We start from the raw sequence: 230,686 nt of genomic DNA, 5'->3' as shown, positions 1-230,686 counted from the left end.
TTTGTAAAACTTTCAAATATCTTACATTTTTTCTTGACACTTTCTTTCTTTTTATGTACTATTTTTTATGGGCACCTCAAAATTTTGAGATGCAATTATGTAGATTAATCGCTCCCTATTTCTTTACTGGAATAGGGACTTTTTTATTTTTAGTTAACATATTTTGAGTGTTGTTTCCTGTAAAATAAAGGTGTTCTAAGAAAGGGAGTTATTATTATGACAAAGTATATTTTCGTAACAGGTGGGGTTGTTTCTTCAATCGGTAAAGGGATTGTTGCTGCATCTTTAGGACGTTTATTAAAAAATCGTGGCCTAAATGTTACAATTCAAAAATTCGATCCATACATCAATGTTGACCCTGGGACAATGAGTCCATATCAACATGGTGAAGTATTTGTAACCGACGATGGGGCAGAAACTGATTTAGACTTAGGACATTATGAACGTTTTATCGATATCAACTTAAACAAATATTCAAACGTAACAACAGGAAAAGTTTATTCAGAAGTCATCCGTAAAGAACGTCGTGGTGAATATCTAGGAGCCACTGTACAGGTTGTGCCACATATTACAAACGAAATCAAAAACAAATTAATGAGTGCTGCAAAACATACCGACTCAGACGTGATCATTACCGAGGTTGGAGGAACTGTTGGAGACATCGAATCATTACCATACTTAGAAGCCTTACGTCAAATGAAAGCCGACATGGGAGCAGATAACGTGATGTACATCCATACAACACTTATTCCATACTTGAATGCTAGCGGTGAGATGAAAACAAAACCTACTCAACATAGTGTAAAAGAATTACGTTCACTAGGTATTCAACCTAATTTATTAGTAGTTAGAACAGAACATGAAGTATCTCAAGATATTAAAGATAAATTAGCGCTTTTCTGTGATGTGCCATCTGAAGCAGTTATCGAGTCTCTTGACGTTGAAACATTGTATTCTATTCCGTTAAATCTACAAAAACAAGGAATGGATCAATATGTTTGTGACCATCTAGGATTAGATACACCTCAAGCTGACATGACAGATTGGCACGCCTTAGAGCAACGTGTATTAAACTTACAAAATAAAGTAAGAATTGCTCTAGTCGGTAAATATGTTGAATTACATGATGCCTATTTATCAGTAGCAGAAGCACTTAAACATGCTGGTTTTGCTTACAATACCGATATTGAAATCGATTGGATTCAATCAGAAGACATTACACGTGAAAATGTTGCAGATATTTTAAAAGATGCTCAAGGTATTTTAGTTCCCGGTGGATTTGGTGAACGTGGCATTGAAGGTAAAATTGAAGCGATTCGTTTTGCCCGTGAAAACAATGTGCCTTTCTTAGGTATTTGCTTAGGTATGCAAATGGCTTGTGTCGAGTTCGCACGCAATGTTATTGGTCTTGAAGGTGCAAATTCTGCTGAAATACAACCTGATACCCCACACAATATTATCGACCTAATGAAAGATCAAGAAAGCGTTGAAGACTTAGGTGGTACTTTACGCCTAGGCTTATATCCATGTGTACTTCAAGAAGGAACAAAAACTTTTGAGGCTTATAATAAACAGAAAGAAGTGTCTGAACGTCATCGTCATCGTTATGAATTTAATAATGATTACCGTGAACAATTCGAAGCAAACGGGATGGCCTTCTCAGGATTATCTCCTGATGGACGTTTAGTTGAAATTGTCGAAATTACTGATCATCCATTCTTTGTGGCTAGTCAGTTCCATCCAGAATTAATTTCCCGTCCAAATAGACCTCAATCTCTATTCAAAGCATTCATTAACGCAACAATCAATGAATAATTTAAAACACCTTGCTTTTTATGAGCAAGGTGTTTTTGATTAAACATATTTAACTACTGTATCCGTTGATAATCTCACCGATTCATAGCCTGCTTCATCAGCTTTTCCGATTGAGATAATTAATACTGGTAAATAGCGACTAGCATCTAACTCAAATGCTTCTGCTAATCCTTCTTTTTTATAGCCTCCGATGGCGTTTGTATCATAACCGTGCGATCTTGCAATTAACATTAATTGCATCGCCATTAAACTGGCATCGATATTTACCGTATCTTTCATTTTGCTTGTAGACATACCTTGATACATCGGCACGATAAAAGATAATTGTTTTTCTTTGACTTCTTCTGGCATTTTACCTGAGGCTACTGCTTCATTGTAAATTTCTTCAGCGTATTCATAACACTTCAAATCGCCAAAAATCACTATCATAGCTGATGATGTATCATTTTGTAATACATTCGAACCAACAAATGGACGTAAACGATTTTTTCCTTCTTCAGAAGAAACTACTACCATTCTCCATGGTTGTAAATTTACAGCAGAAGGTGCTTTTGTCGCTTTCGTTAAAATAGTATCCATTTCTTCTTTTGAAATTTTAACTGTTGCATCATATCTTCTAATAGAATTCCTACCTAACACGACATCATTAAAATCATTATTATTCATATTCCCACAACCTTTCCAACATAAATTATAAAGGAAAAACACCAAAATTGTTAGAATAATTTTGGTGTTTTGTATAAAAATAAGTATCAAAAATCTGTTATTATTAACGATTTCTTCTAAAATAAGATACTCCTAAAATTAAGATAATAGCTCCGATAACAGAAGGAATAATTGCCATTCCAGCTAAATGAGGACCTCTTGCTCCTAACAACGACTGACCAATGACCGAACCTAATAATCCAGCAATTGTTTTCGTAATTAAATTCATCGAACCACTTTTTTTAGTAATAGATCCTGCAATAGCTCCAATCAATGCTCCTACAACTAGTGACCATAACATATAAACGCCTCCTAACGATTAAGTATTACATGATAGTGTTATTTTATTATAAAACAGACAAGAATACTAAAGATTCAACTTACTATCTTAAATTTTCTTAGCATCAGAACCGTTGCTGTGTGTAATAAATAAAAAATCCCCTAATCAGATTAGGAGATGTTGTTATTCATTATTAGCATTAGCTATTTCTTCTTTAAAACAGTTGAAACAGTCGCAATTAACTCTAGCAAGTCGTTATTACTTTGTAATTCTCCTGAATCTAGTGCTTTAGCCACGCGCATACCAATCATTCTAGTAATAGTTGCCGCAACTGTCACATTTAAGACACCACCTGCTACAGAGCCTATTCCTGGAATAAACTTAAAAGCATTACCCACTAACATTTTCCCAATTGTCGAAGCAAGAGTTGCTTGTGTTACCCCTTCTTTTATACCATCAGTAAATGTTAAGCCATATGCTTTATAAATACCACTTATCATCGCCATCTGGATAGGCACTAACAAAGCTGCATCAGAAAAAGGAATCGGCACAGCTGCGACGCCTCCTGCACTAATCGTTGCTGTATGTATAGCTTTCAGCGCTTTAGGTTTAATAGTCATTTAATCACCCATTGTATATTATTTATTGAAACATAAGTATAATAACACATATCATGATTACGCGCATTTTTTACAACTATTCTTAATAATTCCTTATAAAAGATAAGTTACGAAATTAAGACACTCTTTTTAAAATTAATTGTTTTTTATACTTCCCTTCTCCATCCAACAACAGCGATTGATTGCTTATTTTCGCTATCCTAAATTTAAGTGGCTGATTATTATATGTAATATCGAAGAAGAGTTGATTAGTATCATTAGATAAATTTAAGTCATCGCATATAAAAAATTGTTCTAAGTCGCTTTTTTTAATGGACATCCCCACCCTATTATTCGTAGTGATTCCTAATGACAATGAAATATCTTCAATCGAACAATGATAATCACCAATAAAGGATTCAAATTTTGAAAAATCAATACCTGAGATTTTCTTTTGGTTAAAATCAAATTTATGTAAGGTTATCATTTTATCAGGATTATCGCCAAACAAAATACCATCATCCGTTTTTTTTATAAATCCTAGTGATTTTTTCTTTGACTTTAGTTCCCATAACTCATTATCTTTCGAGATAAGTTGAGCAACAAATTCTTTCTTTCCGTTATGTATGACTTCATAAACTTCCATACTCTCCATGATTGTTATGTGTTGTTGATTATAAAAGTCTGTATAACTACCCTGTATGCTATTTAATAAAGTTTTATGTTCATTCGTTAAATTCACTTCATTGTTTTCTTTTGTTAGTATGTGATTGGTCTGTAAATCACTTTGGGATAAATCAGCACTCGTACATGCAGTTAACAGTATCGACCACAGAACTATATTCAACCATCTCCATCTCATATAAGTGCTCCTCCCTTTTTATATCATATGATTTGTCAAATTAAGTTAGAATAAAATGCTTCTTGTACATAGCTCAAAAATATTTCGATAGGTGTTTTGTAATTCAATGATTTTCTTGGAATATGGTTGCGTTGATTGCTGATGCTTGAAATAAATATTTGATCGATTTCTCTAAAATCCATTGATTTTGGTAGTCCATTACGGCGTAGAATCCCGTTGGAATTCTCGTTTAATGGGCGTTGAGAAGGCGTTCCAGGGTCTGCAAAATAAATATCAATATCATGTTGATTACTGACAGCTTTCCAGTTAGAAAATTCTTTTCCACAGTCAAACGTAATGGATTTAAAGAAGTTTTTAGGAAAGCGAGAAAACCATTGGTTAAGGGCCGTTTCAATATCTGATGCCTTACGGCCGTTGGGTTTAATCGTGATAATTACTTTAGATAATCTTTCAACTAACGTAATAACGGCACTTTTATGATAAACGCCAACAATCGTATCACCTTCAAGGTGACCAAACTCAGAATTGAAATCAGGATAATTATCAAGTCGAGCATGGATTGAACGCTTGAACTGTTGTTTTCCCCGTTTATCCTGATGGCCATTGGGTTTTCTTTTGCCTTTCATAGGTAAAGCCCCAACATCAAATATTCCTTTAGAAAATAAACGATAAAGTGTTCTCATACTGCATGAAATAGGGCTTTCTTGTCGCCCAATAATGACGTCAGGCGTCCAACCAAGAGCGACTTTCTCTTTAATATCATCTACTTCATGAGTAGGTAATTGAATGACTTTTCTACCACATTTTTTCTTGTTTTCTTTATATTGATGCCAATAATCAAGAACTGTCATGCCTTGCTTTAACTTATTGACCACATTATAAATAGTTTGTACAGCACGTCCCATTCGATTAGCAATTTCAACCGGTTTATTATCTTGAAGATAATAGGATTCTATCATTGTTAGTTCGTCTATGGTAAGATGTTTATAGGTCATTTATGGTTTACTCTCCTTTGTTTTCTTTCGTCGGAAATACAATTTGAGTGTACCATAAATGCCTTTTTATTTTTCTAGCTTAATTTTACAATTCGCGTCATATTAATTCTATCATTAACTGTTCATTTTTTGAATTTTTTTAACTTATTTAGGATAAATAAAAAAGAACCGCACGTGGCGATTCTTTAATGGTTTAATCTAAATCAACATTATGAAACACATTTTGTACATCTTCTAAATCTTCTAATGCATCAATCATTTTTTCAAATTGTACTAAATCATCGCCGTCTAATGTTACATCATTTTGAGCGATCATTTGAATTTCGGCAATAGAAAATTCTTCAATTCCTTTTTCTTTTAAAGCTTCTTGAATACCATGGAAGTCTGTTACTTCACCGTAAACGATAATTTGTCCATCTTCTTCGATAACGTCGCGAACGTCGATATCTTTTTCCATTAAGTATTCTAAGATTTCATCAGCGTCTTCTCCTGCAAAACCAAAAAGTGCTGTATTATCAAACATATAAGCAACTGCTCCAGAAACCCCCATGTTACCACCATTTTTACCAAAGGCAGCACGTACATCTGAGGCTGTACGATTAACATTATTAGTTAACGTGTCTACGATTACCATAGAACCGTTTGGACCGAATCCTTCGTAACGTAACTCTTGATAGTTTTCATCACCTGAGCCTTTTGCTTTATCAATCGCTCGGTCGATAATATGTTTTGGTACATTATAAGTTTTTGCGCGTTCAATAACGAAACGTAGCTTTTGGTTTGAATGCGGGTCTGGATCACCTGATTTTGCTGCTGCATAGATTTCAATTCCGAATTTAGCATAGATACGACTGTTATTAGCGTCTTTAGCCGTTTTCTTAGCGACAATATTTGCCCATTTACGCCCCATAATTTCACTTCGCTTTCCAAATTTTTAGTTGTAACGCAAAAAACGTTCTGTTTAATTATACTTGTGTTTACAGATTCTGTAAAATATTTTTTTGAATTTTCTTAAGCAATTCTTAGAATTATTTTAATATCAGTTTAAGCATTCTTTATTAACATGATATTAAACTTAAATAGTGGGTGAACGAGGTGTTTTACTTATGAGAGTTCTTCCCAGTTCTCTCTAAGGTGTAGGTTCAAATCCTACCATCCACGTTACTAATTTTTAAAGAGTAATGGCAATATTTTGTCATAGCTTTTTTTTAATCTAACTCAATAATATCTTGGGTAGCTAATAATACAAGCTGAACGGCCGTTACAGGTCGTTTTTTTTCTGCCTCTAGCGCTTGTTTGTATAAGTGTAACTGACCTTTGTAGTTCTTCTTTATTTTTTCAATGGCAGCTTGTTTATTTTTGACATCCACATAATCTGTTTTGAAATCAAATAGAATAAGCTCGGTCTCAGTTTCAATATAGCCGTCAATAATCCCATGAATTAACACCCGATCTTCATTATCTAGCGGGAAGCCTTCGTATATTTCTTTAGCAGGCAGTAACATTGAAAATGGTTGTTCTCGGTAAGTTTGTTCTGCATGTTGTCTGATAAATTGGCCAAAGGGTGTTGTAAAGAAAGCTAGTAACTGTTTACGGTTAATTCGTTTAGCCACTTCAGGTTCTATTGCTTGATTGTTAAGTAACGTTTCTATGACATCCTCAATCGACCTTTCGGTTATATCATTTTTTAAGTCAATCGACTGCAAGACCAAATGTGTTGCTGTGCCGATTTGAGCATAGCTGACTTGTTTAGCACTTTGGATGAACGATGGTTTAGCAAACTCACTTTGTACATAGCGATTAGCTCCTGCCGTCATAGTATTAATATAATCAAGCGGCAGTAATTGTTTGTCATCTGGATCAGTAAAGACACGCTTAATTTCAGAAACCGATTGATAGCTAGCTGTTTTGACAGCCGCATCGAAAGTATAACGATAACCTAGACGCTCAATAGCTTGCGTTACTAACGCTGTATCTGTTTTAACTTCTGGAATATCTGTTATTTCCTCAGCCACTACTCTTTCATCGTTAAGTCCAACTAAATCTTTCATCTGATAAAAAGAAAGTGAGAATGTCGTATCGTTCTCTGTAAATAACGTCTGAACGTCATCTACTAACGACGCGACATCTTCTTTCATTGATTCATGTCTAACTAAGCTCATCCCAATCCAATCGAATAACGATTTAGCCTGTAGGCGTAACGTATCGTTAATAGTCTCCTGCGAATTATCAGCAGACATTGTCCACTTCTTCCATGCTTTTTCTTTTGATTCATACGACCCAACTAAGAAAAGCTTTTCTTCTGCCCTCGTTAGCCCAACATATAGTTTACGCATCTCTTCAGCTAATAATTTTTTACGCTTTTCCTGACTAATAACATGATAAGGCAACGTCACACTTTCAAGACGTGTCATATTATCTAAATACTTAACACCAATTCCTAGCTTTTCATCAAAAACATAACGATTTCTTAAATCCATCATATTAAATTGACGATTTAAATCCATAATGAAGACCACTGGAAATTCTAAACCTTTAGAGGCATGAATGGTCATGACTCTTACCGCATCCTCTTCTTCTCCGACGGCATTTGGTTCTGCTAAGTCTTTATCTTTTTGTTGCATTTTTTCAATAAATCGAATGAACTGAAAAAGTCCTTTAAAACTTGAATGTTCATATTTCATGGCACGATCGTATAAAGCATGCAAATTGGCTTGTCGCTGTTTGCCTGATGGTAGTCCTGCAACATAATTTAATAAACCTGTATCTTGATAAACCATCCAAATTAAGTCTACTAATTTCACACGACGCGCCGATTCACGCCACTTAACTAAATATTCTTCAAAGCGAATCAACTGCTCACGTAATGTTTGATCAATACGCAACGTGTCATCTCTAACAATCGTCTGCACCGCATGATAATAATCGCCACTAGGGACTGTGGTTCTAATTAGTGCTAGATCATTTTCCTTCAGTCCTACAACCGGTGAACGTAAAACGGATGCTAACGGAATATCTTGATGTGGATTATCAATAATCGTCAATAAAGCTAACATAATTTTAACTTCAGTTGCTTGGAAGTAATTTTGTGTGTCATTGACATGTAACGGAATCCCTAATTCCTTGAATAAGTCCAATAAGACCAAGTTATTTTTCTTAGTAGGCGTTAAAATGACAATATCACGAAACTCGAGTGGTCGCATTTTTTTCTCTTTTTTGTTATACACTTGAAAGCCATTCGTTTTAAGTTCATGAATTTTTTGACCTATCAGTCTTACTTCACCCTCTGTTTTATCATCAATGGTAAAGTCATCCGCTTCATCTAGTTCTTCTTTTTCGCCTTCTTCAAATGCATTTTCTTCGTCCTTACTCGCACCATTTTCATAAATCAAAATTTCTGTTTGATAATTATCTGCTTCTGGAAATCCTGTAAAGCCATGGATCAGACGAGCTTCTTCGTCGTACGCAAGCTGACCTACTGATTCATTCATTATTTGTCTGAAAATAAAATTCGTAAACGATAAAACATCACCACGTGAACGAAAGTTTTCAGCTAAAATAATACGTCTTCCACCTTTTTCGGTAGCATAGTCTGTATATTTTTTTATAAATAACGTTGGATCCGCTAACCTGAATGAGTAAATGGATTGTTTAACATCACCCACCATAAAGAAATTACCAGCCTCATCATTATCAGATCGTAACCAAAATAAAATAGTTTCTTGTAACTGATTAATGTCTTGATATTCATCTACCAATACCTCTTTAAACTGTTCACGATAATACTGACTCGCCACAGAAGCGGTTGGCTTACTGTCCTCTGATGTGGTCAATATTTGTAACGTCAAATGTTCTAAGTCATTAAAATCTAGGGTGTTCTTTTCTTCTTTTCTTTGTTTATATTTTTTGGCAAATTGTTTCGTAATCTGTGCTAAATGATGAACGTAAAGTTGAGACTTTGCTAATATTTGCAACTGCTCTTTAGGATCGGTTGCAAATAGGCCTTTTGTTAAATTGACTACCCACTCTTTGTTTTGATTACGGTAGGCTTTTGTCCCTTCAAAGGCTTCCTTTATTAATGGATCAACTTCTTTTCCTCTAGGTCCACTATATGTTTTATACTTGATTCCTTGAAGTAAGTGATAAACATCTTCCAATTGATTCGCCAAAAACAATTCATATAACTGTTCAATCCATAGCGTTTCTTCTCGTAATATCGCTAAAGGTTTTTCTAATTGCGGTTCGCCCTCAATACTAGCTACCGCCTCACGTCCACGATTTAGCGCTTCTGTTAGCTCTTTTATGATGACTGGCTTCAAATAAGATTGATAAATAGGTAAATCTCCTAAATTATCGGTTGTTTCATATAAAATTTCTAAATGATCCAACCACTGATCAGGGTTGGGATTAGCTCGTGAGAACTCATACATTGAAAAGATCATACGAGTTAATCCTTCATCGTTACGATCCCCTGAAAAATTTTCGGTTAAAGGATAAAACCATTCTGCTTCTTGTTCGTATAATGTTTCTCTAAGTGTTTCCCAGACCTCTTCTTTAAGTAACATGACTTCTGTTTCATCTGTTAATAGACGAAACACCGGGTCTATTTCTAGCAGATAATAGTATTTGCGAATGACTTTCAGACAAAAGGCATGTAATGTACTTACTGGAGCTGTGGGAATTTTTGATAATTGATTCAATAAATGTTGTTGTAACTCGATACTATTATTTTCGTCATTGATTGCTTTTTGAACCGCTCCTATTAGTCGTTCTTTCATTTCTTTCGCTGCAGCTTCCGTATAAGTCACGATTAATAGTTCATCAATGTTTAAACCTGCTTTGATTTTTTCAATTACTCGTTGTACAAGAACGGTTGTTTTACCTGAACCTGCTGAGGCAGATACTAATAAGTTACTACCACCATCATAGATAGACTGCCACTGGCCTACCGTGAAATGACTTTCCGGTGGTCTTGTCGGTAAATGAGATTGGGTCATTATTCTGCCTCCTCCTGATCAATTTTTAGTCGTTGAATAACTTCATCTTTTTTCATTGTTTCTAAACGACGATAATTATTTTCTTTAAGCATTGGGTCAAATTGACAGACACTTCTAAACGGGCAATGACCACATGCTATTCTTATTTTTTTACGATAGGCAGGATTTAAGTCTACTTTCCCTGCATATATTTTATCGCCAGCCTCTTTGAAAAGTGTCTTATTATGCTTAATTAACGCTTGAAATTCTTCTTGTTCCAATGTTTGTGCTGACGATAATTGACCATTTTTTTTCTGCTTAATATCATAAACAGCCGAACTTGTCATTGGTTCTAAACTCAAATCCAAACCATCGAGTAACGCTTCGTCTTCTAAAATCAAGCCTTTGTATTTGAACTCTGTTAGCATTTTTTCATCCAACTCATCTACTTTTATTGGTGATTTTAGACGTGGGTTTTGGATATGAAGATAAAATGCCCCACCTGGCTTGACTTCTTCTTGACCAACTAGTGAAACAGCATTTTGTAACGCTACATCTAGATACGTAATCATTTGCATCGCTAAGCCCACATACGCATCTTCAAAGTTAAAACGATGTTCACTTGATTTATAATCGACAACACTTAAATAGGTTTGACCTGTTTTATGATCCACAAAACGGTCCAAGCGGTCAATTTTTCCACTAATTTTCATTTGCTTTTGATCATCTAAATCAACTGTTAAACTTTTGTAACCTTTTTCTTTGGCTATTTCACCAAATAATACTTCTGTCTTAAAAATACTCATGCCAGTGCGCATACTTTGACGTTTTAACGCCCAAGTCACTCGTTTAATCGTTTGACTCAACTGATATTTTATATAATGCATACGACTTGAAGCAGACAAAATCATATATTTTCGTTCATCAAACAATTGAGAAAGAACAGACTCAGATATAACAAGTATTTCAGCTTCCGTCAATTCAGAAAGTGTCTTTTTCTGAAGAATTAATGCTTTAAAAATCAGATCTAATGCTTCATGGAATAATTCGCCTGCGGTAGCAGGGGTCAAGTCAAACACTTCTCGCTCTTTCAAGCGCAAGCCGTAAGTCATAAAATATTTATACTCGCATTGATAGAACTTTTCAATTCGTGAGACCGAACCGTACAACGTATCACCGTATAATGCGTCAACTGTAACAGGTTTAAGTTCTTGCGGAATATTACGATGTGTTAGACTTTTCATCACATTACGATAGCGATTAGTTATAGCTGGTGCACCATTTTTTAATAAATGTTCGTGTAGTTGACGCCAACCTGAGGCAAGTGACGTGTTTAAATCCAAGGCCTGCCGGTGCAAACGAACAGACATTTCAATGAAGGTTTCATCAGTCCCAATATAATCCAAGCTAAACAATTCACTCGCCGGCATTAAGCCTTTCTCAATTGGTTCAATATCTAGACCTTGCGATAGGCGAGCGACATAAGGTGATACTTTGCCGACTGTGCCCTTCTCCCCTGACAATGGATAGGTTAGATACAAACGTTCTTCTGTCGATAAGAACGCCAAATAAGCAACAAACGGTTCTTTTGAAATGTTTTGACTATTACTTGGTAATAAAAACTGTTCTTCAGATAATTGTTCCCCAATTAATAAACGTTCATCATCAGATAACATTGTAGTATTTTCTAATTTTGCTGGTAATACTTGGTCGGTTGCACCAATAATAAACGTTACTTTATTCTTTTTAGCATGGACTTTATCTAAAACAGATATTTTGACTTGATCAAGTGTCGTTGGTACCTTACCATATTCAAAATCTTCAAGCCCAAACATTAATAACGAAACAAATTCTTCCTTATCAAATGGTCGGTCACCAAGAATCTCGACATATTCCTCAAGCAAATGAATAAAAGCTTGCCAACTTTGTTCATGAATTTTAGCTTCCTCTAGCTTGCCTTGGGATAAATAATAATCACGCCAAACAAGCATTTGTTGCTCTACGCCAATTGCTACCAAAAATTGATACAAACATACAGCAGCATCTTTACCCAATGACGCTTGATTTAATTCCTCATAAAATGGCACAAGTGTTTCTCGTACGTGGCGTCTGACGTCATTCGACACACGTTCAATTGTTTGATCACGCGTCTCCTCTTGTCCTTCTTCATTGAGATAATTGATATAATGCCAATCTTCTTCTCTTGTCCAATGACTGCCTTCGTAACCGTAAGCCAACATGACGTTTTCTGTCACATCAATCGACTCACGATATGATAAACGTTCTGCTAACCATTTATCCAACGTTTCAAACGAGTTCCCATTTGGCAAAAATAATTCAGTTCTTAAGAAACGCATAATATCTTGATAACGAAAATAACGTTGATCAATGGCAAATAAAGAATCTAACAATTCAACCAACGGATGATGCTTCATGGTTTGTGATTCATCAAAATAAAAAGGAATATCTAATGCATTGAATACTGGAGAAAAACGAGGACTATAATTGGTCTCATCACGATAAAGTATTTCAATATCTTTATAACGAATCCCTTCTTCAGCGACTAGTCGTCTAATCTCTCGACCAATATGTTCTACTTCAGCCTGAGGATTTTCAGCCTTCCAAATATGTAAACTATCAGGCGATGTTAATTGTCTTTTTACGGGTTTACCATATGATTGTTGACTTTGAACCCAAAAATCATCAATTAACGCTAAATCTTGATTGCGTTGATTTGTAATTATTTTATCAAATTCAACAGGAATATTGGCTTGCCTTGCCAAATGATAGAGTTGATGATACAACTTCCCACTATCATAAAAAAGAGAATGAGGTTCTGGCATCTTGTCTACAGCTGCTTGATTAAGCACCAAATCAAACCAAATTTTACCCGCTGACTTCATCAACGTTTGAATCAACTGTTGTTCTTGAGAAGTAAAGCGCGTAAAACCTGATACAATAAACAACGTTTCAGACAAGTCTTTTGTTGTTAAAAATTCTGATAAGTTTGATAATAAAAGATTTTCTTCAATTTTATTTTCTAACAAATACTCTTGATATCTTCGATAAATACGTTGAATATCGTGTAATTTCAATTGTAAGTCTACTTGATTCTTATTCAAACGATCTTTAATGATTGATAAATCATCCGCCTGTAAATTAGCTTGTGTTAACTCATCAATAAAAGCCGATATTTGCTCCACAAAACCTGTCTGATGAACTTCTCCTCGGTATACCGTCAGTTCTTCCATTTCTTCTGTCAAAATGGTCTTTAACACCATATGTTTACCTGTTTTACTTAAACTATTTGACTGATAATACTGAGTATTTTGTAAAAAATACCAGGCTAAACGAGAGAGACTAAAGACTTGGAGCGACATAGTTCCCACGGTCTCTTCATTCGTTTCATGACGCATTTGAGCCAATACATTCACTTCTGTTTCAAACTTAACATGGTTGGGTACTAAATAAAACACACGGTGATGCTTATTTTCTCCTAACCATTTCTTAGCTTCTTCAATTAATACTTCATCATGATGAGCACTCGCCGTACCATAGAAAAATCTTACTGACATTTTCTCACCTTCTCTACTATTATTACTTTCTAGTTTAGCACAAAAAAAGGAGGTTGTGATAAAAGCCTATTTTAGAAAAAATAGGAGCCGTGACAAAAATTGTCACAGCTCCTTGTTGTTTAATTATTTTCAATTAAACCAAAACGATTCAACGGCCAGAAAATAAATTTAACTCGACCTGAAATATCTTTAATATCAATTAAACCAATGTATCGGCTGTCTTTTGAAATAGGACGATTATCCCCTAAAACAAATACTTTTCCTTCAGGAACCACTGTCGTTTCAATCCCAATAATATCTTGTAACGAGAAATCCGTTTCTAATTCATACGTTGTTTCATCAATTGGTTTTTTATATGATGTATAAGGATTAGTGTCATCATATCCTTTTTTAGCTTCCTCAATATATTTCTCATTGACTAATTCACCATTAACATATAATTGGTCCTTTTTGAAGCTTATTTCATCACCAGGTACACCAATAACACGCTTAATATAACTTTTACCAGGTTGATCTGGTGCTGGAAATGTTACAATTTCAAAACGCTTAGGTTCACCAAATTTTAATTGCATGATGCGTTCTTTGTTTTCTAATGTTGGTAACATAGAATCTCCTGATACTTGAATTGGCGATATAACAAAATGTCTAACCGCAAACAAGATGGCTAACATACCGATAAACCAGATGATGTTACCTAAAAGCTCATTTTTCTTCATTTGAAGTTTCCTCCTATACACTAAATAGTCTGTTGATTATCCAATAAACTATCCATTTTAGTTTTCATTATTCATGATTATTTCATTGTAACATAAAAAAAGAGATAGGAAAAATCAACCTATCTCTTTACTATTTTTTTTATAATTCGTTATATGTTTTAACAACGTTATCTACTGTAAAGCCATATTGTTCAATGACAATATTTCCTGGAGCAGAAGCCCCAAACTTGTCGATACCCATTACAGCACCATCAAATCCAACATAACGTTCCCATCCAAATGTTGCTCCCATTTCGATAGCCACACGTTTGGTTAAACGACGAGGTAAGACTGCTTCTTTGTATTCAACTGATTGTTCTTCAAATAAATTCATACTTGGCATTGAAACAACTGAAACATCTTCACCTTGCTCTGCTAACACTTTTTGTGCTTCAATGGCTAACGCCACTTCAGAACCTGTAGCAATCAAGATACCTGTTGCGTCACCTTTGGCTGGTGAAATAACATAAGCACCTTTAGCAACACCTTCATCAGCTAACTCTGCTGAATTTGGTAAAACTGGTAAGTTTTGTCTTGTCAAAGCTAATACTGTTGGGCGTTCTGTTGAACTAATAGCAATTTTCCATGCTGCACGAGTTTCATTCCCATCAGCTGGACGAATTGTATTTAGGTTAGGTAAACCACGTAAGCTTGATAATTGTTCGATTGGTTCATGTGTTGGACCATCTTCTCCAACTGCTACTGAATCATGTGTTAACACATAAGTAACCGGCGCTTTTTGAATAGAAGCTAAACGAATAGCTGGTCTTAAGTAGTCAACGAATACAAAGAACGTTCCGCCATAAACTTTTGTTCCACCATGTAATGCAATACCGTTCATTGCAGCGGCCATAGCAAATTCACGAACACCAAACCAGATATTACGACCTTCATAATGATCAGCATCAAAATCGGTTTCACCAGCAATCATCGTGTTATTTGAGCCAGATAAATCAGCAGAACCACCCCATAATGTAGGGACTGTTTTAGCTAACGCTTGGATCATTTCACTTGATGTTACACGACTTGCTTTAGCTGCATCTGCTTCTTGATAAATAGGCATTTCAGCATCCCAATTTTCTGGTAATTCATTAGCAAAGCCAGCTAATAATTGTGCCGCTAACTCTGGATATTCAGCTTGATAAGAGGCAAACAATTCGTTCCACTGTGCTTCAGCTGCTTCACCGTTAGCATTAATTGTTGCTTCAAAACGTTCTTTTGCTTCAGTAGGGACTTCAAAGGCTTCATATTCCCAGCCATAAGCTGCTTTAGCTGTTGCAATTCCGTCCATACCAAGTGGAGCACCATGAACTTTATTAGTCCCTGCGTTTGGCGCACCAAATCCGATAACTGTTTTTACTTCAATAATAGTTGGTTTGTTAGTTTCAGCTTTCGCTTCATCAATAGCTTTAGAAATAGCTGCTAAATCGTTGCCATCTTTCACTAAAATATGTTGCCAACCTGTTGCTTCAAAACGTCCTTTTACATCTTCACTAAATGATTTGTCTAAATCACCATCTAAAGAGATATCATTTGAGTCATATAAAACAATCAATTTATCTAATTTCAAGTGTCCTGCTAAGCTAATAGCTTCTTGAGAAATACCTTCCATCAAGTCACCATCACCACAAATAGCATAAGTATAATGATCCATCACTTTATAATTAGGACGGTTATACGTTGCTGCTAAATGTGCTTCTGCCATTGCAAAACCGACACTCATTGCAATCCCTTGTCCTAAAGGTCCTGTTGTCGCTTCGATACCATCTGTATGATGAACTTCAGGATGTCCCGGTGTACGACTTTCCCATTGACGGAAATTTTTAATATCTTCAATTGTCACATCATACCCTGCCATATGTAATAAGCTATATTGTAATGCAGAACCATGTCCAGCAGACAAAATAAAACGGTCACGGTCAATCCAGTTTCTTGAAGTCTTTGGGTTCACTTTTAAATGTTTTGTCCATAATGCATAAGCCATTGGTGCAGCTCCCATTGGTAAACCGGGATGCCCAGAATTTGCTTTTTGAATCATATCCATACTTAATGTACGTAATGTGTTAACGCCTAATTCATCAATTTTATCGAACAACATGATCATCTCCTATGTTTTAGGTTTTTTTTACCTTTATTACATTTTACTATTTTTTTACACTATACGCAATGTTTTTTTGTAAACAGTTTCACTAATCTTCTAAATGACGACCATGAATTTGTTTATCTTTTTGAATACGTTTTAACTTATCAGGCGTTACATCTGTTCCTTCTTGGTCCACTACTTTCATGCCTTCGATATGATGACGCATGCCACCTCTAAAAACTGTTAAGTATTCTTCTCTTAATGCCTGTTGTTCTAAAATTTCTTCCTTTGTTAAACCTTCAGCTTTTTTCTTACGTGCTAACTCATTAATTCTAGCCATTTTTTCTTTTGATAACATTTTCATCAGTCCTCCTATACAATTACCTATTTTAATCGATATTGTCATAAAACACAAACCTCCAACTTACGAACGTGTGTTTGATTACTTCTACTTAATGTGTTAGAATTTAACTAATCAAACTAACTACTAGGAGGATTTCCTGTGACGAATAAAAAAGAGAATCGCCAATTAAGCATTTTACATTATATACATGAAACCGTAGAACAACGTGGTTATCCACCTACTGTCAGAGAAATATGTGAAGCAGTCAATTTATCTTCTACTTCTACCGTTCATGGTCACTTAGCGCGACTAGAACAAAAAGGATTATTATTACGCGACCCATCCAAACCACGTGCTATTGAAGTAACTAAGTTGGGATTAGAACTATTAGGTATTCAACCATCTACTATTCCTGTACTTGGAACAGTAACTGCGGGTGAACCTATATTAGCGGTTGAAAATGCCTCTGATTTCTTTCCTGTCCCGCCAGAATTCAAAAATGAAACCAGACCTTTATTTATGCTAACCATACGGGGCACTAGCATGATAAACAAAGGTATTGTTGACGGCGACTTCGTCATTGTACGTAAACAAGAACAAGCTAGCAACGGGGATATCGTCATTGCCATGACAGATGAAGATGAAGCAACGTGCAAAACCTTTTATAAAGAAGACAATCGTATCAGATTACAACCTGAAAACGATGCACTTGATCCCATCTATTTAGAGTCATGTACTATTCTAGGAAAAGTCGTTGGCCTTTATCGTTCTTTTTAATAATAACCCTTTACAACACGAACAAATGTTTGTATAATAAAAACAAGAACAAACGTTCGTATCAAGGAGGAGTTATTTATGACTGGTATTAGACGATTATTTTTTATTTTTTTCACCTTGCTTACAGGTATATTTTTAGGCGCATTTGGCCTTAAATTAGCCCTTATTATTTCAATTCCACTATTTGCCACACTTATTATTTTGTGGGACGAAAAAAAGTATGAAACACGACAACAACACGTTACTTATTATCAACACCACTATTATGAAGACTACTAAAAAGGAACGAGGCTAAGCCTCGTTCCTTTTTCTTATTCCGCTTCTTTTTCTGATACATTTTCTGTCCTACTATTTTTTTTATCTTCTTTAGCTAACTCTTTACCTAGTTCGATAATAAAATCATGTAATTGATCTTTCACTTCAGCGTGTTCTAAACCATACTCGATACTTGATTTTAAGAAACCAAATTTATCTCCTACATCATAACGTTTACCCGTAAATTTATGACCAAATACGCGTTGTGTTTTATTCAATTCATCAATAGCATCTGTTAATTGAATTTCTCCACCTGCTCCTGGGGCTTGTTTTTCTAATAAATCAAAAATTTCTGGTGTAAACAAATAACGGCCGATAATAGCTAGGTTACTTGGTGCATCTTCTGGCTTAGGTTTTTCAACAAAATGATTCACGTTGTACAACCCATCCTTCACTTCGCTTTCTGGTGCTATAATCCCATACTTAGAAGTATCTTCATGCGGCACTTCCATAACAGCAATAGTAGATGCTTTTGTTTCATTGTAATTATCGATTAGTTGTTTTGTTAAAGGAACCTCATCCGTCATAATATCATCACCAAGCATGACCACAAACGGTTCATCTCCCACAAAGGCTTTTCCTAAAGAAACCGCGTGGCCTAGTCCTAGTGCACGAGATTGGCGGATAAAATGTAAATTAATACCAGTTGTTGCTTCCACGGTTTCTAATAATTCCCATTTACCTTTTTCTTTTAAGTTCATTTCTAATTCTAAATTTGAGTCAAAGTGATCTTCTATAGGACGTTTTGCTTTTCCCGTTACAATTAAAATATCTTCTATACCAGAAGCTAACGCTTCTTCAACAATAAATTGAATCGTTGGTTTATCTACAATTGGTAACATCTCTTTAGCCATAGCTTTTGTAGCAGGTAAAAAACGTGTTCCTAATCCCGCTGCTGGTATAATGGCTTTTCTAACTTTTCCTTCTGTCATTCTAAAATTCCCCTTTTTACTATAATTATTTATCAAATTCTTTTTCCGACTTACTATCTCTCAACATCATTTCTTTAATCACATAGTTCACATCTTTATTCTCATATAAAACTTGATAAATTGCTTCTGTAATTGGCATTTCAACTTCTAGTTGTTGTGCAAGTTCATAAGCTGACTTAGTCGTAGAAACACCTTCAACAATCATTCCCATTGAAGATAAAATCTCATCTAAACTCTTGCCTTTACCTAACATATCTCCTGTTCGCCAGTTTCGTGAGTGAATACTGGTACAGGTAACAATTAAGTCTCCAAAGCCACTTAGCCCGATAAACGTTAATGGATCAGCTCCCATTGCCACACCTAATCGTGTAATTTCTGCTAGACCACGTGTCATGATAGCTGCTTTAGCGTTATCCCCTAAGCCTAGTCCGTGAATAGCCCCCGCACCCAGTGCGATGATATTTTTTAATGCTGCTCCGGTTTCTACGCCAATCACATCATCGTTAGTATAAACCCGGAAATATCCATTGCTAAATAATTCTTGAACATATTCAGCATAGTCTTCATTTTTACTAGCAGCAGTTATAGTGGTTAAATCATGTACTGCCACTTCTTCAGCATGACTTGGACCTGATAAAACCACAATATCTTTTCGTTTAGTTTCTGGAATTTCTTCTGCAAGTATCTCAGAAATACGTAAATGTGTTTCTTGTTCAAATCCTTTACTTGCATGAATAATTACCGGTTGTGTATGAACAACTTCTACAAATTGACGGGCTACGTCTCTAATCGCCTTTGTTGGTACAACAAACAATACTGCATCTGCATCTTTTACAGCATCCCCCATACTTGTTGTTGCTTTAAGCGTGTCAGGAAAAACAATTTCTGGCAGATAAGCTTTGTTTGTATGATACTCATTTAGTTCAGTAACCTGAGAAACATCTCGTCCCCATAATATCACTTCATGTCCGTTTTCAACTAAGGTTTGCGCTAATGCAAGCCCCCACGAACCTGTCCCTAGAACTGCAACTTTTTGTTTCATTTGATACCTCCGTTGTTTTCAAAAACAATCAATTCCTCTAATTCTTTCATCGTTGCTACCATTTTATAGGGGTGATATGGTGCAACATCCTTAATTGATTTACATGACCATTCTACAAATATACCTCTAACATTCGCTCTATTGGCTGCTTCAATATCTTGTGGATTATCACCAATCATCAACGTCGTTTCAGGCGTTGCTTCTAATCTTTCTATCGCCAGATTTAGTGATTCTGGATTCGGTTTTACCTTTGTAAAATCACCGTTCCCTAATATTACATCAAAATAATCATAAATATTAAGGAATTTCAGTCCATGTACTAATAATTCTTTTTTCTTCGTTGAAACAACTGCTAATTTAATACCATGTTGTTTCAAATTAGCCAACACTTCTTGCACACCTGGAAATATTTCGATTAACTCATCATGTTTAGCATGATTATATTCACGATATTCTTTTATCATTTGTTCAGCATTATCATTATCTAATGACCCAAATACTTCTTCTAAAGAGGGACCATTGTATTGAACCACTGATTCTTCTGTCAAAAAGCGTCCAGGAAAATACTTTCCTAATACATGTAAATACGATTGAGCAATTAGATGATTCGTATCTGCTAATGTCCCATCAAAGTCAAATAATACAGTTTCTACTTTTTTCAATTATCTTACACCCCTAATATTATATAGTGATGGTTTTACCACTTTTCTACGATAAATCATCATGATAATCGCGCCTACAAATAAAAGCGCAGAAAGAGCTTGAGATACTCTTATATTACCAAATAAGTAGAGACTATCCGTTCTCATACCTTCTACAAAAAATCGTCCAAATGAATACCACATCACATAACTTAACGCCACTTCACCTTGTCTAAACAAGTCTTTCTTTCTTCTCAATACCATTAATAGAATAAAGCCAATAACATTCCAAACACTCTCATATAAAAACGTAGGTTGACGATATATCCCTTCAATCTTCATGTTATCAATAATAACATTAGGCAAATGTAATGACTCTAAAAAACGACGCGTCGTGTCACCACCAAATGCTTCATGATTTGTAAAATTCCCCCATCGTCCGATGGCTTGTGCAATAATTACACCAGGTGTCGCAATATCTAAAAACTTCCACATAGAGTAATAACGACTCCGAGTAAAGAAGTATGTAACTAACGCCCCTGTTATTAATCCACCATAAATTGCTAAGCCACCGTTACGAATGTTCAATATTTCGGAAGGATGTTGTGAATAATACGACCACTCAAACAGTACATAATACAAACGTGCGCCTACAATGGATAACGGCAACGCCCAAAGCATGAAATCAACAATATCATCATCTTTATAACCCATTTTTTTTGATTCTCTTGTTGCTAACCAGCCTGCTATCACAATCCCGCTGACAATAATCAAGGCATACCAACGTATTTCTAATCCAAACAACTTAAAAGCTACAGGATTAATTTGTGCAAACAACATATTCGCTTAACCCACTTTCTATTGTTCTGAATTTGTTTCAATTAATTTTGACAAATTATCTTCAAATTTTTCTGTTGCATTGTAACCCATCGATTTTGCTCTAAAATTCATAGCTGCAACTTCAATGATAATCGCAACATTTCGACCTGTCTTAACAGGAATCGAAATCATTGGAACATCGACATCAGCGATTCTAAACGTTTGTTCAGCACCACCCAAACGATCGAACTGCTTGTCTGGCGTCCAATGTTCTAGTTTAACGACTAATTGGACTGGTACACTCTTTCTTACCGAACTTGCACCAAATAAATTCATCACATCGATAATTCCAATACCACGGATTTCCATCAGGTGTTCTAATATTGGTGCCGGCTCTCCAATGACTGTTCGTTCATCTTGTTGATAAACATCCACACGATCATCCGCTACTAAACGATGTCCTTTTTTTATTAATTCCAAACCTGTCTCGCTCTTACCAATACCGCTATCACCTTGTATTAATACACCTAAGCCATAGATTTCAACTAACACACCATGAATAGATGTTCTCGGTGCTAATTTCGAGTCTATAAAATTAGACATAAGACCTGATATTCTAGAAGTTGAACGTTTGGTTGTTAAAATCGTTACTCCTTTTTCTTTAGCAGCTTCTACCAATTCAGGTGTTGGTGTCAATCCTCTTGAAAATACAAATACTGGCGTATCATCATTACATAACTTCTTCATAACGATTCTTTTTTCATCAGAAGACATACGTTCTAAAAACGTCGTTTCTTTCTTACCGAACAACTGAATTCTATCTGCAGGATAATAATTGAAATAACCAGTTAACTCTAACCCCGGTCTAGAAATATCCGCTGTATAAATTTTTCTGTCTAAATAGTCATTCCCTGAAAAGACTTCTAGTTCTAACTCATTTACTAATTGTTCAACTGTCACAAATTCTGTCATAATAGCCTCCTCATTACACCTATACTATTCATTTATTCTAACATTAATCACTTGAACTGACTAGACAAAAACCACTACACACAAAACATGTACACGTTTCCATCATTATAAAACAAAAAAGCTACTTTCTAAGAAAGTAGCTTTGACTGGGCTAGCTGGATTCGAACCAACGAGTGACGGAGTCAAAGTCCGTTGCCTTACCGCTTGGCTATAGCCCATTATAATGGAGGGGGGCAGATTCGAACTGCCGAACCCGAAGGAGCGGATTTACAGTCCGCCGCGTTTAGCCACTTCGCTACCCCTCCAGTTATCAGGTGTTGCTCACCTGACCACTTCTATATAATACATAATAAAGTTGACTAATGCAAGTACTTTTTTTAAAAAAATTATTTTTTATTGAAATAAATTCCATTGACGGATAATTTCTTCAAAGGCTTCATCAAGCCCTTTTACTGTACTTATTAGTTCATTATCGTAATAAACTTCAAACTTATTAGCTGATAACACTTCAACTGTGCCAATTGTTTTTTTTCCAATTTTCATTTCATGGACAGTAATAGTTTCACCGTTTTTATTCTTGCTTGACTCTTCAATTAATACTTCAATATCTTTATTTTTTTTCATTTTATTAGCTCCTCAACATAAATAGTTACTAATTAAACATACCATATTATCGCTTGAATTCAATTAAAAAATACTGAGCGAGTTATTTCTTTTAAAGTTGTTGGTAATACGAAGCTACTGCACCAATTAAATTAGCATCATTACCAAATTGACACGCACGAATATCTACATGATAATCTTTTATATTTAATCGATCAACTTTTTCCTGTACGCGCTTGGTGACTTCCTCAACTAATCCTTCTTTTGCAGAAACACCCCCGCCAATAACAATACAATCTGGGTCAAAACAAAACATCAAACTAAACAACCCTTGTGCCAAATAATTATAAAAATTATTGACCTCATCTATTGCCACTTCATCGCCCTCTTCTGCTAATGCAAAGACTTTTTTTGCATCTAATTCAGTTGGTTTTTGCTGTGTACGTAAGGCAAAACGTTCAACCATTTTAACAGCGGTTCCTAGTTCGCTAAAGGTATTGTCTGGCGTTAAATACATCAAGCCAAACTCGCCACCGTAACGATGAGCGCCTACGTTTAATTTTCCATCTTGAATAATCGCCCCACCAACGCCTGTACCTAAGACAACAAATAATACATTTCCAAGTCCTTTCGCTACCCCTTGCCATGTCTCAGCAATACCCGCAGCGTTCGCGTCATTTTCTAATTTAACTGGTAGTTGAAATAATTCTGTTAGCTCTTGTCTTATATCAAAATGATGGATATAAGGAATCGCACTTAACCCCTCAATTACACCCGTTTCATAATTAACAGCGCCTGGTGCACTAATAGCGACTCCTTCAAACGTAAAGTCTTTTTCATGCTGCTCTTTAATTTGTAATAATAGTGCTTTCATTTCATCGTAAGTTTTGGGTGTTTTTTCAATCCCTTGATTGATTAACTGTTCATTATGCCACACACCATGTTTTACGTTAGTACCGCCCCAATCCAATGCTAAAATCGCCATGTTTACGCTCCTTTTCTTTTTATTATGTTATTTTCCCGCCACTTCTTTTGCTAATTGTAAACAACCCATAATGCCACTATCGTCTCCTAATTTAGTTGGAACTATGTACAGATCAAGATCAGGATACGCCACATACTCAGCAACTATTTTTTGAAACTCTTGGCGAATTAATGGAAATAGTTGTTTTTGATGCATCACGCCACCACCTAAAATAATGATTTCAGGTGATAAAATTAAGGTATAATTCATTAAAGCTTGCGCGATATAATGTGCTTGTATTTGCCACACTTCATCGTTCGCTTTAACTTCAATTCCTTTTTTACCCGTTCTCTTTTCAAGGGCAGGTCCTGCAACTAATCCTTCAACACAGTCGTTGTGGAACGGACAAACTCCTTCAAAAGCATCATTTTCTAAACGTTTTATATGAATATGTCCCATTTCTGGATGTCCAAACCCTTGTAATAATTGGCCATTTACAACAGCTCCTCCACCGACACCCGTACCAATGGTTAAATAAACACAACTCTGCTTACCTTTAGCCGCACCAAACGTTAATTCACCATACGCTGCGGCGTTTACATCCGTTGTCCAACTAATTGGTATGTCATAATGTTCTTTTAGCATGCCTAATACATTTACATGTTGCCACTTTAATTTAGGTGTTGAAGTGATATAACCATACGTTGCTGATGCTTCATTCACATCAATCGGACCAAATGAACCCACTCCCATACTCACTAATTCATACTGATCAAAAAAATTATAAACCGCTTGCATTGTCACTTCTGGTGTTTCAGTTGGAATACTTACTCTTTCTACTACTTCTAACGCTTCATTGCTTACCGCACAAACAAATTTTGTACCACCCGCTTCAATTGCTCCGTACATAAGACTTTCTCCTTAATTGGCTAGTCATTTATTTAAAATGAAAGCTTTTTTATTTTATTATAAACTAAAATTTACATTAATCATATAAATTTTTAAACAAAATAACGGAGAAATTTGTTAACCGGACTTAATACGGACCTGGATATTCTTCACTTTTGTTCCTTCTTAGTGTGAATTTTTTTGGCACATAATCAATGCCACCTTTAATAAATGGATGACATCTTAATATTCTACCCAGCCCCATGATTGTCCCTTTAAAAGCACCATGATACGTGATTGCATCAATCATATAAGCTGAACATGTTGGATGGTATCTACACGATTTTGGTGTACCTGCCGATATATACTTTTGATACATTCTGACTAATTTGATTAATATTTTTTTCATCTTTTCACCTTCTAGCATACAAAAATAAGGATGATGCCCAACGACACATCCTTATTTCATACTTCTTTAGCAACAAATTACTGCTATTAGTTTCTATTTAATATACTTATTAGGAACTGCCAAACATCTTTGCCAAAAACTTCCGTAGCTTTACCGTCTCCAATTCCACCGTACCCAATCATAAGGCCCACATAAAAAAGAACGATAAATAACACAAGAAATATTAATACTTTTATTAACTGCTTAATAATGTATTTTTTTGTTAAAGACATTTAATCACCCTACTTCACTAAAGTTTTAATTTCTTCGTTTACTGTATCTGACTCATTAATACGTTCAATATTAGCACCTAAAGCAGCTAATTTCCCATGAAAATTATAGTAGCCACGATCTAGATATTCTAAATGTGTTACTTTTGTTGTTCCTTTAGCCACTAATCCAGCTAATATTAACGCTGCTGCTGCACGCAAATCTGTGGCAGATACTTCTGCCCCTAATAATTTGGCACTACCATAAATATGCGCAACATTTTGATCAATCTTAAAATTTGCACCCATACGATTCATTTCCATTAAATGTTGGAAACGATTTTCAAATACTGTTTCTGATAAGACACTTGTGCCTTCAGCAATAACTTGTAGTGCGCTCATTTGAGCTTGCATATCTGTTGGAAAACCTGGATGTGGTAACGTCATAATATCTGTTGCTTTTATTACTTTTGGCCCTACTACTCTAATGCCATTTTCTTCTTCAGTAATGATAGCTCCAGTTTCTTTTAATTTAGAAATTAGTGGACTATTATGCTCAGCAATAGCTTCTTCAATCAGCACATTGCCTTCTGTCATTGCAGCAGCTACCATAAACGTTCCTGCTTCGATTCTATCTTGAACGATACGATGCTCAACGCCAACTAAACGATCAACGCCTTCAATTCTAATCGTTTCAGTTCCAGCACCAACAATATTAGCACCCATTTTATTCAGGACGTTAGCTAAATCAACGATTTCAGGTTCACGTGCAACATTCTCAATAGTTGTCGTTCCCTTAGCTTTAACAGCAGCCATCATAATATTTTGAGTTGCCCCAACACTTGGGAAATCTAAATAAATGGATGCGCCTTTTAAGCCGTCTTGAGCTACTGCTTCAATGTAACCATCTGTTTGGTTAATAGTTGCCCCTAGTGCTTGAAAACCTTTTAAATGTAAATCAATAGGTCGTTTACCAATTGCACATCCCCCTGGCATAGCCACTCGAGCATGCCCGTTTCTAGCTAATAATGGCCCCATCACAACAATTGAAGCTCTCATTTTACTAACATACTCATAAGGCGCTTCAATGGCCAAAGCAGTCGATGCATCAACGACTACTTCATTATTTTCTTGATTAAAAGTTATTTCAGGATTTAATTTATCAATTAATTCATTCATCATAAAAACGTCCGATAAAATCGGAACATTTGTTAATTTAGTTTTACCTTCTTCTGCTAACAATGTAGCTGCTAAAATAGGTAATACAGCATTTTTAGCACCTTCAATTTTGACTGTGCCTTCCAAACGGTTCCCACCTTGGACAATAATATATTCCATTATTTTCCCTCCAAATAAATTCATAAGCCTAAACAGTATACCATAAATCAGTTTTAAAGGGAAAAAATATGTAAGTTTTCATCTATCCATTCTTCATGCTGAAAACAAAGTTTGAAAAAAGAGAAAATATATCCCACATAGCATAACTTACGGTATAACCTAGAACTATCGATAAAATTAACAAAAACGCTCTAATTTGACCAATAGGAGCTTTTTTAAACCACTTTTCATAATTTAGAGATTGAATGCTCCAAAAAGTTAAATTTATAAATACAAAGTGACTAATTACTCTTATTATAGCCTCTACTCCATATATTTGCATGATATTGCCTCCAATAATTAGTATTTGTATTAGTATATAACAAAAGGGCGTGATTTTGAATCACACCCTTTTACTATATACTATTTTTTTGAAATGTGAATACGATTAATTGCTCTAGCTAGTGCAACTTCTGCTCGTTTCATCTTATCTGATTCTTGGTGTTCTTTAGCATATTGAATATCTTGTTCTGCACGATCTTTTGCTCGCTCAGCACGTTCAACATCAATATCTTGTGCACGTTCAGCACTATTAGCCAAAATACTTACGATATTATCACGTACTTCCAAGATACCACCATTCACAGCTATTTCTGAAAGGATATCTCCACCTTTAACTTCTTTAATTATTAAAGAAGAAATCTTAACAGGTGCAATAATTGGTTGATGGTTTGCCATAATTCCTAGTTGTCCTTGTGGCGTCGTTGCTAAGACAAAGCCCGCCTCACCATCGTACACTAGGCCATTTGGAGTAACCACTTGTACTTCCATCTTATTCATAAGAACACTCCATTTCTAATAGCCTAAATTCGCAGCTTTTTCAATCACTTCATCGATGCTACCAACACTTCTAAAGGCTTCTTCTGGTAAATCATCATGTTTACCGTCTAAAATTTCTTTAAACCCTCTAACAGTTTCTGAAACTGGAACATACGATCCTGGTTGCCCAGTAAATTGTTCCGCCACGTGGAAGTTTTGAGATAAGAAGAATTGAATACGACGTGCACGTCCTACTAATACTTTTTCATCTTCTGATAATTCATCCATCCCTAAAATTGCGATAATATCTTGTAATTCTCTATATCTTTGTAAAATATGTTGAACTTCAGTCGCAACTTTATAGTGCTCTTCTCCTACAATTTCAGGTGCCAAGGCACTTGAAGTTGAAGCTAAAGGATCTACGGCTGGATAAATACCCATTTCAGTTAATTTACGTTCTAGGTTAGTTGTCGCATCTAAATGGGCGAACGCTGTTGCTGGCGCTGGATCGGTATAGTCATCAGCTGGCACATAGATAGCTTGAATAGATGTGATTGAACCTTTTTTCGTTGATGTAATACGTTCTTGTAGTTGTCCCATTTCAGTTGCTAATGTAGGCTGATAACCAACGGCTGAAGGCATACGACCTAGTAAGGCAGACACTTCAGAACCAGCTTGTGTGAAGCGGAAGATATTATCGATAAATAACAACACATCTTGACCTTCTACATCACGGAAATGTTCTGCAATCGTTAAACCTGTTAAAGCAACACGCATACGTGCGCCTGGTGGTTCATTCATTTGTCCAAAAACCATGGCTGTTTTTTCAATTACGCCTGAATCTCTCATTTCATGGAATAAATCATTACCTTCACGAGTACGTTCACCAACTCCTGTAAATACAGAAATACCACCATGTTCTTGCGCAATATTATTTATTAATTCTTGGATTAATACCGTTTTACCTACCCCGGCACCACCAAATAAACCAACTTTACCACCTTTTAAGTAAGGCGCTAATAAATCAATAACTTTAATACCTGTTTCCAGAATCTCTGTACTTGTAGCTAAACGATCAAAGCTTGGCGCTTTTTTATGAATGCTACTTCTTTCTGCTGTTTCTGGAAATGTTTTTTCTAAATCAATTGTTTCTCCAAGTACATTAAATACTCGTCCTAGTGTTTCTTTCCCGACTGGAACTGAAATTGAAGCGCCAGTGTCTAAAACTTCCATACCACGTTGCAAGCCGTCTGTTGATTCCATAGCGATAGAACGAACAACTCCGTCACCTAATTCTAGGGCAACTTCTAAAACAATTTTCTGTTTTGTGTCATTTTTGTATACTACTAAGGCATTGTTTATATCAGGTAAGGCTTGATCTAATGGAAATTCCACATCCACAACGGGACCGATAACTTGCACAATTTTACCAGAATTCATTACGCTTTCCTCCCGTTATTACTCTAATGCTGCAGTACCACCAACAATTTCCGTAATTTCTTGCGTAATTGCTGCTTGACGTGCATGATTATATTTTAATGATAACTCATCGATAATATTTGAAGCATTATCGGTAGCACTTTTCATTGCTGTCATACGTGCGGCGTGCTCAGCCGTTTTAGCATCTAGAACCGCTCCAAAAATTAAACTTGCAGCATATTGCGGAAGCAATTGATCCAAAATTTCATCTTCAGATGGTTCTAATATATATTCTTGTTTATACGTTTTAGCTTCTTCTACTTCTAAGTCTGTTACAGGTAACATTTTCTCAGCTCTATATTGAGAAGACAGTGAATTAATATGATGGTTATAACAAACATATAATTCATCATAAATGCCATCAGAGTACATCTGAATAGCCATATCAACTAATGTACTAACTTCTTTATAACTTGGTTGATCAGAAATACCTGTTAACTCATAGGCAATATTAGCCCCACGTTTTTTAAAGAAATCTGTTGCTTTTCTTCCAACAGTCATCAAGACATATTCGCTATCATCCTCATGATCGCCAAGTAAAATAGATAATGTTTGTTTAATAACTGAACTATTATAGCCGCCTGCTAAACCTTTATCAGCTGTAATGACTATATAGCCAGTTTTTTTAACTTCTCTACTTTTTAATAGATCATGAGCATCAATACCGTCATTATCCATCCATGAATTAGCATTTGCAATATCCAGTAATTGACTTGCAGCTAAGTGCGTGACAACCTCTCTGATTTTACTGGCATACAGTTGATAGCCTCTAGCGGCTGCTTCAGAGCGATTTAATTTAGCACCTGATACCATTTGCATGGCACTTGTAATATGACTTGTTTTTTTTGTTGAGGCTATTTTTCGCTTGATTTCAATTAATGACTCTGCCAAAATGCTTCACCATCCTTCTGTGATCTAATTAGTGTCCTTTACGATCAATTGTTGGGATGAAGATAGATTTAAATTCATTAATTGTATCATTCAGTAACTCTTCATCAGGTAAATCTTTTGTACGTTGTAAACTCAAGAAGATATCTGGATGTGCATTATGAATGTATTCAATTAGTTCTTTTTCAAATCTTAAAATATCACCAACTGGTACATCGTCTAAAAAGCCATGTGTTAAGGCATACAAGCTAACCACTTGTTCACCCATCGACAACGGATTATGCAAATCTTGTTTTAAGATTTCAACAGTTCTTCGTCCACGATTTAATTTTGCTTGTGTCGCTGCATCTAAATCTGAACCAAACTGGGTGAAAGCTTCTAATTCACGATAACTTGCTAAGTCTAAACGAAGTGTTCCAGCAACTTTTTTCATTGCTTTTGTTTGAGCTGAACCACCTACACGCGATACTGATAAACCAGCATCAATCGCTGGACGAACACCAGAATAGAACAAATCGTTTTGCAAGAAAATTTGTCCATCAGTAATCGAGATAACATTTGTTGGAATATAAGCTGAAATATCTCCAGCTTGTGTTTCAACAAATGGTAACGCAGTCATTGAACCGCCGCCTAAGTTGTCATTTAATTTAGCCGCTCTTTCTAATAGACGTGAATGTAAGTAGAACACATCACCTGGGTACGCTTCACGACCTGGAGGACGACGTAATAATAATGAAATTTCACGATAAGCTGCCGCTTGTTTTGACAAATCATCATAAACGATTAATACGTGTTTTCCGTTATACATAAATTCTTCACCCATTGCTGCTCCAGCATACGGTGCGATGTATAAAAATGGTGCAGGTTGCGATGCACTTGCAGTTATAACAATTGTATAATCCATTGCGCCATGTTTTCTAAGTGTTTCAACATATGTACGGACAGTTGATTCTTTTTGACCAATCGCAACGTAAATACAAATCATGTCTTCATCTTTTTGATTTAAAATTGTATCAATCGCAATACTTGTTTTACCTGTTTTACGGTCTCCAATAATTAACTCACGTTGACCACGTCCAATAGGTACCAATGCATCGATCGCTTTTAAGCCTGTTTGTAATGGTTCTGAAACAGATTGACGCGCCATTACGCCTGGTGCTGCTGCTTCGATTGGACGAGTACGTGTAGTATGAATTTCACCAAGACCATCCACTGGTTGACCTAATGGATTAACTACACGACCGATTAATTCTTCTCCTACTGGCACTTCCATAATCTTACCAGTTCGTTTTACTTTATCCCCTTCACGGATGGTTTCAAATTCACCTAAAACGATGATACCGACGTCTTTTTCTTCAAGGTTTTGCGCCATACCAAATGAACCATTTTCAAATTCTAACAATTCTCCAGACATGGCATTATCTAAACCAAAAGCACGAGCAATACCGTCTCCTACATAGGTGACTACGCCGACTTCATCCACTTGTAAAGCGTCTGAATAATTGGCAATTTGTTGTTTAATGAGTGCGCTGATTTCTTTTGCTTTACTACTCATTTACCTCACCTCTTTTTTTTGATAACGCTACGATAATAGCTCTTTATGCATCTCTTTTAACCTAGATGTGACGCTATTGTCAATCAAACGATGGTTAGCATTAACAATCATACCGCCTAAAATACTAGGATCAATTTTTTTTCTTAAAATAACTTTTTCTGATTCAGTCATAACACGAATTTTTTCAGCCAAAGCGGTTTCTTGTTCAGGTGTGATATCAATTGCAGTTGTCACATCTGCGATCAAGATTCCTTTGTCCTTGTAGTAAAAATATTCATATTCATTGATAATTTCTACTAACTCATTCATTCGCCCATATTCATAAATCACTCGTAAAAATTTTGAGACTGTATCGCTAAAATCTTTTTCTAATTCATGTAGAATGTCTACTTTTTCAAAAGGTTCTAAGCGGTCATCACTCAAGATATTGCCTAATTCGGGCACATCTTCAAATATTTCTCTTAAAGTATTCAATTCATCATGAATCTCTTCAATTTTATTCTCATCTTTAGCAGTTTCATATAAAACACGACCGTAACGGCGGTCTGCAACTAAATTTTCAGCTTTCATCTTGACTTCCCAACCCTTCAATATAAGAATTGATTAGTTCTTGATGTGTTTCGGCATTTAATTCTTTTCTAATAATTTTTTCAGCAATTTGAATTGATAAGTCAGCAACTTCATTCTTAGCTGCTTCAATCATTACTTCACGTTCACGCTCAATTTCACGTTTGGCTTGTTCAAGATAACGTCGGCCTTCTTCGTGAGCATTTGATACGATGTCGTGTGCTTCTCTTTCTGCTGTTTCTTTAGCTTTACGTACAATCGTTGTTGCTTCATTACGAGAGTTTGCTAATAAGTCTTCTTTTTCTTTTACAAGTCTATTTGCTTCATTACGGTCTGCTTCAGCACTGTCTAAATCTCCTGCAATTTTGTTTGCACGTTCATCTAACATTTTCGAAACTGGACCCCAAGCAAATTTTTTAATTAGCAACATCAGTAACAGAAACGAAAGTAATACAACACTTAAGCTCGTTAAAAATGTATTAGGAACACTGCCAATCAAGAAGTTTGTGGCAATCATTATTCAACCTTCCCTTCTTTCAATATTTACTTTGTCCATTTATCGGCGAATTTTTTTAAGTGATTACATGAAAATTAATAATAGGGCAATAACTACACCTAAGATAGGAATCGCTTCAATGATACCTACCCCGATAAACATTGTACTTTTCAATTCACTTGATAATTCTGGTTGACGAGTAATTGATTCAATTGTTTTTGAAATAACTTTCCCGTTACCGTAAGCAGCTCCTAATGCAGCTCCAAATACAGCAATTGCTGCGGCGATATAGTTTAAACCTTCCATGAATAGTTCCTCCTAAATATTTACTAAAAATTTATCATTAATGCTCTGTTTCAACTTTGTGAGACAGATACACAGAAGATAACGTGACAAAAATATAAGCTTGCATTGCACCAATAAACAGTGAAAAACCTTGCCAAATCATCTCTAGCGGAATTGCAGGGATGTATGATATCAACCCTTTAGCGTGTGCCATTTTGGCAATTAAAGTTAATAGTACTTCACCCGCAAAAATATTACCGTAAAGACGTAAGCCCAATGTTAAAATATTGGTTAAATCTTCCATTAGCTTGATTGGTAATAAGAATGACACAGGTTGCATATAACCATTATTGAAAAACTTTTTAAATCCGAATTTCTTTATCCCTACATAATTAGTAAGTAAAATAGTTAAAGCACCCAATGTTAATGTTACTATTGGGTCAGCAGTTGGACTTTTCCAAAATGAAACAGCCTCACCATTTTGGTGGATTTCAATTTTTAATATCAATCCAATAATGTTTGAAAATAAAATAAATAGGAACATTGTAAAAGAAAAAAGATGGAAATTGCCCACTTCTTTTTTTGATAGGTTATCACTAAGGATATTCTTCACAAATTCAATTATCCATTCCAAAACATTTTGTTTTCCTTTTGGTTTCATTTGTAAATTTCTTGAACAAATGAACACAAATAAGAAAACTAATAAACAAGTCAGTAACACCATTCCAATTAATGTCAAATCAAAATAGAGCGGCCCGACCTTAACTATTTTTGATACTTCATCCACAAAACTTCACCTCACTTCTTAACATGCTAAATTTTTTTACATTTGTAGCACAAGCTAGAGTTATTGCCCTCTAACAAGTCATATCATAGCACCATTGAACCAAAAATACAAAGATATTTTTTACATAAAACGCTTACTTTGAACAAATGTATAAAAGATTCACAATTCAAAGAATCCCTTAATCAAAATAATAAAGAAGGTTAACTTGATATTAATCATTCTAACAAATCAACCTTCTTCACAAACATTTATTAACGATTTTTTAATGCACGTTCTACTTCACGATTAATATCTTTTCGTTTTAAGTCTTCACGCTTATCATATTGCTTTTTACCTTTGGCAACACCAATTAATACTTTGGCAAAGCCATTTTTAATGTAGATTTTCAATGGAACCAGTGTAATACCAGCGTTTTTGGTTTCGCCTACCAATGAATGAATTTGTTTTTTCTTCATTAAAAGTTTTCTTGCTCGTAACGGATCATGATTAAAAATATTTCCTTGATCATATGGACTAATATGCACATTATGTAAATATGCCTCTCCGTTCCTAATAGTAGCAAAACCATCTTTCAAATTTATTCGACCGTTACGAATTGATTTGATTTCGGTTCCCTGTAGAACCATCCCCGCCTCAACTGTTTCTAAGATCGTATAATCATGCATGGCTTTTCTATTTTGAGCAATTGTATTACTGTCCTTTTTCTTCATCACTCCACCTACTTCTTATGACTATTTTTTCTTCTTTTTCCCTTTGGCTACTTTATTATAAAAAGGCGCTGTTTTTTTCTTTCCTTTATTCGTTGAAGAAGACATAGCGTCTTTCTTTTCAGGATATTTTCCTGATTTAGTTACGCGATCATTACGACGTTCTTTTCGTTGACGATTTGATTGTTTAAGCGTAATTGACTCATCACTAATGACTTCTGATGATAAAATTTCAAAATCAATTTCACGATTATCAACATCTACCTTAACCACTTTAACGACTACTCGCTGCCCAATTTTATATATTTTTCTTGTGCGTTCTCCAACTAATGCTAAATGACTTTCAATATATTGATAATAGTCATCTTTTAGTTGATTAATATGTATCAAACCTTCTACCGTATTTGGCAACTCCACAAACACGCCAAATTTTGTCACAGAACTAATAACTCCTTCAAAGGTTTCTCCCACAAATTGTTCCATGTATTGTGCTTTTTTCATTGCGTCTGTTTCTCGTTCTGCTTCAACAGCTCGTCGTTCCATTTGAGAAGAATGTAGGGCAATATCAGGTATTTTCGCTTGCCATTTAGCTTGAAGTTTTTCTGACACTGGGTTTTCTTTTGCATATTCTTTAATTAAGCGATGAACCAGTAGATCAGGATAACGTCTAATTGGCGACGTAAAGTGGGTATAATACGTAGCTGCTAAACCGTAATGTCCCAGTGATTCTTCACTGTATTTTGCTTGTTGCATACTTCTTAATAACATCATGCTAATAATTGGCTTTTCAGGTAAATCAGCTGCTTGTTCCAAGACTTTTTGTAGCTCTCTTGGTTCAATATCATCTTTTACTCCTTTAACTGATACGCCAAAATTACTAATAAATTCAAAGAACGTTTGAATTTTTGATTCTTTTGGATGTTCATGAATTCGGTAGATAAATGGTAACATTCTTTCATGAAAATGACGTGCAACCGTTTCATTGGCGGCTAACATAAATGATTCAATCATACGTTCTGCGATACCACGTTCTCTTAAGACAATCTCAATAGGATTTCCTTCATTATCTAAATAAATTTTAGATTCCTTGTCTTCAAAAGAAATAGCGCCACGTTCTTTACGCATTGCTTCTAAAATACCATGTAACTCTGTCATATCATCAATCATTGGGTATAGATGTTGATATTTAGTAGTTAAGACATCATCATCTTTAGCAATTAACTGATTGACATCTGAATAGGTCATACGTTCAGTCGATTTAATCACACTCTCAAAAATTTCGTAATCCACGACGTGTCCTTGTTGATCAATCTCCATACGACAACTCATCGTCAGACGATTAACTTGTGGATTTAATGAGCAAATACCATTTGATAAACGTGTTGGTAACATTGGAATTACACGGTCTGTTAAATAAACACTTGTCCCACGTTCTTGCGCTTCTATATCTAAAGGTGACCCTTCCGTTACATAGTGAGAAACATCCGCAATATAAACGCCTAATTGATAATTTCCATTACTTAGTTTTTTCACTTGTACAGCATCATCTAAATCTTTAGCATCCGCTCCGTCAATAGTGATGATTAATTCATCTCGTAAATCTAATCGATCTTTCATATCTTCTTCTGGTACTTCTTCTGGCACTTTTTCAGCATGAGCTAATGTATCTGCTGAAAACTCTGTTAAAATACCATGTTGCATTGCAATAGTTAAGATATCCATGCCTGGCTCATTTTTATGACCAATCGTTTGTTTGACAATACCTTCTATTTGATCCTCATAGCCCTTTTCTGGATAATGAGTGATTTCAACCACACATATTTCACCATCTTCTGGGTGAATGCCTTCTGCGGCAATGTAGACTTTATAATGACTCATCAATTTACTTTTAGGTGAAATGTACCCATACAGCCCAGTTTCATTGATTAGGTCTTCATCATATGCAACAAACTCTCCTACTAGCTGTGTCATTGCACGAGCGATAACTTCAACAATGCGTCCTTCTGCTGCTTGATTATCAATTGGATTACCTGGCTTGATAATATCAAGTTTAACGGTATCCCCGTTTAACGCGAAATTAGTCATCTCCTTAGCAATATACACATCTGGCTCTTCTGGTGAGATAGTGACAAAACCAAAGCCTCGGTCATTAGCTCTAAAAGTTCCTTCTATTGTTAGCTCCATAGGTAATTTGATTTTACCTTTACTTGTAAATTCTACTTCTTTGTCTCGCTCCATACTGGCAATTGTTTGAACTAATAACTTAAAATTTTGGCTTTGTTCTAATTCTAAACCAGCCGCTATTTCTTGAATAGAAAAACTCGCTTTATCCGATGTTTCCATAAAAGAAATAATACTTTCTCTAATTGTTTTTTTCATTTATTCACTCCTAGTCCAATCTAACGAATTAACAAACGTTAGGACATCCTCTTGAAATTGATTTTTTTCAGGACCGACTGTCACTACATGACCACTCTTTGGATAATAGTGCAATTCTATTGTGGTTGATGTAAATAGTTGCATCGTTTCTTTTATTGCATTAGGGTCTACTAGTTGGTCTAATTCCCCTTGCGCAAAAAAATACGGTGCTTGAATTTCACTAATACATCCCTCGACATGCTTTTGTAATTCGTTGATATCTTTTAATTGTTTGGTTAATTGATAGTTAACGTTTTCCATTCTTCTTCTAACTTCTAGCTCTGTTTGACTATGTTTCTTAATTAACGTTTCAGCGTAGTTTAAAAATACTGGAAAAATATTGTTTTTGGTTGTAGGTGTTAATGGCGAGCAAAAGGCACCACCACCTATAAAAACATCTGAATAGTTAGCTAAACTTTTGGTTGCATAAACGCCACCCAGCGATAAGCCAAAAATAGCTAGTTGTTGAATTCCTTTTGCTTGCATAAATGCTATGCTGTCACTCACGTCTTGTTGCCAATCGATTGTACCCTTCGCAAGTATATTTTCAGGTTGTTCCGTTGCATGACCTGCAAAAGTAGGTAAACAAACTGAATATCCTTTGCTATTCAAATATCTCCCTAATGAACGCACATCATTAGGACTACCCGTGTAGGCATGTAATAAGATAACGCCTCTATGACCACCCTCAAAAAATAATGGTTCATTATTTTCATTATAACTCATTTTCCCACCTCAATTAACTGATATGTTTAACATCTGATTCTCTAAAAAAAAGCCTCCTAAAGAAGGAGACTTTATCATTGGGTTATTATGCTATGAATGCTAATGCAACCGCAACAACCATCCATAAAACGGCTAATACTGCTGTGAATTTTTGCATAACTGCTTCAAAACCACGAGCTTTTTGCTTCCCAAATAATTGATCTGCTCCACCTGTAAAGGCACTAGCTGCACTATTTTGTTTACTTGGTTGCATCATTACCGCGATGATAATTAAGATTGATACTATAATCATAACACCTACTAAAAAATTATACATGTAATGAACCTCCTATACTCCCAGAATAACTCTTTATAATCATAGCATAATATCCTATGATTGGCTATTGATTTCTTCATTTACAACATGAGAGCACCAGTGATAAATATTAAATGGAGCAGTATGATCTGATAGTTGAATATTGTCTCTTCTTGCAACAAATTCAAAGCCCACTCTTTCATATAAGTCCATTAATATGTTTTTTTCAGCCATACAGTCTAAACGAATAGTGCTACCTTCTGGGTACTTCTGTTTCATGTGTTTTTGGAGGGATAGAAGAAAGGTATCTGCTTTGCCTTTACCTTGATAACCATCTGCTAAAGCTAACTTGTGCAAATAATAGGTTGGGAAATCATGAGGCGTTGAACGATTGCCCCAAAGATTACAATCCCAATCGGACATTCTTTTCGTCAAATAACACACACTGATTATTTCATTATCCATAATACCTACCATTACTTCTTGGTTTAATAAATGTGTTAATAACTGCTGATCTTCTTTTCCTTCTAAAACATGTGCCCATTGTGTAGAACCTGTATTTTTTATCCTTGTTGCAGCTTGCTTTAACAATTGTAAAATATGATTAAATTCTCCATGATTTGCTTGTCTTATTTCCATATGCTACTCCTAAAAAAATGAGAGGCATGATGATAAACATCACACCTCTTCACGACGTTATTTAGCTTCGTTTATTAATGAAACAAACGCTTCTTGCGTAATTTTTTGATCGAATACGTTATCTCCAATAATCATTGTTGGAATAAAGCGAATACCCGCTTGAGTTGTTTCATCTAATATAGCTTCTTGCATTTGTGTATCTGCATCTTTCACAAGACCTAATGTCCCTTCAGCATAAGCACATACATCTCCTAAACTATTTTCACGGTCCATTGGTCCCCACTCTGTTTGAGAATCATAAATAGCTTCTAAAACAGCGACTGTTTCCTCATAGGTACCATTTTTAGGAACATAGTCATGCATTGCATTAGCGTAATGTAAACCAAACTTTTCTTTGTTAAATAATTTAATGACACGTCGTACGGTTCCATCGGCAATTAATTGTGCGTAAGTTTCTTTTGAATCATGAAACCATTGACGACAATACGGACAACGTAAATTAACATATTCTTTAACTACAACTGGTGCATCAGCATCACCTAATTGAATACCTACTTCGTTTGTCACTGCTGGTTGAATATTTTCCATTTCACTCACATCCTACGCTTTTAGATTTTTACTACTTTCCATAATTTCATCAACTAAACCATATGCTTTTGCTTCTTCAGCTGACATAAAGTTGTCACGGTCCGTATCTTTTTCAATCACTTCAATCGGTTGACCAGTACGTTCTGATAAGATTTTATTTAAACGTTCGCGAGTATTTAAAATATGACGAGCGGCAATCTCGATTTCTGTTGCTTGACCTTGCGCGCCTCCTAGTGGTTGGTGAATCATAATCTCTGCATTTGGCAAAGCGTAACGTTTACCTTTTGCCCCAGCAGCTAGTAAGAAGCTACCCATTGAAGCAGCCATACCTAAAACGATTGTCTGAACATCTGCTTTCACGAAATTCATAGTATCAAAAATAGCTAACCCAGCAGAAACACTACCACCTGGTGAATTAATATATAAATAGATATCCTTTTCAGAATCTTGCGCATCTAAAAATAATAGTTGAGCAATCACTGCATTAGAGACATTATCATCGATTGGGCCACTTAACATGATAATTCTATCTTTTAGCAAACGTGAATAAATATCGTAGGCTCTTTCACCTCTTGAAGATTGTTCAATGACTGTTGGTATTAAATTCATAATAGTTCCTCCTAAATTCATCTGTTGTTACTTATTGTAACATAAGAAAACCTTTATATAAATAAAGTTTACTCTAAAGGTCAATTTTGGTCAATCTTTAGGTTTGTCTTTTCGTTTCGCGGTTAATTTGATATATTTAATATAGAATTATTGGGAGGTTTTTTTATGACAGAGTTGTTAGGTGTTTTGATTGGAGCTTTTATCGCTATTATTGCTGTAAAAATTAGTATTCGACAATTTTTATCTGAAATTGATCGACGAGAAGAAATAAAAAATAAAATGAAAGAAATTGATATTTTAGTTTTATTAAATAAAAAAATAAACGAAGTACTTCAAAAAAGAGATATAGAAATCAAAGAAAGCGCCTTGTTAAGTGATTACGAACGAGCGGTTAAATTTGATGATGTCAAAATATCAATTGATGACTTTATCTATATTCAAAGTTTTTGTGCTCAAAACCATTATTATTTGCCTACTTTTTTAGTAGAAGAATTTTTCAAAAATATTGCGCAACGTAAAGTTGTTTTGGACCCTAAAGTAATTCGTTCAGAAGGCGCCTATGTCTACCAAAGCGGACGAGAAATTTTCGAGAAATTCTCAGATCAATTAAATGAAATGATTGAAGATCGCAAAATTGAATTAAAACAAATTACTAATAAATATCGCAGATAAAAAAGAGAGTTAGCCAAAATGGTTAACTCTCTTTTCATTATTATCCTTGTTCTCTTAGCTTATCGGCAAACTCGATAATTTTTCTAATACGGTGATTCACGCCTGACTTAGAAATGGGGCCTGAAGGAGCAATCTCTCCAAGCTCTTTTAAACTAATTTCTGGATGCATCAAGCGTAGTTCTGCCACTTCTCTTAATTTATGATTCAATGATTCTAAACCAACGCGTGACTCTATGTATTGAATACTTTCAATTTGCTTAGTTGCTGCATCAATTGTCTTAGACATATTGGCCGTTTCACAGTTAACTAAACGATTCACAGAATTACGCATATCACGGACGATACGTACATCTTCAAACTTCAACATGCTTGTTGTTGCCCCTATCAAGGTCAAAAAATCAGAAATATCTTCTGCTCCTTTTAGATAAGTAATGTAACCATTACGGCGACTTAATGTTTTGGCATTTAAATCAAAATATCCCATAATTTCTTGTAATTCTCGGCTATGATTTTCATACAAAGAATAAATCTCTAGGTGATAACGACTGGTTTCTGGATTATTAACTGAGCCACCCGCCAAAAATCCACCACGTAAATAAGCTTTCATACGCTCATTGTTACCAATAATCATATCTGAAATTTGATCAGATAAACCGTAATCATCAAAAATATCTAAATCCGTTAAGATAGATTGGGTATCTTGTTTTAAGCGAACAATATAAATATTATTTTTCTTTAATTTCATTTTTCTTCTAACGATAAATTCTGCTTGGACGTCATAATGATCTCGTAATAACGTATAAATGCGTCTAGAGATAGCTGCATTTTCCGTTTGTACATTCAGAACAAAGTGGCGGTTTGCCAAAGACAAGGCACCATTCATTCTAATCAGAGCTGCTAGTTCTGCTTTAGCAGATTCGCGGTGAACATCCAAGGTCGTTAGTTCTTTTTTAACATCTGATGCAAAAGACATTCACTAACACTCCTTATTTTTTCTTACGGTCATATAATAATGTGAACAATTCAGACACTACCTTATCAGAGTCATGAAACACACTTGCTTTTTCTAATTTCAATAAATCAGCTGAGATAACACGACACTCTTCTGCTCGCAATGCATTAAAATCATGTGTTACTTGCACAAGATACTCATCATACTTCTCATTATCAATGTAATTTTCTGGCACTTTTTGAATATTGACAATCACCGTATCAATAAATTTATTTCCTAAATGCTTGTGTAACACTTGTACATGATTCGCATCTGAAAAATGTTCGGTTTCGCCTTTTTGCGTCATGATATTACAAATATATACAATTTCTGCTTTAGTGTTATTTAATGCTTCTCCGACTTCTTTAACCATTAAGTTTGGTAAAATACTTGTGAATAAACTACCCGGCCCTAAGACAATCATATCAGCATCTAGAATCGCTTGAACTACTTTTCTAGCTGCATTTGGTTGTTCATCATCATACGCATTTGAAACATAAACTTTTTCGATACTGCCACGATGTTTGGCTATTTTTGATTCACCAGAGATAACCGTGCCATCATCAAATTCTGCATGTAACGTTAATGACTTTTCAGAAACCGGGTATATATTACCGTCTACTTGCATGATTTTTCCTAATAATTGAACGGCTTCATACATACTGCCACGCATCTCGGTTAAAGCGGCAATAATTAAATTACCTACTGAATGATTAGCTAAAAAATCGTCTTCTTTTTTGAAACGATACTGAAACAAATCTTCATAAAGTTTAGGCATTTCAGATAGAGAAACGAGTACATTTCTTAAATCCCCTGGTGGTGCTATTTTAATCGTTTCTCGTAACGAGCCACTGCTTCCACCATCATCGGCTACGGTAACGATTGCGGTAATATCCGCCCCTTGATTTTTTAATCCTCTTAAAATGACCGGCAAACCCGTTCCCCCACCTATCACAACTATTTTAGGCTTGTTAATACGATAAGTTCTCATGAACGATTCACCGATTCTTTACGTTTGCCTTTATCTCGGTGGGTGATGTTTACTGGATAAATCTCTGTTTCTTTGATTTCTTTTGCTAAGCGTTCCGTTAACGCTACTGAGCGGTGTTGACCTCCCGTACAGCCAATAGCAATCGTCAAGCTTGTTTTTCCTTCTTTTTTATAGCCGGGTAAAATTGAAAGAATTAAGTCTTTAAATTGTTGATAAAATTTTTCCGTCTCTTCAAAACTCATCACATAATCATAAACTGGTTGATCCATTCCTGTCATAGGGCGTAGTTCTTCAATATAATGAGGGTTTGGTAAAAAACGGACATCCATCGCAATATCAGCATCTATTGGTAAGCCATATTTAAAACCAAACGAGACCATTTCAACACGGAATGTGTGTGTATTATCCCCTTTGAATTCCAACATGATGCGATCACGCAGCTGACGAGGGCTCAAATTTGTTGTATCAATAACCATTGCTTCGGCTTTAATTTCTTCTAATAACGCGCGTTCCTTACGAATACCTTCAGTTACTAAGCCATCCATGGCTAACGGATGTGTTCGTCTTGTTTCTTTGTAACGAGAAACAAGCTCTTCATCCGAAGCATCTAAAAAGACAATACTTGTTTCAATCATTTGTGTATCTTCCATTTGAACCAGTACTTGCTGTAATTCTTCAAAGAAATTACGTGAGCGTAAATCAATAACTAAAGCTAATTTTGTCACTTTACCATTTTCTTTTATTAATTCCCAAAACTTGGGTAATAAGCCTGGTGGTAAATTATCAATACAGAAATAATCCATGTCTTCAAAACTTTGCATTGCTACTGTTTTTCCTGCACCACTCATCCCTGTGATGACTACTAATTTTAAACTATCAACCATATTCTCTTTCCCCCTTATTAATCATTCATATCATTATAACACATTCCGGGCGTGTCTCAATCATTAAAAAAGAAAAGACCGAAAATTCAGTCTTTTCTGCTTGTTAGAAGCTTACTTCAATACTTTTTTTAAATAATACCCTGTAAAACTTTCTTTCACTTGCATAATTTCTTCAGGGGTGCCTTCAGCGATTACCATGCCACCACCAGCGCCACCTTCTGGACCTAAATCAATTACATGATCGGCTGTCTTTATAACATCCAAGTTATGTTCTATAACTAATACGGTATTACCGGCGTCAACTAAACGTTGTAGCACTTCTAATAATCGACGAATATCTTCAGAATGAAGACCTGTTGTTGGCTCATCTAAAATATAAAAGCTCGAACCTGTTTGACGTTTATGTAGTTCACTAGCGAGTTTCATACGTTGTGCTTCTCCACCGGAAAGAGTTGTAGCAGGTTGTCCTAGTGTTACATATCCTAAGCCCACATCTACAATTGTTTGTAGCTTACGCTTTATTTTAGGAATAGTTTGGAAAAACTCTACTGCTTCTTCTACTCGCATTTCCAAAACATCCGCAATATTTTTACCTTTATAACGAACTTCTAATGTTTCAGAGTTATAACGATGTCCATGACAAACTTCACAAGGAACATAAACATCTGGTAAAAAGTGCATTTCAATTTTAATAATCCCATCGCCTTTACAAGCTTCACAGCGTCCACCTTTCACATTAAAACTAAAGCGACCTTTCTTATAGCCACGAATTTTAGCTTCGTTCGTTTTAGTGAACAAATCACGAATATCATCAAACACACTCGTATAAGTTGCCGGGTTACTTCTTGGCGTACGTCCGATTGGGCTTTGGTCGATATCGACTAAACGTTCAATCCCCTCATACCCGGTTATCTTCTTATGTTTACCCGGTTTATGCGTATTTCGGTTTATTTTTTGTGCGAGACTTTTCTTCAGAATACCATTAACAAGCGTACTCTTACCTGAACCAGATACTCCTGTTACAGCCACGAATTTCCCCATTGGAAAATCAACCGTAATATTTTTCAAATTATTTTCTGTTGCTCCGTGTACGGTAACCACTTGACCATTACCTTTGCGACGCTCTTCAGGCACCTTGATTTCTCGTTTACCTGCCAAATATTGTCCCGTTAAAGAAGCATCATTATTCATCACTTCTTCAGGTGTTCCAGCTGCTACAATTTGTCCACCGGCATCTCCTGCTCCTGGACCAATATCAATCAAATAGTCCGCGGCCATCATCGTATCCTCATCATGCTCTACAACAATTAACGTATTCCCCAAATCTCGCATTTGTCGTAACGACTCGATTAAGCGATCATTATCACGTTGATGAAGACCTATCGAAGGCTCATCTAGGATATAAAGAACGCCTGATAAATTAGAACCAATTTGGGTTGCTAGACGAATACGTTGTGCTTCTCCACCGGAAAGTGTCCCCGAAGCCCGACTTAAATTCAAATAATCTAGGCCGACATTTATTAAGAACGTCAAGCGATCATTTAATTCCTTAAAAATTGGACGTGCAATCATTTGATTTTTTTCAGATAACTCAATTGAACGAATAAACGCCAGCGAATCATTAATTGCTAATGAACTTAATTCGCCAATATGCTTACCGCCAACTTTAACGGATAAAGCTTGTGGATTTAGTCGGTAGCCATGACAGCTTTGACAAGGTAACTCCGTCATATATAATCGCATTTGTTCGCGTGTGTAATCACTTGAAGATTCTCGGAAACGACGATCAATATTGGTCAAAATCCCTTCAAATGTCATATCGACATCCCGAACCCCACCAAAGTCATTTTGGTAATGGAAATGAAACTGCTTATCCCCTGACCCATAAAATATCAATTGTTTTTGTTCGACACTTAATGTTTCAAAAGGTTGATCCATTGGAATTCCAAACGTCTCACACGCCTGTCTTAATAAAGTCGGATAATAATTAGAACTAATGGGATTCCAAGGTGCAATTGCCCCTTCTTCCAAGGTTTTGCTTGTATCTGGCACAACCAAATCTGGATCGACTTCCATTTTGACGCCTAAACCATCACACTCACTACACGCTCCAAATGGTGCATTAAAAGAAAATAATCTGGGTTCAACTTCTCCAACAGTAAATCCACAATAAGGACATGCGTAGTGTTCACTAAATAATAGCTCTTCAACCCCCATTACATCAGCAATAGCATAACCATCTGCTAATCGCAACGCTGCTTCAAACGAATCAAATAGACGAGAGCGAATACCTTCTTTTACCACAATCCTATCGACAATAATTTCTATGGTATGTTTCTTGTTCTTATCTAACTCAGGAAGTTCACTTATATCATATATTTCGCCGTCAATTCTAACGCGAACATATCCTTCTTTTTTTACTTTTTCAAGAATTTTTTTATGTTGGCCTTTTTTTCCTACAACAATAGGTGCCAATATTTGAACTTTGCTACGTTCTTCAAGAGTTAAGACACGATCCACCATTTGTTCAACGGATTGACTTTCGATCACTGTCCCATCATTAGGACAAACAGGTACACCTACACGGGCATAAAGTAAACGTAAATAATCATTAATTTCTGTCACTGTCCCCACTGTTGAACGTGGGTTTTTACTCGTTGTCTTTTGATCAATCGATATTGCTGGACTCAGACCGTCAATGCTATCTACATCGGGCTTATCCATTTGTCCTAAAAATTGACGTGCATATGAAGAGAGACTTTCAACATAACGTCGTTGTCCTTCGGCATAAATCGTATCAAACGCTAACGAGCTTTTCCCTGAACCAGAAAGACCGGTCACCACCACTAATTTGTCTCTTGGTATGGTGACATCTATATTTTTCAAATTATGGGCACGTGCCCCACGAATTACAAGTTTGTCATTTGCCACTTTTTCACCTTCCTATAAATCACCTTTTAGTTCTAATACTGTGTCACGCAATGTTGCCGCTCGTTCAAAATCAAGCGCTTTGGCAGCATCTCTCATTTCTTGTTCGAGTTTCATGATAATCTCACGTTTTTCTTGTTTACTTAACTCATGATATGAATTAACCGATGCTGCCGTTTCTTCATGATCTGCTTCTTTTGTGATACGTATCAATTCACGAATATCTTTTTTGATGGTGGTTGGCACTATACCATGTTCTTCATTGTATGCTATTTGTATCGTACGACGTCGTGTTGTTTCATCTATTGCTTTTTGCATAGAATCGGTCACTTTATCGGCATACATAATAACACGTCCTTCCGAGTTACGTGCTGCACGCCCAATCGTCTGTATCAATGAACGCTCACTACGTAAGAAACCTTCCTTATCAGCATCTAGAATAGCCACAAGTGATACTTCTGGCACATCTAATCCCTCACGAAGTAAATTGATCCCCACCAAGACATCAAATTCACCTAAACGTAAATCTCGAATGATCTCGGTACGTTCTAATGTTTTAATGTCGCTATGTAGATATTTAACTTTGATACCCAATTCTTTCAAGTAATCGGTCAAGTCCTCTGACATTTTTTTCGTTAACGTTGTGATAAACACGCGTTCATTTTTTTCAATACGTTCATTAATTTCACCAACCAAATCATCAATTTGTCCCATAATTGGACGAACTTCAATCACTGGATCTAAAAGACCTGTCGGACGAATAATTTGTTCGATTACTTGATCGGTTCGTTCCATCTCATATGGACCAGGTGTTGCTGAAACGTAAATAATTTCATTGACACGTTCCTCAAATTCTTCTAAACGTAACGGTCGATTATCTAAAGCACTTGGTAAACGAAAACCATAATCAACTAACATCTGTTTACGGGCACGGTCTCCATTATACATCCCTCTAATTTGAGGCAGTGACACATGTGACTCATCGGCCACAATCAAGAAATCATCTGGGAAAAAGTCAATCAATGTGTACGGTGGCTCACCTTCTTTACGGCCATCCATATGACGTGAATAATTCTCAATACCTGAGCAGTAACCCATTTCACGAACCATTTCAAGATCATAATTAGTCCGCTGTTCTAAACGTTGCGCTTCTAATAACTTATCCTCATCACGAAGTTCACTCAGTCGTTCTTCAAGCTCTGCTTCAATCTTCTTGATAGACTCTTCCATATCATTCTCATCTGTCACAAAGTGAGTGGCCGGAAAAATGGCGACATGTTCACGATCAGCGACAATTTCACCTGTTAACGCATCCACTTCACGAATTCGCTCAATTTCATCGCCAAAAAATTCAATGCGTAATGCCCGTTCATCACGTGAAGCAGGAAAAATCTCAACAACATCTCCGCGCACACGAAAACGACCACGTTGAAAGTCGATATCATTGCGCTCAAATTGAATCGCCACTAAACGACGTAACAACTCACTATGATCCATTTCGGCTCCTACACGTAAAGACAAGACTTTTTTGCGGTATTCGTTAGGATCACCTAATCCGTATATACAAGAAACCGACGCTACGACAATAACATCATTACGTTCTAATAATGAACTAGTGGCTGAATGACGTAACTTATCAATCTCATCATTGACACTTGAATCTTTCTCAATGTAAGTATCACTCGATGGTACATAAGCCTCCGGTTGATAATAATCATAATAGCTTACAAAATATTCAACCGCATTATTAGGAAAAAACTCTTTTAACTCGCTATATAATTGTCCTGCTAACGTCTTATTATGTGCAATGACAAGCGTGGGTTTATTGACTTCTTTAATAACATTTGAAATCGTAAATGTTTTACCCGTTCCAGTTGCACCAAGTAAAATTTGTTCTTTCACATGGTGATTAAGGTTATCAACTAAGCGATGAATCGCAGCAGGTTGATCGCCATTAGGTTGATATTTCGACACTAAATCAAAGGTGATATCGGTCTGTCTTTCTATCATCTTATCATCACTTCCTTCTCATTTGCTTATCCACTTATTTTACCATACCGAACATACTTTCGCTATTATTTGGCTGATTAAAAATACGAAACATGTACAAAAAACGATAAAAAAACCAATCAGATCACGCTGACTGGTTGCATCTTTTAGTAATCGTAAACTTCTGTTTTGCCGCCTCGATGCTCATAAAGTTGGTCTACCATAGATTTAGGTAATTGTAAGTTTGTATAAAGCGGTCCGACTTCTGTTCTAAAACCAATCTCGACCAATTCGAGATTATTCAACGTATAATTAAAGCCTATAAATTGTGGTTTCTCTATGCCCTCAACAAATTCAATAAAATCAGCATTTTTACTCACGTTATAAAGTTTTTTATACACTTTAAAATAATATAAATACTCTGTTTCCCCGATATACGTTAAACCATCCGATTCTTGAATTGCATGACGTGTATAAAGTCCTGTTGCTTCTATTTTAGCTTTATCATAGACTTTAGGTGGGGTAAACCCTTTCAAGTGATAGCCAAATATTTTCTTTTGGCGATCACGAATGGCTGTGGTAACATTTAGACTTTCTTGTCGATACCAACCGTATTTAGTATTGCCAATATTCAAGTACAAGACCATTGCTGCCATTATCGCTAGACTACCTATCACGAATTGCCACTTCCATTTAAAGTCTCTATTCTTTACATACAACAGCAAAAAAACCATCATAAATAATAAAAAAACGCCTATTATAAACAAAATTGGTGTCACATTATACAAATATTGTTCAGCCTTTAGCCATGCTTCTACACTTTTTGCTTTACTCATCAGCTATCCCCCTAACTCACATGAATAAATTATACCGTATTCCCTCATAAAAAACTAATTGATTTCTAATAAAAAAGCATTGAAACCTATTTAGTTTTCAATGCTTTTTGCTTAAAATTTATTCATAATCGCTTCAACATTTTTGATCATCACAGAAATCGTGCCATCTGGATTGTTGATGAACTCAATCACTTCTTTGTCTTGATAAATATCAATTGGAACAGATAGTTCGATACCATTTGCTAATTTCAATTTTTGCTTACTAAATTTTTTCTCTAATTTAGGCACATTAGTCGGAACATCTTCATGAAAATTAGTTTTTGAAAGATATTCTTTGTATTCTTCTTTTGCTTGGTGATTATCTTCAAAAACAGCTTCAGCAATCCGTTCATTACTAATAATTCCTTCTTCTTCAATACTTTCATATATTGCCTGTTGAACGTTTGCTAAACTTTCATAAGCCTCAACATTGTATTTATCTGCTACTGATTTCACCGCTTTTTTTACAAGTTTTATATTATCAATCGCACTAGGTAACGATTGAACTTCAAATAAGCAATCACTTAAATAATTTACTCTGCGACCATCCAGTTTGTATTTTTTCTCAATGGATTGATAGTTTAACGTTTCCAGGGCAATCACAATGCCTTCATCTACTCGTTGACTCATGCTTGGTAAAATTGCTTTGTTCATGATAATATTATTGACCATTTGATCGTCCACATAATCAACAAAATGGGTATAGGCTGGCTTGTAATTAAGTTTAAACATTCCTATAAATGGTTCTTCATCATTACCTAATCCTGCCACAACTAACAAATCACCATTGCTCACTTCTTCAGCAGTTTTTAAGCCATCAAAATAAGCGTTGGCTAACGTTTGGCTCATCTCAATAAATGTTTGCTCAGTATTTCTAACACTTTGAACAATCTCATTGTCCGTTGGCAACTCTCCTGTTTTTAAATCACCTTCTAAAAACTTTGACACTAACTTATCTAAATATTGTTGAATAACAGGTTCTTTAACAGCTAACTCACCTTGAGATAATACGGTTGAACTATTTTCAAAGTCCAACATATGTAAAATAGCATTTTCTATTTTCATGAAATCTTCCTTTCCTACGTGTTTTCGACGTTAATCATCTTACCATATTTCCAAGATAAATCGCTAATAGTTAACGTAAAAAAGCCACCCATCCAAAGATGAGTGACTTCGTATGCTATATTATTCAGAAAAATCATATAAAGCAGTTGATAAGTATCGTTCGCCATTGTCTGGAACAACGACAACAACGTTATGACCTTTACCTAATCGTTTAGCTACTTGAACAGCGGCGTTAATCGCTGCGCCAGCTGAAATCCCCACTAAAATCCCTTCTTTTTGAGCCACTTCACGACCAGTTGCAATCGCGTCATCACTTGGTACAGGAATAATTTCATCATAAGCGTCTTGATCTAACACTTCAGGGATAAAACCTGCGCCAATCCCTTGAATCTTATGTGGTGAGTGAGCCCCTCCACGTAAGACTTCTGATTCTGCTGGTTCTACTGCATAGAATGTTGTTTCAGAATCATGTGCACTTAATACACGTTGAACACCTGTAATGGTACCACCTGTTCCGACCCCTGCCACAAACGCATCAATTTTTTCACCTTCAAAAGCTGCTAAAATTTCTCTACCAGTTGATTCTTCATGCTTAGCAGGATTTGCTGCGTTATTGAATTGTAATGGCATAAAGAAGCCATCTTGCGCTGCTAATTCCGTTGCTTTTGCAATTGAACCTTTCATTCCCTCAGCACCTGGTGTTAAGATTAAGTCCGCACCGTATGCTTTCATTAATTTTTGACGTTCGATACTCATTGTATCAGGCATAATAATCACTGATTTGTACCCTTTTGCTGCAGCAACCATTGCTAAGCCAACACCAGTGTTCCCACTTGTTGGTTCTACAATGGTATCACCTGGTTTAATTAAGCCTTCCTTTTCAGCTTGTTCAATCATTCCAACTGCAATACGATCTTTCACGCTTCCACCAGGATTAAAAAATTCTAATTTCATATAAACGGTTGCATCGTTCTCATCAACTAAATGATTTAATTTCACTAAAGGTGTTTCCCCAACTAATGCTAAAATATTATCTACTTTTCTCATAATAAACCTCCTACAGTTTTGATAGCTCACTGTTCATTTTATAAGAAAGAGTCGTTTCAAGCAATTCATATGTTTTATACGTATTTACGGGGAATTCGTGTACTAATACCGCATAGCACTTCGTAGGAAATAGTCTCTAAATAATGTGCGATATCATTAGCATCAATTACTTGTCCATTGTCTTCACCCATCAGCGTAACTGTAGTGCCCGGCGAATAATATTTAGGTAATCGAATCATACACTGATCCATACAAACTCGCCCAATAATTTCACAGTAATTTCCATCAACTAACACTTTAAACCCTTGTAACTTACGGTTCCATCCATCCGCATAGCCGATTGGAAGTGTTCCTATCCATTCGTCTTCACTTGCCTGATAGGTCGCCCCGTAACTCACTTTATCTCCTACATGTAACTGTTTAACAAAGACTAACTCGGTTGTTAAACTAGCAGCGGGTTTTAATTCATATGGTAAAGATAGCACATCTCCTGATGGATTCAATCCATATAAACCTATCCCTAAACGAACTATATTAGTAGGACAGTCTTCATGCCAAATAGCAGTTGCACTATTAGCGCAATGAATATATTTAGGTTTAACTGGACTTTTTTTGACAAATTCAGTGAATGTTGCTACTTGTTCATCGAAGTAAGTTGTATCTTCTTCGTCTGCTGTTGCAAAATGCGTAAAGATTCCTTCATAAGTCAATAATGGGTGAGATTGGATAAACTGTACACTTTTAACCATGTCGTCTATTTTATTAAATCCTATGCGATGCATGCCTGTATCAATTTTTAGGTGAACCTTTAATGGTGCTTTTTGAGTATCTAAGTCATTGTTAGTTGCGACATATCTTAACCACTCTTCGTTGGCTACCGTTAGTGTCAGATCATATTGTTGGGCAAGTGGCGCCAATGTTGGGGAAACAACTCCCAGGATTAATATAGGTAATAAAATACCTGCTTCACGTAATTCAACCGCTTCATCAATATTAGAGACACAAAAGCCATTAACGCCCTGTAATAAAGCTGTTTTTGCTACTTCAATTGCGCCATGACCATATGCATCAGCTTTTATCACTGCAAAAAGTTCTTGCCCCGATTTTAATCGCTTTTGCTCCTGTGCTATATTGAATTGAATCGCTTTTTTATTTACTATCAATGTGGTCGGTCTGTTCCAACTTGTTACCATCATACAAACACCTTCAATTTCTTATTAATTTAACATTTACAAAAATTTTCCTTTTCATTTTACCATAAATATTTGTGAAACAACATTTGTTAAGACTATTAATCCATGGTAAAATAAATCCACAACATAGTGAGGAGAGAACAATGACTATCATTATTTTACTACTTGCCTATCTCTTAGGTTCGATCCCTTCAGGCGTTTGGATTGGCAAATTATTTTATCAAAAAGATATCCGTGAATACGGAAGTGGTAATACTGGAACAACCAACACATTTAGAGTGTTAGGAAAAAAAGCTGGCGTTGTCGTATTACTTGCGGATGTACTTAAAGGAACATTAGCTACTAGCTTGCCTTTATTATTCCATTCAGATTTGCCTATATTATGGGGAGGCATTGCTGCTATAATCGGGCACACATTCCCTATCTTTGCCAGATTTAAAGGCGGTAAAGCTGTCGCAACTAGTGCGGGGATGTTACTAGCATATTCACCCCTATTCTTTCTTTATGCCGTAGCTATTTTTGTGGTTTGCTTGTTTATCACGAGTATGGTTAGTTTATCTAGTATGATTGCAGCCGTTATCGTCACGCTTTCAACCATTTTATTGCCATTCATTTGGCCAACTATTTTACCCGATTTTAATTGGGTCTTAACAATTGTTGCAGCTGCCGTCAGTGCGTTTATCTTCTATCGTCACAAAGATAATATTTCAAGGATTAAAGATGGTACTGAGAACAAGGTCCCTTTTGGCTTAAACAAGAAAAAATAAACTCAATCATTCACCTCTAGTAAAGAGCGTGAATGATTGAGTTTTTTTATTTAATCACAATTTGGTAACTCGATGTAGACACTTGTGCAGCATCTAACATCTGAATCCCCATTTTTTCTGTTAGTTCACCCGAAGCATCTATTGTATCAGCAATTCCTAACCATGGTTCAATGCAAACAAACGGTGCTTCTTTAGGATAAGGACTCCAAATACCGACAAAAGGTAGTCCTTCATAAGAGACGGTTAATTGATGAGAACTTTGTTCAGAATGCAATGTAAATGTTTGCTGTCCTAAGTCAGTCATATAAACTAACGCATCACCTTTAAATACTTCTCTCAATAAAGGAATAGTAAATGTCGGTTCAACAACTTCCTTCTTGTTCATTGCAATATTTGGCCCTTGCAATGGTAAAAACAAACTTTCAGTTGAAAAATTGACAGTTAAATTATAATCCTCAAACGCCCCATCGCCATTAATCGGCACATTAAACGCTGGGTGCCCTCCAACCGAATAGTACATCTTATCGGAACCTAAATTTTCAACTCTATAAGTCGTTGTTAATTGATTACCCTCTAACCGATAAATAATTTGTAATTCAAAATCAAATGGATAATTGGCTTTTGTTTCTGCCGAACTCTTTAAAGAGAAAGTAATACGCTCCTTACTATGTTCCAACACATTAAATACTTGATCACGTGCAAATCCGTGCTGAGGCAAATGATACGTTTTCCCTTCAAATCTATAAGTATCATCCTTTAAGCGACCCACAAAAGGGAATAAGACTGGCGCTTGTCGACCCCAAAATTCAGGATCTCCTTGCCATAAAAACTCAACATCATTTTCATTCAACTTTAAACTCGTTAATTCAGCCCCTTGTGCTTTAAACGTAGCAGTGACTTGATTGTTTCTCAGAGTATACATTAGGTTGCCCTCTTTCATTTATTTTTTATAAAATAAAGCGTGATAAATCTTGATTTTGAACGATATCTCCAAGTTTTTCATTCACATATTGTTGTGTAATCATGATGTCACCCATTTGCATTTCAGCCGCTTCAAATAATAAATCTTCTAGTAATTTTTCTAAAATAGTATGTAAGCGACGCGCTCCAATATTATCTGTTTCTTCGTTTACTTTGTAGGCAATATCTGCTAGTTCTTCGATGGCTTCTTTTGAGAAAGTAACATTCACATTCTCAGTTTTTAATAAGGCCATATATTGTTTAACTAGAGCATTTTCTGGTTCGGTTAAAATACGGACAAAATCCTCTTTACTCAAGTCATCTAGTTCAACTCGAATCGGGAAACGGCCTTGCAGCTCTGGAATCAAGTCACTTGGCTTACTTAAATGAAAAGCACCTGATGCAATGAATAAGATATGATCCGTATTGATAGGACCATATTTGGTCGTCACTTGAGAACCTTCAACGATTGGTAAAATATCACGTTGAACACCTTCACGAGATACTTGACCATTGGTATCCGACTTAGAGGTAATTTTATCAAACTCATCAATAAAAATAATACCAGTATTTTCAGCAACTTTAATTGCTTCGCTATGAATATCTGCTTTATTCACAAGTTTTTCAGACTCTTCTTGAATTAAAATCTCACGCGCTTCTTTAACAGTTACCGTACGCTTCACTTTTTTCTTCGGTGTTAACGCACTTAAAGTATCCCCTAAATCAAAGCCCATTTGTTCTAAACCTGGATTTCCCATTGGCATTTGAACTTTTGGCTCTTCAATTTCAATGGTAATATCACGATTATCTAGCAAGCCTTTTTGTAACTGATCTTTCACTGTTACACGATTAGCTTTAATACTTTCGGTGACTTCTTCTTTTTCTTCTTCTGCATCATTCATACTTTGCATCGCATTCATCATTTTCATCATCATATCCATCTGGTTACGTGACTCTTTTTGTTCTTTTTTGATACCAGGGACTAATAATTTCACCAAACGGTCTTCCGCAATTTTTTTTGCTTCTGAGTAAACATCACTATATTTTTGTTCTTGAACGATGCGGATGCTTGCTTCAACTAAATCGCGAACCATTGACTCAACGTCACGTCCAACATAACCTACTTCTGTAAATTTAGTCGCCTCAACTTTAACAAACGGTGCATTAACTGTCTTAGCTAATCGTCTAGCAATTTCTGTTTTACCAACACCTGTTGGGCCAATCATTAAAATGTTTTTTGGTGTTACTTCTCTTTGCATTTCTTCATCTAATTGCATACGACGGTATCTATTTCTTAAAGCAATTGCCACTGATTTTTTGGCATTTTGTTGCCCAATAATATATTGATCTAATTCTGATACAATTTGTCTTGGTGTTCTATTCATATTTCCCATTATCATCAGTCCTTTACAGCTCTTCTACAATAATATTGTGGTTGGTATAAACGCAGATATCGCCTGCTACGTTTAGAGCCGCACGGGCTATATCCGCTGCAGTTAAATCCTCTCGACCATCTCGTTTTAAGGCACGGGCAGCAGATAACGCATAATTGCCACCTGAACCAATCGCAATAATTCCATCATCTGGTGTAATAACTTCACCTGTTCCAGAAACCATTAGCATTTCTTTGTCATTCATTACAATTAATAATGCTTCTAACTTCTGCATCATTTTATCACTACGCCATTCCATCGCTAATTCGACGGCTGCTCGGGTTAAATTTCCTTTAAATTCATGTAACTTTGCTTCAAATTTATTTTCTAAGTTAAAGGCATCCGCAACACTACCTGCGAACCCTACAACGACTTGATCGTTATATATTTTACGTACTTTTTTAGCAGTACCCTTCATGACAACTGATTCTCCCATTGTCACTTGGCCATCGCCGGCCATGGCAAATTTTCCATTTTTTTCTACCGCACAAATGGTTGTACTATGAAATGTTGTTAATCCCATTTTTTACTATCTCCTTTGATATTATCGCTCACTCACTAAGCACGTGGGTGAAAATTACGATAACTCTTTTGTAAATTTTCTTTCGTCACATGCGTATAAATTTGTGTAGAAGATAAACTCACGTGACCTAATAATTCTTGAACGGTTCTCATATCCGCTCCATTATTTAAAAGGTGTGTTGCAAATGTATGTCGAAGCATATGTGGATGAATATCCGTTGTTAAAGAACTTTTTTTAATTAGTTGTTTTAAGATATATTCAATACCTTTAGAGGTGATTGGGTCACCGTAATGATTGACAAATAACACGTCATGCGATTTACCATATTTGCTCATCAAGGGATTGCGAGCGTTCTCAATATAATCAGTTAGCGCATCTGAAGCGTATGAACCAAATGGAACATAACGTTCTTTATTACCTTTACCTCTCACTAATATAACACCTAAGTTGAAATCCAAATCGCTCATCAAGGCTCCTGAGCATTCACTCACACGGATACCCGTCCCATACATTAATTCTAAAATAGCAAGATTACGATAATCAAGCGGTGTATCACCTTTAGCCGTTTCGAACAATGCATCCATCTCTTTTTCAAATAAAAACCGTGGCAACCGTAATTGACCTTTTTTCATCTGTACATAGGAAAAAGGATTCTCAGTGAGTTGCTCTTGTTGTAATAAAAAATGATAAAACGAACGCAAACTTGAAATCTTACGACTAATAGACGTTCGACTATAATTCTTATCATAAAGATACGATAAATAGACTCGGACATCTTGTGGGGTTACGCTAAAAAAATCAGCATCTCCAGTTTCTTCCAAAAAATTCATATAGTCAGTAATATCATCATGATAAGCTTTTCTAGTGTGCTCCGAAAAATGTTTTTCTATTACTAAATACGTCAAAAAACTCTCTAACCATGTTTCTTTCATCTACATTACCACCCTTACTTGTTAACCTTATCATAAGAATTTTTACCTGACAATCCGACTTGCGTATTAATTAATAAAATATTAAAAAAAATATTTAGTAATCAATCAGAAAAGACCTACGATTTCTCGTAGGTCTGATTACCGATTATTAAATTTTTTCGATAATTGCTAAAGCCCTTTCTGCAATTGCAGTGTAACGTTCTTTTTTATCACGAATTCGTTCATCTAAAGGCGCAATAATACCAAAGTTAACATTCATTGGTTGGAAATGTTTGCCTTCAGCATGCGTAATATAATATGCCATAGCACCGATAGCTGTTTCACGAGGTAAAATAATAGGAGCTTCTTCTTTGATTAATTTAGCAGCGTTAATTCCTGCTAACAAACCACTGGCCGCACTTTCAACATAGCCTTCAACACCCGTCATTTGACCAGCAAAGAATAAGTTTTCACGTTCACGTGTTTGGTAAGTTGGTTGCATAATCTTTGGTGAGTTCATAAACGTATTACGGTGCATCACACCATAACGAACGATTTCAGCATTTTCTAAACCTGGAATCATTTGGATAATACGCTTTTGTTCGCCCCATTTCAAATGTGTTTGGAAACCAACCATATTAAATAGTGACCCTGCTGCGTTATCTTGACGTAGTTGTACCACCGCATAAGGTCGTTTACCTGTCTTAGGATCTTCTAGACCAACAGGCTTCATTGGTCCAAATAGCATCGTTTTTTCTCCACGTTCAGCCATCACTTCAATTGGCATACAGCCTTCAAAGACTTTCATATCTTCAAAACTATTTAGTGGAGCCGCTTCTGCTGAGACTAAGGCTTCACGAAAAGCATAAAACTCTTCTTTGTTCATTGGACAGTTTAAGTACGCTGCTTCACCTTTATCATAGCGTGATTTCAAGTATACTTTGTCCATATTGATAGATGATTTCTCAATGATAGGTGCCGCCGCATCATAAAAATATAAACCTTCAGATTTAGTAAATGCCGCAATATCTGCTGCTAATGTATCAGAAGTTAGTGGACCTGTTGCTACAATGGTCACACCATCTTCTGGTATGTGTTGTACTTCTTCATCAAATACAGTGATATTCGGATGATTTCTAATTTTATCTGTAATATAGTCAGCGAACAAATGACGATCTACCGCCAAAGCACCACCCGCTGGAACCTCCGTTGCATCAGCTGCTTGCATAATTAATGAATCGAAATGGCGCATCTCTTCTTTTAACAAGCCAACTGCATTGGTAATACTGCGACCACGCAATGAGTTTGAACACACCAATTCTGCAAATTTATCTGTTGATTGCGCAGGTGTTCTTTTTTCTTTTTTCATTTCATATAAATGCACTTTGACACCAGCTTGCGCAACTTGCCAAGCGGCTTCACTACCGGCTAAACCGGCACCAATTATTTTAACAACGGGTTCCATACTTCACCTCTAATTTTATTTTTGAATTTCTTCTTTATAGTCACAATGACTACAGATGACTTGTTTGCCACCTTTTACTTTTTTCTCAACTAAGAAATGATTACATTTTGGACAATCTCTTGGAATTGGTTTATCCCAAGAAGTAAATTCACATTCAGGGTATCGACTACATCCATAAAAAATACGATTTTTCTTCGTCTTACGTTCAATAACTTCGCCTTCATGGCAGGTTGGACACTTCATCCCAATTTCTTTAACAATTGCTAATGTATGACGACACTCAGGAAAATTACTACAAGCATAGAATTTACCAAAACGGCCTAGTTTTATGACCATTGGTGAGCCACATAATTCGCAATCAAAACCAGCTGGTTCATCCTTGATTTGTACCTTCTCCATTCCAACTTCTGCTTTATCCAGTTCTACCTTAAATGGCTTGTAAAATCTATCAATAACATCTACCCATTTTTCTTTTGCTAAGGCAATATTATCTAGCTCTGTTTCCATTTCAGCTGTAAATTTCATATTAACAATTTGGGGGAAGAACTCGACTGTTAACTCATTAACGATTTCGCCTAATTCTGTTGGTTCAAATCTCTTTTGGACCAACTTCACATAATAGCGACGTTGGATGGTTTCTAATGTCGGCGCGTAAGTTGAGGGGCGTCCTACACCGTTTTCTTCTAGCGTTTTAACTAAAGTTGCCTCAGTATATCTTGCAGGTGGTTGAGTAAAATGTTGCTTCGGTTCAATATCAACCGATTTAACCATTTCTCCTACAGACAAATCAGGCAAGATATTTTCTTTTTCTTCTTTGCCATCATCTTTACCTTCAATATAAACTTTCATGAATCCAGGGAATTTCACTTTAGAGCCATTAGCGACAAAAATGACTCCGTTTTGTGTCAAACTAACGCGCATTGTATCTAAAACGGCAGGCGTCATTAAACTAGCCACTGTACGAGACCAAATTAAGCTGTACAACTTCATTTGATCTTTGTCTAAATATTTAGCTAATGATTCAGGTGTTCTAAAAATACTAGATGGTCTAATCGCTTCATGGGCATCTTGAGAACCAGATTTCTTCTTACCATCAGCCTTCATCCCAACAGAGTATTCCTCGCCATAGGTTTCTGTAATATATTTAGCTGCCTCTGTCTTTGCTGTATCAGACAAACGAGTTGAATCCGTACGCATATATGTAATTAACCCGACAGTACCTTCTTTACCTATAGCAATTCCTTCATAAAGCTGTTGCGCGACCATCATCGTCTTACGTGTTCTAAAGTTAATTTTTCTTGCAGCTTCTTGTTGTAAACTACTTGTTGTAAATGGTTTAGCCGGATTACGTTTTCGTTCTTTTTTAATAATATCCGTTACTTCAAATTGATCATTGTCTATCTTTTTAAGAACATCTTGCACTTCATCTGTATTTTTTAATGCCATTTTTTTGTCATCAATCCCATAAAAGGCTGCTTTAAATTTCTTACGTCCTTTTAAGAAATTACCTGTGATAGACCAATATTCTTCTGGAATAAACGCTTTAATTTCATTTTCACGATCAATGATCATTTTAAGTGTAACCGATTGAACACGTCCCGCACTTAGACCTTTTTTTACTTTTTTCCATAATAATGGACTTATAGAATAACCAACAATTCTATCTAAAATACGTCGAGCTTGTTGCGCATCGACTAAATCTAGATTAATTTTTCTTGGTTCTTTAAATGCTGCTTTAACCGCGTCTTTGGTAATTTCATTAAATACTACACGATTATCATCATTTAAATCCAAATCTAACAAATGAGCCAAATGCCACGCAATGGCTTCCCCTTCTCTATCCGGGTCACTTGCGAGATAAACTTTTTGGGCTTTTTTTGCTTGTTTTTTTAATTCTTTAATAATTGGGCCTTTACCTCTAATTGAGATATATTCTGGCTCATAATCATGTTCAAAATCTATGGCCATTCGGCTTTTTGGTAAATCTCTTAAATGACCGACACTTGCGACCACTTTATAATTTTTTCCTAAATACTTTTCTATAGTCTTTGCTTTTGCAGGTGATTCTACAATCACCAAATATTTAAATACCATGCCGACTAACCACCTTTATTTAACGATTCTACTTTTAAATCGTATCATATATTATTATTTCGTCAAACGTTTGTCAACATTATCTAGTCGAAATTGTTTAATTTCTTCTATTATATGGTTGGCAGATGTCACAAGTTTTGCACCATTTTGGATCAATTCATGACAACCTTCCGAATTAGACGCATCAATTGGTCCTGGAACTGCAAATACTTCTCGATTATTGTCTAAAGCTTGTTGTGCTGTAATGAGTGAACCACTTCGTTGCTTGGCTTCTATCACACAAACACCATGTGATAGACCTGCAATGATTCGATTGCGCATAGGGAATTGATGTTTCTTTGGTAAAGTCCCTTCCTTATATTCGGATAAAACTAAGTGACTAGTGGACAACTTCTCAAAGAGTTCTGCATTTTCTTTAGGATAAATTTTATCTAAACCATGTGCAACAACCGCGATAGTTTGACCTTGAGCTGCTATTGCTTCTTGATGTGCAAATGTATCAATACCTTTAGCTAGTCCACTTACGATAGTATACTGTTGCTTAATTAAATCCGCAACTATTTTATTAGTTAGCTTTTTACCATAGGACGTTGCTTCACGTGTACCAACTACTGCTAAAGTGGCATTTCTCAATAGTTTTTTATCCCCTTTATAAAATAAACCAACAGGCGGATTGTATGTTTCTAATAATAACATCGGATAATCTTCATCCATAATAGTTAGAAATTCGGTACGATAAAACGCTTCTAATAATTCATCCTGATGATTCCAAATCATCTTAACACTTTGTTCAAATAGTGGTTGATAACGTGTTGAAACGCCTGCTATCCTCATTAAGTCAGTTGCAGCATAATTTTTAATTGTTTCTCCGTTTAATATAATATGATTGAGCAATTTTAGTAGCCCTTTATTACCAATACCATGTAAATGTTTTAATAAAAATAATTCAAAACGTTGATTAGTCATAAAAAAAGCCTCCCTTTCACTAATTATATTAGTGATTAAGAGTGGCTTTCATTTTTTAAATCATATCTTTAATAGGTGCAAAGGTACGTCTATGGATAGGTGTAATGCCTAATGTATTTAGCCCTTCTAAATGCTTAGCTGTTCCATAGCCTGCATTATCAGCAAATCCATAACCTGGGTATTGTTGATCATATTTGCTCATCAATTGATCCCTTGTTTCTTTTGCCACTATACTTGCTGCAGCAATTGAAATACTTTTAGTATCTCCTTTAATGATAGATTCTTGTGGAAGAGCAATAGTCGGTAGCTTCATCGCATCTAACAATAAATAATCTGGCGTTGGCTTAAGTTGTTGAATCGCTTTAATCATCGCTACTTTTGTTGCTTCATAGATATTAATTCGATCAATTTCTTCTGGTGAAACAATCCCAATCCCAATTGCCAACGCTTGTGCCTTAATCTTATCTAACAAAATTTCACGCTTTGCATGACTTAATTGTTTAGAATCATTAATACCTACTAAATCTACTTCTTCTGGTAAAATAACCGCTGCAGCTACCACGGGACCAGCTAACGGCCCACGGCCCACTTCATCAATTCCCGCAATTAACTGATATTGATGATGCCTAGCCTCACGCTCATATGTCTGCATATATTCAAACAATTCTTGGGCTTTTTTCTCTTTTTCAATACGACGATCATATTGAGCCAATAATGTTTGTACGCCTTTTCTTTCATCTAAACGTAAGTCTGCAATGACTTGGTTTGATGTCTCACGATCAAGCAAAAGCGTTTTTACTTCTTTAATCGTTAGTGTCAAGCTGTTCTTCCTCCCATGTTTCCACACGATCTAAGGTATAGCGTCCCACTTGACCTGTACGAATTTCTTGGATCAACATTTCGCTAGCACGTTCATAATCATCTCTAAAGCCTCGTTTTTTAGCAATCAACATCAATTGATCGACATTATTTAGCGCATAATCATCTTCTGAAAAGGCATAACGCTTACCTAATGATTCACGGTAATAATCATTAAAAAATTGAATAGCATATAATGCAATATCATCTAGATGAAGTAAATTATCTTTAATCGCACCTGTTAAAGCAAGTTTTCTCCCTATTTCTGGATCCTCAAATTTAGGCCATAAAATACCTGGTGTATCTAATAACTCTAGCTCATTACCAACTTTCAACCATTGTTGGCCTTTAGTTACACCCGGCTTATTTCCAGTTTTTGCGATATTTTTCTTAACTAAACGATTCATCAATGTAGATTTTCCAACATTAGGTATACCAATAATCATTGCACGGATGGGTTGTTCTTTAATCCCTTTTGCTTTTTGACGTTCACGTTTTTCTTTTAATGCTTCTTGGGCAGCAGGAACGATTTGTTTAACGCCTCTTCCTTCTTGAGAGTTTAATTTTAATGTTGAATATCCTTGCTTTTCAAAATGTTGTTGCCATTTTTGTGTTTGAATAGGGTCCGCTAAGTCAGCTTTATTTAATAACATTAAGCGCGGTTTATGTTGTACAATTTCATCTAACATAGGATTACGACTTGAAATAGGTAGACGAGCGTCCACTAGTTCAAAGACAATATCGACATATTTCAACTTTTCTGTTACTTCTCTTCTAGCTTTGGCCATATGACCAGGGAACCACTGTATTACTTTCATAAAAAACTTCCTTTTCTACAATAATTTTATATCTTTCAATGGGTAGTATATCATTCGTGCTCGACCAATAATTTGATCAGCTGTTACTTCACCAAATGATCGGCTATCCTTACTCACACGACGATTATCACCAAGGACAAAATATCCATCTTCTGACAAATTGTCTTTTCCTAAAATTTCTTTACTATCAAAATTTGTCGTGTAGTGATTGGCTAAATGGTTTAATTTCACCTCATCTAGATAAGGCTCAGCTACTTTTTTATTATTGATCAATAACTCATCATTATAATAAGCCACATGTTCCCCAGGTAGACCAATAACTCTTTTAACCATTACTGTTCCGTCGCTTGCTCTAAACAAAATAATATCAAAGCGTTCAATATTCGAAAATTTCTCATAAATTATATGATCTTCTTGATGAAGGGTTTTTTCCATCGAATTGCCTTCTATAGTCATCGGAATAAAAATAAAACCTCTTACTATTAGAACAACAAAAGCTGCGAATACGGTAATTTTCAGCCAATAAATCAATCTTTCTAGAAAATCATTATTCATTACGGCCACTCTTTTCTTCTAGGATTTACTTAACTCATTTATCGCTTCAGTTAATTGATTATCATTTTCTTTAATAAAAGCATATAAGACTTCTTCAATTTTAGTAGCTGTCTCTTTATTAACTATACCATTCACTTCAATCTTGTGTTCTTTTTGGAAACTTATTACAGCTTCTGTCGTTTGTTCACTAAATTTATCACTTGTTTTATCCACACTGTAACCTAAAGCATCCAGCATAATATTTAGTGATTTAACGCTTTCTCCAGATGAACCTAATTGCATGGAATTAGTTTTATCCATTACCTTCACTGAATAATAATCAGGTGTTTTTATCTCAATCGTAGGTTTCAATCCTTTTTTATTAATCCAATTTGCATCAGGCGTTAGCCATTTATTAACGGTTAACTTTAATTCAGTATCTTCAGTTAACGGCTGAACCGTTTGCATCGTGCCTTTACCAAATGTCTTAGTTCCCATAATTTCGCCACGTTTATTTTCTTTTATTGCTGCTGCAAATATTTCCGATGCACTCGCACTATTCTCATTGACTAATACGACAATAGGTTCATTAATTTTTTGACCCTTATCTAGTGATTTACCGGCTTTGACTTTTTCTTTGTTACCTTGACTATCTTCTACTTGGAAAATGATTTCACCGTCTTTTAAGAACGCACTAGACATACTAGAAACTTCTTGTAAGCTACCACCTGGGTTATCTCTTAAATCAATGACAAATTGCTTGGCACCTTCTTTTCTCATCTTTTCAATAGATGTAAAGAAATCTTGCGCTGTATTACCATTAAACGTGGTGACTCTAATAACAGCTATATTCTTATTATCTTTCGCAAGTTCTGGATAAACGGATTGAATAGGAATCACATCTCTGGTTAAAGTGACGTCCATTAATTCTCCCTCACGTTCAATTGTCAATGTAACGTTTGTTCCTTTTTTTCCACGAATTTTACTCACAACATCGGTTAACGTTTCGCCTTCAATTTCTTTTCCATCAACTTTTATTATTTTATCATTTACTTTTAATCCTTCTTTTTCGGCAGGCGAACCTGGTATGGGTGGTTCAACAATAAAAGGTAAGTTGTTGGCATAAGACATCGTTGCACCAATACCTTCAAATTCTCCATCAATAGTTTCATCAAGCGAGTCTTTTGACAAACCTGTCAAAAAATTAGAATAAGGATCACCTATTGCATCAGTCATTCCCGTTAATGCGCCATTGATTAATGTTGTATCGTCAATCTCACCTACATAATTTTGTTTAATAAAATCAAAAACATTCTCTACCTGTGAAAATTTCTCGTGTGTTACCGTATTACTAGACGTACTAGTCAATAATTTTTGGCCGTCTAAAATTAAATAACTACCACCAAGGGCTACCCCTGCTGAAAGAAGTGCAGTCATTATTATATGTTTATATGAAAATTTTTTATTAGAATCCATTACTATCACGTTCCTCTACTAAGTTCCTAAGCTTTAGTTTAACACGCATAAGCTTAAAAAAAAAGAATAGAAACTATTCAGTTTCTATTCTTTAATGTCTAACTATTAGAATATATTATCCTAAGAAAACGTCGCCTGCTTTAGGATCAACAGAGATTAATTTTCCTGCTTCGATTGATGAAGTTGCTCCAGCAGCTCCAACAATAACAGGAATACCTTTAGCAATTGCTACTACAGCTGCATGAGATGTTAAGCCGCCTTCTTCTACTACTAAAGCACTAGCTAAATCGATTGCTGGCATGTAATCTTTATCAGTTGTTTTCACAACTAAAATGCTGCCTTCAGTCATTTTTTCTGTTGCTTCTTCAGCAGTTGTTGCTACTACAGCATGAGCAGATACTGGTTTGTCACCAATTCCTTGTCCAGAAACTAATTTAGAACCAATTAAATGAATTTTCATTAAGTTAGTTGTTCCACGTTCACCTACTGGAACACCAGCAGTAATAATAACTAAATCGCCTTCTTTAGCAAAACCTAAGTCTTGAACTAATTCAGCTGAACGAGCAAACATATCATCTGTTGATTCAGGTTTTTCAGCTACTTCTGGGAATACACCCCAAGTTAAAGCTAAACTACGTGCTTTTCTTTCATCGAAAGTCATTGCTACGATATGAGATTTTGGACGATATTTAGAAATCATTTTAGCAGTGTAGCCAGATTCTGTTGCTGCAACAATTGTTTTGATTCCTAAGTTACGTGCTGTATGTCCTACTGATTGACCGATTGCTTCAGTTGTATCAGTTTGGCTAAAACGTTTCAATGCAAATACATCTTGATCAACTAATGCGTCTTCTGTACGTAATGCAATACGCGCCATTGTTGTAACAGCTTCTACTGGATAATCACCGGCAGCTGTTTCACCAGATAACATGATTGCGTCAGTACCATCGTAGATAGCATTGGCAACGTCACTTGCTTCAGCACGTGTTGGACGTGGATTATGTTGCATAGAATCTAACATTTGAGTCGCTGTAATAACTGTTTTACCTACAGCGTTACATTTTTTGATTAATTCTTTTTGTACAACTGGTACTTCTTCTGTTGGGATTTCTACGCCTAAGTCACCACGAGCAACCATTAAACCAGCTGAAACTTGTAAGATGCTGTCGATATTATCAACACCTTCTTGGTTTTCGATTTTAGAAATAATTTGAATATGTGTTGCATCGTTTTCTTCTAAAATTTTAGTAATTTCTAATACATCGCTTGGACGACGAACGAAACTTGCTGCGATAAAATCAACATCTTGTTCGATACCAAAACGGATATCAGATGCATCTTTTTCTGTAATACCAGGTAAATTAATTGAAGCACCTGGCACATTAACACCTTTTTTATTTTTTAATGTACCGTCATTTGAGATGCGCGTAACGATTTCTCCATTAGCATGATCCAATTCCATTACTTCTAGATCAACTAAACCGTCATCTAAAAGAATATGTCCACCAACCTCAACATCGTTGATTAATTCTGGATAAGTAACTGAAAAACGCTCAGCATTTCCTAAAACTTCTTCCATAGAAATACGGATAGTTTCGCCAGTAAGTAATTCTACTGCACCGTTTTCCATGTTATTTGTACGAATTTCAGGTCCTTTTGTATCTAAAAGAATCGCGATGCGTTTTCCTGTAATTTTTGCTGCTTCACGAATGTTTTTAATACGGTTCCCGTGTTCTTCGTAATCACCATGTGAGAAGTTCAAACGACAAACGTCCATCCCAGCGTTAATTAATTCTACAAGTGTTTCAACTGTTTCACTAGCAGGCCCAATCGTACATACAATCTTAGTTTTTTTCATGTTATGCGCTCCTATTTCAATATATTTTAAAACGAAATTTCTTTATTTAATTTGTATAAAGAAAGATCTGGTTGATGCTTACCATTTTCAAGTGTATCAATAATATCAGAAGCAATTACTTCTTCATTTCTCATTCCAACACATAAGCCACCTTTTCCTTCTAAAAGAAGTTCAACAGCTTTGGCACCAAATTTACTTGCTAATACGCGGTCGCGAGCAGATGGAGAACCACCACGAACAACGTGTCCTAAAATAGATACACGTGTATGGAAATCACCATGCTCTGCTAATTCTTCTGCAAATTCATTACCGCCTTTAACACCTTCAGCTAAAATGATTAAGCAATGTTTTTTACCACGATCACGACCATCTTTCACACGTTGTGCTACTTCAGCCATGTCAAAGTCATGCTCTGGGATGATAATATCATCTGCACCACCTGCTACACCCGCCCAAAGCGCGATGTCTCCAGCATTACGTCCCATTACTTCGATAACAAATGTACGTACATGAGAAGTTGCAGTGTCACGAATTCTATCAACTGACTCTAAAACTGTGTTAATAGCTGTATCAAAACCGATTGTATAATCAGTTCCTGGAATATCATTATCAATTGTTCCTGGGATACCAATAGCTGGGAAACCATGACGAGTTAACGCCATTGCTCCATGGTATGAACCATCTCCACCGATAACAACCAATCCTTCAATGCCGAATTTTTTAAGTTGTTCGATTCCTTTTAATTGTCCTTCTTCTGTCGCAAATTCAGGGTAACGTGCTGAATATAAGAATGTTCCACCTCGTTGAATAATATCTCCAACGTCTGCAACATCTAAACGGCGAATGTCACCGGCTACCAAACCAGCAAACCCATAATTAACACCGTAAACTTCTAATCCTTCAAAAATTGCTTTACGCGCAACCGCACGAACTGCAGCGTTCATTCCTGGTGCGTCTCCACCACTAGTTAAAATAGCAATACGCTTCATTTTTTCCACCTCAACATATTTTTTAACATCTAAAAATAAATGTATAAATTACCAAAATTCAATTCCTATAGTATTTTACCATTTTTTGACACAATTGTCTTACTAAATATCAAAAAAACACAGAAATTTTGTCTTTTCTTATTAAACTGACCCTTTATCAAAAACAACATTTTTTTCACCAAGTAGTGCCACTAAGTGTGTCCTTACCTCTTGATTATGTTCTATCCATAACGATTGATTCAACATACTTCGCTGATTTGTTTGTTCATTATATAAAATAACTGGATTATTACCTTTATAATCCTTAATTAATTCTTTTATTTCAGCTAGTACTTTTGGGTGATTGATATCTTTTGAAAGTCTAAGATAACAAACAGATGAACCAATTTGTTGTGACAATGTTTCGATTGGCTCTAATTGTTCAACTAGTAGTTGACGTTCTTGATTGTAACGACTTTCTTCAACTTTACCACTAACTAAATAAACATTGTGTTCTTTTAGTTGACTATAAAACTTACGATAAGCACTTGGGAAAACCGTTAACGATAAATCGCCACTTTCATCAGAAACTTCTAAAAATGCCATTGTCTCACCTTTTTTCGTTCTAATTTCACGAATTTTTTTTAAATAGACTAAAAACGTTTGATGCTTACCAACTAATGATTGAGAAATGTTTATAGCCTGTTTGACTAGTTTGATACTCTTATATTGATTCACCGGATGTCCTGATACGTATGCACCTAGTAATTCTTCTTCAAACGTTAATTTCTCTTCAAGCGAATAATCTGGTAGTTGGCTTTCCTTGAGTTCAAGTGTTGCAAGCATATCAAAGCTTCCTCCACTAATTAATACATTGGCAATATTTCCATCTAGATTCTTCATCAATTCTCGACGATTTTTTTCAATCTCATCAAATGCTCCAATCTGAATAAGAGGCGTTAGCCACTCTTTTTTAAGCCATTTATTGTCATTTCGAATTAAGAAGTTATCAAAACTAGTATAAGGGCCATTTTCTTTTCGCTCGGCAATTAACTCTTTTACAAAATCACGTCGCAGGCCTTTTAAAGAACTAAAACCAAACAATATTTTGTTATTCTTTGTTAAAGAAAAACTATACGATGAACGATTAATCGTTGGCCCTTTAATTACCACGCCGTATTTTCTTGCATCCGCGATGTATTCTTTGATTTTTTCTAAATTATGACGAACCGAGTGTAATAAGGCAGCAAAAAATGCCGCTGGATAATGCACTTTTAAGTAGGCCATTTGATACCCGACAAAAGAATAAGCCATCGCATGCGAACGATTGAAACCATAATTAGCAAATTTTTCAATGTATTGATAAACTTCTTCTGCGACTTCCAGTGTATAACCATTGGAAACGGACCCATCAATAAAATGTTGCTTTTGCTCGTCTAAGACCCGTTTAACTTTTTTACTAACAGCTCTCTGTAAAATATCTGCTTGTCCTAAAGTGAAATTAGCCATTTTAGCAGCTACTTGCATAATTTGTTCTTGATACACAATAATGCCATACGTCACATCTAAAATATCTTTTAAACTCTCATGTGGATATTGAATGTCTTCTTGACCGTGTTTTCTCTTAACAAATGTTTCAATATTTTCCATCGGACCGGGACGATATAAAGCATTAACTGCTGCGATATCTTCAATTGATTCAGGTGATACTTTTCGTAATACATTACGAATACCTGCAGATTCAAATTGAAAAACACCTGATGTTTGCCCTTTTTTAAATAAGGCAAGCGTCTTGGGATCGTTCATAGGAATCATCTTTTGTGTTAATTTAGTACCCGTAGTTCGTCTAATATGACGTAAGGCGTCATCAATAATTGAAAGATTTCTTAAACCTAAGAAGTCCATTTTCAAAAGACCAATTGCTTCAACATTTCCCATTGCAAATTGCGTTAGAGGAATATCTTCTGACCCTTCTTGCAGTGGAACGACATCGGTTAACTCAATATCACTAATAACGACACCTGCCGCATGAGTAGAGACATGTCGAGGCAGTCCTTCTAATTGCCTAGCCACTTTAAAAATCAATTGGTTACGTTCTGAACTCTCTACAAGTTTTTGTAGTTTTTTTGATTGATTAAACGCATCATTAAGCGTAATTTTCAACACATTAGGAACGGCATTTGACCATTCAGAAGCTTCATTCTGAGACAGACCGAATACACGACAGACATCTCGCAAAACCATCTTAGCAGCCATCGTACCAAATGTGGCAATTTGGGCCATGTGCGTATCACCATATTTGTCATGTACATAATGCAAAATTTCATCCCGACGATTATCAGGAATGTCTATATCTATATCAGGCATACTATTTCGCTCTATATTTAAAAAACGTTCAAACAACAAATGATACTTGATAGGATCTACATCTGTAATCGATAAAACGTAAGAAACCAAAGCCCCTGCTGCCGAACCTCTTCCGGCACCTGTTACGACTTCTTGCTCTTCAGCAAAACGCATCACGTCCCAAACAATTAAGAAATAATCGTCAAAGCCCATCTCATGAATCACACCAAGTTCTTTTTCTAAACGTTCAACATAGCGTTCATCATATTCTGGTATCCGTTGTGGTAAAAATTCAAAACATAATTGACGTAAATACTCGCCTGCTGACAAATTGTCAGGTGTATCAAAATGAGGCAATAAACTTTGACTAAAATCCATCTCAAATTGACAAGCTTCGGCAATAGCATGGGCATTTTTATAAGCATCTAAATGTTCACTTGCGTCATAATAATTCCAAACTGATTCTGGACTTTGCAAGTAATACGAACCCGCTTCTTGGTACTCCAAACTTTCTAAACGTGTTCCCAAATCAATGTGATGTAAGATTTCTACAGAAAAATGATCACTGGGTAGTAAATAACGACTATCTTCAAAAGCGACCATTGGAATCTTCAGTAAGCTATATGCTCCCTGTAAACTGTTTAATTGGGTATCATTCAAATAATTAGCTACTCCTCCATAAATAGAAGCATTATCCGCAACCGCTGTTATAGATGAAATGAATGAAGCCATTGCTTGTTGGTTATCTTTTTTTAAGTGATAATTCAGTTGTGATTCTTCTGCTGGAATAACAACTACTAAATCTGAAAAATAAGGGAGTAATTGCTCTAAAAAAACAGCTTGATGTTGATGCATCATTTTCAGTGTTGATAGTTTGATTAAGTGTTGATAACCTTTTTTATTTTTAGCATAAAAAACTAATTTAAATGTTAAATGTTCAAGTGTTTCGACGGTATATTCTATAGTTACACCAATTATCGGATGGATGTTTTCAGACTTGCATGCACGATAAAAATCTGCCACACCTGACATGGTATTAATGTCTGCTATCCCAAGTGCTGAATAACCTAGCTTTTTCGCTTGTTTTACAAAGTCCTGAATACGATTGGTACTTTTCAGTAATGAAAAAGCTGTTTGATTATATAATTGTACGTTTTCCATTGACATCCAACCTCCTTTTACATCTTATAGTATATCATGAAAACTCTTAGCTAATATATTCTCTCTTCTTAATAAATAAAATTAACTATACAAGTCTAGACTTTTAACAACTATGTGATAAAATAAACTTGAGGAAAGAGGTGTCGTTAATGAGATTTATTATCGTATTACTTTCAGGTTTAATTATTGGCCAAATGATTGGTTATTTAGGTGCAGCATTAAGTCATACTGCTTATACACCTATGTCAGCATTAATCGGTTCACTTATTTTAGTCGCAATTGTTTACATTATAGGCGAACTGACTTCATCAAAAAAAGAAGCATAATAATAAAAAACATCAGCTAATAATTACACTTGAGTAATTATCAGCTGATGTTTTTTATTATTTGGCTGACCAAGCAAAGCCTATTGTTTTTTCTCCAACATGCGTGCCCACAACTGGTCCTAAATGGCCAATCTCTATATGAATACCAGGGCATTTTTCTTCCAATTTAATCTTTTCAATTTCAGCGATTTGTAAACTGTTCGCATGAATTAAATAATAAATATGCTCTTGTTTTGCTTTTTTATAATGTTTAACGATTAAATCTTCCGCACGAGCAAATGCTTTTTTCGATGAACGAATTTTTTCAGATAACACAATGGATCCTTGATCAAATTTTAATACGGGCTTAATTTTTAATAAACTACCAATAATTGCTGAACTATTTTTTAAACGACCGCCACGTACTAAATGATTTAAATCATCCACAATTAGATAGGCTTCTGTATGCTCACGAACAAACTCTAAACGTGAAACAATCGTGTCTAACTCTTCCTGATTTTGAGACATTTCTAATGCTACACTGACCATATGTCCCATTGGCATACTTGTAATTTTAGAATCAAAAGGAATAACCTCTATTTCTTCAATACCTGGAGACATTCCAATCAAATTATTAATAAACCCAGAAATTCCTGATGATAAATGAATACTAATCACACGTTCATAACCTTCTTTAGCAAGATGGCTATACAACTCTAAAACTTCTCCAATCGATGGCTGTGACGTGCTAGGTAATTCCTTACTTTCTCTTAACAATTGATAAAACTGACTTTCATCAGCCACATCAACACCTTCATTATAAATTTTTCCATCTATAATAATTGGAATAGGAATCACATATACATCTGGATGATTCTTAACAGTTTCAGGTAAGAACGCCGTGCTATCAGTGACTATAGCTGTTTTCATTGTATTCTCCTTCCTAATTTGCTAATCATCACTATATCATACTTTAATAACCCCTTAAATAAAATTTTAGTTTATTCAAAAAAACTTAATAATTCTGCTTGATGAGATCCTAAAGGCGTGTTAGCCTCAAGATGTTTAAAGCTTACGTTTTTTTGATCTTCAAACGTTAAATTTTTAGTTAGTGATGTTAATTCTTTAATGTTAAAATCATTTTCTGAGTATCCAGATAGTACGCCCAAAGCTTTTGGTAGTTTTAACAAATGAGCCATTGAAAAACCATCTGTTAATACATGTGTCGTTAAGGTTTCTATCGATTTTTGACGCGTGTTTCCTTCCCCTTTTAAGCTCTCTTTGACTAGTCGTTTGGCCTCGTCTTTAGGAAATTCTTTTGAAACAAAATGTTCAACGATCAATTGAGCAGAATATGGCGTGCTAACTACATAATGTTCAAGTTCAATACCCGTACTCTTTTCTAGTTGTTTAATCACCTCAGAAAGGCCTTTTTGAAAATAAACGTCCTCAAAAGATGTGCCATTATTAGTAAATGATATTTCAGATGGCATTGTTAATATGCGTGTTTCATTTTCATGTTTATCGTATTTAAAAATAGAAACAAATGATAATTGTTTTATCTTCTGTTCTTGATTAATCACTAAAGTATATACTTGCTGATCTTTATTATCAGATAACTTAGGCGCAGTCACTTCTGGTCGAACGTAGTCTATATCATATTTTGCATCTTTTAATCCCGTTCTATATTCAAACAGCACAAACCCCATGACTATAACAATCAACATAAACACTAGTTGATTAATAACATAAACAAAGGCTGCAAAAGCAGACATTTTTTTTAGATTTTTTTTTGATTGTCTTTTCATTTTTCCCCTCAATTCATTAGGACATTTCGTAGAGCTATTTACTTTATGGGATTAGTCAATAATATTCCGCTTGATTTGATTAACAATTTGATTAACTGATAACCTATCAACTTCTACAATAAAGGTGGCAACGTCTTCGTATAGTGCCCGTCGATCATTCTCAATTTTTTCTAGCTCTTGTTTTGTCCGTTGAACCACAATAGGTCGAACATTTTTCTTGTCTGCTATTATTCGTTGATACATCGTTTCAAACTCTGCTTTTAGCCAAATGATGTGGCTAGTAGACTTATTTAATAATTGACGATTTTCAGAAGATAATACCACACCTCCTCCTGTTGAAATAATGGAAGATGTTTGTAAACAATCTCTTAAACACGCTGTTTCAATTCTTCTAAATCCGGATTCGCCATAGCGTTCAAATAATTCTGAAATGCTTTGCCCCTGAGAATTTATTATTAATTGATCCATATCTACTAGAGGAAGATTACTTTGTGTTTGAAGCGCTTTTGCTACAGTCGTTTTACCACTTCCCATAAACCCTACTAAGACGATGGAAGTCATTGTTTTTCTCCTATTAAGCTGGCTAAATCTTCAAAGAAACGTGGATAAGAAACAGCGACAGCTTCCGAATTTTTAAGCTCAACTTGCCCGGTTTCAACTAATAAACTGGCAATTGCTAACATCATTCCTATACGATGGTCACCGTGTGAATCAACAACAGCGGCGTGTAGTGGGGTCGGTCCATGAATAATCAGACCATCTGAAGTTGTTTCAATGTTAGCCCCCATTTTATTTAATTCAGAAGCGGTAACATCAATACGATTGGTTTCTTTAACCTTTAACTCTTCCGCATTCCGAATAACTGTGGTCCCGCTAGCTTGTGTGGCCAATAAAGCAATAATCGGTAATTCATCTATTAATCTTGGAATTAACTTGCCCTCAACGGTCGTTGCTTTTAAACTACTATTTGTAACGGTCAAAGTGGCCGACTTGTTTAACTTATCTTCATTAGTAATTGTCAAGTGGCCGTTCATTTGACGAATAACATCTATAATACCTGTTCTTGTAGCAGAGATTCCGACATTCGGTAACACTATCTGACTTTCTTTAGTTATTAATCCAGCCACCATGAAAAATGCTGCTGACGAAATATCCCCCGGCACCACAACAGTTTGGGCAATTAGTCGTTGGGGACCTTTTAAACGAATGACTTTACCAGTTACTTCTAATTTGCCACCAAATTGTTTAATCATATCCTCCGTATGGTCACGAGTCTTTTCCTTTTCAATAACGGTAGTTTCTCCCTTAGCATGAAGGCCGGCTAATAAGAGCGCCGATTTAACCTGTGCACTGGCAACAGGCATCTGATAGCGAATACCTGTTAACGTTTGATTACCTTTAATATGAATTGGTGCATAGTTACCATCCTGTGTTGAAACACTTGCGTTCATCTCTTTTAAGGGAGTCAATACTCGCCCCATTGGACGTTTAGCAATAGAGGCATCACCATATAATGTCACATCAACAGGCCCCCCCGCTAACAGACCTGTTGCTAAACGAATCGTGGTACCCGAATTTCCAATATCAATAGGTACTTTAGGCTGTTTAAAGGATTCAATCCCACAACCATTTACTAAAACATCCGTTCCCTCATGTACTATTTCGACCCCTAGAGAGCGAAACAAATGAAGGGTAGACAAACAATCTTCTGCTTCTAAAAAGCCTTTAACTCTAGTCTGTCCATGTGCTATTGCACCAAACATGATACTTCGATGTGAAATAGATTTATCACCTGGCACATAAACATGACCTTGTAATTTTTTTTGGTTAATCAATAACTTCATGGAAGGAAACTCCTTAATATTTTTTTACCGTCTCACGATAATCAGCTACTTGTATTTTTAAGCGTTCAAAAGAATCAGCTTCAAATTTATTCAGTAACTCTTTTGCCACTTCAGTTGCTACTACATACTCGGCAATCACGCATGCTGCAGGTACCGCACAACTATCAGAACGTTCCACACTTGCTTTGTAGGGTTCTTTCGTATCAATATTGACACTCATTAATGGTTTATATAATGTTGGAATTGGCTTCATCACACCTCGAACGATAATTGGCATACCATTAGTCATACCACCTTCAAAACCACCTAAGTGATTGGTTGTACGTGTGTAACCATCTGTTTCACTCCAGATAATTTCATCCATAACTTGACTACCGTGTAAATTAGCTGCTTCAAATCCTACACCAAATTCTACACCCTTGAAAGCATTAATACTCATCATCGCTTGGGCAATCTTTCCATCAAATTTATTATCCCAATGCGTATAACTTCCTAAACCAACTGGCACACCACCTACAACAACTTCAACTACACCACCAACCGTGTCACCATCTTTTTTAGCTTGATCGATAACGTCTTTCATTTGTTGTTCAACTTGTTGATCTAAACAACGTACTTCAGATGCTTCAGCTAAGCGTTGGATATCATTTACTGTATAATGCGGTAACAAATCAGCATGTACTCCGCCTATCGTTACCACATGGCTAGCCACCTCAATCTCTAATTCCTTTAGCAGTTTTTTGGCAATAGCTCCTACTGCCACGCGCATTGTTGTTTCACGAGCTGATGAGCGTTCTAATACATTTCTTAAATCATCAAAGGCATATTTTTGACCACCGACTAAATCGGCATGTCCAGGACGTGGTTTAGCCACACGACGTTTTAATTTTTCTTTATCTGTTACTGACTCACTAGACATTACTGATTGCCAATTTTTCCAGTCCTTATTTTCAACGACTAGTGTGATTGGAGAGCCCAGTGTTTTACCATGGCGAATGCCTGAGGTAATACGTACGCGATCTTTTTCAATCAACATACGACCACCTCGTCCATAGCCTTTTTGTCGACGAGATAAACCTTCATTTATGTCTTCTTCTATTAATGCTAAACCCGCTGGGACACCTTCAATAATCGTTGTTAATTCTGGTCCATGTGATTCACCTGCTGTTAAAAATCGCATTTTTTCACCTTCTATTTTGTTATTTCTAAAAATTCTTTCATCTCGGTTATCGGCAACTGATGGATAACGGCTTGACCAATTGTTGGCACAAGAATTAATTTCAATTGACTTCCTCGTGTTTTTTTATCATGTGTTAAGGCACCATATAATTGTTCTCTATTTAAATCTGGCCATTCAATGGGTAGATCAAATTTAGTTAACATTTCTCGTAAGGAAGCTGTGACACCTGATGCAATCAAGCCTTTTTTTTCAGCAACTTTTGACAGCTGCACCATACCTATTGAGACAGCTTCTCCATGTGTTATTTCCCCATATCCTGCTTGATTTTCAATGGCGTGACCAATCGTATGTCCAAAATTTAAGATTAAACGATTGCCGTTATCAAATTCATCCTCTTCAACCACTCGTGCTTTAATTTGACAGCAAGCATGAACGATTACTTCGGCTTCTGAGACTAAAGCTTCTTTATTATCGAGTTGTTCTAGTTTAGACCATAGACTCATGTCTGCTATAGCTGCTGATTTTACGATTTCAGCTATTCCTTCACTAATTTGGCGGCTATTTAGCGTTTGCAATGTTTGAGGATCAATTAATACGCCATCTGGTTGAGCAAATGTACCTACCAAATTCTTTGCTACCTCAGTGTTAACGGCTGTTTTCCCCCCAACACTACTATCAACTTGCGCCAATAAAGTGGTAGGTACTTGAACAAACGATAGACCTCTCATGTAGGTAGAAGCAACAAATCCACCTAAGTCTCCTACAACCCCTCCACCCAATATAACCACGCCATCCGAGCGAGTCATACCGAATTCAGCTAATTGCTCATATAAAAGACTTGCGGTTGTAAGAGATTTACTTGCTTCTCCTGGAGTCACACTAAATAGTTCTGTTTCAAAACCCGCCTCAATTAACGAGGTCTTTACGATGGATCCGTATAGAGCATTCACCGTATCATCCGTAATAATCGCTAGTTTTCGTTTATGCCACAGATTAGCCAACCAGTTACCAATCTGGGAAAGGCTATTAGTTTTTATTGATATCTTATAGCTATGATGTTCTAAATTAACTGGAAGTTCCACTCTACTTCACCTCGCGTTTAATATTAAACAAGTTTAATGGCACGAATTTTTTCCATAGCATCATTCATGATATTCACTTGTTCCATCATATTTAAATAATTTTTTTCGTTTAATGATTGTTGCCCATCAGACCATGCTTCTGCTGGGTTAGGATGTATTTCAACGATTAAACCGTCTGCTCCTGCTGCAACTCCTGCAATCGCCATCGACGGTACGTAATCCCAAACACCTACCCCATGACTTGGATCAGCAATAATTGGAAAATGACTTAATTTTTTGATAACCGGAATAGCGCTTAAATCAAACGTGTTTCGCGTAGCTGTTTCATAGGTACGGATACCTCGTTCAACAAAAATAATCTTCATATTCCCTTGATTTGCAATATATTCAGCTGCATTTAACCATTCATCAATTGTCCCTGAAATCCCACGTTTTAACGCAACAGGCATCCCTGTTTTCCCAACTGCTTGTAGTAATTTAAAGTTTTGCATATTTCGGGCACCAATTTGTAGGATATCAGCATATTGACAAACTAATGGCAAGTTAGCTTCATCCATTACTTCTGTAATAACTTTCATATCATAATGATCAGCTGCTTGGCGAATATATTTCAAACCTTCTTCTTCTAGCCCTTGAAATGCGTATGGAGAGGTTCTTGGTTTGAAGGCACCACCTCGTAAAACCGTGGCACCACCTTCTTTAGCAATGCGAGCACACTCCATGATTTGGTCCAAATCTTCTATCGAACAAGGACCTGCCATCATGACGAAGTGACCTTCACCAATCTTCAAATCGCCCACTTCCACAATTGTGTCACTTGGATGGAATTCTCGGCTTGTTAATTTATAACTACTTGAAATTTGAACAGTACGTTCTACACCCTCATAGATATTAAAACCACCTGTACTCAGTTTTTGAATATCTCCTGCTATGCCAATAGTCACTTGATTATCAGCTTGACTCAAATAGGCAGTCATGCCTTCTGATTCAATACGTGCTATCACGGTATCAATTTGTGCTTGTGTTGCTTCTGGTTTCATTATAATAATCATTGGTTATTTTTCTCCTCAATTAAATCCATTAGTTGTTGAAAAATCGGTTCTGGTGTTACTCTTTTTCCCGTCCATAATTCAAACGAAGCTAGCGCTTGGAATAGTAACATGCCAATACCGTTCATGGTTTGGCATCCTTTTTCTTTTGCTTCTATCAACAATTGTGTTTCTAATGGTTGATAAATAATATCTACAACAAGCTGATTGTCAGATAGCCACTCTTTTCTTAGTAAACTCTCTGATTGTATCATTCCGACATTTGTTGTGTTCACAATCATTGTTGCCGTTTCGCAACGACTGATTAACGCTTTTTCATCAAAGGTAACTAATTCGATAGTCATCCCCGTCTTGTGGGATATCTCATGTAATTTATTCTTTACGAACTCAAACGTCTCATTTTGACGCTTAGCAACAGTTAATGTAGCAACTCCTTCTTTAGCCAAGGCATAAATGATTGCCATCGCTGCACCACCTGCTCCTAAAATAAACACACGTTGATTTCTTAGTTTAATTTGTTTGTACTTTAAGCTTTCGATAAAACCTATACCATCTGTATTGTAACCAGTTAATTGGCCATTACGATTTACTATTGTGTTAAGAGCGCCTAAAAATTCAACTTCTTCAGAAAGTTGATCCATATAAGGTAACGCCAACTGTTTGTATGGCATTGATAAATTAGCACCATACATATACCATTGACGAATAGTTTGTAGACTTCCTTCAAAGGACGTTTCATTAATCTCAAATGCTAAATAAACGCCATCCTCACCTGTTTGCTCAAATGCTAAATTATGAATAAAAGGTGACAAACTATGTTTAATAGGATTGGCAATTACCGCAGCGAGCCTTGTTTTTCCAGATATCATTTTCTCACCTCTATAAAAAAAGACGTTAATCCAAAAAATAAATACGGATTAAACGTCTTGTTATAATTCTTACTAAGTATTTGTGATGTTCATCTTTTTTTCGACGCTGATTGTTACATAAATCCATCAATAACTCTCCTGTAAATTATAGGCGTTTCTTGAGGAAAAGTCAATCATGCGAACGGCTGTGTCACAATGACTTACACTTATTTATTTGGTATTTTATTAGGTAATGAAATCACAAAACGACTCCCTTTAGGTTGATTATGTTCTGCATAAATTTTACCCCCATGACTCTCTGTGATCCACTTAGCTATAGATAAGCCTAATCCATGTCCGCCTGTATCACGTTGCCTAGCAGAATCTTCACGATAAAATCGTTCAAAAATTTGCGAGAGATCTTCTTCTTTAATCCCGATACCTGTATCTGCAATCACGATTTCCCAATTTTGAGACGTCTGCCTACTTGTAATAGTAATTTTGTCACCCATCTCGGTATATTTCAACGCGTTATCAATTATAATCACTAATAATTGCTTCATCAAATTATGATCAAACATAAAATCAAACGCTTCGTTCTTATCAATCTCCATTTTTTTGTCATCCAGATCAGCAATTTCAACAAAAGGATTCATGACACTTTCAATAAATGTTTGTGTGTCTTGCAACTCTTTATTTACGACCAATTGATTGCCATCAGAGCGAGCAAGCATTAATAAGCTATTCGTCAATTGACCTAAACGTTTGGCTTCATTTAACGCAATGGCAATCGTTTCTGACTCATCCATTACTGTATGTTCTGGATGAATAAATAGTTTTTCCAATTTCGCCTGAATAATAGTTAAAGGCGTTCTCAATTCATGAGAGGCATTTTCTACAAATTCTTGCTGTTTTTTCCATGATTTAATAATCGGTTGAATATTCAATTTAGCAAGATAATAACTAACCCCTAACGAAATCAACCAGAAGAATAACATACACGCAATTAATATTTTTTGGAATGATCGAAGCGACTCTTCTAATGAATTAGTATTAGATAACAACTGAGCATAAGGAATAATTTGATTACCTGTCTCCACTAATAATGAACGAAAACGTAATCCTTTAAACTGCTCGGTATCTAATGTAATTGTCTCAATTTTACTTGCTTTTGATGGGGTTAATTTTAGATTCGAAAAAATCTCCATACGATTACCTAGTGCAAGACTATTAGCAATTATTTTATCTTTATCCCACAATACAACTTCTGTTTGAAATAAATTAATACTGTTAATCTTTTGACCGGTTTCTAAGTCATAAGACAGACTCTCATCACTTGAATTTAATGACTTCATTAATTCTCTAGCAATTAAGTACTTGTCTTGAGAGGTTCGCACAAGTTCTTCATCAATATTTCGATATAGCGAACTAGTAATTAAACCATTCACAATGAAACCTAAAAACAAGAAAATCAACGCAAACGATAAAGCATTTCTAAAAAAAAGTGATTTTAAATGATGTGTCTCACTAGTCATGATCCTTCACCGCTAAAATATATCCGACGTTTCGAATCGTATTAATTAATAAATTACTATTTGCTTTAGATAGTTTTTTTCGAAGGTGGCTCATATATACTTCAACAACAGAATAAGACGTTTCTGAATCAAAGCCCCATATACGTTGGAAAATCTGTTCTTTAGTTAAAATACGATTTTTTTGTTGCATCAAATAGACCAGCAAATCAAATTCTTTACCATTCAATTCGATTGACTGCCCTTCTACTTCAACTTGATGAGCATTAAGCGCCACCGTGGTATTACCAAGAAGCAATTGATTATCTCCAACCAAATTCAAACTACGTTTAAGCATCGCCATAACACGTAACAATAATTCCTCACGATGGAACGGTTTGGTTAAATAATCATCTGCTCCTTCTTGAAACCCTTTGATTTTATCTTCTAAACTATCCTTTGCTGTCAACATTAGGACAGGCATGGTCTTGCCTTGTTCTCTAATCTTTTCCAAAATTTGATAACCGTTTAGACCAGGTAACATCACATCTAAAATTAATGCATCATAGTCATTTTCCATTACTTCATAGTAACCTTCATCACCATTATAAACAGGCGTGACCTCACCAACTTCTGAAAGAATTTCAGCCACACTATCTGATAGTAATTTATCGTCTTCAATTAACAACAATTTAATCATGCTACCACCTCTTTCTGTACATATTCATTAATAGTCTATCAAATAAAACCTAAAAATACCTTAAAAAATTAACATCGACCATCGCTACATACTATTTTAAATTTTATAACGATAATTATTTCATAATAATTAAAGACAACATGCTATAATAAAAACTATAAAATTTTTTATTGTTAAGGGGGTATTATTGAGTATTATGTCTAGTTATTTATTTTTGAATGTGTTTTTATTAATCATCCCACTATTACTCTTTATGTGGTCAGTGATTAAACGACCAACAAGCTTATTCACAGGTGCTTTATTTTGCTATATTTTAGGTGTATTAGCTTTTGTTGGTATTATCCAATTAGAAAAAATTTCTTCAACACTCGCCTATATCATTGCAGTGCCACTAGCTATTTTATTGGTCTTACTAGCTATTTTTGGCGTCTATGCAATGATTATTGCGTTATTTTGGAACGAGCGTGTCTTGCTCAAATACGAAAAAAAATCATTTGCTAATTATCTGCCATTAATTCTAGCGACAGGATTGTTAATATTATCCATCACTGAAATTATACAAAATTATTATTTCAATGACATCGCATGGATTGCGACACCGTTTTCTTTTGTTTTAACCATTGCGTCTTATTTTATCGCTGTATTTTTCTTTTTTGGTATTACAGCTTTCCTTTATAACATCTTACCCATTAGAGGAAAAGTCGATTATATTATCATTTTAGGTGCAGGACTTAATAAAGATAAAGTGACTCCGCTATTAGCATCACGAATTGATGCTGGTGTGAAGCTTTATTATGCACAATACAAAAAACATCAACACAAACCGACGATTATTCTTTCAGGTGGTCAAGGTCATGACGAAGCAGTATCGGAAGCTTTTGCAATGTCGGAATATATGAAAGAAAAATATCCCGATATTACTAATCTCTTATTAGAAGACCAATCTACCAATACCGAAGAAAATTTACGTTTCTCAGAACAAGTCGCAAAAAAAAATGGAGAAACACGACCATTTAACAAATGTCGCTTAGTTTTAGCAACTAATAATTATCATTTACTACGTGCTGGCAAGCTTGCAAAACTACAAGGGTTAAACGTGCAAGGTGTCGGAGCAAAAACGCGATTATTCTATTTACCTACCGCTTTTATTAGAGAGTATATCGGCTATCTAGTCTTAACTAAGAAGAAACATATTATCATTATCTTACTTATTTTTGTAGCAACTGTCGGAGCAGAACTAGTCGAATGGTTATTAGGCAAAATAGTCTAAATAACAAGAAGAAACTAAAATTTATGTTACACTATAAATAGATTAATCAACTTTTTTATGGAAAGGTAGATGTTTATGGAGCAAATAAAAGATCATCAAAAAATTATTCTTATTGGAAATGGTGCGGTAGGTTCAAGTTACGCCTTCGCCTTAGTTACCCAAAATATCGGACAAGAATTAGGGATCATCGATGTAAATACCGATAAAGCTGAAGGTGATGCGATTGATTTATCACATGCCCTAGCTTTTACTTCTCCGAAAAAGATCTACGCTGCAACATACGATGACTGCCACGATGCTGATATCGTTGTTATCACTGCCGGTGCTGCTCAAAAGCCTGGAGAAACACGTTTAGACCTTGTTCACAAGAACATGAAAATATTCAAAGAAATCGTAACCAATGTGGTCAATTCCGGGTTCGATGGTATTTTCCTAGTCGCAACCAATCCGGTTGATATTCTAACCTATGCGACATGGAAATTTTCTGGTTTTCCAAAACATCGTGTCATTGGTTCAGGAACCTCACTTGATTCCGCACGATTCCGTCAAGCTATTTCAGAATTAGTCGGAGTTGATGCGCGTAATGTTCATGGTTATATTTTAGGTGAACATGGTGACACTGAGTTTCCTGTTTGGTCACATGCTAATATTGCAGGATTACAAATTTATGAATGGGTGAAGTCACATCCGGAAGTTGATGAAGAAGCATTGGTCAATATGTTTTTTGACGTACGCGATGCTGCTTATACTATTATTAATAAAAAAGGCGCAACATACTACGGAATCGCTGTAGCACTAGCACGTATCACTAAAGCCATCTTAAACGATGAAGATTCAATCTTACCATTATCCGTTTATTTAGATGGTGAATATGATCAACAAGACATATATATTGGTGCGCCAGCTGTTATCAATCGTCAAGGAATTAAAGAAGTATTAGAAATTCCTCTAAATCAAGCCGAAAAAGAAAAAATGGTTTATTCAGCCGACACTTTACGAAGTGTACTTAACGAAGCGTTTGATAAGTTTGAATCCGAATAATAAATCGTTAACATAGTAAATCCCCTCGGATTAGAAGCTCACGCTTCTGATCCGAGGGGGTTTCTATATTAACATATTAAATTTTATTAGTTTTTGTATTATTTCAATTATATAAGGAGGCCAATCATAATGAACAAAATAATTATTAGTTCTTTGCTATTACTTATTTCACCTTCATTGGTGAGCGCTTCACTCAATAAAACAACAGAAGAATCCACTAGTCAAACAGTCGTCACATCGGGGAGTAACATTTTTAATGACACCACCACAGAAACCGTCTCAACTAGCACATTAACAACTGAAATTATTAAAGAATATTCTTATGATAGCCAACAAAACGCTGAAACCGATACTTCCAACAGTCAATCATTAATAATGGAAACAACTAATGAAACTATTGAACAACCAATACCACCCACTACTAAACCAGCAATAACTGTTACTAAAAAAGCAAAACACTCCGCAACTATTGTACCTAAACAAGAAACTCAGTCATCCAATAAAACAGGAACAACTAAAACAAACGTAACGACAACCACCATAAAAAAAATGGCTAATTCAACCTCAACAACACCTAATACAAAAAAAGTTGTCAAAAAAACAAACACACCACCACAAGGAAAGTACTATGCATTTAATCGCTACGTCACTGTATTAAAAGGTAAGACCAATACTTGGCAAAATTTTAATTGGGTTAAAAAATATGATAATGCTAAAATCGCCAATAAAACCTACCTCGCAAAAGGCTATTATAAACATCAAAACGGTACTACTTATTATTCTCTTTACAACAATAAAGGAACTTGGATGGGATATATCAGTGCTGGTGCTATTCAACAAGCCAGCGGCGCTCAAGGAAAATATTTTGCTTATAACAAATACGTGACCGTATTAAAAGGAAAAAACAATACTTGGCAAAACTTTAATTGGGTTAAAAAATTTAATAACACTAAAGTCGCTAATAATTCTTACCTGGCTAAAGGTTATTATAATCACGCTAACGGCTCTACTTATTATTCTCTTTACAACAATAAAGGAACCTGGATGGGATATATTAAGGCTTCGGCAACCAAACCTACTCCACCAAAAGCAGCACCTATTAAAGAAACAAATTTTGCGAAATTAAAAGAAAAAACACCTACTTACTCAGCTTCGATGAGCAAAAAATTCGAGCAAGCCGTTAATAACTATCGTCAATCAAAAAAACGTTATGTTTTACCCATCAAAAGTTCTTTACAAACGACTGCAAAAAAAGAAGCTAGCAAAAACACCAACACCAATTACTTAAAATGGACAGCCAATCATGGTCGAGATGGCATTTCAACCACCTTTACCATTATCGGTGCAACTAATGAAAAAAAAGCAGTTGAAAAATGTCTATCTAACTTTAAAAATAGTCCACAACATAATAAAAATTTGCTAGATGCTAACCGTCAATATACAGCGAGCTTTGGTGGTGCTGTCTACGTAATGAAAACAACGATTAACGGCACACCTGTTTATCAATTTGTTTTTAATGGCTATTTTGGCACTAATTATTAAATAAAAAAAGAGTTGGAACAAACGTCCCAACTCTTTTTCTCATGTTATTAGTTGTTGATAATAGTAGTGCGTGGCATTTGTGGCGGTAAGCTATTCGTCATAATAGGTAATTCTGGTAATTCTAACACGACTTGTTCGTCCTCTTTTAGTTGACTCACTTTATCGTTACTGTCAAAAGTAAACACGATTTCATCTTTATAAGCTATTTCGTCGCCACCTTCTATAATTTTCCCTGTAAAACGGCTATCCCCTACACTAATGACCTCAACTAATGCTTGATTTTCTTTTAAAACAACTTCTTTATCTGCTGCTTTTCTCGTCATGATGAATCCTCCTGCAAGAATTAGTAACGCTAATAATAACCACATAATTTTTTTCATCTTGATATCCCCTTACATATCTTATTAAATAACAAAGTTATTCCTATCAAAATTATAGGCCTTTGCTTTGTTATTTGTCAAAATTAAGAGAATATTTTTTGAAGCCAAATAACATCTAACCAACGATCAAACTTAAATCCTATATTTTTTAGATAGGCAGCCTGTTCATAGCCTTTCTTTTGATGGAATAAGACACTTTCCTTATTTTCAGCAGTGACTGATGCAATCATTGTTTTGATCCCTTGAGACTTCAATTGTCGCTCTAAGGCTTCATATAATCTCGTACCAACCCCTTGTTGTTTAGCATTTGGTTTCAAATAAACCGTTACTTCAACTGAATACTGATAGCCAATTGTTTTACCGAATGGCTTGGCATGGCAATAGCCTATAATCTCTTTCTCTGAAGTTTCTGCTACGAAATATGGGTAGCTCTTAGTAATTTCTTCTATACGCTCTTTCATCATATCTACGGTAATACTTTCTGATTCAAAAGAGCTTGTGGTTTCTTTAATATAATAATTATAAATGGTCGTCAATGATTCACTATCTGAAACAGTCACCGGACGAATAATAACATCCATACAAACACTTCTTTCATATTTTTTATCAGTTTATCATGTTTTTGTTTATTCTGACATATCAAACGGCTCAAAAAAACAACATAACACGCTTATTATGTCATAAATAAGACAAACTAATGATAAAATAATAATAGAATAAAACTTAGGGAGTGATCATTCATGAAAAAAATGTTAATTTTTGGTGGGACTCGTTTTTTTGGAAAAAAAACAGCCCAACATTTTGTAAATTTAGGCTATGAAGTAACCATTGCCACAAGAGGTCAAAGTAGCGATGATTTAGGAAATACCGTTAAACGAATAATTGTTGATCGTACAAACGGCAATCACCCAGGTTGGGAACTAGTCTCTAATACACATTGGGATATTGTTTTCGATAATATTGCTTATGATTGGCAGTCACTTGCATTGAGTCTTGATAAAATCAAACATGCTAGTCATTATCTATTTACCTCAAGCATGGCTGTTTATGAAGGAGATAATGGTTTAAAAGGGTTTAAAGAAAGTGATTTTGATCCGACGAACTATACGTACAATTCAGAGGACGTTGATGTTTCTTATGGAGAAGGTAAAAGACAAGGCGAAACTTATTTAACTCACCATGCGACATTTCCTGTCACTTTTTTACGCTTTCCAATTGTCTTAGATACCGATGATTACACGGAACGTTTAAAATTTTATATTGATCATGCGCTAGCTCATGACACTATTATATTCAAACGAGAAGAAGGTTTATACGGTTTTGTTCATGCTAGTGAAATTCCACTTGCAATTGAACATGTAATAACTAAACAATTAACAGGTCCTATTAATATTGCTTCAACAGAACCTTATGACTTCCCACAATTTATTGAGGTTTTATCCAAAGCTACAAAGCAATCCATTGATTACATGATTGATGAACATCAATCTCCTTCACCATTTAGTCATTACGATACCATTTTAAATGTCGACACACTCATTGCATCTGGTTTCACTCCTAGCTCTCAGGATAGTTGGCTTCCTGAAACGATGCGTTATTATGTAGAAAATCTATAGAAATATTGCATATATAAAAAAAACGTGTTATATTATAAGGCTGGTCTCATCCAGTAATAATCTACACGGAGGAACTATGAAAAAAAAATTAAATACGAACATATTAACCACTCTTTCTATTTTTATTACGCTGTTACTTGGGATTTTTTTTACTCTACTATTTCCTGATATCACTCGAATTATAGCATTAGTTACTTTTCTTTCACTTGTTGTTTATCAATGGTTATTACCAAACAAAACAACTAAACGATCAAAAATAGTATGGCATATACCTCTTAAATTATCACTGTTCATTGTCATCATGTCACAAAGTATCATGTTTTATGAACGTGTAGCACCTAGTTTAGCAGCTAAGCTGGCAAGTGATGCCGCACAACAAACTAGTACAAGTGAAACGTTTGTCAAAGAATCATCCGAAGAAATCCACTTATCAGAATCTGAAACAGCATCTTTATCTTCAAGTAGCTACATTGAAGAATTTGACGAATCATCAGATAATGATGAGTTGATGACAAAACAAACTGCAACACTCATTCAAGTCGTAAATGCTAATACGGTCTATCTAATGGTAAACGGACAACAAGCTAAGTATCGCTTGCTCGTCATCGATTCACCTGATACAACTGATCATTATACACTTTCGCAACAAGCCGACCAACGTCTACGAGATATTTTAACTAACGCAACCACTATTGAAGTGTCCTATGACCCATCAACTCATTCTACAGACGACTTTAATCGTGAGTTAGTTTATCTTTGGGCAGATGGTGAGTTAGTTCAAACAACCTTGCTTAAAGAAGGTTTAGCAGAAGTTAGCTATATCGATAGTGACGATTTACTTTATTTAGAAGACATGAAGTCAGCTGAAAACTACGCTATAAATCATGAGATTGGCATTTGGGAAAACGACAATGAACAAAGTTCTCCTTGGTATAATCAAGAAAGTAGAATAGAATCTGAGTCACATGGTAAGAAGCATGAGTCAGATTATCCCACTGATTATGAGTCTGATAACTCTTATACTATGCCACAAGAAGGGGCTCGTTACGAAACGTTTGACAACTGGTTGCAACAAAACAAACAAAAACGGAACACTTATTCAACTAACAGATAAAATGGTATAGCTATTTTTAGCTATACTTTTTTTATTAATGTGGTATATTATAAGAAAGGTGGCGAGACTAATTGAAAAAATATTACCAACTACTCAAAAAAAATTTCAAAGAAAAAGAAAGCGTTTTAACAGAAATTATTAATCTAGAAGCAATTTCAAACCTCCCTAAAGGAACCGAACACTTTGTTAGTGACATCCATGGTGAGTACGGATCATTTGATCATGTAATGCGAACCGGTTCAGGAAGTATCCGAGAGAAGGTAAAAGAAGTTTTTCTCGATCATCCTCTTAACCAAATCGATGAATTGTGTGAATTAATCTACTATCCCGAACGAACAATCGTTAAACAAATAAGTAAGCGTAACACTCAAGAAATAAACAATTGGTATATATCAAATCTATTGACATTATTACCTATCGTCAAAAAAACTGGGCAAAAATATACTCGCTCCAAAGTAAGAAAAGCCTTATCCCCTCAATTTAGTTATATCATTGAAGAGTTATTAAATGAAATTGACAATTTGGAAGCAAAACAAGCTTACTTTGATGCGATTATTATGAAGTTAATCGAGCTAGAACAAATGGATGACTTAATGATTTCACTCTGTTATACCATCCAACGTCTAAGCGTAGATCACCTTCATGTAGTAGGAGATATTTATGATCGAGGTCCCAAACCAGATGATATTATGGACACACTGATGGCTCATCATTCGGTCGATATCCAGTGGGGAAATCATGACATAATTTGGCTTGCAACTCTTGCAGGGTCGCCACAAGCGATGATAAACGTTATTCGTATTTGCGCACGTTACGGTAATCTATCGATTATTGAAGACAGCTATGGTATCAACATTCGACCACTTATTGATTTTGCAACAGCTCATTATCCACCTACACGCAATTTTGCTCCTCACCTAGATGATAAAACATTGCCTGAACTGGCTAAAGAACAAGCCAACTCTGTTCAGCAAGCCTGTGCAATTATCCAGTTTAAGTTAGAAGAACAATTAATCCAGCGCCGACCAGAATTTTTAATGAACGAACGTCAAATGTTATCCAACATTGATTTCACTCAGAAAACTATTCGTATAAATAATCAAACTTATCCGTTAGAACATTTTAATCCGATTACTATCGATAAAAATCTCCCTACACAATTGACTCAGCAAGAAGACCAACTTACTCGGATATTACTAAAAAATTTTCAACATTCTGATAGATTAAGAAAACATATGAATTTTTTAATAGAAAAAGGTTCGATGTATTTATGTTATAACGATAATTTACTTTATCATGGTTGTATTCCACTTCATTCAAACGGAGACTTTAAATCCTTGCATATAGAAGAAAAAAATTATTTTGGGAAAGCGTTATTAGACTACTACGAAAAACATGTGCGTTTTTCTTACCAACATCCCGATTGTTCAGATGACTTGTCAACCGACTTATTATGGTATCTTTGGACAGGCGAATGTTCATCTTTATTTGGAAAAAAAGCTATGACGACTTTCGAACGCTATTATTTGACAGATAAACAAACACATAAAGAAGAAAAAAATCCGTACTATGAGTTAAGAGAACGTGAAGAGATATGCCAACGTATATTGAAAGAATTCAACTTATCTACCGAGGGACATATCATTAATGGGCACACACCGGTTAAAGAAAAAACGGGAGAAAGTCCAATTAAAGCCAATGGCAAAATGTTAGTAATTGATGGCGGTTATGCTAAAGGGTATCAAAAAACAACCGGTGTCGCTGGATATACCCTTCTTTCAAACAGCTACGGCATTCAAATTGCCACACATCATCCTTTTTCAAGTATTGACGATGCGCTGACACATCAAGAATGCTACTTATCTATCAGGCGACTTGTTGAAACCGTTGATCAAAGAAAAACGGTTAAATCAACTACTATAGGAAAAAAAATACAAGAAGAAATCAATGATTTGATGTATATCTTTAACCATTTTGAAGAATTATAAATAAAAAAATCACTTATATAAGAAATGCAATAGGCATAAAACAGAGAATAAGATACAATTAGCTTAACCATATATTTTAGGAGGAACCTACATGACAACGAAAGAACAATCACTTGTAATGATCAAACCCGATGCAGTAAAACGTCTACTTATCGGACAAATCATTCAGCGCTTTGAAAATAAAGGACTAACCATCAGTAACATAAAAATGGCGACATTAACACCTGAATTAGTCGCTGAACATTACCCCCATTTGGTAGAAAAAACTTTTTTCCATGAAATCAGTGATTTCATGACATCTGGCCCTTCAGTTTTTATGATCGTTGAAGGTGATAACGTGGTAGAAATTATCCGTACCATGATTGGCGTTACTAATATTGTCGACGCTGCACCTGGTACCGTACGCGGTGACTTTGGCAATGCTGCTGTTTATCATGAAAATGTTATACATGCCTCTGATTCAGTGACATCGGCACAGGAAGAAATTAAACGGTTTTTTAACTAAAAAGAAAGTGTGACGTTAAATGTCACACTTTCTTTTTTATTAGCTATAGTTTAGTGTCTCAATTAACTTACCACTTCAGGAAAAGTATCTAAAAGCAGTGCACAGTACATCATATTTGCCCATGAGAACCATTCTCTTGTATATTGAGATGGATCATCTACATATACACCTTCATGCATATAATTGGTACCACCATCATTATTAGCCATCATGTCTAATAATCTTATTTTTTCATCATAATTAGTACTTGTTAATCCTTGAATTGACAGTGCAATCGGCCACACATAATTAGGCGGTGTATGGAAACTCCCTACTCCTTCCAAAAACTCACCTTGATAAAAATAAGGGTTATCTGTTGATAAAATTAAATCACGTGTTGCTAAATAACATTCGTCGTCTATGTCACAGTAACCTAAATAAGGTGCCGCTAATAAACTTGGGACATTAGCATCATCCATCAACACATAGTTTCCTAAGCCGTCTACTTCATATGCATACACACGTTTTCCTTCGTGTGTTACAATGCCATATGTTTGAATACCTAAGTCTATTTCATTGGCAAGACATGCCGCTTCTTCTGCTGTGATAGCATCTTGATAAATAGTTAACATTATTTCGTTTAAATATTTCAAAACAACTACAGCAAACATATTAGCAGGTATCAAATAATTATATCGACAACTATCATCACTCGGTCTAAAACCAGACCATGTCATACCTGTGTAACCAACCGGTTCTCCTAGCCCGTTATTAGTCAACGTATCTTCTGGACGCTCACCAAATCTTTCAAAATGATATGGCGAATGTTCATGGTGTTGTTCAACTTTAAATGTTTCTATTATTAATTTTGATGCATTAAAAAAGGCTTGATCAAAATGGGATGTTTGTCCTGTTTCTTTCCATAGCAAGTATGCTAATTCAATGGGGTAGCACAATGAGTCAACTTCATACTTACGTTCCCAAATCCACCCCGTCATTTCCGTTTCATCTTGATGATAGCAATGTCCATTATCTTCTTCATTAAAAGCATTTGCGTAAGGATCAATCAATATACACTTCATTTGACGCTTAATTAGACCTGTTATTATCTGTCTAATTTCTGAACTTTCTTTAGCTAAAAATAAATATGGTTTTAATTGTGCAGAAGAATCTCGTAACCACATAGCTGGAATATCCCCTGTAATAACAAAGGTATCCCCTTCATCTGTAATTTTTACAGTTGTTTCTAATGTATTATCAATACATTGATTAAAGACTTGACTTAGCTTATCATCTTTTACAATAGTTTTAACTTTTTGTTTTAGTTTACCCAGAGTTATCTCTAATTCTTTATTCATAATCTTTCATCCATTTCTCTTCTTTTAATATCTGTTCAGACTTTACCCAAGATTTCAAAATATCTTCATGGTACATCGTTAGTATTTCTGAATATATAGCATCGATGGTTAATAATACAGGAATTTGAGGTGATATTATCCCTGTATCTCGTTTGTCCATGGCACTTGTTACGCAAACTACCGTTGCAAAATCTTTTAACTCTGTTGCGTTATTTGCTGTTATTAACACAACATTGACCTTCTTAGTTTTCAACACATTCACCGCTTCAATCATTGACTGACTATTGCCTGATAGTGTTGAAATAACAACTAAGTCACCACTCTGAACAGAATGTGCCGCCATATTGATGGATTGTTTATCTTTAATAATATTAACAACTTTACCTAATCGTGAAAATTTAAATTTAAAATCTTCTCCAGCAAACGCATTATAACCTAATCCCCAAAAATGAATAATTCTTGACCCTTGAATTAACATGGCAGCTTTTTTTATTTCAGAAATTGATAGTCGTTCACAAGCAGCTTTAATAATTAAACCGTAATTTAAATTAATGTATCCCAAACTTGACTCAACTAATTCTTTATCAACTGAGGAAACAGAATTCTTATATAGATAAACTAGTTCTTTATAATTTGACAGCCCAATTTTTTTACAAAAGCGAGTGATCGATGAATTAGAAACATTTAATTTTTTTGAAAGTTCTTGGATTCCCAAAGCAGGCTTTTGGTCTAAAAAATATTGAGCAATTATTTTTTCTACTTCCGTTAACTTCTCAAAATTAGCCCCAATGATTAAATCAATATAGTCGTTCAAAAGATTTCACTCCTTTTATGAGATTAGAGACTCTTCTTGTGCCTTCATATTCATTCGAACAAACGGCGCATATAATAACGTATCTAAAACTACCAATACAGCGGTTAAAACGACTGGACTAAGTTTAAAGGCACCTAAAATCCATGTACTAATGAATATTGGCTCATTACCTGAGTTAAGAACTACTAGTGGAACTACCCAGCCAATTTTCGTAACAACATAAGCAATCACAGCATTAATAACTGGAACAAAAACAAACGGAATAAACATAATTGGGTTTAGTACGATTGGAAAACCAAAAATAATTGGTTCATTAATTCCGAATAAGCCTGGAATAAATGATAACTTCGCGACTTCCTTACCTGTGTAATGCTTAGGTGTAAATAATAATATCGCTAAAATTAAACCAAATGTTGATCCAGATCCCCCAATCATCGCATAAACATTCGTCATTGTATTAGGGGCAATAGAAATATCTACAAAGCTTTGTGTCTCGGCAAACTTTGCAACATTTTCTAAGAAAATTGGTAACCAAAGGGCAGATACCACACCCCATACAATATTAAATCCATGTAATCCTAAGAACCATAAAACTTGTTGCAACAGAATAACAACAATAATTGCTGGCAAGCCTGTACCAACACTGGTTAATGGTTGAACAAAGAACTGACTAATAAGTGACATTAATGAATTAAAATCAAATGCTTCAATGATTACACGAATAATTGAAAAGACCATTAAAACAATTGATACTGGAATTAATGAGAAAAATGAATCAAAAACATTTGGCGGTACATTACCAGGCAAACGGATAGCAATTTTTTTCTTTGCTAAAATTGAATACAAATAAACTGCAATTAAACCAACAATTAAACCAGTAAACATGCCTTCATATCCAAAGAAATTATTGGCAAAGCCTTGAATAACATCCGCAGAACTATCACTAAAATTCACGTTATTAGGAACCATTACAAAGTACGCGGCAAAAGCTAATAATGTTGCTAACAATGGATTAATATTTGCTTCTGGTTCTTTTTGTTGAATTACTTTAGCGTAATTATATGCTGTAGAATATACAATCAATAACGCTACCATTCCTAATGTCGCTTGATTAATATTACTGAATAATTTAGATACTACTTGGCCCCATCCTGTATCACCAAAAAATGCATCAATCTGCATACGGATTAAATTTGAAAAAGACCCTACTACAGTAAACGGAATACTGCTTACAAAAGCATTTTTAATAGCTTGTAACACATTATTATTATCAACTTTTTGAGCAATTTTTAATAACGGTTCTTGAAATTTTTCGGCATTGATTTTCATCTTACTTGATTCCTCTTTTCTTTCTCTTAATCGCAAAGGTTTTAATTTCTCCTGGTTTCATCTGAACTTCAATAGACTTTATAACACCCAATTGTTTGATAGATTTTCCGTATAAGTTAATCCATTTGACTTCGAATTGATCTGATAATTGAATAGTTTCGATTATTGAATCAGTCAATGATGGATTATTTAAACGAATCTCTAACCATTCACCATCTCTAGATAATTCTAATGAACTAAACACTAAACTTGAAGTTGCAAGATCAAGGTAATTAGTTAAAGCTTCTAGATGATCTACTTTATTTGATTGGAAGTACTTAATCGGATTTGTAAAACGATTGATTTCTTGTAATTGATAATAAGGTGTTTCTACTGAATACATTTGATAGTTTTTTTGAATAGATGCTGGTTGATAATTTTCTTCAATCACTAAAGCTACCTCCATTACTAATTCACCATGTAATTGGCTATCCGGTGTAGGAATGTAGCGGAATTGATTACCCGAAGCATCACCAGGTCTTCTTAATAATTCTGGTCTACCTAAGTATCCAACGCCTCTGAACAATGTCATAAACAATTTATTATCACATACTTGATATTCTTTAATACCTTTACTTAACATTGACACACTAGCCATTTCATCATGAATATTAGCAAAGTGAATCATTGGATAAATTTCAGTTGGTTCTTCCTTCCAACCTAGCTCTTGCCAATCATTAATATGTGGATCAACGTTTAGTCTCTCAATTGTTCCAAATAGTGTATCGGCATAACTAAACTCTGAAGCAATATCTGAAGCAAAAACCAAGCGCATACGATGATCATCTGCTTGATTATTTATCACTAACTTCAATTCGATACGATTAGTTGCTTTTTTTACGCTCACTTCTAGTTTATAATTTATTGATTGGTCTATTAAACCATTTTTTCGAGAGCTTAAACTTTGAGGTACTTGCCAAGTTCCTTCTATCCAAATAGTTGAATGAATAACCCCTTCTTGTACTGTGGCTTTTGCGTCACTAAAACTTAAATTCAAAATCATATCATGATAAGCAGGAGAATAATCATACGTATCTCCCTCATCACCAGATTCTTCTACATACAAACAATTTTTATATACTTTTTGATTATATTTAGAGGTTATATCAAACGCACCCTCTACAAACGAAACTTTGTAATAATCGTTTTCAATCATGATAGACTCATTATTACCGATAACTGACGGTTCCAACACATTTTCTTGTTCATTGACGTGTAAAATTTGATAATTAAATGCTGCCAACGAATAATCAATAGCTACAGTATAAATATAGTAATAAAGATCCTCTTGATAGTCTTTTTCTGAACGTCTAATCTCTCCAGCATAGACTTTTTCAACATTTAATACCTCAAATGGGACAATATTATCCTCATTATCCACCAATGAGATAGCTTTAGATTTGCTACTTATTTTGAAGGTAAATGGTTCAGTTCGCTGATACGGCATAGTATTAAACAGTACAATATCATTTTCTCTAGTACTAGTTAACGATTCAGAAATCTTGCGTACTAAATAATCAACGTTCGAATAAGATAATTGATCTGCTTCTTGATAACGAGCCATTATCATTTGATTTGTCTTATCTGTATTACAACCACCAATACTATCGTGGGCATGATTTTTCAGTAATAACTTCCAAATATAGTCAATCAACTCTGTCTTATATGGTATTCCCATTTCATCAGCCATTGCCGCTAAAGGTTGCAATTCAAAAATTAAACGATTTTCAATCGTATCATTTATCTTTTTCAAATCATAACGTGAAGAGTATATTGAACGATGGATTTTTGAGACACTACCACTTATAAACTCACCTGATACGGTAGGAAGCTTCTCTTTAGATTTTTCCAATAACTTAAAAATATGAGGATAATTACTTTCAACTAGTTCATATTCTTCACCTAATTCTTGATTTGCTTGATGAATGATTTCTTTTAATTGGCGATCAACTGCTCGCTGATCACCGCCAACAGGTAGTGTTACTATTTCAGAAATAGTATCTTCTGAAACTAAATCTAGAGTGCTTTTTTGTAAGAATCGGTCTCCTTCTACTAATGCTACTCCCGCGTAGTAACCATTACGAATATTAATAGTTAATACTTTCGACCCATCCTCTGCTTCCCAGAAAAATTCGCGATTATTAGTAATTTCACTAGGCATTCCTCTCCAAAAAACTGCATGATCAATATCAAATCCTTGATAAATTTTAGGCATATCCTTGCCTTGACCAAACGAATCTGGTAAATAACCTAAAGACGTATAACCACCTAATTCTTCAGATAACAACATTCCAATCTGTAAATTCTTAACTACAGACTCACCCGCAACAACAAATTCATCCATTTGGGTATACCATGGACCGATAAATAATTTTTTTGCTTCAACTAATTCTTTTATTTTTTCTTTTTTATTAGGAAATATTTTCAAATAATCTTCAACAATACTCAATTGACCATCAAGATAATAATAATCTAATTCATTATTATCTAACGCATAAATCACTTCATCCATATGGTACGAAAATTGAACGAACGCTTCATTATCGCTAAAATACCACTCTCTATCCCAGTGGGTATGTGCTACAATATGTATTTTTTTCATCGTTTTTCTCCTTATTCTTAACTAAAAAAACTATACAACACTAACCAAGACAAGTAAACCCTACGACAACAAACATCAAACTTTACCAAAAAACAATCATGTAAATGAAAATATTTTCACCATTTCAACAGAATCTATCATCTATAAAATATATAAAAAAGCATCAATGGTTTAATTTATCATTTAAACCATTGATGCTTTCATAAAACGCTTATTTAATTACACTATCCTATAAAAATTGATGTTTGATGATACCATTCGTAATAACTCCTCATCTAACTAATTTAACAAATGCAATTCATACCAACGTATAAAGGTTAACAACGTCCAAATTTTACGAGAATAGTCGTCTTGTCCTTTACGATGTGCTTCTAACATATTCAAGGTGTAATCTTTATCAATAATATGTGTTGCTTTAGAATCTGAAAAAATTTGGTGTGCCCATTGATACAACTCGTCTTTCAACCAGAATCTAATAGGTACTGGGAAACCTAATTTTTCACGATACAAAACATGTTCAGGTACAAAAGATTCAGCTGCTTTACGCAATAAGTACTTACTTGTACCATTTTTAAATTTTAATTCAGTAGGAATTTGAGCCGCTACTTTAAAGACCTCTTTGTCAACAAATGGTGTACGTAATTCCAAGCTTGAAGCCATTGTTGTACGATCGGCATTGTGTAATAAATCATCGACTAACCAAGTGTGCATATCAATATCTTGCATACGCGTTGTTGCGTCTAAATTAGTTGTTTCTGCATATAACGGACCTGTTAAATCCATATAACTTTGTCCTTCTTTAAATGTTTTCAAAAATTCACGTTTTTCTTCTTCTTTATAAATATTAGCATTACCAACAAAGCGTTCCTCTAACGGTGTAGATCCTCTTAATAAGAAGCCACGTCCCTTCATGTTTTTAGGCATTTTTTTAGCAACTGATCGAATAACTTTTTTCATCCCTGGAGAAAATTTATCAAATCCAGCTAACGAAATTGGCTCATGATAAATTAGATAACCACCAAATAATTCATCAGCTCCTTCTCCTGATAATGATACAGTACAACGTTTTGCAGCTTCTTGGGCTAAGAAGTATTGAGCAACCGCTGCTGGATCAGCCAATGGATCATCCATATACCATACATAATCATCAAATTCATTCATAAAATCTTGTGGTGTAATAATACGACTAAAATTTTTAACACCTAGCTTGTCCGCTGTTTCTTTAGCTACCTCAATTTCACTATAGCCTTCTCGTTCAAATCCTACCGAGAATGTTTCTAAATCATCTGTCATTTGGTTAGCTAACGATACAATAATTGAAGAATCCACACCACCTGAAAGGAATGAACCGACTGTCACATCGGCTCTCATATGACTCTGAACACTCTCATATAATGCATCTGTAATTTGGTTAGCTAAAACTTGTTCCTCGATATTTACAGGTTTAAAGGTTGGATTATAATATCTTTCAAAAACTAAGCCCTTATCAGCTGTAATTGTAAATTGTGTTCCGGGATTAACTGAATGAATCCCTTTAGTTAAACAATTTTCACCTAATACATATTGAAAAGTTAGATAATGCTGTAAACTTTCATGACATAATTCTCGTTTACTCATTACTGCTTCTAACGCTTTATTTTCCGAAGCAAAATAAAATGTTCCTTTAGCTTCACGATAATACATTGGCTTAATCCCAAAGTGATCACGTGCTCCATAAACACTTCCTTCTTCATTGTCCCAAATCATAAAGGCAAACATACCACGCAACTTCTCTGCCGTTTGATATTTATATTTTTTATACAATGCCAAAATTACCTCAGTATCCGTTGTCGTATTAAATAGCACGCCTTCAGCTTCTAGCTGTTCACGATACTTATCTTCATTATATATTTCCCCATTAAAAATAATAGTATATTTTCCATTATCAAAACTCATTGGCTGAGAGCCACCATTTATATCTAAAATACTTAATCGGCGGAAACCAAAGTGAACCGCTTGATTAGAAAAATAACCTTCACTATTCGGTCCACGATGTACAATCGTTTCATTCATTAATTTAATTTCTGTCTCATAATCATGTAATCTTGTCGAATTAAAATGAATAATACTTGTAAAACCACACATAACTTCATTACCCCACTCTTATTTTTTTTTTCTTTCACTTCGTTCTATTAAACTTTGTACCATCATAGCAGATACTGTATTACCAGCTGAATTTAATAAGGTTGCTGGAATATCAATAATAGTACTGATGATCATAATTAAGGGCACTGTCTCCGTTGGAAAGCCAAAAAACACCGCAATCATCGTTTCTGCAATCGCGCCACCACCTGGTATTGACCCCATCACTAAGCCAACAAAGAAACCACCAAAAATAATGGCTATTATATTTTCAATCGTCGTAATATCACGACCAAATAAAACAAATAAAAAGGCTATTTTGAACACCCCACCAATGACTGATCCATCTTTATGTGTGTTTGCACCCAAAGGGATCACCGTCTCCGCAATATCATCTGCAACATTCATTTTTTTAGTAAATTCGATATTAACCGGAATAGATGCCGCGGATGAACACGTAGCAATCGCCGTTAGTGCTGGTGTCGTAATATTAGCCCAAAAATCCTTAATACCTGTTTTACCATTTGCAATAAAAGCATAAAATGTCATCACACCAAAAAAGTAAATAATACTTATTAGACAATAAAGTAACATCGTTCTAGCATAACCGTTAATTAGTTGACTACCTAACTGACCAATACTTGAAGCAAAGTAACACCCTAAACCAATAGGAGCTAAATACATGATATAATCAACTACTTTCATAATCATAGTATTACCTGCATTTAAAAAGTCTTTAAATGTTGTATTATCAACACTTGTGTTTAACGTTGCCAAACCTACTATGATAGAAAATATAATAACAGCTAACATGTTATTCTTAGAAAATAAGCCTTGAAAATCTTCTACTGACAGCATACCGACGATACGATCAGCCATTGAAAGATCCTTTTGTATAGTGACCTCTCCTAACTGCTCAATCACCGATTCAACATTAAAGTGATTACTATCAATTAAAGGATATATTCTAACGCCTAAGTAAGCAATAATTGCTGAAATCATCGCTGTCATAATAAAAACTAGCATAGTATACAGCATGATTTTGCCTAAACGCTTACCACCTTCCATATTAGCAATCGAACTTGATACACTAAAAAACACTAATGGCACAAGAATCATAAATAAAAAGTTCAAAAAGAGTTGGCCAATCGGCTCTACAACCATCATCTTTTCGCCAAAAAAAACACCTAATAGCCCACCGATGATTATGCCAGTTAACAACTTGATTGACGCTAAATTTTCCTTTATATACCTCATAACGACTCCTTATTAACAAACCCTTTAATCATTTCACAGTCATCAAAATAGACTTTTTCTTTACCCATTATTTGATAATTTTCATGTCCTTTACCTGCAACAATAACAAGATCACCGGGCTCTGCTTGAGCTAATGCATATTCAATTGCCTCTTGACGATCAACTAATTGAATAAATTTATCAGACGTTAAATGACCACACATGTCATTCAAAATGTCTATTGGGTCTTCAGTTCTAGGATTGTCAGATGTAAAGATTGACATATCAGCATATTTTAAAGAAATATTAGCCATCAGTGGTCGCTTCACTTTATCCCGATCCCCTCCACAACCTATCACACAATAAATCTTTTTCGTTGCAATTTTTTGGGCAGTCTGTAGAATATTTTCTAATCCATCTGGTGTATGAGCATAATCAACTATCGCAACAGCTTCCTTACAATTATCTACTAATTCAAATCGACCTTTAACTGGTTTAAGAGTTGTAATTGCCATAATAACCTCTTCAAGTGGATACTCTAATCCAATACATGCTCCCACAGCTGCTAAAATATTGTATACATTAAAATCACCAATTAATGACGTTGTTACTGGATAACACGTACCGTTATAAACAAGATCAAAACGTGTCCCTTTAGAAGTGACGGTAATATGTTGTGCTTGTAAATTAGCATTATCGCTACATCCGTATGTCAAAATATTTTGAGCCGTACAAGTCATTAATTCTCTACCATGAGGGCTATCAATATTAATAACTGCTAATTTACGTTTTGCATCATAACCATTACCTAATTGAGAAAACAGTAGAGATTTTGCGTAAAAATACTTTTCCATCGTTTCATGAAAATCTAAATGGTCTTGTGTAAAATTAGTAAATACAGCTATATCAAAATCCACTCCCCAAGTTCGTCCGTGAATTAAACCATGAGAAGACACTTCCATTGCACATACATCTACATTTTCTTCGTTCATTTCATTAAAAAGTTGTTGCAAAGTAATACTATCGGGTGTTGTGTTCGCCGTTGGAATAATTTTATTTACCACTTTATTATACATAGTACCAATAACACCTGTCCTCTTATCGATACTACTTGCCAATTGATCGATAAGATGCGTAATCGTTGTTTTACCATTTGTTCCAGTTACACCTACTACTTTGATAGTCTCACTCGGATTACCATAATATGCATTCGCAAGTTGCGCCATTGCTTTTTTGGTGTCTGCTACTAAAATATACGGTAAATTTACATTCGTAGGAACTTGTTCAACAATAACAGCCTTTGCTCCTTTTTCTACTGCCTGTTCAATCATTGAATGACCATCAAATGTTGCACCTTTAATCGCAATAAATAAAGAATTTTTCAAAACTTTTCTAGTATCTTGTGTGATAAAAGAAATATCTTCTGTCATTTGTTTTTCTGTTAATGATGTTTCGTGAATAACTAAATATTCAATCAATTGTGTTAACTTCATTTTATTCTCCTAAATATTTTTTGATTTATAACGTATCACTTAACTCGGTTTTATATACGTGTTATTTGAACTAACATTTTAAAAAAACTCTTTTCAAAAGAGTTAGTTTTGAAAAGAGTTTTTCAAACAATTAATGATCAAATTCAACATCGTTATTAAATTTCATTGATAACATAATACCAATACCTATCATATTGCCAAGTAGTGATGAACCACCTTGGCTTATAAACGGCAAGGGAATACCTGTTAAAGGTAATAAGCCAATACTTGCGCCAATATTCTCAAATACATGAAACAAAATCATCATAATAATCCCTGTTGAAATATAAGTTGAAAAAACATTGTTAGTATATAAACACACACGAATTAAGCGATAAATTAACAATAAATACATAAAGATCACCAACGCTCCACCAACAAAACCAAAATTCTCCGCAATAACAGTGAAAATCATATCTGATTCGCGTACTGGAACGTCTACTTGAGAAACGTTAAACCCTTTCCCCGTTAACCCTCCTGAACCGATAGCAGTTAGCGACTGAGCTTGTTGATAACTTACACCTGTTGTGTCATGAAATGGATTTAACCAAGAATCAATACGAGATAATTGATATTCTTTTACTCCAAATTTAAACAACAGCTCTCGGCCTACATCAGTTGCAACTAATGATAAAATGCCAGCAATTAAGACGATTGCCGTAATGATACTTGGTAATAGTATTTTCCATGAAATACCAGAAATCAATACGACCCCACAAAATATCGCAATAAACACTAATAATGTCCCAAAGTCATTTTGAAGTTTTAATAAAATAACAACAGGTAATGTTGCAAGCAATAACTTCGCTATTAATAGAAAGTCGCTTTTTATTTCGTGCTTATTTTCTCTATTATGCCTTGTGGTAATATAAGCAAGTAGCAATAGATATGAAATCTTCATTAACTCTGAGGGCTGGAATGATAAGCCTGCGAAATGGACCCAGTTTTTTGCACCTGTTAAAGCCGCAACATTGGGATCATAAAACCTTAGTGGCAGAATCATGAGTACCAGACCTAATGCATACAGAGCTGGGGTGATTTTCCACCAGACTTTAATGTTGAATTGCATTAGTACAATAACGGCAAAAAGTCCAATAGATAGCCATAATGCCTGTTTCAACATTTGGTATAAAATATTTTCTCCATCAACGAGTGACAACGCAACGTATTGCGAAATCAATCCGATAATACATAAGACAAATACGGGTAAAATAATGCCATAATCAATTCGATTATCCAAACTAAATTTATTATCATTCATATTCGACGACTCTCTTCTTCATTTATTTCCTTTTTCTATTATACAAGATGTCTTAAGTTATACCTAGTGTTCTTTACATTTTTTTTTAATCATTAATAATTCATAAAAAAACACGTAATAATCAGACATCATTACGTGTTTTCATCAGTTCTTATTTAGTTCCGAATAAACGGTCACCTGCATCCCCTAAACCTGGGAAAATGTAACCATTCTCGTCTAATTTTTCATCTAATGCTGCTGTAATAATATCAACATCTGGATGAGCTTCTTGTAATGCTTTAACGCCTTCTGGAGCTGCTACTAAACAAACAAATTTAATGTTTGTTCCACCGCGACGTTTCAGTGCATCAACAGCCAAGATAGCTGAACCACCTGTTGCTAACATTGGGTCTACTACTAATAATTGACGTGTATCAATATCAGATGGTAACTTTACAAAATACTCTACTGGTTCCAATGAATCATGATCACGATACATACCGATATGACCAACTTTTGCAGCAGGAATTAATTCTAAAATACCATCCACCATGCCGATACCAGCACGAAGAATCGGAATAATCGCCACTTTTTTACCAGCAATTGTTTGTTGAACCGTCTTACCCATTGGTGTTTCGATTTCAATCGGTTCTAATGGCAAATCGCGTGATACTTCATATGCCATCAGCATTGCGATTTCGTCGACAACCTCACGGAAAACTTTTGTCCCACAGTTTTTATCGCGGATGATTGTTAGTTTGTGTTGAATTAATGGATGATCCATAACTTGAAATTTTCCCATATTCGATTCTCCTCTATAATTTTATTCTTATCTATTGTAAAGCAAATACCATTAAAAAACTAGATTTAATTAGGTCTTTTTTTGATTAAACGTTTTACCTATCAAACATTTCTTGTACATTTCATATACTAATTAAATTTTTTATTGAACAAATTAGCACCCTCTAAAAAAGAAGCCTAATACTTGGTATTACGCTTCTTTAAAAGACACATTATTTATAAAGAGGATATTTAGCTGTTAATTCACTTACTTCTCGTCTAACAGCTTCTTTCATTGATTGATTGGTTGGATTCATCAACATTTCATTGATTAAATCTGCAACTTTTTCTGCATCTTCTTCATTAAATCCTCGTGAGGTAATCGCTGGTGTTCCAATGCGAATACCACTTGTTTGGAAAGGACTTAACGTTTCAAATGGTACCGTATTTTTATTGACGGTAATATTAACTTCATCTAGTAATGCTTCTGCTTCTTTACCTGTTAATTTGTATTTGCTCACATCAATTAATAGTAAATGATTATCTACACCACCACTGATTAAACGTGCATAAATAGATTTATTGAAAACATTCGCCATAGCTTGCGCATTTTTAATGACTTGTGCTTGATACTCTTTAAATTCAGGTTGCAAAGCTTCTTGAAAAGCAACTGCTTTTGCTGCAATCACATGTTCTAGTGGACCTCCCTGAATACCTGGGAAAATGGCACTGTTGATTTTCTTAGCTAATTCTTCATCATTTGTTAAAATCATGCCACCACGTGGACCTCTTAAAGTTTTATGGGTGGTAGTCGTTACAACATCGGCATAGTCCATTGGGTTTTGATGTAGACCTGCAGCAACTAATCCAGCAATATGCGCCATATCCACCATTAATTTTGCACCTACTTCATCGGCAATTTCACGGAATTTTTTAAAATCAATGCTGCGTCCATAAGCACTTGCACCAGCAACAATCAATTTAGGTTTTGTTTGACGTGCTTTAATTAATACCACATCATAATCAATAACTTCAGTAAATGGATCCACGCCATATGCCACAAAATTGTATGTTTTCCCACTAAAATTAACTGGAGAGCCGTGAGTTAAATGCCCACCATGGGTTAAATCCATTCCTAAAATGGTATCTCCTGGTTCCACTAAACTTAAATAAGCCGCAGTATTGGCTTGTGAACCCGAATGTGGTTGTACATTAGCAAATTTAGCATTAAATAATTGCTTAGCGCGTTCAATAGCTAAATTTTCAACCACATCTACGTACTCACACCCACCATAATATCTTCTGTTAGGATAACCTTCTGCATATTTGTTCGTTAACACACTACCTTGTGCAGCCATTACCGCTTCTGACACAAAATTTTCAGATGCAATTAGTTCAATGTTACGCTCTTGTCTTTCTTGTTCATTTGCAATAGCATCCCATAACACCTTATCTTGTTGTTTAAAATCCATAAACTATCCAACTCCCCTGCATGTTTAGTATCTTTATCTTAACACAGATAGCTACTCATCGATAATATCTTTGACTCGCAGATTTTCTCACACGATTCATATAAGCCATTCCAATTCCTTCATCAGCAAATGTTTCAACAAATACAATATCAATCATACCTTCTTTATCATCAAAATAACGTAACCCGTTGAATAATTGATGCATGCTCTCTTTGACGTCACTATTTTGTGATAAATAAAAGATGTGCTCTACTTCTTCCACAAATGGATGCGCTAATTCTTTTGAACACAGTAAACCAATTTTTTTATTGTCTGACTTCGCCCAAGTAATTGCTTCTTGCCAATTTTGTTGCCTATAATCAATCATATACACTGGTACTTCTGGTGCATAATGGCGATATTTCATCCCTGGTGCTTTGGGTTTACTAGTTTCACTTAACAAATGCTGATCCACTGAAACATCATCGATTACTTTCTTCAAGTCATCTGGTGTAATGGCTCCAGGTCGCAAAATCATTGGAGGCGTAACGGTCATATCTAAAACGGTTGATTCTAAACCTACACGCGTTTGACCATCATCAATTACCCCAGCAATGTGCTCTTTTAAATCATGTAAGACATGATCTGCCGTTGTGGGACTTGGTTTACCTGAGGTGTTCGCACTAGGTCCAACTAATACTTTACCACTTTCACGAATTAGCATCAGCGTTGCATCATTAGCAGGCATTCTAAAAGCACACGTTGTTAGCCCCCCTGTTGTTGCCATTGGTAAACTATTTTCCTTAATTTCAAAAATCAACGTTAACGGACCTGGCCAAAATGTCTTCATTAGTTGTTTTGCTTCATTTGAAATTTCTTTTACAAACGGTGTCAAGTCTTGTTGAGTGGCAATGTGAACAATCAAAGGGTTGTCTGAAGGACGACCTTTAGCAGCATAAACTTGTTTAACTGCTGTTTCATTGGTAGCATCAGCGCCTAATCCATAAACTGTTTCTGTTGGAAAGGCCACCAATTCACCTTCTTGAATCGCTTTTGCTGCAAGTGATACATCATCTGCTGTCCATTTATTTCCTTTATCCATTTTATTTCGCCTCTATTTCATTTCTAACATTCTGTCTTGCCCATTTAAATCTTGATAAATCATTACTTTCTTTGTCGTAAATGCTTCTTGATACAATTGTTGAATCGCACGTCCTTGCTTAAAACCAAATTCAAAATAAACACGTCCTTCGATAGCTAGCACGTCTTTAATTTGAGGTATCATTTGCTCGTAACATAATAAGCCATTGTTATCAGCAAAAAGGGCTTGTTTTGGTTCATACTCTCGTACACTTTCATCCATGTCTTCCCATTCATCTTCACTAATATAAGGAGGATTGGAAATAACAATATCAACGGTTTCATCCGCTTCAACAAGCGAACCTAATAGGTCGCCCTGCATGAATTCAATCGATACTTGATGCTTCTGAGCGTTTTGACGAGCTACCTCTAAGGCTTCTTCTGAAATATCAATCGCAATAACACGCCATGTTGGCTTTAATTTCTTTAAAGTAATCGCAATGATGCCCGTTCCGGTCCCAACATCTACAACCGTGATAAACTCTTTCTCCTGGTTGTTTTTTAAACATAACTCAATTAATTCTTCCGTTTCAGGTCTTGGAATAAGTGTAGCAGGTGTGACGTTAAATTCACGGCCATAAAATTCTTCAGAGCCTATAATATATTGAGCAGGATAACCCGCTTCAAAGGCTTTAATATCCTCAATAAATTGAGCTTCTTGCTCCATCGGCATAGGCTTGCGTAGATGCATTAATACTTCTGTCTTATTCCAACCTAATCTTCTTCCCAAAAGATATTCCGCAGCCTCACGTTCTTTCTTCTTTTCATTTAAAAAAGAAGAAGCCCAAAAAAGGACTTCTCCGTATGTTTTAGTGGTCATTCTGCATTTGCTCCAGTTTTTGCGTTTGATCATAAATCATTAACGCATCAATGATATCATCCATATCACCAGATAAAATACGATCCAATTGCTGAATAGTCAAGCCTATACGGTGATCCGTTACGCGATTTTGTGGGAAGTTATATGTACGAATACGTTCAGAACGATCACCCGTTCCGATTGCTGACTTACGTGTTGCATCATATTCGCTTTGTGCTTCTTGTTGCATCTTATCATAAACACGCGCACGTAAAACTTGCATCGCTTTTTCACGGTTTTGTAACTGTGAACGTTGATCTTGCATCGCTACAGCGATTCCTGTAGGTAAATGAGTTAATCGTACTGCTGAAGCCGTTTTATTAACGTGCTGTCCACCTGCTCCAGATGCATGATAGATATCGACACGGATGTCTTTTTCATCCAAGTCTAATTCAACTTCTTCTGCTTCAGGTAATACTACAACTGTAGCAGTTGATGTATGAACACGACCTTGAGATTCTGTTGCCGGAATACGTTGCACACGATGCGCACCGTTTTCATATTTTAATTTAGAATACACATTATTACCAGAAATCATCGCAATAACTTCCTTATAGCCACCAATACCTGTAATGTTAGCTTCCATGACTTCAAAACGCCAACCCTGTTTTTGAGCAAAACTTTGATACATTTCAAATAAGTCACCAGCAAATAGTTGGGCTTCATCTCCACCCGCTGCACCACGAATTTCCATGATAATATTTTTATCATCATTAGGGTCTTTAGGTAATAATAAGATTTTTAAGTTTTCTTCTAAAGCAATTTTTTCATCTTTTAATTCGTATAATTCTTCTTTTGCCATCTCAGCCATTTCAGCATCAAGATTTTCTGATAATAATTCCTCAGCATCCTTAATTCCTTGGATAACTTCTTTGTATCGACGGTAAACATCCACTGTTTCACGCGTATTTGCTTCTTCTTTAGATAACTCCATGAAGCGCTTGTTATCAGAAATAACAGTTGGGTCACTCAATAATTCTCCAAGTTCTTCGTAACGGTCTTCTACCGCTTGTAATTGATCAAACATAGTGATAATCTCCTTACTTAATATCGTTCATTTTACTTTTATAGTTTGGGGTTGTGATAATGTTTGCGACACACAGGATAATACGATTCATTACCACCTATTTGAATTTGTTCACCATCATAGACTGGTTGGCCATCTGAAACACGCAAATTCATAATCGCTTTCTTATGACAAAACCAACAAATGGTTTTTAATTCTTCTAATTTATCAGCATAAATCAATAAATATTTAGAGCCTTCAAATAATTCGTTTCTAAAATCATTTTTTAAGCCAAACGCCATGACTGGGATATCTAATTCATCTACTACACGAGTGAATCCTTCCACATGATGCTTTTCCAAAAATTGTGATTCGTCAATTAAGACACAATAAGGTTTATGAGGTAATTTATTAATTTCTTCAAATACATTTGTCTCTGAAAAAATTGGGATAGCAGGACGTGACAACCCTATTCGACTTGAAACAACTCCCACACCATCGCGCGTGTCAATTCCACTAGTCATCAGTACTACAGGTTTATTCTGTTCCTCATAATTATGCGCTACTTTAAGAATTTCGATTGTTTTACCGCTATTCATTGCGCCATATTTAAAAAATAATTGTGCCATCTTATCATCCTTCACTTTCACATTCTTCCTAAAACAGTATAACGGAAAATCAATGAAAAATCACTAATTACATTCAAAAATAGTCACCTTAAGAGATAAATAGCAAAAAAAGCAAAAACTATGAAGCTAGCAACCTGTAAAAGGTTCGATAACTTCATAGTTTTAGTACGTATTTATGAACGATGCTTATTCTGGTAACGACTCACGAGAAAACCCTTCTCCAATAACATTTTGAACATCATTAATCGTAACGAATGCTAATGGGTCAATCGTTGCAATTAATTTTTGAATAGGAACTAACTGATCACGAGAAATAACCACATAAAGAATTTTTTTAGGCGTTTGTTTATAATAACCTACACCATCCATCATAGTTACGCCTCGATTGATTTCTGTACTAATTGCCTTAGCAATCTCATCATAGTGGTCTGAAATAACCATGACAGTCTTTTTAGCATTGGTTCCTTCTAACATGAAATCTAACACTTTGGTGGAAATATATAGCGACAACAAGGTTAAAATGATTTTTTCTAGACCAATTACTTTATAAGAGGCAAATACAACCACCATATCTAATAGAAGTAAGACATAACTTACTCTCCAACCGGTATACTTATGAATCATTTTAGCTAAGATGACACTTCCTGCTGTTGTTCCTTCACCTTTCATGACAAGTCCAATCCCCACACCCATCAAGATACCTGCTAAAATAGCAGCGGTTGCTCCTTCAGAGGCGTAATACTGAAAGCCTTCTGTTAACTTTAAAAAAACCGACATCAAAAATACAGCATAGATAGTATAATAAATCGTGCTACGGTCTAACAACTTCCATCCTGCAACTAATAAAATAGTATTAAAAAAGATATTGGTAAAAGCCGTTGGAATTTGCTTTAAATAATAAAGAATCAACGTGATTCCCGTCACACCACCTTCACCCAACTCATTCGGGATGGCAACTGAGTTTACAGCTATTGAAAAAATCAACGTTCCTAATGTGATTAACAGCAAATTTTTGACTATTGTTTTAATATTTAACGACATTACTATACATCTCCCATCTTTATCACTAACAGTACCAATTTACTAGAAGATAAGCAGATATGCAATCATTATCTATCACCTTATTCATGCTATACTTACTATAATCACTTATTTTTCAGATAGAAAGGAAGAACGTCATGTTTCCTAAAACACAAAAGAAAATCAACCAAATGATTGAACAACAGATTATTCCTGGTGCGGTGTATAGTTTTAAGTCACTAAATAGTGAAGCAACTTTTACAAAAGGCAATAAGCAAATCCTACCATCCATTGAACCGATGACTGAACAAACACTATTTGACGTTGCATCATTAACTAAAGTTGTTGGGACTAACAGTGTTGTATTAAAACTTTTAGAAGAAAAAAAAATGAAGCTTGATCAGTCGATTAAACATTATTTACCAACTTTTGAAGATGATTCGGTGACGATTTTAGAACTTCTAACGCATACTTCTGCTATAAACGGTTTTATTCCCAATCGTGATCAATTGTCCCAAACTGAATTAATTGAAGCGTTCAACCATTTAAACGTCGATCATGCGTCTAAAGGAAAAAACGTAGTTTACACTGATACTGGCACTATTTTATTAGGCTTTGCAATAGAACAATTACTTCAAGAACCTATTCAAGTAATCATTCAAAAACAAATAATTGAACCTCTAGAACTTTCTCGCAGTACCTTTTTTCCACCAAAAGATGAATGTGCACCTACAAATAATCTTATTCAAAGTGAGCAACCATTGTATGGCATTGTTCATGATACAAAAGCTGCCGTCTTAAAAGAGCATTGTGGAAGTGCAGGGTTATTTAGTGACATTAACGATTTAAATCGTTTTTGCTATATGATGATGAATGATGGTCAAATAGGTGAAACAAAATTTTTAACCAAGGAAACCATCCAATCATTAAATCAAACGTGGTCTCCTAACGCCGATAAACACCGTTCTCTTGGTTGGGATTTAAAGTGGCATCCAAATAAGCAGCATCCTATACTCTTTCATACAGGTTATACAGGAACCTTTATTTTAATTGATTTAAATGAAAAACGTAGCTTTGTGTTTCTATCTAACCGTGTCCATCCACAGGACCATCGTGAAACATATATGACGCATCGTGATGAATTAGTCACAATATATTTAGAAGAAGTTGCTTCGCATTAGTGAAATATATACCAACTACCTATGTGTGGTTGGTTTTTTAATGAAAAAATAATATTTGGCTCCTCCTGATTATCACACGTTTCATTCTTATATTTACATCATTTTCACCACTATTCACGTCATGAAAACAGTTATTAAACTAAGTTTATGGTAAAATCATGACATAGAAAAAAGTAAAGGAGTTTGTTATGGCCTCAACGTTTAAAACCATCATTAAAACAGAAAAAAAATATTGGCTAAGTGCCTTTTTAATCCCCATGATTATTTTAGCTCTTGCCTATTTAACGGTTCCCATTTATCCAGGAAGTAAATTAACCTTATTAGCGAGTGATGCTTTTTCACAGTTTTCAAATTTCCATGCTAATTTCAGAAACATGCTATTAGGCAAGCAAAGCATCTTCTATTCTTGGAATGCGTCACTGGGACTTAATTATTTATCTCTTATCTCTTATTATTTAGGAGGAATTTTCACACCACTTGTATTATTATTTCCACTTAAAATGATTCCTGACGCGATGTATGTGCTGACCTTATTGAAGTTTGGATGTGCTGGTCTGAGTTTTTGGATTTTTGCACGTCAAACGTACCGTATTAAACCACTCTATCATGTCCTGTTAGCTATTAGTTATGCCTTAATGGGCTTTGCTGTTGCACATTCTGAATTAATTATGTGGTTAGATACTTTTGTCTGGATTCCCTTGATTTTATTAGGTATTCATCGCGTCATTGAGCAAAAGAAACCTATTTTATTATTTGTTTCTTATTTACTTTTATTCATGAGTAATTTTTATTTTGGCTTTATGGTCGGTGTTTTTTCATTTTTATACTTTTTTATTCGTGTTTCCATCGATTGGCGTCACAATAAACAAGCCATTCTACCTTATTTCATCACGTCAATTTTAGCTGGACTAAGTTCGATGATCATTATATTGCCAACTATTTTTGATTTAAGAGAAAATGGCGAAGCTTTAACTGAAATCAAACATCTAAAAACGGCAGCTACCTCGTGGCTTGATATTCCAGCAAAGAATATGATTGGTTCATTTGATACAACCAAATATGGCTCTATTCCATTCATTTATATTGGGCTAATTCCACTATTCTTGTGTACCTTTTATTTTGTATCAAAAAAATTCTCAGCTAAACATAAAATACTATTTGCTGGCCTATTCACCGTAATTATTGCAAGTTTTTATATTGAACCGTTAAATTTGTTTTGGCATGGTTTCCATGCACCAAACATGTTTTTATTTAGATACAGTTTCTTATTTTCAGTGTTGGTCATTGTTTTAGCTGGTTATGCCCTTGAAAAACTAACCAAAGATGATTTATTTACTTTACAAATGATCTTAATGGGCTGGTTATTAATCTTTGGCATTACCTATTGTTTACCCGATAAATTTAAATACGACTTTCTAACCAATTGGAATTTCTTGTTAACTTTGATTATGATCAGCGTTTATTTAATATTGTTAATTGTTTATTCAAAAGCCAATTCTTTTAATTGGTTACGTTTCAATTATCAAAAAACATTAACATTATTACTTTGTGCCTTTTTAGCTTTGGAAGTCACTACCAATACGACGTTATTAATTACTAGTATTCGAAATGACTGGAATTACCCTTCAAGAAGTCTGTTAAATAAAACATATGATGAATTCCAAGATGTGGTCGATCAAGCTAAAAAACGTTCTAACGACGAATTTTTCAGAATGGAAGCTATTAGTCCTATCTCTTCAAATGATAGTTTTAAATTCAATTATAATGGCGTTAGCATGTTTAACTCAATTCGTAATCGTCATTCTAGCAGTCTGTTACATAAATTAGGTTTTCGCTCTCGTGGCACAAACTTAAATATTCGTTATGCTAATAATACCTTGATTATGGATAGCCTATTAGGTATTAAATATAACCAAACTGCTAATGAATTAACAAAATTTGGTTTTAATGAAGTTTTCAATAACAAAGAATATCAATTGTACCAAAATGATTACGCAGCTGGATTAGGCATACTAACGAATAAGGCACTCTATGATATTACTATTCCTGAAAATGACAATCTAACTGCACAAACCAACTTATTAAATCAGCTTGCTGGAACAAATGAAAGGTTCTTTACTTCAACCAAACCAGAAATAGTAACAAGCACCAATACGACGATTCATTACAATGAGTCTAATCACATGACACTTACAGAACAACAAGGGAATATTGGTAAAAAAATCACTTGGAAAGTCGCTATTCCTGCAGGCAAACAAGCTTATATGAGTATCTTTCCGACTAACTTTGGCGAGTTAAGCAGTTCCACAGCTGAGTTGACTATTAATGGTAGAAAAACTAAAACACAGCTAAGTGTTAATGGGCAATACTATGACCTTGGTTACTATAATGCAGACACAACCCTTGAATTTAGTGTTGAATTTTACGGAACACGTGAGTTAACGATTATGAATCCACCGGTTATTTTACTTGATATTCCAGCCTATCAACTAGCCATGACGCAAGTAAACGATCAATCAGTCAACATGGATGTCAATGGGCGTCACGTTATAGCTACTGCAAATGTTGTCGATGAAAATAAAAATATTTTATTCACGACAATTCCTTTTGATAAAGGATGGCAAGCTAAAGTAAACGGAAAAACAGTTGAAATAAAAGACTTCGAGGATGGCTTTATTACACTACCACTAGCTATGGGTGAAAATACTATAGAAATGACTTATTTACCACAAGGATTCTTAATAGGCGTTGGCTTATTTATTAGCTGTTCTATTCTCTTTGCGGGCTATGTTTATTATTTAAAGAAAAAGGAGCAGACGTATGAGTAAAATTGGCTTTTTAGGTGCTGGAAATATGAATAGTGGGATTATCAAAGGCTTGTTGTCGAGCGGACTAGCAACAAATGAAGACGTATATGTAACAGCTTCGTCATTTGAACGTTCTAAAATTAAAGCAGACGAACTTGCTGTTCAATACGCTGAATCAAATGAAGACTTAATTAAGCAAACTGATACCATTATATTAGGTGCTAAACCTCAAGTTCTCGCTAGTTTATTACCAGAACTTGATGCCTTCTTATGGACAGATAAATTAATTATCTCTATTGCTGCGGGAATATCCATTAAACAACTACAAGCATATACACAACCACAAGCAAAAATTATCCGAGTAATGCCTAATATGAATATTAGCCTCCAAAAAAGTGTATCAGGCATTGCTTTTTCTGATAACGTAACACATGATGAACGTGAACGCGTAGTGAGATTGTTCAATTCGATTGGGACAACTTATACAATTGAAGAAAAAGACTTCGTTACGTTTACTGCTATTGCTGGTTGCTCACCTGCCTTTACTTCATTGTATGTGGATGGATTGAGTCGTTCTGCTGTGGCACAAGGATTACCTTTACAAATGTCTAGAGAAATTGTCATTGATGCCATGATCGGCACGTTATTAAACTTAAAAGAAAATGAACTCGCTCCTTGGGACTTAATCAACCAAGTCTGTTCCCCAGGAGGCACAACCATTCAGGGGGTTGCTTCATTGGAAAAAGATCAACTAACAACAGCACTCTTCAATGCAGTTAATGCCACTATCAGCCGTGATCATGAATTAAACAACTAATAATAAAAGACGAAATGATCGATCATTTCGTCTTTTATTTATGCATAATTCATATTTTTATGCATGAACAACGTATTTTATTCGCCTTTTAGATAAAAAATATACATAATACTTGCATTTTTATTCTTATCGTACTATACTTAACTTCGTTATTACAAATTAGGAGTGTGACATATGAAATTATTCAAGCGTTTCAACTATTTATTATTTATTTTATTATTCACTTTACCAACAATTGGACTAGCTGATGACGTACAAGACGACGTCTATCAAAAAATCGTTGATAAAGGTGTCCTAAATGTCGGATTATCTGCCGACTACCCACCTTATGAATTCCATGCAACAGTTGATGGCAAAGACAGCGTTGTCGGAATGGATGTCTCTATTGCTGAAAAAATTGCTGAAGATTTAGGCGTAGAATTAAAAATAACGGAAATGGGCTTCGATGGTCTATTGGGGGCTCTTCAAACCAATAAAATTGACTTAATTATTTCAGGAATGACCCCAACACCAGAACGTGAAAAAGAAGTGAATTTCTCAAACGCGTATAATACATCAAAAAATAGAATCATTGTTAGAAAAGCCGACAAAAACAAATTTAAATCATTAGAAGATTTTGATGGCCTTAAAGTTGGGGCTCAAAAACAAAGCGTTCAAGAAGAATTAGTTAACAATGAATTAGTTGGCGCTAAAGGTGTTTCTCTACAAAAATTCACCGATATTGTTTTACAATTACAAAATGACAAAATTGATGCTGCTGTTGTCGATGGACCTGTTGCAGAAGCATACTTAACACAAATCAAAGACTTAGCTTTTTCTCCGGTTGAGTTTGAAGAAGATGAAAAAGAATCTTCTATTGCTTTATCAAAAGATGCTCCTCTTTTATTAGACAAAGTCAATGCTTCTATTGAAGAGATGCATGCGAACAACTTAATTGATGAATATAAAGAAAAAGCGGCGACTTACATGGTAGGAGAAGAATCTTTCTGGAATAAATATGGTAGTTACTATGTCAAAGGGACTCTTTATACCTTACTCTTAGCGTTTGTCGGAGTATTGTGTGGAACTGTCATCGGTGCATTTTTATCACTAATGAAATTATCAAAAAACAAAATTTTAAAAGCACTAGCGTTTGTTTATATTGAATATGTTCGTGGGACACCGCTATTAGTCCAAATTTTCCTTGTATTTTTCGGTTCAAACGTAATTGGTTTAGACTTATCAGCAATTGCTTCAAGTTTAATCGCCTTATCATTAAATAGTGCAGCCTATGTAGCAGAGATATTCCGTGCTGGGATTAAAGCCGTTGATGATGGTCAAACAGAAGCCGCTCGTTCTCTAGGAATGAATAAAGTTCAGTCATTACGACATATTGTTCTACCTCAAGCGATTAAAAACATCTTACCTGCTTTAGGAAATGAGTTTGTAACTGTTATTAAAGAATCTTCAGTAGTATCAGTTATTGGGGTGTCAGAGTTAATGTTCCAATCAGGGGTTGTGCAAGGTGCAAGTTTTAAACCATTCTTACCAATAGTGATTGCCTCGTTAATTTACTTCTTCTTAACATTTACTCTATCTAGATTATTAGGTGTAGCAGAAAGGAAAATGAATAATGCTTAATATTAAAAATTTACATAAATCATTTGGTCAAAACGAAGTCTTAAAAGGCATCGACGCCAACATCAAACAAGGAGAAGTCGTCGTTGTAATTGGTCCTTCTGGGAGTGGTAAAAGTACCTTTCTACGTTGTTTAAATTTACTAGAAACACCTACGCAAGGCACCATAACTTTTGAAGGACAAAATATTACTGATAAAAACGTTGATATTAATAAAATTCGTGAAAAAATGGGAATGGTTTTCCAAAACTTTAATTTATTCCCTCATAAAACAGTGCTAGAAAACATTACGATTAGTCCGATTCAAGTAAAAAAAGAAAAACCTGATGTTGCTAAACAAACGGCTTTGGAATTATTAGAAAAAGTTGGCCTAGCCGATAAAGCTAATGCTTACCCAGCTTCCCTATCAGGCGGTCAAAAGCAACGGGTTGCTATTGCACGTGCATTAGCAATGAAACCTGATGTGATGCTATTTGATGAACCAACTTCAGCACTTGATCCTGAAATGGTTGGCGAGGTATTGGGTGTTATGCAATCATTAGCACAAGATGGGATGACTATGGTGATTGTGACACATGAAATGGGCTTTGCTCGTGAAGTAGCTGACCGTGTAATCTTCATGGCTGATGGCTATATTCAAGAAGAAGGAACACCTGAACAAATTTTTACGGCACCAACCAATGAACGTACGCAAGATTTCTTAGGAAAAGTTTTATAAAAAATTAAAAGGAGCTATGACAAAAGTTTGTCATAGCTCTTAATGCTAAATAAACGCTTTTGTCACAATCTATTATTTATAAAGGAGTGAATCAAGATGAACAGACTTTTATTAAATCATTATTATCAAGAAACACCTGATAATTTATTCATGCAGTTTGCTGACTTAGCAGCTACAACCCCTAATATCATTGATTTATCAATAGGAGATCCAGATATCACCACGCCCTCAGCTATTATTGAACAAGCCTTTCAAGATGCCAAAAATGGACATACACATTATACTGCCGCAAACGGTAGTCCAGAATTAATCACAGCGATTCAAGATTATTACGTTAGAAACTATCACTTATCCTTTGAAGCGAATCAAGTCTTTGCTAGCGTTGGGGCCTTACACGGAATGTACCTGGCTTTACAAGTCCTCATCAATCCTGGTGATGAAGTCATTTTACACGACCCCTACTTCTCTCCTTACAAAGAACAAGTCATTGCCGCAGGTGGTATTCCTATTATCATTCCGACGTTTGAAGAGGATGGCTTTGAACTTAATTTGACGTTATTAGAACAAGCCATTACACCTCAAACCAAAGCGATAATCATTAATACACCGAATAATCCAACAGGGGCTATTTTTAGCAAAGAAACGTTGAAAGGCATTGCAACGTTAGCCCAAAAGCATAACGTTTATATTCTATCTGATGAAGTCTATGAAGCCTTTTGTTATCGGGAGACATTCTATCCTATGGCTCAATTCGCACCTGATCATACACTAACATTTGGAAGCTTCTCAAAATCATTTGCCATGACTGGATGGCGTTTAGGTTACGTCATAGCACCTGAATATATCATTGAAGCGATTGGTTTATTAAACGAAAACGTGGCTTATTCTGCTCCATCTATTTCACAACAAGCAGGTATCTATGCACTTACTCATGCGACTTCCTTAATGGCAGAAACAAAAAAAGTCTTTGAAGAACGCATTCAATTGATTAATCAAGAAGTAAGTCGTATTCCGTTCTTATCCATGATCCCTACTAAAGGAAGTATGTACGCATTTATCAATATTAGTCAAACGGGACTTGATTCCCTAACCTTTGCAAAAAAACTATTAGTCGAACAGCACGTATTAGTCATTCCTGGTATTGCATTTGGATCAGCAGGTGAAAATTATATCAGAATCGCTGCGACCCAACCGGTAAATGTACTTAAAAAAGCTTTCGATAAGATAGCATTAATGAATGATTAGTCAAAAAAAGCCTGCTTCCTTAATTAGGAAACAGGCTTTTTGATTTAGCTATTATTTTTTGCTAGCTAAAACTTTTAATAAAATGTTTAAAATTGCAGGAGCTCCTGCACCACCGATTACTGTTGATAATAAACTCATTACATCAACATTTCCGCTTTGTAATAAACTAGCGATTAAACCACCGATAGCTCCAACTGCTGTATTAGCTGTTCCTGAAGCTGGGATATTTTTAGCAACTTTTTTAGTTCCTCCCCCGATAGCTCCTCCAATAATTGTAGATAAAATATTCCAAATAAGTCCTGACATAATATAACACCCTTTCTAAACTTTATAGAATAATTTTATCACTTCATTTATTAATATAACTAATTAAATGTCTTGAAATATGAAAGTTTACTAGTTAACAAAGGTTATTAGAACAAGGTAATTATCCAATTAGTTGCTCGTTTAATACTATTTGTTGCTAGTAAAGTTGAAATAAATAACGCCGAAAAGGAAAAGATAATAATCGAGGGAATGAAACTTAGCGATTCAAATGGGATGTACTGTCTAAGCAGTTTCACAATAAAGCCATGAAATAAATAGACAATTAACGTGTTTTTTCCGTAATCAGTATACCACTGACGCTTTGTCGGGACTAAACTTAAAAATCCACAAACTCCGATCACACTTAAACAGTAAAAGAGTAGACGAATCAATGCGCCAAATTCTGGTAAATCCATAAAATCATCGTATGCCTTAGAACCAAAAAACCAATATTTATTCGCACCATCAATGGCTACAACATAAAATAACAAGATAATAAGGGCCACTCCTCCAACATATTTCATCTTTTTCGATTGAAAAACTTCAAAAAATTGTTTAGGCAAATGAAACCCTATTAAAAAATACGGAAAAAAAACAAATGCACGCTGTAATGATAATTCTCTTCCTACTTCAGGCAAATAACCTACTAAAATGGCTAATAATAAACTAACAGTTATTGCTAGATACGGTGGTACTTTTTTCAGAACAAATAAACCTATGTACCAAAAACTCATAGACAATAGAAACCATAAACTCCATTCTGGTACTAAAAAGGATAAATGAAAAGAATGATCTATCCCCGTAATAAAATAAAAAATTGTATATAATACTTGAAATAACACATACAACCATAAAAAATGAATACTTTTCTTCAAGCATTTTTTATCCTTGAATATGTTTTTCGAAAAAAAACCTGAAATCAAAATAAATGTGGGCATATGAATGGTAAACAGTAAATAATAGATATCCTCATAGATTCCTCTTTTTTCTGTCATGCCCATAAAAAAATGAGTAAAGACCACCAATATAATCAAAATAAACTTGGCATTGTCAAAATAACTATCTCTTTTTGTTCTCACGTTTAGCACGTCACCCCCGCCCCATTATATTAAATTAATCTAATATATAACAAAATGGGAAGAACAACAGACGTTCTTCCCTCTATAATTTCATAGATTTAAATCATTTCTTCTGGTTTTAACCATTCATCAAATTCTTCTTTCGTTGCAAATCCTAACGTGATAATCGCTGTTTCCAGTGTCGTTTGATTTTCATGTGCATATTTTGCTACTTTTGCTGCTTTCTCATAGCCGATATGTGGATTTAAAGCGGTAACTAGCATTAACGAATTTTTCATTCCTTGCTCCATGGCTGCTTCATTTGCTTCCATACCGTTTAAACAATTTAATCTAAACGAACGCATAGCATCACTTAATAAATTAACCGATTCTAGAAAGTTCGAAATAATAACAGGTTTATAAACATTTAATTCAAAGTTACCTTGACTACTTGCGAATTGAATGGTCGTATCATTTCCCATTACTTGACAGACAACCATCGTTAAGGCTTCTGCTTGTGTCGGATTGACTTTTCCAGGCATAATAGAACTTCCAGGTTCATTAGAGGGAATCGTAATTTCTCCTAAGCCTGAACGAGGACCACTTGCTAACCAACGAATGTCGTTAGCGATTTTCATCAAATCTCCTGATAATGCACGTAGCGCACCGTGAACAAAAGATAATTCACTATGACTCGTTAAGCCATAAAATTTATTTTCTTCTGATGTAAAAGGTAACTCAGTATGTGTACTAATTTCTTCACACATTAATTGATCAAACCCTTTAGGCGCATTCAATCCAGTACCAACGGCTGTACCCCCGATTGTTAGATGACGAATTGCTTCTAATCCTAACATAACAAATTCTTGTGCTTTTTCAATCATTACACGCCAACCACTTATTTCTTGACCAAACGTTAACGGTGTGGCGTCTTGTAAATGAGTTCGACCAATTTTTATCACGTGTTGATTATTTTTCTCTAGAATCGCTAATTCTTCTACCCATTTTGCTAATTCAGGTAATAATTTTGACACAATCGCTTGATAGCCTGCAATATGCATAGCCGTTGGGAACGTATCATTAGAACTTTGCGACATGTTAACATCATCATTGGGATGAATAAGTCCCGGCGTTTGCTCATTACACAAGTGGGCAATCACTTCATTAACATTCATATTTGATTGTGTGCCACTACCCGTTTGAAATATTTTTAAAGGGAATTGATCATCGTAGCGACCATTTAAAATCTCATCACATGCTGTGATAATCGCCTTACTTTTATCATCAGATAATTTACCCAATTTATGATTAACGATTGCTGCTGAGCGTTTAATCTCTACTAGTCCATAAATGACTTCTAATGGGATAATATTATGACCAATCACAAAATTTTCTAAACTTCTTTGTGTTTGAGCGCCCCATTTCTTCTCACTATCAACTTTCACTTCACCAAGTGAATCTTTTTCAATACGATACATTTTTTACGCACCTCGGTCTTTAGTTTATTCTAGCTACACCTGTTTCAATAGCTGTTTTGGCTACTGCATTAGCTACTGCCTCTGCCACTCGTTTATCAAACGGATTTGGTATCACATATTCAGCAGTTAATTCCTCTTCACTAATTAATGACGCAATCGCTTTAGCTGCTGCCATCTTCATTTGTTCATTGATTTGTGTCGCTCTAACCGATAAAGCCCCTTTAAAAATACCTGGGAAAGCTAAAACATTATTGATTTGGTTAGGGAAATCTGAACGGCCTGTTCCCATTACTTTCACTCCATGCTCAATAGCGATATCGTACATAATCTCTGGCACTGGATTAGCTAAAGCAAAAACTATAGGATCTTCTGCCATGGTTTCAACCATCTCTGGTGTTAAAGCACCCGCTACAGAAACACCGACAAATACATCTGCCCCATTAACTGCGACAGCTAAATCTCCCGATAATTTTTCTGGATTGGTTGTATTAGCTAGCTCCTGTTTGTGAGGATTTAAACCTTCTCTACTTGGCTCTAAAATTCCTTGACGATCCACTGCAACAATATTGCGAACCCCAAAATCTTGCAATAACTTGATAATAGCCGTTCCAGCAGCACCTGGACCATTTAACACCACTTTAATATCTTCCATTTTTTTGTTCACTAATTTTAAACTATTGATTAATCCTGAAGCAACAACTATTGCCGTTCCATGTTGATCATCATGAAAAACTGGAATAGACATCACGTCTTTTAACCGACGCTCGATTTCAAAACATCTAGGTGAAGAAATATCTTCTAAATTAATGCCACCAAAACTATATTCTAGTGATTGAATAATTTCAATCAGTTTATCAGTATCTGTTTCATTTACCACTAAAGGAATTGAGTCAATCCCTGCAAATTCTTTAAATAAAATTGATTTACCTTCCATGACAGGCATAGCAGCGGCTGGTCCTATATCGCCTAAACCTAAAACTGCCGTTCCATCAGAAATAACGGCTACAAGGTTACCTCTTGACGTATAACGATAGCTATCATCAGGATTAGCTTCAATCTCTTTACAAGGTTCCGCAACACCTGGTGAGTATGCAAGTGATAATTCTTCATTATTTGTTACTCGTAATTTACTTTCAACACTAATTTTTCCTTTGTGTTCCTCGTGTAATTTCAATGCATCTTCTCTTAATCCCATTTTTTATCAACCTTCCATCTACTTTTTAATGTTGTTTAATGTATTTATTAATAAATCAATTAAGATAAAAAAACCAATTCTTGAATTAGCATCATCTAACTTAGTATCTGATTGATCTGCATGACAGAACAATTCAAGCGTTGCATACTCACTTAATTCGTTTGCTTGGAAAGATGTTAAACTAATAATATTCGCATGCTTTAAATGAACTAATTTTGCTGTTTCTAGTATTTTCTTTGTCGATCCTGACAATGAAAGCAATATCACAACGTCATCTTCATCTACTAAACGAGTAAATGATTCTGAATGATTATAATCATTAATAAAAAAACAATGAATACCAATTGAAAAAAGTAAGTGTTCTAGATAATAGCCACAAGACTTACTCGTCCCCCGTGCCATAATAAAAATATTTTTAGCCTTTAATAGCAACTTGGCACTTGTTAAAATATCTTCTTCATTAACAATTGAAAACGTTTTTTGAATAGTACTTTCTAACTTTTTCTTGGGTGAGGTTGACTCAGTGCGTTTTATCATTCGTTTATTTTTCATTTCTAAACTAATCGCGTATTTCATCTCTTTAAAGCCATCAAGTCCCATCTTCTGTGAAAGATTGATAATGACTGTTTTGGATACAAATGTCTCAGCTGATAGTTCATTAATGGTCATAAACGGAATTTCTTCAAAATGCGCCATAATATATGTTAACACTTTCTTTTCACTGTTAGTTAACTCATCATAAACTTCTAAGTAATTAAACATGCGTTTATTTTCACCTCTCTATGGAAATATTATAACATAACAATATATGTCATAATATTAATAGAGAAATTTTTAATAAAAAACAACTGGCTTTCACCAGTTGTTTCTAGATATCTTTATAGGTAACTAGCTCATATCCATGATTTTCTAAAATCGTTTTCAACAACGGATCACAAAGTAATTCAACCTCACGCATTCTCGCGTGAGTAAAACTTGAACCGAACATAATCGTCTCATCTAAAAATCCTGGATGACAATTGGCTTCTACTACAGAACAGGTCGCATAATGTTTCGCCTCTTCATCAATTATTGATAATAATTCATCTCTAACAACTGAATAAGGTTGCGTCATTTGTTTCATCTTTTCATGAATAAACATTAACCATAGTTCTTCTGCTGGTGCAATCTTGGTATCCGTCAAATGTTCTTTTACATTCAGACAATTTCTAATAGGTAATTGATATTTTTTAGCCAATTGTTCCATCGGTTGCCACAACTCTCCCAATCCGTGAACATAATGATGCGTATCCAAATGGGTTAACCTAATCCCTACTCTTTGTAATTGTTGAATTTGAGCTTCCCATTCTTCATAAACTAGCTCAAGATCTAGACTATCTAACTGTTTATTCAACTGCTTACGTGTGATAAAATCACCATTTGACTGTGTTAAATGGGAATAATTTAACATCGGTTGACCAGAAGTTAAAACTAAATGAGCCCCAATTCCTAAGTTAGGATGTTCTTTTGCCAAAGTAGCTGCATGAGCTAATCCTGGCATATTCGCCATCATTGTAGTAGAGCTTAGCACCCCTTCTTGATGTGTTTCGATAATTCCGTAATTAATCGCTTTAGAATAGCCAAAATCATCTGCATTGATTATTAATTTGGTCATTTCTTCCCTCTTAATAGTGTGACTTAATCGCTTCTGATACTAGTTTAGCACGGACTGCTTCCTTTTGTGCCAATTCAACAGATAACCCGACATAATTTCTAGGGTCAATAAATGAGGCAATCTCTTCTTCGGTAAACGTTGCCGAAATAAGTGGGTCTGCTTTTAAGTTAGTGAAGAAATCTTCTCCGTCAGCAGCTGTTTTGATTGCAATATCATAAAGCAATGAATGGGCATCATCTTTACCTAGTTTTTCTGCCATTTTCATCATGACAAATTCTGTATTATCTAAACCTTTATTGCGCATCACGTTATGCAGCATTCTCTCTTTGTGAGGCGTTAGCGTTCTAGTTAATTCTTCGGTACGTAATAATACTTCTGTAGTTAATTCCAGTGCTTCTTCAACAATCCCATCAAATAACATATATGAGCTGCTATCGCCTTCATACGGACGAACAGCTGAATACATACCAACACCTGGTAATGAGTATAATTTTTGCGAATTGGCAATAATACCTTTTGCGAGTTTAGGATTGATTTTATGAGGCATCGTGCTACTTCCGACCGTTCCTTTTTTAAAACCTTCTGAGACTTCGGCAATTTCTTCTAACGTTGTACTATATACTTCTTCCCCAATTTTGTGACACACATTACATAACAAGGCTAAATTCATCATATATTCTAACTTATGCGTACTAATATTACGTGAAGGAACTTCCATATAATACATTCCTGTTAAATCTGCGACTCGTTTTTGGACATTTAATCCAACTTCTGGCATTGCACTAAACGTCCCTACAGCTCCACCCATCATTAATTTGAATACTCGTTTTTCCGATTCTTTCAAGCGTTCATAACACTCAATAAAATCACTAATCCAAACGGATACTTTATAGCCATAAGTGATAGGTGTCGCGTGACGTCCATGCGTACGACCAGGCATCACATAATCTTTGGTACGCTCGGCTAAATCAGATAAATTATCTAAAATTTCGCCTAATAACTTCATATATTTATCATGAACCAATTTCATCATATACATTTGAGAACTTTGTTGGATATTTTGTGTAGTAATTCCGTAATGTACAAATTTTCCGCTATCATCCGGACAAGCATTCACTAGCACTTTTAGGAATGGTACAAATCCATGCCCTATTTCTCGATAAATACGATCCATTTCTTCAAAATCAATATTTTCAATTTTGGCTGCTTCTTTAATGTCTTTCGCTGCTTGTTCTGGAATAAAGCCTTCTTCTGCTTGAGCTTGAGCTAAAGCTGATTCAAACATCAACCAAGTCTTATATTTCGTTTCATTGGTAAAAATATTTTTTATCCCTCTATCATCAATTGTTTTACTTTTAGAATCGTATAATGCTCTCATTGTTAGTTACTCCCTTTTTTATCGTAAATTATCTATCTAATATCATCTAGTGCATTTCGGACAAATTCTACTTGTGGACCATAAACAATATGAATATGTTTTGCCGATGGGAAGAAAAAGCCTGTACAGCCAGATTTTTCTAAGATGTCTTTATCAATTTTTGATACATCGTTTAAATCAATTCTTAAACGTGTGATACAGTTTTCTACACTTGAAATATTAGCCGTGCCGCCCAATCCTTGTAAGACTAAACCAGCGACTTCATCATAGCGTTTTTCTTTTAATAATGTGCTATCAATATTATTACTTTCTTCTCTACCAGGCGTCTTAATATCAAACTTGTTAATCGCCCAATAGAACACGAAGTAGGTTAGAATCGCCATTACAATTCCGATTAATACAAAATATTGCCAATGGGTTCCTTTATAGAGTAAGCCAAAAATTGCAAAATCAAAAATTGTTCCCCGAATATAACCAATTGCAACACCTGCTAGCGAAAGTAATACGGCGCCTATTCCACATATCACGGCATACACAATAAATAATAATGGTGCAATAAACACAAAGGTAAACTCTAATGGTTCTGTTACATTCCCTAGCATGGCTGTTAGAACTAACGTGATCAACATTGATTTGACTTCAGGTTTATTTTCTACTCTAGCTGAACGATACATAGCAAATGCTATAGCCGGGAATAAGAATAGCGTAATCAACATCTGTTGTTGTGCCATAAACCTGGTTAATTCTGGCATCATAGTCCAATATTCACTGTTTGGTCCTTGATTAAAAAGCACTTCATTTAGAGCAGGCAAGACACCCACATAAGTTTCCCCGTCTATGACGTATGAGCCGCCCGCTTCTGTAAATCGGAACAACGCATTCCATACATGATGTAACCCAAATGGGATAAAGGCACGTTCACCAAATGCCGTAAAAAATGGACCAAATGTACTTAAAATAACTACGGATAATTTCATTAACACGCCTACAAATACTTCCCAAATAAATGGCACTGTTAATCCTAAACCGACCATACAAGCGATGGTAATAATTGGTACTGACTTTTTACCTGAGAAGAACGCTAAAGCCGTTGGTAATTGTAGATTATAAAAACGATCTGTCGCCCATGCAGCGACTAATCCTGTCACGATACCACCTGCTGCACTAATATTCATGGTTTGAATACCTAAGACGCTAATTTGACCTACTTGTGTCATTATCTCTGGATCAGCCATTTTACCAGTTAACGTTAACCAAACATTCATTGTCGCAATAATAGTTAAATAACCCGCCACAGAGGCAAATACTGCAATTCCTTTGTCTTTTTTACTCATACCATAAGCTACACCCATTGCAAAAAGTAACGGAATATTATCAAAAATAACGCTTGCAATACTTCTTATACTAATAAGTGTGGCATTGACCGCTTCATTTCCCAAAAACGGAAACTGTTCAATCATATAAGGTTGAACAAATGCTCCACTAATCCCTAAAATCATGCCAATTGGTGCTAACACTCCAATAGGTAGCAATAACGTTCTACCAAATTGTTGAATTCCTTCACTAAATTTCTTACTCCTACTCATGACGTATCTCCTTTATTTAGTTTATAGTGCGATAATATCATGTAAAAAGGCTTTATCAAAGGTCAAGTAAATTAGTAGCTATCATCTAGGTCACATAAAATGACCTAGGTCATTTCTGTGCACAAAAAAAGAGCCGCAGCAATAACTACGACCCTTTGATAATAATAGAATTAATTTTTTCTCTCTCTTTTAGCAATCGCTGGTAAAATCATTCCTAATGCGACAAATACGATAGGTGTCACGATATTAGAAATCATTTGGAACCACCAACCTTCAGAACCGTATGGAATTTTTGGAATCATTCCTAAAATACATGCAAAAGCTGTAAAAGCAAAACACCATAAACCAATAACATAACCCCACTTAGGATTTTTCATGAATTTATATTCAGCATTTTGATAATTTTTGAACGCTTTATTTAACATCATATAAGCTAAGAATACCCACAAGTAACGTAATGGCATCACAACAGAATTCAAGTTCGTCAACCATTTAACTAACTCGTCCATGTTTTTAATACCAAAGATCGGTAATAAAATGATAATGCTTACTAATATACCTGTTAATAAGTAACCATTTTTTAACGTGCCTTTAGCTGTACGTTGTCGTAACCAAGAAGGAACATATTCCTTGTCAGCATCAGCTAACAACACTTGTAATGGCGCATCAATTGAGAACGCTAAAGCTGATATTTGACCAACGGTATTCGTTAATGCATAAACAATCATTAAGAAATTACCTACGCCATAATATTCTCCTAATTTTTGGAAAGCACTATAGGCACCATTTGTCATTAAGTCAGCTGGAATATTGTCACTTGCAAATAACATCCCCATTGCAATTGAACCTAAAATTGCTGAAACACCAACCATAATGGCTAATAAAATCATCCCTTTAGGAAACTCTTTTGCGGGATTTTTCGTTTGGTTAACGTAAGGTGAAATTTTTTCTGCTCCACCTACCGCAAAAACTAACATCGAAATCGTTGCAAAATAAGATAAATCAAACTTTGGAATGTAGGTTTTGATATTGGTCATATCTTGCGTAGCAATTTCCATTGTATGATCCATAAATGGTGCCCCTACTGCAAGTAAAATAAATAAAATAGACATAACAAACATCGCTGTACCCGCAAGTCCACCAATTACTTTTAAGGTAGATAATCCTTTTGTTGACAAGTATAAGAACAATAAGAAAATAACTAAACTAATAATAGCAACCATTTGAACTGACATACCTGAAACAAAACTACCATCTCCCTTAACTGCCCAACCTAAGGCGATTAAAATCGCTTGTGGTTTTTGTGCTAAATACGGAATATGTACGACCCAATAAGTCCATGCAGCGTAATAAGCTAAGCGTTTGTTCATTGTATTTTCAATCCATGAACTTACCCCACCATTGCTGTCTTTAAATGTTGAACCCAACTGACCCACAATTAAAGCATACGGTATAAAATATAAGGCTAAAATTAAAATCCATGATGTAACGACAGAAATGCCCTGTTGTGAATAATTATTAACAACATTTCCCAGTCCCCACACCATATTAAAAGCAATTAAACCGACCGTAAACCATCTCATTTGCTTTTGATCCATTCGATAGATCACTTCCTTTTCTTTTTATATTTGTTACGACTCTAGTTTAAAAATAAGTTATATATTCCACAATAGTTACCATCAATTACTAACCAAACTTTAATTTTTACATTGATTTATAAGACAGTTTTACGACGGAACGCATTGTTATTTTTTTTAATATCCTTTATAGTAGATATTTGCAAGTAATATAAGAGTTTAAGGAGACTAATTAATGCCTTTTGGAATGAGAACATTTAAGACGGGATTTGCTGTTTTTTTGTGTATTTTATTTAGTATTGTATTTAATAGAGAAACCTATATTGTGTCTGCTTTAACCGCTATTTTTACCATTCGTAAAGACTTCGAAAATAGTGTACGTTTTGGAAAAGATCGTGTTATTGGAAACACGCTAGGTGCACTATCTTCACTGATCGTTATTACTATATTTGACTTTTTTGGCAAAACAACACTCACAGAATTAACCGTTATTCCCTTAATCATCATTAGTATGATCACCGTTCTAACAAAATTAAAAGCAACTGAAGGGACGGTTGGAAGTTGTGCCACTTTATTTACAATTCTCTTTATGATTCCAGAACATCAAACGTATATTTATGCATTCAATAGAATTATTGATAGCTTTATCGGTTTAGCCATTGGCTTAGCTGTTGACTATACTCTCCCCAATCACAAAACAAAAAATAACGTATGATTTATAAAAAAACTGATTGACACTTTCAATCTATGATGTTAAGTTGTAGATGAAAGTAAAATATTTGTTAGGTGAGGCTCCTATACAAACATAGGCTACTGCCCAAAAATGTCGAAAGACGCCAATGGGTAGAACAGGAATTGTCGAAATAAGGCTTTTCATAAGGTAGCTAAAAACGTTAATGTTTTTTACGTTGTATAGTGCTAAAGCTCAACGACTAGATCAATAGCCGTGTTTTTTTGGTGCGCGTATAACTGTTTAAAGTAGTTATATTCAATCAATCATGAAATCTATTGCCCTTCGCTGAGCCTTAGCGAAGGGCTTTTTCTATACAAAAAAAAGGAGGCGACACTAATGGACGATAGTCAATCTGAGCAGGAAATTATGACACTTAAAGAGGAACCACCTAGTTTACGGGCGCACTATTTCATTAGCTGTCGCCTGTTATAACCTTTTCTATTTCATAATTTCCTCATACAACATGCTCTCATTTAAAGAGAACCTATAGAAAAGAGGAAATCATTATGACAAAAAAAAATTATTTAGAATTTGCAACAGAGACAATTACCCAACTATTCAAGCGTTTAAACAGTTCTCCCAAAGGTTTACATACTAAAGATGTTGAACTAAATCGTGAGACATTTGGCGAAAATATTCTATCACATGGTAAAAGAACACCTTTCATTGTAGAAATTGTTAAAGCTTATATTACACCATTTACCCTTGTATTAATTACATTGGCAATTATTTCATTTATTACAGATTTTGTCTTAGCTGCACCTGAAGAACGTGATTTATTTGGGGTATTTATCATCACATTAATGGTATTAGTTAGTGGTACAATGACCTTGATTCAATCAGTTAAATCAGGCAAAGCTGCGGAGAAATTAAAATCGCTTGTAAAAGTCACCACCAATGTTCAAAGAGACGGGACTTATAACGAAATCCCCATTGAAGAAGTTGTTTGCGGTGATGTGATTAGGTTAGCCGCAGGTGATATGATTCCTGCTGATTTACGTCTAATTAATAGTAAAGACTTATTCATTTCACAATCTTCTCTAACAGGTGAAAGCTATCCTGTTGAAAAAAACGCTCATACTATTATTCATGAGCCTCAAAGTGATACTTCTTATGACAATTTAGTTTTCATGGGAAGTGACGTTATCAGTGGTAGCGCTGAAGCAATTGTGATCGCAACTGGTAATAACACAATGTTTGGTTCAATAGCAGATAGCCTAGCTGAAAAACCTGTACAAACAAGCTTTGAAATTGGTATTAACAAGACCTCTATGCTCTTGATTAAATTCATGGCAGTGATGGCACCTCTAGTTGTCATCCTTAACGGGATTACCATTAATAATTGGATGGAAGCATTTTTATTTGGGTTATCTGTAGCGGTCGGATTAACACCTGAAATGTTACCGATGATTGTCACCACCAACTTAGTTAAAGGGTCTAACAAGATGGCCAAAGAAGGAACGATCATCAAAAATCTAAATGCCATTCAAAATTTTGGTGCAATAGATATTCTTTGTACCGATAAAACAGGAACATTAACACAAGATAAAATTATTCTTGAATATCATTTAGACTGTAATGGGCAAGAAGACGATCGTGTCTTACGACATGCCTACTTAAACAGTTACTATCAAACAGGGCTTAAAAATCTGCTTGATGTAGCAATTATTGAAGGCGCTAAGGAGCAATTAGATCTTACTTCATTTAACTATACAAAAGTCGATGAAATTCCTTTTGATTTCGAACGCCGTCGTATGAGTGTCGTCATGGAAGATCAATCAGGCAAACGTCAAATGATTACTAAAGGAGCTATTGAAGAAATGTTAGCCATCTCTTCATATGTTGAATATAACAATAGCATCGTACCGATTACCGAGGAAGAACGTCGTAATATTTTAGAAAAAGTAGAAGATTTAAATCGAGATGGTATGCGCGTATTAGGCGTCTCTCAAAAAACAAATCCAAGTGTTGAAGGAGAATTTTCTATAAAAGACGAATCTGAGATGGTCTTAATCGGTTACTTAGCCTTCTTAGATCCACCAAAAGAAACAACAAAAGCGGCTCTCCAAGCACTAAAAGAACACGGTGTTGGGGTCAAAGTCTTTACCGGAGATAACGAATTAGTAACTAGAACCGTGTGCCAACAAGTCGGATTAGAAATAGATACGATCATTTCAGGTGATGAGCTTTCACGATTATCTCAAACTGAAATGAAAGAAATTATCGAAACACATCATATTTTTGTCAAACTAAATCCTACCCAAAAATCACAGTTAGTCAAACTATTACGTGAGAATGGCCATACAGTTGGCTTCATGGGAGATGGTATTAACGATGCGGCAGCGATGAAAGAAGCTGATGTGGGTATTTCTGTCGATACAGCTGTCGATATCGCTAAAGAGAGTGCCGATGTTATTTTGCTAGAAAAAGATTTAATGGTGTTAGAAAAAGGTATCTTATCTGGTCGAGAAATTTTTGGAAATATTATGAAATACGTTAAGACAACTGCCAGCTCAAATTTTGGAAACATGTTTTCTGTGTTAGCTGCTAGTATAATGTTACCTTTCATTCCTATGCTACCTATTCAAATTTTATTTTTAAATTTAATTTATGATTTATCTTGCATTTCAATTCCTTGGGACAAAATGGATAACGAATATTTAGAAAAACCTAAAAAATGGGACGCATCAAGTATTGGTAAATTTATGTTTTGGTTTGGTCCAACTAGTTCGGTTTTTGATATTACTACCTTTATTCTAATGTTTTACGTCATTTGCCCACAAGTTATGGGTGGGTCATATGCCTCACTTGATCCCGTGCAAAAAGTCGGCTTTATTGCTTTATTCCATGCGGGTTGGTTTGTAGAATCTCTGTGGACACAAACGCTGGTGCTTCACGCATTAAGAACACCAAAAATCCCATTCTTACAAAGTAATGCGTCATTTATTATGACGACAATTACCACACTAGGTATCTTGGTAGGAACTATCTTACCGTTTACTTCTTTTGGCACAAACTTAGACCTAGCACCACTGCCAGGAAACTATTGGACTTGGTTAGTAGTAACCGTTATTGCTTACTTATTATTGGTAACGATTGTTAAACATTTCTATATCAAAAAATACGGTGAACTCTTATAAAAGACAAAAAGGAGCTGTGACAAAATTGTCACAGCTCCTTTTTATAAATAGATTAAAACTAATACTTAAATTTAGGGTTTTTAATACCATATTTTGCCATTAAGGCATATAATGTGTCGAAATTATCTGGAAAAGCATTGCTTCCCGAAATAATTAACGTATCCTCTAGATCTGTCATATCTTCGGTTCGATTCTTTTCATCATCCAAATCATTATAAGACAACGTCATTCCCCACTGCGTGCCATCTAACATCTCATAATTAACATAACGTGTTTCCCAATCTTCAATTAGCATAAATAATTCTGCTAAAAACAAGCGGAAATTCTCTTCTGTTAATTCAGCAATTGGTGCTTCAGATTCAATTTTTTCTACAGAATAGCCATATGCCATACTTACATCTACTTGGCCATCGTCTTCCTTAATTTTCACATTAGGATAACCAATAAACTGACCGCCAATATAAAAATGAAAAAAACGAATACCTTCTAAATTTAATGTATTTTCCATAACACGCCTCCATTTTAAACAGTATCTTTTCAGTTTAAATAACATCAATATGATTTCATCTCTATCATACCATTAGTCAAGGCGTTACCCAAACTATTACGTCCTCACTTGTTGCACAGTTACTTGGATTAAGAAACTAATTTCAACCCAATTGCTGAGCCGATAATTAAGAATAAACAAATAATTCTTCGCCAATCTTTAGCTTCACCATAAAATAACATCCCCATGACAGCACCGCCAGCAGCACCAATACCCGTCCAGATAGCATAAGCAGTCCCCATAGTAATCTCATTCATTGCTAAATTCAAAAAGTAAAAACTTGCACCAAATCCTATCAATAAATACAAGACAGATTGCCATGATTTTTCATTATTAAATTTATTAATTAAAGAAACGCCTACCATTTCAAATAAACCTGCTAAAATCAAATACATCCATGCCATCTTAATGCCCTCCTTCCGAATGATCACTCAATACTTTAAGTCCCATGACCCCTACTAATAACAAGACAATCAATAATACTTTAATCACTGATAAAGAACTACCAAATAATAACGTATCCATTAAGATAGTACCTGTTGTCCCAATCCCTACGAATACTGCATACGCAGTTCCCACAGCCAATTGTTGGCTAGCCTTAATTAGTAAATAAAAACTCATAAAAATAGCGATAATTGTTAATAAATGTTCTAATAAGTTACTAGAATGTTTTAACCCTATCACCCATCCTACTTCGACAATTCCTGCCACTAAAATCATTAACCAATTCTTGTTCACACTCGTTCATCCTCCTTAACAAAATAAAAAATCCTAGGAAAAGACTGCTTACACAATCTTCTCCCAGGATTTTGTCCTTCCGTGTGACGCAAATTATTATTTGCGCGTTTTCACTCGGACCAGTCCATCATCGATGCGGAACCCTAGAAAACTTAATAAATTAATCATACCTTATTTTATTTTTTTGTCAATCAGATTGCATAATAAAAGTTAACTAAGCAGACTATCATTACCCCTAAACTCCACCCTGCAATCACATCACTAATATAATGAATACCTAAATAAACACGACTATAACCTATCATAAAAAAGCATATAACACAGATAATACTCGCCATTAGTGCATGCTTTAATCCATAGTTAATTGATTCAGCTGCAATTGAAAAATAAACCATCGCTGCTCCCAATGCATGGTAACTAGGAAAACTATAATCTTTTTCTTGTACTAATCGATGCTCATCAGGGCGTGTTCTCTTGACCGAAATTTTCACAAAATAAGCAGCGACCATGCCGACTATTACCGTTATTATCAATTGCTTACCAAATATTGTATCTTTTGAAAAATAAAAATAATTAGACAAACAAATAATCGCTATTGGAATTGGTTTACCTAATTCAGTAAATAGTTTCATCATAACCGTCCAAAAAAACGTACGGTGACTCAAAGCAAACGTCATCACTTGTTCATCTAATTGAGTCGTTTGATTATGTTTAACACCTCGTATCATTCCTATAAAAATCACTAAACTTATTAGTAATAACAGAATCATCCATATTCACCTCTTAGTATTCACTCCCTTTATTATACACCTTCCAATCGTATACGTGAACTTATCTCCTCCAAAAGACCAACTAAAAATACGCCAAAAGTCTGATTTATTCCCTTATAGCCTATGGTAAATTATAATTAAGTTATAAATAGAAAAGAGGATATATGTATGAAAAAATTATTTGGATTAATTGTTGTATTATTATTAGCTTTTGGTGGTTATAAAGTTTGGGATTATTACCAATCAACTTATGTTGGACAAGATTATTATGGAGTTATTAGTGATCCACTTCCTGAATTAACCACTATCAAGGACGTTAGCGGAAATCCCCTAGGTGATGGCTATAAATATCAAGTAACTAGCTATGATAAAGACGGAAAAGCTCGTCAATTAGAGTTTGATGTCATCACTACAGGTAAATATAAAGATGGGGCAGCTTATGAAGCCGGTACTATTATAAAATTTAATGCTAGTGAAAAACGTATTATCAAAAAAGCTGTCATTTCAATTGATGATGTCCCTAATAATATAAAAAATAAATTACAATAATAACCTTAAAAAGAGAGGCTCACGAGCCTCTCTTTTTTTATGAATAATAAGAAGGTAATTCAAATAAACACTGACTTTCTAACTCTTTCCCTAACGATAATAATAACTCATCATTTCCTCGAGCAGCCATCAATTGAACGCCTATTGGTAATCCTTGGTGACTAACATGTACAGGTAAACTAATTGCTGGTTGTCCGGTTAAATTGGCCAATTGTGTATAAGGTGTTAATGCCAAGCTTTTTGAAAACATTTCTTCAATTAATTCAGCACAGGTTGTCTCGTTCATTTCCTCACTTCTTCTTAATCTATCCTTTATTTCATTCGATACTAATACTTCATCAATCCTTGGTGCAGTGGTCGCCGTTGTGGGTGATAAAAAGACATCGTACGTTTCAAATAATCTTTCCATTTGAAATGTTGCTACATCCCATGTTTGCAACGCATTAACATAGCTAGCAGCAGGAAGTTTTTTCCCATATTGATAGATTCCCCAAGACATCAGTTCCATATCATCTATGGTGACACTTCGATTAATACTTCTTTCTATATTGTCAAACATGGCCGCTGTTTCTCCACCATTCATTGCATAATAACTACGAATAAGTTGTTGTCCGTCTATAGGATAGTTAATTTCAACGACAGAATGGCCTAGTTGTTCTAGTTGCTTAACTGTTTTATCAAGTGCTTCTTTAGCTTCCATCGACACATGAGTGTTAACTGGCGAAGCATGGCAGTACGCAATTTTAAGATTTTTTTTCGGTACATGAGAGCTAATAACGGGTTGATAAGGGGCAGCTGGATGAACACCTTTTAGGGCGTGAAATAATAAATGTGTGTCTCTCATTGAAATCGTTAGGCCAAAATTTATAGAGGCTCCTTGCCAGCCACGCCAACCATTAGGACCAACTGGCATCATCCCACGAGAAGGCTTAAAACCAATTAAGCCACAAAATGACGCGGGAATTCTTATCGATCCCCCACCATCACTTGCCATAGCCATTGGGAAAATACCTGCTGCTACAACTGCCGCTGCCCCTCCACTAGAACCACCTGGAGAATAATCCGTTTGCCATGGATTATGTGTTACCCCATGAAGCATTGAATCGGTAATATTTTTGAAGCCAAATTCAGGTGAATTGGTTTGTCCTAAAGGAATAATTCCAACACTTTCTACTTTATCTACGAAATAATTATTTTTCGGTGAGTAATAATTTGAAAATAACCTTGAAGCAGAGGTATCCAACCACCCTTGTTTATTTTGTCCTAATAGTTTTAGGGGAACTGGAAGTCCTAAAAATAACGTTTCTTCAATATTATCACATTGATTATATGACTTAATGGCCTCATCTGAAGAAAAAGTAATCAATGCATTTAGTTGAGGATTCAACTGTTTCACTTTCTGTTCTATATCGTAAATTAGCTCTTGCTGAGATAGCTGTTTATTTTTTAATTGGGTAATCCAATAATAGGCATCTTTCATCTTTAATTCCTTTCAATTATTAAATAATCAAATAAAAAAAATCCCTTGATAATTTTTCATATGTTTATTTTATCAAGTATATGAATTTTATAATATTAAGCAACATAAATCAGATTAGAATATTGAATAAGTATGCGTTTAATAGAAAAAATTATAAAAAGATGAAAATAACATACAAAATTGTTTTAATTATTAAAAAAAGCTGAGACTTATTGTCCCAGCTTTACTACATTTTATAAAACTTCACCATTAGTCGCAATTACTTGTTTGTACCAGTCAAATGAATCTTTTTTCATTCGATTATAAGTACCATTACCATTATCATCTTTATCAACATAGATAAAACCGTAACGTTTTGACATTTCACCAGTTGATGCACTAACTAAATCAATACATCCCCATGGTGTATAACCCATTAAATCAACGCCATCAGCAATTGCTAGGGCCATTTGTTCAATGTGTTGACGTAAATAATCAATACGATAATCATCATGAATTTTGCCATCTTCAGTAATGACATCAATAGCACCCAAGCCATTTTCAACAATGAATAATGGTTTTTTATATGTACTATATAGTTCATTCAAACCAATTCTTAAACCTATCGCATCGGTTTGCCAACCCCAATCACTTGTTGGTAAATGAGGATTTTTAGCGCCACCTGTTAAGTTACCTGCAACTTTAGCAGCATCTGGATCAATAACATCGATGACTGTTGACATATAGTAACTTAAACCAATGTAATCCACTGTATGATGTTTAATTAAAGCTAAATCATCTTCAGCCATTTCAAGCGGTTGTACGCCATATTTTTTAAACATGCGTTCAGTATAAGCTGGATATTCTCCCAAAGCTTGAACAGAGCAACAGAATCCATTGATTTCTTGGCCTTTTTCCATGTTTGCCACTTGATTTTCAGGATGACAATCCATGCCGTAACCCGTTGCGTAAATCGTCATCATACCAATTTTTAACTCATCATTAATTTCATGCGCTAGTTTAACGACTTTAGCTGATGCCACAAATTGATGATGCAATGCTTGGAAAATTAATTGCTTATTGGTTGAACCAGTGCTAGGTACCATACCTAAGCTTAGCGCTGGAAAATGTAAGGCTCCGTTTATTTCATTGAATGTCATCCAGTACTTTACCTTATCAGCAAAACGTCGAATGACAACCTCAGCATACTTCACATATAAATCAATCAAACGACGATCTTGCCAACCACCAAATTCTTTTGCTAAATGAAGTGGCATTTCGTAATGAGAGATAGTAATAACTGGTTCAATATTATATTTTAAGCAAGTTTCAATCACTTTCTCATAATGAGTTAAACCTAACTCATTAGGTGTTTCTTCTAAACCAGTTGGGAAAATACGCGTCCATGCGATTGAGAAGCGATAGCTCTTAAATCCCATTTCCGCAAATAAGGCAATATCTTCTTCGTATCGATGATAATGATCAATTCCCGTATGGTTTGGGTATGTATTGGTTGACGCATCAATCGACCAATCAAAATCTTCTGCGAATACTTTTTTAAATCTTTCTTTACCACCTGGCATCGCATCAGCAATTGATAATCCTTTTCCATCCTCTAAATGAGCGCCCTCACATTGATTAGCAGCCGTTGCGCCACCCCATAAAAAATTAGTTGGAAATTTCACCATTACCACTCCGTTTCTATTTTTCTACTGTGAATATTTCTTCGCCAGCTTCGATTGCTTTTGGTTCGGCAACTGTTACGTTATTGTATTCAGCTGAATTAGTTACAACAATTGGCGTGACAGTCGGTTTACCTTTAGATTTAATAAAATCAATATCAAATTCAATTAATAATTGACCAGCTTTCACTTGATCCCCTTGTGCAACATGCGCTGTAAAACCTTCGCCGTTTAATTCAACGGTATCCATGCCGATGTGCATTAAGATTTCTGCACCATCAGTTGTTTTCATACCAATTGCGTGACCTGTAGGGAATAATAATGCAATTTCACCATCAATTGGTGCAAATAATTTACCTTCAGTTGGTTCAATAGCGACACCTTGTCCCATTGCACCTGAACTAAATACTGCGTCTTCAACATCAACTAAATTGATCATTTGACCATTTAATGGGCTCACAAATGTTTCATTAGCCTTTGTTTCTTTTGTGCCAACTTCTTCTTTTGTTGTAACTGATTCTTGAGTCACTTCTTTATTTTTTCCATTAACGTTTCCAAAGAAATATGTCATGATTGCAGCAAAAGCAATTGCAATTACATATGCGATTGCAGCGATCACCATTTTAGACGTGTCGCCTGTTTCTTTATTAATAAAACTTGGTAAGGTTAACATACTTTGACCGAATGCATAAGATATAACACCATTTGCGCCTACGATAGCTCCACCAATAGCTCCACCAATACATGCGAAGATAAATGGACGTTTAAGAGGTAATGTTACACCATAAACCGTTGGCTCAGTAATCCCAAATAAACCTGCTAAAGCGCCTGAACCTGCAATACCTTTTAAGTTTTGATCTTTAGTTTTTAAGAAAACTCCAAATGCTGCGCCAGCTTGCGCTAATACACCCGCTAGTGACATAGGAATCATATTATCCATACCTGTTGTCGATAAATTTTGTAAGGTAACAGGCACTAATCCCCAGTGCATACCAAAGATCACTAGGACTTGCCAGAATCCACCTAAAACAGCACCGGCTAAAAGATCTGATGTTGTGTAAATAGTTTTAAATGCATTTCCGATTACTTGTCCGACTACTAAACCAATAGGTCCAATAACTAAATATGTTAATGGCACCATAATTAGTAACGTTATTAATGCCACCCCAAATGTTCTTAAGAAATTTGGTACAATTTTTTTTGCAAATTTTTCCACATAACTTTGTAACCAAACAGCTAAAATAATAGGAATAACTGTTGATTTATAACCAATAGCAGCTTTAAAAATAACTGGTAAGCCTAAAAAAGTTAAGCTGCCATTTGCTGCTTCAATTCCTGCTGCATATTCAACAAATCCTGGATATAACATCGCCATTGATAATACTAAAGCTAAATATTCATTTGTTTTAAATTTACGTGCTGCTGTAAGTGCTAATACAATCGGCATAAAGTAGAAAATACCATCTGATGCTGCATTTAATAATTGATAGGTCCCAGATTGTGTGTCTAACCAACCTAAAGCTAAACATAAATTTAATAGTCCTTTTAACACACCAGAACCAGCTAGAACACCTAAGAAAGGAGTAAAAATAGAAGAAATAATATCAATTGCTTTTCCTACAAAGGTTTCTCCATCATTTGATTCTGTTGCGTTAGAAGAAGACCCACCAAAATTTCCTAGACCTTCTAATTCTTCAAATACATCACTCACATGGCTACCAATTACTACTTGATATTGTCCACCACTTTGAACCACTTTAATGACTCCTGGATGTTGATTTAATACATCTGTTTTTGCTTTTGATTCGTCATTTAATTTAAAACGTAAACGTGTAGCACAGTGAACGACAGACTTAACATTTTCTTGTCCGCCAACTGCTTCTAATACGTCCATTGCCAATTGTTTATTACTCATGACTTATCCTCCTTGTTATTTTTATTACTTGATGCTATTATCATAGCTTAAAAAAAAACATTGAATAGCTCAATTTGTTTCATAAAAAAATTTTTTTTGAGCTACTAAAACAATTATCCCACAATCAGGCTATTAACTAGCTTAATTGCAGGATGATAAATAAATCACTATTCAATACTATTTATTGTACATATTGTCATAATAAATAGTATCGATTAAGTGAAGAATCTGTCTATTCTCATTTTCTCCAAGGCCATCTACCACACTAACATAAGGAACCTCTAACTTTATTAGTTCAGGTAAGATAAAGTTGATAATCAACAAATCCACCCTGTTACTTTTTTCTGATAACTCTTCTAGCGAATCGGATTCTATAATAGTTACATTAATTTTTTTACCAAAAATAAATTCTAAATTTGCTTTTGTGTAATACATATGTTCAACATCACTATTAAAAAACAAACCTACATGACAAGGAGAGACTTGATTGGTAATTTTTTGATAAAAATTTGGCCAATGCGTAACTAATAAGTATAAAAACTCATAAAAATAAGCTTCATTTTGTCCAGCAACCATTGGAATATACTGATTAAATAATGCCTTTGATGTGTCTAATATTGTTGCCTTCAAAGACTGACTAAACAAAAGAAAAATTTTTCGATTAGGATAAATGACATACGGGGTAATCGTTAAATGAGCCCCAATTGACATAACATTATACAAACGAATGAGTAAACTATCCTTGTTACTAAGCGTAATATCAAACTGTTGGCTAATGGCTTCAACTGTTTGTTTGATTCCTTCAAATATCTCATGATTTTCTGAGACTAATGAAATCCTTTCTCGATAATCTCTAATTGAAAAAGCGTGGCGATAATTAATATACTGTAAAAATAACCCTTGATACAGTTGTGGTGTTAAAGGCATTTTAAAAATATATTCAAATTTCTCCTTATTCACATACCGATTAATTTCATCTTCTACTAAATCTTCTAAGTCTTTAGGAATCGCCTCATGTTCAAATTCATGATGTTTTGTTTCCCTTAATAAAGAAACAGCAACATATCGTTTCATTCTTGTTTTACTCGCATAATTAAACATATCACTTGGAAATTTTTCAATAAATAAATTAACTAAGTCTTTAGAAAATATCTGAATTCTTTCTTCAAAAGGATACTGATCGTCTGGATAACGTTCTTGCAGATAAAAAAGATAAAATGCTCTAATATTAGCTTCATTACCTTCAATTCTTACAGGTCGTGATTTAATGGATATCCCATGAGGTTTAAAACACCCATTAACAAAGCTAATTGTACGTTTCAACGTTGCCTGTGAAATAAATAACTCATTAGCTAATTCTTCATAATGTTCATATTCTTTATAGAGAATCGCTTCCAACAATTTAAAGTTAAGGTTATGCTCCAAAAAGACTTGATAAATTACTTTGGACGATAAATGTTGTGGTATATGTAAAAAACATTTTTTATCTTTGGTTACTTCAATTTCTAAAGGTGTTAATGGTTTATTTAAAAAACCAATATCAATTTGAACCTGCATGGAAGTGAGTGTTAGTTTATCGGCTATCTGTTCAATTGACATTCCCGGATTCAAATAAATAGCTTCTATTACTTGTAAACGTCTATTATCTTTATCACCTAATAGCTCTCTCATACTGTCCTCCCTTACTTAATCTATACTTTTATGTGTCAATATCTTTATCATATCATTATTTATGTTATTCAACGAGTCCTATTCCTTTTCTATTTTTATGACATTTATATAGATAACCTCACTAAATTATAAAGATAGCATCGTTACTTATATGTTTGACTTTTTTTCATAAAATAAGTTACATTTAACTTATTAAATTATGAAGGAGTTACCTTAATGTTATTAAATTTAGTCATTATCGTTCTAATGATTCTACTGACAGCTTTTTTTGTTGCTGCGGAATTTGGGTTCGTAAAAATAAGAAAAACACGATTAGAATCACTAAGTAACGAAGGAAATAAAAATGCCACCCTTAGTTTACACATTGTAAACCATTTAGATGAATATTTAAGCGCCTGTCAACTAGGCATTACACTGACATCTTTAGCGATTGGTTGGATTGGGGAATCAACGATTGAACATTTACTTCATCCTGTCCTTTCATTAGTCCCCATTAGTGCGTCAATGAGAACATTGATTTCATTCATTCTTGCCTTTGCCATTATGACCTTTGTACATGTTGTCATTGGAGAATTAATTCCAAAATCAATCAGTATCTCTAAAACAGAAAAAACAGTTTTATCGGTGGCTAGACCGTTACACTGGTTTTATAAGATCTCTTTTCCATTCATTTGGTTACTAAACAAATCAGCCTCAGGTATTGGAAAATTAATTGGTGTCGAAATTGCCGGTGAAGGCGAAGAACATCATTCAGAAGAAGAATTATTAATCATTGCTTCACAAAGTTTGTCACATGGTGAAATTAACTCAGAAGAGTTTGAATTAATTGAAAATAGCTTCCGTTTTGATCAAACACTTGCTCGCGAAATCATGGTATCACGTCCAGATATGGATATTTTAGATGAATCATTAACAGCTGAAGAAGCCTTAAATATTTCGATAAAAGAAGGACATAGTCGCTACCCTGTTGTTCATGAAACAAAAGACAATATTATCGGTTATATAACACAAAAAGATTTAATCAAACTGTACATTCAAGATCCTACGTCTCCTATTACTTCTGAAATAAATAAAATATTAGTCATATTTGAAAACACACCGATTAAAGAGTTATTAGAAGAAATGAAAACAGAGAAAAAACATATTGCTATCTTAGTAGATGAATATGGTGGGACATCAGGTCTTGTTACTATTGAAGATATCATTGAAGAAGTCTTTGGTGATATCCAAGATGAGCAAGATCATGAACTTCCAATGATTACGATGATAACGCAAAACAGTTATTTAGTTGATGGTCGGACTGAATTAATTGAACTTTCTAAACAATTTGATTTAAACTTTGAAGAATCCCATAAAGATAATGGGAAATCTCCTACTAGTATTGGGGGCTGGTTACTAGATCACGATCCAAATCAATCTAAAGTGGGGAGTTTTATCGATTATCAAGGTTATGGATTTGAAATCACTGATATGGAACACGGTGTTATCATTACTCAAGTTAAAATAACCAAAATAGAAGAATAACAACACCTAGGTTGTGGCAAAAATTTGTCACAACTCTTTTTTAGGCTTTTTATTTGTAAAAGCATGATTTTTTCGAAAACAACTTGAGTGATGTATAATATAATTAACAATCCTGAGAGGATGTGACTATTTTGCCCATCTATTTAATTGAACGCTACAAACAAACCTATCAAAAATTACCAATTATCTTACAATTATTTTTGGATAATTTAGATACGACCTTAACTACACGTTGTGAATATGCAGAAACATTAGAATATCTGCTTAATTTTATGTATTTGAAACATTTAAATTCAGATCACTTTTCGTCATCTATTACGATGTTAAGTAAGGAAGACTATGAACAATTTATTCAACTAACACAACCTTATTCTTTCAAACAAAATACTAAGAAAGAAACGAACAATTTCGCTATTCAAACTAACAGAAAAATTAATATTATTAATCATTTATTATTATTCCTATACAAACAAGGCATCCATTCAGAACATTTAATTTTATCCGCTTATGTAGAAAACACCCCTTGCAATGAGAAAAATTTCTTAACAAGAAAAGAAGCACTACTATTTTGGAAATCTGCATTGCGCGCTGAGCCAAAGACTCCATACCAATCGGCTTATGACAAATTAATTCGCCAACGAAATTTACTCATTATTTTGTTAAGCTTGACGATGGGCATTTCAGCAAAAGAGATATCCGCACTTAAAAAAAATGATTTATCCATTGAGCATTATGAAATATTTGTTTCACGCGGAGAAAATAAATTAGAAAATATTCCCATTCCTCATTACTTTAGGGAATATTTCGATACTTATTGGGAATTAGTTCAACACAGTGCTTCTGTTATGCTTTTCCATTGTTCCAATGGCAATGCTCTTACCACAAAAAAAATCCAAAATATTCTAACGGAAATAAATTTTCGATGTGGCTTTCAAAAATCAATTAACATCTCTGTCTTAAATAATACCTTTGAGCAACTCTTACTAGAAGAACTAAAGGATCCTCAAGCAGTTGAATGGGCTTCTGGAAAAAGCGACACGCCACATTTAGATATCAAAAAAATTTTATTAGAAATAAAACTGATTGATTTAGACTGTCTATAAACATAAGTAGCTGTGAACATATTAAATGCTCACAGCTACTTATGTTTTATTATTTTTTATCGCTTTTTTTTCTTATTATGATTAGAGATATCTTCTAAATAATCAAAAAAATGAAATTCTATTTCTTCAGAGCTTTTAAAATTCACACGATAAGATTCCACTGCATTTTTGAAATGGAACAAGGTTGTGCCTTTAGATAGATTAAAAAACTTCTTCGTTTCTTTCACATTATAAATCATTGGATACACATAGACCGTTTGTTTCATAGACTCTTTATCATTATTATGATGCACAAGATTTGTTATAGCTTCCATTTGTGGTGCAGTAGGATCAATTAACAACACATTCACCTGTTTATTCTCTTTAATAACCTTAATAAGTTCATCTGGTGCTACCGCAATAAAATGTTTATCATCTGTTATTTTATCAGTTAAAAAATTATCAACTTGTTTTTGTCGAATACTAGCTTGAAAAGTAGGCACAATACTTAAAAATAATAAAAGTAATGCACATACACTCAATATAGAAACAAGTATCTTTTTATATTTATCTTCTAAATTATCAAAAAAAGAGAGAACTTTAGTCAACTGGGCTTTTAGCTCATCTTTTACTTTATCCATTCATACCACACCCCTTACTCTTTTAGTATAACGATTTAAATCTGAAAAAGAAAGATAAATTATCCAATTAAATTGGACTTTATAATTTAAGCAAGCTATTATTAGTAATAGGACAAATGAGGAGGTCATATCATGTCATTCGATGGTTTCTTTACACATCACATGGTTCACGAATTAAACAAGCAATTAGCTGGTGGTCGTATTTCAAAAATCCACCAACCTTATCAAAATGAAATAATCTTAGTTATTAGAAGTCAAGGAAAGAATCATAAATTATTACTTTCTGCTCATCCCAATTTTGCTAGAATACAATTAACCAAGATTCCCTACGATAATCCAAGTAGCGCACCAAATTTTTGTATGATGTTACGTAAATATTTGGATAACGCTATATTAGACCGTATAGAACAACTTGAGAATGACCGTATCGTACATTTACATTTCTCTCGTCGTAATGAATTAGGAGATTTAGAAGACATTACATTAATCGCAGAAATGATGGGACGACACAGTGCACTTGTCCTTGTAAATCGTGCGACCGGAAAAATTCTTGATTGTATCAAACATATTGGGCCATCACAAAATAGCTATCGCTTATTATTACCAGGTTCTACTTACATTGAGCCTCCAGCGGATACAACAAAATTAAATCCTTTTACGACAGATAAATCAAAGCTTTTTGACACTTTATCAACCCTTGAAGCATTAGACACACAACATATCCAAACAGCCTTTCAAGGGCTAGGTTCTGATACAGCCTCTGAAATTAGCTATCAATTAGAACAATCACCGAACGAAAAACTTAACAGTTGGGAACAATTTATCACTAAAAAAACAGATCCTACGTGGTATCAAGCTGATAATAAGGAACTCTTTAGCCCTGTTCCTTTTGAATACGTTCAGGCACAAGCAACTCATTTTGAAACCTTGAGCGAAATGTTAGATGCTTTCTATTACGGTAAAGCAGAACGTGACCGCGTCAAACAGCAGGCTAGTGAGTTAATCAAAAAAATGTCTGCCGAAATAAAGCGAAACAAGAAAAAAATCAGCATACTAAACAAAGAACTACTCGCAACTGAAAAAGCTGATACTTATCGTATTAAAGGTGAATTATTAACGTCTTATTTACATTTAATTTCTAATGGCATGACGACCATCACATTAACTAATTATTATGATAATCAACCAATAGATATTAACCTAGATCCTCAATTATCACCTTCTCAAAATGCTCAAAAATATTATAAACGTTATAATAAATTAAAAAATGGGGCTGAACAAATTGAAAGTCAATTAACGTTGGCTAAACAAGAAAAGCTTTATTTAGAGTCGATTATGAGTCAATTAGATCTTGCTTCTCCAAGTGATATTAACGCTATACGCGAAGAATTAATCGCTTCAGGTTATCTAAAAAACCGTCAAAAGAAAGCGAAAAAAGACAAGCCATCTAAACCTGATACTTACCTAAGTAGTGATGGCACACAAATTCTAGTAGGAAAAAACAACCTACAAAATGATCAATTAACATTTAAACTAGCTAATAAAACAGATATCTGGTTACATGCTAAAGATATTCCCGGCTCACATGTCATTATAAAATCTGCTAATCCAAGTGATGAAACATTAGAAGAAGCCGCTATTTTAGCAGCCTATCACTCCAAATATCGTTTATCTAGCCAAGTACCCGTTGACTATGTTGCTGCCAAATTCGTCCACAAACCCAACGGAGCAAAACCAGGTTTTGTCATCTATGAAAACCAAAAAACTCTATATGTAACACCTGAAATGAGTAAAATTGATTTATTAAAATCAAACTAAAAAATACCCGTCTAATCCTAACGATAGACGGGTATTTTTAATTAATCGCGATATTCAGTTGTCTTATTAACTTGTAATAAGGCATTTACTAACGAGATAATAATAGTTAACAGTACTGCTGAGCCTAAACCATTTACATAAAATGTTCCTTGTCCCATAAAATAGGCAGTTAAAAGTAACATACTCGCATTAATCACTAGGGTGAACAAACCAAAAGTTAAACAACTAATTGGAAAACTTAATAGTTGTAAAATAGGTTTTAACACTGTATTTAACACTGAAAAGACCACACTAGCCATTATTGCCGTTACGATACCATTCACATACAGCATGTTTGGAAACATATATGCTAGCGCCATAAACAGGATAGCATTTATTAATAAACGTTTAATTGTTTGGCTCACTAAAAATCACTCCACTCGTCTTCTTGCACTTTTTCCGCTTCTTTACGTGGACGTTGCTGTGTCTTACCATTACCATAATAAGTTGAGCTATCACCGTAAAAGTTGCGTTGTGTATTTTTTTTATTAGCATTTGTTGGTACAACCAACATTAAAATTAAATATAACGGAATTGGTGAACCAAATGAAAATAGTACACTCGCTAAGAAGATAACGCGAATAACTGTAGGATCGATTCCTAAGTATTCACCAATCCCTCCTAATACTCCTGAAACTACTACATTATCAGTAGATTTTGTTAAACGTTTTTTCATAATTGTTATCTCCCTTGTTCTTTCTTAATCTTCAAACGTATCTTTTAAATAAATAGTCCCTGTTGTTGTATTCAACTGAACATCAACTGTTGGTTCACTTGTGATACGTCTTAATTCGATATATTGATTAGTTTTTTCTATTCTCTCACGAATCGTTTCCATATTAGTTAAACGATTTTTAATAGAACCTGTACTTGTTTTAGCGTATAATGCTACGCTATTAGCTGCTGGTAACGCGACTTTGATTGTACCGTTTACCAAGTTCACTTCAACTTTCTTAATCGTTGAAGCTTTTGCTGTTAACTTCACTTCACCATTAACACTTGAAATATTGGTGTTCTGAATATCGGCTTGTAAAATATAGTCACCATTAATATTTTCTGAAATAAAATCTAAAATACTTGATTCTTTAATGGTCACATCACCATTAACCCCTTTGACTTCTAACATTGTAGCAAAGAATTTTGTCAATGTCATGTCTCCATTGGTACTTTTAACAAACGCATCTTTTAAATCTAATTCATTGATGGTTAATGGACCATTCAACAAGTTAACTGATAAGTAATCATAAACCTTTTTAGGTAGGTAAAAGACCAAATCAGCTTTCACACGTTTGTTTGGCACATAGAATTTAATTTTTTCTTCATCAACCAAAATTTGACTTCTTTCCATAAAAGCATCAAATAAGTCAGCTGTTTCAAATTTCCCGTAAAGTTTGATGGAAGCATCTACTTTTAAATTAGGTGAATCCCATGTTTTAAATTCAACAGAACCATTAGCTACTTTAACATCAATCACAGAAGCTGAAATATTGTCAAAGTTAAATTCATGAGTAAAAGTATTCGATACCACACCTGGTACTTTCATGTTGATGTCTTTCCACTCCATATTATCATTAACTTTTGAATAGACACTAGAGACGGTTGACTTGATTAAGTGACCTAGTTTGATACCTTTGTCGCCTAATTTACGCCCTATTTTTTCACCTTTGTCACCTAGCTTATCTGCTGATTCCATTAGTTTTTGGCTAATTTCATCGACATGTTTTTCCCAATGTTCTGGAATTTCAAAACGTTCTGACCACTGTTCTTTGGTATATGCTTGACGATCTTTTTTAATTGCTTTTAATTCTTGTTCTAAGTCTTCTTTCAATAATTCTTTGACTGCTAGTTCTTGTCTTAATTGAGTTAAGTCAATTTCTAACTGACGACGTTCTGTTATTTTTTCTTGATCTAATTCTTCTAAATCTTCTAATGTGTTAATCACCACTAATTGTTCATTTTTAGCTTTCAATTGTTGCTCAATCGTTTCAATTTCGATAGTTAAATTATCTAATTTTACTGATGCTTCATTTGCTTGTGTCACCAATTGATCTAATATTTTTTCTAAACGTTCTTGATCTATTGCTTCACTGTCTTGAATGTGTTCTTCTACTTCTTTTTGAGTAGAGACAACTGATTCGTCAACAGATGTCGCATGTTTTTCTTCTTCTAATAACTTAGCAACTTCATCAATTAACTGTTCATCTTTTTCCATAGCTAAATTTTCTAATAATATCAACGCTTCCTCGGAAGTGATAATCCCTTTTTTTACTAATTCTAAAATTCTTTCGCGTTCTTTCATAATTAAATAGCCTCCTTATAGCTAACTCTACTAACACTAACTACCCTACGTCACTATTATCACAATTTTCCGAGGAAAAGTCATAGGTCCTAAGATGGATTTATTTCTCCATCTAACTGTTGAGTTGTTTTTTATCCGTTATTATTTCTTGACAATGGTTCATGATTAAACTAAACTATATTTAACAATTAAGTTAAATGTTAAATGAAGGAGGTATTATTACTATGAGCTTACAGGTAACGTTAAAAGCTTTAGCCGATCCAACTCGAAGAGAAATCCTTAATTTATTAAAACGCCATCGATTAAGCGCTGGTGAAATAAGTGAAAATTTCAACATCTCCATGGCAGCAGTCTCTCGTCATCTTTCCATTTTAAAAGAAGCTGAACTCATACGTGATCATCGCGAAGGTAAATTTATTTACTATGAACTAAATGCCTCAGTTCTAGAGGAAGTCATGCTTTGGATGACAAATTTAAAGGAGGAATAAGTATGTGGAAACAACATAAAAAACTAATTATTATTACGATTATCCTGACGTTAGCCCCAATGTTGGTGGGCATATGCATGTGGGATCAATTACCTGATAAAATTGCGACACACTTTAATATATACAATGAAGCTGATGGTTGGTCTAGTAAGCCTTTTGCTGTATTTGGACTTCCCTTGTTACTAGTTTTGATTCAATTAATCGCACTTGTTGCTACGAAAATGGATCCTAAACAAAAGAACATCTCAACAAAACCTATGCAAGCTGTTCTTTGGATAATCCCTATCATGTCTTGGTTATTATCATTTGTCACCTATGCAGTAGCTCTCAACTATCCATTAAATATAGGTGCTATCATCATCACCTTCTTAGGGATTGTGTTTACCGTTTTAGGAAACTTTTTACCAAAAAATAAAATGAATTACTCTTACGGAATGCGTACTCGTTGGACGTTAGATGATGAAAACAATTGGTACCATACCAATCGTATAGCTGGTATTGCTATGGTCATAGGGGGTATCGTTATAACCATTTGTGGCTTACTAATGTTTATCTTACAACATCATATATTATGGTTAGTTTTCATTGAAGTCTTAACGCTACTCGTGATGATTCTTTATCCTTTTTACTATTCTTATTGTTATTACAAAAAGACAAAACAAAATAACTAGCAAAAAAGGTGCGATATTATTGCACCTTTTTTGCTAGTTATTTAATTACTCTGCTACTAGTTTATAGATATGTTCTTTTGATGTTAGGACATATTCATCATCTAATGTATGGAGTAAATGGTTAATAGCTTTAAATAATTCTCGTCTTGTTACAATACCTAAAAAACGATTTTGTTCATCTCTCACCGGAATAAACGAATGGTCAACAGCTAAGTGTAAAAGCATCTCTACATCTTCAATACTTGAAATACTTCTAACATTATTATCCATCACATCAGACACAATTTTTCCATCTAAATTATTAAAATCAACACCCTCATTTGACAGCATGTTGTTGACAATATCTGGTAGTCCAATAAATCCAACTAATTCGTCATGTTTGTTCAATACAGGAATTTTGGCATACTTTACTTTCGTTAAGATCAAGAACGCATGGCTTAATGGATGAGTATCTAAAACTGAAGCCACTCGCTCACTTTCGATTAAGAAGTGTTCTTTTTTTTCTAATAGTATTTCTTTTAATTCGCTTATAATCATACAAGCTGGCCTCCTTTTTCCTACCTCATTATTATACCATGGCCCTAATAAGAAACCATCGATTTTTAAGAGCTTAATATTTTTTTATTATTTCCTTGAAAATACTGTTGATAATTCTTTCATCAATTGGTGCTTTTCATTATAATAGTCCACAGAATATTGTTCTGGTGTACTATTGATTATCGCATACGTTTTAACGCGATATGGATAGCGTGGTTGGCTGATACTGCCAGGATTAACAATTAGCATATCTTCTACCATCTCGCTATGTAAGACGTGTGTATGGCCGTATAACGCGATATTGGCTTGTTTTTCCTTTGCTTCATAAAATAAACTTTGTAAGTCCAAGCGAACAGCTGATAAATGACCATGTGTCATATAGATAGTGTCCTCACCTACGCTTACTTCTTGAAACTTTTTGTAACGATGATCATAATCACAATTACCTGTTACCACAATAAAATCTTGCCATAACGAATCAGTCGGCAATAATTCTGAATCACCACAATGAAACATTATATCTACTTGCTGACGATACTTATCGGCTAATTCAACCAAAATATCTCGCTCACCGTGATTATCACTGACAACTAAATATTTCATACTACTTACCCTCTTGCCATTCTTCCCAAACAGCTGATAAACGTTTGATTGCAACTGATCGGTGACTAATTTTATTTTTTTCATCTGCTGTTAACTCCGCCATTGATTGTTCTAACTCTTCCACATAAAATAATGGATCATATCCAAAACCATTATCCCCGCGCGGAATACTTAAAATACGACCTGGTACTTCACCTTCTACGAATAGTGTCTCTTTTCCTGGTGCTGCAAGTGCCAACGTACAATGGAACTTAGCTGTACGATCCTCCATTGGAACTCCTGTTAATTCATGCAATAATTTAGCATTATTAGCTGCGTCGTTATGATCATTCCCTGCAAAGCGAGCAGAATAAACACCTGGTTGACCGTTTAAAGCATCTACCATTAAACCGGAGTCATCTGCTAATACAAGGCAATTCAAACGTTCTGCAATTGTTTCTGCTTTTAAAGCAGCATTTTCTGCAAACGTCTTACCTGTTTCAGCGACTTCTGGTATTTCAGGAAAGTCTCGTAAGGTTTTAACCGTATAACCTTTCGCACCAAAAATTGCTTCAAATTCTTTTGCTTTTCCTGGATTGTTAGTAGCAATCACAATTTCTTTAGCAGAAACTGTTTCATAAGCTGGGAACACTAAAGCTTCAAGGGCTTCTTTTTGAAGACGAATTAACTCACGAATTCCTAAATCACCAAGATCTAGCATTTCTAAAAGTTGAACGCGTGTATATGTATGTTCTTCTCCAGTTCCTTGAATTTCAACAAATTCTCCTGCTTCGGTCATGACAAGATTCATATCGACAGCTGCTGCAGAATCTTCCTCATAATCTAAATCTAGTACCGCTTCTCCCGTTGGTAAAATACCGACACTAATGGCCGCAAGATGTTCTTTGATTGGATTATCTAATAACGTTCCTTTAGCCATTTCTTTTTGAATGGCAATAGATAAAGCAACAAATGCCCCTGTTATACTAGCTGTACGTGTGCCACCATCTGCTTGAATCACATCACAGTCAACAATGATTGATTTTTCACCTAATTTATCTAAGTCAACCACAGCTCTTAAGGCACGACCGATTAAGCGTTGGATTTCCATTGTTCGTCCGGTTAATTTTCCTTTTGCGCTCTCTCGGCGATTACGCGTATTAGTTGCACGTGGCAACATGCTATACTCAGCTGTTACCCATCCTTTACCCGAACCTCTTAAGAACGGTGGTACTGACTCCTCAACGGTTGCTGCACATAATACTTTTGTTTCTCCAAACGTAATCATCACTGAACCTTCAGCATGTTTTAATACTTCTGTTTCTATGGTCACTTCTCTTAATTGATTTTCTTGACGTCCATCATGTCTCACATTAATTCCTCTTTTCTTCACCTAAACTAATTTTTTGCACGTGTATATCAGTTAACGGTAGCCAGTCCCTGGCGATTTCTTCAAACATTTTGGTGGAAGCTGTTGTATAAAATTCATGTTGTGGTGTATCGTTTGTTACCGGTGCGACAATGTCAAAGTAATCTAATAGCATACTAACATCGCTAATCGTTTCAGCTCCTGAATCAACCAGCGTCACATCATGCCCGATAACATTTTGAATAATCGGACGTAATAATGGATAGTGCGTACATCCAAGAATTAAGGTATCGATTTTTTGGTTCATTAGCGGTTGTAACGTTTCGGCTACGACTTTCTTTGCTAACGGTGTTTGATAACTTTTACTCTCAACTAATGGAACAAATCTAGGACAAGCTAATTCAACCACTTCTGTTTTTGGTGATTTATTATGAATCGCCTTTAAATAGGAATGACTTTTAACTGTTCCAAGTGTAGCAATCATTCCAATACGATTATTTTTTGTTTGTTTTAAACTCGCTCTTGTCCCTGGCAAGATAACCCCAACAACTGGGATATCAAGTGCTGCTTTAATTTCATCTAGCGCCACTGCTGTTGCGGTGTTACAAGCTATCACCAACATCTTAATATTTTTTTCTACTAAAAAATTGGCCATTTCCCATGTAAACTGAACGACTTGCTCGGCTGGTCGTGGACCATAAGGACAACGGGCAGTGTCACCTAAATACATGATTGTTTCATTTGGTAACTGTTTTAAGGCTTCTCTTACTACCGTTAATCCACCTACACCAGAATCAATAAACCCTATGGCTCTCGTTGCCATTTCCTTCACCCATTTCACTCATAATATCTTCTATTGTCTACTTTTTTAGGCAAACATGCAAGTGATTCATAAGCAAAAAAGTGCCTTAACTAAATTTAGTTAAGACACTTTTTTTCAAACATAATTTTATTTCGTAAAGTTATCAAAATATCCTTGAATAAAGACAATTGGTGTTCCTTTGTCACCACTACCCGATGTTAAGTCAGCTAATGAACCGATTAAGTCAGTTAAACGACGTGGGGTTGTTCCTTGTGCTTCCATCGCCCCGACTAAATCATCATCTTTTTCATTAATATGTTGTTTAATGGCTTCCTCTAAAGCTTCACCTGTAAGATCTGAAAAGTTATTATCAGCTAAATATTTCAGTTTCACCTCGTTCGGTGTCCCCTCTAATCCGGCTGTATAAGCTGGTGAAACAACTGGATCGGCTAATTCCCAAATTTTTCCAACTGGGTCTTTAAATGCGCCATCCCCATAAATCATGACTTCAATATCTTGACCAGTAGCTTCTTTCATTAATGCTTGAATGTTATCAACGACTGGTTGACATTCACGTGGGAACAGCTTCACTGCATCTTCAGTTGATTTATTAGAGCCTAATAGTCCGTATTGTTCGTTGTAGCCACTACCATCCACTGATTCTGATAAAATATCATCTAAGGTATAAACTTTTTTCGCTCCGTTTTGTTCTAATAGACGTTTTGTACGGTAACGAGTATGAATATCGCACGTTAAAATATAATCTGTGTATTTCAAAATCGTTTTCGGCTTTTGTGAGAAGATAACCTCACACTCTGCACCTTCAGCTTTTACTAACTCTTTATAATATTCTATATAATCTACGCCTGTAAATGTATGTTTGTTATAGCCAAATAATTCACGGAATTGACTTTCAGTTAATTCATCTGTCCATGGGTTAACCCCTTTTTCATCTAGCATATCTAATGAAATCAAATGATTTCCTACCTCATCAGAAGGGTAACTTAACATAATAACAACTTTTTTCGCCCCTCTAGCAATTCCTCTTAAACAGTTTGAAAAACGATTACGACTTAAGATTGGGAAAATAACACCGATTGTTTCATCTCCAAATTTACTTTCAATGTCCTTACCAATTTGGTCGATTGTCGCATAATTACTTTGCGCACGAGCAACAATCGATTCTGTAATCGCGACAATATCACGTTTACCGATTGAGAACCCTTCTGCTTTTGATGCATTTAGCACGCTATCCACGACGATTTGTTCAATATTATCGCCTGCTTTAATGATTGGACAACGTAACCCTCTAGTTATAGTTCCAACTGTACGTTCCACTAACAAAACTCTCCTTTTGGCTTTATCAGCCACCAATAATTTGATTACTATCTTAATATACTAGTTTTCCTTAAAAAGGTAAAATATTCTGAAGATTTCACACAATTATAACGTTTGAAAAGGATGACCTCTGCCAAACAGTTGTCATCCTTTTTAAACTAATTTATCGAATTTCAGCGTGTAATGTTTCTGTTAACTGACTAGTTATTTTGTCCATTACGGCAGTAATTTCTTCATCTACAAGCGTCGCTTCTGAATTTTCAAACGTTAATGAATACGCCATTGATTTTTTATCTTGACCTAATTTTTCCCCTTCAAACACATCGAATAAGGCAACATTGGTTAGATATTTACCACCATTAGCTTGAATAACATCGACTAATTCTTGACTTGTAACAGATTTATTTACAAGTAAGGCAATATCACGAGAAACTGAAGGATATTTACCAACTTCACGGTATGTTTCTCCAGCCAACTCTAAACTAAATAATTTGTCTAAGTTTAATTCACAGACATATGTTTCACGTATATCATAAGCTTTTGCTGTTGATGGATGGACTTGTCCTACAAAACCAATAGCAGTTTCTCCAACAACAATCTCTGCTGTACGCCCTGGATGCATCTCTTTAATGGCTTGTGTTGGTACAAAACGAATTGCTGTTGCGCCAATTGTTTCTAATGCTTTTTCAACAATGCCTTTAAGTAAATAAAAATCAACTAATTGATTAGTAGAATTCCAAGATTTTTCAGACCATAAACCACTCATGGCCATGGCTAAATAACTATCTTGTTGTGGTAATTTTTCATCTGCTACGTATTTGAAGACATTACCCACTTCATAAAGAGCCACGTTCAAGTTTTTACGAGCAACATTATAGGCCACGTCGGTCAATAAGCCACTAATTAAACTACGACGCATAACAGCATGATCTTCACTCATTGGTGACTGTAGTTTAACTGTCTCTGCTTGATCTTGAACAAATTCTTGTGCTTGTGCTTGTGTAACTAATGCATAGCTAATAGCTTCTGATAACCCAGAGCCTTCTAATACATCACGCAAACGACGAACACGACGTTGGTTAATCGTTAAAGCACCTGGTAGGCTTTCACCACTTGGTAAAGTTGACGGTAAATTATCATAACCATAAATACGTGCCACTTCTTCTACTATATCTTCTTCAATCGTGATATCCCAACGACGAGATGGAATCGTGATAGCATACGTTTCGTCATTCACTTCATAAGCAAAACCTAACGCTGCCATTATGTCATTAACACCATTAACTGTTAAGTCTGTTCCTAAAGAACCGTTAATTTTAGCTAACGAAATGGTTACAACTGGGTTAGCTGGAATTTTTTCAGACGCCACAATCTCTCCTGAAACAACTGTCCCTTCACCTAACTCAGCCATCAATGCTGCAGCAAACGCTAGTGCTTCTTCAATTGTCCCTAAATTAATGCCTTTTTCAAAACGTGAACTTGATTCACTTCTTAAGTTGAATTGAGCTGATGTTTTACGTGTAACGGTAGGTTCAAAGCTTGCTGCTTCAATTGCAACTGTTGTAGTCGCTTCCGTCACTTCAGAATCTAATCCGCCCATTACACCAGCAAGTGCCATTGAAACTTGTCCGTTTGTTACCATAATATTATCTGGCCCAACTGTACGTTCAACGCCATCTAATGTTGTGAAGGTTTCGCCTTCATGTCCACGACGAACAACGACTTCTTTTGACCCAATTTTAGCGTAATCAAATGCATGTAGTGGTTGACCATACAATAATAATGCATAGTTAGTCACATCGACAATATTATTATGTGGGCGAATGCCCGCATTCATTAAACGCGTTTGTAACCACATTGGACTTTCTTTAATCGTTACATCTTTTACGATACGCATACGATAGTTAGGAGCATCAGCAACATCTTCAACCTTAACAGATAAGTAGTTATCAGCTGAATCCGTCATATCTTCAACTAGTTTAACCGTTTCAAACACAGGTTGTTGACGATAAATAGCGCCCACTTCATGTGCCACACCACGCATACTTAATGCATCAGCACGGTTTGGCGTAATGGATAACTCGATGATTGCATCGTCCATTGCTAAGTATGGGAAGACTTCTTCACCAGGTACCGCAGATTCAGGTAAAATATAAATACCGTCACTGTAAGCTTTTGGTACGATAGATTCTGAATAACCTAGTTCTTCTAGTGAACAAATCATCCCCATTGACACTTCGCCACGCATTTTGCTTTTCTTGATTTTAATATTATCAACAATACGTGCACCTGGTAGGGCCACAATCACGTTTTGACCAGCATCAACATTAGGCGCTCCACAAACGATTTGATAATCTTCTTCACCAACATCTACTTGGCAAACAGATAAATGGTCGCTATTTTCATGGTCACGACGTTCTTTGACATGTCCTACCACGATTTTCTTTAAGCCTTCTGAAGGAATGTTAACTTCTTCTACTTCGATCCCTGTACGTGACATTTTGTCCGCTAATTCTGTTGGATTTGTATTTGATAAATCTAAGTAATCTTGTAACCATTTATATGATACTAACATCTAGTTTGACTCCTTTACTTTGAATTGTTCGATAAAACGTAAGTCATTTTGATAGAACGCACGAATATCGGTTACACCATGTCGTAACATTGCCACACGGTCTGGTCCTAAACCAAAAGCAAAGCCGCTATATTGTTTAGAATCAATACCTGACATTTCAAGTACGCGTGGATGAACCATACCCGCACCTAAAATTTCAATCCAACCTGTTTTTTTACATACGTTACAACCTTTGCCACCACACTTGAAGCAGCTCACGTCCACTTCTACTGAAGGTTCAGTAAATGGGAAATAGCTAGGACGTAAGCGAATTTCACGCTCTTCACCAAACATTTTTTTCATCATCACTTCTAATGTGCCTTTTAAATCACCCATTGTCACATTTTTATCAATCACTAATCCTTCGATTTGGTGGAATTGATGGCTATGTGTCGCATCATCGCTATCACGACGGAAAACTTTTCCTGGGCTGATCATACGTAAGGGGCCTTTTGAAAAGTCATGAACTTCCATTGTACGAGCTTGTACGGGAGATGTATGCGTACGTAATAATAATTCTTCTGTAATATAGAATGAATCTTGCATATCGCGTGCCGGATGATTCTGAGGTAAATTCATACGTTCAAAGTTATATTCATCTACTTCAACTTCATAACCTTCGACTACTTGATAACCTAATCCAATGAAAATATCTTCGATTTCTTCAATTGTTTGAGTCAAAATATGACGTGTGCCTTGTTTAGCTTGACGACCTGACAACGTTACATCAATTGTTTCTGCCGCTAATGCCGCATTAAGTGCTGCTGTTTCTAAAACTTCTTTTTTCGTTTCAATAGCTTGGGCAACAGTGGCTTTAATTTCGTTAGCAAAACCACCAACGACCGGACGCTCCTCTGCTGATAAATCTTTCATTCCTCTTAACACTTCGGTTAAAGGTCCTTTTTTTCCTAAAATACTAACACGGATATCATTTAATTCCGTTAATGTTGCAACTGTCTCGATATTCGCAAGTGTTTCCGTTTGTAATTGTTCTAATTGCTCTTTTAATGACATGTGTGGACTCCTTTGTTTATTTTTATTTATAAAAAAAGCCTCATTCCTAATAAAGGAACGAAGCTTCGCGGTACCATCCTAATTTGACAACCTTTCACAAGGTTTGTCCTTAATTATTGTTAACGATGTTTAGACACCGACTTAGATATTGGCTAAGTAACTCCGGAAGTGAACTTCATTAAATTCAATAGTAAAGTTGCTTACAGTCTATGACAACTTCTCCCTTAACTCGTGATTTAATTACTCGTTTCCATCAATGTTTGATTTATCTTCTGTTAGTTTACAAGAAAAAATGTTGACGGTCAACCTTACTTACAAGGCCCCATCCATTTTTCTGCCCATTCTTGAATGGCTACCATAACTGGTCGTAAGTCTAACCCTTTTTCTGTTAAACGATATTCTACTTTTTTTCCATGATTAACATCTGCTATTCTTTCAACGATGCCATTTAGCTCTAATTCTTTTAATCGTTCAACTAAGACACGATCACTAATATTAGGAATTTTATCTGCTAATTCGCCAAATCGTTGGGTGCCTTCTTCTAAAAGAACGTCAATAATTAATCCGTTCCATCTCTTACCTAAAAATTCGAATGTTTTTTCGAATTTAGGACACATTTGAAATGTTTGTTCTGGCAACATGTGATCCACCCCTTTGATTTCTTCATTATAGCAAATATAACACTCAATTTCACCTAATCTGTTTAAAAAAAGTTGCGACAAATTTGTCACAACTTTTGTATTTCTTCTATGATAACATTAAGCACTATAACTAAACATTTGTTTCACACGATGCTTCATTGAACGTAACGATGGGACAATCCCTTCATGAACCGCACAGTACTTGTCAACAAACGTCACGATATAGCTTTCTTTATACTTTGGTGGCGCAATAGTTGCTAACCACATATGTTTAATAATAATGTCTCGTTCTAAATCTGATAACTCCGTTAATTTTTCAGCATTTTTAACAGCAATACGTGGATGAACGTACGCGTGTGTTCCTTCGTCGAATTTTGTCTCTCGCCAGTCATAATAAAAAAGATCATGTAGTAGACCAGCTCTAGCTGTTGCGCGTGCATCTCCGTTGAACCGTTTGGCTAAACGGTAGCTAAGATAGGATACACTAATCGAGTGACTCAATCGTGTTGCGTTACGATGTTGTTTAAACTCCGCAAGCTTTTGTACTTCCTCTCGATGAATCAAATCCTCTATGTAAGATACATATTCTAAATCATTTTTCCAATCTAAATTCAAATCTTTTCCCACCTTTAATTAATCCTGGGACAACAAGCAACGAATTCATTCTAACACCTTAGCGTTCATTTAACCATTAGTTACATTATTCTTAATTATTTCGTAATAATTAAAATGAATAGGCAAACATTAAAATACCAGCCGCTACTGCAACATTTAATGATTCCGCTCGTCCTGGCATGGGAATATAAATTGTTTGTGTACATAGCTCTATAATATCTTGGGAAACCCCCTGACCTTCATTGCCCATAACAATGGCAAATGATGTTGAAGGGTTTAAGTCACGGTAAGATTTTGCTTGCTTATCTAAAGCTGTTGCATAGACCTCGACACCGCTTGCTATTAAGTCAGGGATAAAGTTGCTTAAATCTTCTTGAACAACTGGCAAATGAAAATGACTACCTTGTAAAGCACGTTGGACTTTATTACTATAAAAATCGGCGCATCCCTTCCCTAAAACTACCCCAGCGTAACCAGCCGCATCAGCCGTACGAATCATCGTACCAACGTTACCAGGGTCTTGAACATTATCCAAAAGCAACAATGGTGCCACTAAAGGATACGTTAGCGCTTGACTCGTTTGCTTCAAGATGGCAATAATTCCTTGCGGTGTAGGCAGTGATGATAGTGTCTTCATAACAGTATCTGACACTTCAAAAATTTCTTTTGCTTGCGCAAACAGGCCGTCTAATTGTTTCTCAATCATAAAATCCGTCGTGATGAATAACTTCTCTAAACGTTGTCCTTCGTTGATAGCTTCTTCAACTAAATGTTCGCCCTCAATCATATATAGACCTGTTTGTTGACGGTATTTGTTTTTTAATAGTTTTTTTGCTTCTTTAATTGTTGTATTTTGTGCAGATGTAATTTCTTTAATCATATAAGGCACCCCTTTACTCCCAACGATTATAGCATGGATTACCTAGATGAGCTAGACAGAGGATACTTTTTCATTTGTCATATTTTTTGGTATAATAATAAATATAACAGTAAGGAGGAACCCTTCATGAGAAAAGCCAGAATAAATGTTTCAGGACGTGTCCAAGGCGTTGGTTTTCGCTACATGACTAAGCTAGTAGCCGATCAACTAGGCGTTTATGGCTCCGTAAAAAACGAACAAGATGGCTCTGTTACCATTGAAGCCATTGCGGACAATAACACTTTAGATCTATTTGTTGAAAAAATTAAACATTCCCCTTCACCTAGTGGCCGAGTTGATAACTTCAGCATGATTGACGACGATACGATTAAAGATTCTTTAAAATTTAACGTAACTTATTAGCCAATCATTGAAATAATTTGTTATTTGCTTTATCATAGAAACGTTATGTGAATAAATTATTAAGGAGAATTGAATGAATAAATTAAAAAAATGGATAGCTGCAGGTGGTTTATTAGGCCTAATGTTCACGCTATCTGGCTGTGTCGACATATATAAAACAGGCGCTAATAAAGGGACCCCCACTGGTGAAGGCTGGGTTTATAACCTATTAGTTGCACCAATGAGTAAATTAATTAGCTTCTTCGTGGATATGTTTAATGGCAACTACGGTTTAGCCATCATCGCTATTACCGTGATTGTTCGCTTCGTATTGTTCCCGCTAATGGTCAATCAAACACGTAAATCAACTTACATGTCTGAAAAAATGCAATATGTTAAGCCTCAAATCGATGCCTTACAAGCCCGATTAAAAGAAGCAACAAATCCTCAAGAACAAATGGAAGCTCAAAAAGAAATGCAACAATTTTACAAAGATAATAACATTAGCATGTTTGGTGGTATTGGATGTTTACCATTACTTATTCAAATGCCCGTCTTTACTGCTTTGTTCTATTCTGTAAAATTTGCACCAGGAATTGAACATGCCGCACCATTTTTAGGTATTGATTTATCAAAACCTAGCTACATCTTAGTGGCTTTAGCAGGTATTGCTTATCTAGCACAAAGCTATATTAGTATGATTGGTATGTCCGAAGATCAGAAGAAACAAATGAAAATGATGACCTTTATGTCTCCATTAATGATTGTCATGATCTCATTTAGCTCTCCTGCCGGTGTTACCTTATACTGGGTAATTGGTGGTTTAGTCAGCTGTTTACAATCACTTTATACAAACCTTGTACAAAAACCAAAAATTCGTAAACAAATCGAAGAAGAAATGGCCTTAAATCCCATTAAGCCTGTCGCTGTTAAAGAAGTAAAAGAAGCAAAACCTGCAACAAAAACAACGACAAAAAAATTACCTAATACTCCTTCAAAAGGCTTAAATGCAGGTAAAAAGCAAAACATTAAAAAATAAGATGAAAACCTAAGATTAATTTCTTAGGTTTTTTTGTTTTTTATAATTGCACAAAGTTTTATAACGTGATATATTTCTATTTGTAAAAATAATAATAACGATTTTGTTAGGCGAGGCGTCTATACAAACACAGGGTACTGCCCAGAAACATCGAAAGATGCCAATGGGTAAAACACGAATAGTTGAATTAAGGCTTTTCTAAAGGTATCTAAAAACACTTGGTGTTTTTTACGTTGTATAGTGCTAAAACTCAACGAAGAAATCATAACTATCAGAACTTTCTTGTGTTGTGTTTTTTTCGCATTACAAGGAATTTTTTTATTGCCATTTTTTAAGAAGGAGGATTTTATAATGGACCAAAGTCATAGTAACGATACTTCAGGACCCGCCATAACCACGAAAGAAAGCATCTCTGCGTCTGTTATAAGATCAGTCGCAAACTTTCTTTCACAACGCACATTTACGTAGAGAAAGTAGCCACTCCATACCATCAGTCGCTCTAAATTACAGATATTATCTGTTTATTTGTTGCGCAATTGTATAGTGATGAAACTACTTATCTGACCAATTTTAATCATATTTGGAGGATAAAGATTATGCAATTAAAAACCATTCAATGGCTAAGTGAAGAATATTTTGAAGGTATTAACTTAAGAAATGAACAATTAAATATTCCAAGCAATTTAACCTTAATTACGGACGCACCTGTTGATGAAGAATTAGCGATTCATTTAGTTGCTGTTATTGATCAAAAAGTGGTTGCAACCCTATTTTTAGACAACACTAGTCATCCCCACCAAGCACAAATCAAACAAGTAGCTGTCTCACCTGATTACCGTGGAAAAAACATTGGTAAATCATTAATGAACTATGCAGAAGCAATCGCTCTTCAACAAGGCTACCAAAGTATTATTTTAAATGCGCGTGACTCTGCTTGGAAATTTTATGAAAAATTAGGCTATGTAGCCGTTGATCAACCTTTTGAAAAAGGAAGCATGATGATGCAACCTTATTATAAATCAATCTAACAAAAAAGATGGATAACCTTATCAGACGACTATGTCTGTCAGGTATCCATCTTTTTTATTCTTCTTTTGCTAAGGGTAAACTAATCCTAAAAACTGAGCCTTTTTCTAGAATACTTTCGACGACTATGTCACCCTCATAAGTCTCGACTAATTGTTTAGCAATGGATAAACCTAATCCATTCCCTCCCTTATGCCTACTACGGGCTTTATCGACACGGTAGAAGCGATTAAAGACTTGTTCCAAGTCTGCTTCACTAATTCCTTCTCCATAGTCTTGAATCGCAATTTGAAGATACTCATGACTAGTTGAAATAGAAAGTAATATTTCTTTTCGGTTCAATGAATACTTCACCGCGTTATCTAAAATAATAATTAAAATTTGCTCTAAATGATTACGATAAATTCTAACTTGTTTTTCTTGAATGATATCATCATCCAAAACAAATTTAAAATCTGGATATAGCATCACGAAATTATTATAAACTTGATGAATCACTTCTTTAGCATTAGAGACATCATTCTTATGATGCAGGTCAATTTGACCCGCTCTAGATAAGTCTAACATTTCTTGTACTAAACTTTTCATGCGACTAATTTCTTGAAGAGAAGCACTTAATGATTCTTCCAATATTTCTGGATCATCTTTACCCCAACGGTCTAAAAGTTTTAAATGGCCTTCAATGACCGCTACAGGTGTTCTAAGCTCATGAGAGACATCTCCCACAAATTGCTGTTGTTGTTCGATAAAACGTTGCATACGGTCCATCATATCGTTAAAAATGATACCCAAGTCGGCAAATTCATCTTTCATTTCTTCTACAGGCATTCTTGCTTCCGTTTGCGGGTCCGCTTTTATCTCATTAATGACATCAGTAATTTTCTTCAATGGTCTCATAAAATAATTAGATAAAATAAAACCAAATAATAAACTAATGATGATACTGAAGAGACTCAACCACAGCATTAAAGTAATGAGATTTTCTTTAACTGAATCAATTTGGCTTAAATCATAAAATAATTGTACATATCCTATTTTTTGACCTTTTTGTTTGGAGTAAATAGGCTCTGTTGCCAAAAAGCCTGTTTTACCATCAACTATCTTTTGACTAACTTCTTGTTTGTCACTTCCAAAGTAAGCGTGTCTAGTATTCCTCGTTTCAAACACTAAAGATTGTTCCGAATTATAAACAGACACACTCAATTCCGGCTGTGATAATTCAGAAATAAATGAATTTAAACGGATTAAGTTCGCTTCTAATGTACGTTCTGTTGGATCAGATCCTAATGTATTATTATCATTTGATAGGTAATAAGCTGTATTACGAATAGATAATTCATTATTAGAAATCTTCAACCTGCTTGAAACATCTTTTAACGTTTCATTAATATTTTTTCGTTCTACTTCGATTAGGGTATCGATACTTTTTTTATATGTAATGGTTGAAAATACAATCACAGAAATTAAAACAAATAATGATGTAAGTAAAGTCCACTTACCACTCATACTCAAGTGGAAGTGAACTTTCTTTTCGTTATTTTTTTCTTTAGTCATTACGATCTCATAACGTAACCAGTGCCGCGAACAGTTTGAATATAACTGTCCTCTCCTGATACATCAATTTTATTACGTAAATAACGGATGTAAACATCGACTACATTTGTTTCAACTTCTGTTTCGTAACCCCAAACTTTTTTAAGTAAAACATCACGTGCAAGCACTACATTAATATTTTCCATTAAGGTTAATAATAATTCATATTCTCTTTTCGTTAATTCAATGATTTCATGGTTACGACGAACGACACGGTTTTCTTTTTCAATTGTTAAGTCTCGGTACTCTAACGTTGTTTGTTTCACTACGTTACGATCCCCTTCAAAATCAATTCGGCGCAATAAGGCACGTAAGCGTGCTAATAATTCCTCAATAGCAAATGGCTTAACAATATAATCATCTGCTCCATGGTCTAAACCTGATACTCGGTCGATAACAGAATCACGAGCTGTCATCATAATAATCGGTGTGTCTTTCACTTGACGAACACGTCGACAAACTTCTAAACCATTCAATTCAGGCAACATTAAGTCTAATAATATAGCATCCCAACTACTACCCAAGGCTGCTTCTAATCCTGTACGACCATTATAATGAACTTCAACTTCATAACCTTCGTGTTTCAATTCTAATTCAACGAAGCGTGCAAGATTTTTTTCATCTTCAATAATTAATATACGGTTCATTAAGATTAATTCCTTTCTATTAACATTTCATCAATCTTTTCTATTTTAATTATAACGATTTCAACTCAAAAAAGCTATCTTATTAAAAAATAAAAAGGAGGTGTGATAAGTGATAATACACCCCCTTTTTTTTAATTATTTTGTATACCAATCATGATGGAATGTGCCTTCTTTGTCTTTACGTTTGAATGTATGTGCACCAAAGTAGTCACGTTGTGCTTGAATAATATTAGCTGGTAAATCTGCACTACGATATGAGTCATAGTAAGCAATCGCAGAAGAGAATGTTGGAACTGGTACGCCAGCTTGTACAGCCAATGCCACGACTTCACGAACTGATTTTTGATATTTTTGAGTGATTTCATTGAAGTAATCATCTAATAATAAGTTTTTCAATTCTGGATTTTCTGCATAGGCATCAGTAATTTTTTGTAAGAATTTTGCACGAATGATACAACCTGCACGGAAAATTTTAGCAATTTCTCCATAGTTTAAATCCCATCCATATTCTTCACTGGCAATACGTAATTGCGCAAAGCCTTGTGCGTAACTCATGATTTTACTGAAATATAACGCTTCACGAATTTTTTCTACTAATTCTTTTTTATCACCATCAAAAGGTGTAACATCTAGCCCTTTAATTTTAGCACTTGCTTCAACACGTTCTTCTTTCATTGCTGAAATATAACGAGCAAACACTGATTCGGTAATTAACGGTAGTGGCACGCCTAAATCTAATGCACTTTGACTGGTCCATTTACCTGTTCCTTTATTACCTGCAGCATCTAAGATAACATCTACTAATGGTTTACCTGTTTCATCATCTTTGTGGGTCAAAATATCTGCTGTAATTTCGATTAAGTAACTATCTAACTCACCTTGGTTCCATTCGTTAAAAATCTCTGCCATTTCATCAACAGAAAGGCCTAATAAGCGAGACATTAAATCATATGATTCAGCAATTAATTGCATATCACCATATTCGATCCCGTTATGTGCCATCTTAACATAATGACCTGCTCCGTTAGGGCCAATATACGTCACACAAGCTTCGCCATCTTCAGCCTTAGCTGCAATTTGTTCAAAGATTGGTGCAACTAAGTCATAGGCTTCTTTTTGCCCACCTGGCATGATAGCTGGACCTTTTAAAGCACCTTCTTCACCACCAGAAACGCCTGTTCCGATAAAGTTAATGCCAGAGTTAGCTAATTCTTCATTACGTCTCATTGTATCGCGGAAAAATGTATTCCCACCGTCAATTAAAATATCGCCCTTATCTAAGTGAGGCAATAAACTTTGAATTGTTGCATCAGTTGCTGCTCCTGCTTGAACCATCAGCATAATTTTTCTAGGTGTTTCTAAAGAATCAACAAACTCTTCAATTGTATAAGTTGGAACTAACTTTTTCCCAGGGTTTTCTGCAATTGCTTCTTCTGTTCTTGATGCTGAACGGTTAAAGACTGAAACAGAATAACCACGACTTTCAATATTTAATGCTAAATTTTTCCCCATTACCGCCATTCCGACGACACCGATTTGTTGTTTAGACATGTTGTTCCTCCTACTAGTAATCAATGATTACGCATTTTCCTATCTTATTATACATTAAAGTGGCATTAATTTAAACTTAATGAACTAATAAATCATATAAAAAAACCGCTAGACTCCATGGTTGTCTAACGGTTTTAAACATTTTCTAAAAAATGTATTATTCAGCTGTTGTGTTTACAACATCTTTTCCATCATATTGACCACATTCAGGACATACATGGTGGCTGCGTTTCATTTCGCCACAGTTTGAGCATGTGCTCATTCCAGGTACTGATAATTTGTAGTGAGTACGACGTTTTGCTTTTTTAGCTTTTGAAGTTCTTCTTGCAGGTACTGCCATCTTGAACTACACCTCCTTAACTCATTTTTACTACCGAAGTAGTAAATCTATTCCAATCTTGCGATTAATCAGATTCTTCGTTATTATCTAACAAAGCTGACAATTTTGCAAGACGAGGATCAATTGTTTGGGCTTGAGTTTCCATTTGTTGGTATAAATAATCTTCTTCAGACATGATTGTCCATGCATCACCACTTGGTAATTCATCAGCAAGCATTTCTTCTTCCGTTAAAACTTTTAACGGGATATTTAACAAAATGTAATCCTCAATTGCTTCGCGCAAATCTAAGGTTGAACTTTCTAAAATAATAGCATGTTCATAACCTTCTGTTCCTTTGACCAAGGCATACTCTTCAGGAATCATATAGATTTCATCAAAGGCAATCGTCATTGGATAATCAACAGGTTCTAGTGAACGACTTGATGGTAAGGTTAAGACAACATCAAATTGAACTTGAGCAATATACTCTCTTGGTTCAACATTAATTGTTCCTACCACTTTAACTGGACCAACACCTAAAATTGTCTCATCACGTTTTAATAACGTATCGGCTAATTCAATTGTTGTATCTATCACTAAGGGTTCATGTTGATACCTTCTTAGTTCCATTAATGACCATTTCACTATTTTCACTCTCCTTGCGCAACAAAAATTATTATACTAGCTAGTTAATTCTTTGTCAATGAAATTTTCTTGACAGGTGATGATAGAATGCTCAACTTATTGAAGACGTCGATTTAAACCAATCATTTTAATTTCTTTAGATAAATATTTAATACGTTCCATGATTCGTTTAGCTTTTAGTGGTTCGTCATCGCCACGTTGTGATTGACGTAAATGTTGAACTTCTAATTGTTCCATATCAAAATTAGAACTAAAGAATGTTGGTAATTGCTCTTGCATTCGATATTGTAAAATAACACCTAAAATATCATCGCGAATCCAGGCACTCATTGAGTCTGCTCCAATGTCATCAATCATTAATATTGGCGCTTTTTTTACTTCTTCTAATTTTTCATTCAATGTATTATTACCTATCGCTTGTTTAATTTCAACAGCAAATGTTGGAAAATGAATGAGTGTGGTATGAAAGCCTGACTGTGCTAATTCATTGGCCATTGCCCCTAACAAATACGTTTTTCCAACACCAAAAGAACCTTGTAAATAAAGACCTTGTCGGAAAATTTTTGGCTGTTCAATGTAATGATTCACAAAATCCACACATTCTGAATACGCATGTTCTCGTTCATCGGTTAGTTCAAACGCATCAAACGTCGCGTCACGTACGTCTTTGGGAATATCAATGGCTTTCACACGACGCTTAATTGCATCAGCTTCTTGCTTGGCTAACAATTCATTCGTCGGAACATAAGTCACATCAATTGAACGATAGTTTAGAAATAAAATTGGCTCATAGCCTGGGGCAATCATTGAAGGACTTCCTTCATCAAATTTGCGTCTTTCTTGGACAAATTCATACAGTTTAGCATAGCTTTTTTCTACTAATTCCTGTGTGATTTTGTCTTCATTCTCTGATAAAAAACGTTGCACATACTTGTCTTGCATCACGGTATCAACCAAATGTTGATAACGATCTTGCCACGCATTATGACGCATAACTTTTTTCATTTCATCGCCTAAATTTTCCATTATTTCTCACCATCTTTTCCTTTTTGTCGCATTTGTCGCAACTTTTCTCTCATCAAGGCTTGCTTTTCAGCAGACATTTTCGTTTCTTTTGTTTCTTGGTTCACCCAATCCGGCAATGTTTCTTTACGGACGGGTTTATTGTTATATGTTTTATTATTATACTGTACATTTTTCGTTTTATTTTGTTTATCGTGATACGTTTTCTTTGTCCGGTTAATTGCATCAGCAGGCGTTTTTACGCCTGATTGTGACCAATCATTGGCAATTTTAAAGGCTGTGATTTCTTCAAAGGTTGCCTTATTCTGAACAGATAATAAATAATGAATTAAAATATTAATCACACTATTAGATAATCCCGATTGTTTTACTAATTTTTCAATCGCCCAACGCTCTGTAATGACCACAGACCCCTTCTTATCCGATTTGATAGCTTCTAAGAACTCCATTGGTGCATATTCGTTACTAGAGATGACAAGATGACGTTCTTGCTCATTTAAGCTTTGTAACGCCTTAGTATCCTCCTGAATGACGGGTTTATTTGACGAGACAACTTCTCCTACTTGAGTGGCTGGCTCTACTTGTTGAGTAGAACGATTAACTAACGCATATTTGAACTTCTTCATCTCAATCTCATTCGTTGTATAATCAACAAAATTAGCTAGGTAATTTCTTAACGTTAGTTCATCAAAACCATATTGTTGATGAATGGCTAATAATTCATTTTTAATCGTTAATAAGTGATGCGGTACTAAATTATAACGCGCCATCAATTGTTCAAAATAAGACCAGTCAAATGTTTCTGGTTGGATAAATGTTGGCCGTTTAGAAATCGACATTTCCTCTTGAACAGTAGCAACCTCCTTTGGCTTAGCTGATACGCCTAACCTACTTGGTTGATAAACATCAACAAATTTGGTAGTGACTTCATGGTAACCATCCGGTAGGCTTGCACGCTGTGGAATTTCTTGCATAAGTCGTTCAAATCGACGTTGTCCAACTCGATCTAATAACATAAGTGATAACATATCATCTTTAAGAAACGCATGATAACTCATTGGTTTTTCTACTCGATAAAGAAACGTTTGTGTTTCATTTTCAGTTTGGACAAAAACGCGTAATAGACCTAAGGCTTCTAGTTTTTTTCGTGCTTCCACAAAATCTAGTAACCCTAAGTCACATTCTGAAAACAAATCAGAGTGAAACGTTTCTAAACTCTCAAATGGATAATGAGGCGTCATCATGTAAAAGGCATGATACAAACCAAAGGCTTTCGTCCCTAATAACGGTCGATAAAGCGTATTTAATACGTTTAAATCCACGTCAGAAACTAACTCTGTTAATTGAACAAAGAAGGTATCTTTTGCCTTCAATTCTCTTCCCTTATTCCCCATACTAACATCCCCTACTCTGTTTCCATTGTGGTCCCTTCATCTTGACCCTTATTTACCATTTCTTGCATTTCTTCGATAAAGACACTCACATCTTTAAATTGACGATAGACACTCGCAAAGCGAATATATGCAATTTCATCTAAATCTACTAAATATTCCATCACATATTCACCAATCAAGCTAGTTGGAACTTCATTTTCGCCTAGCGAGCGCACACGATTTTCTACCTTATCTACTACATTTTCCATTTGTTCAAGAGAAACAGGACGTTTTTCGGCAGAACGAATCAGTCCTCGTAAGATTTTTTCGCGATTAAACTCCTCACGTTTACCGTCTTTTTTAATCACTAATACAGGTGTAGCTTCAATTCTTTCAAAAGTTGTAAAACGAAAACCACAGCTTTCACACTCTCTTCTTCTTCGAATTGCACGATTCTCATCAGATGGTCGGCTATCCACAACGCGGGAACCGTTATACTGACATTTTGGACATTGCATGTTTTTCACCTCAACTTAGATTATTTTATCTATCATAAACTCATTATTTACAATTTATCTGCCTTCATTGTAACATGCTTTCACGTAGTTGGTATAGTTGTATATCCCTTATTTTATAAGGATTTGTATTTTTTTTGCAACCAATTGTCTACTTGCTTCTGCGTTTCAAAAATTGTTCCTGTATTATCAATTATAAAATCGGCACGTTCTTTTTTACGTTCGATTGACCATTGACTGGATAAACGCTCGTTTGCTTGTTGCTTATTCAGCTTATCACGCTGCATCAAGCGTTCCCGTTGTACGTCCACTGGAAGATAAACCACCATCACCGCGTCCATTAGTGTTTCATAGCCATTTTCATAAAGAAGCGGGATATCAACTACCATCATTAGGTGCTCTTCGCTACGACGTTCCTCAATTCGTTCAAGAATGACTCGTCTTATTTCTTTCCCCAAAATAGCATTTAGTTTTTCTAATGCCTGTTCTTCTGAAAAAACCAGTTCTCCTAATTTTTTGCGATTTAACGAGCCTTCTTCATTCAACATCTCTTGACCAAATATGGCCACTACTTGTTCTAATCCTGTTGTCCCAGGTTCAACAACTTCTCTAGCGATTAAATCCGCATCAATTATTGGAATATTTTTTTGGCTGAACATTTGACTGACAGTTGATTTACCCGTTGCAATACCACCTGTTAGTCCTAATATATACGTCATTTCCTCACTCCCCTAACGATGAATTTTTTGACAATTTGGACAAAAATGTGTCCCTCTTTGAGCAACTTTGGTTTTAACAATCGGTGTACCACAACGTTTACAAGGCTCCCCTGTAAGACCATAGGCATTGAGAGACACTTGAAATTTACCTGCCTCGCCTAACGCATTTTTATAACTCCTAATGGTCGTTCCTCCTGCTTCTACAGCTCTAGCTAACACATCAATAATACTTTGATACAAACGTGTTACTTCTTTTGTCGTCAAGCTATCTGCTGGCTGTTCAGGGTGAATCTGAGCTTCAAATAAGGCTTCATCTACATAAATATTGCCTAATCCAGTTACTAATTTTTGATCCAATAATAGAGGCTTAATGGCTTTATGATATTTTTTTAAACTTGTCTTAAAAGGCTCTAACGTAAATGTTTCAGGTGTTGGTTCTGGCCCTAATTTAGTAATTCCTTTATAATTTAGCGCGGTATCTTTAGGCAGTAATGTCATTCTGCCAAACTTACGAACATCTAAATAACGTAATTCCGTGCCATCAGTAAATTTAAAGATGACATGAGTATGTTTATCAATGGCATCTGTTTGTTGATGAACTTCATATTTCCCTTCCATTCGTAGATGAGAAATCATGTCATAATTCGTCCACTTAAAAATTAAAAACTTCCCACGGCGTCTCATCTCTTCAATCGTCTGACCAACTAGTTCACTTTTAAAAACATCCACTTCTGGTGATTCAATAATACTTGGCCATAATACGACCACTTCTTCTACTTGTTTACCAATAACAAGTAATTCTAATCCTGTTCTAACGGCTTCTACTTCTGGTAATTCTGGCATTTTTTTCACTACTTTCTAAATAAAGGAGGTGTGATTTGATCACATCTCCTTTCGATTAATTATTATTTATTTAGCTTCGTACCAGGTTGGACCAAAGCTACTGTCTGCTTTTAACGGCACACTAAATGTTCCAATATTTTCCATAACATCTTTTACTAACGCTTCAAGTGCCGGTATCTCTTCACTTGGTGCTTCAAAGACAAGTTCATCGTGCACTTGTAATAGCATTGTGGCTTGTAACTGCTCTTTTTCTAAACGCTGATCAATTTCAATCATAGCTAATTTTAAAATATCGGCAGCACTCCCTTGAATAGGCGTGTTGATAGCTGTGCGCTCTGCAAATGAACGAACGTTAAAGTTACGTGAATTAATATCAGGCAAGTAACGACGACGATGCCATAGCGTTTCAACATAGCCTTGCTCTTTAGCTTCACGAACAATTTCTTTCATGTATGTTTTGACACCCGGATACTTTTCAAAGTACGTATCAATAAAGTCTTTTGCTTCTTTTCTAGTAATCCCTAAATTTTGAGATAATCCGTAGTCACTAATCCCATACACAACACCAAAATTGACAGCTTTTGCTTGTCGACGAATATTCCCATCGACGTCGTCAGGATTAGCAATATCAAACACCCTCATTGCGGTACTCGTATGAATATCTTGGTCTTCTATAAATGCTTGTCTTAAATGTTCATCTTGCGAAATATCAGCTAAAACGCGTAATTCAATTTGAGAATAATCTGATGAGAAAATTTCCCAACCTTCTTCTCTAGGAATGAACGCCTGACGGATTTTACGACCTTCTTCTAAACGAATTGGAATATTTTGTAAATTAGGATCTACCGAACTTAATCGTCCAGTTTGGGTTAACGTCTGTACATAACGTGTATGAATTTTATTATCATTTGGATTGATCACTTTTAGTAATCCTTCAACATAAGTTGATTGAATTTTTGCGATTTGTCGGTAGTGTAAAATTTCTTCGACAATCGGCGCTTGGTCCTTTAACTGCTCTAGCACATCTACAGCCGTTGAATAGCCTGTTTTTGTTTTCTTTATAACTGGCAATTGCATTTTTTCAAACAAAATCACCCCTAATTGCTTAGGAGAATTAATATTAAATTCTTCACCTGCCATCTCATAAATGCGCGACTCAATTTCGGTTAAAATAACAGCAAACTCTTGTTGCATGGTCATCAATGTTTGCGCATTGACACGAATTCCTTGTATTTCCATTTTTGCCAAGACAAATGATAATGGTAATTCCATATCATAAAATAACTTTTCTTGATTTTTTTCAGCTAGGTGGGCTTTTAATACTGGTGCTAAATAATTCAGCGTTGCGACTTTACGTGCTAAATGGTCCGTCAAGATTTCGTCTTCAGGTACGCCACGTTTAGCACCTTTACCGTAAATTTTTTCATCGGTTTCAATTGCTTTATAATCATAGTGATAAGCAACCTCTGCTAAATCTTCACTCTTATCGTTTGTATCTAATAAATAGGCAGCTAGTAAGCTATCAAACGTCACACCTTTAACTTGAATGCCATAGCGATTTAACGCTACAATATGAGCTTTTGCATCGTAAGTGGCTTTTGTTAATGTGTCATCTTCTAACCAGGTAATCATCGCTTCATGGCTTAATATTTCATCTCCAATCGCTACGTAGCGTTTCCCTTCATTTCCCCAGGTTACCCCAATTATATCTGCTAAATGATAATTATCTTCCAACATTTCTAGATAAACGCTCATACCTGGTTCAAACATATCAGCTGTCGGTTCTGTTACCACTTCATAAATAATTTCTTCTAATTCATCACTGACATCATGATAATCGCCAGTATCTAATTTAGATAAAAACGTTTTGAAATCCATTTCTTTGTACAGCGCAACTAACTTTTCTGTGTCTTTACCTTCATATTTAAGGTCATCCACTGTAATAGTAATCGGTGCTTCAATATTAATCGTCGCTAGTTCTTTACTCATCAAGGCGTTTTCTTTGTCATTAATAAGGTTTTCTTTTCTCTTACTTTTTTTCATTTCATCAATGTGGTCATAAACCCCTTCAACGCTACCGTATTCTTTCAATAAAGTAATCGCTGTTTTTTCGCCAATTCCCGTCACACCAGGCAAATTATCTGAACTATCTCCAGCTAAGCCTTTCATATCAACAATTTGCATAGGTTCTAAGCCATATTTTTCACGAATGTGTTCTGGCGTATAAGATTCTAGTTCACTTACTCCTTTAACTGTTACCTCAACGCGAATGTGATCATCAGCTAACTGTGTTAAATCTTTATCACCTGATAGCACGACAACATCAAATTCTTCTTTACTCACATGCTTAGCCAATGTACCGATAATATCATCGGCTTCGTAATTCTCTAACTCATAATATTGGATCCCTAAGGCTAAACACATCTCACGAATATACGGCATTTGTTCTTTAAATTCGCTTGGTGTTTTTGAACGTCCAGCTTTATATTCTTCAAATGTCTCATGACGGAACGTTGTTTTCCCTGCATCAAACGCGACTAATACATGCGTTGGTTGCTCTTTGTCCATAATATTTCCCATCATATTATGGAAAGCATAGATAGCATTTGTATGTAAACCGCTACTATTTTTGAAGCGACTTAGCGATTGATACAAGGCAAAAAACGCGCGAAACGCCACGCTGTTACCGTCTACTAAAAGTAATTTATTTTTATTAGGCATTCTTATTCTCCTTTAATCTATTGTCTCTATTCTAACAAAGTTCACGTTACGAACAAAGAGAAAAGACAGGCTATTTGACAATTTGCCGAATAACCTGTCTTGTATTCATTACTATTATTAATCTTTTCCAAAAATTCTTGCAAAGGCAATTAATAAATTGATAAAGTCCATGTACAATTGTAACGCACAAAAGACTGCGACTCCTGCTAAACTTTGTTGATTTTGTTGAGCATTATGATAGTAAACTTTGATCATTTGATGATCATACGCTGTTAAACCAGCAAAGACTAAAATGGTTAAAGAAGTAATAAAGAAATCAAATGCTGAACTACCAACAAAGAAGTTAATAATCGCTGAGATAATAATCCCAATTAACGCAATGTAAGCGGCACGTCCTAAAGGTGATAAATCTTGCTTTGTACGACTTCCAAAAATTGCCATTGCAGCAAATGTAGCAGAAGCAGCTAAGAATGCTTGTCCCATTGTTTCGATACCGTAATACATCATCGTATAACTTAAGGTAATCCCGTTAATTAATGAATAAAGGATAAATCCACCAGTTGCCATGACAGGTTTAGTAAATGATTTAAAACCTAAAAACAACACTAAGGCAATTTCAATAATCCACAAAACACCAAAACCATATGGCACATTTGTTAAGAAACTAGCCATTTGTTCGTAAAAAATAGTTGAGACTGCATAAGCTGTCACACTACTTACCATGACTCCGATTGCTAAAATCGCATACACGCGTGTATAAAATTCCGCTAAGCTTCCTCTAGTTGACGTTACTTGATTTGTTTCTAAATGATTGTTCAACAACAACACTCCTTTATATTTTACATATTATTTCTACTTGAACTTGTTAATAATTTTTCATAGGCGATTTCAAATTTTTGTACATCTCCAGCACCCATAAAAATAATTACTGCATCTTCATGATCTAATAACGGTGACACGTTTTGTTCTTTAATAACCGAACCACCTTTAGAAATTTTCGCGCCTAAGTCTTCAATTTTTACTTCGCCTTGCGTTTCACGAGCTGATCCGAAAATATCACATAAATAAACTTTATCAGCTAAATCTAATGACGTCGCAAACTCATCAATTAGAGCAACCGTACGTGTGAATGTATGCGGTTGGAATACAGCAATAATTTCTTTTTCTGGATATTTTTGACGCGCGCCATCAATCGTTGCTTGAATTTCTGCTGGATGATGGGCATAATCGTCAACAATAATCATATCACTCACTTTTTTCTCAGTGAAGCGACGCTTTACACCATTAAATGTTAGCAATTCTTTTGCAACTTCTTTATCATCTAACCCTTCTAAATGACCAAGCGCAATAACTGACAATGCATTATATACATTATGAATACCAAAAGATGGCACTTCAAATTTACCAATGATGTCGCCTTTATAGGCTACTTCAAACGAAGAACCTGTTGTTGTTCGTTCAATATTTATTGCTTTAAAATCATTATGATCGCTTGTTCCATAGTAATAAACAGGGACATTAGCTTCTAATTTTTTTAACTGTTCGTCTTCACCAAATGCAACGATTCCTTTTTGTACTTCTTTTGCAAATGTTTGGAAGGCATCAAAGACATCATCAATACTTTGATAATAATCTGGATGGTCAAAATCAACATTGGTAATGATGGCATAATCTGGTTGATATGCTAAGAAATGTCTACGATATTCACAGGCTTCAAAAGCAAAGTATTGCGCCCCTTTAACTCCGTGACCTGTTCCGTCACCAATTAAGTAGCTTGTTGGTTTAATCCCACTAAAAACGTGTGACAATAAGCCTGACGTGGTTGTTTTTCCATGTGAGCCTGTTACTGCAATACTAGTGAAATGTTTAATGAATTCACCAATGAATTTATGGTAACGAATGACTTCAATCCCTTGTTCGTTAGCAGCTACTATTTCTTCGTGTGTATCTGGGAAAGCATTACCTGCTATTACGACCATATTTTCTTTAATATTATTAGCGTCAAATGGTAAAATTAACACCTTATTCTTTTCTAATTCACGTTGTGTAAACACATATTCTTCTATATCAGATCCTTGCACGTTATAGCCTTTTTCATGCAAAATTAAGGCAAGGGCACTCATACCTGATCCTTTAATCCCTACAAAATGATAAATCTTTTCTTCACTAATATTCATTATTTATCCTCTTTTCTGTCTACTACCTATTGTAGCATCAAATCCGAATACCATTATCGTATATTTTGATTATTTTTTCAAGAACTTGTCACTAACAAAGACAAAGTAAAAAGGAATTAAGCCTTCTAAGCGTAATTCCTCTTACCAATTAATTATCTGAATCAAAATAGATACTATTTGTCAGTTTGCCTTCATCTGACATAATGCCTGATAATGATTTATCTAAGCGCGTTCTATTTACCTCTTCAGTGCCGTTTTTCTTTTTAAAAACTGGTGTTTCTAAATCTTCTTTCTTTGAAAAAGCACTGATCTTAGGTTCCGGAATAATATCTTTTTTAGGTAGTTGAGGAATGGTACGTTTATTTCTTTGAATAGGTTCCACCTCAGTATAACTGACTTCTAACGCCATGTCTTCCATCTCTGGACTGATTTGTTCGTCAACTAGCTCTTCGTTTTTTAATTCTGGTAGAGCATCATCTTCATCTGAAGCTAGTACAAGATAAGATTGTTTATCTTTTGATAATTGCTTAGCTAAGGCTACTTTTTGTTCCACTTCAATTGTGGGATCTTGCCCATGCATTTGTTGCGGAATAGCTTTAGGAACAAACTTTTCTTTGTCTTCAGCAAATCGTGTATTCGCTAATTTTTCTTCTAAAGCGGCATGTTTATCGATTCGTTCTTCAACGTCTTCTGGTAACCAACTTTTAGGTTCTTGAGTGATTCTTTTACTAATCGGAGGCTCATAAGTTGAGGCGAATTGTGATTTGCTTTTTTTATCTTGCTGATCATTTGCCACGTTCGGTTTAATGGCTAATCCTTTTGAGCTTTTTTCTTTTTTAGCGGTCTTAGGTTGCCAATTTTTTTCTTTAGTTGGTTCAAGTTGTTGCTCATCTACTTGATTCATCTCATTTAGTTCTTCAATTTCATCTAAATGACGTAATTCTTCTATTTTATTTGAAACAACTTGTTGATATTTCGTAATGATAACAGGTTCATGTTTTTCAAAAATTTCTCGTTTAGGTTGAGTGGCTAATTTGACACCTTCTTTATCTGAAAAAGCTGGAAATCTAAAAAATTTTCGGTCTATCGACTCTTTCATAAACGTCAACCCCTTTCTTTAACATATCAAGTGTACCATACTTAAAGAAACAACCCTAGAAAAAAACGTCATCCTATTCCTAATGAGGAATTGGTTCAAAATCATAAGGTGTCACCCCTTCAGTCATACCAATCATTGGAGAGATTATACCTTGTGTAACTAATGTTTCAGTCAGTACATAATCCTCAGTAACTGGCGATAAAACATCTTGCTCATTTGTTCTTTCAAGTGTTTCATTAACCACTTGTTGATATGTGTTGGGATTTTTTTGAGTAACTTCTTCTGTATCGTTTGATTCTATATAAATATGAGGGGCTAATTCTAATGCTTCAGAAATTCTAGGTAATAAATACGTTAAACGATTAGTGGCTTCATTATCAGTTGCTCTAATAAACGCTGAGGCTTCACCTAGCATAATTAATAATTCCTTACTTCTTGTTATCCCTGTATATAACAAATTACGTTGCAGCATGCGTGCATACTGATTCACCATTGGAATGATAACCATTCTAAATTCACTACCTTGTGACTTATGAATCGAACAACAATAAGCTAACGTAATTTTACTCCACTCGTTCCTCCCATATGTTACTTCATTTTGGTCGAAACTAATGACTAATTCATCTACTTTATTGTCAGAATCTTTTGCAAAAATAATGCCCGTAATGACTCCCATATCACCATTAAACACATTCAACTCAGGTTCGTTGACTAACTGTAAGACTTTATCACCAATTCGATACACTTTATCGTTCCACTTCACTTCTTTACGTGTGCCATTAGGGTTAGCATTAAAAATTTCTTGCATCATATTATTGATGTTATCAATACCCGCTACTCCTCGATACATAGGTGCTAAAACTTGAATATCTTGCGCGGTAAACCCTTTTGCTTGTGCTTTCGTCACTATTTGACGAATAATTGGCTCAATTTGAACAGCTTGGCATTGAAAGAATGAACGGTCTGGTTGATTCTTTGTTAAATCAGCGGGTAACTTGCCATTTTTAATCCCATGAGCTAATGAAATAATCGTTGAACCATTTCCTTGTCGGTAAATATCCGTTAACTCACAACTCGGTATTTCATCAACTTGTAAAAAATCATGTAAAACTTGTCCTGGCCCCACCGATGGTAACTGATCTTTATCTCCTACAAAAATAACCTGCATATTTGTCGGAATAGCTTTTAACAATAAATTAGCTAGCCAAGTATCCACCATTGACATCTCATCAACGATTAACAGTCCACCCTCAAGTTTTTCTATTTCTTCCGCATTAATTTTCTCACCTGCATTCAACCCTAATAAACGATGAATGGTACTTGACGGTAAACCTGTCGTTTCGTTCATTCGTTTAGCCGCTCTTCCTGTTGGTGCCGCTAGTAAAATAGGAAAAACTTCATTATGATACTCGTTAATATCTAAAGATAAATCATTTAATCCAGCAAACAGCGAAACAATCCCATTAATAACAGTAGTTTTACCCGTTCCCGGCCCCCCCGTTAAGACAAACAAAGGAGAGCGAATAGCTTCTTTTAAGGCGAGAATTTGAGAATCACCGTAATTCATTTTATTTTGTTTTTCTAGTTGCGCAATAATCTTATCAATCGCTGCTTCATCATATTTAATCCGTTTTTTTCTTGAGAGCAATCGTTTGATAGACGTTGCAATACCAAATTCGGCAAAATAAAGACTATTTTCAAACAGCTTAGTTCCCTCTTGTTGAATCTTACCAGCATCTACTAATTGAATAATTTCATCTGCAACTAAATTAGGCGTTATTTCAACTGGTCGACTTGTTTCTAGTAATTGGATCGTTTGTTCAAGGAGCATTTCTGCTTCTAAATAGGTATTCCCTTCGTTTAGGGAGCCTTGTAGCAATTCAAATTGAATCGCTGCTTGAATGCGAGATGACGACGTGGCTTCAATTCCAATATTTTCAGCTAATTGATCGGCTTTTTTGAAACCAATCCCTTCAATATCTTCACACAATCTATAAGGGTTTTCTTGAATAAGTTCTAAGGTCTCACCTTTATATTGTTGATAAATTGCCATCGATAATTGACTACCAAATCCATAGTCATGTAACGATACGATAACTTGTTCCATACCATAATTTTCGCGAACGCCTTCATGCAAGACTTGTTGACGTTTTTTTGTTATACCATCCACTTCAAATAAACGATCAGCTTCATTCATAATGATTTCAATGACTTTATCACCGAAAGTCTCGACAATTTTTTCAGCCGTTTTGTGACCGATACCAGGGAATTTATCACTGGATAGATACTCTACTAAACCGTTTTCTGTTGTTGGTTGAATTTTTTTATAGGTTTCTACTTGAAATTGTTTTCCATACTTTGGATGATCTACCAAATGGCCAATAAACTGATACGTTTCTCCTTCTATCATGTCGCCAAAACTACCCGTCACAACAATTTCTAATTCTTCATAAGGTGTATTTGTTTCTTCCACACCTATCAGCATCACTTTATAAAAATTACTCGGATTTTGGAAAAAAATGGCAATTAGTGAGCCAGTGACATATAACGATTCATTTTCCATTTCTTCCCTCCTTGACTTTTTCTCTATGTATCATCTTAAGCTTTTTTAATCAAATAAACAAGAAAAAACAGTGGATGGTTTCCACTGCTTTTCTTGACTATTTTAATGTTTCTAAATAAGCTAACGCTTCTTTGACATTTTTTACTGGGACGATTTTCATGTCTGTTTTAATTTTTTTAGCGGCTTCTTTGGCTATTTCGTAGTTATTTTTTAAATCAGGTGCTTCTTTTAATACGTCTTCAGGATACTCTTCACTTGGCGCAAAGAAAATATCGGCTCCTGCTTGATCGGCGGCTACAATTTTTTTATCAATGCCACCAATCATGCCCACATCGCCATTGCTTTTGATTTCACCTGTCCCAGCAATGATATGACCATTACGCAACGATTGACCGATTAGTCCTTCATAGATTTCAAGTGTAAACATCAAGCCCGCTGATGGACCTCCGATGTCTTCTACTTCAAACGCAATCTTACGGTCAGATTCAAGCGATGTTTTATCAGATAACGTAATACCAATTCCTATATTTTTAGTTGCTGGTAATTTAATTAGTTTACCTGAAATCTCCATTGTCTTATCATCTCGTTTAATTGTTAACGTTACTGATTCGCCAAGTTTCTTTCCCTTCACATAGGTCATGAATTGTTCTGATGAGTCAAAGGAGTGCTCATCTACTTTATAGACCACATCGCCAACTTTTAATTTACCTTCAAAGTCTGAGCCTTCAACAACCGAATGAATAAATACGCCTTCATAAACAAAGGTGTATGGTTCCTTAGCTAAATCAAGCGCTACTTTTTTTGCCATGTTTTCAGATGAACTCATTTGCAATTGACCGATTAAATCGTACTCTTCACTATTATTATCTCCAAATAATGCTTCTTTTGTTTCAACCTCTTGAAAATCATTAAATTTAGCGGTTAATAAAGTAAGTGGTGTGGCCTGTCTAATCCCTACAGTCGTTAGTAAGTAAGCTCCCGTATGTTCATTCTTTTGTCCGTCTACTGTGACAAATTGTTGTACATCATCAGCACTACCAGGCATTTCAATGTAATACGGTAAAGGTAAAAATAAACTGGTCATGATTAACACGCATGCTACCACAATACTTATATAAAGAGGTGTTTTTGATTTCTTTACTTGTCTTTCATTTCTCACTACAGGCACCTACTTATCTTTTTGGTAGTTATTTTTTACAGCTTCATTAATAGCCGTAGGTAAATAGGCTGAAACATCTCCACCAAACATTGCAATTTCTTTAATAAGGCTTGAACTAATACGACTAAGTTCTGGCGGTGATAATAAAAAGACCGTCTCTACTTCAGGCGCTAAGTCATGATTCATATGGGCAATATTTTTTTCATACTCGTAATCTGTCATATTTCTAATCCCTCTAATTAAGACGGTTGCACCTAATTTTTTAGCAAGATTGACCGTTAAATCAAGTGAACTTTCCATTACCTCAACATTATCTAAATGGGCTAAGGCTCGTTTTGTTAAGGTTAACTTTTCTTCAAGGGTAAAAAGAGATTGTTTACTTGTGTTGGTCATAATAGCGACAATCACACGATCAAACATTTTGGCGGCGCGTTCTACCGTATCTAGATGACCGTTCGTAAATGGATCAAAGCTACCAGGAAACAAGGCGATTTTAGTCATGACTAACTGCCTCCTTTTGATAAATGGTAATACGCGTGTTACCGTATAATTGATTTTTCAAACAGACAAGCCCTTCAATTTCACCTAAATCAAAAAATTTGTCGGTTTCACAAACAACTCTAGCGTGGTCAGATAGCAAGCCATTTTCTAGCATAAAGGTAACTTGTGCCACAATTTTTTGCTCTTTATAAGGCGGATCTAAAAATACTAAATCAAAGACTTGTTTTTTCGCAGCAAATTCTTGTAATGCTGATTCTGCTGATTTTTTCATTATGGTTACGCGAGATTCAGCTTTAACTAATCCGACGTTTTCTTTGATGATTGAAATAGCTTGAAAATTCTTATCAATACAATAAGCATGTCCACAACCTCTAGATAGCGCTTCTAATGATAGATTGCCACTACCAGAAAATAAATCTAATACTATTTCTCCATCAAAATATTGTCCTAACATGTTAAACATTGCACCTTTTATCTTGTCCGATGTAGGGCGTGTATTGTCTCCTGTTAATGTTTTTAAGCGACGACCGCCATATTCTCCAGCTACAATTCTCATACCTTCACTCCTATAAAAAGAAGGGCTGTGACAATTGTCACAACCTTTCTGTTATTAATATTATGTTTTTAAACAATTTCTGCTAATTTAATCGTTGTGCCCAATTCTTGGACTTCAAAGCCATCATCGGCATCTTCATTCTTGCTATATGTAGTTGAAACATCTGGTCGATAAGACACATCGACTTTACGTACAAAATGCAATGATTCAATGGCTTCTTTATTTTTTGGGATATCTACATCATCCATATAAATCACCACGTATTTCATTTTTTTTGACACGTGATGAACTAAACCGAATTTTCGTAATTGTCTTAATGGGCGCATGGTATAGACCCAGACGGTTAAACTACGGCGTTTTTTCCAGGGTAATGTTTCTTGTATTATTTCTTCCGTTAATTGGTTTTCATCCAACATGACAACTTCCTCCACATCCTCTTTGAGCAAATTCAAAGAATGGATTTCCTGCATCAATTTTGATATCGGGTGAGACAATCTGAGCCAATTGATAAGAAATCAAATCTAGCGTTTCTTGTAAGTCACTTTCGCTAATACGATAGTCCATCACCGCTTCATTTGTATCAAGTTCTCGTTTCATTTTACGCATATGACGGCGCTTCTCTGTATAATCTGGCGCGAACTTCCCATATGCTTCTACTTTTTCAAAAGCTTCTTTTGCTTCAATAAACTGTTTAACTTTTTTATTTATTTCGTTAGATTGTTCAATCACTGTACGACGAGTGACTAACTCATTTAATGTTTCACTTTGAGTAATAGTCGTAATCAATGTCCTTGTTTTTTCTTCCACTCTAATGGTTTCTTCTGTATAGATCATTTATTCACCTCATGAAAGGGTTATTTTATCATTTCAATAATACCACGATAAAATCATCTTTAAAAGCTAATCCAATTTTATTTACCTTTTCATCATCAAGCTTCAATAAGTGTGTTAATTCTCCGTATAGATGCATCGCTAAAAACGAGGTATCTTGATTAGGCAAATACAATAGTCCTTCTATATCTTCAAATTTATTGGCGTTACTTATTTTTTCCAATTCACGCATTTCATTCTTCTCTAAATAAAACGGACGTTCATACGTATGCGTCATACGTTCTTCAAGAAACTCTTCTAAACGATCTTCTTGCAAAATCGTTTCTTGATTCCCAACAAAGTGCTGAGCTAATTCATCCGCCAGATTATTGAGCATAGGATCTAAATCTAGCTTATCTAAATCAGCAAGTTCACGTAATTGATTGAATAAATTAACCAAATGTTTTTTTCTAACGCTATCTTTTACTGTTGATGCATTTGATAGAGAGTCTCCTGCATCTAACAAGTTGCCTGATAGTAATTGGTACGGCATTAACGTCAGTAAATCATGTGCGGATAGATAGCGAATAGCTATAATAGCTCCAGTCTTCTGATTAAATTGAATAAGTGCAAACGCGCCATTGTTAAAAGCAATTAGCGGTTGATAATTCATGTCTTCTTCACTCAACTCGATCACGTAATTCTCTCGTTCATAATCAAAACTAAAATTGGAATACAACGTTGTCAACAACGCTAAATCTTCCATTTTCATACCAGTATGTATATTATCTGTCTCCACTTCATTGCCTAAAATCAAGATTGACTCAATTTGATGATTAACAACTAATACTTCATAATAATCGTTCGCACTACTTCCATATGTCCACCATTCATGCGTCTGACTGATTCTTTCCTTGGAAACAGGTTCTCCAAATTGTTTAGCAAATTTTTCACCTGATTTACCAATCCATTTAGAATAACCATTGGCTGGTAATTTTTCTTGAACAAAGGTCGGTTCTTTTTCTTTTATAGATTCATCGATACTCGTATTTTCTTTTGGAGAGGAAGAAGATTGTGGGAAAAAAATGGGTAACGTGTAACTAATAATGGAAATAAAAAGAACTGCAACTAGAAAATCTTTTATTCGTTTCATTCTTTCCCTTCTTTCTTCCAATAGTGGGGCAATTATTTAGGTGTGATTTCAATTAATAAATCACCAGTTCTAATAGGTTCTCCTGCTTCAGCATGAAGCTTGCTTATTACACCATCAAATGGTGCTTGTAAGGTCGTTTCCATCTTCATGGCTTCTGTTACCATTAGCGTTTGTCCTTTTGTTACTTTTTCGCCTTTAGAAACCAAGACTTCTAGCACTGAACCTGGCATTGTTGCACCAATATGTTGTTTGTTAGTTGGTTCTGCTTTTACTTTTAAGATTACTTGTGATTTAACATGCGTATCATTAATAATAATTTCACGACGCTGACCATTAAAGTTAAAGAATAAGGTACGATTTCCTTCAATATCAGGTTCACCAATTTCATCTAGACGAATCTTGAATACTTTTCCTTTAGCAATTTCAAGATTAACTGTTTCATTTAAACGCATTCCGTAGAAAAAGGTTGGTGTATCTAATACAGTGATTTCACCAAATTGATCGTTCATCTTACGATAATCTAAAAATACTTGCGGGTACATAATATAACTTAAAACTTCTTCTTGAGACGGTTCATAGCCAATTAATTCTTGTAATTCAGCCTTAGTAGATTCAAAATTAATCGGTGTTGCCAAACTACCCGGTCTAACCTCAATAGATGGTTTCCCTTGTAAAATAACTGCTTTTAATTCTTCTGGGAAGCCTCCAGTCGGTTGTCCCAAGTCTCCTTGGAAAAAACTAACAACAGAATCAGGGAAACTTAATGTGTCAGCTTTTTCATAAATTAATTCTTCTGTTAAATTATTTTGAATCATAAAGAGTGCCATATCACCTACTACTTTAGAAGAAGGAGTAACTTTAACGATATCTCCAAACATTTGGTTAACATCCGCATAGACTTGCTTCACTTCATCCCAACGTTCTTCTAATCCTACTGCTTTGGCTTGTTGTTGCAAATTAGAGTATTGACCACCTGGCATTTCATGTTGGTAAACTTCAGTATGTGGGGCATTCATCCCATTCTCAAATGGCGCATAATAGCGACGAACACTTTCCCAATAATGATTGATGGCTTGAACATTTTTGATGTTAATGTTTGGCGTACGTTCACCTTCACCTAGTGCATAGTACAAGCTTCCCATACTTGGTTGACTCGTATTGCCACTTAAAGAACTAATGGCAACATCCACAATGTCTACACCTGCTCGTGTCGCTGCTGAATAAGTGATAAGCCCATTCCCACTCGTATCGTGTGTATGCAAATGAATCGGTAAGGATACTTTATCTTTAAGCGCACTAATTAAATGGTAAGCTGCTTGAGGTTTTAATAACCCTGCCATATCTTTAATACCAATAATATGTGCCCCCATTTTTTCAAGTTCAAGTGCCATATCCACATAGTAATTAATATCATATTTCGTACGGGTAGTGGATAAAACATCCCCCGTGTAACAAATCGTTCCTTCAGCGATTTTGCCACTATCTCGTACAGCTTGAATACTTTTTTCCATTTGAGGTAACCAGTTCAAACTATCAAAAATTCTGAACACATCGATCCCATTTTCAGCGGCTTGTTTGATAAAAGCTTCAATCGCATTATCTGGATAATTTTGGTAACCGACTGCATTTGAACCACGGAATAACATTTGTAATAATGTATGCGGCATTTGCTCACGAATTAATTTTAAACGTTCCCATGGATCCTCATTTAAGAAACGATATGCCACGTCAAAAGTTGCGCCTCCCCACATCTCGCTTGAGAATAAATTAGGAATAGCTAATTCAGTCTGATGGGCAATACCTAAAATATCTTTTGTTCTAACACGAGTTGCCAGTAAACTTTGATGGGCATCTCTAAAGGTTGTATCCGTTAATAGTAATTCTTCTTTGTCTTTCACCCATTGACTGACCGCATCTGCTCCTTGCGTGTCTAAAATGGTTTTAGCGGTTACTGGAATATTTCTTGTTGTTTGTAAAAGAATCGGACGAGGTTGTTCAAACACAGGTTTCGTTTCTTCCTTAATACCTGGGAAGCCGTTAACGGTTACTTCTCCAATATATTTCAACATTTTATTACTACGATCTGACACACGTGGGAAATCAAATAATTCAGGTGTGTTATCAATAAATGTCGTATTAAACTCACCACTTTGGAAGGATTCATGTGCTAACACATTTTCTAAAAAGCGAATATTTGTTTTTACTCCACGAATACGGAATTCTTTTAACGCACGCTGCATCGTTGTAATGGCCTTATTAAAGTTAATACCATAAGTACATACCTTTACCAATAATGAATCAAAATAAGGTGTCACTTCTGCTCCAGCATAGGCATTACCAACATCCAAACGAATGCCTAAACCACCTGGCGAACGATATGTATCGATTTTGCCTGTATCTGGCATAAAATCATTACTTGGATCTTCTGTAGTGATACGACATTGAATCGCCGCTCCTCTAAAAGTTAAGTCTTCTTGCTTAGGAACCCCCATTTCTTCATGAAGCTGTTTTCCTTGGGCAATTTCAATTTGCGAAATCACGATATCAATATCTGTAATCATTTCAGTAATTGTATGTTCGACCTGAACACGAGGATTAACCTCGATAAAATAAAATTGATCGCCTTCAACTAAAAATTCTACTGTTCCTGCATTATAATAGCCTACATGCTTCATTAACTTAACGGCTGCTTCACAAATTGCTTCACGTAATGAAATAGGCAGAGAAACACACGGTGCTATTTCTACTACTTTTTGATGACGTCGCTGAATTGAGCAATCACGTTCAAATAAATGTACCACATTGCCATGTTCATCACCTAAAATTTGTACTTCAATATGTTTAGGGTTTTGAATATATTTTTCAACATAAACTTCATCACTACCAAATGCGGCTTTTGCTTCACTACTTGCTCGATGGAAGGCATCTTCTACTTCTTCTTGACTATGAACAATTCTCATACCACGTCCACCGCCACCAAGTGCGGCTTTAATCATGACTGGATAGCCATGATGACGTCCAAAGTCATAAACCTCTTCTACAGACTCTACTGGCCCATCTGAACCTGGAATGGATTGTAAGCCTGCATTTATTGCCGCTTCTTTGGCTTTTATTTTATCGCCAAACATATCCAAGTGCCCAGATGAAGGACCAATAAATTTAATTACTTCAGCCTCACAGCGTTTTGAAAAAGCTAAATTTTCAGATAATAGACCATAACCAGGATGAATTGCATCTGCTCCTGTATCTTTTGCGATTCTAATAATATCTTCAATATCTAAGTAAGCATCGATTGGTTTTTTCCCTAATCCTACTACATAGGCTTCATCCGCTTTAAAACGATGAATAGAGTCTTCGTCTTCGCGTGCATAAATTCCTACAGTAGGAATGCCTAATTCAGTACATGCACGGAAAATTCTAATCGCGATTTCCCCTCGATTGGCAACTAATATTTTTTTCATGGTCACAGGTCTCCTTTATACAAACTTTATAATGCTTCGATTTGACGTTGATATTTTCTTCTTAACTCATCTGCTCTAATATTTAGTGCTAACCCGACACCAATTGATAAGGAAATAAAACTTGAGCCTCCTTGACTTATAAACGGAAAAGTAACACCTGTCATTGGAATCAACCCCGTAATCCCTCCAACGTTAATAAAGGTTTGGATTAACATCATTGCCCCTATTCCCGTACAAACCATTGAATTAAATGTGCTCGTTGCTTTAATCCCTACAGAAATAATACGGAGTATCAAAAACATTAACATTAATAGAATGATAACTGCAGCAATCAATCCCAATTCTTCAATAATAATCGAAAAAATAAAATCTGATTCTGCCACGGGTAAAAAGCCTTTTTTCTGAATACTATTACCTAAACCTCTACCAAACAAACCACCATTAAACATTGCATAGTAAGATTGGATCATTTGCATTCCTGCATCATATTGAGAAATAAAAGGGTTCTTAAATACTAAGAAACGATTAACAATATATTCAGGAATAAAATACTTCCCTACAGTCGTAACAAATTCGATTGCGATAAAACTTAGCGCGATACCACCACCAGTAATCGCGATACCGTACCAGTAACTAATACCACTAGCCAATAACATGACAATGGTTAGTAACACAATAATCGCTGCACCACCTGTATCTGGCTGTACTAGTACTAAAAAGGCTGCTGCTGCGATCATTCCGACTGGCCATAGAACTGTTTTGATGAATTCATTAGAAATCGTTGACTGACGTTTTGATAAGACATAAGATAAATACCAGATAACAATTATTTTAAGAAATTCAACTGGCTGTACTTGGACGCCAGCAATCTTAATCCAACCTCTGGCACCACCTAGTGCTTCTCCAATAAAGAACGTTAAGACCAACATGGCCAATATACCTATAAAACTGGCCATTACTACCGTTCGATTTTGTAAAAAGTCAATTTTCATATGATAAATGACATAAATAATAATCAAACCAACAGCAAAAAAAGCAACTTGCTTGATTCCACCACTAAATTCATTTCGTCCTGCACTAATCAGCTTATAGGCTGTCGCACTGTATACCATCACAATTCCGATAATTGATAATGCTATGTATGGAATGACTATTCCATAATCTAAAAAGTAACGTTTTTTTGGCTTCTTTACCACTAACTACACTCCTATTCTTGCATTTCCTTTTGTGTTTCATAGACATCTATATAGACCTGATTTAATTCACGTTCTAAATCAGCCAAAATAAGTTGTCCTTCTTCATGCTTTAAAATATTCATTTTTATTGCAAAGTCAATTTGGCGACTAAAACCATACATTTGTGTATCTACCACTTCCTCAAAGGCTTTACACTGGGAAATACATAGATGATTTCGTTGACTGTTAATTAGGGTTCTAATTTTACTTGCTTCTTTATTTAAAACAGACAATGCTAATTGATGTTCATTTTCCTTATTCATTTCAATGCCTCCTTATAATTCATCTTATTATAGCATATTTGATTAAAAATTAAGGAGATAAGATGAAGAAAAGAAAAAAAGAGATATGACGATAATCGCCACATCTCCCCATGTTATTTAACTGATTATTTTGCTGCTGCGTAGTGTTTGTTAACTTCATCCCAGTTGATTACATTGAAGAATGCTTTAATGTAATCTGGACGTACGTTGCTATATTTTTTGTAGTAAGCGTGTTCCCAAACATCGATTCCTAATACAGGTGTTTTACCTTCTGATAATGGAGAATCTTGATTAGCAGTAGACATTACTTCTAATTCGCCGTTATTAACGACTAACCATGCCCAACCTGATCCAAAACGGCCAGTTGCTGCTGCAGTAAATTCTGATTGGAAAGCTTCATAGCTACCAAATTTAGCATTGATTGCTTCTTTAATATCGCCAGTAGGTTCGCCACCACCGTTTGGTCCCATGATTTCCCAGAAGAATGTATGGTTAGCATGACCGCCACCATTGTTACGTACTGCTGTTTGAATGTCAGCTGGCACGTTAGCTAAATCAGCGACTAATTCGTCAATTGATTTTTCGCCTAATTCTGGATATTTTTCGATTGCTGCATTTAAGTTAGTAACATAAGTGTTATGATGTTTGTCGTGATGTAAGTGCATAGTTAATTCATCAATATGTGGTTCTAATGCATCGTATGCATATGGTAATTCTGGTAATTGGTATGTCATTGTGGTTCCTCCTAAAAGTTTTTTTATCCTACATAAAAAAATGTATCACTTAATAACGTGTTTTACAAAAGTAATGCTTAAAAGTGAATTTATTTTGTAATTTCCCTTATAAACATATACAATTATAAGATAAATATCTGTTAGGAGCAATACATCTATGAACATTTTATCTTTATTTAAAGAAGCATTACGACATCCTCAAAATCTTTTTATGGCCAATCGTTTATCAAAAAAAATAATGATTCCATACTTTTTACTACTTTCGTTGATATTAGGATTACCACTTATGGGACAAGCCTTTATTGAAACAAAACAAGTAGAAAAAAATATTCAAGAAATTGTTAAACAAACGCCTGAATTTTCGTTTAAAGACAATCAGCTGGTAACTAAAGAGCCTAGTGAAAGTTTTATCTATACCTCTGACTACTTCCTATTTGCCTTTGATCCTGAGAACAAATTGAGTGCAGATGATATTAAAACGCGTTTAGTTGGTAATCAAATCGGACTTGGCTATCTGAAGAACCATCTTGTAGTGACGATGAATGATTCAAACCCCTTCATCGGACTACTGGGGAAAAACACGCTAAAACTAGACTACAAAGACATTGATCAAACGTATTTCAGTCAAACGATTTTTAAAAGCTCTTCCTTAAGGACAAGTGAAAAAGCTATGTTAATCGGGGCTATTATTCTGATGACATTAGTACCGATGATGATCATGTTTGGTATTTACTTATTGCTAGGCACACTTATTGGTCACACATTTGAACGTGCGAGAATGTTAGGATTAACATTGGGTAATTCTTTTAAATTATTTATAGCTGCTTCAACATTACCAGTTGTCGCATCAACTATTTTATCGATTTTCTTCCCATCACTGGATATCTTAACGTTAATTATTGTTGTATCCGTGATTATTTACTCTAATAATATTCGCCAAATTAAGAAGCAACTTATTAATTCACAAAACAAAAAGAACTAGCCGCCAAGCGACTAGTTCTTTTTAATTTTCTGAATACGTATAAACAGGTTCATCCTTTTTCTCATCAAAATCAACCGCTAAATCATAGGTTGAAAAGAACCATTCATCTGTACTATCAATGTAATAAGTTATCCCATTTTGCTCCATCGTAACAATAGGATCTGTTGGTTCTTCCACACGCATACCTGTTGAAAAACCGACATGAACATTTGTCGCTCCACCATATTTACCAAAAAAATGAACGTAGCCCCCTGCTTCAACACCTAATTCATTTTTAAACCAATTTTCTGCTTTATCTGTTACAGTAATTTTCATTTAATCAACCACACTTTCTTCAACGCTTTGTACTATTATCATAACATAGCAGCAAACATTTGACTTTTTTCGCGCTCAAAAAAAGAACCCTTAAAAAGAGTTCTTAGTTCATGATTTCATCAAATCGTTCTACGTCAACTGTTTCTCCGATTACAAATAAGGTATCGTCAAGTAATACCATCTCTTCAGCGGATGGCGAAACAATTAGTTTGGTTCCTTCACGTTTAATAGCAACAACGTTTAGACCAAATCGTTGGCGCAAATCTAAATCTAATAATGTACGATCGACGAATTTATGATTCTCAATTCGTATCTCAGCAATTGAGTATTCTTCTGATAGTTCTAAATAGTCTAAAATATTTTTAGAAATTAAGTGATGGGCCACACGCTCTCCCATATCTCGTTCTGGATGCACGACATGGTCTGCGCCAACTTTTTCCAATACTTTTGCATGATATAAATTTTGAGCTTTAGCTGTAATACGCTGTACACCCATTTCTTTTGCCATTAATGTCACCAAGATACTAGCTTGAATATCTTCACCAATTGCAATAATGACGTGGTCAAAATTACGTAACCCTAACGCACGTAATGCTATCTCATCTTCTGCATTGGCCACTACAGCGTGTGTGGCAATATCCATGTATTCATTCACGCGATCTTCATCACGGTCAATAGCTAAGACTTCTTGACCTGTTTCAACCAATGTTGTACAAACACTAGCACCAAATCGACCTAAGCCAATAACAGCAAAACTTTGCTTCATCATTATTTCCTCACTTTATTTAACAATTCCGTGCTTAAAGGCATAGATAGCAGCCTGCGTACGGTCTTCTACTTCTAACTTTGATAAAATATTTGAAACATGCGTCTTCACTGTTTTTAATGTAATAAACAGTTCATCGGCTATTTCTTGATTGCTTTTCCCTTCAGAAATCAACAATAATATTTCTGACTCACGATTAGTTAACTCATCATGAAGAACAGGGATGTTTTTTTTCGTCAAACGATCCATCATCATGCCTGTCACTTCCGGTTCCAGAACGGTTTCTCCTCGGTAACTCGAACGAATAGCCTCGGCTATTTCACTAGCAGAAGATGTTTTTAATAGGTAGCCCGCCGCGCCTGCTTCGATGGCAGGATAAACTTTCTCATCATCAATAAAACTTGTGACTATAATAATTCTTGCTTCTGGCCAATCATTTAGAATCAATTTAGTCGCTTCAATACCGTCCATTTCATCCATAACTAAATCCATTAAAATTACATCTGGTTTATATTCTAACGCTTTTTCGTAACCAATTTTGCCATTTTCAGCTTCTGCTACAACCTCAATATCATCTTGAATCGATAAATAAGATGATACTCCTAGTCTAACCATCTCGTGGTCATCCACTAACATTACTCTAATCATCCTTATCACTCTCTCCTACTAGCGGAACACGAATATCAATACTCGTTCCTTTATTTTTAAAACTAATAATCTTACACGTGCCGCCCATTTGATTCACACGTTCTTTGATATTACTTAATCCATAACTACCTACTTTAGATTGAGAGGTATCAAAACCAACACCATCATCAATCACCCGTAAAGATAGCATTTCTTCTTGCTTTCTCATATAAACTTCTAAACGTTTGGCTTTAGCGTGGCGTAATGTATTTGAAAATAATTCTTGAATAATTCGAAATAAATTATCTTCAATGGTCGTTGGTAACGCGATATCTTGAATATCCCATACCATTTCGATATTAATTTTTGTTTGAAGTTCTTTTAATAATTGCTCAATTCCTTTTTGAAGACTTTTTCCTTCCAAATTAATTGGACGTAAATGCAGCAAGAGTGCACGCATTTCAGATTGAGAGGCGTTAATAATGTCTTCGATTGTATCTAATTGTTTTAATATTTTTTCATCACCATTCTGCTTCTTAGAATATTCTAATAACGCTGAGAGCATCATTGAAGCGGCAAATAACTGTTGACTAACCGAGTCATGTAATTCTCTTGCTAAACGATGACGTTCTTCCCGTAAAATTTCCTCTTTGGATTCTCCGTCTACTAAATACGGACGTGCAGATAATACTTGAAGTTCTTTTGACATCTCTGATAATTGTTTTCTTAGTGATTCAATATGAAGATCCAGTTCATCCTCAAAAAAATCAGAACTTGCTTGAGGGGCGAACACCTGATGATCATAATTACCACGTTGCAATTGTTCGATTTTCTCTTCTATTTCAAGATATTGGTTCCTTTGTATAAAGTATGACACAATCGTCACTACTAATGCAATTAATAACGACATTAGCATTAAGAAAAAAAAGACAGGAAAAACAGAAACGGTTAAATCAAATAACGCTTTAATCCAAAGTTTTCTGCCCATAGCTGTCAAAACAATAAACGAGGTAAACAATAAAATAATTAGCGTAAATAAGAAGACATAAATAAATAAAAATAAATAATTGGTTTTATTTTTCATATTCTAACAACCTCTACATCACCTAATAACGTGTTCGTCACTAATTTAATGCGTCGGACATTGCCATCATAATCATCACTAAAAATTTTAATGGCTTCATTTTTCAAGTTAAAGCTTTTTTCTTCAAAAACCAATTTACCACTTAACGTTGTATGTTCAACCATGATACCAATTCCCATTGGCACAATGATTCTTGTACGACCAAAACCTTTTCTAATTAATACGACATTATCTTCTTTAGGCAAAATAGTGTTGCCCAAATCAATAATCGTATCTCCCGAAATAATTAAAAGATTAATATCATCCCATTCAAATACTGATGAACCAATTCGTTGGTTGCCAAAAAGTTGACGTTTAAATTTTTTGCCATTTTTAACTGCTGGTTCAACTGTTTCCACATTAATCATTTGTTTGTCTTTCCAAGGCACTAAATCCAAATGTTCTAACACACTCAAACCTGACGTCTCTACACCCACTAGCCCGAAAAACAAAATAGCAAATACTAGCATGAACCAAATAACGGGCCCACTAGTTAATAAACTCATTAAGGAGATCACTACACCCATTATTAATTGAAATTGACTAAAACTACTTTTACGCTTTCTTTTGATCGCAAATATAATATTTACGATACCAAAAATCAAGAAAATTAGTGCTTGCGTTTCATTGACCACTTTATAAAGGACAAATAGCAGCATTAATAATTCAATGACAATAAAAACTCTCCATGAATGTTTCATTAAGCTTACTCCTATCTATAATATTCTTGTTTCATTATACCTTTTATTCCCCTTTTTGTTTAGTATAGATAGACTGATTATTATCTAAGACTATAGACCTAGAAGATTCTTTATTTCATAAAAAAGAAGGAGCATGACATCGGTCACACCCCTATTTTTTAGGCTCTATAATAAATAGGACTGATGAAGGTTTATTCCTTCTTCAGCCCTATTTTTGTATTTAATCTTAAAAAAACATATCGCCTTTTGTTAAAATTAAGTTACCACACAAAACAAACAAAAGGAGCGATATGCTATGATTAATGATATCAAAAAAATTTATGGAATTGAAGACTCTAATCTAACAATTTCTAGTGTTTCCGAAGGAACCTATCGTAATAAGCCTGCGAAAATTATAAAAGCGAGCTATAAACCTAAAACGATAGCTTGCCCTAATTGTGACTCTTCTCCAAGAGAATGCGACGGCAAGTACGTTATTGTTAAGAATGGTTCTAAAGAAGTAGAGATTCTATTAACACATGAGAACACAGGAATTGTCTCTATGAAGCTATCTAAGCAACGCTATCGTTGTCGCAACTGTAATAAGCACTGGACTGCTCAAATTGATTTAGTTAAACCTTGTCACAATGTTTCAAGGATAATTGAAGGCAAAATTATTGAGTTATTAGGTGAAAGAATATCTCTAAAACTAATTGCTAAATTATGTAGTGTTTCAATAAGTAAAGTGATTCAGGTATTAAAATCGTTAGAAACTTACCTTCCTAGTCCAAAAAAACGTTGGTTGCCTGAGGTTTTAATGGTTGATGAATTCCGTTCGCATACAGCCATAGAAGACTCTATGAGTTTTATTTGTGCTGATGGTGAATCAGGACAATTAGTTGAAATATTGGAAAGCAGAAGATTAAATTATCTTATACCTCACTTTAATCGCTATCCAGATGAAGAACGATTCAGAGTCAAATACCTTGTGACAGATATGAATGCAGCTTATTTCCAATTAGTGAAGGATATCTTTCCAAATGCTGAATTAATCATTGATCGTTTTCATATTGTTAAACATTTGAATGAAGCCTTTAATAGTTTCAGAGTACGGGAAATGAAAAAACTCAAGGCATCGGGACATAAAGTAGAAGCAAGTAAACTTAAGAAAAATTGGCGCTTCCTACTTAAAAATAGATTAGACATTAATATCTCTGAATACAAAAGATGGCCGAGCTTTCGGTCAAATAAGTATCCTTATTTGACCGAACAGATGATGATTGATCGGTTATTAGATTTTTCCGAACCTCTAAAATTAGCCTATGGCTACTTCCATGATTTATTAGATTCATTTAGAAGAAAAGAATATGAACGATTCTTTGAATTATTGAATACTTTACCAGATGAATTAGATGAAGAGTTTAAAGGACAAGTACAAAACCTGATACGTCATCAGGAAGGAATTACCAATGCTTTAATACATCCCTATTCAAATGGGAAGATTGAAGCAAAGAATACACACATCAAAACATTAAAACGAGTTTCTTATGGATTCAAATCTTTCAGCAATATGAGGATTAGAATCTTTTTAACCGAAGGTTTGATAGAAGTTAATCATTAAATAACAAAAAACCATGAAATCAGAGAATGTTTTCTCCATTTTCATGGTTGGCTAAAATTACTCATCAGTCCAATTTGACAAAGAGCCATTTTTTATTAAGAAATTTTAACGATTTTAACTGACATTTCGCCACCTGGTGTTGCGATAATCACTTCATCATTTATTTTTTTGCCCATTAATGCTTTAGCAATCGGTGAATCATTTGAAATTTTCCCAGCAAATGGATCTGCTTCAGCACTACCAACGATAGTGTATTCTTCTTCTTCTCCATCTGGTAATTCAATAAATGATACCGTACGGCCAATTGTTACTTCATCAGCTGCAACTGAATCCGCATCAATAATCTCAGCAAAACGAATCATATTTTCAATCGTTGTAATACGACCTTCAACAAACGCTTGCTCATCTTTTGCTGAATCATATTCTGAATTCTCTGACAAATCGCCAAAACTTCTAGCAATTTTAATGCGTTCTACGATTTCTTTACGTTTAACTGTTTTTAATTCCTCTAACTCTTTCTCCAAACTTGCTTTCCCTTCAAGGGTCATTGGATAAACTTTTTCCACCATTTTATAGCTAACTCCTTTATTATCTCTCTTAATTTAAATGAAAAGAAGAGCTTTTTCGCTAATAACGAAAAAGCGCTTCTTTTTATGATTTAAACATTACCACTCTTTATTTACTTTGTAAACTATTAATTATTCAAATTATCGATATGCTCTTCTTTTAATTGCAAATGTTCTTCATATGTTTCGGCAAAATAAACTTTACCTGTTTCAACATTGGCTAAGAAATAGTAGTAATTATTATCTGCTGGATCTAATACAGCATCAATTGCATCGATACCAGGATTATTAAACGGTCCAGGTCCTAAGCCATCATTACGATATAAGTTATAAGGCGATACAACTTCTAAATCATCATAGCTCAAATGAACTTTATGTTTTTGTAAAGCATATAAAATAGTAATATCAGATTCAATTCTCATTCCAGTGTCTAAGCGATTTAAAAATACTCGTGCAATGTTTCGTCGATCAGCTGATGTTACTCCTTCTTTTTCAACTAATGAAGCAAGCGTTAATATCTCTTGAATTGAATGATGAGACGCATCAATTTGTTCTTTTCTTGCCAATAATTCTTGATTAGTTTTGTCGACCATTTCTTTAATAATATCTTTAGCTGTCTTATCTTTATAATAATTATACGTTGCGGGGAATAAGTATCCTTCTAGGTGATAACGAACTTCTTTGGCCTCTTTAGTGCTAGCCAATAATTCAGGATATGCCTCATAAAGTTCCTTTAAAAATGCAGGATCATTAGCAGTATCTATAAATTCTTTTGTTGAAATATCCGTTGAATCGCCTACAACTTCCGCCACTTGTTCTAAGCTATACCCTTCTGGTACACTAATTTTTCCATCTGCCAAAGCTGATGGTTCTTCAGACCCACCTTGCTTAAGCATTTCTGCTATGTCATCTAAGGTCATATCGGGTGACATCTGATAATAGCCACCTTTAAAATCAGTTTGATTTTCCAATTTCATATAATAGTTAAAGACTAATCCACTCTTTATAATGTGATTCTCTTCTAAAATATTACCAATCCCTTTGTTACTAGTTCCGATTGGAATATTAACTTGTTGAAGATTAGAATTATTTGTGTCTAATGGTTGTGTACCTGTTTGCCAATAGCGATAAACAAATATGCCAAGAACAATTGCCATTACTAACAACGCACTAACTAGCGTGGTCACAATACGTCTTACCGTTCGGTTTTCTTTTTCAAGTGCCTGCTTTCTTCTCATCTGTTTCAATTCATCCTTTACTTTAAATCCTATTTAGGCTCTGATTTTTTATTATTTCTTTTTCTAAGTCTTTTCTACTTTTTGATTAAAAAATAGTTAGCTTTTAAAGGCTTTTCTATAACTCCTACATTATACACGAAAACACATAAAACATAAATAAAATAACTAATTCAACAAGAGTTTAAAGTTTCTTTCTTAAGATAACCATATCATATAACTTTAACTGGTTCTCGATTAATTCCTCTTTATACTTCAAAAAGAAGTCTTTGACAATATAATCCATACGAAAACCAAACTTCTGATACATATACAACTGATGAAAACTAGTACTCCCTGTTCCAATAACCAAATAAGTAAATTGATGCTTTTTAGCAAAGGATTCGGCCTCTTCTAGTAAATAAAAACCAAATCCTTGTCTTCTATACGCTTTTGATACACTAATTGTTTTAATTTCTATTTCAGACTTCTCTTTACATGGGCATAAAACTAACATCCCTATCACTTGTTTTTCCTTACTTAATGCAAAGATAGTACTGTCGGGTAGATACGCTTGTAGAAGTTCAATTGATGGATCAGCTTCAAGTAATAGCTCATAATGGCAATCATTTAATTGTGACACACTTAGTGACTGTAGCTTTAATTTATTCATATCAGCCCTCTTTTTTCTTTATTAATATCTTATCATATTTAACTTAAATAAAACTTAGTAAAAATAAAAAGTATCAAAATATCTATTTAATTCCTATTGAAATTATTATCTGTATACGCTATACTGTCAAATTGTAGACAACTAATTGCCGCCTTAGCTCAGTTGGTAGAGCACCACCATGGTAAGGTGGGGGTCGCCGGTTCAAGCCCGGCAGGTGGCTTCATAAGAAAAGAAATCCGATAGCAGGTTATAAGCTATCGGATTTCTTTGTTTAACCAGTCAACGGGACACTCGGTATCGAATAAAGACCCTTATCTAAACCAAAGAAGTTCCCTTTTTTCTCCACAAACGATATAATTAGATAAGTAAGCGTTTCAATATCCAATTATATTGGTCACGCTATAAAAAAATGGAGGATTTTATTATGACAAACACAAAACATTACAATACCATCATTGTAGGAATTGATGGCTCTGAAAGCTCTCATATTGCGTTTAAAGAAGCTATTTCAATAGCAAAAATGTATCACGCTAAATTATTCGCCATTCATGTCATTAACAATCTGGCAAATTACTTACCTGAAGATGCAATCAATGAATTGACTAGGGAAGCAGAAGAAAATTTAGCACACTTAAAAGAACAAGCAGCAAACGATGATTTTCATGATGTGTTTACGTTAGTCGTTGAAGGGTCACCAAAAAAAATGTTATCATTAACATTACCCGTTGATTTAAAAGCTGATTTAATCGTTCTAGGGGCAACTGGTAAACATATGATAAGTGAATCCATGTTAGGTTCTATTGCTCACTACGCGACATCTAATGCACACTGTAGCGTACTAATCGTTAGGAATTAAAAAAATGCTTAGAGAAATTTTCTCTAAGCATTTTTTTAGTCTTCGTTTACATGTAAAGCGTCTTCGGCAGCCATTTTAGCTTCGATGTCGCTAATGCTATAAACATTTTCGCTTGCTACGCCAACTTCTTTAGGCTCCATGTTACGGTATTTAGCCATACCTGTACCGGCAGGAATAATCTTACCGATGATAACATTTTCTTTCAATCCTAATAACGTATCGCGTTTTCCACGAATTGCAGCATCTGTTAACACACGCGTTGTTTCCTGGAATGACGCAGCAGATAAGAAACTATTTGTTTCAATCGATGCTTTTGTAATTCCCATTAATACAGGACGTGCTGTTGCTGGAATACCACCAGCAATCAATGTTTGATAGTTGCTAGCTTTGAAGTCAGCAATATCTACTAATGTACCAGGTAAGATATCAGTATCACCTGGATCCATTACACGAACTTTACGTAACATTTGTCGAACCATTACTTCCACGTGTTTGTCGCCAATTTCTACCCCTTGCATACGGTATACTTTTTGTACTTCACCTAGTAAGTAAGTTCCTACAGAAATCACGTCACGAACTTGTAATAATTGTTTTGGTTCAATAGAACCATACATTAAAGCATCCCCACGATGAATAGCATCGCCTTCTTGAACTTTAAGTTTTGCTGTATAAGGAACTGTATAAGTTCTTGTATCTGTTTGACCAGTTACAGTGATTTCACGAGTACGTGTTGCTGGGTCTTCGCTAATTTCAGAAATTATACCAGTTACTTCAGTAATAACCGCTTGTCCTTTAGGATTACGTGCTTCAAAAATTTCTTGGATACGAGGTAAACCTTGTGTAATATCATCTCCGGCAACCCCACCCGTATGGAACGTACGCATTGTTAACTGAGTACCAGGTTCACCGATTGATTGGGCAGCGATTGTACCCACTGCTTCACCAACTTCAACTTCTGATCCAGTTGCCATGTTACGTCCGTAACATTTTTTACATACTCCATGAGGCGTGTTACATGCAAAGACTGAGCGAATTGTTACTTTCTCAATACCCGCTTCAATAATTGCTTTAGTTCTATCTTCGTCAATTAATTCACCTTTAGCAACGATTACATCGCCAGTTTCTGGATGAATAACTGTTTTATGTGCATAACGACCTAATAAACGCTCCTCTAAAGGTTCGATAATTTCATTACCATCACGAATAGCAGAAATTTCTAAACCACGGTCCGTACCACAATCAGATTCACGAATAACAACATCTTGAGCAACGTCAACTAAACGACGTGTTAAGTAACCAGAATCGGCTGTCTTCAAGGCTGTATCGGTCATTCCTTTACGAGCACCATGGGTAGAGATAAACATTTCTAAGACAGATAGTCCTTCACGGAAGTTAGAAACGATCGGTAATTCCATGATACGTCCACTTGGAGCGGCCATCAATCCACGCATACCAGCTAACTGAGTAAAGTTAGAGATATTACCACGGGCTCCAGAATCACTCATCATGAAGATTGGGTTACGATCATCTAATGTTTCCATCAGTTTCTTCTGAATTTCATCTTTTACTTTATTCCATACGCCGATTACACGTTCATAACGTTCGTCATCTGTGATTAATCCACGACGGAATTGTTTTGTCACATTTTCAACTTGTTTATGGGCTTCATCAATCATAGCAGCTTTTTCTTGCAAGTTAGAAATATCAGCTGCCCCTACTGTAATACCAGCATGTGTAGAATGTGTATAACCTAAATCTTTCATACGGTCTAACATACGTGATGTTTCAGTAATTTTGAATCGTTTGAAGACTTCAGCGATAATATTACCTAAATGTTTTTTCTTGAATGGTAAAACAGGTTCTTGCGCTTTAATCGCTTCTTTAATATCTGTACCAGGCTCAACAAAATATTTGTTTGGTGTTTCAACAACTAAGTTATAGTCAGTTGGTTCATTTAAGTAAGGGAACTCTGTTGGCATAATTTCGTTAAACATGATTTTACCAACTGTTGTTAATAAAATACGGTCTTTTTGCCATTCAGTAAATGGTTTGTCTTTAAGTGCTGACGTTTGTAACCCAACACGTGTATGTAAATGGACATAACCATTTTTGTAAGCTAAGATGGCTTCGTTCAAGTCACGGAATACCATTCCTTCACCTTCACGGCCTTCTTCTTCCATTGTTAAGTAGTAGTTACCTAATACCATATCCTGAGATGGTGTTACTACAGGTTTACCATCTTTAGGGTTCAAGATATTTTGTGCTGCTAACATTAACAAACGAGCTTCTGCTTGCGCTTCATCGTTCAATGGAACGTGAACCGCCATTTGGTCTCCATCGAAATCGGCATTGTAGGCTTCACATACTAATGGGTGAAGACGAATGGCACGACCTTCAACTAAGACAGGTTCGAATGCTTGGATACCAAGTCTATGTAATGTAGGTGCGCGGTTAAGTAAAACTGGATGTTCTCTAATAACATCTTCTAATACATCCCATACATCATCTTCTAAACGTTCAATTTTACGCTTAGCATTTTTGATGTTGCTTGCTAATTCACGTTGAACTAGTTCACGCATTACAAATGGTTTGAATAATTCAATCGCCATTTCTTTTGGTAAACCACATTGGTACATTTTTAAGAATGGTCCTACAACGATAACCGAACGACCTGAATAGTCAACACGTTTACCTAATAAGTTTTGACGGAAACGACCTTGTTTCCCTTTCAACATATGAGAAAGAGATTTCAATGGACGGTTACCTGGTCCAACAACTGGACGGCCACGACGACCATTATCAATTAACGCATCTACTGCTTCTTGTAGCATACGTTTTTCATTTTGCACGATAATATTTGGTGCCATCAAATCTAATAAACGTTTCAAACGGTTGTTACGGTTAATCACACGACGATATAAATCGTTCAAGTCACTTGCCGCAAAACGTCCACCTTCTAATTGAACCATTGGGCGTAAATCTGGAGGAATTACTGGAATAACATTCATAACCATCCATGCAGGGTTATTACCTGATTGACGGAATGCTTCTAAAATATCTAAACGACGAATCGCACGTGTACGTTTTTGACCTGAAGCAGTTTTCAACTCTTCTTTAAGTTCTGCTACTTCTTTTTCTAATTCAACATTTTCAAGTAACGTTTGGATAGCTTCAGCACCCATAGCGGCTTGGAATGATTGACCATATTGTTCACGTTTTTCGCGATATTCACGTTCAGTTAATAATTGTTTTTTCTCTAAAGTAGTATCACCAGGCTCTGTTACTACGTATGAAGCAAAGTAGATAACTTCTTCCAACGCACGTGGGCTCATATCTAAAATTAGACCCATACGACTTGGAATTCCTTTAAAGTACCAGATGTGAGAAACAGGAGCAGCTAACTCAATATGCGCCATTCTTTCACGACGTACTTTTGAGCGCGTTACTTCTACTCCACAGCGGTCACAGACAATCCCTTTATAACGGATACGTTTGTACTTACCACAAGCACATTCCCAGTCCTTGCTAGGACCGAAAATGCGTTCGCAGAATAAACCATCACGTTCAGGTTTTAGTGTACGATAATTAATTGTTTCAGGTTTTTTAACCTCACCATAAGACCAGCTTCTAATTTTTTCTGGAGAAGCTAAACCAATTTGCATACTTTCGAATTTATTTACATCGATCAAAAGGTGTTCCCTCCATTTCCTTCTTTAAAAACACAGCACAATACAATTTGTTTGAACTAGTCTTTTTTCTCAGCATTTTTTTCAGCGTGCTCTTGAGCATACTTCGTTAATGCATCAACTGTAATCATGTCGTCTTCATCATCATCCATATCGCGAAGTTCAATTTCTTGATCTTCAGCGTCAAGAACGCGCATATCTAGACCTAATGATTGTAATTCTTTAACTAATACGCGGAATGATTCAGGAACACCAGGTTTTGGAATTGGCTCTCCTTTAACAATCGCTTCATATGTTTTCACACGTCCAACAACATCATCAGACTTGTAAGTTAAGATTTCTTGTAATGTGTAAGCAGCACCATAAGCTTCTAGTGCCCAAACTTCCATCTCACCAAAACGTTGTCCACCAAATTGAGCTTTACCTCCAAGTGGTTGTTGCGTTACTAATGAGTATGGTCCAGTTGAACGAGCATGTAACTTGTCATCAACCATGTGAGCAAGTTTCAACATGTACATTACACCAACTGAGATACGGTTATCAAAGGCTTCACCTGTACGACCATCATAAAGAATTGTTTTCGCATCTGAAGCCATTCCAGCTTCTTTAACTGTTTCCCAAACATCTTCTTCTGAAGCACCATCAAATACTGGTGTTGCAACATGAATACCTAATTGACGAGCGGCCATACCTAAGTGTAATTCTAATACCTGACCGATATTCATACGTGAAGGTACCCCTAATGGATTCAACATGATATCAACAGGTGTTCCATCTGGTAAGAATGGCATATCTTCTTCAGGCATGATACGAGAAACTACCCCTTTATTACCATGACGTCCGGCCATCTTATCCCCTTCATGAATTTTACGTTTTTGTACAATGTACACACGTACTAACATGTTAACACCTGGTGATAATTCGTCTCCACCTTCGCGTGTAAAGATTTTAACATCGTGAACAATACCGCCACCACCATGTGGTACGCGTAATGATGTGTCACGAACTTCACGAGCTTTTTCACCGAAGATAGCATGTAATAGGCGCTCTTCCGCTGATAATTCAGTTACCCCTTTAGGTGTTACTTTACCAACTAAGATATCTCCATCGACAACTTCAGCACCGATACGGATAATACCCATTTCGTCAAGATTTTTAAGTGCGTCTTCTCCGACATTTGGAATTTCACGTGTAATTTCTTCAGGCCCAAGTTTTGTATCACGAGCTTCTGATTCATATTCTTCAATATGAATAGATGTATAAACATCGTCTTTAACTAAACGACGACTCATGATGATCGCATCCTCATAGTTGTAACCTTCCCATGTCATGAAGGCAACTAAAACGTTTTGACCTAAAGCCATTTCGCCTTCTTCCATAGATGGGCCGTCTGCTAATGTGTCACCAGCATCAATGACTTCACCTAATTTAACGATAGGACGTTGGTTATAACACATACCAGCGTTTGAACGACGGAATTTAGTTACTGCATATTTATCTAATGTACCGTTTGAACGACGGACACGTACTTCGTTAGCATCCACAAATTCAACTACACCATCATGTTTAGCAACTAATGCTGAACCAGAGTCATGTGCTGCTTTATATTCCATACCAGTTCCTACAAATGGTGAACGTGGTTGAATTAAAGGAACAGCCTGACGCTGCATGTTCGCACCCATCAAGGCACGGTTAGAGTCATCGTTTTCTAAGAAAGGAATACATGATGTCGCTACCGCAACTACTTGTTTTGGAGAAACGTCCATGTAGTCAACTTTATCGATAGATACTTCTAAGTTATCACTTTGGATACGCGCCATAACAACATCATTAGCAAATGTACCATCTTCTGCTAATGGAGAGTTAGCTTGGGCAACCATATAGTGATCTTCCTCATCAGCTGTTAAGTAATCGATTTGATCCGTTACTTGACCAGTTTTACGATCAACACGACGATAAGGTGTTTCAATGAAACCATATTTATTAATTTTGGCATAACTTGATAAACTATTGATTAACCCGATATTTGGTCCCTCAGGCGTTTCAATTGGACACATACGACCATAATGGGAATAATGAACGTCACGTACTTCATAACCGGCACGGTCACGAGTCAAACCACCAGGCCCTAAGGCAGATAGACGACGTTTATGTGTTAACTCACCAAGTGGGTTTGTTTGGTCCATGAACTGTGATAACTGAGAAGAACCAAAGAATTCTTTAATCGCAGCAACCACTGGACGAATATTGATTAATTGTTGTGGTGTTAATGTATCAGTGTCTTGAATAGACATACGTTCACGAACCACACGTTCCATACGAGCTAACCCGATACGGAATTGATTTTGTAATAACTCACCAACCGCACGAATACGACGGTTACCTAAATGGTCGATATCATCCGTTTGTCCGATACCTTCTTGTAAATTAAAGAAGTAGTTGATTTCAGCAATAATATCCGCTGGAGTAATTACGCGTGTTTCATCACCAATTTGACCATTGCCGATAACGTTAACGACACGATCTGGATCTTTAGGTGAAACGACTTTAATCACTTGAATCGTCATTGGATCAGTAATCACACCATCTTCAGTTGGATAGTAAGTCACATTGTTTAATCCTTTGTCTAAATGAGGTGCTAATTCTGACATTACTTCGTGTGTAATTTCAGTACCTTTTTCAACGATAATTTCACCAGTTTCAGCGTCCACTAATGTTTCAGCTAACACTTGATTTAATAAGCGTGTTTTTAGGCTTAATTTTTTATTTACTTTATAGCGACCTACTGCTGCTAAATCATAGCGTTTTGGGTCGAAGAAGCGAGTGTATAACAGGCTACGAGAACTGTCAGCTGTTTTAGGCTCACCTGGACGTAAACGTTCATAGATGTCTTTTAATCCTTCTTCAGCACGTGAGTCTGAAGCATTCTTATGAATATCTTTTTCGATAGTTAAGCGTAAACTTTCGTTATCTCCTAACATTTCTAAGATAGTATCATCTGAACCATAACCTAGAGCACGAATTAAAACAGTTAATGGAATTTTACGCGTACGGTCGATACGTACGTATGAAATATCTTTAGCGTCTGTTTCTAATTCCAACCATGCACCACGGTTAGGGATTACTGTTGTTCCAAAACTTTCACGACCATTTTTATCTAATTTACTGTGATAGTAAACACCTGGAGAACGAACTAACTGAGAAACGATAACACGTTCAGCACCATTGATGATGAAAGTTCCCATTTCAGTCATAAGTGGGAAATCACCAAAGAATACTTCTTGTGACTTGATTTCGCCAGTTGCTTTGTTGTCTAATCTTAAAGTTACATGAATAGGTGCAGAGTAGTTTGCGTCATGCGAACGAGCTTCTTCTACTGTGTATTTTGGTTCTTTAAGTTCATATCCTACAAACTCTAACGATAATTTATCGCTAAAATCTTTAATAGGTAAGATATCCTCAAACATTTCTTTTAGTCCTTCTTTTAAGAACCAATCATAAGAGTCTGTTTGAATTTCGATTAAATTTGGTAATTCTAGTACTTCACTGATCCTGGCGAAACTTCTTCTTTCGCGATGTTTGCCGTATTTTACTACGTGTCCAGCCAAGCTCTTCACCCCTTCTGTTTATTCCTAAACATCTAATGTTACAAAAACATTACAAATGTTAAGTTTATATTAATCCGTCATAGTTAGCCGATTTTTAGGCAAAAAAAAACCAAAAATAGATCTTCTGCTCATTTTTTTGTGAGTATCTATCTTTGCTTCAGTATTTAGAAATGCTGAATGGACAATATTTCACCCAGATTTCTCCTATTTAAAAAGCTAACATACGCGCCTATATATATTAATATATTGGCGTTTTATTGTCAAGTAATTTCCGCTTATTATTCCTCCAAAAAATCTAAAAAAGATTGGCAAAATCACTACCAATCTTTTTAATCATTTCTTATTCACCTAAAACTAAACTTGGAATTGCATTTAGCGTCATATCAGCAACTTGTTGTTGGTTGATAGCTGCAAAGGCAGCTGAACCAATCATCGCAGCGTTATCTCCGCATAATTTTAATGGGGGAAACGTTACGTTTACCTCTGGTAATGTCTCTTTCATTGTTTGCGTCATCGTTTCTCTTAGGCCTTTGTTAGCCGCTACACCACCTGCTACGATTAATTGTTTCACGTCATACGTTTGACAGGCACGAACGGTTTTGTTGACTAGCACCTCCACCACGCTTGCTTGAAAACTTGCCGCTAAGTCGATTGTAGATAGTGTTTCGCCTTTTTGCTCAGCATTATGAACGCGATTAATAAACGAGCTCTTCAACCCACTAAAACTAAAATCAAAATGATCTTCTTTTATCATTGCACGTGGAAAGTTATAAACATCTTGTCCTTTATGGGCCATTTCATCAATTTCTTTACCACTTGGATAACGTAACCCTAAGACACGTCCTACTTTATCATAGGCTTCACCTGCCGCATCATCGCGCGTTTCACCTATTATGTCAAATTCTCCATCGGCTTTCATGTAAACAAGCTCGGTATGTCCACCACTAACCAATAGCGCCATTAAAGGAAAGGTCATTTCTTCGACAAATCTTGCGGCATATATATGACCGGCCATATGATTAACAGGAATTAGAGGGAGATTATTAGCAAAAGCAAAAGCTTTCGCTGCGCTGATTCCAATTAATAACGCACCGACTAAGCCAGGCCCTTCTGTAACAGCTACCGCACTCAGCTCATCAACCGTTACGTTAGCTTCTTTTAGGGCATCTTCTAAACAAGAAATAATTTGTTCAACATGATGACGACTTGCCACTTCAGGAACTACTCCTCCAAATCGTTGATGAGATAACACTTGAGAGGCTACAATATTGGATAAAATTTGATTTCCATCCTCAACCACCGCTACACTTGTTTCATCACAGCTTGACTCAATTGCTAATACAAGACGACGTTCTTTTGTAAAAATTTCCATAAAAAGACCTCATTTCAATTCCTTCATTAACATCAGCCCATTGTCAATCGGATGATGATAATAGTTTTTTCTAACACCTATCTCCACAAACGCATGCTTTTGATAAAAGCGACGCGCTTGTTCATTACTTTCTCTTACTTCTAAAAAAATTTTTTCAACATTTGTTTCCGTTAACGTTTCTATTAATTCATAGAGCATATCCTTACCTAGCCCTTGTGACTGATAGGCTGATGATACTGCAATATGATATATTTCTGCTTCATCCAATACTACACGATATTGTAGAAACGCCACTACTTCATTAGATTCGTTACGTTTTAATAGCCAACTTGAGGATTTATTTTGTAAATCTTCTTCAAATTGCTCAATCGTCCATGGCGAACCAAAAGTAAAACTAGCTTGAGCGACCTGCCATAATTGATTAGCTAATCCATCACTCATCTTATTCACCTTGCACACGCTTATCTAAACGCATGAAGTAAGCATCTTCACCATCACGATAATAATTAGGCTCAGTCTTCGTCACATTAAACCCAATTGTTTTATACAAGCGTTGGGCTTTATCATTTGAAGTACGCACTTCTAGGCTAAGCGTTTGAACCTCGCAATTTTCAGCAAACACTAGCAATTGCTCTAACAAATTACTTCCAATGCCATTTCCTTGATAATCAGGTAATACCGCTAAATTCGTAATATGAGCATTTGAGTCTTCAATGCGAATACCTCCAAAACCAATAATAGTCCCTCGATAATCCGCCACAATATACTTGATAGGTTTATTACCATTTAACTCTGCTAAAAATGCATATCGGCTCCAAGATGAACGATCTTGATACACCGCTTTTTGAATAGCTTGTAACGACTTGATTTCATCCAGCCGTACTTCTCGGTAAGATACCTGTGTTAAGACTGCGACAGTATCTTGAATCATGAATGGATCTTTTTTTATAACATCTTTAACTTTTTGAAGCAATTCAGACTTTTTCCACATAATCTTCCCTCAGAACAGGATTAGTTTCTAACCATTTTTCTTCTGCTTCCACTAATTTCAAATACGTTGGAACAAACGCATCTGGATCAACAACAGCTGTTGCCTGGTAACCCATTTTCCCTAGATAGGCACTATTTAAAACTGGCGACAACACTAATTGATACATTGGTAATTCTGCAGTTAAAACGGTCTCTTTCAACTGATCGGTTAACTCTCCAACAATCGTAATAGGTTCATTTATTTCTTTTAATTGATTCAAAAGCGTCCCTAATTCGATGTGTTGATCTGGAATAACTTCTGTTAACATCCCTTGTTCCCAACGGTAACCACCTGCATAAACATTGCCACGTCGCGCATCAAACAATGAGATAATTACTCCTGATACTTGCCCAACCGAAGCTGCTAAATTTGCCAAACTTGAAACACCAACTAGTTCAGCTCCTAGTGTCCAAGCTAACGTCTTGGCGGTCGTTACACCAATTCTAAGTCCTGTATACGAGCCTGGTCCTTGCGCTACGACAATTCGTTCGATATCTTTAGGACTCATTTTTATTTGGGCAAACATTGTCTCAATCATTGGCATTAACGTGACACTATGATTTTTATTTACTGAAGAGCTGTAACTTGCTAATACACGTTCATCTTCTAGTACCGCTAGGCTTAATGTTTGATTAGATGTATCTATTGCTAAAATTTTCATTATTCATCTAGCCTTTCCATTTATACTCTGAATAATTGTAGCACATTTCTTAAAAAAAATAAGAAAAATATCATTACAGACGTCGGCATATAAATTGTTTCAATGGCTAATACAATGATAAAATAACATAAACTATAGAATGGAGTGTGCAAAAATGATTGTTAGCGTAACGTTAAATCCCACAGTAGAATTAGTTTATGATTTAGAAACTTTAACGATTAACGGGGTAACTCGTACTCATAATGTAAAAAAATTTCCTAGTGGTAAAGGGTTAAATGTTTCAAGAGTAGCCACTTTAATGGGATCTAAGAATATCGCCACTGGCTTTTTAGGACACAATTTAAAACAAACCGTCGAAGCTTCAATGAACGATGACGGTATGACACATGCTTTTTTCCAAATTGAAGGGGAGACACGCAATTCGGTTGCTATTTTACATGATGGGCAACAAACCGAAATTCTTGAAGATGGGCCAACTATCAGCAAAAAAGAAGCCGATGATTTTATCACACACTATGATGAACTAATTTCTAATGCGACAGTGGTTGCTTTAGCAGGTAGTTTGCCACAAGGTCTAACTCCTGAATACTACATTGCACTAATGCAACGTGCTCAGGAAAATCAGGCCAAAGTAATTATTGATGCTTCGGGAGCTACGCTAAAAGAAGTACTAAATTCTCCTATTAACCCATACGCTATCAAGCCTAACTTGGATGAAATTCAAGAACTTTCTGGCAAAACTATTGACACAAGCGACTACCAAGCAATCATTCAATTATTAGATGATCCGATTTTTGAAGGTATTGAATTGATTGTCATTTCAATGGGGGGTGATGGTGCGTTTGTAAAATTTGGTTCTCACTACTACAAAGCAAGTGTGCCTGAAATAGACGTTGAAAATGCAGTAGGTAGCGGTGATTCAACCGTTGCTGGCATCGCAATAGCACTTGACCAAAATGAAGATATTGAAACGTTAATCAAACGTGCGATGACCTTAGGGACATTGAATGCGTTGGAAGAACGTACGGGTTATGTATCTAAAAGTAACTATTCACATTATTTTGAACAAATGAAAGTAGAAGAAATTAAACAAGCTTAAGGAAAAGCTAAATAGGTATCAATAAAAGCCCCATCTCTTGATCACGATTCGTGCTTCTCGAGAAGGGGCTTTTGCTATTTTACTAGCTTAATATTTTTTCAATTAAGGCTTTATCTTTAATACCTGTCACTGCTGATAAAACGTCAGTATCATTTGCTGATTGGCGCATTTCTTGAAGTTTTACACTTTCTTCGTCCTTTGGATCTTTATAATCTAATATCATCTGAACTGTTTTTGCTAAGTAATCAAAGTTTAATCCACGAGACGCAAGTTCTCGAATTGGACGAATAAAACGTTCATCATAACCTAATTTTCTGATTGGTGTTCTAGCAACACGCGTAATATCATCTGAAATATTCGCATTTTCAAAACGATGTATAATTTTTTGAGTATATTGATGATGTGCCTCCTGATCAAATTGCCATTTATCAATTAATAAACTACCTGTTTCTGTTAACACTTGTTGAATTTGTTTTAAGACTCGATCGTCTTTCATTGCTTCATCAATTGTCTTATAACCCAAAAATGCTCCTGTATATGCAACCGTCGCATGCCCAGTATTAACAGAAAATAACTTTCTTTCAATATATGGTTCTAAATCTTCGACGTAAATAACCCCTTCTAATTTATCTTGAGCATTTTTTGACATCGATTCATCGATCACCCATTCGCGGAAAGGCTCAACTGAGACAAACAATGCATCTTCGTGTGATTGATTAGGCACAATTCGATCTACCGCCGCATTGGGAAAACCAACATATGTTGATAAATAATCCTTCATTTCTGAATCAAGATATTTTTCAACCTCACTTTGTAAAAACTTGCTTCCACCAATCATATTCTCACATGCAATAATATCGATGGGATCATTTATACTTTGCGCTTTTCTGGCAATTAATCCTTTAGCAATTAATTCAGCAATATAAGGTAAAATATTAGGACCAATAGCTGTTGTCACGATATCCGCTTCAGCAACAGCTTCCACTACTGCTTCTGGTTCCTTACCATTGTTTAACCCTGTCACATGATTCACTTCAATGATTGCTTTATCATCACTTGCTAATTCAATTTGATAATTACCGCGAGTTGCTAAAGCATCAATAATTGTTTCGTTAATATCAACAAATGTTATTTGATAATTATTTTTGCTTAGCACTTCTCCAATGAATCCTCTACCAATATTACCTGCACCAAAATGGACTGCTTTTTTCATCTTACTCTACCTCCTGTAATAGACTAATTATTTCTTCTTCCGTGTTGGCAGAAACTAATTTCACCACATTTTCAACGTCAGCACAGAAAATAGCAATTTTTTGTAAAATTTCTAAATGTTCATTGCCAATTCCAGAAATCCCGAACACCATCATTGTCATTTTTTCGTCTTCATCATCACCAAAACGTACACCATTTGGTATCTGTACAACTGAAATACCACTTTTCTTCACATACTTTTTCGCTTCATCAGTACCATGAGGGATCGCAATAAAATTGCCCATATAAGTTGATAGCATCTCATTACGTTCAAACATTGCATCAACATACGCTTCATCAACACAACCATTTTCTACTAGCAAATTACCCGCTTTTTTAATTGCTTCTTCTTTTGTTGTTATTTCTTGTTTTAAGACAATCATTTCTTTTGTTAATTCCATATCTCATTCACTCCTTATTTCATTTCTCTTAAAAACAGATCACTCAGCAACTTGTAAATAGCTTGCCTATCACCAAATTGGTATACTTGAAGATTCTCTTCTTTTTCAACAATTGAGCTACTAATACGTCCTAATAACAACTGCGCATTTTCATTATTTTCTTCCGGCATCAACATCAACAATATTCTTTTTAATTGGATGGTTTGCTTATCCATCCCTTTTATTTCAATACTATTTTCTAATTCATAAATACCAAAAAATGTCACCTTAACTTTACTATCACTTGTATGGAAAAGTCCTAAATTCGTCTTAGGAATCCCAACGCCCGCCTTAGCATGTCGCTTCAAAATTTTCTTAGTTAGGATAGTCGCATCTGATATTTTCTTTGGTTCCAACTGTTTCATGATGTCGCTTATTGTTCCTTCTAAAGAAGCTTGATTTTCAACCTGCTTTAATTGGAATAGTTGTAGAAGTTGATTTGCTTCATTCATTAGCTCAAATAACTCATCAAAAGACGGTCCTTCTTCTTGATTGTTACTAAACTCAAGATTCGTTTTCTTTTTAGGTTCAATTTGTTGAATCATTTTTTTTACTTCTATTACTTCTTCATCTAATAAAAGAGGAGAGATCATTTTGTAATGCAGAGGAAAATTTGGCAAATAAATTGTTGAAAAAATCAAATCAAATTGACGAAAATCGATTTGGTCCATTTCCGATAGTTTAGCAACGGTAATTTGACTAATTTCCGGAAGATATTTTATAAAACGACTTTCCAAAATTTTTGAAGTTCCCATCCCGCTAGAACAAAAAATCAATGCTGAAATTTCCGTTGTTTCCGGATACCTTTCTAAAGACGTCGCAAAATGAAGCAAGAGATAACCTATCTCATCCCCATTAAATTGAACACTTGGAAATACTTCCTTTACTCCCGTAATTATTTCTTCATATAAACCCGCATATTTAGCCTTAACTCCTTGTAAAACTGGCGAACCAATTTCTACAGGTAACGAATCACTTCTCCGAATCGCTGCATCCAAATGTGTCAATAAGTCATAGTAGCATTGCTCATCTTTAGAAAAATCCACCCCATAATTCAATGAAACCTTTTTAATAAGATCTCTAACCTTAAATGATAACGAAATATTAAATGTATCAAATAATAAATTTTGTGGTTCTTTATAGTTAACTCCCTGTAACTGTTTTTCTAAATACTGATTTTCAACAAGTGGTATTTCCATCGATAAGTTATGGCTCAAATTTTCAATGATTTCATTTGCCATAATATGCTCTTTTTTTCTAGATTGGACCGTTTCATTTGGCGATTGTTCAATAAAGTGTAACTGCGAAATGCGATCATAAGCTAGTGCAATAATAATCATCACTTGTTTGATTTGATTGTCTGTTACCTTACCAAAATATTTAGCAAAAAGTTTCATTTGATTAATGGAAAAAATTAACGCTTCATTTGAAATAAACGTAAAAAAATTATTGCTAGGTTGAGGCACTTCAAACTTAGTCATTAATTGATTAATCCAACTAAAAAATTCATATTCTGACGTGCCACTATAGATTAAATTACTTAACAATTGGCGACGTTCATTTTCTCGTCCAGTTACAATAATGCCTGAATTTTTCTTTTTTAATAACGAAAGATTATAAGCTTCAAAACTTTGTTCAATAACAGATAAATCGTTATAGATTGTACTCTCACTCACTAATAAATCAATAGCCAATCCTTCAGCAATTAAAAAATCATCCGCTAATAACAACATACACGCTAAGTTACTTTGTCTTTCAACTATACTTGGTGTATCCACTTGATTATTAGCAACATCTTGCTGTAACTTAAGCAATTCCTCTTCTCCACCAACTATCGCATAACTACCTTTTTGGGGTTTAATTAAAGACAGTTGCCTTTTTTGGAGTGTTTGTTCTATGCTTGATAATTCTCGATACAATGTTCGTTTGCTTACGCCTAACCATTCTTCTAGTGATTCCCTAGTTCGACCATCGGGGGAATCTAATAAGTAATTTATTAGCGTTTTTTCTCTACTAGAAAACATCTTCTCACCTCCTGAATACGAAATAAATCAAAAAGCAGACAGGCTGCTTTTTGATTTTCTAAACTAATTTAATTTTTTTAATTTTTCTACTACTTCATCATATTTAGGACTTGATAAGAAATTATCAACACTTACATGCAATGAACTTGGTGATTTAGCTTTAGCACGTTCCGTTAATTCTTCTTGTGTGATAATTAACGCTTCATCATCATCTGATAAATTATTAATAGCTGAATTGGTTACGGATAAATTAAGTCCCGCTTTTTTCACTTTATCTCTTAAGATTGAAGCCCCCATTGCACTTGAACCCATACCTGCGTCACACGCAAAAATAATCTTCTTAACGTCCTCGATTGATGGATTATTAGATTTTTCAACAACTATTGTTTCACTCACCACTTGACCTTTACTTTCAGCTTTAGAAGCCGCTACTTTTTCTTTTTGAGTAGCAAAATCATCTCCGTCATTTTTATCAGCTTTTAAAATAACCATTGATACCAAGAATGACACGATTGTCGCAACTAACACACCTAAAATCACTGGTAAATAACCGCCTTTAGGTGTCATACCGATAATAGCCAAAATAGAACCTGGTGATGCTGTCGCTTGTAAACCAGCGTCTAATAATTGAAAAGTAAATGTTCCTGATACACCACCTGCAATAACTGCTAAGAATAGCATTGGTTTCATCATTACATAAGGGAAGTAAATTTCATGAATACCACCTAAGAAATGAATAATAACAGCACCGGGTGCAGAAGATTTAGCTGCGCCTTTACCAAATAAAGAGAAGGCTAATAATACACCAAGACCTGGACCTGGATTAGTTTCTAATAAGAATAAGATTGATTTTCCTGCCTCTAGCGCTTGTTCAGCTCCGATCGGCGTCAAAATACCATGGTTGATTGCGTTATTCAAGAATAAAATTTTAGCTGGTTCGATGAAAATATTGGCTAAAGGTAATAAGTTAGCATTAATAATTGATTCTACACCGCTTGCCATTAAATTCGTTAATCTCTCAACTACTGGACCAATACCATAAAAAGCTAGAATAGCTAGTGCAAAACCTAATAATCCCGCTGAAAAATTATTAACTAACATTTCAAAACCGGCACGAATTTTATCTTTAAATAAATCATCAAATTTTTTGATGACCCATCCTCCTAAAGGACCCATTATCATCGCACCGATAAACATTGGAATACCTGATCCAGCAATAATACCAAAAGTAGCAATTGCCCCAACGACTGATCCACGTTGACCATAAACTATCCCACCACCTGTGTATCCAATTAACAAAGGTAATAAGTATGTAAGCATCGGACTAACCATTTCCGCTAATTTAGCATTAGGTGCCCATCCTGTTTCAATAAATAATGCCGTGATCACTCCCCAAGCAATAAATGCACCAATATTTGGCATTACCATGCCACTTAAAAAACTACCAAACTTCTGAACTTTTGCTTTTGTTGATTTTTTTGAAGTTACGTTTTCCATAATAAATCCTCCTCTTTCGTTCTTTTATTGATTTAATCATACGACGATAAGAAAGCCTTTTCAATAAATTAAAGTGGTAACTTTGGCACAAAAAAAGTGACAGCCTATACAATTGATGAATCGTTAACTTATGACGCTTCTATACGAGTGAACATGAAGCCATATATTCCTTTCATCATTATCGTAAAAAAGCTGTAAAAAATGTACGTGATAAACTTTATAGTTTGCAAGGAGTAATTTTCCATAGCATAACAAAAAAGGTGAAGCTTTTACACTTCACCAATACTTAATTTTATCAATTTTTAGCCTGTCAACATTATTTGACGAATGGCTATATTTCTACAATAAATAATTTCCCAAAAATCAAGGGCCTTCTAAGCTATTATTTACTTAGTAATGATGCCGCTTTTTCATCAGCAATAATAGTGACATCTGCATGGTTCTGTAATACACTACCAGGTACTTCTTCTGTTACTGGTCCTTCAATTGAATCTTTAATTGCTTGCGCTTTTTGTTCACCAAAAGCTAGCAAAATAATTTTTTTAGCACTCATAATTGACTTAATTCCCATTGAATAAGCATATGTCGGCACATCTTCTTTTTTCTTGAAGTTACGACTATTCGCTTCTATCGTTGAATCAGTTAATTTCACTTTATGAGTAGTCATCTCAAATGACGTGCCTGGCTCATTAAAACCGATATGCGCATTTTCACCAATTCCTAAAATTTGAATATCGATTGGATGTTCTTCAATAACTTGGTCATAGCGAGCACACTCAGCTTCAGCATCTTCTGCTAAACCATTTGGTAAATAGTTTTCTTTAAATGGTTTTGCATTAAATAAATGTTCATGCATGAAGTAATCATAGCTTTGATCATTATCTTTTGATAAACCAACATATTCATCTAAGTTAACTGATGTTACATCTGAAAAATCTAAATCACTTTTAACCACTTCTTGATAAAAAGTAACTGGTGTACTACCTGTTGCTAACCCAAGCACTTGTACTCTATTTGCTTTCATTTCTTCATTTAAAATTTCAAAGGCTTTTTTTCCACCCTCAACTTGATCTTTTACAGTAATAATTTTCATAGGTGAGACCTCCATAACATCTTTTTTTGGTATAGCCCAATCATATACCATTTATAGACCAATTGCAATATTTTATCCTATAAAAATTTTAATTAAAAAGTGTTGCAGCATATGCTACAACACTTTTTTGTCTTTATTCTACTGTTACACTCTTCGCTAAGTTACGTGGTTTATCAACGTCAAGACCACGTTCTAAGGTTGCGTAGTATGCAATCAATTGTGTTGGCAAGACACTTACCAATGCTGTATAAAGCGGATGAACATGTGGTAAGACGACATCGTCACCTTCCTGTGCGACATCTTCCATAGAAATAATACATGTTTTCGCTCCACGACTTTTTACTTCTTGAATATTACTTCTCGTTTGTAAATTTGTATGGTCTGCAGTAATCAACGCAATGACTGGTGTACCTTCCTCGATTAAAGCAATCGTTCCATGCTTTAATTCACCTGAAGCAAAACCTTCACATTGAATGTATGAAATTTCTTTTAATTTAAGCGATGCTTCTAATGAAACAGAATAATCTGTTCCTCTACCAATATAAAAAGCATTTCTTGTTTCAGCTAATAAATTATGAACTAACGATGGGAATTTATTTTCATCCGTTAATAGACTATCCATGTTGTTTGCGACTAAACTTAATTCTTGTTTCACATCGAAATTCTGTGCTACTTCGATCCCTTTATTTTTACCCGTTACACTTGCTAAAATTGATAAGACAGCAATTTGGGCTGTGTATGCTTTGGTTGAAGCGACCGCAATTTCAGGACCAGCATGTAATAACATTGTATAGTTTGCTTCACGTGATAACGTTGAACCCGCAACATTCGTTACAGTCAAAGCTGGATAACCTAATTTATTTGTTTTTACAAGTACTTGGCGACTATCAGCTGTTTCACCACTTTGACTTAGATAGATGAAGAATGGTTTTTCTGATAGTAAAGGTGTGTTATAGCCAAACTCACTCGCTAAATGAACTTCAGTTGGAATACCCGCTAATGTTTCGATAATAGTCTTACCTACTAAACCAGCATTCCAACTAGTACCACAAGCAATAATATAAACACGGTCTGCTTTAGAGAACGCTTCAACAATTTCATCGTCCACGACAACTTCATCATCTTCGTTAACGTAGTGAGCTAGAATATTACGCATAACAGCTGGTTGTTCTTCGATTTCTTTTAGCATGTAATGTTCATATGTTCCTAAAGCTAAATCGTTAGCAGTAATTGAAAATTCAATTGCCTTTCGTTCTTGTACTTGGCCAGCTAAATCTTCAATCATGATACCTTCTTTAGTGACTGTCACCATTTCTTTATCGTTAATCTCAACAAATTGATTCGTTAATTCGATTAAAGCTAGCGCATCTGAACATACTCCGTTAAAGTCTTCACCACTAGCGACTAACAACGGACTTTTATTTTTTGCCACATATAATACTTCAGGTTCTTCTTTATCAGCTAAAGCAAACGCATATGAACCTTCAACAATCGTTAAAGCTTTCTTAAAGGCGTCTTTTGCTGATAAGTTTTCTTCTTCAGCGATTTTAGCCACTAAGTGAACGATCATTTCTGTATCAGTTTCACCTTGTAACCATTCATCATTGATATAATTATCTTTGATTTCTTTGAAGTTTTCGATAACCCCGTTATGTACTAACACAAAACGACCATTGTATGATGTATGAGGGTGCGCATTTTCTGTTTTTGGTTTACCATGTGTTGCCCAACGTGTATGACCAATTCCACGGAAACCTGTCACGTCACCTGTTTTTTCAATTTCTTCTCGCAGGTCATTAATACGACCTTTTGTTTTAACAGTGAAACTCATAGCACCTGGTGTATCAACATACACGCCTGCTGAGTCATACCCACGATATTCTAAGTGACTTAAGCCATTCACTAATCCTTCAGTAACATTTTCTAATCCAATTAATCCTACGATTCCACACATTTTTCTTTTCCAACTTTCATCTATAAATTTTAAAATGTGTTTCTAGTGGTTGATTTCTCTTTTGTGCTTTCTTTTCAGTAAGTTTTGTTAGAAATCTTAGGAGCCCACTCCCCGAGAACTACCCGCCGAATTATTCGATAAGATCTCTCCTCGTCTTCTATTTTTGTAAAATAGAACTGGCGCTATCCAATTGGTATACACCTATCCTCCTTAAATCTTTTTTAGAAACATATAAATCATAATAAAACGACAGACCTTTGTCAAACTTTTCTTTAAATTGGTATAGGTCATTATATGAAGAAACTAGTAAAAAAGGCATCCTCTTTTGAGGATGCCCGGTAAAACATGTTTATTTTTTGCTAAATTGTTCTTTTCGTTCTTTACGGTCAGCACGTGCTTTCGTACGATTGGTAATTTTACGTTTTTTACGCTCTTCTTCTGTAATTGCCCATTTAATTTTTTTCTTATAGCCTGGTTTTACTTTTTTCTTTTTCTTTTTAACCATGCCTTTAATTTTTGGATCAATTTCAACGGCCGTTTGTTTTTCACGTTTTTCACGACGGTTACGATCATAAGTGTCGACTAGCTCGCCTTTACGGAACTCTTTTGGATTGAATGAGATACCCATTTTTTCTAATTGGATAATTGCTTGTTCATCACCTGGTTCGTACAATGTAATCGCTGTACCATCTAATCCATTACGTCCAGTACGTCCAACACGGTGAATAAAGAATTCTAATTCGTTTGGTACTTCTGCATTAATTACATGAGAAACACCCTCGATATCAATCCCACGTGCAGCTAAATCCGTTGCCACAACGTATTGGAAATCTAAGTTTTGAACTTGTTTCATCACACGTTTACGTTCGCGTGGTGGTAAATCGCCATGAATTTTAGCCACTTTTAAACCACATTGTTTCAAGTATTCGGTAATGTCATCAACACGTGATTTAGTATTAGCAAAAACAATCGCTAAGTAAGGTTGACCCACATGTAATAAATCATAAATTAATTTATTTGAGTCTTTCCCTTTCGTTGAAATCAACCAGTTGTCAATGGTATCTGAAATAACTGTTTTTGATTCTACGACTTCGATTAATGGGTTGGCCATATATTTCTTTAAGAATGGTTTTAAGTTTTCTGGAATGGTTGCTGAGAAAACCAACATTTGTAAGTTCTCTGGTAAACGTCCAGCAATTTGATCGACTTCATTTAAGAATCCCATGTCTAATGTCATATCGGCTTCATCGACAACAAAGGCTGTTGCTGTATGAATTTTTAAGGCTTGTTCATTGATCATATCAAGAATTCGACCCGGTGTTCCGATAACAATGTGTGGTTGTTTGTTCCCTAATTTATCTAATTGTCGTTGCTTATCTGTTCCACCAACGAAAATTGATACGCGAATCTCTTCTTCGCTAAATTCTGCCATCTCTAATGTCGCATTATAAATTTGGTTAGCCAACTCACGACTAGGCGTTGTAATAACTAATTGTACCTCATCTTTTGTTGCATCTAGCTTACTCATTAAAGGTAATAAGAAGGTATGAGTTTTACCAGAACCAGTTTGTGATTGTCCTACAACACTACGTCCCTTCAAAATGACCGGGATTAAACGAGCTTGTACTTCCGTTGGTTCTTTAAAACCTTTTGCTTCTATTCCTTTTATTAAAAAGTCTGCTAAATTCATTTGATTAAATGTTCCCATACTTTTCACCTCTATTTCCTTTCATTTGTTCCCGTAGCATTATAGCACAAAAATGACTTGAACGAAAATATTCAAGAGACATTCTTTGCCAAATAGACGATAAACTCCTTATACTATAAGACAAATACCAAGAAAAGAGTTTTTATTATGAAATTAACGATTCGTAAACGAATGATCAAAGAAATCCCTACATTAGAAGTGGTGCCTAGTGATTATTCCTCTAAACAATTACCTTTAGTCATTTTTTATCACGGTTGGCAAACAAGTAAAGAATTATTACTAACACAAGCGCGTAAAATTGCCAAAAAAGGCTTCCGAGTTATTTTACCCGATGCGATGTTTCATGGCGAACGAAAAAAATGGGCACGTTCTTCCATTCCATCTTTTACCTTTTGGACAAGCATTCAATATAATATTATGGAATTCAACCTTATGATTGATTATTTCAAGCATCATGATTGGCTAGGTGACTACCCCATTATCGTGGGTGGGTACTCTATGGGAGGTATCACAACTGCCGCTTTAATGCGCCAACATCCTGAAATTGCTATTGGCGTAAGCATTATGGGAACTCCGACACCAGTTAGCTACTTCAATCATATGCAAACGCGAATAAAAGCAGAGCGCAGTATTGATGTGGCTCCTGATTTAATCCGACTGCTTAATTGGATCCCTAATTATGACCTTGGCTTATCACCTGAAACGATTAATTCACGTCCCTTATTCATTTGGCACGGTACAGAAGATTCAAAGATACCTTATAGCGAGGCGAAAAACTTTTATCATGAAATAAAAGGTAATGACTATGCCAAAGAGGTTGTCTTTGTAACTGGAGATAACGAAGGGCACTTAGTTACGCCTGATCTGATGGAAGTTATCGCTCAATTTATCGAAAAGCATACAAAAAGAGCACTCAATTAAGAGCGCTCTTTTTCGTTTTTTAATGGAATCAACATTCTTAAACCATTTAAAATAACTAAAATGGTGCTTCCTTCGTGGAAAACAACCCCAAATGGCAAATTCATTTTACCAATAAAGTTCAATATCACTAATAAAACAATAACGGACATTGAGAAAATGATATTTTGCATCGTGATTTTATCAAGTTTTTTTGCTACTTGAAAGGCATAGTTAAACTTATTCAAATCATTTTTCATTAATACGGCATCCGCTACGTCCATTGCAATATCTGTTCCTTCTCCCATTGCAACCCCTACATCTGCTGCAACTAAAGCTGGCGCATCATTCACCCCGTCACCAAGCATGGCAACAACACCATATTGTTGTTGTAATTGTTCCACAATTTTTGATTTATTTTCTGGCAATACATTACCAAAAACTTCATTTACGCCTATCATTCCCCCAACTGCTTGACCAGTGATCTCAGAGTCTCCAGTAATCATTACCGTATGAATCCCTTGAGACTTCAACGACTTCATAACAGGTTGTGCTGAATCATTTGGGACGTCTAACATCGCAATGATTCCTACTACTTGTTCATTCACCGCGACAAGAACAACGGTTTTTCCCTCTTTAGCAAATTTTTCTTGATACTCACAAATTTCTTTAGAAATATTATCAAACAAACTAGGTTTACCAATTTGATAATGTGTTTCCTCAAGACGAGCCACTAAACCTTTACCAATTTGATTGTCAATTTCTATTGCTAAAGAATTAGCGTCAGGATAATGCGATACAATGGCTTCAGCTAACGGATGATTGGCTTGTTTTTCCATTGATACTATCACGTTAATTAATGTTTCTTCCTCAATTCCTTTAACAAAATAAGTATCCGTAACAACGGGTTTACCCGCGGTTAAGGTGCCTGTTTTATCAAATGCAATAGCTTTAACTTCTGCTAGCTTAGATAAATAAGCGCCACCTTTAAATAACACACCTCTTTTAGCTAAGTTTGAAATAGCTGACAAACTAGCTGGAACGGCACTGGCTGCTAGTGCACATGGAGAAGCAACTGTTAAGAATACCATCCCACGATAAAAACTTTCGTACCAAGTCCAACCAATAATTGTTCCGCCTAATAAAATAAATAAAGGAACAAGGACCAAAACTAATTTAACGTAAATTGGTTCCAAACGTTGAATTTTTGTCGCCGTGCGTGATTGATTATCTTGTGCTTGATTTACCATCTTAATAATCTGAGAAAATAACGTGTCTTCACTAGCTTTTGTTACTTCCATAACAAATGTACCTGTTCCATTAATCGTACTACCAAATACTTCATCACCCACCGTCTTTTCTCTAGGAATGCTTTCACCGGTAATAGCTGCTTCATCAATAGAACTCAAACCTGATAAAATAATACCATCTGTTGCTATTTGATCTCCGTTTAATACTTGTAATTTATCGCCCACTTTCACCTGTGAAATTGGCACCACTTGACTGTTACCTTCTTCATCTAATAAGCGAGCTTCCGTTGGATTTAACTTCATCAAGTTAGTGATTTCTTTTTTACTTTTTCCTTCTGCGTAATCTTCTAAAAAATGTGAGCCTGCAAATATCAAAATTAACAATGAACCTTCTGAAAAATCCCCAATTACCATTGCTCCTAATGCAGCTAGTGTCATCAATACATGAACATTTGGGGTAAACTTCCCTTTTTCTTTAGTATGATTGATCGTGTCAATGACTCCCTCTTCAATCACATGATAACCTGCCAAAATCATGGAACATGTCATTAAACTATTTTGAGTCACACTTTTACTTTCAAAAAATAATGCAATGATAAAAACAATCAATCCCACAAAAAATAAAATAACAGGAACTTTGCCATGATGCTCATTAGTCTCATGACTTCCTTGACATGAAGTATGTGTTACTCCCATAATAATCCCTCCATTTTTATATCCACTAATTAAGAATGATTCTCAATACATGAATACTTATTCATGTATTTATTATACCCCCGTATATAATTTTTTGCTAGAGATGAATGTTAACAGAAACGACTACGATTCTCATTATCAATTGATACAACTTATTATCTCTAAATACAACCTCCATTTTTTTATAAAACCTTCGAATCACAAACTAACAGCTCATCAAATAAAAAGAAAATATACAAAAAGGTTGTCGCACTAATCATGCGACAACCTTTTAATACTTAGTTAAATCATTGGCTTTAATATAAAGTTAAATAGGTATCAATTTCCCATTGTGTGACACGTTCTCTATAATCTGCCCATTCATGCTCTTTTGATGCAATAAAGCTTTCAAAAATATGAGTCCCTAATGCGGCTTTCATGGTGTCATCTTTTTTGAAATCTTTCACCGCGTTGTGCAACGTTGATGGCAAATCTTTAATACTTGCTGCGTCGCGTTCTGCTTGTGTCATTTCATAAATATTTTGGTTCACTTCAGCAGGAGGCGTTAATTCTCGACGAATACCATCCAATCCAGCTTCTAGTAAAGCAGCCATTGCTAAGTATGGATTAGCTGATGGGTCAACTGAACGTAATTCCAAACGTGTCGATAAGCCACGAGAAGCAGGAATACGAATTAGTGGTGAACGATTACGACCACTCCATGCTACATATACAGGTGCTTCATATCCAGGTACTAAGCGTTTATATGAGTTTACTAATGGATTACATACAGCTGTATAACCACGTGCGTGCTCAATTAAACCTGCTAAAAATTGATAAGCTGTTTGGCTTAATTCACGTTCGTCTTTTGGATCATAGAAAACATTGTCGCCATCTTTAAATAATGACATATTACAATGCATACCTGAACCTGCGATACCATGAATTGGTTTTGGCATAAAGGTTGCGTGTAAGCCGTGTTTACGAGCAATTGTTTTTACCACTAGTTTAAATGTTTGAATTTCATCACAGGCTTTTAAAACATTTTCGTATTTGAAATCAATTTCATGTTGCCCAGATGCGCATTCATGATGAGATGCTTCAATTTCAAAGCCTAATTTTTCTAATTCTAATACGATTTCACGACGGCAGTTTTCACCTAAGTCTGTTGGTGATAAATCAAAATAACCACCATCATCATTTAAATTAAGCGTTGGTTTGTTATCTGCGTCAAGTTTAAATAGGAAGAATTCTGGTTCTGCTCCTAAATTGAAATCAGTAAATCCTAATTCCTTCATTTTATTAAGGTTGCGTTTTAAGTTGCCACGAGGATCTCCAGCAAATGGCTCTCCATCTGGTGTGTAGACGTCACAAATTAAGCGCGCTACTTTACCATGACTTGTCTCCCAAGGGAATACTAGCCATGTATCTAAATCAGGGTATAAATACATATCGCTTTCTTCAATACGAACAAATCCTTCAATTGAAGAACCATCGAACATCATCTTATTGTCTAATACCTTATCTAGCTGACTAATCGGTACCTCGACATTTTTAATCACACCTAGAATGTCTGTAAACATTAGACGTAAAAAATGAACGTCTTCTTCTTTTGCTAACTGTTTAATTTCTGCAATTTTCTTATCCATTATTGTATGTATTTCCCTTCTAACATCTTTTTCATTGAAAAATATAGCTAAAAACCGAACTATACCATTCGTCAAAAAAACATCAAAACGCCTATTAATCAATGATTGAAACAATCATACCACTTCACTTTTTCTCTGTCAACGAAAAATGGTCAAACAAAAAAAATTTTTGGTTAAATATTTCTAATTATTTTGGTTCACTTGAAACATAGCATCTGAATTTTTTATTTGGTATAATTTTCCTTATGAAATTTTTCAGAAAGTAGGTTTCCTAAATATGATAAAAGAAAGAGAAGCTCAATTAAAAATGGCGGAAAGAGGGGCCATTGTAAGTATCATTGCCTATGTTATTGTAGCTGTATTTAAATTAGTTGTAGGTGATTTGACACACTCAAAAGCACTCTTTGCCGATGGATTAAATAACGCAACCGACATTGTCGCTTCGATTACCGTCTTAATCGGCTTAAGATTAGCTAGGAAACCAGCCGACGACGATCATCGCTATGGTCATTGGAAAATGGAGAGTTTAGCTAGCTTACTAACTTCTCTTGTTATGATTGTCGTCGGTGGACAAGTCTTCGTTGAAGCACTAACGCACCTCTTCAATAAACAAACGGATGTCCCTGATAGTATCGCTGCGATTGTTGGTATCGTCTCTGCTATTTTCATGTTTGGGGTCTATCTTTACAATCACCGCTTAGCAAAAAAAGTAAAAAGTCACGCACTAGATGCTGCTGCAAAAGATAATCTATCCGATGCAATTACTAGTATTGGGACAGCCATAGCTGTTTTTGCTTCTTCTTTCAATTTAATTTGGATTGACCGATTGACCGCTTTAATTATTGGCTTAGTGATTATTAAAACAGGGTTTGATATTTTTAAAGAAAGTAGCTACAGCCTGTCAGATGGCTTTTCTATTGAGGAATTAAGAAAGTATAAAAAAGATATTCTACATATTGAAGGTGTTGAGGGTGTTAAAGACATTAAGGGTCGTTCTTACGGCGCGAATATTTTTTTGGATGTCGTTGTGTTTATGGACCCACACATTACTGTTGAAGAAAGTCATGACATTACGGAAACTATTGAACAATTGTTATCAGACAAATATAATGTATTTGATACAGATATACACGTCGAACCTTTACAAGAAAAGGAGTCTGAATAAATGAAAGTAGGCATTATTGGTGGAGGAATTGTGGGTAAAACAACCGCCCATTATTTAACGAAAGAAGGAATGGAAGTTGTTTTATTCGATGACGATAAGGGACAAGCAACTAAAGCCAGCGCTGGTATTATTTCCCCTTGGTTATCTCAACGTAGAAATCAAAATTGGTATAACTTAGCACGCATGGGGGCAAAATTATACCCTAGCTTAATAGCCGAATTAGACGAGCAAGCAGCCCTTTCTTATCAACAAGTTGGTACTTTAATGTTTAAAAAAAATCCTAAAACATTAGATAAAACATTAGCTATCGGAACTAAGCGACTATTAGAATCTCCTGAAATAGGAAACGTAAAAAAAGTAACGCCTGAAGAAATTAACGCTTTATATCCTGAGTTAACAACTAATGAAGAGGCTGTTTTTTTATCTGGTGGTGCTAGAGTAGATGGTAAATCGTTACTTGAATCTTTGACACGCACTATTCAACAACAAGGAGGCACTATTAAAAACGAACGTGTCTCATCTATTGTCCGAAAGAACGATCAATGGCTAGTCTCAACAAACAATGAACAGGAGACGTTTGATTATATCGTCCTTGCAGTAGGTCCTTGGTTAAGTGAGCTGTTAACCCCACTTGGTTTTGAAGTTGATGTTCGCCCTCAAAAAGGACAGTTATTAGTGTTTCATCATGAAAATACACGCAGTAAACTCCCAGTGGTCATTCCAACTGGTGAAGGTGATATTATCCCTATCGGTGACGATAAATTATTAATTGGGGCTACTCATGAAAATGAACAAGACTTTGATTTAACCGTAGATATTTCAGCCACTCAGGAAATGTTTAATAATCTGCATCATTATTTACCTGACGTTTCGATGGATGACTTGAAAGAAGTCAGAGTCGGCACACGCGCTTATACTTCTGACTTTTTACCATTCTTTGGATTTATTCCACACACTACCCAATTATTAGTCGCAAGTGGCTTAGGATCATCCGGACTGACAACTGGGCCCATGATTGGAAAAATGTTAGCACAACTGATTACAAAACAACCTACTGAGCTTGATGCAACCAATTACTCACCTGACCCCTATATTACACCACTTCATTAACAAAAAAGCATCGCAAATATTCCGCTAAACGACGGATACTTGCGGTGCTTCTTTATTCTTCTTTTTTTACGCTATTTTGATGGAAAAAGTTTTTTATTTTATCATCTAGCGATTCTTGCTTTTCTTTTATTTCGTCTTCTGTTGGTTGTCGCCAATTTTTCGTGTCCTCACGTAATTTATTCGCTTGCTCAAATTGGATGCTCATTGTTTGACCATATTTTACAACCAAGTAATGATTGTTATCTAACGACGGATAAATCAAATATTTCTTTTCAGTAAGTGACTGAACTAAATTGTCTAGTGCTAACTGATTAAATGCTTTTTCTGGCAAATAAAATTTTAAAACGGTGGCCTGTTTTTTATACATTGATAACTTTTGTAATGCTCTTAAATAATAATCAATGTAATAAGTAAATGCTTCCGTTCCTCCATCTAAACAATATTCCGTGTTTAACAACCAATAGGCCAAATTTTCTTTGGTTTCCTTTATTTCAAAAGGAAAATAGGCTTGATAATTCAGTTGGCCGTGTTGCCTAGATTCTATATAGACCTGTTCAGTATAATTAAACATGCGAGAAACAAAATGCGTCGCTTTATTTTTTTCAATCGGTTGTAAATAATCATTTTGATATTGAATCATTTGAATCATTTGCGGTGCTTTAATGAATTCTGCATAAGGATCTTCTAGAACGCCAACACCATTTATCCATTCAATTTGATCGAATCCTAATTGTTTCCTAAATAACTTTTGAAAATGTTGATTAGCAGGTATTGGCCAATCAACTGGGGAATCAAATAATTTGATTTTAATCACTTCGTTGTCTAATTCTTCAATACTGTCCACTTGTTGAACATCTAAAAAAGCTTGTTTCGGGACAAGATGATAATAAAGGGAACTAAACCACATCTTCCAACAAGATGTCAGACATAAGCGTTCGTACATCAGATCATAGCCAGATAATTGACTACAGTCGACAACCGTTTCATGTTCATCATTCTTCATTTTTCTTAACAATGGCAATTCCTGCTCTATGTACTGATCGCGTTCTTCTAAATAAAATAAGTTATGACTGAGATATTCTTGATAATCACGTATATAAGCATATAAACCTTTATTCATCATTCGACAATCAATATAATCCTCAATTAAAGATTGCATTTCTTTGTATCGTTCAAATGATAACAATATGGTTTGAGCTAGATAACCATTTTCTACATAGCATTCACAAGAGACTTGATTATTTTTTGCCGTTAAATGTGTCCTTATTTGTTTGGACCATGTGGGTATTTTTTTAGAAAATACGCGTTCATCATGTTCAACTAAGTCACCCTCGACTATTTCTTGGTACAGTAATATGTCTTGATTTGATAATAATTTCCCTAACCAAAACCAATCATTGACCTGAGACTCTATGACGTCAGTTGACTCAAGTTTATTGGATTGAATCATAACGTAGACTTGTTCTAAACTTTTCCTCATAAAAATCTCCTCCTACTTCCATTATACCCTAGTAAGTTGTATAGTATAAATAAAATATCTTACTAAGCAGGAGGAATAATAATGGCAATTAAGTACAACAAAACAGATGAATTAGATAAAAAATTTGCTGAGTTTATCGTTGATTTGGATACTGATTTATCATTTGAGCAAGAAGAGATGGATCGACGTAACAAAATCGCCCAAAATGAAGCCGATAAATTTATCGAATTAGAAAAAAAAGCACAAGCAACACGTGAAGAGACAAAAT

General features: G+C 35.2%; 206 protein-coding genes, 3 tRNA genes and 3 riboswitches (1 of these 212 cut by a window edge). Of the genes, 39 read left to right on the top strand and 170 right to left on the bottom strand.

Translation table 11 applies throughout. The annotated features are described in order from the left end of the window. The first annotated feature begins 216 nt into the window (after nt 1-216). Nucleotides 217-1,815, top strand: a complete 1,599-nt coding sequence (locus E4Z98_RS04110) for a CTP synthase (RefSeq protein WP_135254862.1) — start codon at nt 217-219, stop codon at nt 1,813-1,815. Nucleotides 1,816-1,854: 39 nt separating this feature from the next. Here the strand turns inward: E4Z98_RS04110 and E4Z98_RS04105 are convergent, their stop codons facing one another. From E4Z98_RS04105 to E4Z98_RS04055, 11 genes are all read right to left on the bottom strand, one after another. After that, nucleotides 1,855-2,481 (bottom strand): nitroreductase family protein, encoded by a 627-nt coding sequence (locus E4Z98_RS04105; protein WP_135254863.1) that lies wholly within the window; start codon nt 2,479-2,481, stop codon nt 1,855-1,857. 103 nt (nt 2,482-2,584) lie between these two features. Continuing rightward, nucleotides 2,585-2,821 carry a GlsB/YeaQ/YmgE family stress response membrane protein gene (locus E4Z98_RS04100; RefSeq protein ID WP_135254864.1) on the bottom strand — a complete coding sequence of 79 codons (237 nt, stop codon included), beginning with the start codon at nt 2,819-2,821 and terminating at the stop codon, nt 2,585-2,587. 182 nt (nt 2,822-3,003) lie between these two features. Further along, complete coding sequence (locus tag E4Z98_RS04095) at nt 3,004-3,420, bottom strand: DUF697 domain-containing protein (protein WP_135254865.1); 417 nt, start codon at nt 3,418-3,420, stop codon at nt 3,004-3,006. Nucleotides 3,421-3,535: 115 nt separating this feature from the next. Beyond that, entirely contained in the window at nt 3,536-4,261 is a 726-nt protein-coding gene (locus E4Z98_RS04090; protein WP_135254866.1) for a hypothetical protein, read from the bottom strand. Between the two features lie 35 nt (nt 4,262-4,296). Next, the gene (locus tag E4Z98_RS04085) at nt 4,297-5,256 is read right to left on the bottom strand and encodes an IS30 family transposase (protein ID WP_135961171.1); all 960 of its coding nucleotides are present in this window, start codon (nt 5,254-5,256) and stop codon (nt 4,297-4,299) included. Nucleotides 5,257-5,449: 193 nt separating this feature from the next. Continuing rightward, nucleotides 5,450-6,166, bottom strand: a complete 717-nt coding sequence (locus E4Z98_RS04080) for a YebC/PmpR family DNA-binding transcriptional regulator (RefSeq protein WP_135253595.1) — start codon at nt 6,164-6,166, stop codon at nt 5,450-5,452. 298 nt (nt 6,167-6,464) lie between these two features. Further along, on the bottom strand, nt 6,465-10,253 hold the full coding sequence (gene addA, locus E4Z98_RS04075) for a helicase-exonuclease AddAB subunit AddA (RefSeq protein WP_135253596.1): 3,789 nt from the start codon (nt 10,251-10,253) through the stop codon (nt 6,465-6,467). Beyond that, a complete protein-coding gene (locus E4Z98_RS04070) occupies nt 10,253-13,807 on the bottom strand; it encodes a PD-(D/E)XK nuclease family protein (protein WP_135253597.1) in 3,555 nt (1,184 codons plus the stop codon). The genes addA and E4Z98_RS04070 overlap by 1 nt, the downstream gene beginning before the upstream one ends. A gap of 119 nt (nt 13,808-13,926) precedes the next feature. Continuing rightward, complete coding sequence (gene lepB, locus E4Z98_RS04065; protein WP_135253598.1) at nt 13,927-14,523, bottom strand: signal peptidase I; 597 nt, start codon at nt 14,521-14,523, stop codon at nt 13,927-13,929. A 139-nt stretch (nt 14,524-14,662) separates the two neighbouring features. Continuing rightward, nucleotides 14,663-16,657, bottom strand: coding sequence for a transketolase (gene tkt / locus E4Z98_RS04060; protein ID WP_135253761.1), 1,995 nt, complete (start codon nt 16,655-16,657; stop codon nt 14,663-14,665). 94 nt (nt 16,658-16,751) lie between these two features. Next, nucleotides 16,752-17,003 (bottom strand): DUF896 family protein, encoded by a 252-nt coding sequence (locus E4Z98_RS04055; RefSeq protein ID WP_135253762.1) that lies wholly within the window; start codon nt 17,001-17,003, stop codon nt 16,752-16,754. Nucleotides 17,004-17,147: 144 nt separating this feature from the next. Here E4Z98_RS04055 and lexA point away from each other — a divergent pair, with 144 nt between their 5' ends. Then, on the top strand, nt 17,148-17,765 hold the full coding sequence (lexA, locus tag E4Z98_RS04050; RefSeq protein WP_135253599.1) for a transcriptional repressor LexA: 618 nt from the start codon (nt 17,148-17,150) through the stop codon (nt 17,763-17,765). A gap of 78 nt (nt 17,766-17,843) precedes the next feature. Then, nucleotides 17,844-18,044 (top strand): hypothetical protein, encoded by a 201-nt coding sequence (locus tag E4Z98_RS04045; protein WP_135253600.1) that lies wholly within the window; start codon nt 17,844-17,846, stop codon nt 18,042-18,044. Between the two features lie 32 nt (nt 18,045-18,076). On the opposite strand, the gene galU is transcribed toward E4Z98_RS04045, so the two are convergent. From galU to clpP, 29 genes are all read right to left on the bottom strand, one after another. Next, nucleotides 18,077-19,012: a UTP--glucose-1-phosphate uridylyltransferase GalU gene (gene galU / locus E4Z98_RS04040; protein WP_135253601.1), complete on the bottom strand. Its 936-nt coding sequence runs from the start codon at nt 19,010-19,012 to the stop codon at nt 18,077-18,079. 25 nt (nt 19,013-19,037) lie between these two features. After that, nucleotides 19,038-20,054: an NAD(P)H-dependent glycerol-3-phosphate dehydrogenase gene (locus tag E4Z98_RS04035; RefSeq protein WP_135253602.1), complete on the bottom strand. Its 1,017-nt coding sequence runs from the start codon at nt 20,052-20,054 to the stop codon at nt 19,038-19,040. Next, nucleotides 20,051-20,716: a pyrophosphatase PpaX gene (gene ppaX, locus E4Z98_RS04030; protein ID WP_135253603.1), complete on the bottom strand. Its 666-nt coding sequence runs from the start codon at nt 20,714-20,716 to the stop codon at nt 20,051-20,053. Before ppaX ends, E4Z98_RS04035 begins: the two co-directional genes overlap by 4 nt. Continuing rightward, complete coding sequence (gene lgt / locus E4Z98_RS04025; protein ID WP_167790880.1) at nt 20,717-21,532, bottom strand: prolipoprotein diacylglyceryl transferase; 816 nt, start codon at nt 21,530-21,532, stop codon at nt 20,717-20,719. Between the two features lie 21 nt (nt 21,533-21,553). After that, a complete protein-coding gene (hprK, locus tag E4Z98_RS04020; protein ID WP_135253605.1) occupies nt 21,554-22,486 on the bottom strand; it encodes an HPr(Ser) kinase/phosphatase in 933 nt (310 codons plus the stop codon). Nucleotides 22,487-22,632: 146 nt separating this feature from the next. Beyond that, nucleotides 22,633-22,704 (bottom strand) — tRNA-Gln (locus E4Z98_RS04015). 6 nt (nt 22,705-22,710) lie between these two features. Beyond that, nucleotides 22,711-22,791: transfer RNA gene (locus E4Z98_RS04010), tRNA-Tyr, on the bottom strand. 88 nt (nt 22,792-22,879) lie between these two features. Next, on the bottom strand, nt 22,880-23,110 hold the full coding sequence (locus E4Z98_RS04005; protein WP_135253606.1) for a DUF2969 family protein: 231 nt from the start codon (nt 23,108-23,110) through the stop codon (nt 22,880-22,882). A 91-nt stretch (nt 23,111-23,201) separates the two neighbouring features. Then, entirely contained in the window at nt 23,202-24,074 is an 873-nt protein-coding gene (locus E4Z98_RS04000) for an ROK family protein (protein ID WP_135253607.1), read from the bottom strand. A gap of 27 nt (nt 24,075-24,101) precedes the next feature. Continuing rightward, nucleotides 24,102-24,962 (bottom strand): ROK family protein, encoded by an 861-nt coding sequence (locus E4Z98_RS03995; RefSeq protein WP_135253608.1) that lies wholly within the window; start codon nt 24,960-24,962, stop codon nt 24,102-24,104. A 127-nt stretch (nt 24,963-25,089) separates the two neighbouring features. After that, nucleotides 25,090-25,350 carry a membrane protein insertion efficiency factor YidD gene (yidD, locus tag E4Z98_RS03990; protein WP_135253609.1) on the bottom strand — a complete coding sequence of 87 codons (261 nt, stop codon included), beginning with the start codon at nt 25,348-25,350 and terminating at the stop codon, nt 25,090-25,092. An 86-nt stretch (nt 25,351-25,436) separates the two neighbouring features. After that, nucleotides 25,437-25,622, bottom strand: a complete 186-nt coding sequence (locus tag E4Z98_RS03985) for a DNA-directed RNA polymerase subunit beta (protein ID WP_135253610.1) — start codon at nt 25,620-25,622, stop codon at nt 25,437-25,439. 9 nt (nt 25,623-25,631) lie between these two features. Next, nucleotides 25,632-26,936 (bottom strand): UDP-N-acetylglucosamine 1-carboxyvinyltransferase, encoded by a 1,305-nt coding sequence (gene murA / locus E4Z98_RS03980; protein ID WP_135253611.1) that lies wholly within the window; start codon nt 26,934-26,936, stop codon nt 25,632-25,634. An 82-nt stretch (nt 26,937-27,018) separates the two neighbouring features. After that, nucleotides 27,019-27,258, bottom strand: a complete 240-nt coding sequence (locus tag E4Z98_RS03975; RefSeq protein WP_135253612.1) for a DUF1146 family protein — start codon at nt 27,256-27,258, stop codon at nt 27,019-27,021. An 80-nt stretch (nt 27,259-27,338) separates the two neighbouring features. Continuing rightward, nucleotides 27,339-27,755, bottom strand: a complete 417-nt coding sequence (locus E4Z98_RS03970) for a F0F1 ATP synthase subunit epsilon (protein ID WP_135253613.1) — start codon at nt 27,753-27,755, stop codon at nt 27,339-27,341. A gap of 15 nt (nt 27,756-27,770) precedes the next feature. Further along, the gene (gene atpD, locus E4Z98_RS03965) at nt 27,771-29,174 is read right to left on the bottom strand and encodes a F0F1 ATP synthase subunit beta (protein WP_135253614.1); all 1,404 of its coding nucleotides are present in this window, start codon (nt 29,172-29,174) and stop codon (nt 27,771-27,773) included. An 18-nt stretch (nt 29,175-29,192) separates the two neighbouring features. Beyond that, entirely contained in the window at nt 29,193-30,104 is a 912-nt protein-coding gene (locus E4Z98_RS03960; protein ID WP_135253615.1) for a F0F1 ATP synthase subunit gamma, read from the bottom strand. A gap of 28 nt (nt 30,105-30,132) precedes the next feature. Next, entirely contained in the window at nt 30,133-31,656 is a 1,524-nt protein-coding gene (gene atpA / locus E4Z98_RS03955) for a F0F1 ATP synthase subunit alpha (RefSeq protein WP_135253616.1), read from the bottom strand. Nucleotides 31,657-31,683: 27 nt separating this feature from the next. Next, nucleotides 31,684-32,226 carry an ATP synthase F1 subunit delta gene (atpH, locus tag E4Z98_RS03950; protein WP_135253617.1) on the bottom strand — a complete coding sequence of 181 codons (543 nt, stop codon included), beginning with the start codon at nt 32,224-32,226 and terminating at the stop codon, nt 31,684-31,686. Further along, nucleotides 32,216-32,740 carry a F0F1 ATP synthase subunit B gene (gene atpF, locus E4Z98_RS03945; protein ID WP_135253618.1) on the bottom strand — a complete coding sequence of 175 codons (525 nt, stop codon included), beginning with the start codon at nt 32,738-32,740 and terminating at the stop codon, nt 32,216-32,218. Before atpF ends, atpH begins: the two co-directional genes overlap by 11 nt. 63 nt (nt 32,741-32,803) lie before the next feature. After that, complete coding sequence (gene atpE, locus E4Z98_RS03940; protein WP_135253619.1) at nt 32,804-33,025, bottom strand: F0F1 ATP synthase subunit C; 222 nt, start codon at nt 33,023-33,025, stop codon at nt 32,804-32,806. A 37-nt stretch (nt 33,026-33,062) separates the two neighbouring features. Then, complete coding sequence (gene atpB / locus E4Z98_RS03935; protein WP_135253620.1) at nt 33,063-33,791, bottom strand: F0F1 ATP synthase subunit A; 729 nt, start codon at nt 33,789-33,791, stop codon at nt 33,063-33,065. 251 nt (nt 33,792-34,042) lie between these two features. Further along, nucleotides 34,043-34,501, bottom strand: a complete 459-nt coding sequence (smpB, locus tag E4Z98_RS03930) for an SsrA-binding protein SmpB (protein ID WP_135253621.1) — start codon at nt 34,499-34,501, stop codon at nt 34,043-34,045. Between the two features lie 21 nt (nt 34,502-34,522). After that, complete coding sequence (gene rnr, locus E4Z98_RS03925; protein ID WP_135253622.1) at nt 34,523-36,877, bottom strand: ribonuclease R; 2,355 nt, start codon at nt 36,875-36,877, stop codon at nt 34,523-34,525. Then, nucleotides 36,878-37,642 (bottom strand): alpha/beta hydrolase, encoded by a 765-nt coding sequence (locus E4Z98_RS03920; RefSeq protein WP_135253623.1) that lies wholly within the window; start codon nt 37,640-37,642, stop codon nt 36,878-36,880. It abuts the gene before it with no gap. 85 nt (nt 37,643-37,727) lie between these two features. Then, entirely contained in the window at nt 37,728-37,958 is a 231-nt protein-coding gene (secG, locus tag E4Z98_RS03915; RefSeq protein WP_135253624.1) for a preprotein translocase subunit SecG, read from the bottom strand. A 54-nt stretch (nt 37,959-38,012) separates the two neighbouring features. Next, entirely contained in the window at nt 38,013-38,576 is a 564-nt protein-coding gene (locus E4Z98_RS03910) for a GNAT family N-acetyltransferase (protein WP_135253625.1), read from the bottom strand. A gap of 57 nt (nt 38,577-38,633) precedes the next feature. Continuing rightward, nucleotides 38,634-39,164: a thioredoxin domain-containing protein gene (locus E4Z98_RS03905; RefSeq protein WP_135253626.1), complete on the bottom strand. Its 531-nt coding sequence runs from the start codon at nt 39,162-39,164 to the stop codon at nt 38,634-38,636. Nucleotides 39,165-39,176: 12 nt separating this feature from the next. Then, nucleotides 39,177-39,773 (bottom strand): ATP-dependent Clp endopeptidase proteolytic subunit ClpP, encoded by a 597-nt coding sequence (gene clpP / locus E4Z98_RS03900; protein WP_135253627.1) that lies wholly within the window; start codon nt 39,771-39,773, stop codon nt 39,177-39,179. 165 nt (nt 39,774-39,938) lie between these two features. On the opposite strand from clpP, the gene E4Z98_RS03895 reads away from it, so the two are divergent. Next, nucleotides 39,939-40,445: a hypothetical protein gene (locus E4Z98_RS03895; protein WP_135253628.1), complete on the top strand. Its 507-nt coding sequence runs from the start codon at nt 39,939-39,941 to the stop codon at nt 40,443-40,445. A 40-nt stretch (nt 40,446-40,485) separates the two neighbouring features. Here the strand turns inward: E4Z98_RS03895 and whiA are convergent, their stop codons facing one another. The 9 genes from whiA to alr form a co-directional block, all read right to left on the bottom strand. Further along, the gene (whiA, locus tag E4Z98_RS03890; protein WP_135253629.1) at nt 40,486-41,418 is read right to left on the bottom strand and encodes a DNA-binding protein WhiA; all 933 of its coding nucleotides are present in this window, start codon (nt 41,416-41,418) and stop codon (nt 40,486-40,488) included. 13 nt (nt 41,419-41,431) lie between these two features. Next, a complete protein-coding gene (locus E4Z98_RS03885) occupies nt 41,432-42,427 on the bottom strand; it encodes a gluconeogenesis factor YvcK family protein (protein WP_135253630.1) in 996 nt (331 codons plus the stop codon). Further along, nucleotides 42,424-43,311, bottom strand: a complete 888-nt coding sequence (gene rapZ, locus E4Z98_RS03880) for an RNase adapter RapZ (RefSeq protein ID WP_135253631.1) — start codon at nt 43,309-43,311, stop codon at nt 42,424-42,426. Before rapZ ends, E4Z98_RS03885 begins: the two co-directional genes overlap by 4 nt. 111 nt (nt 43,312-43,422) lie before the next feature. Continuing rightward, the gene (gene uvrA / locus E4Z98_RS03875) at nt 43,423-46,242 is read right to left on the bottom strand and encodes an excinuclease ABC subunit UvrA (RefSeq protein ID WP_135253632.1); all 2,820 of its coding nucleotides are present in this window, start codon (nt 46,240-46,242) and stop codon (nt 43,423-43,425) included. Between the two features lie 12 nt (nt 46,243-46,254). Further along, on the bottom strand, nt 46,255-48,249 hold the full coding sequence (gene uvrB / locus E4Z98_RS03870; protein ID WP_135253633.1) for an excinuclease ABC subunit UvrB: 1,995 nt from the start codon (nt 48,247-48,249) through the stop codon (nt 46,255-46,257). 146 nt (nt 48,250-48,395) lie between these two features. Further along, nucleotides 48,396-49,064, bottom strand: coding sequence for a hypothetical protein (locus E4Z98_RS03865; protein ID WP_135253634.1), 669 nt, complete (start codon nt 49,062-49,064; stop codon nt 48,396-48,398). A gap of 111 nt (nt 49,065-49,175) precedes the next feature. After that, nucleotides 49,176-50,168, bottom strand: a complete 993-nt coding sequence (locus tag E4Z98_RS03860; protein ID WP_135253635.1) for a nucleoid-associated protein — start codon at nt 50,166-50,168, stop codon at nt 49,176-49,178. Nucleotides 50,169-50,288: 120 nt separating this feature from the next. Further along, the gene (gene cysK, locus E4Z98_RS03855; RefSeq protein WP_135253636.1) at nt 50,289-51,215 is read right to left on the bottom strand and encodes a cysteine synthase A; all 927 of its coding nucleotides are present in this window, start codon (nt 51,213-51,215) and stop codon (nt 50,289-50,291) included. 74 nt (nt 51,216-51,289) lie between these two features. Next, on the bottom strand, nt 51,290-52,408 hold the full coding sequence (gene alr / locus E4Z98_RS03850; protein WP_135253763.1) for an alanine racemase: 1,119 nt from the start codon (nt 52,406-52,408) through the stop codon (nt 51,290-51,292). A gap of 143 nt (nt 52,409-52,551) precedes the next feature. Here alr and plsY point away from each other — a divergent pair, with 143 nt between their 5' ends. Continuing rightward, complete coding sequence (plsY, locus tag E4Z98_RS03845) at nt 52,552-53,175, top strand: glycerol-3-phosphate 1-O-acyltransferase PlsY (RefSeq protein ID WP_135253637.1); 624 nt, start codon at nt 52,552-52,554, stop codon at nt 53,173-53,175. Between the two features lie 46 nt (nt 53,176-53,221). Here the strand turns inward: plsY and E4Z98_RS03840 are convergent, their stop codons facing one another. The 14 genes from E4Z98_RS03840 to dnaE form a co-directional block, all read right to left on the bottom strand. Then, a complete protein-coding gene (locus tag E4Z98_RS03840; RefSeq protein WP_135253638.1) occupies nt 53,222-54,097 on the bottom strand; it encodes an aldose 1-epimerase family protein in 876 nt (291 codons plus the stop codon). Between the two features lie 25 nt (nt 54,098-54,122). Continuing rightward, entirely contained in the window at nt 54,123-55,529 is a 1,407-nt protein-coding gene (hslU, locus tag E4Z98_RS03835; RefSeq protein ID WP_135253639.1) for an ATP-dependent protease ATPase subunit HslU, read from the bottom strand. Nucleotides 55,530-55,542: 13 nt separating this feature from the next. Beyond that, nucleotides 55,543-56,091: an ATP-dependent protease subunit HslV gene (gene hslV, locus E4Z98_RS03830; RefSeq protein ID WP_135253640.1), complete on the bottom strand. Its 549-nt coding sequence runs from the start codon at nt 56,089-56,091 to the stop codon at nt 55,543-55,545. Nucleotides 56,092-56,126: 35 nt separating this feature from the next. Next, nucleotides 56,127-57,023 (bottom strand): tyrosine recombinase XerC, encoded by an 897-nt coding sequence (xerC, locus tag E4Z98_RS03825; protein ID WP_135253641.1) that lies wholly within the window; start codon nt 57,021-57,023, stop codon nt 56,127-56,129. A 148-nt stretch (nt 57,024-57,171) separates the two neighbouring features. Beyond that, a complete protein-coding gene (trmFO, locus tag E4Z98_RS03820; RefSeq protein WP_135253642.1) occupies nt 57,172-58,467 on the bottom strand; it encodes a methylenetetrahydrofolate--tRNA-(uracil(54)-C(5))-methyltransferase (FADH(2)-oxidizing) TrmFO in 1,296 nt (431 codons plus the stop codon). Between the two features lie 15 nt (nt 58,468-58,482). Beyond that, nucleotides 58,483-60,561: a type I DNA topoisomerase gene (gene topA, locus E4Z98_RS03815; RefSeq protein WP_135253643.1), complete on the bottom strand. Its 2,079-nt coding sequence runs from the start codon at nt 60,559-60,561 to the stop codon at nt 58,483-58,485. A 54-nt stretch (nt 60,562-60,615) separates the two neighbouring features. Beyond that, nucleotides 60,616-61,527, bottom strand: a complete 912-nt coding sequence (gene dprA / locus E4Z98_RS03810) for a DNA-processing protein DprA (protein ID WP_135253644.1) — start codon at nt 61,525-61,527, stop codon at nt 60,616-60,618. A gap of 55 nt (nt 61,528-61,582) precedes the next feature. After that, entirely contained in the window at nt 61,583-62,347 is a 765-nt protein-coding gene (locus tag E4Z98_RS03805) for a ribonuclease HII (RefSeq protein ID WP_135253645.1), read from the bottom strand. Beyond that, a complete protein-coding gene (ylqF, locus tag E4Z98_RS03800; RefSeq protein ID WP_135253646.1) occupies nt 62,331-63,203 on the bottom strand; it encodes a ribosome biogenesis GTPase YlqF in 873 nt (290 codons plus the stop codon). The genes E4Z98_RS03805 and ylqF overlap by 17 nt, the downstream gene beginning before the upstream one ends. 15 nt (nt 63,204-63,218) lie before the next feature. Then, the gene (lepB, locus tag E4Z98_RS03795) at nt 63,219-63,758 is read right to left on the bottom strand and encodes a signal peptidase I (RefSeq protein WP_135253647.1); all 540 of its coding nucleotides are present in this window, start codon (nt 63,756-63,758) and stop codon (nt 63,219-63,221) included. Between the two features lie 18 nt (nt 63,759-63,776). Next, on the bottom strand, nt 63,777-65,213 hold the full coding sequence (locus E4Z98_RS03790) for a S41 family peptidase (protein WP_135253648.1): 1,437 nt from the start codon (nt 65,211-65,213) through the stop codon (nt 63,777-63,779). Between the two features lie 115 nt (nt 65,214-65,328). Next, nucleotides 65,329-67,071, bottom strand: coding sequence for a pyruvate kinase (pyk, locus tag E4Z98_RS03785; RefSeq protein WP_135253649.1), 1,743 nt, complete (start codon nt 67,069-67,071; stop codon nt 65,329-65,331). Nucleotides 67,072-67,097: 26 nt separating this feature from the next. Beyond that, entirely contained in the window at nt 67,098-68,060 is a 963-nt protein-coding gene (gene pfkA, locus E4Z98_RS03780; protein ID WP_135253650.1) for a 6-phosphofructokinase, read from the bottom strand. Nucleotides 68,061-68,201: 141 nt separating this feature from the next. Beyond that, nucleotides 68,202-71,546 carry a DNA polymerase III subunit alpha gene (dnaE, locus tag E4Z98_RS03775; protein WP_135253651.1) on the bottom strand — a complete coding sequence of 1,115 codons (3,345 nt, stop codon included), beginning with the start codon at nt 71,544-71,546 and terminating at the stop codon, nt 68,202-68,204. 149 nt (nt 71,547-71,695) lie between these two features. On the opposite strand from dnaE, the gene E4Z98_RS03770 reads away from it, so the two are divergent. Further along, complete coding sequence (locus E4Z98_RS03770; RefSeq protein ID WP_135253652.1) at nt 71,696-71,872, top strand: DUF2929 family protein; 177 nt, start codon at nt 71,696-71,698, stop codon at nt 71,870-71,872. Between the two features lie 57 nt (nt 71,873-71,929). On the opposite strand, the gene E4Z98_RS03765 is transcribed toward E4Z98_RS03770, so the two are convergent. From E4Z98_RS03765 to E4Z98_RS03720, 10 genes are all read right to left on the bottom strand, one after another. After that, nucleotides 71,930-72,781, bottom strand: a complete 852-nt coding sequence (locus tag E4Z98_RS03765) for a DegV family protein (RefSeq protein WP_135253653.1) — start codon at nt 72,779-72,781, stop codon at nt 71,930-71,932. A 71-nt stretch (nt 72,782-72,852) separates the two neighbouring features. Further along, the gene (locus tag E4Z98_RS03760; RefSeq protein WP_135253654.1) at nt 72,853-73,659 is read right to left on the bottom strand and encodes a hypothetical protein; all 807 of its coding nucleotides are present in this window, start codon (nt 73,657-73,659) and stop codon (nt 72,853-72,855) included. 51 nt (nt 73,660-73,710) lie between these two features. Then, a complete protein-coding gene (locus tag E4Z98_RS03755; RefSeq protein ID WP_135253655.1) occupies nt 73,711-74,220 on the bottom strand; it encodes a shikimate kinase in 510 nt (169 codons plus the stop codon). After that, nucleotides 74,217-75,503, bottom strand: coding sequence for a 3-phosphoshikimate 1-carboxyvinyltransferase (aroA, locus tag E4Z98_RS03750; RefSeq protein WP_135253656.1), 1,287 nt, complete (start codon nt 75,501-75,503; stop codon nt 74,217-74,219). The genes E4Z98_RS03755 and aroA overlap by 4 nt, the downstream gene beginning before the upstream one ends. Before the next feature lie 13 nt (nt 75,504-75,516). After that, nucleotides 75,517-76,683 (bottom strand): chorismate synthase, encoded by a 1,167-nt coding sequence (gene aroC / locus E4Z98_RS03745; protein ID WP_135253657.1) that lies wholly within the window; start codon nt 76,681-76,683, stop codon nt 75,517-75,519. A gap of 11 nt (nt 76,684-76,694) precedes the next feature. Continuing rightward, nucleotides 76,695-77,765, bottom strand: coding sequence for a 3-dehydroquinate synthase (gene aroB, locus E4Z98_RS03740; protein WP_135253658.1), 1,071 nt, complete (start codon nt 77,763-77,765; stop codon nt 76,695-76,697). Between the two features lie 23 nt (nt 77,766-77,788). After that, nucleotides 77,789-78,817, bottom strand: a complete 1,029-nt coding sequence (gene aroF / locus E4Z98_RS03735; protein WP_135253659.1) for a 3-deoxy-7-phosphoheptulonate synthase — start codon at nt 78,815-78,817, stop codon at nt 77,789-77,791. Next, complete coding sequence (aroE, locus tag E4Z98_RS03730) at nt 78,814-79,683, bottom strand: shikimate dehydrogenase (RefSeq protein WP_135253660.1); 870 nt, start codon at nt 79,681-79,683, stop codon at nt 78,814-78,816. The genes aroF and aroE overlap by 4 nt, the downstream gene beginning before the upstream one ends. Nucleotides 79,684-79,889: 206 nt before the next feature. Continuing rightward, nucleotides 79,890-81,197, bottom strand: coding sequence for a sensor histidine kinase (locus tag E4Z98_RS03725; protein WP_135253661.1), 1,308 nt, complete (start codon nt 81,195-81,197; stop codon nt 79,890-79,892). Next, nucleotides 81,190-81,873 (bottom strand): response regulator transcription factor, encoded by a 684-nt coding sequence (locus tag E4Z98_RS03720; RefSeq protein ID WP_135253662.1) that lies wholly within the window; start codon nt 81,871-81,873, stop codon nt 81,190-81,192. The genes E4Z98_RS03725 and E4Z98_RS03720 overlap by 8 nt, the downstream gene beginning before the upstream one ends. 196 nt (nt 81,874-82,069) lie before the next feature. Between E4Z98_RS03720 and E4Z98_RS03715 the strand changes: the two genes are divergently transcribed. From E4Z98_RS03715 to E4Z98_RS03705, 3 genes are all read left to right on the top strand, one after another. Continuing rightward, nucleotides 82,070-83,143: a YdcF family protein gene (locus tag E4Z98_RS03715; RefSeq protein WP_135253663.1), complete on the top strand. Its 1,074-nt coding sequence runs from the start codon at nt 82,070-82,072 to the stop codon at nt 83,141-83,143. A 69-nt stretch (nt 83,144-83,212) separates the two neighbouring features. Further along, nucleotides 83,213-84,184, top strand: a complete 972-nt coding sequence (locus E4Z98_RS03710) for an L-lactate dehydrogenase (protein ID WP_135253664.1) — start codon at nt 83,213-83,215, stop codon at nt 84,182-84,184. 129 nt (nt 84,185-84,313) lie between these two features. Continuing rightward, nucleotides 84,314-85,726, top strand: coding sequence for a hypothetical protein (locus E4Z98_RS03705; RefSeq protein WP_135253665.1), 1,413 nt, complete (start codon nt 84,314-84,316; stop codon nt 85,724-85,726). A 47-nt stretch (nt 85,727-85,773) separates the two neighbouring features. Here the strand turns inward: E4Z98_RS03705 and E4Z98_RS03700 are convergent, their stop codons facing one another. Both E4Z98_RS03700 and E4Z98_RS03695 read right to left on the bottom strand, forming a co-directional pair. Continuing rightward, nucleotides 85,774-86,106, bottom strand: coding sequence for a hypothetical protein (locus E4Z98_RS03700; protein WP_135253666.1), 333 nt, complete (start codon nt 86,104-86,106; stop codon nt 85,774-85,776). Nucleotides 86,107-86,189: 83 nt separating this feature from the next. Then, nucleotides 86,190-86,687, bottom strand: coding sequence for a GNAT family N-acetyltransferase (locus E4Z98_RS03695; RefSeq protein ID WP_135253667.1), 498 nt, complete (start codon nt 86,685-86,687; stop codon nt 86,190-86,192). A 159-nt stretch (nt 86,688-86,846) separates the two neighbouring features. Between E4Z98_RS03695 and E4Z98_RS03690 the strand changes: the two genes are divergently transcribed. The 4 genes from E4Z98_RS03690 to ndk all read left to right on the top strand — a co-directional run bounded on the left by E4Z98_RS03690 (nt 86,847) and on the right by ndk (nt 91,329). Continuing rightward, nucleotides 86,847-87,722, top strand: a complete 876-nt coding sequence (locus tag E4Z98_RS03690) for a Rossmann-fold NAD(P)-binding domain-containing protein (protein WP_135253668.1) — start codon at nt 86,847-86,849, stop codon at nt 87,720-87,722. A 76-nt stretch (nt 87,723-87,798) separates the two neighbouring features. Further along, nucleotides 87,799-88,836, top strand: a complete 1,038-nt coding sequence (locus E4Z98_RS03685) for a thermonuclease family protein (RefSeq protein ID WP_135253669.1) — start codon at nt 87,799-87,801, stop codon at nt 88,834-88,836. A 71-nt stretch (nt 88,837-88,907) separates the two neighbouring features. After that, complete coding sequence (locus E4Z98_RS03680; RefSeq protein ID WP_135253670.1) at nt 88,908-90,824, top strand: fructose-1,6-bisphosphatase; 1,917 nt, start codon at nt 88,908-88,910, stop codon at nt 90,822-90,824. Nucleotides 90,825-90,915: 91 nt separating this feature from the next. Beyond that, nucleotides 90,916-91,329, top strand: coding sequence for a nucleoside-diphosphate kinase (ndk, locus tag E4Z98_RS03675; RefSeq protein WP_135253671.1), 414 nt, complete (start codon nt 90,916-90,918; stop codon nt 91,327-91,329). Nucleotides 91,330-91,391: 62 nt separating this feature from the next. Here ndk and E4Z98_RS03670 read toward each other — a convergent pair whose 3' ends face one another. The 15 genes from E4Z98_RS03670 to E4Z98_RS03600 all read right to left on the bottom strand — a co-directional run bounded on the left by E4Z98_RS03670 (nt 91,392) and on the right by E4Z98_RS03600 (nt 110,485). Beyond that, on the bottom strand, nt 91,392-92,666 hold the full coding sequence (locus E4Z98_RS03670) for a glycoside hydrolase family 125 protein (RefSeq protein ID WP_135253672.1): 1,275 nt from the start codon (nt 92,664-92,666) through the stop codon (nt 91,392-91,394). Then, nucleotides 92,659-93,480, bottom strand: coding sequence for a MurR/RpiR family transcriptional regulator (locus E4Z98_RS03665; protein WP_135253673.1), 822 nt, complete (start codon nt 93,478-93,480; stop codon nt 92,659-92,661). The genes E4Z98_RS03670 and E4Z98_RS03665 overlap by 8 nt, the downstream gene beginning before the upstream one ends. A 15-nt stretch (nt 93,481-93,495) precedes the next feature. Further along, on the bottom strand, nt 93,496-94,809 hold the full coding sequence (locus tag E4Z98_RS03660) for a PTS sugar transporter subunit IIC (protein WP_135253674.1): 1,314 nt from the start codon (nt 94,807-94,809) through the stop codon (nt 93,496-93,498). 1 nt (nt 94,810) lies between these two features. Next, the gene (locus E4Z98_RS03655; RefSeq protein ID WP_135253675.1) at nt 94,811-97,450 is read right to left on the bottom strand and encodes a glycoside hydrolase family 38 N-terminal domain-containing protein; all 2,640 of its coding nucleotides are present in this window, start codon (nt 97,448-97,450) and stop codon (nt 94,811-94,813) included. A gap of 279 nt (nt 97,451-97,729) precedes the next feature. Beyond that, entirely contained in the window at nt 97,730-99,574 is a 1,845-nt protein-coding gene (gene asnB, locus E4Z98_RS03650; protein ID WP_135253676.1) for an asparagine synthase (glutamine-hydrolyzing), read from the bottom strand. An 18-nt stretch (nt 99,575-99,592) separates the two neighbouring features. Then, nucleotides 99,593-100,828 carry a dicarboxylate/amino acid:cation symporter gene (locus E4Z98_RS03645; protein WP_135253677.1) on the bottom strand — a complete coding sequence of 412 codons (1,236 nt, stop codon included), beginning with the start codon at nt 100,826-100,828 and terminating at the stop codon, nt 99,593-99,595. Further along, complete coding sequence (locus tag E4Z98_RS03640; RefSeq protein WP_135253678.1) at nt 100,825-102,300, bottom strand: UDP-N-acetylmuramoyl-L-alanyl-D-glutamate--2,6-diaminopimelate ligase; 1,476 nt, start codon at nt 102,298-102,300, stop codon at nt 100,825-100,827. The genes E4Z98_RS03645 and E4Z98_RS03640 overlap by 4 nt, the downstream gene beginning before the upstream one ends. 130 nt (nt 102,301-102,430) lie before the next feature. Beyond that, a complete protein-coding gene (locus E4Z98_RS03635) occupies nt 102,431-103,600 on the bottom strand; it encodes an FtsW/RodA/SpoVE family cell cycle protein (RefSeq protein ID WP_135253679.1) in 1,170 nt (389 codons plus the stop codon). Between the two features lie 151 nt (nt 103,601-103,751). Next, entirely contained in the window at nt 103,752-104,381 is a 630-nt protein-coding gene (gene upp, locus E4Z98_RS03630; protein WP_135253680.1) for a uracil phosphoribosyltransferase, read from the bottom strand. Nucleotides 104,382-104,592: 211 nt separating this feature from the next. Next, on the bottom strand, nt 104,593-105,831 hold the full coding sequence (glyA, locus tag E4Z98_RS03625) for a serine hydroxymethyltransferase (protein ID WP_135253681.1): 1,239 nt from the start codon (nt 105,829-105,831) through the stop codon (nt 104,593-104,595). A gap of 55 nt (nt 105,832-105,886) precedes the next feature. Further along, nucleotides 105,887-106,912, bottom strand: coding sequence for an L-threonylcarbamoyladenylate synthase (locus tag E4Z98_RS03620; protein ID WP_135253682.1), 1,026 nt, complete (start codon nt 106,910-106,912; stop codon nt 105,887-105,889). Between the two features lie 12 nt (nt 106,913-106,924). Then, nucleotides 106,925-107,770, bottom strand: coding sequence for a peptide chain release factor N(5)-glutamine methyltransferase (prmC, locus tag E4Z98_RS03615; RefSeq protein WP_135253683.1), 846 nt, complete (start codon nt 107,768-107,770; stop codon nt 106,925-106,927). Next, nucleotides 107,760-108,836: a peptide chain release factor 1 gene (prfA, locus tag E4Z98_RS03610; RefSeq protein WP_135253684.1), complete on the bottom strand. Its 1,077-nt coding sequence runs from the start codon at nt 108,834-108,836 to the stop codon at nt 107,760-107,762. Before prfA ends, prmC begins: the two co-directional genes overlap by 11 nt. Nucleotides 108,837-108,874: 38 nt before the next feature. After that, the gene (locus tag E4Z98_RS03605) at nt 108,875-109,444 is read right to left on the bottom strand and encodes a thymidine kinase (RefSeq protein ID WP_135253685.1); all 570 of its coding nucleotides are present in this window, start codon (nt 109,442-109,444) and stop codon (nt 108,875-108,877) included. Nucleotides 109,445-109,630: 186 nt separating this feature from the next. Then, nucleotides 109,631-110,485 carry a YitT family protein gene (locus E4Z98_RS03600; protein WP_135253686.1) on the bottom strand — a complete coding sequence of 285 codons (855 nt, stop codon included), beginning with the start codon at nt 110,483-110,485 and terminating at the stop codon, nt 109,631-109,633. A gap of 137 nt (nt 110,486-110,622) precedes the next feature. Here E4Z98_RS03600 and E4Z98_RS03595 point away from each other — a divergent pair, with 137 nt between their 5' ends. The 6 genes from E4Z98_RS03595 to E4Z98_RS03570 all read left to right on the top strand — a co-directional run bounded on the left by E4Z98_RS03595 (nt 110,623) and on the right by E4Z98_RS03570 (nt 118,849). Further along, nucleotides 110,623-111,645, top strand: coding sequence for a serine hydrolase domain-containing protein (locus tag E4Z98_RS03595; protein WP_135253687.1), 1,023 nt, complete (start codon nt 110,623-110,625; stop codon nt 111,643-111,645). 188 nt (nt 111,646-111,833) lie between these two features. Next, nucleotides 111,834-114,473, top strand: a complete 2,640-nt coding sequence (locus E4Z98_RS03590; RefSeq protein ID WP_135253688.1) for a YfhO family protein — start codon at nt 111,834-111,836, stop codon at nt 114,471-114,473. Then, the gene (proC, locus tag E4Z98_RS03585) at nt 114,466-115,269 is read left to right on the top strand and encodes a pyrroline-5-carboxylate reductase (protein WP_135253689.1); all 804 of its coding nucleotides are present in this window, start codon (nt 114,466-114,468) and stop codon (nt 115,267-115,269) included. The genes E4Z98_RS03590 and proC overlap by 8 nt, the downstream gene beginning before the upstream one ends. A 174-nt stretch (nt 115,270-115,443) precedes the next feature. After that, nucleotides 115,444-116,889 (top strand): ABC transporter substrate-binding protein/permease, encoded by a 1,446-nt coding sequence (locus E4Z98_RS03580; protein ID WP_135253690.1) that lies wholly within the window; start codon nt 115,444-115,446, stop codon nt 116,887-116,889. Beyond that, on the top strand, nt 116,882-117,604 hold the full coding sequence (locus tag E4Z98_RS03575; protein ID WP_135253691.1) for an amino acid ABC transporter ATP-binding protein: 723 nt from the start codon (nt 116,882-116,884) through the stop codon (nt 117,602-117,604). Before E4Z98_RS03580 ends, E4Z98_RS03575 begins: the two co-directional genes overlap by 8 nt. Before the next feature lie 96 nt (nt 117,605-117,700). Further along, entirely contained in the window at nt 117,701-118,849 is a 1,149-nt protein-coding gene (locus E4Z98_RS03570) for a pyridoxal phosphate-dependent aminotransferase (protein ID WP_135253692.1), read from the top strand. 51 nt (nt 118,850-118,900) lie between these two features. On the opposite strand, the gene E4Z98_RS03565 is transcribed toward E4Z98_RS03570, so the two are convergent. The 9 genes from E4Z98_RS03565 to E4Z98_RS03525 form a co-directional block, all read right to left on the bottom strand. Continuing rightward, complete coding sequence (locus tag E4Z98_RS03565) at nt 118,901-119,155, bottom strand: hypothetical protein (RefSeq protein WP_135253693.1); 255 nt, start codon at nt 119,153-119,155, stop codon at nt 118,901-118,903. A gap of 107 nt (nt 119,156-119,262) precedes the next feature. Then, a complete protein-coding gene (locus E4Z98_RS03560; protein ID WP_167790879.1) occupies nt 119,263-120,234 on the bottom strand; it encodes an acyltransferase family protein in 972 nt (323 codons plus the stop codon). Between the two features lie 98 nt (nt 120,235-120,332). Continuing rightward, nucleotides 120,333-121,691, bottom strand: a complete 1,359-nt coding sequence (gene fumC, locus E4Z98_RS03555; protein WP_135253695.1) for a class II fumarate hydratase — start codon at nt 121,689-121,691, stop codon at nt 120,333-120,335. Nucleotides 121,692-121,710: 19 nt separating this feature from the next. Further along, on the bottom strand, nt 121,711-122,886 hold the full coding sequence (locus tag E4Z98_RS03550) for an NAD(P)-dependent malic enzyme (protein ID WP_135253696.1): 1,176 nt from the start codon (nt 122,884-122,886) through the stop codon (nt 121,711-121,713). Between the two features lie 18 nt (nt 122,887-122,904). Then, the gene (locus E4Z98_RS03545) at nt 122,905-123,648 is read right to left on the bottom strand and encodes a MurR/RpiR family transcriptional regulator (RefSeq protein WP_135253697.1); all 744 of its coding nucleotides are present in this window, start codon (nt 123,646-123,648) and stop codon (nt 122,905-122,907) included. 106 nt (nt 123,649-123,754) lie between these two features. Then, on the bottom strand, nt 123,755-124,540 hold the full coding sequence (locus E4Z98_RS03540) for a carbohydrate deacetylase (protein WP_135253698.1): 786 nt from the start codon (nt 124,538-124,540) through the stop codon (nt 123,755-123,757). A 10-nt stretch (nt 124,541-124,550) separates the two neighbouring features. Continuing rightward, nucleotides 124,551-125,918: a class-II fumarase/aspartase family protein gene (locus E4Z98_RS03535; RefSeq protein WP_135253699.1), complete on the bottom strand. Its 1,368-nt coding sequence runs from the start codon at nt 125,916-125,918 to the stop codon at nt 124,551-124,553. A 32-nt stretch (nt 125,919-125,950) separates the two neighbouring features. Then, complete coding sequence (locus tag E4Z98_RS03530) at nt 125,951-127,504, bottom strand: PTS transporter subunit EIIC (RefSeq protein ID WP_135253700.1); 1,554 nt, start codon at nt 127,502-127,504, stop codon at nt 125,951-125,953. Between the two features lie 170 nt (nt 127,505-127,674). Then, nucleotides 127,675-129,102: an amino acid permease gene (locus tag E4Z98_RS03525; protein ID WP_135253701.1), complete on the bottom strand. Its 1,428-nt coding sequence runs from the start codon at nt 129,100-129,102 to the stop codon at nt 127,675-127,677. A gap of 214 nt (nt 129,103-129,316) precedes the next feature. Here E4Z98_RS03525 and E4Z98_RS03520 point away from each other — a divergent pair, with 214 nt between their 5' ends. Continuing rightward, on the top strand, nt 129,317-129,796 hold the full coding sequence (locus E4Z98_RS03520) for an FUSC family protein (RefSeq protein ID WP_135253702.1): 480 nt from the start codon (nt 129,317-129,319) through the stop codon (nt 129,794-129,796). Nucleotides 129,797-129,852: 56 nt separating this feature from the next. Further along, a riboswitch (M-box (ykoK) riboswitch) is annotated at nt 129,853-130,025 on the top strand. A 295-nt stretch (nt 130,026-130,320) separates the two neighbouring features. Then, nucleotides 130,321-132,954, top strand: coding sequence for a magnesium-translocating P-type ATPase (gene mgtA / locus E4Z98_RS03510; RefSeq protein ID WP_135253703.1), 2,634 nt, complete (start codon nt 130,321-130,323; stop codon nt 132,952-132,954). Between the two features lie 58 nt (nt 132,955-133,012). On the opposite strand, the gene E4Z98_RS03505 is transcribed toward mgtA, so the two are convergent. From E4Z98_RS03505 to E4Z98_RS03490, 4 genes are all read right to left on the bottom strand, one after another. Next, nucleotides 133,013-133,462, bottom strand: a complete 450-nt coding sequence (locus E4Z98_RS03505) for a hypothetical protein (RefSeq protein ID WP_135253704.1) — start codon at nt 133,460-133,462, stop codon at nt 133,013-133,015. Between the two features lie 128 nt (nt 133,463-133,590). Then, complete coding sequence (locus E4Z98_RS03500) at nt 133,591-133,905, bottom strand: DMT family transporter (RefSeq protein ID WP_135253705.1); 315 nt, start codon at nt 133,903-133,905, stop codon at nt 133,591-133,593. A 1-nt stretch (nt 133,906) separates the two neighbouring features. Beyond that, nucleotides 133,907-134,239 carry a DMT family transporter gene (locus E4Z98_RS03495; RefSeq protein ID WP_135253706.1) on the bottom strand — a complete coding sequence of 111 codons (333 nt, stop codon included), beginning with the start codon at nt 134,237-134,239 and terminating at the stop codon, nt 133,907-133,909. 58 nt (nt 134,240-134,297) lie between these two features. Then, nucleotides 134,298-134,397: riboswitch (guanidine-I (ykkC/yxkD leader) on the bottom strand. 33 nt (nt 134,398-134,430) lie between these two features. Beyond that, a complete protein-coding gene (locus tag E4Z98_RS03490) occupies nt 134,431-135,009 on the bottom strand; it encodes a phosphatase PAP2 family protein (protein ID WP_135253707.1) in 579 nt (192 codons plus the stop codon). Between the two features lie 168 nt (nt 135,010-135,177). Between E4Z98_RS03490 and E4Z98_RS03485 the strand changes: the two genes are divergently transcribed. Further along, the gene (locus E4Z98_RS03485) at nt 135,178-135,558 is read left to right on the top strand and encodes a DUF1093 domain-containing protein (protein ID WP_135253708.1); all 381 of its coding nucleotides are present in this window, start codon (nt 135,178-135,180) and stop codon (nt 135,556-135,558) included. Nucleotides 135,559-135,595: 37 nt separating this feature from the next. Here the strand turns inward: E4Z98_RS03485 and E4Z98_RS03480 are convergent, their stop codons facing one another. From E4Z98_RS03480 to E4Z98_RS03465, 4 genes are all read right to left on the bottom strand, one after another. Beyond that, nucleotides 135,596-137,038: an amidase gene (locus tag E4Z98_RS03480; RefSeq protein WP_135253709.1), complete on the bottom strand. Its 1,443-nt coding sequence runs from the start codon at nt 137,036-137,038 to the stop codon at nt 135,596-135,598. 233 nt (nt 137,039-137,271) lie between these two features. Next, nucleotides 137,272-138,705, bottom strand: a complete 1,434-nt coding sequence (locus tag E4Z98_RS03475; protein ID WP_135253710.1) for a glycoside hydrolase family 1 protein — start codon at nt 138,703-138,705, stop codon at nt 137,272-137,274. Between the two features lie 13 nt (nt 138,706-138,718). Continuing rightward, nucleotides 138,719-140,614, bottom strand: coding sequence for a beta-glucoside-specific PTS transporter subunit IIABC (locus E4Z98_RS03470; protein ID WP_135253711.1), 1,896 nt, complete (start codon nt 140,612-140,614; stop codon nt 138,719-138,721). Between the two features lie 177 nt (nt 140,615-140,791). After that, nucleotides 140,792-142,285 carry an AcpB/EbpR/MafR family transcriptional regulator gene (locus tag E4Z98_RS03465; RefSeq protein ID WP_135253712.1) on the bottom strand — a complete coding sequence of 498 codons (1,494 nt, stop codon included), beginning with the start codon at nt 142,283-142,285 and terminating at the stop codon, nt 140,792-140,794. 216 nt (nt 142,286-142,501) lie between these two features. On the opposite strand from E4Z98_RS03465, the gene E4Z98_RS03460 reads away from it, so the two are divergent. Together E4Z98_RS03460 and E4Z98_RS03455 are read left to right on the top strand one after the other, a co-directional pair. Further along, nucleotides 142,502-143,809 carry a hemolysin family protein gene (locus tag E4Z98_RS03460; protein ID WP_135253713.1) on the top strand — a complete coding sequence of 436 codons (1,308 nt, stop codon included), beginning with the start codon at nt 142,502-142,504 and terminating at the stop codon, nt 143,807-143,809. A gap of 131 nt (nt 143,810-143,940) precedes the next feature. Continuing rightward, nucleotides 143,941-144,912, top strand: coding sequence for a tyrosine-type recombinase/integrase (locus E4Z98_RS03455; RefSeq protein WP_135253714.1), 972 nt, complete (start codon nt 143,941-143,943; stop codon nt 144,910-144,912). A 56-nt stretch (nt 144,913-144,968) separates the two neighbouring features. Here E4Z98_RS03455 and E4Z98_RS03450 read toward each other — a convergent pair whose 3' ends face one another. Beyond that, nucleotides 144,969-145,532, bottom strand: coding sequence for a hypothetical protein (locus E4Z98_RS03450; protein WP_135253715.1), 564 nt, complete (start codon nt 145,530-145,532; stop codon nt 144,969-144,971). Nucleotides 145,533-145,664: 132 nt separating this feature from the next. On the opposite strand from E4Z98_RS03450, the gene E4Z98_RS03445 reads away from it, so the two are divergent. Next, on the top strand, nt 145,665-147,350 hold the full coding sequence (locus tag E4Z98_RS03445; protein WP_135253716.1) for an NFACT RNA binding domain-containing protein: 1,686 nt from the start codon (nt 145,665-145,667) through the stop codon (nt 147,348-147,350). 41 nt (nt 147,351-147,391) lie between these two features. Here E4Z98_RS03445 and E4Z98_RS03440 read toward each other — a convergent pair whose 3' ends face one another. From E4Z98_RS03440 to liaX, 3 genes are read right to left on the bottom strand one after another with little or no spacing between them, the layout of a single operon-like run. Further along, nucleotides 147,392-147,754: a phage holin family protein gene (locus E4Z98_RS03440; protein ID WP_241856726.1), complete on the bottom strand. Its 363-nt coding sequence runs from the start codon at nt 147,752-147,754 to the stop codon at nt 147,392-147,394. Then, complete coding sequence (locus E4Z98_RS03435; RefSeq protein WP_135253717.1) at nt 147,754-148,065, bottom strand: PspC domain-containing protein; 312 nt, start codon at nt 148,063-148,065, stop codon at nt 147,754-147,756. The genes E4Z98_RS03440 and E4Z98_RS03435 overlap by 1 nt, the downstream gene beginning before the upstream one ends. 24 nt (nt 148,066-148,089) lie before the next feature. Continuing rightward, entirely contained in the window at nt 148,090-149,688 is a 1,599-nt protein-coding gene (gene liaX, locus E4Z98_RS03430; RefSeq protein ID WP_135253718.1) for a daptomycin-sensing surface protein LiaX, read from the bottom strand. 224 nt (nt 149,689-149,912) lie between these two features. Here liaX and E4Z98_RS03425 point away from each other — a divergent pair, with 224 nt between their 5' ends. Next, nucleotides 149,913-150,176: an autorepressor SdpR family transcription factor gene (locus E4Z98_RS03425; RefSeq protein WP_135253719.1), complete on the top strand. Its 264-nt coding sequence runs from the start codon at nt 149,913-149,915 to the stop codon at nt 150,174-150,176. Between the two features lie 2 nt (nt 150,177-150,178). Next, entirely contained in the window at nt 150,179-150,847 is a 669-nt protein-coding gene (locus E4Z98_RS03420; RefSeq protein ID WP_135253720.1) for a DUF1648 domain-containing protein, read from the top strand. Nucleotides 150,848-150,892: 45 nt separating this feature from the next. On the opposite strand, the gene cbpB is transcribed toward E4Z98_RS03420, so the two are convergent. The 10 genes from cbpB to E4Z98_RS03370 form a co-directional block, all read right to left on the bottom strand. Beyond that, on the bottom strand, nt 150,893-151,384 hold the full coding sequence (gene cbpB / locus E4Z98_RS03415) for a cyclic-di-AMP-binding protein CbpB (RefSeq protein ID WP_135253721.1): 492 nt from the start codon (nt 151,382-151,384) through the stop codon (nt 150,893-150,895). Between the two features lie 87 nt (nt 151,385-151,471). Then, nucleotides 151,472-151,987, bottom strand: coding sequence for a metallophosphoesterase (locus E4Z98_RS03410; protein WP_135253722.1), 516 nt, complete (start codon nt 151,985-151,987; stop codon nt 151,472-151,474). Between the two features lies 1 nt (nt 151,988). Continuing rightward, entirely contained in the window at nt 151,989-153,338 is a 1,350-nt protein-coding gene (gene rph, locus E4Z98_RS03405) for a ribonuclease PH (RefSeq protein ID WP_135253723.1), read from the bottom strand. A 1-nt stretch (nt 153,339) separates the two neighbouring features. Then, nucleotides 153,340-154,158, bottom strand: coding sequence for a glutamate racemase (gene racE, locus E4Z98_RS03400; protein WP_135253724.1), 819 nt, complete (start codon nt 154,156-154,158; stop codon nt 153,340-153,342). 126 nt (nt 154,159-154,284) lie between these two features. Further along, complete coding sequence (locus E4Z98_RS03395) at nt 154,285-155,475, bottom strand: coenzyme F420-0:L-glutamate ligase (protein WP_135253725.1); 1,191 nt, start codon at nt 155,473-155,475, stop codon at nt 154,285-154,287. 163 nt (nt 155,476-155,638) lie between these two features. Next, the gene (gene pheT / locus E4Z98_RS03390) at nt 155,639-158,050 is read right to left on the bottom strand and encodes a phenylalanine--tRNA ligase subunit beta (protein ID WP_135253726.1); all 2,412 of its coding nucleotides are present in this window, start codon (nt 158,048-158,050) and stop codon (nt 155,639-155,641) included. Then, nucleotides 158,051-159,103, bottom strand: coding sequence for a phenylalanine--tRNA ligase subunit alpha (gene pheS, locus E4Z98_RS03385; RefSeq protein WP_135253727.1), 1,053 nt, complete (start codon nt 159,101-159,103; stop codon nt 158,051-158,053). A gap of 308 nt (nt 159,104-159,411) precedes the next feature. Continuing rightward, nucleotides 159,412-159,744, bottom strand: coding sequence for a winged helix-turn-helix transcriptional regulator (locus tag E4Z98_RS03380; protein ID WP_135253728.1), 333 nt, complete (start codon nt 159,742-159,744; stop codon nt 159,412-159,414). A gap of 117 nt (nt 159,745-159,861) precedes the next feature. After that, nucleotides 159,862-160,359, bottom strand: a complete 498-nt coding sequence (locus E4Z98_RS03375; RefSeq protein ID WP_135253729.1) for an HD domain-containing protein — start codon at nt 160,357-160,359, stop codon at nt 159,862-159,864. A 109-nt stretch (nt 160,360-160,468) separates the two neighbouring features. After that, nucleotides 160,469-161,236 (bottom strand): TrmH family RNA methyltransferase, encoded by a 768-nt coding sequence (locus E4Z98_RS03370; protein ID WP_135253765.1) that lies wholly within the window; start codon nt 161,234-161,236, stop codon nt 160,469-160,471. Nucleotides 161,237-161,365: 129 nt separating this feature from the next. On the opposite strand from E4Z98_RS03370, the gene E4Z98_RS03365 reads away from it, so the two are divergent. The 3 genes from E4Z98_RS03365 to E4Z98_RS03355 all read left to right on the top strand — a co-directional run bounded on the left by E4Z98_RS03365 (nt 161,366) and on the right by E4Z98_RS03355 (nt 163,687). Then, nucleotides 161,366-161,641 carry an acylphosphatase gene (locus E4Z98_RS03365; protein ID WP_135253730.1) on the top strand — a complete coding sequence of 92 codons (276 nt, stop codon included), beginning with the start codon at nt 161,366-161,368 and terminating at the stop codon, nt 161,639-161,641. 73 nt (nt 161,642-161,714) lie between these two features. Then, a complete protein-coding gene (gene yidC, locus E4Z98_RS03360) occupies nt 161,715-162,659 on the top strand; it encodes a membrane protein insertase YidC (protein WP_135253731.1) in 945 nt (314 codons plus the stop codon). 95 nt (nt 162,660-162,754) lie between these two features. Beyond that, nucleotides 162,755-162,927, top strand: a riboswitch (M-box (ykoK) riboswitch). A gap of 328 nt (nt 162,928-163,255) precedes the next feature. Beyond that, complete coding sequence (locus E4Z98_RS03355) at nt 163,256-163,687, top strand: GNAT family N-acetyltransferase (protein ID WP_135253732.1); 432 nt, start codon at nt 163,256-163,258, stop codon at nt 163,685-163,687. A gap of 55 nt (nt 163,688-163,742) precedes the next feature. Here the strand turns inward: E4Z98_RS03355 and E4Z98_RS03350 are convergent, their stop codons facing one another. The 25 genes from E4Z98_RS03350 to E4Z98_RS03230 form a co-directional block, all read right to left on the bottom strand. Further along, a complete protein-coding gene (locus tag E4Z98_RS03350; protein WP_135253733.1) occupies nt 163,743-165,239 on the bottom strand; it encodes a HAMP domain-containing sensor histidine kinase in 1,497 nt (498 codons plus the stop codon). Further along, entirely contained in the window at nt 165,239-165,925 is a 687-nt protein-coding gene (locus E4Z98_RS03345; protein ID WP_135253734.1) for a response regulator transcription factor, read from the bottom strand. Before E4Z98_RS03345 ends, E4Z98_RS03350 begins: the two co-directional genes overlap by 1 nt. Before the next feature lie 135 nt (nt 165,926-166,060). Next, nucleotides 166,061-167,476 (bottom strand): NADP-dependent phosphogluconate dehydrogenase, encoded by a 1,416-nt coding sequence (gene gndA, locus E4Z98_RS03340; protein WP_135253735.1) that lies wholly within the window; start codon nt 167,474-167,476, stop codon nt 166,061-166,063. A 157-nt stretch (nt 167,477-167,633) separates the two neighbouring features. After that, nucleotides 167,634-167,816 (bottom strand): 50S ribosomal protein L32, encoded by a 183-nt coding sequence (gene rpmF / locus E4Z98_RS03335; protein WP_135253736.1) that lies wholly within the window; start codon nt 167,814-167,816, stop codon nt 167,634-167,636. Between the two features lie 64 nt (nt 167,817-167,880). After that, nucleotides 167,881-168,441: a YceD family protein gene (locus E4Z98_RS03330; protein WP_135253737.1), complete on the bottom strand. Its 561-nt coding sequence runs from the start codon at nt 168,439-168,441 to the stop codon at nt 167,881-167,883. 96 nt (nt 168,442-168,537) lie between these two features. After that, on the bottom strand, nt 168,538-169,467 hold the full coding sequence (dnaI, locus tag E4Z98_RS03325) for a primosomal protein DnaI (protein ID WP_135253738.1): 930 nt from the start codon (nt 169,465-169,467) through the stop codon (nt 168,538-168,540). After that, on the bottom strand, nt 169,467-170,858 hold the full coding sequence (locus tag E4Z98_RS03320; protein WP_135253739.1) for a replication initiation and membrane attachment family protein: 1,392 nt from the start codon (nt 170,856-170,858) through the stop codon (nt 169,467-169,469). Before E4Z98_RS03320 ends, dnaI begins: the two co-directional genes overlap by 1 nt. Before the next feature lie 11 nt (nt 170,859-170,869). Continuing rightward, nucleotides 170,870-171,355: a transcriptional regulator NrdR gene (nrdR, locus tag E4Z98_RS03315; protein WP_135253740.1), complete on the bottom strand. Its 486-nt coding sequence runs from the start codon at nt 171,353-171,355 to the stop codon at nt 170,870-170,872. Between the two features lie 113 nt (nt 171,356-171,468). Next, nucleotides 171,469-172,071 carry a dephospho-CoA kinase gene (gene coaE / locus E4Z98_RS03310; protein WP_135253741.1) on the bottom strand — a complete coding sequence of 201 codons (603 nt, stop codon included), beginning with the start codon at nt 172,069-172,071 and terminating at the stop codon, nt 171,469-171,471. 12 nt (nt 172,072-172,083) lie between these two features. After that, on the bottom strand, nt 172,084-172,914 hold the full coding sequence (mutM, locus tag E4Z98_RS03305; RefSeq protein ID WP_135253742.1) for a DNA-formamidopyrimidine glycosylase: 831 nt from the start codon (nt 172,912-172,914) through the stop codon (nt 172,084-172,086). A gap of 66 nt (nt 172,915-172,980) precedes the next feature. Further along, nucleotides 172,981-175,635 (bottom strand): DNA polymerase I, encoded by a 2,655-nt coding sequence (gene polA / locus E4Z98_RS03300; protein WP_135253743.1) that lies wholly within the window; start codon nt 175,633-175,635, stop codon nt 172,981-172,983. A gap of 117 nt (nt 175,636-175,752) precedes the next feature. Further along, a complete protein-coding gene (locus tag E4Z98_RS03295) occupies nt 175,753-176,454 on the bottom strand; it encodes a Bax inhibitor-1/YccA family protein (protein WP_241856724.1) in 702 nt (233 codons plus the stop codon). 20 nt (nt 176,455-176,474) lie between these two features. Beyond that, a complete protein-coding gene (gene murC / locus E4Z98_RS03290; protein ID WP_135253744.1) occupies nt 176,475-177,812 on the bottom strand; it encodes a UDP-N-acetylmuramate--L-alanine ligase in 1,338 nt (445 codons plus the stop codon). 148 nt (nt 177,813-177,960) lie between these two features. Continuing rightward, the gene (locus tag E4Z98_RS03285) at nt 177,961-178,911 is read right to left on the bottom strand and encodes a hypothetical protein (RefSeq protein WP_135253745.1); all 951 of its coding nucleotides are present in this window, start codon (nt 178,909-178,911) and stop codon (nt 177,961-177,963) included. A 79-nt stretch (nt 178,912-178,990) separates the two neighbouring features. Further along, entirely contained in the window at nt 178,991-181,474 is a 2,484-nt protein-coding gene (gene recD2, locus E4Z98_RS03280; protein WP_135253746.1) for an SF1B family DNA helicase RecD2, read from the bottom strand. A gap of 97 nt (nt 181,475-181,571) precedes the next feature. After that, nucleotides 181,572-182,633: a SepM family pheromone-processing serine protease gene (locus E4Z98_RS03275; RefSeq protein WP_280529207.1), complete on the bottom strand. Its 1,062-nt coding sequence runs from the start codon at nt 182,631-182,633 to the stop codon at nt 181,572-181,574. A 9-nt stretch (nt 182,634-182,642) separates the two neighbouring features. Beyond that, nucleotides 182,643-183,134: a pantetheine-phosphate adenylyltransferase gene (gene coaD, locus E4Z98_RS03270; RefSeq protein ID WP_135253747.1), complete on the bottom strand. Its 492-nt coding sequence runs from the start codon at nt 183,132-183,134 to the stop codon at nt 182,643-182,645. Further along, the gene (gene rsmD, locus E4Z98_RS03265; protein WP_135253748.1) at nt 183,127-183,690 is read right to left on the bottom strand and encodes a 16S rRNA (guanine(966)-N(2))-methyltransferase RsmD; all 564 of its coding nucleotides are present in this window, start codon (nt 183,688-183,690) and stop codon (nt 183,127-183,129) included. Before rsmD ends, coaD begins: the two co-directional genes overlap by 8 nt. Before the next feature lie 68 nt (nt 183,691-183,758). Beyond that, nucleotides 183,759-184,106, bottom strand: coding sequence for a YlbG family protein (locus tag E4Z98_RS03260; RefSeq protein ID WP_135253749.1), 348 nt, complete (start codon nt 184,104-184,106; stop codon nt 183,759-183,761). Continuing rightward, nucleotides 184,096-184,524, bottom strand: coding sequence for a YlbF family regulator (locus E4Z98_RS03255; RefSeq protein WP_135253750.1), 429 nt, complete (start codon nt 184,522-184,524; stop codon nt 184,096-184,098). The genes E4Z98_RS03260 and E4Z98_RS03255 overlap by 11 nt, the downstream gene beginning before the upstream one ends. 28 nt (nt 184,525-184,552) lie before the next feature. Further along, nucleotides 184,553-185,653 carry a CAP-associated domain-containing protein gene (locus tag E4Z98_RS03250; protein ID WP_135253751.1) on the bottom strand — a complete coding sequence of 367 codons (1,101 nt, stop codon included), beginning with the start codon at nt 185,651-185,653 and terminating at the stop codon, nt 184,553-184,555. Nucleotides 185,654-185,685: 32 nt separating this feature from the next. Next, a complete protein-coding gene (locus E4Z98_RS03245; protein ID WP_135253752.1) occupies nt 185,686-189,114 on the bottom strand; it encodes a pyruvate carboxylase in 3,429 nt (1,142 codons plus the stop codon). Between the two features lie 26 nt (nt 189,115-189,140). Then, entirely contained in the window at nt 189,141-190,310 is a 1,170-nt protein-coding gene (locus E4Z98_RS03240; RefSeq protein WP_135253753.1) for an FtsW/RodA/SpoVE family cell cycle protein, read from the bottom strand. 11 nt (nt 190,311-190,321) lie between these two features. Beyond that, nucleotides 190,322-190,612, bottom strand: coding sequence for a DUF1507 family protein (locus E4Z98_RS03235; RefSeq protein ID WP_135253754.1), 291 nt, complete (start codon nt 190,610-190,612; stop codon nt 190,322-190,324). Nucleotides 190,613-190,737: 125 nt separating this feature from the next. Then, the gene (locus E4Z98_RS03230) at nt 190,738-191,346 is read right to left on the bottom strand and encodes a superoxide dismutase (RefSeq protein WP_135253755.1); all 609 of its coding nucleotides are present in this window, start codon (nt 191,344-191,346) and stop codon (nt 190,738-190,740) included. A gap of 157 nt (nt 191,347-191,503) precedes the next feature. On the opposite strand from E4Z98_RS03230, the gene E4Z98_RS03225 reads away from it, so the two are divergent. Continuing rightward, nucleotides 191,504-192,328 carry a DUF1189 family protein gene (locus tag E4Z98_RS03225; protein WP_135253756.1) on the top strand — a complete coding sequence of 275 codons (825 nt, stop codon included), beginning with the start codon at nt 191,504-191,506 and terminating at the stop codon, nt 192,326-192,328. 21 nt (nt 192,329-192,349) lie between these two features. On the opposite strand, the gene E4Z98_RS03220 is transcribed toward E4Z98_RS03225, so the two are convergent. The 5 genes from E4Z98_RS03220 to liaF all read right to left on the bottom strand — a co-directional run bounded on the left by E4Z98_RS03220 (nt 192,350) and on the right by liaF (nt 195,860). Further along, the gene (locus tag E4Z98_RS03220; protein WP_135253757.1) at nt 192,350-192,643 is read right to left on the bottom strand and encodes a HesB/YadR/YfhF family protein; all 294 of its coding nucleotides are present in this window, start codon (nt 192,641-192,643) and stop codon (nt 192,350-192,352) included. Between the two features lie 103 nt (nt 192,644-192,746). After that, complete coding sequence (locus E4Z98_RS03215; protein ID WP_135253768.1) at nt 192,747-193,409, bottom strand: potassium channel family protein; 663 nt, start codon at nt 193,407-193,409, stop codon at nt 192,747-192,749. A gap of 15 nt (nt 193,410-193,424) precedes the next feature. Beyond that, on the bottom strand, nt 193,425-194,057 hold the full coding sequence (locus tag E4Z98_RS03210; RefSeq protein WP_135253758.1) for a response regulator: 633 nt from the start codon (nt 194,055-194,057) through the stop codon (nt 193,425-193,427). Further along, complete coding sequence (locus tag E4Z98_RS03205; RefSeq protein ID WP_135253759.1) at nt 194,050-195,120, bottom strand: sensor histidine kinase; 1,071 nt, start codon at nt 195,118-195,120, stop codon at nt 194,050-194,052. The genes E4Z98_RS03210 and E4Z98_RS03205 overlap by 8 nt, the downstream gene beginning before the upstream one ends. Further along, nucleotides 195,117-195,860 (bottom strand): cell wall-active antibiotics response protein LiaF, encoded by a 744-nt coding sequence (gene liaF / locus E4Z98_RS03200; RefSeq protein WP_135253760.1) that lies wholly within the window; start codon nt 195,858-195,860, stop codon nt 195,117-195,119. Before liaF ends, E4Z98_RS03205 begins: the two co-directional genes overlap by 4 nt. 295 nt (nt 195,861-196,155) lie before the next feature. On the opposite strand from liaF, the gene E4Z98_RS03195 reads away from it, so the two are divergent. Then, a complete protein-coding gene (locus E4Z98_RS03195) occupies nt 196,156-197,460 on the top strand; it encodes an ISL3 family transposase (RefSeq protein WP_135961155.1) in 1,305 nt (434 codons plus the stop codon). A gap of 95 nt (nt 197,461-197,555) precedes the next feature. Here E4Z98_RS03195 and greA read toward each other — a convergent pair whose 3' ends face one another. The 3 genes from greA to E4Z98_RS03180 form a co-directional block, all read right to left on the bottom strand. Further along, a complete protein-coding gene (gene greA, locus E4Z98_RS03190; protein WP_135254021.1) occupies nt 197,556-198,029 on the bottom strand; it encodes a transcription elongation factor GreA in 474 nt (157 codons plus the stop codon). A gap of 125 nt (nt 198,030-198,154) precedes the next feature. Continuing rightward, on the bottom strand, nt 198,155-199,264 hold the full coding sequence (gene mltG, locus E4Z98_RS03185) for an endolytic transglycosylase MltG (RefSeq protein WP_135254022.1): 1,110 nt from the start codon (nt 199,262-199,264) through the stop codon (nt 198,155-198,157). Nucleotides 199,265-199,445: 181 nt separating this feature from the next. Beyond that, nucleotides 199,446-199,913: a GNAT family N-acetyltransferase gene (locus E4Z98_RS03180; protein WP_135254024.1), complete on the bottom strand. Its 468-nt coding sequence runs from the start codon at nt 199,911-199,913 to the stop codon at nt 199,446-199,448. A 147-nt stretch (nt 199,914-200,060) separates the two neighbouring features. Between E4Z98_RS03180 and E4Z98_RS03175 the strand changes: the two genes are divergently transcribed. Beyond that, a tRNA-Thr gene (locus E4Z98_RS03175) sits at nt 200,061-200,133 on the top strand. Between the two features lie 204 nt (nt 200,134-200,337). Further along, nucleotides 200,338-200,769, top strand: coding sequence for a universal stress protein (locus E4Z98_RS03170; RefSeq protein ID WP_167790889.1), 432 nt, complete (start codon nt 200,338-200,340; stop codon nt 200,767-200,769). Between the two features lie 35 nt (nt 200,770-200,804). Here the strand turns inward: E4Z98_RS03170 and rpoC are convergent, their stop codons facing one another. From rpoC to tsaB, 6 genes are all read right to left on the bottom strand, one after another. Further along, entirely contained in the window at nt 200,805-204,458 is a 3,654-nt protein-coding gene (gene rpoC, locus E4Z98_RS03165) for a DNA-directed RNA polymerase subunit beta' (protein ID WP_135254028.1), read from the bottom strand. Between the two features lie 56 nt (nt 204,459-204,514). Continuing rightward, on the bottom strand, nt 204,515-208,063 hold the full coding sequence (gene rpoB / locus E4Z98_RS03160) for a DNA-directed RNA polymerase subunit beta (RefSeq protein WP_167790890.1): 3,549 nt from the start codon (nt 208,061-208,063) through the stop codon (nt 204,515-204,517). A gap of 340 nt (nt 208,064-208,403) precedes the next feature. Further along, a complete protein-coding gene (gene tsaD / locus E4Z98_RS03155) occupies nt 208,404-209,435 on the bottom strand; it encodes a tRNA (adenosine(37)-N6)-threonylcarbamoyltransferase complex transferase subunit TsaD (RefSeq protein ID WP_135254031.1) in 1,032 nt (343 codons plus the stop codon). 9 nt (nt 209,436-209,444) lie between these two features. After that, entirely contained in the window at nt 209,445-209,876 is a 432-nt protein-coding gene (gene rimI, locus E4Z98_RS03150) for a ribosomal protein S18-alanine N-acetyltransferase (RefSeq protein ID WP_135254033.1), read from the bottom strand. A gap of 1 nt (nt 209,877) precedes the next feature. Then, nucleotides 209,878-210,426 (bottom strand): ribosomal protein S18-alanine N-acetyltransferase, encoded by a 549-nt coding sequence (gene rimI / locus E4Z98_RS03145; protein ID WP_135254034.1) that lies wholly within the window; start codon nt 210,424-210,426, stop codon nt 209,878-209,880. Next, nucleotides 210,410-211,126: a tRNA (adenosine(37)-N6)-threonylcarbamoyltransferase complex dimerization subunit type 1 TsaB gene (tsaB, locus tag E4Z98_RS03140; RefSeq protein ID WP_135254036.1), complete on the bottom strand. Its 717-nt coding sequence runs from the start codon at nt 211,124-211,126 to the stop codon at nt 210,410-210,412. Before tsaB ends, rimI (E4Z98_RS03145) begins: the two co-directional genes overlap by 17 nt. A gap of 154 nt (nt 211,127-211,280) precedes the next feature. Here tsaB and E4Z98_RS03135 point away from each other — a divergent pair, with 154 nt between their 5' ends. Continuing rightward, a complete protein-coding gene (locus tag E4Z98_RS03135; protein WP_167790891.1) occupies nt 211,281-212,225 on the top strand; it encodes a hexose kinase in 945 nt (314 codons plus the stop codon). 82 nt (nt 212,226-212,307) lie between these two features. Here the strand turns inward: E4Z98_RS03135 and E4Z98_RS03130 are convergent, their stop codons facing one another. The 7 genes from E4Z98_RS03130 to E4Z98_RS03100 all read right to left on the bottom strand — a co-directional run bounded on the left by E4Z98_RS03130 (nt 212,308) and on the right by E4Z98_RS03100 (nt 222,192). After that, nucleotides 212,308-213,438 carry a mannitol-1-phosphate 5-dehydrogenase gene (locus E4Z98_RS03130; protein WP_135254039.1) on the bottom strand — a complete coding sequence of 377 codons (1,131 nt, stop codon included), beginning with the start codon at nt 213,436-213,438 and terminating at the stop codon, nt 212,308-212,310. A gap of 1 nt (nt 213,439) precedes the next feature. After that, nucleotides 213,440-213,877 carry a PTS mannitol transporter subunit IIA gene (locus E4Z98_RS03125; RefSeq protein ID WP_135254041.1) on the bottom strand — a complete coding sequence of 146 codons (438 nt, stop codon included), beginning with the start codon at nt 213,875-213,877 and terminating at the stop codon, nt 213,440-213,442. 14 nt (nt 213,878-213,891) lie between these two features. Next, on the bottom strand, nt 213,892-215,940 hold the full coding sequence (locus E4Z98_RS03120; RefSeq protein WP_135254043.1) for a BglG family transcription antiterminator: 2,049 nt from the start codon (nt 215,938-215,940) through the stop codon (nt 213,892-213,894). Between the two features lie 63 nt (nt 215,941-216,003). Further along, a complete protein-coding gene (locus E4Z98_RS03115; RefSeq protein WP_135254045.1) occupies nt 216,004-217,437 on the bottom strand; it encodes a PTS mannitol transporter subunit IIBC in 1,434 nt (477 codons plus the stop codon). A 382-nt stretch (nt 217,438-217,819) separates the two neighbouring features. Further along, on the bottom strand, nt 217,820-218,530 hold the full coding sequence (nagB, locus tag E4Z98_RS03110; RefSeq protein WP_135254046.1) for a glucosamine-6-phosphate deaminase: 711 nt from the start codon (nt 218,528-218,530) through the stop codon (nt 217,820-217,822). Between the two features lie 133 nt (nt 218,531-218,663). Beyond that, nucleotides 218,664-220,484, bottom strand: a complete 1,821-nt coding sequence (glmS, locus tag E4Z98_RS03105) for a glutamine--fructose-6-phosphate transaminase (isomerizing) (protein WP_135254048.1) — start codon at nt 220,482-220,484, stop codon at nt 218,664-218,666. Nucleotides 220,485-220,833: 349 nt separating this feature from the next. Beyond that, a complete protein-coding gene (locus tag E4Z98_RS03100; protein WP_209316292.1) occupies nt 220,834-222,192 on the bottom strand; it encodes a DEAD/DEAH box helicase in 1,359 nt (452 codons plus the stop codon). Nucleotides 222,193-222,339: 147 nt separating this feature from the next. Between E4Z98_RS03100 and E4Z98_RS03095 the strand changes: the two genes are divergently transcribed. After that, nucleotides 222,340-223,113, top strand: a complete 774-nt coding sequence (locus tag E4Z98_RS03095; protein WP_135254050.1) for an alpha/beta fold hydrolase — start codon at nt 222,340-222,342, stop codon at nt 223,111-223,113. Here the strand turns inward: E4Z98_RS03095 and E4Z98_RS03090 are convergent. Then, nucleotides 223,110-225,035 (bottom strand): heavy metal translocating P-type ATPase, encoded by a 1,926-nt coding sequence (locus E4Z98_RS03090; protein WP_135254052.1) that lies wholly within the window; start codon nt 225,033-225,035, stop codon nt 223,110-223,112. The genes E4Z98_RS03095 and E4Z98_RS03090 overlap by 4 nt on opposite strands. A gap of 296 nt (nt 225,036-225,331) precedes the next feature. Then, the gene (glnA, locus tag E4Z98_RS03085) at nt 225,332-226,663 is read right to left on the bottom strand and encodes a type I glutamate--ammonia ligase (RefSeq protein WP_135254054.1); all 1,332 of its coding nucleotides are present in this window, start codon (nt 226,661-226,663) and stop codon (nt 225,332-225,334) included. A gap of 277 nt (nt 226,664-226,940) precedes the next feature. Between glnA and E4Z98_RS03080 the strand changes: the two genes are divergently transcribed. Together E4Z98_RS03080 and E4Z98_RS03075 are read left to right on the top strand one after the other, a co-directional pair. Further along, nucleotides 226,941-227,828: a cation diffusion facilitator family transporter gene (locus E4Z98_RS03080; protein WP_135254055.1), complete on the top strand. Its 888-nt coding sequence runs from the start codon at nt 226,941-226,943 to the stop codon at nt 227,826-227,828. Continuing rightward, nucleotides 227,829-228,938 carry an NAD(P)/FAD-dependent oxidoreductase gene (locus E4Z98_RS03075; protein ID WP_135254057.1) on the top strand — a complete coding sequence of 370 codons (1,110 nt, stop codon included), beginning with the start codon at nt 227,829-227,831 and terminating at the stop codon, nt 228,936-228,938. Nucleotides 228,939-228,990: 52 nt separating this feature from the next. Here E4Z98_RS03075 and E4Z98_RS03070 read toward each other — a convergent pair whose 3' ends face one another. Continuing rightward, entirely contained in the window at nt 228,991-230,418 is a 1,428-nt protein-coding gene (locus E4Z98_RS03070) for a hypothetical protein (protein WP_135254059.1), read from the bottom strand. 81 nt (nt 230,419-230,499) lie between these two features. Here E4Z98_RS03070 and E4Z98_RS03065 point away from each other — a divergent pair, with 81 nt between their 5' ends. Further along, nucleotides 230,500-230,686: the 5' portion of an SPJ_0845 family protein gene (locus E4Z98_RS03065; protein WP_135254060.1), read on the top strand. It continues 2 nt past the right edge of the window; 187 of the gene's 189 nt are visible here — the first part of the coding sequence; the start codon lies at nt 230,500-230,502; its stop codon straddles the right edge of the window (only 1 of its three bases is visible, at nt 230,686).

Source organism: Vagococcus xieshaowenii (assembly GCF_004792515.1).
GTDB classification, from domain to species: Bacteria; Bacillota; Bacilli; order Lactobacillales; family Vagococcaceae; genus Vagococcus_A; species Vagococcus_A xieshaowenii.
Note: the sequence above shows the minus strand (reverse complement) of the source record. Positions and strands in the feature narration are given on the sequence as shown.

Coding starts and splice junctions, on each gene's coding strand:
- hslV (WP_135253640.1), bottom strand. CDS start 56,091: ATGGGATTAACAACATTTCATAGTACAACCATTTGTGCGGTAGAAAAA.
- addA (WP_135253596.1), bottom strand. CDS start 10,253: ATGACCCAATCTCATTTACCGACAAGACCACCGGAAAGTCATTTCACG.
- rapZ (WP_135253631.1), bottom strand. CDS start 43,311: ATGGTTGATAGTTTAAAATTAGTAGTCATCACAGGGATGAGTGGTGCA.
- E4Z98_RS03525 (WP_135253701.1), bottom strand. CDS start 129,102: ATGGATCAAAAGCAAATGAGATGGTTTACGGTCGGTTTAATTGCTTTT.
- aroE (WP_135253660.1), bottom strand. CDS start 79,683: ATGATATCTGGAAAAACAAGGCTCGCTGCGGTAATTGCCAATCCTATT.
- E4Z98_RS03285 (WP_135253745.1), bottom strand. CDS start 178,911: ATGAAAGAGTCGATAGACCGAAAATTTTTTAGATTTCCAGCTTTTTCA.
- E4Z98_RS03470 (WP_135253711.1), bottom strand. CDS start 140,614: ATGAGTAATAAACAATTGGCAATGGACGTATTAGAAGCAGTTGGCGGA.
- proC (WP_135253689.1), top strand. CDS start 114,466: ATGAGTAAAATTGGCTTTTTAGGTGCTGGAAATATGAATAGTGGGATT.
- E4Z98_RS04000 (WP_135253607.1), bottom strand. CDS start 24,074: ATGGCGATTTTAGCATTGGATTGGGGCGGTACTAACGTAAAACATGGT.
- E4Z98_RS03975 (WP_135253612.1), bottom strand. CDS start 27,258: ATGCAAATATATGGAGTAGAGGCTATAATAAGAGTAATTAGTCACTTT.
- pyk (WP_135253649.1), bottom strand. CDS start 67,071: ATGAAAAAAACTAAGATTGTATGTACGATTGGGCCTGCTAGTGAAACA.
- yidD (WP_135253609.1), bottom strand. CDS start 25,350: ATGAAAAAAATATTAATCAAATTAGTCAGAATGTATCAAAAGTATATA.
- E4Z98_RS03350 (WP_135253733.1), bottom strand. CDS start 165,239: ATGACTAAAGAAAAAAATAACGAAAAGAAAGTTCACTTCCACTTGAGT.
- E4Z98_RS03985 (WP_135253610.1), bottom strand. CDS start 25,622: ATGTCTTTAACAAAAAAATACATTATTAAGCAGTTAATAAAAGTATTA.
- atpF (WP_135253618.1), bottom strand. CDS start 32,740: ATGATTGCCACAAACTTCTTGATTGGCAGTGTTCCTAATACATTTTTA.
- E4Z98_RS03535 (WP_135253699.1), bottom strand. CDS start 125,918: ATGAGAGCATTATACGATTCTAAAAGTAAAACAATTGATGATAGAGGG.
- E4Z98_RS03420 (WP_135253720.1), top strand. CDS start 150,179: ATGTGGAAACAACATAAAAAACTAATTATTATTACGATTATCCTGACG.
- E4Z98_RS03355 (WP_135253732.1), top strand. CDS start 163,256: ATGCAATTAAAAACCATTCAATGGCTAAGTGAAGAATATTTTGAAGGT.
- E4Z98_RS03590 (WP_135253688.1), top strand. CDS start 111,834: ATGGCCTCAACGTTTAAAACCATCATTAAAACAGAAAAAAAATATTGG.
- E4Z98_RS03125 (WP_135254041.1), bottom strand. CDS start 213,877: ATGGAATTAACAAAAGAAATGATTGTCTTAAAACAAGAAATAACAACA.
- E4Z98_RS03685 (WP_135253669.1), top strand. CDS start 87,799: ATGAAAAAAAAATTAAATACGAACATATTAACCACTCTTTCTATTTTT.
- E4Z98_RS03070 (WP_135254059.1), bottom strand. CDS start 230,418: ATGAGGAAAAGTTTAGAACAAGTCTACGTTATGATTCAATCCAATAAA.
- E4Z98_RS04005 (WP_135253606.1), bottom strand. CDS start 23,110: ATGAAAAAAAATAAAGATATTGAAGTATTAATTGAAGAGTCAAGCAAG.
- atpE (WP_135253619.1), bottom strand. CDS start 33,025: ATGGAAGGTTTAAACTATATCGCCGCAGCAATTGCTGTATTTGGAGCT.
- E4Z98_RS04110 (WP_135254862.1), top strand. CDS start 217: ATGACAAAGTATATTTTCGTAACAGGTGGGGTTGTTTCTTCAATCGGT.
- cbpB (WP_135253721.1), bottom strand. CDS start 151,384: ATGATTATAAGCGAATTAAAAGAAATACTATTAGAAAAAAAAGAACAC.
- E4Z98_RS03550 (WP_135253696.1), bottom strand. CDS start 122,886: ATGGGATTAAGAGAAGATGCATTGAAATTACACGAGGAACACAAAGGA.
- E4Z98_RS03100 (WP_209316292.1), bottom strand. CDS start 222,192: ATGGGAACATTTAATCAAATGAATTTAGCAGACTTTTTAATAAAAGGA.
- hslU (WP_135253639.1), bottom strand. CDS start 55,529: ATGGGAAATATGAATAGAACACCAAGACAAATTGTATCAGAATTAGAT.
- E4Z98_RS03445 (WP_135253716.1), top strand. CDS start 145,665: ATGTCATTCGATGGTTTCTTTACACATCACATGGTTCACGAATTAAAC.
- prfA (WP_135253684.1), bottom strand. CDS start 108,836: ATGTTTGATCAATTACAAGCGGTAGAAGACCGTTACGAAGAACTTGGA.
- E4Z98_RS03755 (WP_135253655.1), bottom strand. CDS start 74,220: ATGACTTCCATCGTCTTAGTAGGGTTTATGGGAAGTGGTAAAACGACT.
- E4Z98_RS03920 (WP_135253623.1), bottom strand. CDS start 37,642: ATGAGTTATAATGAAAATAATGAACCATTATTTTTTGAGGGTGGTCAT.
- E4Z98_RS03480 (WP_135253709.1), bottom strand. CDS start 137,038: ATGAAAGATGCCTATTATTGGATTACCCAATTAAAAAATAAACAGCTA.
- glnA (WP_135254054.1), bottom strand. CDS start 226,663: ATGGATAAGAAAATTGCAGAAATTAAACAGTTAGCAAAAGAAGAAGAC.
- E4Z98_RS03180 (WP_135254024.1), bottom strand. CDS start 199,913: ATGAATAAATTAAAGCTACAGTCACTAAGTGTGTCACAATTAAATGAT.
- prmC (WP_135253683.1), bottom strand. CDS start 107,770: ATGACCACTAAAACATACGGAGAAGTCCTTTTTTGGGCTTCTTCTTTT.
- E4Z98_RS03690 (WP_135253668.1), top strand. CDS start 86,847: ATGAAAAAAATGTTAATTTTTGGTGGGACTCGTTTTTTTGGAAAAAAA.
- E4Z98_RS03520 (WP_135253702.1), top strand. CDS start 129,317: ATGCCTTTTGGAATGAGAACATTTAAGACGGGATTTGCTGTTTTTTTG.
- atpH (WP_135253617.1), bottom strand. CDS start 32,226: ATGAAAGCTGAAAATTTAGTTGCAGACCGCCGTTACGGTCGTGTTTTA.
- E4Z98_RS03475 (WP_135253710.1), bottom strand. CDS start 138,705: ATGGTGAAATTTCCAACTAATTTTTTATGGGGTGGCGCAACGGCTGCT.
- E4Z98_RS03860 (WP_135253635.1), bottom strand. CDS start 50,168: ATGAAAATAGAAAATGCTATTTTACATATGTTGGACTTTGAAAATAGT.
- E4Z98_RS03245 (WP_135253752.1), bottom strand. CDS start 189,114: ATGAAAAAAATATTAGTTGCCAATCGAGGGGAAATCGCGATTAGAATT.
- cysK (WP_135253636.1), bottom strand. CDS start 51,215: ATGAGAAAAGTAGATAATATTTTAGCATTAGTTGGGGAAACACCTTTA.
- E4Z98_RS03575 (WP_135253691.1), top strand. CDS start 116,882: ATGCTTAATATTAAAAATTTACATAAATCATTTGGTCAAAACGAAGTC.
- E4Z98_RS03365 (WP_135253730.1), top strand. CDS start 161,366: ATGAGAAAAGCCAGAATAAATGTTTCAGGACGTGTCCAAGGCGTTGGT.
- pheS (WP_135253727.1), bottom strand. CDS start 159,103: ATGTCATTAAAAGAGCAATTAGAACAATTACAAACGGAAACACTTGCG.
- E4Z98_RS03635 (WP_135253679.1), bottom strand. CDS start 103,600: ATGAATGATAATAAATTTAGTTTGGATAATCGAATTGATTATGGCATT.
- E4Z98_RS04105 (WP_135254863.1), bottom strand. CDS start 2,481: ATGAATAATAATGATTTTAATGATGTCGTGTTAGGTAGGAATTCTATT.
- murC (WP_135253744.1), bottom strand. CDS start 177,812: ATGAATATTAGTGAAGAAAAGATTTATCATTTTGTAGGGATTAAAGGA.
- E4Z98_RS03170 (WP_167790889.1), top strand. CDS start 200,338: ATGACAAACACAAAACATTACAATACCATCATTGTAGGAATTGATGGC.
- rpmF (WP_135253736.1), bottom strand. CDS start 167,816: ATGGCAGTACCTGCAAGAAGAACTTCAAAAGCTAAAAAAGCAAAACGT.
- E4Z98_RS03660 (WP_135253674.1), bottom strand. CDS start 94,809: ATGAAAATCAATGCCGAAAAATTTCAAGAACCGTTATTAAAAATTGCT.
- E4Z98_RS03995 (WP_135253608.1), bottom strand. CDS start 24,962: ATGTACGGAGCAATTGAAGCGGGTGGTACAAAATTTGTTTGTGCGGTA.
- aroA (WP_135253656.1), bottom strand. CDS start 75,503: ATGAAGTTATTGATTAACCAAAAAAAATTACAAGGTCATGTTTATGTG.
- E4Z98_RS03205 (WP_135253759.1), bottom strand. CDS start 195,120: ATGAAAAATAAAACCAATTATTTATTTTTATTTATTTATGTCTTCTTA.
- glmS (WP_135254048.1), bottom strand. CDS start 220,484: ATGTGTGGAATCGTAGGATTAATTGGATTAGAAAATGTTACTGAAGGA.
- upp (WP_135253680.1), bottom strand. CDS start 104,381: ATGGGAAAATTTCAAGTTATGGATCATCCATTAATTCAACACAAACTA.
- rsmD (WP_135253748.1), bottom strand. CDS start 183,690: ATGAGAATTGTAGCTGGAGAATATGGCGGTCGTCGCTTAAAAACATTA.
- E4Z98_RS03320 (WP_135253739.1), bottom strand. CDS start 170,858: ATGGGGAATAAGGGAAGAGAATTGAAGGCAAAAGATACCTTCTTTGTT.
- racE (WP_135253724.1), bottom strand. CDS start 154,158: ATGGCAACGAGAGCCATAGGGTTTATTGATTCTGGTGTAGGTGGATTA.
- rimI (WP_135254034.1), bottom strand. CDS start 210,426: ATGTGGAAAAAGTCTGAATTGCTTCAAAAAGTTAAAGATGTTATAAAA.
- aroF (WP_135253659.1), bottom strand. CDS start 78,817: ATGATTATTATAATGAAACCAGAAGCAACACAAGCACAAATTGATACC.
- coaE (WP_135253741.1), bottom strand. CDS start 172,071: ATGACGTATATATTAGGACTAACAGGTGGTATTGCAACGGGTAAATCA.
- pheT (WP_135253726.1), bottom strand. CDS start 158,050: ATGTTAGTATCATATAAATGGTTACAAGATTACTTAGATTTATCAAAT.
- pfkA (WP_135253650.1), bottom strand. CDS start 68,060: ATGAAGCGTATTGCTATTTTAACTAGTGGTGGAGACGCACCAGGAATG.
- nagB (WP_135254046.1), bottom strand. CDS start 218,530: ATGAAAATTATTACTGTAAAAGATCAAGTTGAGGGTGGAAAAAAAGCC.
- E4Z98_RS03605 (WP_135253685.1), bottom strand. CDS start 109,444: ATGGCACAATTATTTTTTAAATATGGCGCAATGAATAGCGGTAAAACA.
- E4Z98_RS04085 (WP_135961171.1), bottom strand. CDS start 5,256: ATGACCTATAAACATCTTACCATAGACGAACTAACAATGATAGAATCC.
- E4Z98_RS03760 (WP_135253654.1), bottom strand. CDS start 73,659: ATGAAAAGACAATCAAAAAAAAATCTAAAAAAAATGTCTGCTTTTGCA.
- E4Z98_RS03215 (WP_135253768.1), bottom strand. CDS start 193,409: ATGAAGCAAAGTTTTGCTGTTATTGGCTTAGGTCGATTTGGTGCTAGT.
- E4Z98_RS03220 (WP_135253757.1), bottom strand. CDS start 192,643: ATGAAAATTACTGTAACAGATAAAGCAGAAAATTGGTTTAAAAATGAA.
- asnB (WP_135253676.1), bottom strand. CDS start 99,574: ATGTGTGGTTTTACAAGTATTATTCATTTTAATTCGACAAGATTACAT.
- E4Z98_RS03655 (WP_135253675.1), bottom strand. CDS start 97,450: ATGAAAAAAATACATATTGTAGCACATACCCACTGGGATAGAGAGTGG.
- liaF (WP_135253760.1), bottom strand. CDS start 195,860: ATGAAACATTCATGGAGAGTTTTTATTGTCATTGAATTATTAATGCTG.
- recD2 (WP_135253746.1), bottom strand. CDS start 181,474: ATGGAAAATGAATCGTTATATGTCACTGGCTCACTAATTGCCATTTTT.
- E4Z98_RS03595 (WP_135253687.1), top strand. CDS start 110,623: ATGTTTCCTAAAACACAAAAGAAAATCAACCAAATGATTGAACAACAG.
- dnaI (WP_135253738.1), bottom strand. CDS start 169,467: ATGGAAAATTTAGGCGATGAAATGAAAAAAGTTATGCGTCATAATGCG.
- E4Z98_RS04090 (WP_135254866.1), bottom strand. CDS start 4,261: ATGAGATGGAGATGGTTGAATATAGTTCTGTGGTCGATACTGTTAACT.
- E4Z98_RS03695 (WP_135253667.1), bottom strand. CDS start 86,687: ATGGATGTTATTATTCGTCCGGTGACTGTTTCAGATAGTGAATCATTG.
- E4Z98_RS04055 (WP_135253762.1), bottom strand. CDS start 17,003: ATGTTATCAAAAGAAAAAATGGCTAGAATTAATGAGTTAGCACGTAAG.
- lepB (WP_135253647.1), bottom strand. CDS start 63,758: ATGAATAATGATTTTCTAGAAAGATTGATTTATTGGCTGAAAATTACC.
- E4Z98_RS03410 (WP_135253722.1), bottom strand. CDS start 151,987: ATGAAATATTTAGTTGTCAGTGATAATCACGGTGAGCGAGATATTTTG.
- E4Z98_RS03115 (WP_135254045.1), bottom strand. CDS start 217,437: ATGGAAAACGTAACTTCAAAAAAATCAACAAAAGCAAAAGTTCAGAAG.
- E4Z98_RS03225 (WP_135253756.1), top strand. CDS start 191,504: ATGAACATTTTATCTTTATTTAAAGAAGCATTACGACATCCTCAAAAT.
- tsaD (WP_135254031.1), bottom strand. CDS start 209,435: ATGGAAATTTTTACAAAAGAACGTCGTCTTGTATTAGCAATTGAGTCA.
- E4Z98_RS03565 (WP_135253693.1), bottom strand. CDS start 119,155: ATGTCAGGACTTATTTGGAATATTTTATCTACAATTATTGGAGGAGCT.
- E4Z98_RS03645 (WP_135253677.1), bottom strand. CDS start 100,828: ATGAGGTATATAAAGGAAAATTTAGCGTCAATCAAGTTGTTAACTGGC.
- atpD (WP_135253614.1), bottom strand. CDS start 29,174: ATGAATTCTGGTAAAATTGTGCAAGTTATCGGTCCCGTTGTGGATGTG.
- E4Z98_RS03435 (WP_135253717.1), bottom strand. CDS start 148,065: ATGAAAAAACGTTTAACAAAATCTACTGATAATGTAGTAGTTTCAGGA.
- E4Z98_RS03230 (WP_135253755.1), bottom strand. CDS start 191,346: ATGACATACCAATTACCAGAATTACCATATGCATACGATGCATTAGAA.
- E4Z98_RS03545 (WP_135253697.1), bottom strand. CDS start 123,648: ATGTTTAATTACTTAGAAGTTTATGATGAGTTAACTAACAGTGAAAAG.
- E4Z98_RS03465 (WP_135253712.1), bottom strand. CDS start 142,285: ATGAGAGAGCTATTAGGTGATAAAGATAATAGACGTTTACAAGTAATA.
- E4Z98_RS04100 (WP_135254864.1), bottom strand. CDS start 2,821: ATGTTATGGTCACTAGTTGTAGGAGCATTGATTGGAGCTATTGCAGGA.
- E4Z98_RS03235 (WP_135253754.1), bottom strand. CDS start 190,612: ATGAATAAGGAAAATGAACATCAATTAGCATTGTCTGTTTTAAATAAA.
- fumC (WP_135253695.1), bottom strand. CDS start 121,691: ATGTATCGTATTGAAAAAGATTCACTTGGTGAAGTGAAAGTTGATAGT.
- secG (WP_135253624.1), bottom strand. CDS start 37,958: ATGTATAATTTTTTAGTAGGTGTTATGATTATAGTATCAATCTTAATT.
- E4Z98_RS03720 (WP_135253662.1), bottom strand. CDS start 81,873: ATGATTAAATTGTTGTTAATTGAAGACGATAAATTACTATCAGATAGT.
- E4Z98_RS03080 (WP_135254055.1), top strand. CDS start 226,941: ATGATAAAAGAAAGAGAAGCTCAATTAAAAATGGCGGAAAGAGGGGCC.
- mltG (WP_135254022.1), bottom strand. CDS start 199,264: ATGAGAAGAAAGCAGGCACTTGAAAAAGAAAACCGAACGGTAAGACGT.
- E4Z98_RS03570 (WP_135253692.1), top strand. CDS start 117,701: ATGAACAGACTTTTATTAAATCATTATTATCAAGAAACACCTGATAAT.
- atpA (WP_135253616.1), bottom strand. CDS start 31,656: ATGAGTAGTAAAGCAAAAGAAATCAGCGCACTCATTAAACAACAAATT.
- lepB (WP_135253598.1), bottom strand. CDS start 14,523: ATGAAGAAAAATGAGCTTTTAGGTAACATCATCTGGTTTATCGGTATG.
- E4Z98_RS03490 (WP_135253707.1), bottom strand. CDS start 135,009: ATGATTCTGTTATTACTAATAAGTTTAGTGATTTTTATAGGAATGATA.
- yidC (WP_135253731.1), top strand. CDS start 161,715: ATGAATAAATTAAAAAAATGGATAGCTGCAGGTGGTTTATTAGGCCTA.
- murA (WP_135253611.1), bottom strand. CDS start 26,936: ATGGAATATATTATTGTCCAAGGTGGGAACCGTTTGGAAGGCACAGTC.
- plsY (WP_135253637.1), top strand. CDS start 52,552: ATGACTATCATTATTTTACTACTTGCCTATCTCTTAGGTTCGATCCCT.
- ndk (WP_135253671.1), top strand. CDS start 90,916: ATGACAACGAAAGAACAATCACTTGTAATGATCAAACCCGATGCAGTA.
- E4Z98_RS03090 (WP_135254052.1), bottom strand. CDS start 225,035: ATGGGAGTAACACATACTTCATGTCAAGGAAGTCATGAGACTAATGAG.
- E4Z98_RS03715 (WP_135253663.1), top strand. CDS start 82,070: ATGTCTAGTTATTTATTTTTGAATGTGTTTTTATTAATCATCCCACTA.
- E4Z98_RS04045 (WP_135253600.1), top strand. CDS start 17,844: ATGACTGGTATTAGACGATTATTTTTTATTTTTTTCACCTTGCTTACA.
- coaD (WP_135253747.1), bottom strand. CDS start 183,134: ATGACTAAAATCGCCTTGTTTCCTGGTAGCTTTGATCCATTTACGAAC.
- clpP (WP_135253627.1), bottom strand. CDS start 39,773: ATGAATTTAATACCAACAGTCATTGAACAATCTTCAAGAGGTGAAAGA.
- whiA (WP_135253629.1), bottom strand. CDS start 41,418: ATGTCTTTTGCATCAGATGTTAAAAAAGAACTAACGACCTTGGATGTT.
- E4Z98_RS04080 (WP_135253595.1), bottom strand. CDS start 6,166: ATGGGGCGTAAATGGGCAAATATTGTCGCTAAGAAAACGGCTAAAGAC.
- E4Z98_RS03345 (WP_135253734.1), bottom strand. CDS start 165,925: ATGAACCGTATATTAATTATTGAAGATGAAAAAAATCTTGCACGCTTC.
- smpB (WP_135253621.1), bottom strand. CDS start 34,501: ATGAAGAAAAAGGACAGTAATACAATTGCTCAAAATAGAAAAGCCATG.
- E4Z98_RS03910 (WP_135253625.1), bottom strand. CDS start 38,576: ATGGAAATAAGACAAGCAAATCATGGAGAATTTAATCATATTTTACAA.
- mutM (WP_135253742.1), bottom strand. CDS start 172,914: ATGCCAGAATTACCAGAAGTAGAAGCCGTTAGAACAGGATTAGAATTA.
- E4Z98_RS03380 (WP_135253728.1), bottom strand. CDS start 159,744: ATGTTGCCAGAACAAACATTTCAAATGTGTCCTAAATTCGAAAAAACA.
- E4Z98_RS03770 (WP_135253652.1), top strand. CDS start 71,696: ATGAGATTTATTATCGTATTACTTTCAGGTTTAATTATTGGCCAAATG.
- E4Z98_RS03255 (WP_135253750.1), bottom strand. CDS start 184,524: ATGATCTATACAGAAGAAACCATTAGAGTGGAAGAAAAAACAAGGACA.
- E4Z98_RS03250 (WP_135253751.1), bottom strand. CDS start 185,653: ATGAAACGAATAAAAGATTTTCTAGTTGCAGTTCTTTTTATTTCCATT.
- E4Z98_RS03095 (WP_135254050.1), top strand. CDS start 222,340: ATGAAATTAACGATTCGTAAACGAATGATCAAAGAAATCCCTACATTA.
- E4Z98_RS03485 (WP_135253708.1), top strand. CDS start 135,178: ATGAAAAAATTATTTGGATTAATTGTTGTATTATTATTAGCTTTTGGT.
- hprK (WP_135253605.1), bottom strand. CDS start 22,486: ATGACAGAATTTGTGACAGTTGAACAATTAGTAAATGAGTTAGAACTA.
- E4Z98_RS03540 (WP_135253698.1), bottom strand. CDS start 124,540: ATGACCAAATTAATAATCAATGCAGATGATTTTGGCTATTCTAAAGCG.
- aroC (WP_135253657.1), bottom strand. CDS start 76,683: ATGCGATTTTTAACAGCAGGTGAATCACATGGACCAGAATTAACAACG.
- E4Z98_RS03135 (WP_167790891.1), top strand. CDS start 211,281: ATGATTGTTAGCGTAACGTTAAATCCCACAGTAGAATTAGTTTATGAT.
- E4Z98_RS03450 (WP_135253715.1), bottom strand. CDS start 145,532: ATGGATAAAGTAAAAGATGAGCTAAAAGCCCAGTTGACTAAAGTTCTC.
- polA (WP_135253743.1), bottom strand. CDS start 175,635: ATGCCTAATAAAAATAAATTACTTTTAGTAGACGGTAACAGCGTGGCG.
- E4Z98_RS03530 (WP_135253700.1), bottom strand. CDS start 127,504: ATGAGTAGGAGTAAGAAATTTAGTGAAGGAATTCAACAATTTGGTAGA.
- E4Z98_RS03425 (WP_135253719.1), top strand. CDS start 149,913: ATGAGCTTACAGGTAACGTTAAAAGCTTTAGCCGATCCAACTCGAAGA.
- glyA (WP_135253681.1), bottom strand. CDS start 105,831: ATGGATTTTAAACAACAAGATAAGGTGTTATGGGATGCTATTGCAAAT.
- dprA (WP_135253644.1), bottom strand. CDS start 61,527: ATGACTAATCAACGTTTTGAATTATTTTTATTAAAACATTTACATGGT.
- E4Z98_RS03895 (WP_135253628.1), top strand. CDS start 39,939: ATGACAGAGTTGTTAGGTGTTTTGATTGGAGCTTTTATCGCTATTATT.
- ylqF (WP_135253646.1), bottom strand. CDS start 63,203: ATGAAAGTAATACAGTGGTTCCCTGGTCATATGGCCAAAGCTAGAAGA.
- E4Z98_RS03260 (WP_135253749.1), bottom strand. CDS start 184,106: ATGTTGGATGAAAACCAATTAACGGAAGAAATAATACAAGAAACATTA.
- mgtA (WP_135253703.1), top strand. CDS start 130,321: ATGACAAAAAAAAATTATTTAGAATTTGCAACAGAGACAATTACCCAA.
- liaX (WP_135253718.1), bottom strand. CDS start 149,688: ATGAAAGAACGCGAAAGAATTTTAGAATTAGTAAAAAAAGGGATTATC.
- E4Z98_RS03725 (WP_135253661.1), bottom strand. CDS start 81,197: ATGACTAGTGAGACACATCATTTAAAATCACTTTTTTTTAGAAATGCT.
- gndA (WP_135253735.1), bottom strand. CDS start 167,476: ATGTCTAAACAACAAATCGGTGTCGTCGGAATGGCGGTAATGGGGAAA.
- E4Z98_RS03885 (WP_135253630.1), bottom strand. CDS start 42,427: ATGAGAACTTATCGTATTAACAAGCCTAAAATAGTTGTGATAGGTGGG.
- uvrB (WP_135253633.1), bottom strand. CDS start 48,249: ATGATAGAAAGACAGACCGATATCACCTTTGATTTAGTGTCGAAATAT.
- trmFO (WP_135253642.1), bottom strand. CDS start 58,467: ATGGAACCCGTTGTTAAAATAATTGGTGCCGGTTTAGCCGGTAGTGAA.
- rnr (WP_135253622.1), bottom strand. CDS start 36,877: ATGAAAAAAACAATTAGAGAAAGTATTATTTCTTTTATGGAAACATCG.
- E4Z98_RS03620 (WP_135253682.1), bottom strand. CDS start 106,912: ATGGATAAAGGAAATAAATGGACAGCAGATGATGTATCACTTGCAGCA.
- E4Z98_RS03120 (WP_135254043.1), bottom strand. CDS start 215,940: ATGTTTTCTAGTAGAGAAAAAACGCTAATAAATTACTTATTAGATTCC.
- E4Z98_RS03075 (WP_135254057.1), top strand. CDS start 227,829: ATGAAAGTAGGCATTATTGGTGGAGGAATTGTGGGTAAAACAACCGCC.
- galU (WP_135253601.1), bottom strand. CDS start 19,012: ATGACAGAAGGAAAAGTTAGAAAAGCCATTATACCAGCAGCGGGATTA.
- E4Z98_RS03700 (WP_135253666.1), bottom strand. CDS start 86,106: ATGAAAAAAATTATGTGGTTATTATTAGCGTTACTAATTCTTGCAGGA.
- E4Z98_RS03580 (WP_135253690.1), top strand. CDS start 115,444: ATGAAATTATTCAAGCGTTTCAACTATTTATTATTTATTTTATTATTC.
- tsaB (WP_135254036.1), bottom strand. CDS start 211,126: ATGAAAATTTTAGCAATAGATACATCTAATCAAACATTAAGCCTAGCG.
- dnaE (WP_135253651.1), bottom strand. CDS start 71,546: ATGGAAAACGTACAATTATATAATCAAACAGCTTTTTCATTACTGAAA.
- E4Z98_RS03500 (WP_135253705.1), bottom strand. CDS start 133,905: ATGGCATGGATGTATTTGATTTTAGCAGGTTTATTTGAAATGGTAGGC.
- E4Z98_RS03640 (WP_135253678.1), bottom strand. CDS start 102,300: ATGAAGTTAACACAATTGATTGAATATTTAGTTATTCACGAAACATCA.
- nrdR (WP_135253740.1), bottom strand. CDS start 171,355: ATGCAATGTCCAAAATGTCAGTATAACGGTTCCCGCGTTGTGGATAGC.
- E4Z98_RS03970 (WP_135253613.1), bottom strand. CDS start 27,755: ATGAATAAGATGGAAGTACAAGTGGTTACTCCAAATGGCCTAGTGTAC.
- E4Z98_RS03130 (WP_135254039.1), bottom strand. CDS start 213,438: ATGAAAAAAGCAGTCCATTTTGGTGCAGGTAATATTGGTAGAGGATTC.
- E4Z98_RS03840 (WP_135253638.1), bottom strand. CDS start 54,097: ATGTATACTCTGAGAAACAATCAAGTCACTGCTACGTTTAAAGCACAA.
- E4Z98_RS03460 (WP_135253713.1), top strand. CDS start 142,502: ATGTTATTAAATTTAGTCATTATCGTTCTAATGATTCTACTGACAGCT.
- E4Z98_RS03505 (WP_135253704.1), bottom strand. CDS start 133,462: ATGGAAAATACATTAAATTTAGAAGGTATTCGTTTTTTTCATTTTTAT.
- E4Z98_RS03710 (WP_135253664.1), top strand. CDS start 83,213: ATGTTTATGGAGCAAATAAAAGATCATCAAAAAATTATTCTTATTGGA.
- E4Z98_RS03600 (WP_135253686.1), bottom strand. CDS start 110,485: ATGTCGTTAAATATTAAAACAATAGTCAAAAATTTGCTGTTAATCACA.
- E4Z98_RS04070 (WP_135253597.1), bottom strand. CDS start 13,807: ATGTCAGTAAGATTTTTCTATGGTACGGCGAGTGCTCATCATGATGAA.
- E4Z98_RS03790 (WP_135253648.1), bottom strand. CDS start 65,213: ATGGATTCTAATAAAAAATTTTCATATAAACATATAATAATGACTGCA.
- rimI (WP_135254033.1), bottom strand. CDS start 209,876: ATGAGTGATGGATTAGCTAATCAATTATGGCAGGTCGCTCAAGCTAGT.
- E4Z98_RS03210 (WP_135253758.1), bottom strand. CDS start 194,057: ATGATTAGAGTAATGTTAGTGGATGACCACGAGATGGTTAGACTAGGA.
- E4Z98_RS03765 (WP_135253653.1), bottom strand. CDS start 72,781: ATGAAAACAGCTATAGTCACTGATAGCACGGCGTTCTTACCTGAAACT.
- E4Z98_RS04035 (WP_135253602.1), bottom strand. CDS start 20,054: ATGAAACAAAAAGTTGCAGTTCTAGGGACAGGTTCGTGGGGGCTTGCA.
- E4Z98_RS03865 (WP_135253634.1), bottom strand. CDS start 49,064: ATGAGTAAAGCAAAAAGTGTAGAAGCATGGCTAAAGGCTGAACAATAT.
- E4Z98_RS03195 (WP_135961155.1), top strand. CDS start 196,156: ATGATTAATGATATCAAAAAAATTTATGGAATTGAAGACTCTAATCTA.
- E4Z98_RS04095 (WP_135254865.1), bottom strand. CDS start 3,420: ATGACTATTAAACCTAAAGCGCTGAAAGCTATACATACAGCAACGATT.
- xerC (WP_135253641.1), bottom strand. CDS start 57,023: ATGAAAGAAACATGGTTAGAGAGTTTTTTGACGTATTTAGTAATAGAA.
- E4Z98_RS03905 (WP_135253626.1), bottom strand. CDS start 39,164: ATGGAAAATATTCAACCAGCAGTGACAAACGAAGTAGGTATTCAATTA.
- topA (WP_135253643.1), bottom strand. CDS start 60,561: ATGGTATTTAAATATTTGGTGATTGTAGAATCACCTGCAAAAGCAAAG.
- greA (WP_135254021.1), bottom strand. CDS start 198,029: ATGGTGGAAAAAGTTTATCCAATGACCCTTGAAGGGAAAGCAAGTTTG.
- E4Z98_RS03705 (WP_135253665.1), top strand. CDS start 84,314: ATGAACAAAATAATTATTAGTTCTTTGCTATTACTTATTTCACCTTCA.
- E4Z98_RS03670 (WP_135253672.1), bottom strand. CDS start 92,666: ATGAATAAAGAATTAGAGATAACTCTGGGTAAACTAAAACAAAAAGTT.
- alr (WP_135253763.1), bottom strand. CDS start 52,408: ATGGTAACAAGTTGGAACAGACCGACCACATTGATAGTAAATAAAAAA.